Origin of the sequence: Cytophaga sp. FL35 (genome assembly GCF_014349235.1) — a bacterium.
GTDB lineage: Bacteria > Bacteroidota > Bacteroidia > Flavobacteriales > Flavobacteriaceae > Euzebyella.
Window position 1 is genome coordinate 115,343 of the sequence record NZ_JACSOH010000001.1, and the last position, 199,414, is coordinate 314,756.

Annotated in this window: 155 protein-coding genes and 1 riboswitch (1 of these 156 only partly in view); of the genes, 70 read left to right on the plus strand and 85 right to left on the minus strand. The window is 40.4% G+C overall.

Annotated features, from left to right (window positions below):
• From BIZ36_RS00485 to cobA, 3 genes are all read right to left on the minus strand, one after another.
• A protein-coding gene (locus BIZ36_RS00485; RefSeq protein ID WP_187455888.1) for an ABC transporter permease crosses the window boundary here: on the minus strand, positions 1-851 show its 5' portion. It extends 256 nt beyond the left edge of the window; only the first 851 of its 1,107 coding nucleotides appear in the window; the start codon lies at positions 849-851; its stop codon lies off the left edge, out of view.
• Positions 852-880: 29 nt separating this feature from the next.
• Positions 881-2,281 (minus strand): CmpA/NrtA family ABC transporter substrate-binding protein, encoded by a 1,401-nt coding sequence (locus BIZ36_RS00490; protein WP_187455889.1) that lies wholly within the window; start codon positions 2,279-2,281, stop codon positions 881-883.
• Positions 2,282-2,538: 257 nt separating this feature from the next.
• Complete coding sequence (cobA, locus tag BIZ36_RS00495) at positions 2,539-3,312, minus strand: uroporphyrinogen-III C-methyltransferase (RefSeq protein WP_187455890.1); 774 nt, start codon at positions 3,310-3,312, stop codon at positions 2,539-2,541.
• 125 nt (positions 3,313-3,437) lie between these two features.
• Here cobA and nirB point away from each other — a divergent pair, with 125 nt between their 5' ends.
• The 10 genes from nirB to BIZ36_RS00545 all read left to right on the plus strand — a co-directional run bounded on the left by nirB (position 3,438) and on the right by BIZ36_RS00545 (position 14,163).
• The gene (gene nirB, locus BIZ36_RS00500) at positions 3,438-5,954 is read left to right on the plus strand and encodes a nitrite reductase large subunit NirB (protein WP_187455891.1); all 2,517 of its coding nucleotides are present in this window, start codon (positions 3,438-3,440) and stop codon (positions 5,952-5,954) included.
• A gap of 20 nt (positions 5,955-5,974) precedes the next feature.
• The gene (nirD, locus tag BIZ36_RS00505; protein ID WP_187455892.1) at positions 5,975-6,352 is read left to right on the plus strand and encodes a nitrite reductase small subunit NirD; all 378 of its coding nucleotides are present in this window, start codon (positions 5,975-5,977) and stop codon (positions 6,350-6,352) included.
• A gap of 84 nt (positions 6,353-6,436) precedes the next feature.
• Complete coding sequence (locus tag BIZ36_RS00510; protein ID WP_187455893.1) at positions 6,437-7,027, plus strand: DUF4202 domain-containing protein; 591 nt, start codon at positions 6,437-6,439, stop codon at positions 7,025-7,027.
• 95 nt (positions 7,028-7,122) lie between these two features.
• Positions 7,123-8,898, plus strand: coding sequence for an ATP-binding protein (locus tag BIZ36_RS00515; protein WP_222937114.1), 1,776 nt, complete (start codon positions 7,123-7,125; stop codon positions 8,896-8,898).
• Positions 8,895-9,266 carry a DUF7009 family protein gene (locus tag BIZ36_RS00520; protein ID WP_187455894.1) on the plus strand — a complete coding sequence of 124 codons (372 nt, stop codon included), beginning with the start codon at positions 8,895-8,897 and terminating at the stop codon, positions 9,264-9,266. The genes BIZ36_RS00515 and BIZ36_RS00520 overlap by 4 nt, the downstream gene beginning before the upstream one ends.
• A 175-nt stretch (positions 9,267-9,441) precedes the next feature.
• Complete coding sequence (locus BIZ36_RS00525; protein ID WP_187455895.1) at positions 9,442-9,843, plus strand: response regulator; 402 nt, start codon at positions 9,442-9,444, stop codon at positions 9,841-9,843.
• Positions 9,844-10,126: 283 nt separating this feature from the next.
• Positions 10,127-10,843 (plus strand): LytR/AlgR family response regulator transcription factor, encoded by a 717-nt coding sequence (locus tag BIZ36_RS00530; RefSeq protein ID WP_187455896.1) that lies wholly within the window; start codon positions 10,127-10,129, stop codon positions 10,841-10,843.
• 140 nt (positions 10,844-10,983) lie between these two features.
• A complete protein-coding gene (locus BIZ36_RS00535; RefSeq protein ID WP_187455897.1) occupies positions 10,984-11,319 on the plus strand; it encodes a hypothetical protein in 336 nt (111 codons plus the stop codon).
• A gap of 275 nt (positions 11,320-11,594) precedes the next feature.
• Positions 11,595-12,647, plus strand: coding sequence for an MATE family efflux transporter (locus tag BIZ36_RS00540; protein ID WP_187455898.1), 1,053 nt, complete (start codon positions 11,595-11,597; stop codon positions 12,645-12,647).
• Between the two features lie 292 nt (positions 12,648-12,939).
• Positions 12,940-14,163 (plus strand): glycosyltransferase, encoded by a 1,224-nt coding sequence (locus BIZ36_RS00545; RefSeq protein ID WP_187455899.1) that lies wholly within the window; start codon positions 12,940-12,942, stop codon positions 14,161-14,163.
• A 75-nt stretch (positions 14,164-14,238) separates the two neighbouring features.
• Here BIZ36_RS00545 and BIZ36_RS00550 read toward each other — a convergent pair whose 3' ends face one another.
• The 5 genes from BIZ36_RS00550 to thiM form a co-directional block, all read right to left on the minus strand.
• Positions 14,239-14,754, minus strand: a complete 516-nt coding sequence (locus tag BIZ36_RS00550) for a DUF5004 domain-containing protein (RefSeq protein ID WP_187455900.1) — start codon at positions 14,752-14,754, stop codon at positions 14,239-14,241.
• A gap of 95 nt (positions 14,755-14,849) precedes the next feature.
• Positions 14,850-15,497: a thiaminase II gene (gene tenA, locus BIZ36_RS00555; protein ID WP_187455901.1), complete on the minus strand. Its 648-nt coding sequence runs from the start codon at positions 15,495-15,497 to the stop codon at positions 14,850-14,852.
• Positions 15,484-16,317 carry a bifunctional hydroxymethylpyrimidine kinase/phosphomethylpyrimidine kinase gene (gene thiD, locus BIZ36_RS00560; RefSeq protein WP_187455902.1) on the minus strand — a complete coding sequence of 278 codons (834 nt, stop codon included), beginning with the start codon at positions 16,315-16,317 and terminating at the stop codon, positions 15,484-15,486. Before thiD ends, tenA begins: the two co-directional genes overlap by 14 nt.
• 51 nt (positions 16,318-16,368) lie before the next feature.
• Positions 16,369-17,004 (minus strand): thiamine phosphate synthase, encoded by a 636-nt coding sequence (gene thiE / locus BIZ36_RS00565; protein WP_187455903.1) that lies wholly within the window; start codon positions 17,002-17,004, stop codon positions 16,369-16,371.
• Positions 17,004-17,801 (minus strand): hydroxyethylthiazole kinase, encoded by a 798-nt coding sequence (gene thiM, locus BIZ36_RS00570; protein ID WP_187455904.1) that lies wholly within the window; start codon positions 17,799-17,801, stop codon positions 17,004-17,006. Before thiM ends, thiE begins: the two co-directional genes overlap by 1 nt.
• Positions 17,802-17,862: 61 nt before the next feature.
• A riboswitch (TPP riboswitch) is annotated at positions 17,863-17,955 on the minus strand.
• Between the two features lie 100 nt (positions 17,956-18,055).
• Here thiM and BIZ36_RS00575 point away from each other — a divergent pair.
• Positions 18,056-18,907: an AraC family transcriptional regulator gene (locus tag BIZ36_RS00575; RefSeq protein ID WP_187455905.1), complete on the plus strand. Its 852-nt coding sequence runs from the start codon at positions 18,056-18,058 to the stop codon at positions 18,905-18,907.
• Positions 18,908-18,913: 6 nt separating this feature from the next.
• On the opposite strand, the gene BIZ36_RS00580 is transcribed toward BIZ36_RS00575, so the two are convergent.
• Positions 18,914-20,542: a carboxylesterase/lipase family protein gene (locus tag BIZ36_RS00580; RefSeq protein ID WP_187455906.1), complete on the minus strand. Its 1,629-nt coding sequence runs from the start codon at positions 20,540-20,542 to the stop codon at positions 18,914-18,916.
• Positions 20,543-20,626: 84 nt separating this feature from the next.
• Here BIZ36_RS00580 and BIZ36_RS00585 point away from each other — a divergent pair, with 84 nt between their 5' ends.
• Genes BIZ36_RS00585 through BIZ36_RS00600 form a run of 4 tightly spaced genes read left to right on the plus strand, consistent with a single transcriptional unit; the run spans position 20,627 to position 28,262 of the window.
• Positions 20,627-21,331 carry an NUDIX hydrolase gene (locus tag BIZ36_RS00585; RefSeq protein WP_187455907.1) on the plus strand — a complete coding sequence of 235 codons (705 nt, stop codon included), beginning with the start codon at positions 20,627-20,629 and terminating at the stop codon, positions 21,329-21,331.
• A gap of 38 nt (positions 21,332-21,369) precedes the next feature.
• Complete coding sequence (locus BIZ36_RS00590; RefSeq protein ID WP_187455908.1) at positions 21,370-24,984, plus strand: alpha-L-rhamnosidase; 3,615 nt, start codon at positions 21,370-21,372, stop codon at positions 24,982-24,984.
• Between the two features lie 29 nt (positions 24,985-25,013).
• The gene (locus BIZ36_RS00595) at positions 25,014-25,934 is read left to right on the plus strand and encodes a sugar phosphate isomerase/epimerase family protein (RefSeq protein WP_187455909.1); all 921 of its coding nucleotides are present in this window, start codon (positions 25,014-25,016) and stop codon (positions 25,932-25,934) included.
• 9 nt (positions 25,935-25,943) lie between these two features.
• Positions 25,944-28,262, plus strand: coding sequence for a glycoside hydrolase family 3 protein (locus tag BIZ36_RS00600; protein ID WP_187455910.1), 2,319 nt, complete (start codon positions 25,944-25,946; stop codon positions 28,260-28,262).
• Positions 28,263-28,341: 79 nt separating this feature from the next.
• On the opposite strand, the gene BIZ36_RS00605 is transcribed toward BIZ36_RS00600, so the two are convergent.
• The 6 genes from BIZ36_RS00605 to BIZ36_RS00630 all read right to left on the minus strand — a co-directional run bounded on the left by BIZ36_RS00605 (position 28,342) and on the right by BIZ36_RS00630 (position 34,361).
• On the minus strand, positions 28,342-28,896 hold the full coding sequence (locus tag BIZ36_RS00605) for a type 1 periplasmic binding fold superfamily protein (protein ID WP_187455911.1): 555 nt from the start codon (positions 28,894-28,896) through the stop codon (positions 28,342-28,344).
• Between the two features lie 10 nt (positions 28,897-28,906).
• Positions 28,907-31,312 (minus strand): TonB-dependent receptor, encoded by a 2,406-nt coding sequence (locus tag BIZ36_RS00610; protein WP_187455912.1) that lies wholly within the window; start codon positions 31,310-31,312, stop codon positions 28,907-28,909.
• A gap of 52 nt (positions 31,313-31,364) precedes the next feature.
• Complete coding sequence (locus tag BIZ36_RS00615; protein ID WP_187455913.1) at positions 31,365-31,673, minus strand: hypothetical protein; 309 nt, start codon at positions 31,671-31,673, stop codon at positions 31,365-31,367.
• Between the two features lie 371 nt (positions 31,674-32,044).
• Entirely contained in the window at positions 32,045-32,458 is a 414-nt protein-coding gene (locus BIZ36_RS00620; RefSeq protein ID WP_187455914.1) for a response regulator, read from the minus strand.
• Complete coding sequence (locus BIZ36_RS00625; protein WP_187455915.1) at positions 32,458-33,603, minus strand: sensor histidine kinase; 1,146 nt, start codon at positions 33,601-33,603, stop codon at positions 32,458-32,460. The genes BIZ36_RS00620 and BIZ36_RS00625 overlap by 1 nt, the downstream gene beginning before the upstream one ends.
• Positions 33,604-33,866: 263 nt before the next feature.
• Positions 33,867-34,361 (minus strand): hypothetical protein, encoded by a 495-nt coding sequence (locus BIZ36_RS00630; protein ID WP_187455916.1) that lies wholly within the window; start codon positions 34,359-34,361, stop codon positions 33,867-33,869.
• A 179-nt stretch (positions 34,362-34,540) separates the two neighbouring features.
• Between BIZ36_RS00630 and BIZ36_RS00635 the strand changes: the two genes are divergently transcribed.
• The 9 genes from BIZ36_RS00635 (at position 34,541) to BIZ36_RS00675 (ending at position 41,567) form a co-directional block, all read left to right on the plus strand.
• Complete coding sequence (locus BIZ36_RS00635; protein WP_187455917.1) at positions 34,541-34,942, plus strand: DUF983 domain-containing protein; 402 nt, start codon at positions 34,541-34,543, stop codon at positions 34,940-34,942.
• Between the two features lie 119 nt (positions 34,943-35,061).
• Positions 35,062-36,783, plus strand: coding sequence for a SulP family inorganic anion transporter (locus tag BIZ36_RS00640; RefSeq protein WP_187455918.1), 1,722 nt, complete (start codon positions 35,062-35,064; stop codon positions 36,781-36,783).
• A 78-nt stretch (positions 36,784-36,861) separates the two neighbouring features.
• Positions 36,862-38,277, plus strand: a complete 1,416-nt coding sequence (locus BIZ36_RS00645; protein WP_187455919.1) for an MBL fold metallo-hydrolase — start codon at positions 36,862-36,864, stop codon at positions 38,275-38,277.
• Between the two features lie 141 nt (positions 38,278-38,418).
• Positions 38,419-38,763: a rhodanese-like domain-containing protein gene (locus BIZ36_RS00650; RefSeq protein WP_187455920.1), complete on the plus strand. Its 345-nt coding sequence runs from the start codon at positions 38,419-38,421 to the stop codon at positions 38,761-38,763.
• Positions 38,764-38,783: 20 nt separating this feature from the next.
• Positions 38,784-39,050 carry a heavy-metal-associated domain-containing protein gene (locus BIZ36_RS00655; protein WP_187455921.1) on the plus strand — a complete coding sequence of 89 codons (267 nt, stop codon included), beginning with the start codon at positions 38,784-38,786 and terminating at the stop codon, positions 39,048-39,050.
• Positions 39,051-39,065: 15 nt separating this feature from the next.
• On the plus strand, positions 39,066-39,674 hold the full coding sequence (locus tag BIZ36_RS00660; RefSeq protein WP_187455922.1) for a Tll0287-like domain-containing protein: 609 nt from the start codon (positions 39,066-39,068) through the stop codon (positions 39,672-39,674).
• A gap of 7 nt (positions 39,675-39,681) precedes the next feature.
• On the plus strand, positions 39,682-39,975 hold the full coding sequence (gene trxA, locus BIZ36_RS00665) for a thioredoxin (protein ID WP_187455923.1): 294 nt from the start codon (positions 39,682-39,684) through the stop codon (positions 39,973-39,975).
• 42 nt (positions 39,976-40,017) lie between these two features.
• The gene (locus BIZ36_RS00670) at positions 40,018-40,209 is read left to right on the plus strand and encodes a YgaP family membrane protein (protein ID WP_353616803.1); all 192 of its coding nucleotides are present in this window, start codon (positions 40,018-40,020) and stop codon (positions 40,207-40,209) included.
• 95 nt (positions 40,210-40,304) lie between these two features.
• Positions 40,305-41,567 carry an NAD(P)/FAD-dependent oxidoreductase gene (locus tag BIZ36_RS00675; RefSeq protein WP_187455925.1) on the plus strand — a complete coding sequence of 421 codons (1,263 nt, stop codon included), beginning with the start codon at positions 40,305-40,307 and terminating at the stop codon, positions 41,565-41,567.
• Positions 41,568-42,238: 671 nt separating this feature from the next.
• On the opposite strand, the gene BIZ36_RS00680 is transcribed toward BIZ36_RS00675, so the two are convergent.
• Positions 42,239-43,924 carry a beta-N-acetylhexosaminidase gene (locus BIZ36_RS00680; protein WP_187455926.1) on the minus strand — a complete coding sequence of 562 codons (1,686 nt, stop codon included), beginning with the start codon at positions 43,922-43,924 and terminating at the stop codon, positions 42,239-42,241.
• A gap of 159 nt (positions 43,925-44,083) precedes the next feature.
• Between BIZ36_RS00680 and BIZ36_RS00685 the strand changes: the two genes are divergently transcribed.
• Positions 44,084-45,115 (plus strand): substrate-binding domain-containing protein, encoded by a 1,032-nt coding sequence (locus tag BIZ36_RS00685; RefSeq protein ID WP_187455927.1) that lies wholly within the window; start codon positions 44,084-44,086, stop codon positions 45,113-45,115.
• An 82-nt stretch (positions 45,116-45,197) separates the two neighbouring features.
• Here the strand turns inward: BIZ36_RS00685 and BIZ36_RS00690 are convergent, their stop codons facing one another.
• The 4 genes from BIZ36_RS00690 to BIZ36_RS00705 form a co-directional block, all read right to left on the minus strand.
• Entirely contained in the window at positions 45,198-46,982 is a 1,785-nt protein-coding gene (locus BIZ36_RS00690; RefSeq protein ID WP_187455928.1) for a ribonucleoside-diphosphate reductase subunit alpha, read from the minus strand.
• Between the two features lie 3 nt (positions 46,983-46,985).
• Positions 46,986-48,260, minus strand: coding sequence for a ribonucleotide-diphosphate reductase subunit beta (locus BIZ36_RS00695; protein WP_187455929.1), 1,275 nt, complete (start codon positions 48,258-48,260; stop codon positions 46,986-46,988).
• Between the two features lie 676 nt (positions 48,261-48,936).
• Complete coding sequence (locus BIZ36_RS00700) at positions 48,937-49,389, minus strand: ferritin-like domain-containing protein (protein WP_187455930.1); 453 nt, start codon at positions 49,387-49,389, stop codon at positions 48,937-48,939.
• A gap of 101 nt (positions 49,390-49,490) precedes the next feature.
• Entirely contained in the window at positions 49,491-52,001 is a 2,511-nt protein-coding gene (locus BIZ36_RS00705) for an ATP-binding protein (protein WP_187455931.1), read from the minus strand.
• 403 nt (positions 52,002-52,404) lie between these two features.
• On the opposite strand from BIZ36_RS00705, the gene BIZ36_RS00710 reads away from it, so the two are divergent.
• Both BIZ36_RS00710 and BIZ36_RS00715 read left to right on the plus strand, forming a co-directional pair.
• A complete protein-coding gene (locus tag BIZ36_RS00710) occupies positions 52,405-52,542 on the plus strand; it encodes a hypothetical protein (RefSeq protein WP_187455932.1) in 138 nt (45 codons plus the stop codon).
• A gap of 445 nt (positions 52,543-52,987) precedes the next feature.
• A complete protein-coding gene (locus tag BIZ36_RS00715; RefSeq protein ID WP_187455933.1) occupies positions 52,988-55,543 on the plus strand; it encodes a DUF1963 domain-containing protein in 2,556 nt (851 codons plus the stop codon).
• 15 nt (positions 55,544-55,558) lie between these two features.
• Here BIZ36_RS00715 and BIZ36_RS00720 read toward each other — a convergent pair whose 3' ends face one another.
• Positions 55,559-56,557 carry a M14 family metallopeptidase gene (locus BIZ36_RS00720; RefSeq protein ID WP_222937116.1) on the minus strand — a complete coding sequence of 333 codons (999 nt, stop codon included), beginning with the start codon at positions 56,555-56,557 and terminating at the stop codon, positions 55,559-55,561.
• 256 nt (positions 56,558-56,813) lie between these two features.
• Between BIZ36_RS00720 and BIZ36_RS00725 the strand changes: the two genes are divergently transcribed.
• The 3 genes from BIZ36_RS00725 (at position 56,814) to BIZ36_RS00735 (ending at position 58,630) form a co-directional block, all read left to right on the plus strand.
• The gene (locus BIZ36_RS00725) at positions 56,814-57,389 is read left to right on the plus strand and encodes a Crp/Fnr family transcriptional regulator (RefSeq protein ID WP_187455935.1); all 576 of its coding nucleotides are present in this window, start codon (positions 56,814-56,816) and stop codon (positions 57,387-57,389) included.
• Positions 57,390-57,454: 65 nt separating this feature from the next.
• The gene (locus BIZ36_RS00730; RefSeq protein ID WP_187455936.1) at positions 57,455-57,904 is read left to right on the plus strand and encodes a carboxymuconolactone decarboxylase family protein; all 450 of its coding nucleotides are present in this window, start codon (positions 57,455-57,457) and stop codon (positions 57,902-57,904) included.
• Between the two features lie 216 nt (positions 57,905-58,120).
• Positions 58,121-58,630 (plus strand): YybH family protein, encoded by a 510-nt coding sequence (locus tag BIZ36_RS00735; RefSeq protein WP_187455937.1) that lies wholly within the window; start codon positions 58,121-58,123, stop codon positions 58,628-58,630.
• A gap of 410 nt (positions 58,631-59,040) precedes the next feature.
• On the opposite strand, the gene BIZ36_RS00740 is transcribed toward BIZ36_RS00735, so the two are convergent.
• The 9 genes from BIZ36_RS00740 to BIZ36_RS00780 all read right to left on the minus strand — a co-directional run bounded on the left by BIZ36_RS00740 (position 59,041) and on the right by BIZ36_RS00780 (position 66,763).
• Positions 59,041-59,517: a DUF4625 domain-containing protein gene (locus BIZ36_RS00740; RefSeq protein ID WP_187455938.1), complete on the minus strand. Its 477-nt coding sequence runs from the start codon at positions 59,515-59,517 to the stop codon at positions 59,041-59,043.
• A 64-nt stretch (positions 59,518-59,581) separates the two neighbouring features.
• Entirely contained in the window at positions 59,582-60,358 is a 777-nt protein-coding gene (locus BIZ36_RS00745) for a DUF4625 domain-containing protein (RefSeq protein ID WP_187455939.1), read from the minus strand.
• Between the two features lie 35 nt (positions 60,359-60,393).
• The gene (locus tag BIZ36_RS00750; protein WP_222937118.1) at positions 60,394-62,733 is read right to left on the minus strand and encodes a TonB-dependent receptor; all 2,340 of its coding nucleotides are present in this window, start codon (positions 62,731-62,733) and stop codon (positions 60,394-60,396) included.
• A 173-nt stretch (positions 62,734-62,906) separates the two neighbouring features.
• Positions 62,907-63,200 (minus strand): hypothetical protein, encoded by a 294-nt coding sequence (locus tag BIZ36_RS00755; protein ID WP_187455941.1) that lies wholly within the window; start codon positions 63,198-63,200, stop codon positions 62,907-62,909.
• Between the two features lie 80 nt (positions 63,201-63,280).
• On the minus strand, positions 63,281-63,718 hold the full coding sequence (locus tag BIZ36_RS00760; protein ID WP_187455942.1) for a hypothetical protein: 438 nt from the start codon (positions 63,716-63,718) through the stop codon (positions 63,281-63,283).
• Entirely contained in the window at positions 63,708-65,042 is a 1,335-nt protein-coding gene (locus tag BIZ36_RS00765; protein ID WP_187455943.1) for an ABC transporter permease, read from the minus strand. Before BIZ36_RS00765 ends, BIZ36_RS00760 begins: the two co-directional genes overlap by 11 nt.
• Positions 65,039-65,668, minus strand: a complete 630-nt coding sequence (locus BIZ36_RS00770; RefSeq protein ID WP_187455944.1) for an ABC transporter ATP-binding protein — start codon at positions 65,666-65,668, stop codon at positions 65,039-65,041. The genes BIZ36_RS00765 and BIZ36_RS00770 overlap by 4 nt, the downstream gene beginning before the upstream one ends.
• 41 nt (positions 65,669-65,709) lie before the next feature.
• Positions 65,710-66,366, minus strand: a complete 657-nt coding sequence (gene folE, locus BIZ36_RS00775; protein ID WP_187455945.1) for a GTP cyclohydrolase I FolE — start codon at positions 66,364-66,366, stop codon at positions 65,710-65,712.
• Positions 66,359-66,763 carry a MerC domain-containing protein gene (locus tag BIZ36_RS00780; protein ID WP_187455946.1) on the minus strand — a complete coding sequence of 135 codons (405 nt, stop codon included), beginning with the start codon at positions 66,761-66,763 and terminating at the stop codon, positions 66,359-66,361. The genes folE and BIZ36_RS00780 overlap by 8 nt, the downstream gene beginning before the upstream one ends.
• Positions 66,764-66,842: 79 nt before the next feature.
• Here BIZ36_RS00780 and BIZ36_RS00785 point away from each other — a divergent pair, with 79 nt between their 5' ends.
• Positions 66,843-67,223, plus strand: coding sequence for a Fur family transcriptional regulator (locus BIZ36_RS00785; protein ID WP_187455947.1), 381 nt, complete (start codon positions 66,843-66,845; stop codon positions 67,221-67,223).
• 236 nt (positions 67,224-67,459) lie between these two features.
• Here BIZ36_RS00785 and BIZ36_RS00790 read toward each other — a convergent pair whose 3' ends face one another.
• The 10 genes from BIZ36_RS00790 to BIZ36_RS00835 all read right to left on the minus strand — a co-directional run bounded on the left by BIZ36_RS00790 (position 67,460) and on the right by BIZ36_RS00835 (position 75,740).
• On the minus strand, positions 67,460-68,311 hold the full coding sequence (locus BIZ36_RS00790; RefSeq protein WP_187455948.1) for an AraC family transcriptional regulator: 852 nt from the start codon (positions 68,309-68,311) through the stop codon (positions 67,460-67,462).
• An 83-nt stretch (positions 68,312-68,394) separates the two neighbouring features.
• Positions 68,395-69,150, minus strand: a complete 756-nt coding sequence (locus BIZ36_RS00795) for an SDR family oxidoreductase (RefSeq protein ID WP_187455949.1) — start codon at positions 69,148-69,150, stop codon at positions 68,395-68,397.
• A gap of 152 nt (positions 69,151-69,302) precedes the next feature.
• Positions 69,303-70,277 carry a TIGR03571 family LLM class oxidoreductase gene (locus BIZ36_RS00800; protein WP_187455950.1) on the minus strand — a complete coding sequence of 325 codons (975 nt, stop codon included), beginning with the start codon at positions 70,275-70,277 and terminating at the stop codon, positions 69,303-69,305.
• 51 nt (positions 70,278-70,328) lie between these two features.
• A complete protein-coding gene (locus BIZ36_RS00805) occupies positions 70,329-71,267 on the minus strand; it encodes an aldo/keto reductase (RefSeq protein ID WP_187455951.1) in 939 nt (312 codons plus the stop codon).
• 4 nt (positions 71,268-71,271) lie between these two features.
• Entirely contained in the window at positions 71,272-72,477 is a 1,206-nt protein-coding gene (locus BIZ36_RS00810) for an MFS transporter (protein WP_187455952.1), read from the minus strand.
• Position 72,478: 1 nt separating this feature from the next.
• Positions 72,479-73,231 carry a type 1 glutamine amidotransferase domain-containing protein gene (locus tag BIZ36_RS00815; RefSeq protein WP_187455953.1) on the minus strand — a complete coding sequence of 251 codons (753 nt, stop codon included), beginning with the start codon at positions 73,229-73,231 and terminating at the stop codon, positions 72,479-72,481.
• Between the two features lie 120 nt (positions 73,232-73,351).
• Positions 73,352-73,924 (minus strand): Crp/Fnr family transcriptional regulator, encoded by a 573-nt coding sequence (locus BIZ36_RS00820; protein WP_187455954.1) that lies wholly within the window; start codon positions 73,922-73,924, stop codon positions 73,352-73,354.
• A 42-nt stretch (positions 73,925-73,966) separates the two neighbouring features.
• Positions 73,967-74,731: an MBL fold metallo-hydrolase gene (locus BIZ36_RS00825; RefSeq protein ID WP_187455955.1), complete on the minus strand. Its 765-nt coding sequence runs from the start codon at positions 74,729-74,731 to the stop codon at positions 73,967-73,969.
• Positions 74,732-74,789: 58 nt separating this feature from the next.
• On the minus strand, positions 74,790-75,365 hold the full coding sequence (locus BIZ36_RS00830; protein WP_187455956.1) for a Crp/Fnr family transcriptional regulator: 576 nt from the start codon (positions 75,363-75,365) through the stop codon (positions 74,790-74,792).
• Between the two features lie 15 nt (positions 75,366-75,380).
• Positions 75,381-75,740 (minus strand): winged helix-turn-helix transcriptional regulator, encoded by a 360-nt coding sequence (locus tag BIZ36_RS00835; protein WP_187455957.1) that lies wholly within the window; start codon positions 75,738-75,740, stop codon positions 75,381-75,383.
• Positions 75,741-75,845: 105 nt separating this feature from the next.
• Between BIZ36_RS00835 and BIZ36_RS00840 the strand changes: the two genes are divergently transcribed.
• The 5 genes from BIZ36_RS00840 (at position 75,846) to BIZ36_RS00860 (ending at position 80,069) form a co-directional block, all read left to right on the plus strand.
• The gene (locus tag BIZ36_RS00840) at positions 75,846-76,445 is read left to right on the plus strand and encodes an NAD(P)H-dependent oxidoreductase (RefSeq protein ID WP_187455958.1); all 600 of its coding nucleotides are present in this window, start codon (positions 75,846-75,848) and stop codon (positions 76,443-76,445) included.
• A 4-nt stretch (positions 76,446-76,449) separates the two neighbouring features.
• A complete protein-coding gene (locus tag BIZ36_RS00845) occupies positions 76,450-77,094 on the plus strand; it encodes a peroxiredoxin-like family protein (protein ID WP_187455959.1) in 645 nt (214 codons plus the stop codon).
• Positions 77,095-77,320: 226 nt separating this feature from the next.
• Positions 77,321-78,346, plus strand: coding sequence for a TRAP transporter substrate-binding protein (locus BIZ36_RS00850; RefSeq protein ID WP_286174497.1), 1,026 nt, complete (start codon positions 77,321-77,323; stop codon positions 78,344-78,346).
• On the plus strand, positions 78,343-78,798 hold the full coding sequence (locus tag BIZ36_RS00855; protein WP_187455960.1) for a TRAP transporter small permease: 456 nt from the start codon (positions 78,343-78,345) through the stop codon (positions 78,796-78,798). Before BIZ36_RS00850 ends, BIZ36_RS00855 begins: the two co-directional genes overlap by 4 nt.
• A complete protein-coding gene (locus BIZ36_RS00860; protein ID WP_187455961.1) occupies positions 78,795-80,069 on the plus strand; it encodes a TRAP transporter large permease in 1,275 nt (424 codons plus the stop codon). Before BIZ36_RS00855 ends, BIZ36_RS00860 begins: the two co-directional genes overlap by 4 nt.
• Positions 80,070-80,091: 22 nt before the next feature.
• On the opposite strand, the gene BIZ36_RS00865 is transcribed toward BIZ36_RS00860, so the two are convergent.
• The 14 genes from BIZ36_RS00865 to BIZ36_RS00930 form a co-directional block, all read right to left on the minus strand.
• Entirely contained in the window at positions 80,092-81,564 is a 1,473-nt protein-coding gene (locus tag BIZ36_RS00865; RefSeq protein ID WP_286174498.1) for a sulfatase-like hydrolase/transferase, read from the minus strand.
• 2 nt (positions 81,565-81,566) lie between these two features.
• Complete coding sequence (locus BIZ36_RS00870) at positions 81,567-82,586, minus strand: L-rhamnose/proton symporter RhaT (protein WP_187455962.1); 1,020 nt, start codon at positions 82,584-82,586, stop codon at positions 81,567-81,569.
• 27 nt (positions 82,587-82,613) lie between these two features.
• Positions 82,614-83,654 (minus strand): aldose epimerase family protein, encoded by a 1,041-nt coding sequence (locus BIZ36_RS00875; protein WP_187455963.1) that lies wholly within the window; start codon positions 83,652-83,654, stop codon positions 82,614-82,616.
• A gap of 10 nt (positions 83,655-83,664) precedes the next feature.
• Positions 83,665-84,756, minus strand: a complete 1,092-nt coding sequence (locus BIZ36_RS00880; RefSeq protein WP_187455964.1) for a mandelate racemase/muconate lactonizing enzyme family protein — start codon at positions 84,754-84,756, stop codon at positions 83,665-83,667.
• A 5-nt stretch (positions 84,757-84,761) separates the two neighbouring features.
• Positions 84,762-86,216: an aldehyde dehydrogenase gene (gene aldA, locus BIZ36_RS00885; protein WP_187455965.1), complete on the minus strand. Its 1,455-nt coding sequence runs from the start codon at positions 86,214-86,216 to the stop codon at positions 84,762-84,764.
• Positions 86,217-86,246: 30 nt separating this feature from the next.
• Positions 86,247-87,011 carry an SDR family NAD(P)-dependent oxidoreductase gene (locus BIZ36_RS00890; protein ID WP_187456040.1) on the minus strand — a complete coding sequence of 255 codons (765 nt, stop codon included), beginning with the start codon at positions 87,009-87,011 and terminating at the stop codon, positions 86,247-86,249.
• Positions 87,012-87,027: 16 nt separating this feature from the next.
• Complete coding sequence (locus BIZ36_RS00895) at positions 87,028-88,044, minus strand: zinc-dependent alcohol dehydrogenase (RefSeq protein ID WP_187455966.1); 1,017 nt, start codon at positions 88,042-88,044, stop codon at positions 87,028-87,030.
• 27 nt (positions 88,045-88,071) lie between these two features.
• Positions 88,072-89,310, minus strand: a complete 1,239-nt coding sequence (locus BIZ36_RS00900; RefSeq protein WP_286174499.1) for a glycoside hydrolase family 117 protein — start codon at positions 89,308-89,310, stop codon at positions 88,072-88,074.
• Positions 89,311-89,328: 18 nt separating this feature from the next.
• Positions 89,329-90,009, minus strand: a complete 681-nt coding sequence (locus tag BIZ36_RS00905; RefSeq protein WP_187455967.1) for a helix-turn-helix domain-containing protein — start codon at positions 90,007-90,009, stop codon at positions 89,329-89,331.
• Positions 90,010-90,308: 299 nt separating this feature from the next.
• The gene (locus tag BIZ36_RS00910; RefSeq protein ID WP_187455968.1) at positions 90,309-91,118 is read right to left on the minus strand and encodes an IclR family transcriptional regulator; all 810 of its coding nucleotides are present in this window, start codon (positions 91,116-91,118) and stop codon (positions 90,309-90,311) included.
• A gap of 77 nt (positions 91,119-91,195) precedes the next feature.
• Entirely contained in the window at positions 91,196-92,356 is a 1,161-nt protein-coding gene (locus BIZ36_RS00915) for a mandelate racemase/muconate lactonizing enzyme family protein (protein ID WP_187455969.1), read from the minus strand.
• A gap of 39 nt (positions 92,357-92,395) precedes the next feature.
• On the minus strand, positions 92,396-93,658 hold the full coding sequence (locus BIZ36_RS00920; RefSeq protein WP_187455970.1) for an MFS transporter: 1,263 nt from the start codon (positions 93,656-93,658) through the stop codon (positions 92,396-92,398).
• Positions 93,659-93,834: 176 nt separating this feature from the next.
• Positions 93,835-95,583, minus strand: coding sequence for a RagB/SusD family nutrient uptake outer membrane protein (locus BIZ36_RS00925; protein ID WP_187455971.1), 1,749 nt, complete (start codon positions 95,581-95,583; stop codon positions 93,835-93,837).
• Between the two features lie 11 nt (positions 95,584-95,594).
• Positions 95,595-98,771, minus strand: a complete 3,177-nt coding sequence (locus tag BIZ36_RS00930; protein WP_187455972.1) for a SusC/RagA family TonB-linked outer membrane protein — start codon at positions 98,769-98,771, stop codon at positions 95,595-95,597.
• A 407-nt stretch (positions 98,772-99,178) separates the two neighbouring features.
• On the opposite strand from BIZ36_RS00930, the gene BIZ36_RS00935 reads away from it, so the two are divergent.
• Both BIZ36_RS00935 and BIZ36_RS00940 read left to right on the plus strand, forming a co-directional pair.
• Positions 99,179-102,505: a VCBS repeat-containing protein gene (locus BIZ36_RS00935; protein WP_187455973.1), complete on the plus strand. Its 3,327-nt coding sequence runs from the start codon at positions 99,179-99,181 to the stop codon at positions 102,503-102,505.
• A gap of 25 nt (positions 102,506-102,530) precedes the next feature.
• Positions 102,531-103,811, plus strand: a complete 1,281-nt coding sequence (locus BIZ36_RS00940; protein WP_187455974.1) for a glycoside hydrolase family 117 protein — start codon at positions 102,531-102,533, stop codon at positions 103,809-103,811.
• A gap of 18 nt (positions 103,812-103,829) precedes the next feature.
• Here BIZ36_RS00940 and BIZ36_RS00945 read toward each other — a convergent pair whose 3' ends face one another.
• From BIZ36_RS00945 to BIZ36_RS00965, 5 genes are read right to left on the minus strand one after another with little or no spacing between them, the layout of a single operon-like run.
• Complete coding sequence (locus tag BIZ36_RS00945) at positions 103,830-104,633, minus strand: alpha/beta hydrolase (RefSeq protein WP_187455975.1); 804 nt, start codon at positions 104,631-104,633, stop codon at positions 103,830-103,832.
• A gap of 12 nt (positions 104,634-104,645) precedes the next feature.
• Positions 104,646-105,764, minus strand: coding sequence for a Zn-dependent alcohol dehydrogenase (locus tag BIZ36_RS00950; RefSeq protein WP_187455976.1), 1,119 nt, complete (start codon positions 105,762-105,764; stop codon positions 104,646-104,648).
• Complete coding sequence (locus tag BIZ36_RS00955; RefSeq protein ID WP_187455977.1) at positions 105,748-107,022, minus strand: NAD(P)/FAD-dependent oxidoreductase; 1,275 nt, start codon at positions 107,020-107,022, stop codon at positions 105,748-105,750. The genes BIZ36_RS00950 and BIZ36_RS00955 overlap by 17 nt, the downstream gene beginning before the upstream one ends.
• The gene (locus tag BIZ36_RS00960) at positions 107,023-107,331 is read right to left on the minus strand and encodes a 2Fe-2S iron-sulfur cluster-binding protein (RefSeq protein WP_187455978.1); all 309 of its coding nucleotides are present in this window, start codon (positions 107,329-107,331) and stop codon (positions 107,023-107,025) included.
• The gene (locus BIZ36_RS00965; RefSeq protein ID WP_286174500.1) at positions 107,331-108,500 is read right to left on the minus strand and encodes a cytochrome P450; all 1,170 of its coding nucleotides are present in this window, start codon (positions 108,498-108,500) and stop codon (positions 107,331-107,333) included. Before BIZ36_RS00965 ends, BIZ36_RS00960 begins: the two co-directional genes overlap by 1 nt.
• A gap of 188 nt (positions 108,501-108,688) precedes the next feature.
• Here BIZ36_RS00965 and BIZ36_RS00970 point away from each other — a divergent pair, with 188 nt between their 5' ends.
• From BIZ36_RS00970 to BIZ36_RS00995, 6 genes are all read left to right on the plus strand, one after another.
• Complete coding sequence (locus BIZ36_RS00970) at positions 108,689-109,537, plus strand: AraC family transcriptional regulator (protein WP_187455979.1); 849 nt, start codon at positions 108,689-108,691, stop codon at positions 109,535-109,537.
• A 408-nt stretch (positions 109,538-109,945) separates the two neighbouring features.
• A complete protein-coding gene (locus BIZ36_RS00975) occupies positions 109,946-111,742 on the plus strand; it encodes a hypothetical protein (RefSeq protein ID WP_187455980.1) in 1,797 nt (598 codons plus the stop codon).
• A gap of 250 nt (positions 111,743-111,992) precedes the next feature.
• Positions 111,993-112,571 carry a Crp/Fnr family transcriptional regulator gene (locus BIZ36_RS00980; protein WP_187455981.1) on the plus strand — a complete coding sequence of 193 codons (579 nt, stop codon included), beginning with the start codon at positions 111,993-111,995 and terminating at the stop codon, positions 112,569-112,571.
• 79 nt (positions 112,572-112,650) lie between these two features.
• Positions 112,651-113,001 (plus strand): YciI family protein, encoded by a 351-nt coding sequence (locus tag BIZ36_RS00985; RefSeq protein ID WP_286174501.1) that lies wholly within the window; start codon positions 112,651-112,653, stop codon positions 112,999-113,001.
• A gap of 10 nt (positions 113,002-113,011) precedes the next feature.
• Positions 113,012-113,455, plus strand: coding sequence for a DUF1569 domain-containing protein (locus tag BIZ36_RS00990; RefSeq protein ID WP_187455982.1), 444 nt, complete (start codon positions 113,012-113,014; stop codon positions 113,453-113,455).
• A gap of 8 nt (positions 113,456-113,463) precedes the next feature.
• The gene (locus BIZ36_RS00995) at positions 113,464-114,126 is read left to right on the plus strand and encodes a DUF8737 domain-containing protein (RefSeq protein WP_187455983.1); all 663 of its coding nucleotides are present in this window, start codon (positions 113,464-113,466) and stop codon (positions 114,124-114,126) included.
• Positions 114,127-114,391: 265 nt separating this feature from the next.
• Here BIZ36_RS00995 and BIZ36_RS01000 read toward each other — a convergent pair whose 3' ends face one another.
• The 5 genes from BIZ36_RS01000 to BIZ36_RS01020 form a co-directional block, all read right to left on the minus strand.
• Complete coding sequence (locus tag BIZ36_RS01000; protein ID WP_187455984.1) at positions 114,392-115,786, minus strand: c-type cytochrome domain-containing protein; 1,395 nt, start codon at positions 115,784-115,786, stop codon at positions 114,392-114,394.
• Between the two features lie 14 nt (positions 115,787-115,800).
• A complete protein-coding gene (locus BIZ36_RS01005) occupies positions 115,801-116,931 on the minus strand; it encodes a twin-arginine translocation signal domain-containing protein (RefSeq protein WP_187455985.1) in 1,131 nt (376 codons plus the stop codon).
• Positions 116,932-116,941: 10 nt separating this feature from the next.
• Entirely contained in the window at positions 116,942-118,444 is a 1,503-nt protein-coding gene (locus tag BIZ36_RS01010) for a DUF1501 domain-containing protein (protein WP_187455986.1), read from the minus strand.
• Positions 118,445-118,455: 11 nt separating this feature from the next.
• Entirely contained in the window at positions 118,456-121,698 is a 3,243-nt protein-coding gene (locus BIZ36_RS01015; protein ID WP_187455987.1) for a DUF1553 domain-containing protein, read from the minus strand.
• 108 nt (positions 121,699-121,806) lie between these two features.
• Positions 121,807-123,144 (minus strand): Gfo/Idh/MocA family protein, encoded by a 1,338-nt coding sequence (locus tag BIZ36_RS01020; RefSeq protein WP_222937123.1) that lies wholly within the window; start codon positions 123,142-123,144, stop codon positions 121,807-121,809.
• 412 nt (positions 123,145-123,556) lie between these two features.
• On the opposite strand from BIZ36_RS01020, the gene BIZ36_RS01025 reads away from it, so the two are divergent.
• The 8 genes from BIZ36_RS01025 (at position 123,557) to BIZ36_RS01060 (ending at position 136,995) form a co-directional block, all read left to right on the plus strand.
• Complete coding sequence (locus tag BIZ36_RS01025; RefSeq protein WP_187455988.1) at positions 123,557-124,411, plus strand: helix-turn-helix transcriptional regulator; 855 nt, start codon at positions 123,557-123,559, stop codon at positions 124,409-124,411.
• Positions 124,412-124,424: 13 nt separating this feature from the next.
• Positions 124,425-125,300, plus strand: coding sequence for an AraC family transcriptional regulator (locus BIZ36_RS01030; RefSeq protein WP_187455989.1), 876 nt, complete (start codon positions 124,425-124,427; stop codon positions 125,298-125,300).
• Positions 125,301-125,439: 139 nt separating this feature from the next.
• Positions 125,440-127,326, plus strand: coding sequence for a DUF5060 domain-containing protein (locus tag BIZ36_RS01035; protein ID WP_187455990.1), 1,887 nt, complete (start codon positions 125,440-125,442; stop codon positions 127,324-127,326).
• A 426-nt stretch (positions 127,327-127,752) separates the two neighbouring features.
• Positions 127,753-130,830 carry a SusC/RagA family TonB-linked outer membrane protein gene (locus tag BIZ36_RS01040; RefSeq protein ID WP_187455991.1) on the plus strand — a complete coding sequence of 1,026 codons (3,078 nt, stop codon included), beginning with the start codon at positions 127,753-127,755 and terminating at the stop codon, positions 130,828-130,830.
• 52 nt (positions 130,831-130,882) lie between these two features.
• The gene (locus BIZ36_RS01045) at positions 130,883-132,649 is read left to right on the plus strand and encodes a RagB/SusD family nutrient uptake outer membrane protein (RefSeq protein WP_187455992.1); all 1,767 of its coding nucleotides are present in this window, start codon (positions 130,883-130,885) and stop codon (positions 132,647-132,649) included.
• Positions 132,650-132,692: 43 nt separating this feature from the next.
• Entirely contained in the window at positions 132,693-134,306 is a 1,614-nt protein-coding gene (locus BIZ36_RS01050) for a carbohydrate binding domain-containing protein (protein WP_187455993.1), read from the plus strand.
• Positions 134,307-134,386: 80 nt separating this feature from the next.
• Complete coding sequence (locus tag BIZ36_RS01055) at positions 134,387-135,439, plus strand: family 16 glycosylhydrolase (RefSeq protein WP_187455994.1); 1,053 nt, start codon at positions 134,387-134,389, stop codon at positions 135,437-135,439.
• A 41-nt stretch (positions 135,440-135,480) separates the two neighbouring features.
• On the plus strand, positions 135,481-136,995 hold the full coding sequence (locus BIZ36_RS01060; protein ID WP_187455995.1) for a sulfatase family protein: 1,515 nt from the start codon (positions 135,481-135,483) through the stop codon (positions 136,993-136,995).
• Positions 136,996-137,205: 210 nt separating this feature from the next.
• On the opposite strand, the gene BIZ36_RS01065 is transcribed toward BIZ36_RS01060, so the two are convergent.
• The 4 genes from BIZ36_RS01065 to BIZ36_RS01080 form a co-directional block, all read right to left on the minus strand.
• Positions 137,206-140,715, minus strand: a complete 3,510-nt coding sequence (locus tag BIZ36_RS01065; protein WP_222937124.1) for a VCBS repeat-containing protein — start codon at positions 140,713-140,715, stop codon at positions 137,206-137,208.
• Between the two features lie 81 nt (positions 140,716-140,796).
• A complete protein-coding gene (locus BIZ36_RS01070; RefSeq protein ID WP_187455996.1) occupies positions 140,797-142,353 on the minus strand; it encodes a RagB/SusD family nutrient uptake outer membrane protein in 1,557 nt (518 codons plus the stop codon).
• A gap of 18 nt (positions 142,354-142,371) precedes the next feature.
• The gene (locus BIZ36_RS01075; RefSeq protein WP_187455997.1) at positions 142,372-145,455 is read right to left on the minus strand and encodes a SusC/RagA family TonB-linked outer membrane protein; all 3,084 of its coding nucleotides are present in this window, start codon (positions 145,453-145,455) and stop codon (positions 142,372-142,374) included.
• A 281-nt stretch (positions 145,456-145,736) separates the two neighbouring features.
• Positions 145,737-147,299, minus strand: coding sequence for an alpha-L-fucosidase (locus BIZ36_RS01080; protein ID WP_187455998.1), 1,563 nt, complete (start codon positions 147,297-147,299; stop codon positions 145,737-145,739).
• A 344-nt stretch (positions 147,300-147,643) separates the two neighbouring features.
• Here BIZ36_RS01080 and BIZ36_RS01085 point away from each other — a divergent pair, with 344 nt between their 5' ends.
• Complete coding sequence (locus BIZ36_RS01085) at positions 147,644-149,437, plus strand: FAD-dependent oxidoreductase (RefSeq protein ID WP_187455999.1); 1,794 nt, start codon at positions 147,644-147,646, stop codon at positions 149,435-149,437.
• On the plus strand, positions 149,434-150,549 hold the full coding sequence (locus BIZ36_RS01090) for a hypothetical protein (protein ID WP_187456000.1): 1,116 nt from the start codon (positions 149,434-149,436) through the stop codon (positions 150,547-150,549). The genes BIZ36_RS01085 and BIZ36_RS01090 overlap by 4 nt, the downstream gene beginning before the upstream one ends.
• Positions 150,550-150,606: 57 nt before the next feature.
• Here BIZ36_RS01090 and BIZ36_RS01095 read toward each other — a convergent pair whose 3' ends face one another.
• The gene (locus tag BIZ36_RS01095) at positions 150,607-151,623 is read right to left on the minus strand and encodes a GntR family transcriptional regulator (protein WP_187456001.1); all 1,017 of its coding nucleotides are present in this window, start codon (positions 151,621-151,623) and stop codon (positions 150,607-150,609) included.
• A gap of 346 nt (positions 151,624-151,969) precedes the next feature.
• Here BIZ36_RS01095 and BIZ36_RS01100 point away from each other — a divergent pair, with 346 nt between their 5' ends.
• The 10 genes from BIZ36_RS01100 (at position 151,970) to BIZ36_RS01145 (ending at position 169,891) form a co-directional block, all read left to right on the plus strand.
• Positions 151,970-155,077, plus strand: coding sequence for a SusC/RagA family TonB-linked outer membrane protein (locus tag BIZ36_RS01100; protein ID WP_187456002.1), 3,108 nt, complete (start codon positions 151,970-151,972; stop codon positions 155,075-155,077).
• 18 nt (positions 155,078-155,095) lie between these two features.
• Entirely contained in the window at positions 155,096-156,901 is a 1,806-nt protein-coding gene (locus BIZ36_RS01105) for a RagB/SusD family nutrient uptake outer membrane protein (protein WP_187456003.1), read from the plus strand.
• A gap of 183 nt (positions 156,902-157,084) precedes the next feature.
• Positions 157,085-158,665 (plus strand): sodium:solute symporter family protein, encoded by a 1,581-nt coding sequence (locus BIZ36_RS01110; protein ID WP_222937126.1) that lies wholly within the window; start codon positions 157,085-157,087, stop codon positions 158,663-158,665.
• A gap of 40 nt (positions 158,666-158,705) precedes the next feature.
• Entirely contained in the window at positions 158,706-160,997 is a 2,292-nt protein-coding gene (locus BIZ36_RS01115; protein ID WP_187456005.1) for an FAD-dependent oxidoreductase, read from the plus strand.
• 13 nt (positions 160,998-161,010) lie between these two features.
• Entirely contained in the window at positions 161,011-162,447 is a 1,437-nt protein-coding gene (locus tag BIZ36_RS01120) for a sulfatase family protein (RefSeq protein ID WP_222937127.1), read from the plus strand.
• Positions 162,448-162,458: 11 nt separating this feature from the next.
• The gene (locus tag BIZ36_RS01125) at positions 162,459-163,604 is read left to right on the plus strand and encodes a glycoside hydrolase family protein (RefSeq protein WP_222937129.1); all 1,146 of its coding nucleotides are present in this window, start codon (positions 162,459-162,461) and stop codon (positions 163,602-163,604) included.
• Positions 163,605-163,638: 34 nt separating this feature from the next.
• Positions 163,639-164,937, plus strand: coding sequence for a glycoside hydrolase family 117 protein (locus tag BIZ36_RS01130; protein WP_286174502.1), 1,299 nt, complete (start codon positions 163,639-163,641; stop codon positions 164,935-164,937).
• 26 nt (positions 164,938-164,963) lie between these two features.
• Positions 164,964-166,745, plus strand: a complete 1,782-nt coding sequence (locus BIZ36_RS01135; protein ID WP_187456007.1) for an arylsulfatase — start codon at positions 164,964-164,966, stop codon at positions 166,743-166,745.
• Positions 166,746-166,761: 16 nt separating this feature from the next.
• Positions 166,762-168,723, plus strand: a complete 1,962-nt coding sequence (locus BIZ36_RS01140) for an early set domain-containing protein (protein ID WP_187456008.1) — start codon at positions 166,762-166,764, stop codon at positions 168,721-168,723.
• Positions 168,724-168,739: 16 nt separating this feature from the next.
• Positions 168,740-169,891, plus strand: coding sequence for a lactonase family protein (locus tag BIZ36_RS01145; RefSeq protein WP_187456009.1), 1,152 nt, complete (start codon positions 168,740-168,742; stop codon positions 169,889-169,891).
• Between the two features lie 12 nt (positions 169,892-169,903).
• On the opposite strand, the gene BIZ36_RS01150 is transcribed toward BIZ36_RS01145, so the two are convergent.
• From BIZ36_RS01150 to BIZ36_RS01175, 6 genes are all read right to left on the minus strand, one after another.
• Positions 169,904-172,822: a glycoside hydrolase family 2 protein gene (locus tag BIZ36_RS01150; protein WP_187456010.1), complete on the minus strand. Its 2,919-nt coding sequence runs from the start codon at positions 172,820-172,822 to the stop codon at positions 169,904-169,906.
• Positions 172,823-172,829: 7 nt separating this feature from the next.
• The gene (locus BIZ36_RS01155; protein ID WP_187456011.1) at positions 172,830-174,497 is read right to left on the minus strand and encodes a sulfatase-like hydrolase/transferase; all 1,668 of its coding nucleotides are present in this window, start codon (positions 174,495-174,497) and stop codon (positions 172,830-172,832) included.
• Between the two features lie 2 nt (positions 174,498-174,499).
• Positions 174,500-175,921, minus strand: coding sequence for a sulfatase-like hydrolase/transferase (locus BIZ36_RS01160; protein ID WP_187456012.1), 1,422 nt, complete (start codon positions 175,919-175,921; stop codon positions 174,500-174,502).
• Positions 175,922-175,954: 33 nt separating this feature from the next.
• Positions 175,955-176,827: a family 16 glycosylhydrolase gene (locus BIZ36_RS01165; protein WP_187456013.1), complete on the minus strand. Its 873-nt coding sequence runs from the start codon at positions 176,825-176,827 to the stop codon at positions 175,955-175,957.
• Between the two features lie 159 nt (positions 176,828-176,986).
• Complete coding sequence (locus BIZ36_RS01170) at positions 176,987-178,852, minus strand: sulfatase family protein (protein ID WP_187456014.1); 1,866 nt, start codon at positions 178,850-178,852, stop codon at positions 176,987-176,989.
• Between the two features lie 22 nt (positions 178,853-178,874).
• Entirely contained in the window at positions 178,875-180,167 is a 1,293-nt protein-coding gene (locus BIZ36_RS01175; RefSeq protein WP_187456015.1) for a glycoside hydrolase family 117 protein, read from the minus strand.
• 227 nt (positions 180,168-180,394) lie between these two features.
• On the opposite strand from BIZ36_RS01175, the gene BIZ36_RS01180 reads away from it, so the two are divergent.
• Positions 180,395-181,975 (plus strand): alpha-L-fucosidase, encoded by a 1,581-nt coding sequence (locus tag BIZ36_RS01180; protein WP_187456016.1) that lies wholly within the window; start codon positions 180,395-180,397, stop codon positions 181,973-181,975.
• Positions 181,976-182,067: 92 nt separating this feature from the next.
• Here BIZ36_RS01180 and BIZ36_RS01185 read toward each other — a convergent pair whose 3' ends face one another.
• From BIZ36_RS01185 to BIZ36_RS01215, 7 genes are all read right to left on the minus strand, one after another.
• On the minus strand, positions 182,068-183,594 hold the full coding sequence (locus BIZ36_RS01185) for a Dabb family protein (RefSeq protein WP_222937131.1): 1,527 nt from the start codon (positions 183,592-183,594) through the stop codon (positions 182,068-182,070).
• Between the two features lie 7 nt (positions 183,595-183,601).
• A complete protein-coding gene (locus BIZ36_RS01190) occupies positions 183,602-184,093 on the minus strand; it encodes a GlcG/HbpS family heme-binding protein (protein WP_187456017.1) in 492 nt (163 codons plus the stop codon).
• A gap of 67 nt (positions 184,094-184,160) precedes the next feature.
• A complete protein-coding gene (locus BIZ36_RS01195) occupies positions 184,161-184,757 on the minus strand; it encodes a Crp/Fnr family transcriptional regulator (protein WP_187456018.1) in 597 nt (198 codons plus the stop codon).
• Between the two features lie 22 nt (positions 184,758-184,779).
• The gene (locus BIZ36_RS01200) at positions 184,780-186,456 is read right to left on the minus strand and encodes a sulfatase family protein (protein ID WP_187456019.1); all 1,677 of its coding nucleotides are present in this window, start codon (positions 186,454-186,456) and stop codon (positions 184,780-184,782) included.
• On the minus strand, positions 186,453-188,267 hold the full coding sequence (locus BIZ36_RS01205; protein ID WP_187456020.1) for an arylsulfatase: 1,815 nt from the start codon (positions 188,265-188,267) through the stop codon (positions 186,453-186,455). Before BIZ36_RS01205 ends, BIZ36_RS01200 begins: the two co-directional genes overlap by 4 nt.
• Before the next feature lie 21 nt (positions 188,268-188,288).
• On the minus strand, positions 188,289-192,467 hold the full coding sequence (locus tag BIZ36_RS01210) for a two-component regulator propeller domain-containing protein (RefSeq protein WP_222937133.1): 4,179 nt from the start codon (positions 192,465-192,467) through the stop codon (positions 188,289-188,291).
• Positions 192,468-192,991: 524 nt separating this feature from the next.
• Positions 192,992-193,213 carry a hypothetical protein gene (locus tag BIZ36_RS01215; protein WP_187456022.1) on the minus strand — a complete coding sequence of 74 codons (222 nt, stop codon included), beginning with the start codon at positions 193,211-193,213 and terminating at the stop codon, positions 192,992-192,994.
• Between the two features lie 524 nt (positions 193,214-193,737).
• On the opposite strand from BIZ36_RS01215, the gene BIZ36_RS01220 reads away from it, so the two are divergent.
• The 4 genes from BIZ36_RS01220 (at position 193,738) to BIZ36_RS01235 (ending at position 196,181) form a co-directional block, all read left to right on the plus strand.
• Positions 193,738-194,103, plus strand: a complete 366-nt coding sequence (locus BIZ36_RS01220) for a DoxX family protein (protein ID WP_187456023.1) — start codon at positions 193,738-193,740, stop codon at positions 194,101-194,103.
• Positions 194,104-194,110: 7 nt separating this feature from the next.
• A complete protein-coding gene (locus BIZ36_RS01225) occupies positions 194,111-194,581 on the plus strand; it encodes a DUF4199 domain-containing protein (protein ID WP_187456024.1) in 471 nt (156 codons plus the stop codon).
• A gap of 265 nt (positions 194,582-194,846) precedes the next feature.
• The gene (locus tag BIZ36_RS01230) at positions 194,847-195,278 is read left to right on the plus strand and encodes a response regulator (protein WP_187456025.1); all 432 of its coding nucleotides are present in this window, start codon (positions 194,847-194,849) and stop codon (positions 195,276-195,278) included.
• Positions 195,279-195,530: 252 nt separating this feature from the next.
• Positions 195,531-196,181, plus strand: coding sequence for a phosphatase PAP2 family protein (locus BIZ36_RS01235; RefSeq protein WP_187456026.1), 651 nt, complete (start codon positions 195,531-195,533; stop codon positions 196,179-196,181).
• 66 nt (positions 196,182-196,247) lie between these two features.
• Here the strand turns inward: BIZ36_RS01235 and BIZ36_RS01240 are convergent, their stop codons facing one another.
• Complete coding sequence (locus BIZ36_RS01240) at positions 196,248-198,068, minus strand: alpha-amylase family glycosyl hydrolase (protein ID WP_187456027.1); 1,821 nt, start codon at positions 198,066-198,068, stop codon at positions 196,248-196,250.
• 29 nt (positions 198,069-198,097) lie between these two features.
• Positions 198,098-198,520, minus strand: a complete 423-nt coding sequence (locus BIZ36_RS01245) for a hypothetical protein (RefSeq protein WP_187456028.1) — start codon at positions 198,518-198,520, stop codon at positions 198,098-198,100.
• 317 nt (positions 198,521-198,837) lie between these two features.
• Between BIZ36_RS01245 and BIZ36_RS01250 the strand changes: the two genes are divergently transcribed.
• On the plus strand, positions 198,838-199,107 hold the full coding sequence (locus BIZ36_RS01250; protein WP_187456029.1) for a hypothetical protein: 270 nt from the start codon (positions 198,838-198,840) through the stop codon (positions 199,105-199,107).
• A 105-nt stretch (positions 199,108-199,212) separates the two neighbouring features.
• Here BIZ36_RS01250 and BIZ36_RS01255 read toward each other — a convergent pair.
• On the minus strand, positions 199,213-199,414 hold a 202-nt coding region (locus BIZ36_RS01255), incomplete at its 5' end, for an SDR family oxidoreductase (protein WP_187456030.1).

Consider the following 199,414-nt stretch of genomic DNA (forward strand, 5'->3'; position numbering starts at 1 on the left):
GATGGTAATATCACCTTGAACACCTTCTGCAAAGGCTTCAATTTTAATACTTTGGCAACATTTATATAGTCCTTATCCACCGTGGCGACACCCATGGCCGTATTGACCAAAGTGGCCCACATGGCACAAAGACCTACACTTATAAATGAAATGATAAAAGCACTATCTGAATTGGAATCTTTGGTCATCGTCTTTACGATCATGAATACCAATAACAACCAAACTACGGGCGATACAGGCTTAAATATCTGTATTAACCAATTGAAAGAACTTCTAAGTACGGGACTCAAACCAATAATTATACCGATGGGAACCGCAATGATCAATGCCAATAAAAATCCCGCAAAAACGGTTTTTAAACTGGTGAAAATTTGGTCCACAAAAGATGGGCGACCTGTATAAGTTATAGGTGCTTTACCTTCCGCTTCACGTTTGGCATTCAGTGCAGCCGTTTTTTCTGCAAAAGCATCCTTATCGGCGCTGATTACTTTATGATCGGCAATTAATGTTTGCAACGATTGCCACACCTGGCTGGGTGACGGTAAGGTATTGGGTTGACAACTGATATCCCCAGATGCGATACAAGCTTTCATGGCTTCCGCTGCCTCAGCACCCTGATCGGCCAGTGCCTTTTCGATTTTATAATCGGCCTCCATATTAAAAAGTGCTTTTGAGCCTAGTTGCCAAAGACCAATGAAAAGCAATATGGAAAGCAAAGGAATAACAAACTTTCTAAAGATGCTCTTCACATCAAATTTAAAGGAGCCCAGTTTTACCTTGCCCGCAACCGATCCCGACGAAAAACTTCCGACCAGGTCATTTACTTTGGTTAATACAATACTTTGTTTCATGATGCTTCTGATTTAAGTAATTGATTATTCTACAAAGAGGCGTTGTCTTTGTTACCTATACTAAAACTGTTGATATAGCCCAAAGGATCTTTGGCATCAAAGCTTTTCCCGTCTATAAATTCATTGGTAGCTGGCTTATAGCCATCGGTATCAGGCACGTCGGCGGCAGGAATGTGCCCTTCCTCCACTAAAATTTCGGCAGCTTTTTTCCAGATATCGGGTCTGTAAATTTCTTTAATGGTCTCATCATACCACTCGGCCGGTTTCGCATCAGGAATTTGCCCCCACCGTCTCATTTGGGTCAAAAACCAAACTCCATCGGAATAAAAAGGATACGTAGCATTGTACTTGTAGAATACATTAAAGTCTGGCATTTCCCTTTTGTCTCCCTTTTCAAACTCGAAAGTTCCCGTCATAGAATTGGAAAGTACCGCTTCATCAGCCCCTACATATTGAGACATGCTCAATATTTTAACGGCCTCTGCCCTATTCTCAGGTTCGTCTAACCACTTACCAGCTCTTATTAAGGCCTTGGTTACGGCAATAGCTGTATTGGGATTTTCCTCAACAAACTTTTTGGTCATCACAAATACCTTCTCAGGATTGTTCCTCCAGATATCGTAATTGGTAGTGACCGGTACCCCTATTCCTTTGAATACGGCCTGTTGGTTCCAAGGCTCACCTACACAATATCCATAAATAGTACCCGCTTCAAGAGTTGCCGGCATTTGCGGTGGTGGTGTTACGGATAATAAAACCTCGGCATCGATTTGCCCCTGCACATTATCTTTTGTGTACATGCCCGGATGAATACCAGCAGCAGCCAACCAATATCTTATTTCATAATTGTGGGTAGAAACTGGAAAAACCATTCCCATCTTAAAAGGCTTTCCGCTATTCTTATACTCCGTTATAACAGGCTTTAGAGCATCTGCTTTAATAGGATGTTGCGGTTTACCATCTTCATTTAAGGGAATGTTGGGTTTCATTTTAGACCAAACTTCATTTGAAACCGTAATGCCATTTCCATTAAGATCCATTGAAAATGGTGTTACCAGTTGGGCCTGACGACCAAAACCTGCACCAGCGGCTATGGGCTGGCCGGCCAACATGTGCGAACCATCTAACTGCCCATCTATTACTCGGTCCAAAACATTTTTCCAGTTTGATTGCGCTTCTACAGAAACAAATAATCCTTCATCCTCAAAAAAGCCTTTTTCCTTGGCAATGGCCAAAGGAGCCATATCCGTAAGTTTAATAAAACCAAACGTCAATTGTGGTTTTTCAACATCAAGGGTCTTTGAAATAGCACTAGTAGAAGAAACTTCTGCGCTTGCCGTTTCTTTTGATTGTTTCTCTCCTTTTCCGCCACATGCTACTATAAGTAATGCAGACAAAAAGAAAAAAACTGTTTGAGTTCTCGATTTCATGTTTTAGAGTTTTAAAAGGTGAACAATTAATTCTATGTAACAAACATACGTATATTATTAAGTATTAATACGTAGTATAAATAAAAATCATTGATTTTATACGTATTTTTACCAGAATGAATATATGCGCAGTAGTAATTTGAGGAATTCAAAATATGCGCCTTAGAAATTTCATGAATATGAAAAACGAGAAATCAATTGACATTAAATCTATTGCGAATTTTTAAAGAGAGATGGATTCTTTATTGTAATGCTTACTAAAATGCAGAGAAGAGTATTCTTTGGACTTCCTCATTAAAATACAAAGGATGTTTCGCCACTACATCGCCAATTACAATGATACCAGGTCGCTCACAATCAATGGCAGGAAGTTTTGTAGAAAATGACGATAACGTACCCAAAAAACATTGCTCGTTGCTATTAGTGCCGTTTTGAATTATCGCCGCAGGAGTTGAAGAATCCCTATATCTACTGACTTCAAGCATTATTTCTGCGGCTTTTCTAATCCCCATCAAAATGACTAAAGTGGCCGTAGAGCGAGCAGCATGTTGCAAATCTTCTGAAAAATTACCATCTCTTTTTGTGGCAGTCATTACCCAGAAACTGCTGCTCAAACCTCTTGAGGTCATGGGAATTCCCTGACTTGAAGGTACGGCGATGGCACTGCTTACCCCCGGAACAACCGTCACCGGAATACCAAAAGACTCTACATATTCGATTTCTTCACAGGCCCTGCCGAAAACAAAAGGATCTCCTCCCTTTAAGCGAACAACATGACCAAATTCCAAAGCCATTTTTACAATCAACTCATTTATTTGTTCTTGACTGCGACTGTGGGTGCCACATCTTTTCCCTACGTATATCACTTTAGATTTTTCACCTACGAATTGCAATAGTTCTTCGTCAATAAGAGCGTCATACAAAACTACATCGGCATCTTTCAAAGCTCTCAAACCCCTAATAGTAATAAGGTCTGACGCACCTGGGCCAGCACCTACCAATGTTACCTTTGGTTCAAATGTAGATTTCATAATACTTAATTTATTTAGGTAGGATTGACAATTCCTCAACAAAACTACGTAATTATTTTCATAAAAACACACTTAAAATACGTATTAATACGTAATATTGCTAAGTAGTTTAAAATCGAAGCGAAATGAAAACAATAATTGTTGTCGGTAACGGCATGGTAGGCTATAAGTTCTGTGAGAAATTCGTATCCCATGAAAAAAGCAAAAACTTCCAACTTGTTGTTTTTGGCGAAGAACCAAGACCAGCTTATGACCGCGTACATTTAAGTGAATATTTTGAAAGCCAAGATGCCAAAGCGCTTGAGATGGCCCCGAAAGAATGGTATTTAGAAAATAAAATAGAATTGGTGACTTCTGAACGCGTGCTCGATATCAATCGCGATTCAAAAACTATTTCCACATCTAAAGACCGCATCTTCAGTTATGACTACTTGGTTCTTGCTACGGGTTCATCCCCTTTCGTACCTCCAATAAAAGGAGTAGAAAAAAAGGGGGTTTTTGTCTATAGAACCATAGAAGATTTAGAAGGAATGTTGGCGTATGCCGCCGACCTTAAAAAGACAAAACCCAATGCAAAGGCCGCTGTTTTGGGCGGTGGCCTCCTAGGACTCGAAGCCGGTAAGGCAGTGTTGGATATGGGCTTAGAACCCCATATTGTAGAGTTCGCCCCAAAACTAATGCCCAGACAATTAGATTCTAGAAGTAGTAAGGTACTACAATTAAAGTTGGAGTCCATCGGGTTGAACATTCATTTAAGTAAGGCCACCAATCAAATTTTAGGAAATGGCTCGATCGAGGGTATGGAGTTTGGTGAAGACGACCTGCTTGATGTCGATATGCTCATCATTTCTGCAGGTATTAGACCTAGGGATGAACTTGCAAAAACCTGCGGTCTAGAAATCGGTGTGCGTGGCGGAATCGTCGTTAACAATAAAATGCAAACCGCTGATGAACATATCTATGCCATTGGCGAGGTAGCATTATTGAATCAAATGATTTACGGACTGGTGGCTCCTGGCTATGACATGGCCGATGTGGCCGTCAAACAGATTTTAGGCGAAACTGAACCCGATATGCCTACAGACATAGATATGTCCACCAAACTAAAGTTAATTGGTGTTGATGTGGCCAGTTTTGGAGAACCCTTTATGCCTGCTTCCAAAGGCCATTCCATTATTTACGAAGACAAAACCAAATTTCTCTACAAACGTATTAACGTTAGCCACGACCGTAAAAAGCTTTTAGGTGGTATTTTGGTGGGAGATGCTTCCGATTACAATATGCTACACCAAGTATATCTGAACGGTATGCCAATTCCCGAAGAACCTGCTCAATTGATTTTACCTAGTTCCGATGGTGCCGCTTCCTTTGGCAATGTCATGGATTTACCGGACGAAGCACAAGTCTGTTCCTGTGAAAGCGTCACAAAGGGACAAATTTGTGGGGTTATAGAAAACGGGGAAGCCAAAGACTTGGCCGATGTGGTCTCCTGTACCAAAGCAGGGACCGGTTGTGGTGGCTGCAAACCCATGGTAAAGGATATTACCGAAGCTACTTTGAAGTCGCTGGGCATAGAAGTGAAAGACTCCATCTGTGAACACTTTGATTACAACCGACAAGATTTGTACAAAATCATTCAGGTAAAAGGCTATACTACTTTTAATGAGGTACTAGACAATCACGGTAACGGTGGTCATGGTTGTGAACTGTGCAAACCCGTAGTAGCCTCCTTAATGGCAAGTATTCATGCGGATACGGCCAATAAGGAATATGCCATTCAAGATTCAAACGATCGGTTTTTGGCCAATATTCAGCGTAATGGTACTTATTCGGTAGTTCCTAGGGTGCCAGGGGGAGAAATTACCCCCGATAAATTGATTGCCCTTGGTGAAATCGCCAAAAAATATGACCTGTACACCAAAATTACCGGTGGGGTACGTGTCGATTTGTTCGGAGCAACCTTAAGACAGTTGCCTCTTATCTGGAAGGATTTGATCGCTCACGGATTTGAAAGTGGCCATGCCTATGGTAAATCCTTACGTACGGTAAAAACCTGTGTAGGTTCCACTTGGTGTCGCTATGGTATGGATGAAAGTGTAAGCTTCGGCATTGAATTGGAAAACCGGTACAGAGGTATTCGAGCGCCGCATAAAATCAAGGGTGGGGTTTCGGGATGTATCCGGGAATGTGCAGAAGCCCGTGGTAAAGATTTCGGACTTATTGCCGTTGAAGGAGGATGGAACCTTTACGTAGGTGGTAACGGAGGGGCAAATCCCCGACATGCCGAACTCTTTGCGGAACAAATAGATAATGAAACCGTCATTAAATATTTAGACCGCTACTTAATGCTCTACATGCGTACGGCCAAGCCTTTACAGCGTACAGCGGCCTGGCAAGAACGTTTGGAAGGGGGAATTGAATATTTGAAGGAAGTAGTTATTGAGGACAAATTAGGCATCGCCAAAGATTTGGAAGAAGAAATGCAAACCTTGGTCAACAAATTTGAATGTGAGTGGACCCAAGCGGTCAACAACCCTGAAATGATGAAACGCTTCAACCACTTTGTGAACAGCAAAGAAGAAGATGATAACTTGGTTTTTGTTCCCATGAGGGAGCAAAAAATGCCTGAACCTTGGAAATAATCAATTCAAACATGCTAGAGATGATTGCAACAACCAAAAAATACGAAACTGTTAAAGCAAACGAAGTGACCGTATGGTTCAAAGCGGCTTCGGTAAATGAATTTCCCAAAGATGGAGGTGCCTGTGTAAAGTATAAAGACCTGCAGATTGCCGTTTTTAACTTTACGCGACTGAATAAGTGGTATGCCACCCAAAACCTATCTCCAGAAAAACAGGAAATGGTTCTTAGCAGGGGGATGATTGGTGACCATAAGGGAATTCCCATGGTAGCCTGCCCCTTGCACAAACGTATTTTTTCGCTTGAGGACGGCCGTAACCTCAACGGTGATTTAGAACCAATAGCCACCTACCCTGTTAAGATACTTGATGGATATGTTCACATAGGCTTTTCCCATTAATTAACATAAAACTGCAAGCAAATGGATTTAGGTATTCTAAGGAATAGAAGCGGAAATTACTATCTTTCCTAAAAATTACATTGTATGCCTACCTCCGAGAAATTAGCGGAAGCCTTTAAGAAGTTTGACGAAGCCAATAGCAAAGACCCAAATACCGAGGAGTATCAGGGAAAAAAATATCCTAAGGAAGTGTTGTACGCACAGAGGATGACGCAAAAACTGGACGATTTTGATTCCAATGCCTCCGATGCCCTTAGACTTACGGCACGTTGCCAGCATATTCGCCGGTGGGAAATACCGCGTGATAGCTATGAGATGAACCGTGTAGGCTATTTAAAATGGCGACAAGATTTAAAGAAATTCCATGCGAAAGTGGCGGCTGAAATTTTGGAACAAGTAGGATACGACCAAGCGACCATTGACAAAGTCGCCTTTCTTTTAGAAAAAAAGCAACTCAAAAAAAATGAGGAGACCCAAACATTGGAAGATGTCATCTGCCTTGTTTTTTTAGAATATTATTTTGAAGACTTCAGTGAGGAACATCCGGAAGAAAAAATAATCGATATTCTCCAGAAAACATGGAGAAAAATGTCTCCTAAGGGGCATGAAGCTGCTTTAAAACTGCCTTTATCCCCTACCTCCCTTGAGCTAATTAAAAAAGCGCTGGAGGCATAAATACGGTCTAAAACAGTTGGTTTATAGAAAAGAGTCCAAAATATAGACAGTCTTTAGATAATGCAACCTTTCTACGCATTCGCAAATGGTATTTATTGGCATTTGCAGGCATTGCTTTGACCATCATCATTGCACAAATCTTAATACAATCTCACCTTAATTCGCAATTAAGTGACTCAAGAATTATAAATGTTGCCGGTTTTCAAAGGGCCTACAGTCAGAAATTGACCAAGGAAGTATTACTGATCAAGGATTTGTTCCCAGAAAAGAATATTGACCACGTAGTTCAGAAAATGAACGAGACCCTGGAAACTTGGAAAAGTAGACATGTTGGACTTCAAATGGGCAGTAAGGAATTAACATTGCCAAAGGAGACCAATGAAGAAGTGTTGCAATTGTTCACTCAAGTAGAGCCCCACCATACCGCAATGGTAACGGCAGCAGAAAAAATAGTTGAACTGCACCTACAAAAAAAACTATCAACCGATCAATTGGCTGGGCTAACTACTACCATTCTTAATAATGAGGACGGGTTTCTTCAAATAATGGACCACATAGTAAACGAGTATGACAATAGAAGCAAAGAAAAACTTGAAAGTTTAAAACGAAAAGAGTACCTGCTATTAATAATTTCAATTCTCATTCTCCTATTGGAGATTATTTTGATTTTTAGACCGCTATCCCTACAAATTAGAAAAACCATTTTCAAGTTGATGGAAAGCAGGCTACAGTCAGAAAATCAGGCCAAAGAAACAGAACGGTTATTTTTGGAAAAGGAAAAATCATTAAAAGACCTTCAAGAACTCAACTTTGTAATTGACAATGCAGCGCTTTTTGCAAGTGCCCGCCAAGACGGAAGTATTGTCTTTATGAGCAAAAAATTTCTTCAGCTATTGGGCTTGGAGGCATCGGATTTAAAGCGGCCCTTGTCTGAGGTGCTAACTACAGAGGAGGGACAACAACAATATTTGAAGGAAATTTTAAAAAACAACAGAAAAAACTTCATTAGAACGGAGGAAATCAAAATCACTACGGAAAAAGAGGATGAATATTGGCTGGATGTTTCCATTGTTCCCATGCACCAATCCAGCCAGCAGCAAAGTGTACTTATTCTTTGCTCAGATATTACAGAACGTAAAGAAAATGCCTTGAAGGTAGAGCAGCTTACCCAACAGAATTTTGAAGAAAGAATGCAACAAAAAAAGCTGCAGGCAAGTCAAATAGTTGAAGGCCAGGAAGAAGAACGCAAGCGCATTGCAAAAGACATTCATGATGGCATAGGCCAAATGCTTACAGCTTTGAAGTTCAATATAGAATCCATTGATACAAGCGATCAAACAAAAACAAAGGAAAAAATTGAATACCTCAAAACTCTCACTGCCGATCTTATTAAAGGGGTACGTACCGCCACATTTAATTTAACACCTCCAGAACTTAGTGACCATGGTATTTTTCCGGCTTTGCATAAAATGACCAATGAGCTATCCAAGTTAACCGGTAAAAATATCCTGTTCGAAAATAAAACAGAAGATTACATCCGTTTTGATTCCTTGGCGGAAACCAATATTTATAGGGTTACCCAAGAAGCGGTAAACAATGCCATAAAGTATGCCGAGGCCAATTACATTTTGATAACAATTGATTATAAAAATCAAATTTTAAGTGTGGTCATAGATGATGATGGTAAGGGTTTTAATACTGATATCATGAAAAGCCTACCCACCAATCAAAGTGATGGTGGAATGGGTCTCTTTTTTATGAAAGAACGAATTAGCTATATTAACGGTAGATTATTCATTCATTCTGAACCAGGGAAAGGAACACGGGTAACCATAAATTACAAAACAGAACAGAAAGAATTAGTGGTATGAAAATAAGAATTAGGGGTAATTCCGTAAGGTTGAGGCTGACCAAACCGGAAGTGGAAAATTTTTGTGAAACGGGAGAATTTTCTGAGACTACACGGTTTAATTCCCAAATATTCACCTATAAAATTGTCTCCAGGGAAGATATTGATTGTCTAAAAGCCGATTTTGTTGATAATACGATTGTCATTTTTATTCCTAGACAGGAAGCCTTGAACTGGGATCAAGATGAAAGGGTTGGTTTTAAGAACGAGTTTATCTTAAATGACGGTACCCTACTAAACCTTTTGGTTGAAAAAGATTTTGTTTGTTTGGATAAGAGGGATGAAGATGAGAGTGATAATTACCCCAATCCCCTATTGGCAAAAAAGTAAAGCCATACAAGAACATTCATTTTGTAAGAAATCCCTTTAAAAACGGGGTTTACGGCATTTTTCTTTAACCGTTTCAATACTACCATTCGTCTACACTTAATTCCCACTCGTCTACAGTTGAACTTTTTTCCGATCAAAATGTAGGTACTTTGGGGTTCACTTAATTATTAGCGCCATGAAAATACTTTTTATAGAAGATGATCAGGTAGAGACCATGAAAATGACGAGAACTCTTTCTAAGCTGCATTTAAATCATGAGCTTATCTTGGCCGAGAATGGAGAAGATGCATTAGAAAAATTAAAAAATACACTGAGGCTACCGGATTTAATCCTGCTGGATTTGAATATGCCACGCATGAACGGAAATGAATTCTTGGTTGCCATCAAAAAAAACTCGCATTTAAAAAATATACCGGTGGTGGTACTTACTACATCTCAAAACAGAGATGACCTTTTGGAATGCTACAGTTCTGGAATTGCCGGGTATGTGACCAAACCTCTTAAATATGAGGACTATGTTGAGAAAATGAGAAAAGTGTTTGCTTATTGGGAAGTAAACGATTTGATCAACGCATAAACGAGAAAAATAGGTGGTTGCATCCGCTTGGGTGCAGTAGTTCATATTTTTGATTAATAGTTAGGTGAAAGAAGCCCCGCAGTTTTGCGGGGCTTCTTAATATCTAATAATCACAATGATTACCAATGTAACCTCCTACCTTTAATAAGACTTTATTTACAAAAAATACAATTACATTAGTGTTGTTTTCGTTACCTTAATAAGATGAAAGGGGAAAAATGATGTGTGAAACAGATTTTCTCAGTACTTTTATATTCAATTTTAAGTCGATAACACACTGAAAATGAACTGTATAATAATCGATGATGAAGCCACAGCTAGAGCTATAGTTGCTCAATTATGTGCGAAATTTTCAGATCTTAATGTGATAGAAGAATTTGAAAGCGCGGTTGAGGCCATAAAGTTTTTGAACCAACAACAAGTGGATGTCATTTTTCTGGATATTCATATGCCTGGGTTCACTGGAGTAGATTTTGTACAGACCTTAAAAAACCCTCCGCATATTGTTCTAACTACCTCTGATACAGAATTTGCAATTGAAGCTTATGAATACGAAGCTATTGTAGATTATATAGTAAAACCTATAACACCGGAGCGCTTTGAAAAGTCCATTCAAAAAATAAAAAAGGTAGCATCACAGCCGGTGGTTAAAACTCCTGTCTCCAAAACAGAAAGTAATAATTCTTCGGTCACAGATCTTTACATTAATATTGATAGAAGGCTTATCAAATTAAAATTTAATGAAATCCTTGTTGTAGAGGCAAAAGGCGACTATATTGAAATAAGGTTGGAAAAGGATACCTATCGTGTACATACCACCCTGAAAAAAATAAAGGAAAAACTTCCCGATAGCATCTTCCTACAAATTCACCGTTCTTACATAATCAACTTCAATAAAATTATAGACATTGAAGACAACAGTGTATTAATTGGAAAGAATGTAGTACCTATTAGCCGATCCAATCGTCCCGAATTAATGCGCCGTCTTAATTTAGTATAGTCTACCCACCCATGGGGTTCGCATTCTTTTTCCCATCGTTATAAAGGAACCTTCTACCTACGGTAAACTACTATCCACCGATTTTCAAGCCTTTTTCTTTAGTTTGGATTAGATATTTGTAGCTCCTAATCTTACTAGCTATGGATAAACTTTTACTCCTTTGCTTCCTTTTTTATGGAATCAACTATTCTGCTGCACAAGAGTACCAATTTTTAGGTACTTACACGCAAGATGGTACCCCAGAATATTTTGATGAAAAAGATACGGTTTCCCCCGAAACCTTGAACATGATCGCCGATGCGCTCCCAGAGAGTTATCCGGTACCTCAGTTCAACCCGCAATATATAACCTCTGGCTATGACACTGATGTTATCCTAGACGAGAACGCAGATGTTCGGGTAGCGTTCGTAGCCGAGGGTGTGGGTAAAACTAATCGAACAAATCAATCTACAAGTGCACTATTAGACAAAAATTAACATAGGTAGATTTCCTTCTTTATTTTGGGTTGAAGGAAGTGAGAAGTCGAAAGGGCAATCGAGAGCTGGCGCACTCGGTTGTCCTTTTCCTTTTGATAAACAACAATAAATACGAGAATAGACAAAAATTATTAAAAGCCATTTTTTAACCATTCGTCTACAGCAAATCGCCATCCAACTATTCTTCTCAAATGATTTTCATATTACAGTGGATATTTGTTTCACGATGAGCACAAATCATCCAATTAAAAGATTACCAGAGAACCAGAACTGATATGAAAATTAAGGAAACTTCCCCCGAAAGGTTGATTATAGGTAGTGTGCTTCTTGCTAATGGAGGCGCCTGCCTATACAACCTTCTTTTAGGGTATACCATGGGACCAGAATCGTATGCCAATAGAGTAACCCTTATAATTTTCTTGATATCGCTCATTTTTGGAGGAATGATATTTCAGCTTATAGGTTCCAAACTTCATTTTCTTTTTCCTACTAGAAAAACTAGTGGTTTTGTATCATTGCCCTATAGCTGTAGAATTGGAATTATGGCCATACTTATGGTTAGTGTTCTATTTTATTCCACTGATCTATTACATCATTTTCCTTCTAAACAAATGGGAGCTGTATTAGGAATAGGCCTGGCCATTCCCTTATGTATGGTAAAACGTATCATGCCCGGCAATATCTATCATTTTTTATTCGGTAAGGTAGAGCGTAGTACAAAAGTGCATACCAAACAACTCCTGTACCTACTGGCATTATCAGCCGGCTACGAGTTTGTACAACTATTGATAAAGAATAGTGACGTTCTAATGGTTTCCCATTATTTCAACAATCAGGAAACCAATCAATATACGGCTCTAGTTCTTCTAGGTAGGGTCATATATATTTTTGCTTGGATGTTCATTTTAAAATTATCAATTGAGACCTTGAGATATAAGCAAGCCAAAAAAGCGACCCTTCCTTTACTAAAAAGATATCTGAAAATATTAGGAGTCCTTTTGCTAAGTATTGTTACCGCTTGTTACTTATTTCATGAACCTATCGTTGAAGGGCTGTTTGGAAAGGATTATTTAGCTATTGGCGTTCTGCTTTGGCAATATGCCATCGTAATTTCCCTGTTCATTATTGCCACCACGGTAACTTATCATTTTATGGTTTTAAAAGATTACATACCCGCTCTTTTCATGACAGTAGTGGGATTATTTCAAATGATATTATTTGTGCTCTTTCATGATAGCTTGAGCTTGGTGGTGCAACTTCAAATGATAGCGATGATAGCTCTTTTAATTGCGCAGTCACTATATATTCACACAAAAACAATGAAATAGTTCATAGGTAGATTACCAATTCATTTTTGCCGGAAGCCACCTTTGGTTTCCGGTTTTTTGTTTATCGGTCGGTAGTATGATGCAAAGCTTTTAAACTCGTTAAACAGCTATTAATCAAGACAAAAGGGATTCCCTCTGCAAAAATTAGTTATCATAAAATAGTTATTGAGCGATTACTTACTGCCGTTTGACTACACCTATTTGTCTTCCAACTACTTTCTACAACTATTTTTTACCCGCTTAAAGGAACTTTGTTTCAGTCATTTAGAATGACGTCCCAAAAATATGACCTATGAAACTTGCAATTGTAACCGCTTATCCACCAAGTGAAGCAGACCTGGCCTTTTACGGCCTTCAGTTGGTGAAGCATTTTAGGAATCATCCTAAAGTGGAAGAAATTTTAGTGATAACCGACCGTAGTGCCAATAAAAAAATAGAATTAAGTCCAGAAGGTAGTCCTGTGACCATAGAGAAATGCTGGAGTTTTAATGGTTGGTCCAATTTCATCAAAGTAACTCAACACGTATTGAAATTTAAACCAGATGCCGTTTTCTTCAACTTGGGAAGCATCACCTTTGGAAACAAACAAATTCCAGCTGCATTGGGCTTTATGATTCCCCTGTTTAGCAGAATAACAGGTGTGGCTTCCATATCATTAGTTCATAGCCTCCCACAACCATTTAAGGACTACAAGGGATACGTACCCTCTCTAGTTAGGACAAAAAATAAAGAATATGGACGTAACCTTACAAAAATGATATTAGCATCTGATATTGTGGCAACCAACACCAATAAAATGACCAAATTATTAATAGAAGATTTGAAAGCGAAGAATGTAACCAAAATGCCCTATGGGAGTTTTGAAACTCCTCAAGAACCGGATTATAGGATTTCAGGAAATAAGAAACAAATTCTTGTTTTTGGAACCTTTGGTACTCAGAAGAAATTAGAGGTTTTCTTGGAGGCGATACAGCGAATTAGGTCCAAGAACAATGAATTGAATCTTGAAGTTGTGATTGCAGGCAAAGATTCTAAGAACGTACCGGGGTACATGCGTCGTATAGAAGAAAACCATAAGTATATGAAGCAACTTACATTTATGCATGAAACAGATGTGGCCCAAATTCCAAAACTTATTGAAGAAAGTGCTTTGGTAGTTTTACCCTATTCTCAAGATACCGAAAAACTAAAGGATATTCATATGACGGCCACGAAAGGAAAAGCCGTGGTACTTCCCTATTTTGATGGTCTCAACGAGGCCTTGGAAGAAAGAAATTATCGTGCAGAAGTATATACTCCGGATAGTCCGGAATCCTTATCCGAAGCCATTGAAAATGTATTGGCATACAACTCCTACAGAATTCATTTAGGGATGGCCAATTTCAAAGCTGCCATTGCCAACCCCATTGAGGAGGTGATTGAGCAGTATATTGAATATTTTGAAGCTATAAAGAGAGCTAAAATGGAAAATACCAAGGTACTTTTTCCCATCCCGGAAGAAATAAATGACAATTAAAAATTTGATTTAGGTCATGTGCTGAAGGGGAATAGTCTGGTCAACTATTCCCCTTTCTTTTTGCACAATTGTACTTTATTGTAGGGTATATGTAAAACTGACCTTGGTCTGCTGGGTAGCCCCCTGAATATCCATAACATTAAAATCTTCGGAAAAAACAAACTCGGTATTGTCAGAATTGAACTCGAGGGGAAGGTTCTGAACATTACACGACCCTACCAAGCTCAACGTAGAACCTGCCAATTGCCAAGTTCCTTCTAAATTTACCGTTCTTTCACAATCGGACGCTTTTAAACCTTGTTTAAAAGTATAGCCCCTTGAGCTGCTAAAAGCATAGGCACCATCCCTTTGGCAGTCTGAATATTGAGCAAAAATATCCGTATCAGGATTGTCCTCATTATCATCGGTCAAATCAATTTCCTTATCGGCTTCAATAGCCGTTAATACCCATTCTCCTACCATTTTCTCCTCTGCACTGGCCAAAGCACCCACATAGTCCTCTGGACATTCAACCTCATTATCCGTTGTACATGCATTAAAAATTAGCAAGACACTGCCCAAAGTCACATAATTTAAAAATAATCTTTTCATAGAAGTGTTTAAGTTTTAAGTTCTACAAAAAGATGGACTTCCTTAAAAAAGGTTGCCTGGGAAATCAATGTTTATTTATCGGCATTTAATGAAATTTACCACGTTTTAAGTGTGTACGCACTGTTCCAAAATTCATACTCCAGCCGGCTGGCGGTAATAAAAGCCTCTGTCATAGCCTGTTGTTGTTTTTCGGTACTCTGCCGGGCAATGTTATCGGTAATTTCAATGGCCCTTTGAGTGAGTTCGCCAAATTCTTCTCCCGCATAGGTATCTATCCATTTTTGATAGGGATTATCCCCCGATTGTTGATTCTGATAAATGTAATCTCCCACTTTTTTGTAAATCCAGAAACAAGGTAATACGGCCGCCATGGCCACTTCTACCCCATCAAGGGCCGCAGTACTTTTCAGGAAATGTCCATAATGGTGACAAATAGGTTCTATATGCCCCTTCTCCTTTAATTGAAAGCTTTCAAAGTACGATTCGTGCAAAGCTTTTTCAACAACTATGGCCCCTTCTGCAAAACGGATATACGCCAAGGAATCCTCTACATTTTCTACACGGGCACCAATAATCGCCAAGGCCCTACCAAATTGGTCCAGATAAAAAGCATCTTGAACCATATAATATTGAAACTTTTCAAGTGGTAAGGTTCCCGCCATCAATTCTTTGATAAAGGGCATGCTCTCAATACGCGCATATATTACCTCTATTCTATTCCAAGCGCCACTACTCCAATTCATTCTTGATTAATTTTACAGGATTAAAAAAATGGTTCAAAGGTCCATTGCCCTTACCTATCAATACATCTTTTCCGTTGTATATAGCCTGATGTACATAATCTTGTGCATGCTGTACCGCTTCTACCGGACTCTTTCCCTGGGCCAAATAACTTGCAATGGCGGAAGAGAGGCTACACCCAGAACCATGGGTATTTTTGGTATCAAACTTTTCATGATGAAATTCATGAACTTTTCCAACGGAATCAAAATATAAGGAAGTTAGCTCCTTTGTTTTTAGATGTCCTCCCTTCAACAAAAGCGACTTAGCCCCCAATTTTTGTATCAATTTGCCCGCTTGGTACATTTCCTCTATGGTTTCAATGGGCATATCGGCCAAAATTGCAGCTTCATCCAAATTGGGGGTAATAACATCCGCCAAGGGAATCAATTGGGTTTTAATAGTTTCAATGGTCTCTTCCTCAATAAGCTTATGACCACTGGTTGCGACCATCACAGGATCAAACACCACGGGAATCTCCGGCGATTTCTTCAAGGCCTGACAAATAATGCTCACCAAGATGCTGGTATGTACCATTCCAATTTTTATGGCATCAGGATAAATATCCTCGAAAATAGCATCTATCTGCTCCTCAATGGCGGAATCCGGTATGGTATAAATATTCTTAACACCTTGCGTATTCTGCACCGGAAGAGCTGTTAACACGGATGTGGAATAGCAACCTAGGGCCGAAGTGGTTTTAATATCCGCTTGTATGCCTGCACCGCCACTACCGTCAAAACCGGCTATGGTGAGTACGGAAGGATAGGTATATTTTTTCATTATTTTTAATTGTTGAATGAATGCTTTGCTTGTAATAATTCTCCTCAAGAATTATAAAGCCCTTTCAATTTCATTTCTTAATTCCGCCGCCGCCCTTTGTGGGTCCTGAGCTTGGCAAATGGCAGAGACCACCGCAATACAGTCCGCACCCGCCTTTATTACCTCAAAAGCATTTTCCTTTTTCATACTACCAATAGCTACCAAAGGTTTCGATGTCAAGGACCTGATTTTGGCAATTCCCTCTAGACCCCATTCCGTAACCGTATCCGTTTTGGTAGGGGTACCAAAAACCGGACTCACGCCAAAATAATCGGAAACTTTAGCTTCCGTAGATTTCAATTGCTCCAAAGATTCGATGGAATATCCCAGACAATGTGGCGTAGTCCATTTTTTTCTTATTTCCGAAGGTGGTAGATCACTGTTGCCTACATGAATTCCATAAGCTCCCACCTGCTTTGCGACTTCCAAATTGTCATTAATAATCAGAGGTACCTGATGCGAATCCAATACCTCCTTTAATGCATTTGCTTTCTGAAGAAATTCCATGGTAGAGCGATTTTTTTCCCGTAATTGCACCACATCCACACCTCCGCGTACGGCACTTTCGGCTACATTTACCAAAGGTCTGCCGGCACAATTTTCTTCTGAAATAACAAGATAAAGACGGTATGGAAAAGGATTATCCATTACTTTTCCAAATATTTTAAAGTGCCTATAAATTCAGCTTCCGTGAGGTTATGCAGCTTGTCCAACAAATGCATTTGCAAACTTCCGGGGCCGGCAGACAGTTTTTCGGCCAATTCCCCTGCAACGCCCATAAGTGCCATGGCAGCCGCTACCGCTTCTGTCTTATCTTCCACCACCGCAATAAAAGCACCTATTAGTGCCGATGCCGAGCAGCCCATTCCCGTAACTTTGGCCATGAGGGCATGCCCGTTGGATAGATGGATTTCTCTATCACCGTTCACCACGATATCGGTTTCTCCAGAAATACAGACCACGGACCCATATTCCTTGTTCAGGCTTTTGGCTGCAGAAAGAGCTTCATTACTTTGCGCCGTACTATCCACTCCCTTGGTTGTTTCCGTATTTTGTTTGGCAAGTGCCAATATTTCCGAAGCGTTTCCACGAATTACCGTTGGGCCATACTCCAGCAGTTGCGATAGGGTTTCATTTCTATAACCGGTAGCACCAGCTCCTACGGGATCCAAAACAGTAGGCTTACCCAATTCCACTGCCTTTTTAATGGCCAAGAGCATGGACTTTACTTTGTATTCATCAAGCGTTCCTATGTTAAGAACTATGGCTTGGCAGATAGTCGCCATCTCATCAATCTCCGGATGGGCATGTGCCATAATTGGCGAAGCTCCCGCTGCCAGCAGGGCATTAGCCGTATTGTTCATTACTACATAATTGGTAATATTCTGAACCAACGGGGAGGTCTGTCTAACTTTTTCTATATGTCGCCAAAGTTTTTTTTGCATAAACGTGCTTTTAAAAATGAATGGCGATAGAAGGTCTCCTCTGGAGAATAAAGAAGGCAAAATGTGTCTGCTAACTTTTCCCTACGTTGGTGTAAGCCAAATCAGGTTCAAAGGGACTGTCTCAATTCTTAATAGAATACCCCTAAAGCCAATGCAAAAGTAGGATTAATTAAGTAGACCAAAAAGCATATTAAATTATCTATTTAAAATAAAAATTTTAGAAAATAAAGGTATTTTAGTATCAAAACGAACCATTGAAACCCCTCCCATTTAAAATACCGAAACCCAAAAACGAGGCGCTGGTCTTTCAAATAGACCGGGAGCAAGTATTTTATGACCAGTTTCACCAACATGCTGAAATCCAACTAAGCCAGATCAGAAAGGGATCCGGTTCCCTTTTGGTGGGCGACACCTTAAATGAGTATAGGGAAGGAGATATTTTGCTCATTGGTGGCTTGGTACCCCATGTTTTTAAAAGTGATTCCCGTAGCAATGAAGAATCCCTTATGTACACCCTCTTTTTTGGAATGGATTCCTTTGGTAAAGGCTTTTTCGAGCTTCCTGATTTGGCGGCCCTACAGCCTATTTTTAACAAAGCGAATTATGGAATTAAACTAACCTCCCATACAGAAAAGGCCGGCCAACTTTTTGACCAATTACCTGATCAACCCAAAATAGCGCAACTAGGCACTCTATTCCAGCTTTTGCATATTTTCAGTTTCGGTAAAATAGAACTCCTATCTAGTTTTGTGTATGATAAAAGGTATTCTGATGTAGAGGGTAAACGCATGGGAACAGTAATGCAGTACGTTATGGACCACTATCATGAACCCCTTTCTTTGGACCTCATATCTAAAAAGGCCCACATGAGCAAAAATGCCTTCTGCCGATATTTTAAAAAACGTACCAACAAAACATTCTTTCAGTTTCTCATTGAAATAAGAGTGGAAAATGCCTGCAAGCAATTGGTGATTCACCCCGAAAAATCCATTTATGAAATTGGATTGGATTGTGGATTTTTCAATATTTCCAATTTTAACCGACAGTTTAAAGGTTTAAAAGGAGATACGCCCTCTATTTACCGAAACAAATTCCGATCTATTTAATCCATTTTAATTTCCGTATTGCTTATCCAAAAATTGGTAACGCGCGTCATTCTGGGCATCAACAGCCTTACTTTCCACATCAATGACCATTACCGGGGGCGTAAAATCCTTTGCTTTAGCACTAGGCCATTCCGGAAGCTCTTGTCCATTTGGGTTTCCGGAAATTATGAAATTGGCAAAATAGTTTTGCATGGTTTCGGATACCTTAAAATCTTCTGCCGTCCATGCATAATCATCTACCAAGTGCAAATTCCCCATACAATATTCTATTTCACATGCGTGCGGTGCTCCAATAGGTTCCGGCTGCTTTGGGGAGTCACCCGTACTCTCCACCGTTCCTCCTGCCAAACCGGATACTAAATTGGTGTTTTTGAGCGGAGGCCTCAATTTGCTGTATAAATACCGATAAACGGGCTGTTGGCTGTTTTTTCTATGGAGATCGAACCATTTCCAGGTGCTATAAACAATAAACCGGTCCGAAGCTAAATCGGTCGCAGCATACTCCACTTCTTTGGATGATCCCGCAGGGTAGAGCTCCAATACCTCTTTGTATTTTTTGGGGTATGATTCCATTACTTTGGCCTTGAAATTTTCGAGAGTGTAGGGACCTTGAGTAAAGGCCATACCAGGAATTTCAGCCGAATTCCAACCCAAAAGTAACGGTACCTGAGCCTGTTTTTGCTCCTCAAATATTTCAGGAAGGGATTTAGGTAGAAAATAACCGTCAATTACCATAGGAAATCCAAAACGACCGGACTCATTGTAAATTTCGTAAATATCCCTAGTACTTAATTTTCGTAAATCAGCTATACTTTCAACACCCGCTTTTTGTAAAAAATCGTTTCCTTGTTGTTCCGCTTCGGCCAAGGGAACCGGTGCCAAAGTGGGATGAATGGCAGCTCCACTTTCCCCAATGGCCCCAGCAATCAAATCTTTGCTTAGGGGCGATGCCATCTGGGCACTAACTCCAATGGACCCTGCAGATTCCCCTGCAATAGTCACTTTTTGAGGGTTTCCTCCAAAGGCCGAAATATTCTTCCGAACCCATTGAAGCGCAGCATGCTGGTCTAGCATGCCGTAATTACCAGAAGCCTTGTAAGGTGCTTCTTCGCTAAGCTGGGAATGTGCCAAAAAACCAAAAATATTTAAACGGTAATTGGTGGTTACCACTACCATTCCTTTTTTCGCCATACTTTCTCCATCATATCTAGGCTCTGAGGCGTCGCCGGCTACATTCCCGCCTCCATAAAAATAAACCAGTACAGGGAGGTCTTTTGTATCTCTTTTGGCAGGTGTCCACACATTTAAATAGAGACAATCCTCACTAACTCCATTGGAACGGGAATTCATATCGCCAAAAACCATGGTCTGCATCGGTCTAGGACCAAATTGTTTTGTTTGCTTTACACCCTCCCAAGGACCTAAAGGCTGTGGAGCTTTCCATCGTAGTTCACCTACAGGAGGTTTTGCAAAGGGTACACCAAAATAGGTTTGTATACCGGTATGGGTATTGTAATTACCTTCTATTATTCCGTTTTCAACCTTTGTTTGAACGGGAAATGAATTTGTCTCCTGGGAACTTACTGGCATAATTATGGTGAAAAGGACCAAACTAAGAATAACGTAATTTTTCATAAGTCTATCTGTTATTGTCTCAATATGTTACAATAATACTTTGTTTTTAGCAAAATTTACATTTCATTTGAAAAAAAGTGATAATTGGCGCAAGCATTACCAGGAATTAAGGAATATCTACCCCATTTGGCCTATGACTTGGTCATCTTTGGATTTAACGGCAAGCAGCTCAAGATTTTACTCTTGGAATATCAGAATACAGATTACAAAGCACTGCCCGGAGGATTTATACGAAGAGAAGAGGATTTAGATGCAGCCGTGAAAAGAGGTCTTAAAGAAAGAACCGGGCTGGACCATATTTTTTTGGAACAGTTCTACACCTTTGGCAGCCTTAAACGTTCCCGACCGGATATTATGAAAAAAATAATAGAGGCAAATGGCATTAATATTTCCGGTAATCATTGGATGTTGGACCGTTTTATGTCCATTGCGTACTATGCACTCATAAATTTTGATGAAGTGAATCCGCAACCGGATGCACTTTCCAAGTCCATAAATTGGTATAATATTAATGATTTACCTACCTTGATGATGGATCACAAAGAGATAACCATAAAAGCTTTGGAGGTTCTAAAACTGAACTTGGACAGAAAACTCATTGGAATGAATCTTTTACCTCAAAAGTTCACTATGAAAGAGCTTCAAACTGTTTACGAAATTATCCTAGGTGAAAAATTAAGAAGAACTACTTTCCAACGAAAAATGCTTGGTAAGGACATCCTCGTGAGACACGAAAAACTATTTACAGGTGGGGCCCATAAGGCTCCCTATCTATACAGCTTTAAATAAAATACTTGACCAACCGATTATCAACTTTAATTACTCAAATGAAGTTTTACAAAAAACTACTATACGGTATACTACTGCTGTCCAGCTTACTTGTTTCAGGGCAATCAAATATAGATCATTTACAAACGGAATATATTACAACGCCCATTGGCTTGGATGTAAAACAACCACATTTCAGTTGGCAAATGATTCCTAAAGTTGGAGTGTATGGGCAACAACAGTCTGCATACAGGGTGCTGGTCATGGACGAACATGGAAAATTTGTTTGGGATTCGGGAAAGGTACCGGATAGCCGGTCTGTAGGTATTGCTTATGAAGGAGAAAACTTGGAGCCTAGAACAAAGTACGACTTTACGGTAACGGTCTGGGACGAAAAAGGAGAAAGCAGCGCCAATTCCTCTTGGTTTGAAACAGGCATGCTAGACGGCGGTTTAAATGCTTGGCAAGGAGCCCAATGGATTGGTGGAGGTGATGAAGACATGGTATTCTATTCACATTATTTGTCGGTTTTTAGGTTTGAATACGATGTACAGTTAGAGAAGAAGAGCACGAAGGCGAGTTTTCTAATGGGTGGAAATGACCGCAGGCTGATGAACAAAAATTTGAATATTCAAGGAGTAGCGAGCCCTAAGGACCAAAATTATTTGGAGTTTGAACTGGATATAACTCCAGTTGACGGAACCGAGGAAGGCAAGGCAAGAATGAATGTGTATCGTGTAGGTTATGCCCCGGACGATTCCAAAAACCAACCATTTAGAAGTTTTGATATACCCTTGACCCTTATCAACAATGAGAACAAGTATGATAAACATACCATCTTTTCGGAATGTGTGTTTGGTTTCTTTCAATTGTGGGTAGATGGCAACGAAGAAAAGAATTTGGTTTCAACAAATGACGATAATTTACCTCCTCCTCGGGGCAAAATTGGGTTCAATGTAAACCCGGTTGGTCGCGGAAATGATTACATAAGCTATCCTATGGTTGCGGATATTGGTTTCCATTTGAAAAAGAATCAACAAGCTACCTTTTCCAACATCCGTATTAAAAATTATAGAAAACCATCCAATTCCTTATTTGAAACGGGCATAACCCAATCAGAAATAGAAGGTGGTATTTTTAAAAAGATACTTCAAGAAAATAAGAGCGTATCGGCTACGGACAAAGGGTACTCCATTAAAACTAAAAACGAGTCGGTTTTAATGCTCGCAGACCCTAGCCAAAATTCCGCTCCCATGCTGCGAACCGAATTCTCCAGTGAAAATAAAATTATTTCCAAAGCCCGCCTTTATGTCACTTCAAGAGGAATTTATGAGGTATACCTAAATGGGAAAAGAGTGAGCAACGATTACTTTACACCCGGTCTCACCCAATACAATAAGACCCATATGTACCAAACCTATGACGTAACCCCACATATTAGAAAAGGAGAGGCAAACGCCCTAGGTGCATGGCTTGGTGAAGGCTGGTGGAGCGGTAACATTACCTATGTTGGGGAAAATTGGAACTTTTTTGGAGACCGTTCTTCGCTATTGGCACAATTGGTCATTAGCTATGCAGATGGAACCCAACAAACCATAAGTTCGAACGATCAAGATTGGAAACTGTTTACCGAGGGGCCTATTAAAATTGGTAGTTTTTTTCAAGGAGAAGTATATGATGCCAGATTGGAAGATAAAATCGTTGATTGGAGCCAGAGCAATTACGATGACTCCAACTGGAAAAAAGCCTTGGAAGTTCCACTTGAAAACAATGTCTTTACAGGAGACAATCTAAGTTTTGACCAAATGCAATTATATGGTCAAATAGGGCCTAATCCAAGTTTGGTAAAGACTTTGACGGCCAAAAGTGTAAAAGAAATAAGGCCTGGCGTATTCGTGTATGACATGGGTCAGAACATGGTGGGCGTTCCAGAAATAGAACTTCCCCAAGGTGTTAAGGGAGACACCATAACCCTTAGATACAGTGAAGTAACGTACCCTGACCTTAAGGAATACGAGCCAAATGTAGGTATGGTTATGCTAGAAAACATACGGGCTGCGCTTACACAAGACCTCTATATTAGAAAAGGTGGTATGGAAACTATACGGCCCCGTTTCACCTTCCATGGTTTTCGGTTTTTGGAGATAACCGGTATAGATGCTCCCCTCCCCCTGAATTCCGTAAAAGGATTGGTGATTAGTTCCATAGATAAGCTTGCATCGGAATACAAGACTTCCAACGAGCTGGTCAATAAACTTTGGGAAAATATCACTTGGTCCCTCCGCGGTAATTTTCTCTCCATACCCACCGATACGCCTGCGAGAAATGAGCGTATGGGCTGGAGCGGGGATATCAATGTTTTTTCAAAGACCTCAACATTTCTAGCCCATGCAGAACCCTTTTTAAGAAGGCATTTGATGGCCATGAGAGATATACAAAGGGAAGATGGAAGGTTTACAGATGTAGCGCCTGTGGGCGGTGGATTTGGAGGAACCCTTTGGGGAAGTGCCGGTATGGTTATCCCTTGGGAACTGTACCAGCAATACGGAGACCTTCAGGTTTTAAAAGAGCATTACGGTGCAATGAAAGACTACATACATTTTTTGGATGGTAAAATAGACCCGGAAACCGGAGTTCTAAATGAAGGTCCTTTAGGGGATTGGTTAAGCCCAGAGGGCTATAAGAACGACGATACTCTCCTGTGGGCTGCCTATCATTTATACGGTTTGAAAATAATTTCCAAAAGCGCTCGGTTATTGGGAAAAACGGAGGAAGCCCAACAGTTTGAAAAGCAATACGAAGAAAGAAAACAATTCTTGAACAACACTTATTTTGATGAGCAAAACGGAAAAACCCTTCACCTTGGGAATCAAAGTTTACGTTTTGGCCCTCCCCTTCCGGATAACAGGTTGAAGAAAAAGGGAGATTACGTAGATACCCAAGCATCCTATGCTATTCCCCTTCATTTAGAAGTCTTGACCGAAGCAAATAAGGAAAAAGCCGTTGACAATTTGATCGCAAGTATACAACGGGAAAACATGGATGAATTGGGAGTTAATAGACCTGAATATTCCTTAATGACAGGCTTTATAGGAACCGCTTCGCTTAATCACGCCCTCTCTAATCATGGAGAACATGAAACGGCCTACCGATTATTACAGCAAACCTCCTACCCTTCTTGGTTGTACTCCGTTAAAAATGGGGCTACCACGATTTGGGAACGCCTCAATTCCTATACCGTAGAAAATGGCTTTAGCGGTAATAACAGTATGAATTCCTTTAACCATTATTCCTTTGGTGCAGTGGCCGCATGGATGTATAATTATTCTTTGGGCATACAGCGAAATCCAGAACATCCAGGATTCAAAAAATTTGTTTTACAACCTGTTCCGGACCCCACAGCTGAAATGACATGGGCAAAGGGTTTTTATGACTCGGTTTACGGCAAGATAAAAAGTGAATGGCGTTTATTGGATGAAGGATGGGAATATAATGCTACAGTTCCACCAAATACCGAAGCAACTTTACTACTGCCAGTAGATTCAGTAAAAAAAGTTTTGGTAAACGAGAAAAAAGTGGGCAAATCACCAAATATACAAGTACTAACATCAGAAATAAATGAGGTAAGACTATCATTGACATCCGGAGTATATCAAATTCAAATAAAACAATAATACAGATCTCAAACACTAAAACTATCAACATGAAAACAACTATTGGAAAACAATTTATTGCGTTATTTATAGGAGCTGCTCTCTTTTCCTGTAAAGAACAACCTAAGAAAACAGATGAACCCGCTACCAATGAGACTGTTGAGGAAGTTTCCAAAGATCAATTTGGAGGCTTGGCCCTTTATACGGTAAGAAATGAAATGGGCAAGGATGCCAAAGAGACCTTAAAAGCCGTGGCAGATGCAGGATATAAGAATATTGAGGCTGCCGGATATGAAGATGGAAAGTTCTATGGTATGTCGCCCGAAGATTTCAAAGCCTATTTAACCGAAATATCCCTAACCCCCGTAAGTACCCATCAAGGTTCTGTAACCATGGAAAATGCCGAGCAGATGATGGCAGATGTAAAAGCGGCAGGCTTTGAATATTTTGTAATTCCCGTACCACCAATGGGCACATTTACATTTGATCCAGAAACACGTACCATGGGAATGACCTCCACACCCAAAGAGTTATCAGATGTGGTGAACGAATTAGGTAAAAAAGCGAATGCTGCGGGACTTCAACTTTTGTACCACAACCATGACTTTGAGTTTATGGAAGACGAGAATGGAGTGGTACCTATTGATTATCTGTTGGAAAATAGCGACCCAAAATACGTCAACTTTCAGATGGACCTCTATTGGGTAACCAAAGCCGGAGCGGACCCGCTCGCCTATTTTGAAAAGTATCCCGGGAGGTTCAAAATATGGCACGTAAAAGATATGGATGATCAAGGTAGGTTTGCCCCTGTTGGTCAGGGAGAAATCAATTTTAAAAGAATATTAGATCAAAAAGAAAAATCTGGCATGGAATATTATATGGTAGAACAAGACATGACTTTTGATGGACTTGAACCACTTGAAGCCATTGAAATAAGCCATGAGGGAATAAAGGAAATAGGGTTCGAATAAAATGTGATTATGAAATTTTTTATTACATCTGCATTGGTTTGCGGCATAACCCTAATGAGTGCATGTTCTGGACCTAAATTTACGGAAGAGAACAAGGGTAATTTTTATTTGGTAAAGAACCAGGAAGGAGAAACCTTGGGATACGACCCTAATTCTGGTGTTAAAATATTGACCATAGATAGCTATGCCTTTAAGGATTTAAACCAGAATGGCACGCTAGATATTTATGAAGACTGGCGGATATCGGCCTCCGAAAGGGCAAAAGACCTTGCTTCAAAAATGAGTATAGAGCAAATTGCAGGACTTATGCTCTATTCTGCACACCAATCAATTCCGGCAAGACCTGATGGATATTTTGCAGGTACTTATGATGGCAAACCCTACGAAGAAGGGGTCACGGACCCCACCTTGTTGACCGATCAGCAAAAGAAATTCTTGAAAGAGGACAATTTGCGCCATGTGTTGGTTACCACCGTTCAAAGTCCAGAAGTAGCTGCCAAATGGAACAATCACATGCAAGCTTTTTGTGAAGGGGTAGGTCTTGGGATTCCCGCCAATAATAGCTCTGACCCCAGACACGGTACGGTAGCAAAGGCGGAATTTGATGCCGCTGCGGGAGGAGAAATTTCCATGTGGCCCAGTTCTCTGGGTATGGCCGCTACCTTTGATCCTGCCTTAGTAGAAAATTTTGGTAAAATTGCCTCCCAAGAATACAGAGCTCTAGGAATCACCACTGCGCTTTCCCCACAAGTGGATATCGCTACAGAACCGAGGTGGATGCGCTTTAGCGGAACTTTTGGTGAAAGCCCCAAATTATCCGCGGCTATGGCCAAGGCTTATACTGATGGTTTCCAAACCTCAACGGGGAGTCAGGAAATCACAAATAATTGGGGCTACCATAGTGTTAATGCCATGGTAAAACATTGGCCTGGAGGAGGTTCTGGAGAAGCCGGTAGGGATGCCCATTATGGCATTGGTAAATTTGCAGTATATCCAGGAAACAATTTTGATGAACATATGGTTCCTTTTCTTGAAGGTGCCTTTAAACTTGATGGAGGTACTGGGATGGCTTCGGCCGTAATGCCCTATTACACCATTTCCTGGAACCAAGACACCAAGAACGGCGAAAATGTGGGTAACGCCTACAATGAATACATTATAAAAGATCTGCTTAGAACCAAGTACGGTTATGATGGAGTTCTTTGTACCGATTGGGGTATTACGGGCGACCATAAGGTAATGGACAGCTTTATTGATGGCAAACCTTGGGGCCTTGAGGATTTATCGATAGCTGAAAGACATTATCGCGTAATTAAGGTTGGGGTTGACCAATTTGGAGGAAATAACGATGCCGGTCCCATTTTGAAGGCCTATGAAATGGGCGTGGCAGAAATGGGTGAAGATGCCATGAGAGCCCGTATGGAAGAATCTGCCGTACGCCTCTTGAAGAATATTTTCAGGGTAGGTCTTTTTGAAAATCCATACGTAGATCCTGAAAAATCTAAAACTATAGTGGGCAAACCGGAATTTATGAAAGAAGGATTTCAGGCACAATTGAATTCCGTAGTAATGCTAAAAAATACCGATGCCGTTCTTCCTTTAAAGGACAAGCCAACGGTTTACATTCCCAAAAGATTTATAGCGGCCAGTAGAAATTTTTTAGGAATGCCTATTCCCGAAAAGAATGATTACCCCGTTAATATAGAGCTGGCAAAGAAATATTTTAAGGTAACCGATAATGCCCAAGAAGCGGATTTTGCCCTGGTCTTTATTGAAAATCCATCTTCTGGAATTGGTTATAGCAAAGAGGAAGTAGAAAAAGGCAACAATGGTTATTTGCCCATTAGTTTGCAGTACGGCCCTTACAAAGCGGTAGATGCTAGGGAAGAAAGCATTGCAGGAGGAGACCCTATGGAAGATTTTACCAATCGCAGCTATAAGAACAAATCTATCGTTAGCACTAACATTACAGATGCACAGTTGGTCGAGGAAACCAAAAAGGTTATGGGAGACAAGCCTGTCATAGTAACCGTGAACACGACCAATCCGTTCGTATTTTCTGAAATAGAACCGCATGCCTCGGGAATATTGGTACACTTTGGTACACAGGACCAAGCCCTGTACGAGGTAATTTCAGGAAAGCATGAACCATCTGCCCTTTTACCTATGCAAATGCCTAAAAATATGAGCGTAGTTGAAAAACAAGCTGAGGATGTTCCTTTTGATATGGAACCCTATCAAGATGCCAATGGTAATTTATATGACTTTGCCTTTGGTCTCAACTGGAATGGGACCATTTCCGATGGGCGGGTAACGGATTTTAAATAAGATACTTTCTTTAGTATTTAAAAAAAGGGCCGTATTGACGGCCCCTTCTTCATTTTTTCACAAATTCCTATAGATTTCTTTACTCTACAATAAGTGGAAAAGTTTGTGCAAAGTCGGTTTCGCCCCCAGCTCCACTCAATGTACCATCATTTGGTTTTGTTGGCTCATGCCTCAAGGTAATGGCCAAAGTTGCATCACCAGCATCGCCCGTAGTCAAAATAAACTCAAGTCCTACTGGGTTTCCGCCTGCATCTACATCATCATAATCCACCGTTGCTATGCTTCCGGTAGATACAAAAACAAACTGATGGTCAAGTCCTTCTTCCTCTACCTCTTCGGTAATATCTTCAGCGGGAGATTCGGTCTCATTCAATAATTCAATCTCTCCTTCATAAGTAGTATTTGCAGCTAAATTTCCTGAAACGGTAATTACCGGGGCATCCGGTCCATCTCCATCCAAGTCTTGGGACTGTAAGGTAATGGTATCTCCTTGCTGAGGAGTTAAAGTAACGTGCATGGTCGTAATGACCTCCTCTTCATTAATTTCCTCCGGTCCGGCATCGTCATCATCGGAACAAGAAGTAATTAGTAAGGCCGCTGTAGCCATTAATGATAATAATTTAATTGTTTTCATAGACTTAGTTTTAATAGTTAAATTTTAATTGTAAGGTGATATTCCTACCTAAATCATCCGCGAAGTATCGCTGTCTGTTCAAGTAATCCCTAAATGATGTATTAAATAAATTATGTACTGAAAGTGATGTTGTCAATTTTGTTCCCTTATGAAATGGAAACTCTAGTTTTGAAGTAAATGCCATTAAATGGTAGGTTTCCGGAGCGGTGTTGATAGCCACCTCCACTTCTTCTTGTTGCTCGGGCGAAAAGACAGTTATATTACCAGGTACCTCATTTTGTTGAAATACATATTGACTTTCCAACGATGCTTCAAAAGATTTCCAAGAGGGCTTACTAAAAACCAGCTTATTCCTAAAATTAGCAGGAGGCATATAAATCAGGGGGGCATCCGCTTCCCTATCCTTACCCTTTACAATGGAAAATTGATGTTCAGTGGACCATTGGTCCGACCAATTGGAAAAGGCCATCACATCAAGTCCAAGTAACCTGGCATCTGTTTGGTTGTATTCCCAAACAGGAAATGCTCCGCGATTGGTATACTCGGCACCGGTGGGTTCTAAAAAAATAAAGTCGTTGATAAAGTTTGCGTACGGTTCCACCGTCCAACCCCAACCAGCATATTTTTTCTCCAAAGAGGCGGCAATTTTGTGGGAGGTTTCACTTTTCATACGCAAATCTCCCAACTCAATACGTGCAGCCGAATGGTGGAGACCATCGCTAAAAAGTTCCGAAGGATTGGGCGCCCTTTGAGCCAAGGTGTAATTAAAACGAAGATTCCCGTTATTGGATACTGTATATTTACCCCCTACCGTTGCCGTTACATTATGAAAATCAAAAACAGGATTTACGAGATATTGGCTTCCGGTATCCCTGATAATCAAATCTTGAAATTCCGTATCGTAGCCACGCTCTGCCCAACGGGACTTTTGGAAAAACTTTTGCGCTGCTACATTTGTAAAATCATAGCGAACCCCTACGTCCAAGAACAAGGCATCATTTACCCTATACTCTCCAAGTAAGAAGCTGCCTACATCCCATTTTTGGTAATCAGGTATCAACCTGCGAACCTCCGTTTCTGGGTTTGGAAAATTTTCCTGATACCTTCCCAAAATACCGAACTGAAGGTGAAATTGCTCTTTGGCATCCCATTTAAAATCCGTTGAAAAAGTATGTGTGGTCAATAATAGGTCAATGGAAGCTTGATTATTGGCTTCTCCCCTACGTATGTCATATTCAAAACGCCGGTTGCGCTGAAAATCATATTGCGCTGTCCATTTTCCGATACCCTCAAAACGATTGTAATATTTTAATTTGGCCAAATGATGGGTTACCTTTTGACGTGGGTTTTCCAGGTCATACGTAAATGGTTCTATGGTCTGGGGCTCACCACTATTGATAGCCCTGATCAAATCATCTACATTCCCAATATGGCTTGCCCTAAGCACCGCAAGTTCCGTATTAAAAAAAGAATAGCGTACGTCCCAGCCTGATGTAAACAGGTGTTTGCCCAACTGCACCGAAGCTGCGGCCTCTTTTACCCCGGTATTGCTCAACACATAATCTGGAGTTTCATGGTCTCCCAATCTTTTAAAGGAACCTTGGCCGCTTACAAACCAACCATTGTTATAGGATTTTGTCAATTCCGATGTTAGGTTCCCGCCTCTACCGTTGTATGATCCAGTGAGCATGGTTTTCCCATAAAGGCTGTCTATCTGGGGAATACGACCGGGGTCTACCACAATGGTGCCCCCAATAGCATCTCCGCCATATTGTAAGGCTGCCGCACCCTTAACAACGGATACCGACCTTGCAGCGTTTACATCTATATTAGGCGCATGTTCATCTCCCCATTCCATGTCCTGCATTCTAACCCCATCGTTCAAAATTAAAACACGGCTCCCATTTAGTCCATGAATGGTAGGCTTTACAATATTCGCACCCGTATTTAACGAGGAAACGCCACTTATTTCCTTTAGGGCATCGCCTATGGTACCAGCACTATAGATTTCCAGTTCATTTAAATGAAGGGTTTCTTCCAAGGCAGAATTGGTTTGGTCCGCAATGCTGTTTCCTACCACTTTAACTTCATCCAATTCTTCTAAATGATGCTCTAATTTAATGTCGTAAACCTGATTTTCTTCAATGTTCAAAGGAATGATAAGGGTGGGACATTCTGGATGAAAAACTTCCAATTCTATATATCCGGCGCATAATCCGTTGAGTCTATAAGACCCATCCAAGTTAGAAAGAACGGCCTTTTTACTGCCAATTACGGATACGGTAGCGCCAACAAGCGCATCTTTGCTATGGTAATCCATAACGGTACCGCTCAGCGAATAGGAACAATCTTGTGCAGTCATCATCAAGGGAGCAAACCCAGACAAGATGATTGTAAATAGGGTCTTCAAATACATGAATAGAGAAATCATTTTACCCATTACAGGGTTCAATAGAGAAAAAAAGGAACTATCTGTAGATGAAAGAAACAGGAGGGGGCCTTAGGAATAATCGGGCTTTGGAGGAAAAGCGTGGATAAAGGTCTGCCTGCTTTAAATTCGGTTTATTGAAAATTTGTAAAATGGGAATATTCACAAAACCTTCGAAGTCCGTAATCGTACATTCGGCCAATTGATATTCAACCGCTTGAATACACCAAGAACAATTTTCTACGGAAGCAGTATCCTCCTCATGGGCAAAAACATGAAAAGCCGAAATTTTAATCAGTACCACACAGGTAAGGACTACAAAACCAGCTATTTTCAAAAACTTTCCCATACGGCCACAAACTTAGTCATTTTAGGTTTCTACTCCCTGTTAATGGAATCATAATTGCCAAAAGGCACGTTCCAATGAACAATTATTGATTTATTTACAAAGATTCAATGTCAATGGAGCGTAGTCATAATTAGGGTTTGGATTTATTAGCTAGGGCATTAACTATATTAATTAGGTAATTACGTGAAATAAGCCCGCTGTATGCTCTTATATTTCAGGTGACAGGAAAACGAATTAAAAAAGCCCATGTTGTCACATGGGCTCCAATGCAGTAAAATGATGTGCCATAGCATATCCAAAATAAATGTGAATTAACCTTGCTCTAGGTCGGTTTTATTTGGTTTATGTTTTATAATCATTTTACCTAAAATTTAAGCTGCATTTGTAGTATTTAATACAGCCATTAAATCTTCCAACTTCTCTTTGGAAAGCGGCTTTTCTAAAAATTCGACGACATGGGCAAATTCAACCGCCCTTAATCGGTCATCCGGTCTGGAGGAAGATGTTAAGATAACCACTTTTGTTGTAGGACAAAGATCCTTGGTTTTCATCTCTTCCAGTAATTCAAAACCATCCATAATTGGCATATTTAAATCCAGAAAGATAAGTGATGGTGTATGATTCTTTAAATAGTTACTTGCCTCTAATCCGTTAAGACATGTATCTACATTTATGTAACCTATCTTGTTCATTAGTAATTTGGCCAAGAATAGCGTTACCTCATCATCTTCTACCAATAAAATGCTCATATTTTTATCGTTTACAGTTGGGACTATATTTTCCATTATAGATAAATTTTAAATTCTGTTCCTTTATTAAGCTGGGTTTTCACTTTAACCTTTCCTCCTCTGGATTGGGCAATTGATTTTACGATATATAAGCCCACCCCTTGGCCTTCAACATGCGTATGCATTCTTTTAAAGAGCCCGAAAACCTTATCCGTACCAAAATCATCTTTAAAACCTATACCATTGTCCTTTACCGTAAGAAGTACTTTACCCTTTTTTATCTTGGTAGTAATCTTTATTATTGGATTCCTATCTGGGTGCCTGTACTTTATGGCGTTCATAATCATATTCTGAAGAATACTGTGCAGCTGCAACCTGTCTATAAAGATTGTGGGACATTTTTCAAAATCGAAAAGAATAAGACAATTACTCTTTGAAATGGAAATTGACAATTCACTTTTAATTTCCTCCAATGTTTTATAAAAACACAATTCTTCCGGTTGCTTTCCCAAGTTGGATTTTAGTGAGATTACTTGGTTAAGAGCATTCAATCGTCTGTTCATGAGACCCGATACCTCCTCTAACTTCTGAAAGATGGGGTGCCCTTCCAAATTCAATTTTTCATCCTCTTTAAGTAAGTGTAACAAGGCTCCAAAATTGGTCATGGGTGCCTTTAAATCATGAGCGGCCACATAGGAAAACTCTTCTAGTTCCTCATTTCTAATGGAAATATTCTTATTCGCTTTCTTTAGTTCCTTTTCGGTCTTTCTAAGGTCTTCAATAGTTTTAAACAGTTCCGTGGTATCTTGGGCCGCTATACCTAGACCTTCCTCAAGCCTAAAAACCCTTAAGGTAACTGTATAGGTCTTAGTTTTAGTTTTTATCCTAAGACCATCTATGTTTATAGGAACTCCGGTTTCCAAAACTTTTCTGTAAGCGGATTCACGAGCTTCCTCGTGACGAGTTGGAAATACCTTGAATGTATTTTTACCAACCACATCTTCTCTTTTGGCCTGTAATAAAATCAAGCCAATTTGGTTGATGTCCACAACCATAAGGTTTTCATCCAATATTAAAAAAGGTGTGTGGGCAATGTCAAAGAAATCTCCTCTCTGACACTTTGCCATTTCTTGAGGTGACATTCTACGAGGATCACGTCCTAGTGTATGTTCATATTCTGTAATAATTGAATTGGGTACCATTGAGCAAGGTTTAAATGTTAATTTGTCGCTAATTTATACCCAGATATATATGAAGGATGGCAAAACAGGTTAAAGTAGGGGTTACTGTGGTTAGATGAATGAGTACGATCGACGAACGGTAATTTAAAACATTGAAAAACAGGACCATCTAAAGTGCAATCAACCTAAAAATTAGCACTTTATCGACCAAATGCATTCTTACTTTTAAAGCAAAAAAAGAAGGGCTAGCGCCCTTCCCTTAATTTATTAAAAGTGATAAAAAATTACTGATTGTCCTTCCAGTCTTCGTATTGATCCCACTGGCTCTCCAATAGAATATTTTCCAACTGTCTTTCCCTTTCATCTTCTATAGTCCCTAACATATCGCCATTGGCACTATTTCTTTTTTTGGTCTCAAACTGCTTCAAGGCACTTTCCAAAGTTGATATCTGATCGTTTGTCATGTTCAATGCACTATATAGGGCGTTATAATCAAAAGAATCAGTCATACTAGCAGTGGAGCTTCCGGTATTTATGTTAGTGTTACCTCCTGTTGTACCATTAGTAGTTTGCATGGCGTTGGAAGTTTGCTCCGTTGTTTTTTCAACCGAAGCATTTTCCTCAGTTTGCATAGCACTTGATGTTTCTTGTGTTGCTTGGGCCTCACTATTCGCCGAAGCTGTGGTTGTTTCCTTTGTACTGCTAGTAGCTTTAGTAGAACCACAGGAAGAAATTAATCCTATGGAAGCTATAGCAAGAATTACGGTATACTTTTTCATTTTCTGTGTTTTAAGATTACTTATTGTTTGAGCACGCAATCTAGTAACTAGCCTAATGGTGTAATATCCCTAATGAATAAAAGATTGACGGTTACCAAACCAGAATATTCCGTATGTAACCCAAGTTACCTAACACGAAGAAGCACTGCAGTACCTTTATACTCTATAAAACCAAGTATATGTTTAATAAAGGGAATAAGCTTCATAGCATTTTAGGATTGAAATGCCCAAGATGCCACCAAGGGAAATTTTTAGAATCCCATCCTTATAATTTATCGAGTTTTAATCAGGTTAAGGACGAATGCCCTAAGTGCGGACTTAAATATAAAATTGAGCCAAGTTTCTATTACGGGTCTATGTATGTTTCCTATGGGGTTGGTATTGCCGTGGCAGTGGCAGTTTATGTATTGACCGTTCTCTTTAAATTAAATCTTAGCCTTGCCCAATTATTTGGCTTAATGGTGGGTGTTTTACTACTGTCCATGCCTTGGATTGGTGCAGTTTCTAAAGCTATTTGGGCCAATATATTCATGAAATATGATGACTCCGTAGCACAACAAGTACGCGACCAAAATTCTTAAAGGCAAAGAAATGGCCTCTTCTTTATTTCATTCGTTGCATAGTAAAGTAGATGCCTTAAGAAATAAAAGCAGTAGCACCAAAACCAATTAGTGGCAATCTAATAATCAAGTCCCATCGTATGTTAAAAAAGTATTTCCCCATACTAGATTGGCTTCCTTCCTATCAAAAAAAATACTTGTCCGGAGATATTTCCGCGGGAGTAACTGTTGGTATTATGCTCGTACCCCAAGGAATGGCCTATGCCATGATTGCCGGTTTGCCCCCCGTATTTGGTTTGTACGCCTCTTTACTACCGCAGATAATTTATGCGTTAATGGGAACTTCAAGACAATTGGCCGTTGGCCCCGTGGCGATGGATTCATTGCTTGTTGCCTCTGGTCTTGGCGCTTTGGCGCTTTCAGGTATAGAAGAGTATATTGCCATGGCCATCTTTTTAGCCCTCTTTATGGGGATGATACAATTATTCTTAGGGATATTAAAAATGGGGTTTTTGGTCAATTTTTTATCCAAACCGGTTATCAGTGGGTTCACATCCGCTGCTGCCTTAATTATAGGTTTTAGCCAACTAAAACATTTGTTGGGAACTAATTTGGAAAGAAACAACGAGGTCCATGGCTATATACAACATATTACGAACCTATTTGACCAAATTAATTGGTATACTGTGGGAATTGGCGTAGTAGCAATCATAATATTAAAAATACTGAAGAAAGTAAATAAAAAGATTCCCGCCGCTCTAATAGTGGTATCCTTGGGCATTGCTTCGGTTTATCTTTTTAAACTTGATGATTTTGGGGTTAAAATTGTAGAAGAAATCCCTGATGGCTTACCTACTTTTGTACTTCCTACCATGGACTTTTCCCGAATAGGCGACTTACTACCCATGGCCCTTACCTTATCTTTGATTGCATTTATGGAGGCTATTTCAGTAGCGAAAGCCATTGAAGTCAATCACAAAGAATATGAAATAGATGCCAACCAAGAATTAGTAGCCCTGGGCACGGCAAACATCATTGGTTCCCTTTTTCAGTCCTACCCAACTACCGGAGGGCTTTCAAGAACTGCGGTAAATGACCAATCAGGAGCGCAAACGGGTGTGGCTGCGTTGATCAGTGCATTTATAGTAGGTCTTACGCTTTTGTTCCTCACCCCAATTTTCTATTTTCTGCCAAACGCTATTTTAGGCGCCATCATTATGGTAGCCGTTTTTAGTCTTATTGACTTAAAATATCCATTAAAGCTCTATGAACATCGCAAGGACGAATTTTTCTTATTGCTGATTACCTTTTTAATTACCTTATTAGTTGGAATAAAAGAAGGTATTCTCTTGGGAGTCCTTATTTCCCTATTACTATTGGTCTACAGAACCAGTAAACCTCATATGGCAGTTTTAGGAAAAATTAAGAACACCGATTACTTCAAAAATGTCTCAAGGTTTACGGACGAGGTAGAACAAAACGAAAAAGTAGTAATTATAAGGTTTGATTCGCAACTTTACTTTGGAAACAAGGATTATTTTAAACGCCAGCTCTTAAAGACCATTAATAAGAACCCTATAAAACCGGAGGCAATCATCATTAAAGCGGAACCTATTAACTATATTGATAGTAGTGCCGTTTTCATGCTCGAAAATTTAATCGAGGAGTTAAAAGAGCAGGGAATCAAAGTAATGTTCTCCAACGTCATAGGACCTACCAGGGATATCATTCAAAAATCCGGATTATTGGAAATGATAGGTAAAGAGCACTTTTTTGTAAATACCATAGATGCTTATCACTTTGCTTTAAATCAAACACCTAAGTCCAAAATACAAGATAAAATTTCACTCCAGGTAAAATAATTAGGTATGTAACATTGGTCACTTAAGTTCCTAACAATTGGCTCTAACTTTATATCATAATCATTTAAAACATGCACCATGAAAGTAGAACAAATTTATACCGGTTGTTTGGCCCATGCGGCTTACTATATTGAAAATAATGGCGAAGCGGCAGTCTTTGACCCGTTAAGGGAAGTGGAGCCCTATTTGGAAAGAGCCAAAAAAGACAATGCCAAAATTAAATATGTCTTTGAGACCCATTTTCATGCCGACTTTGTTAGTGGACATTTGGATTTACAGAAAAAGGCAGGCTCAAAAATTGTTTTCGGCCCAAACGCAAAACCAAATTATGAAGCTATTGTTGCCGAAGACAATCAGGTTTTTAATGTAGGTTCTTACAAAGTAAAAGTCATACATACTCCTGGCCATACAATGGAGAGTACCACCTATATGCTTATTGATGAGGAAGGAAAAGAGCATGGTATAATTACCGGAGACACCTTATTTATAGGTGATGTGGGAAGGCCTGATCTTGCGCAGCATGTAGTTTCAGATTTGACCGAGGAAAAATTGGCTGGCCATTTATATGACTCCCTGAGAAATAGAATTTTACCCTTAAGCGATGATTTAATTGTATACCCCAACCATGGCGCGGGTTCTGCCTGTGGTAAAATGATGAGTAAAGAAACAACCGATACCCTGGGCAATCAGAAAAAGGTGAACTATGCTTTGCAAGAGATGACCAAAGCAGAATTTATTGAAGCACTTTTAGAGGGTCTTACAACTCCTCCCGGTTATTTTCCCCAGAATGTTCTTATGAACATTAAAGGTTACGAGAGTTTGGACAGTGTTATGGACCGGGCTACCCAAGCTTTAGACCCAGTAGCCTTTGAAGCTGCCGCTAACGAAACCGCTGCCTTGGTATTGGATACAAGGGATGCTGCAGATTTCGCAAAAGGCTTTATTCCCAACAGTATTAATATTGGATTGGAAGGAAGTTTTGCCCAATGGGTGGGTGAAATGATTCCTAGTGTAAAACAAGAGATTCTTTTAGTAACCTATCCTGATAAAGAAGAAGAGGCCATTACCCGGTTATCTAGAGTAGGATATGACAATGCCATTGGTTTCTTGAAGGGCGGATTTGCATCTTGGAAAAACTCCGGAAAAGAATATGAGACTGTTCAACGTATTGGTCCAAAGGAGTTTGAAAAAGCTTACAACGAGGAAAAGCCATTGGTTATAGACGTGAGAAAGAAAAGCGAATTTGATTCGGAACACATCATTGGGGCCTTGAATATTCCATTAAATGAAATCAACCAACATTTGGCTGAAATTCCAAAGGACAAGCCATTTATTATACACTGTGCTGGTGGCTATAGAAGTATGATTGCCGCATCTATTCTAAAACAAAGGGGCTGGGATGATTTTGTGGATATCGCAGGTGGTTTTAAAGAAGTTGCGGAAAATACTTCGGTAGCAAAATCGGATTACGTTTGCCCTACAACAATGCTTTAATCTCATTTGATTTATGATTGAAAAGTCCCTTATACTACAAAAGGGACTTTTTATTTTCAATGGCTTTTGGCTTATGTAACACAGGTTACCAATCTTCCTATCCATTAGAAGTAAATTTGATAGAACTCAAAATTCCGTATCATGGCCCTATTCAGTTCCCTTTTCAATTTTTCGTCCCAGTATTCGGACAAAATCAATATTCTTGATGTACCTACCTTCAAAGCACATCTTAAGGAAAAAAATATACAATTAATTGATGTTAGAACACCCAGAGAGTTTTTAGATGGCCACATTGCCAATGCTAGGAATCTTGACTATTTTAATCAATCGAGGTTTCGAGAAGAAATTGAAAAGCTAGATAAAACACAACCCATTTATCTCTACTGCCGTTCCGGCAATAGAAGCCAGAAAGCAGCAAGAGTACTAGTTGACGCAGGGTTCGAAAAAATCTATGACCTTAAGGGCGGTTTCATGCATTGGACCTAGTAATCAAATAATACTACATTATGAAGACAAGCATCATTATACAAAACTTAAAGTGTGGAGGCTGTGCTAAAACCATATATACACATCTCGAAAAATTAAAAAGTCTTAGTGATATTGAGGTGGAAATTGAGCCCTCCAAGGTTTCTTTTAATTATAACGATATGGAAAGCGCCTTAGAGGCAAAAAGAATTTTAAAAAGTTTGGGATATCCAAGCATTACAGATCGCAATTCGATGGTAGATAAAACCAAATCTTTTATTAGCTGTGCATCTGGTAAAATAAGCTAGTTAAATATGAGACCAATGAAAACTTACAATTACTATTTATTTTTTAGTTTGTTCTTGGTCATCTTTGGCTGTAAGGAACAAGCTAAAAATGAGACTATAAAAAGTGAAAATGAAGATAGCGAAGTACTTTTGGAAACAAGTGCAAACGCTTCCAAAATTGGGAAAGAATATGCTCTTGAAACCCAAAAGCTATTGGGAAAAAATCTAGTGGGCGCTATACAAAAGAAGGGCGTTTTAGGTGCTCTGGATTTTTGTAATGTAAAAGCGATTCCGCTAACCGATAGTATCGCCAAAAAGCATGGGGCAATTATTAAAAGAGTTAGTGATCGCCCACGTAATATTAAAAACAAGGCCAATTCAGTTGAGCTGGCACAAATTGAACATTTCAAAAAACGTTTAGAACAGGAAAAAGAAGTGGACCCTGTGGTTATCTCAGAAGGTAATAAAAACAAATTTTACTACCCCATCATTACAAACGCCATGTGTCTGCAATGCCACGGCACCCCGAACGAGGAGATAGCTCCTGCAACTTTAAGTAAATTAGAAGGATTATATCCAGATGACAAGGCAATTGGGTATGGCCCTAACGAAGTTAGAGGTATTTGGAGTATAACATTTAAGTAAAAAATGAATGAGTAAATTTTCAGAATTGATGAACAGCGAAAAACCCTTATTGGTAGATTTTTTTGCTGAGTGGTGCGGCCCGTGCAAAATGATGCCTCCCATCCTTAAAGAAGTGAAAGACCAATTAGGTGAGGATGTTACCATTGTTAAAATAGACGTAGATAAAAATCAGCAAATGGCTGCCAAATATCAAGTGCGTGGTGTACCTACGCTTATACTTTTTAAAAACGGTGAGATAAAATGGAGGCAATCTGGAGTTATGGATGCCAATAGCTTAACTCAAATAATAAAAAGTCATTAAAATATTTCTTTTAATTTAAAACCAACTCACATGAAAAGGAATATGGGCGGAGCAGACCGCATAATCAGAATTATTGCTGCTATTATAATTGTCACCCTTTTTTGGCGAGGAGAAATTAGCGGTGTCCTCGGATACATTCTTTTGGCACTGGCGGCAATTTTCGTGCTAACGAGTTTGGTAAATATATGTCCTCTCTACAATATATTTGGAATTAAGACATGTAAAACGAAATAGCATCAAAATAATTTCTTTTAGCCTTATGTAACTAAAGTTACTATATAGGCAATTTTCATAGGTTAAATTTATTAAGTCAACAAAATTTAAACCTTATGAAATCAAATTATCAAATTGTCATTATCGGCGGGGGAACCGCGGGAATTATGACCGCAGCAAGTCTATTGCGAAAAAATAGGAAACTCGACATCGCTATTATAGAACCCGCTGAAACACACTATTACCAACCTGCATGGACATTGGTGGGTGCTGGAACCTATAATTTTGAAAAAACGGCCAAACCAATGAAAGAAGTAATGCCGTCTGGGGTTACTTGGATAAAAGATTTTGCAACTTCTTTCAATGCCATTGAGAATAGTGTTGTCACGAAATCATCGGGAAATATCACCTATGAATATTTAGTGGTAGCACCTGGTTTGGTGATGGAACCATCTATGATTGAAGGTTTACCGGAAGCAATGCAAAAAGGTATTGTTTGTAGTAATTATACAGACCCTAAATACACTTGGGAGGTTATAAAGAACTTCAAGGGCGGTAACGCCATCTTCACGCAGCCTACCACCCCAATAAAATGTGGGGGAGCTCCTCAAAAAATTGCCTATCTAGCGGCAGACTATTTTAGAAAGAAAGGAATCTCTAATAAAACCAATGTAGTGTTTGCTACGCCAGGCACCGTAATTTTTGGTGTCAAACCTATTAGGGAAACCTTAATGAAGGTCATACAGCGTTATGGTATTCACTTTAAACCATTCTACGCTCCTTTTAAAATTGATGCCGACAAGAAAATCGTTTATTTCAGAAATACAGCTCCAGAAGAAAATCAGTGTGTAATTACAGAAGACAATTCACTGGGAGAACAAATGACTGGGGATACCGTTATTGAAATGCCTTTTGATATGCTCCATATAGCGCCTCCCCAAGCGGCCCCAAAGTTCGTAAGGAACTCCAATTTAGTTAATGAAGCTGGGTGGCTGAACGTAGACCATCATTCATTACAGCATCATAATTATGCAAACATTTTTGGATTAGGTGATGTTGCCGGCCTTCCGACTGCGAAAACGGGTGCAGCAATCAGAAAACAAGTACCGGTAGTCGTAGATAATATCCTAAGATTAATCAATCACAAAGAAGCTACTAATACTTCTTACAATGGATATTCTAGTTGTCCCCTAGTAACCGGGTATGGAAAAATGACCTTGGCAGAATTTGACTACGACAACAACTTTACGCCCGACCCTAAATTAAAACAAATGCTCGTTTTTAACAGTGCGAAAGAGCACTGGCGTTTATGGATGTTAAAGAAATTTGGTTTGCCTTATTTGTACTGGAACAAAATGTTAAAGGGAAAAGATGTATAAGTAAGGTTGGTTTTGTTGTTTTAGGCGGGACTTGGTACCGCCTTTTTAGTTACCAGTTTTTCAAGAATGGTTTCTAAAAATGTCTTTGCAATAAGTTCAAAGATGTTAGCTATTCGCAAAAAGCAAGTCATATGATAAAAAATGTGCGCAGGATAGTCTTTTTATTCCGTAATACTGACAAAAATCATCTTTTGTCTACCTACCAACCCCTAAATTCGTACTATAAATTATTATAATATGAATACGTTGCGTCTTTTGCCTCTTGTTTCTTGGGAAAACGGGATTTGGATGATAGGAATATTTGCCGCCGTGGTGGTAGTTCTAATTACGGTTGTTTGGTCCTTTATTAATGGAAATAAAAAATAGATCCTAGCTACTACCGTTTTATCGTTTCCCATTCAACTAAAGCGCATGCATTTTAGGTAGACATTAATAGAAAAAAATAAAATCAATTTTTTAGGATTCCAATTGAGGATTGAATGTCCATCACTTGGGACATATCCTTCGTTTCCAGCTGCATATATGGCAATTGATAAGTGTTTTTATTGGAGTTATTGCGGCAAAAAAAGCTACCCATTACTGGATAGCTTTTCATTTAAAAACTAACAATTATCAACTCAAAATCTTATATCCCTAAGACCTCTCCGGCCCTACTATAACTTTACGCGCTATTACTTTTTAGGTGGTTCGTTTATATGTTCCGTACTCACATTGTAACCTTTGTCCTGCAACATTTCTATCATAAATGGCAGTCGGGTTTTAAAATCATCCCAATTCTTGTGTTCCTTGGGAGACCATACAACCTCGGACAAAGCAGTCATTCTAGGTAATGTCATATATTCTGCATAATCGGGAGTAGCAATGTATTCCGTCCAGAGATTAGCTTGAGCCCCTAAAATATACTTTTGCTCCTCTTGCGTTAACTCATTTGAAAGAGGTTCGTAAGAATAAACATGGCTCAAAGGTAGATATCCACCAATTGCCAAGGGTTCATTTTCAGTATCTTTGGCTTGGTAATAATCAAAATACACATAGCTGTTGGGTGTCATGATTACATCATGCTTTTGACGCGATGCTTCGATTCCTCCCGCTTCACCTCTCCACGACATTACTGTTGCGTTGGGAGCGAGACCACCCTCTAGAATTTCATCCCATCCTATAATCTGTTTGCCCTTGCTATTTAAATATCGCTCCATACGAGTAACAAAATAGCTTTGTAATTCATGTTCATCGGCAAGCCCTTCCTCTTTCATCCTTTTTTGGCAAAGTGGGCAACGTTCCCAGTTCTTTTTTGGACATTCATCACCTCCAATATGGATATATTCCGAAGGAAATAAAGGAATAATCTCATCGAATACATCTTGTAAGAACTTAAAAGTTTCCTCTTTTCCCGCACAATAAACATCGTCATAAACACCCCAAGACTCCTGTACAATCTTTGGAGTACCGTTGGCCTGTAGCTCCTTGGATTTGTCGGAAATCATCCCATTAGGTACAAATGTAGGTTCGTCTGGAAAACAACTTAGATAAGGATAGGAAGCAATGGCTGCACCAGAATGACCTGGCAATTCTATTTCTGGGACCACAACAATATGTCTTTCCGCCGCATAGGCTACAATTTCTTTTACTTGTTCCTGTGTATAAAAGCCACCAGAACGGGTATTATCATTAGATGTTCCCGGAAAATGATCTACAATAGTACCATTTCTCCAAGCGCCAAATTCCGTTAGTTTTGGATACTTTTTAATCTCTATTCGCCATCCTTGATCCTCGGTAAGGTGCCAATGCAAACGATTCATTTTATGCAAAGCGATAAGATCAATATACTTTTTTACAAAATTAACATCAAAGTAATGGCGGGCCACATCCAACATCATCCCCCTGTAAGCAAAACGGGGATGGTCTTTAATGGTAACCGCAGGAACGGTAAGTTCAGATGAAGCCTCGTTTTCTTCAGCAAGCTGTAACAACGTCTGCAATCCATAGAATACACCGGTGGCGGTCTTTCCCGTAACGCGGACGTTGTCATAACTTACATTTAATCCATAACCTTCATTATGGGCTATACTGGCATCCAATTGAAGAACAATATCCGCATTAGAAGCACTTTCCGTCATTTGTAATGGCTTGCCACCAAGGTTGGTAATGCCTTGAGAAAACCATTCCGCTTCCTTTTGGAGTTCAGGAGATGCAAAAATTGACATTCCTGAACCAATTGGGAATCTACCCTTTGCAGTAGTTAGTTCTACAGGCTTTGGTACTAGGGCATAATCCTCCGTTTTGTTCTCAATTTCTTTGTACTTGTTGGTACAGGCGCACAGTATGGCCAGACAAAAAATGGTAAATGTCCTTTTCATTAATAAAGGTTAGCTTGGTTTGGATTCGGTTAAACTAATAACTAATTTTTGGTATTAAATAATGTTTGGTGCTGCAATATATAAAATTTTGTGTACGTACACATAAAAATTGCGTTAAGGTTAACACAAAATGAAAAATATTTTATCTTTGACCCTCCCATGAAGAAAAAATATGTCTTAAAGGATATCGCGAAACTTGCAGGCGTTTCCATTGGTACAGTAGATAGGGTTATACACAATCGTGGTAGGGTTTCTGCGGAATCCGAAGAAAGAGTTAAAGCGGCTATAAAGGAATTACATTATGTGCCCAACCCTGTTGCACAATCCCTTAAGAACAATAAAGTTCACCAAATAAAAATTTTATTGCCAGACCCCAGCATTGACCCCTATTGGGTGCCTTGTGAACATGGCATTCATGAAATTAAAGATGAGTTCAAAGCTTTTGACCTAGACATAGAGCTATCTTACTTTGACCCTGTAAATGTAAACTCGTTTAAAAAGGCAGGCGAAACCATTCTAGACAAAAAACCTGATTCATTATTGTTCGTACCTCTTTTTGAAAAAGAAAGTATGCTTTTAATGGAAAGACTAAAGAACACTAATACCTTAACCTCTACCTTTAATAGTCCCTCCAATAGTGGGGTACATCAATTTATTGGTCAGAACCTCTTTTTAAGTGGTCGGGTAGCAGCCAAATTAGCTTGCGACCATCTGCCTTCCGAAGCCAATGTTGGAATTTTACATTTAGATGAATCCTTTAATAATGCACTACACATGCAGGAGAAGGAAAAAGGATTTAGAGCCTATTTTGAAGAAAACTGTCCCACATCCCAACTTTACACCCACACTTGGGATTCCAGTAAATCAAAATATCACTTAGAAGACCTACAGAAGGATTCCCTTGTGTATGACATTCTTTTTGTGACCAATTCCAAAATACACCCTGTGGCGATGGCCGTTCATGAAATAGGTCTAAAAACAAAGCTCATAGGTTACGATCTTTTAAAAGAAAATGTAGTTTGTTTGAAAGAAGGGAGAATTGATTTTTTAATCCATCAGGCACCAAAAACACAGGCATCCTTAAGCTTAAAAAATGTAATCGAACATTTGTTATTTAAAAAACCGTTACCTGAAACTGTGCTTCTACCTATCGAAATCATTAACTCAGAGAATGTAGATAGCTATTTATAAGCAAAAGCGATGGATTGATTGTATAATAAAAATGCCCTTGCATGTGCAAGGGCATTTTTACATCAATTATCCTTTGGATTGTTTACGCTTCGCAGCTTACACAATCTTTCTTTTGTCTAAACTTTTGGGCCGCGTTCATACTGTGTTGATAGTACATTGACTTTAGACCCAATTTCCATGCGGTAACATGTATTTTATTGATTTCTTTGACCGGCATCTCCGGATGCACAATAATATTCAATGATTGACCTTGATCAATATGATGTTGCCGCGCTCCTGCTTGGTACACAATATCCATCTGATCTAATTCTGAATACGTTTTGAAAACAGCCCTTTCTTCTTCCGTTAGGAACTCCAAATGCTGAACGGAACCGTCATGGTCTCTAATGTCTTTCCACACTTCGGAAGTGTTCATACCTTTCTCCTCCAATAACTCCATTAAATATGGGTTCTTGATGGTTGTTTTGATTTTGGCAATATCCTTCACATAACAGTTAGACCAAATAGGCTCAATACCTTGTGATACCTGACCTAGAATAAAGGCTGATGAAGTTGTTGGTGCAATAGCGTTCAACGTAGCATTTCTTCTCCCGTAGCCCTTCAATATTTCGGGTTCACCAAAACGATCCGCCAATTCCTTTGAAGCCTTGTGAGAGCGCTCCTTTATTTCCCTGAAAATTTCACTGTTCAGATTATAGGCCTCTTGACTATCAAAAGCCAATCTTTTGGATTGCAATAAGGAATGCCACCCAAGAGCTCCAAGCCCTAATGCCCTATTTTCCTTTGCGAAGTTATAGGCCCTTTCCATAAAAAGGAAGGTTTGTCTGTCTTCCCTACTATCAGAATCTCTGTAGGCCTCCAATTTATCTATAAACTCAGTTATGGTAGCATCCAAGAAATGAACCATGGTTTCTACTGCATCTGTATCTTTCCATTTGTCATAGTGCAAAAGGTTGATGCTTGAAAGTACACATACAAAAGACCAATTGTCATTGGACGGTAACATGATTTCCGTACAAAGGTTACTGGCATGGATTCGCTTGTTTTTGTCTTGATAGACGTCCGCAGCACCATTATTGGCGTTATCCGTAAAGAATACATACGGATAGCCCATCTCTCCCCTTCTTTGAAGCACTTTTGCCCAAACGGTTCTCTTATCTACATCACCGGCAACCATTTCCTCCATCCACTGGCTATTTACGGTTACCCCGTGAGTGAGCTGTTGAATAGGGTTTCCTTCCGTACCTATTTCCAGGAATTCCATAATATCCTTATGGTCAATAGGTAAGTATGGCGAAAAGCGACCGCGGCGTACAGAACCTTGGCTTACAACATCCACCATAGACTCGAACAACTGCATAATATGCACGGCACCTGACGCCTGACCGTTATTTTTAACGGCCGATCCCCTATGCCTAATGTTACCAAAGTATCCAGAAGTACCACCTCCTAGTTTGGACATCATACCAACTTCAGATTGTGTATAGAGAATATTCCCCATATCATCATCTATGTGCGAACCAAAGCAACTAATTGGCAGACCTCTTCTTTTTCCAAAATTGGACCAGACGGGTGACGCCAAGGAAAAGAAACCTTCGGACATATAGTGATAAAACTTATCTGCATAACCAGGTATTCCAAGTATATCCTCTGCCCTTTCTGCGATTTCCCTTATACGCCCTTCCGGGGTTACGCCATCAGTCAAATAACCTGATTCCAAAAACTTACGGCTGTTCTCATTTAGCCATGCAAATCCTTGATCTTCCTGGGAATTCAATTCTGCCAGTGCACTCTTTCTGGCATTGACCAATTCTTGAGTTTTATTTTCCTTTAAATCTGTGCTCTGTACTGCTGTTTTGTTCTCCATAATTTAAAAAAGGTCGTCGCTGGTTATACTTTGTGTTCTTTTGCTATAGTTGATGGAACGTTTTACAAAAAAGTCCCCATGTTTTGTTCCAATAATTTCATCATCAAACCATTCTGTTTCTGCCAACAGTTTCTGGTCTACTTCAAATATTTTAGGTATTCCAATGCTTTCCAATGAATTGTTGAAGCGATTTTTGATAAACTCATTGATTACCGCCTTTGGAAGGAAATCCAATTCTCCCTCCTCAAAAATCCAGTTGACAATTTTGCTTTCCGCAATAAATGCCTCCTCGCACACCTCCTGGATAAGCTTTTTGTAATCATCGTTAAACCACTCCGGATTTTCCGTTTTAATGATATTGATCAGATCAATACCAAAATCTCCATGGATCTGCTCTTCTTTGGAGGTAGCCTCTACCACATTGGAAATTCCCTTCAATTGGTTCTTATGCTTGTTGAAGGCCATTATAATCAAGAACTGAGAGAACAGCGAAACATGCTCAATGAACAAGGAGAACAAAAGAATGGACTCTGCATATTCTTTTTTATCCTCACTTTTGGCATTTTTGAGAGCGTTTTCCAGATAATGTACACGCTTCATGATTACCGGCTTTTTCTTTAGGGTCTCAAATTCTCTATTAAGGCCTAAAATTTCCAGTAAGTGCGAATACGCATCATGGTGTCTAACCTCACTCTCGGCAAATGTGGCCCCAACCGAACCTATTTCCGGTTTAGGAAGCCTATGGTAAATATCTCCCCAAAAAGACTTTACAGCTACCTCAATTTGAGATATAGCCAACATGGTATTCTTAATGGCACTTTTTTCCACAGGGTCGAGACCCGATTTAAAATCTTGAATGTCACTTGTAAAATTGAATTCTGTATGGATCCAATACGAGTGTCTTATAGCAGAAACATATTCGTACAATTGAGGGTATTCATACGGCTTTAGATTCACTCTTTTTTCAAAGATGTCCGTTTTGCGCATTTGCGCCCTTTTGTTCCTATAAATAATGTAGGCTTTTGCTACATCATGGAACTCCGTTTCCATAAGTTTGTTCTCAACAACATCTTGTACCTGTTCAACCGTTGGAATATAGGATTCATCCCTGGCTGTACGCTCAAGAAGTACCTCATATACTTGGTTGGCGATTGATTCTGCATTGATTACCTGCCCGTGGTCAACGGCGGTCATAGCCTTTGCTATCGCATTCGTAATTTTGTGAAGGTCAAAAGGTTGAGAGGTGTAATCTCTCTTGATAATATAACTTATTTTCATGACGGAATATATTAGGAGGAGTTGTAAAAAGCTCGTACTGTAAAATTCATATTTTATTCACTTTGATTTAAACCGGCCCCTTGATGTTTTTCAACATTCTTATCAACAGGTTATTTTTTAGAGCATTTTTGAGGGGATTTTTAAATTTTTATTAACAGGTAAATACCCACTTTTATCACCAGTAGTTTTTCTTAAAATTACCACCCAAAAACAACACTGTATGAGGAGAATATAACCTAGATTTCACCTCAAGAAAGACCCAAAATCGGACTGCGTCTGTAAGCCCAAAATCATACAATGTTGATTGTTTTCAACAGAAAAAAAGAAGGGATAAAAAATGAAATTTGTCTAGAAAAAAAATTTTTACAACGATTTCGTTGAAAGCCTTTAAGAGCGATTTTATCCAAAAATAAAGTTTGAAAATTATTATTTGGACTTAAAAACAATACAAACAAAAAAGCGGATGCACTTTCATGCATCCGCTTGTGACATTTACAGTTGAATGTTAATTAAATTTCAGCTGTTTATTGGATTTACCTGATCGATATCTCACAATTTTTGATCTAAAGGAATTTTCCGATCTTCTGTCCTCCAATTTTTCTACTTTTCTTTCCGGATCCAAATAACCATATTTTCTTATCAAATTCATCATCCTTAATTTAAAGTCCTTACTAATTTAATCAACCAAATCTTCCAATGACTTAACCTTGTTAAGATCTGTTCTTAGCTTTAGCATGTGGTTTCTAACAACTGCGGAAACTTCCAAGGGAAGTCCGGTTTCTTCAAGTAATTCCGTATACTCTTCAATAGCCGCTTTATCACCACGAATGCATTCTTCCAACATAGCCTCATCACTGTCTGCTGAGAACATGTTTTTTACGTCCATCCAAGCTCTGTGTAGAGTTCCTTTGGCACTTCCGTCCCTATCAAGAACGCCATAAGCTGTCTTTAACGAAGTGGCCAATTCCATATTAAAATTTTCACGCTCGGTGGATTTTCTATGAAAAAAGGCTTGTAAAGCTCTGCTATCCGCATTCTCTGCGGCCTTGGCATATCCTTTTTGAGCATCAATATTACGGTCAAGAACATCTCCCAACCTATCTACTAAATCTTTATTTTTTGTTTCCATAACATACATTTTTAAATTGTACAGTATGAAATTAGACACAAAATTAATTGGGAGTTAATCCATTAAAAAGATAATATAGCGCTTTTGAATCTGTAGTACGTTTAATCCAAATCTGAACGCTCTAGGGGTAAATATATGATGAATTGAGCACCCTGTCCTTTTTGTGAAGTTGCTCTTATGTATCCTTTATGATTTTCAATGATTTTTTTAACAATGGCGAGACCAATGCCCGTACCTTGATATTCCAACTTTCCGTGTAACCGCTGAAATATTTCAAATATCTTCTCCGCATTCTCATCTTCAAACCCAATACCGTTGTCCTTAAATGAGATTTTTAAATAGTCTTCATCCGGCACATAATCTTCAATTTCTATTTCATGCCCATGTACTTTGTCACTTTCTATGGTAATAATAGGTACTTGGTCCTTGTTACTAAACTTGATCGAGTTCTCCAATAAGTTCTGAAACACCTGTTTCATTTGAAAAGGAATCACTTTCAAAACTCCTAATTCACCAAATTTAACCTTGGCGTTTGATTCCTCTACACTTCCAGAAATGTTTTCCAGAACACTCTCCAAAATGGAGGACAAATCAGTTTCCTCAAATTGAAAGTTCTCGCTTCCCGTTCTTGAATAGGCCAATAACTCATTGATCAGCGTACGCATGCGCTCTATGGCATTATCTATTCTATCCATATAGCTTTTACTTCTGGAGGAAACATTCTCCCCATCAAAAGCAATGACCCTTTCCATAAACATTTGAATTTTTCTTAGAGGTTCTTTCAGGTCATGACTTGCTATATAGGCAAATGATTCCAGTTCTGCATTGGTAGACTTTAGCTTTTTTACAGTGTCCTGTAATTGCTCATTAGAACCTTCAAGCTGGTAAGTTCGTTCCTCTACTTGTTTTTCCAATTTTTTTGAAAAATCTTCAAGCTTTAATCTACTTAGTACGCGCTGCGTGGTATCATTTACTACGATAATGGACTTATGAATCGTATTGTCTATTTCACGTAACGGATGACAGGAGAAATCCACATAGAGTCCGTCTTTATCCTTACTACCTGAGGCCCAAAGCATATCTCCCAATCTAACAGTCTCCCCTTTCGTGGTGCAAGTTCTAACCTCATCCAACAACTGAACGTTTAGAGGATTGGGCAATAAATCATTCAATCGTTTTCCCACAACATCCTTGCGTTTCCTTTTTACAAATTCATCTAAAAAGGTATCGTTCATGGTTTCCACAATCAAATCCGGACCTTCTACAATGGCCATGGCTATGGGAAACTGGTCAAACACATTTCTTATCTTGACTTCGGTTTCTTCCACCCCAAATTTAGCTCGTACATTATCTGTAACGTCATAGGCAACCAATACTATCTCTACCACAACGCCGTCTTCTATTACGGGTTTAAATATAAAGTTGTAAAACCCCCTTTGTAGTAACCCTTCTTTTTCCAGAGTCAACGGATATTCCGTTCCTGTTTGTTCCCGTTTGGTATTTTTTATTTCGGCAAGAATAGGTTCCAATCCATTACGGGTTTCAGGTAATATATCAAATAAAGGAATATCTTGGCATTCATATAGGCTTTTGCTCCACATCTGCAATGCCTTTTGATTGACGACGTTCACCGTAAAATCTTCGGCATCCACAATAACAATACCTATAGGGGCATTTTCTACCAGCTGTCTGAAGCGCTCCTCTTTTTTACGTAAGTTTCTAAGCGTATTCTGTTGCTCCGTAATATCTTGAAAGGTACCGTTAAAGCGTTGAAGCCTTCCTTCTTTTGTATAGAGCGCCCTACCCACGGCCCTTATTTCTCTTTTTTTCTGGGTCTGTTCATTTTTAATTATAAAGGACACATCTAAAACTTGATTGGTTTCTGGAGTGAGAACCTTTTGTATACTACGTTTAATTCGTTCTCTATCGGTAGGCTCAACGATGGACAAAAGTTCATTAGGTGATTTGATATTGCTTTCTCCCAATCCGGACCATATCAAACTACGATCATTTATTTTGATGGTGGAATTTTCATGCACATAATCCCAAGTTCCCAAATCGGCAGCGTCAATGGCCAGTTGGAGTTCATTGCTTTTCTCCTCCAATCTTTTCATTGCCAAAACACTGTCCGTTGTTTCACTGCAGGTAACGAATACACCTTCTACATTCGTTCCGTCCCCAATTACGGGAGTATATCCAAAAGTCCAATAGACCTCTTCAATACTTCCATTCCTATAAATGGGTATCAATTGATTTTCCAAATAAACGGAATCCCTATCTATCATCACTCTTTGAAGAAGTGGGTAAATGGTATCCCAAATTTCTGGCCATGCTTCCTCACCGGGAAGACCTAAAATATTGGGGTGCTTACCTTCCTTCCCTAAACTAGGCCTATAGGCATCGTTATAAAAACACCGAAGTTCCTTTCCCCAAAACAAAAACATGGGCACCTTGCTATTGAGCAACATACTCAAAATGGGCCTTATGCTTTGTGGCCAATTACCAGGATGACCCATGGCTGTTGCTGTCCAATCCTTTTCTCTTGTTATTTTCCCCATCTTTCCACCTCCTTGCAAGAAGGGTAGCTCAGCTTCAGTTGGTAGGTTTCCCATGCAATTAATTTATTTTAAGAGGATATCGCATCGCTCTTTGATCTAAATATTCTAAGTAACAGATAAAAGACCTCGAAAATATAAAATGGGAAGAAGAATTTTTAACTCAATAAAAGTGATAATTAACGTATCCATTCAATACTCAAAGTTTTTAAAATATCAACCATGTTATTTTATATTTTTTCAATGTAAATAACTTAAAATCAAACCTTTTAAAGGCAAGCTACAGGAACATCAAAAGTAATTGACTTCCCCAATACTAAGTAAAATCAGAAGCCTTTTCATTAACAGTTTTAACAATTTTTCACAAGTGGCTGAGATTCAATTTTTTATTTGAAATTATCATTGCTTTATTCGAAATTATCATCGCTTTGGAGAAGAACAACTGATTAAAACAACAAGTTTGAAGAGTTTTAGAATAAATGAGGATAGACCCTCGCACCATATTAGAAAGTTAGCTTTAACCTATGATGTTAAATTTGAGGAAGGCGTGGGTGCCCCTACCCTAAAACTTATTGATAAGGAAATTGGTCATGGTTAATTCAATCTTTACGAGCCTTTTCCAAGAATTAACGTTAGGACCTATAATTTAAAGTTAAAAAAGGAGCTTTCCTTTTTGAGGAAAAGTCTCCTACTATAAGCTTTAACGGTGAGACTAATTTTTTCATAAGCAACTAAGATTTTTCCAGGGCATACCTTCTAGGTGAAGTTTGGCAATTCTAAATATGGGGGTTGGGGATAATTAGAAATATTCCTATCAAAATTACCTGTACGTATTCACTACTCATTAAAATGCCGAACAAATGTTTAACAAATTTGAATAAAAGTCTGATTTCTGATTCTTCCTTAATTTTTGGGAAAAATTAGGACCGACTCAAGTCGGTCTTTTTTATTTCCCGGAAATCAGGGTAAGACGGTAAGCATTTAATCTCCATTTTTGTTTTACTCTTTATTTAAAGATATTTAATACATAAATCGCTTTTCTAATGTCAAATACAGCAACTACCAACTTGTTTACCTTTTCCTATCCTGATTTTTTTGAGGTTGATGCCCAAAATAGAATAGGGTTTTGGGCCAGTGCCAAAAATGTATCTTTCCAGAACCAGTGGCCTAGTTTGCAAGTAGTGGTTTTAAAGCGGGAAGATTTAGAATCGGATACCTATACAGGTAGTACATGGCAAGAAAAATTTGAAGATTCTTGTTTGTCCCTGTATTATAAATCGGAAAAATTAGATGCGGAAGAAATGGTATTCAAAGGTTACCAAACCTACGTTTTTAGGGCACATACCGATGCTGCTTTTCAGCATACACATTTTAAGATTACTTATTTCTTTACCTGCCTGTTGTTAGACGATGAATTTTATCTCGAATTTAGGGGCATTCATGAAAAAGTTGCGGGCAATACCTTGGCCAACTGGGTAGAAGAAGCTTTTAGTTCTCTTGTAATTATTGGTGATGTAAAGGACAGGGCAGTTGCTTGGCAACAACATGTGCTGGACCAAGAAAAAGAAGAGCTAGCATTGAACCATAGTTATGAAACGGAAGAACCCGAAAAGAAAGTCTTTACGCCTCAGATGCCAGCAAATGGATTGGAATACCTAAAAATTGGCGATTTTACCTTCGAATTTATTCCAGACGAGTGCAAGGCCAGTATTCCAGATTTTTCAAGAATGCTTGTGGTAGACCTAGCGGCAAAAACCAAAGAACATAAAGAAGCCATCAAAACACAATTGCTAGACGATTATCCTGGCGATGGTAAAATAACCCTACAAATTCCTGCTAAAGGCATCTATGAAAATGGGGTGCCCACAGGTAAAATAGTATTTGAAGAGGGTAAGACCAATGCACCACTTTTCTTGCATACCAGATTTCAGGGTTTTGATTATCGTTTGGATTTTAATGGTACGGTTGAATTTAAAGAAGGCTGGTTATTGGTGTCTGGCGAAATGACCAAAAGCTATCACAACAAGGTTTTTCCTATACATCTAGCGAAGAAAATTTCTATTGAAAACCTAGATTGGAGCAACTACCAATTTACTTCTTTAGAAGAGTTGCAAACGGGAAAACCCGAAAATGTGCGGCATATAGCTTTAGAAAACCCTGATTTTTTATCCTTGCCAAAGCAGTTTTTTACCTTTAAAAATCTTGAAAGTTTAAGTATTTCTCAACGGTCGCAATATTATGAAAAGCAGAAATTACCCCTAAGCGAAATACCGGAAGAAATTGGAGCGTTTACGGCATTAAAGCGGTTTCATCTAAATGGTGCTTCCGTAAAAGAAATACCAACACAAATGGGGGATTTGAAAAACCTAGAACACTTGAGTATTAACAACTGCTTGCTGACCAACCTGCCAGATGGTGTTTTTAATTTGCCTAAGCTTAGCTATTTGTTCATGGCCAAAAACCAAATACAGGCCATACCAACCAACATACAATTGCCAGCGCTTACGCATATTGGCTTGGAACACAATTTGCTAAAGACCTTACCAGAAAGTTTGGCCCATCAACCTAAATTAAAAGATATTAAACTAGATGGGAACCCAATAGAAATGTTGCCGGAAGCCTTTAATGCAATAGAAAATATTGAATTAAACATAGCCGATAAAAAACGTTTACTAAATTTTGAATATCTAGGAGCAGATGGTAGGGGTTTGGCGCCTTGGAACGATTTAGCCTATTGGTCTGTATACGACTTGGATTTAATACCAGAGGTGTATAGCGCAATAGAAAAGAATAAACTAAATACCTATAAAACCCCCTTGGCGCATTTGGTTAAAAAAGCAATTGGATTTACCCATACCCAGAAAGAGGATTACAAAGAAATTGGTAACCATAGGTTTGGCGGCATGCCAGATTTACCCATACGTATTCCGTATCCTAGGTTTGGACAAAATTGGAGAGCGCAGAAGCTAGATTATGTCTATGAATTTATAGGGCAAGTAAACTGTGAGGCAATTGCGCACCTACAAGACTATTTGCCCAGAACAGGCAGCTTGTTCTTTTTTCTAGAAACCATGCACAACATTTATGGGGGAGATAAGCATCCTGGCAAGGTAATTTACGTGGCAAATAATAAAGAATTAGCCTCAGGAAACCGATTTCAATTTGAGGAAGATGATTATTTTGAAATGATAGGAACCGCCTACCAAGCTTTCAAGGTTGATGCTAAAATAATGAACAGTGCACCTAGTTTGTATGCCAGTTATGTAAATACCCATCTGTTTAAAGGCCCTTCTGAAAGTTTAAAAGATGAGGAAGATTTGCTAGACGATTTGTATGATACTTTTGAAAAACCATTAAATGAGCTAAATACCTATAACTATGCTATGAACAACCATGGCTTTACCCAGCACCAAGCACCAGAACTACAGGCTTCTTTGGCCCTAAAAGGAAATCCGGAAGACTGGGTAATTTTACTTACCGCAACCTCTTCTGGAGACATGCAATGGGGAGATGCCGGGGATATTTTTTACGTTATCCATAAAAGTGATTTGGCCAAGCAAGATTTTAGCAAGGTGTTCGTAACGTTGGAGAGTAGTTAAAATAGCCTAAGGGAATTATTCCGGTGCCCCAATACAAAACAAGGTATCATCTTTGTTTACCGGAGGTGTCCCCACCATATAAAGAACCACCCCAGTGCCGGAAGCTTTTATAGTTTTAATGATTGCACCAAATTCATCGGTGATATACCCAATATCTTGCCCCTCTTGTACAAAATCACCAGCCTTTATATCACTATAAAAAATGCCTTTTGTTGACGCTTTGATATATCCTTGGTCATTGTATTTCTTCAATTCAGAAGGTAAATCTAACTTTGTTCTGTACATCTGAAGTCCGTTCATCACATTATAGATTCCATTTTTGTTCAAGGCAACCGCATCCGCTTGTACATTTCCTAATTTACCGGCTTCAAAACTCAATCCCACCTTCCCATCTTGGACGGCCTGCTTAAAGGCATATTTCGCAGGTTCAGTATCCTTTAAAGTGTAATCATAAGAGACAATGTTGGAAAATCCACTGGTTTCCGATAATTTTTTCGCCATGGCTGTTGCTTTCGGTTGACCTTGATGATTATAGTAACAGACGAAGGGTATTAGGTCTTCACTTGCATCACCACCATGGATATCCAAAAACACATCGGTCAAGGGTATAATATTCTTGGTAATATAATGCGCAACTTGCTGAGTGACCGTTCCTTTCTCTTTTCCGGGAAATGCATTGTTCAAATTGACCCCGTCATTGGGATTAATAAAAACCGAACGTCCGTAAAAAGCAGCAGTACTACTGATTGGAATTACAATAAGACTTCCTTTTAAGTCCATCGGACGAATTTCTCCAAGAAACTCTTGAACCGCCATAATTGGGGGATACTCATAGCCATGAACACCTGCCAATATAGTTAAAACCTTACCTTTCTCTTTTCCCTTGATAATAACAACGGGTAATTCCGCAGAGTTACTTAAACTATCATTAAAGGATGCCTTAAACTTTAATAAAGAGCCCGCTTTGGTTTCTTCAAACTTATCTTTAAATGATTCTTGACCTATTGCTCCCATCGTTAGGAAGAAAAATAAAACAAGTACCCTCGAATGTACCCTCATCACCTATATATTTAAATTTCGTGTAAGCCTCAAATTCAGTAAAAGCCTAGCAAACCGTAAAATTAAAGAGAATCGATCAAAAATGATTTTAAGTAGTTGCTAATTTGAGATTATAATTTATCCAATTCTAGATAACGAACACTCGGAATTTGTATTAAAAACCAAACTATAATTAGTTTTGCAAACCTGTCTTGAATTCTAAAGTTTGTCCATGAAAGCACTTCAAAATCATATCGCAAAGTATATTGATATTAACGTAGATGAATTTGAAGAGTTATTCTATTATTTCAAGGTTATTCATATTAGGAAAAAAGACCATTTAGATATACACCTTCGTCCTGTATTTCAGTATAATTACTTTGTTATCAAAGGATGTTTACATATGTATTTCTTGACAGAAAAAGGTGACCAACAATCTGTTCAGTTTGCCATTGAGAATTGGTGGGTCAACGATCCCTTGAGTCTATATCATCAAAAAGAAAGTGAATTTCAATTACAAGCAGTTGAGGAAAGCACAGTTTTGGCTATATCCCAAAGTGACCAAGAATTACTCTTAGCAGAACTACCAAAAATGGAGCGTTATTTTAAGGTGATGAACCAAATAGGATTCGGAGCCGCCCTGCACCGTATAAAATATATGTATGAAGCCTCAAAGGCAGCAAGATACTTTCAGTTTGTGGAAAGATATCCACAGTTCGCCCAACGGGTGCCCCAATATTTAATTGCTTCCTTCCTAGGTTTAACGCCTGAGTACGTAAGTGAAATTAGAGCGAAAAGTCGTTCTTAAACCAGCTTAAGAAGATGTGATTTTTGCCTCTATACATTTGTATCAAATCAAAAAAATGATATAAAATGGAACAGAGACTTAACATCTATGAAACTCAACCCGAAGCATTTAATGGCATGTTCGCTTTGGAAAAATTCTTGACTGAAGGTCCCCTCAACAAGAAGCAGATTTCACTCATTAAAATGAGGGCCTCACAAATAAATGGATGTGCCTATTGCCTAGAAATGCACTCCAAAGAAGCTCTAAAAGCCGGTGAATGCCCAGAAAGACTACACATTCTAACTGCTTGGAAAGACTCCAATCAATTTACCAATGACGAAAAAGTACTTTTAAGGATGACCGAAGAAATAACCAACATTCAAGAAAGTGGACTTACTGATGAGACCTATCAAATGGCCACAGAATTATTTGATACTGCAAGTCTCATCTCTATCATCATGGCAATTGCAACCATAAATTCCTGGAACCGAATCGCCATCAGTACACGGTTGGCATTTAACAATTCCGTTATATAAATTAAATAGCTTTAAACGAGAATTTAGATTGATTTTAGGCCTAATCCCATTACCACTTCTATTTCGCAATAACCGTTCTATTTGTATCACTTTTTGGTACAAAACTTACATGGCTTATCCTAACAAGCCTCTAGTTTTACATTGTTGCAACTAGTTATATGGAAACATGTTTTCGAAGATTTCAAAGTCAATTATTTACTAATAAAATAAAACATTATGAACACTAGAAACATATACAAGTTACTCATCATATTTTCCCTATTACTAATGGGATGCAATGATGGGGAGGATGATCAAGTTGAGAATACTGAGCTAGAAGATTTAATCAATACGGATTATCCGGAGAAGAAACAGGAAGTGATAGAAACTTGGGACGCTATCGAGCAAAGCCTTAGAGAAGGTGACATTGATAAGCTTATTTCATTTCACGGATACAGTCCCAAGTTTACGGAGTATAAGAACGGAGAAGCAGTAAATGGTGCCGAAGCCAATGAAACTTTTGAACGCAATACCTTTGGGGCCGTTACCGAGGTTGTAAAGTTTGACACCGAAGATTTTAAGGTTTCCATTTATGGAGATGTCGCCAATGTGACTTTTCAGACCGACTTCCATTTAAAATTTGGTGATAATTTGGTCATAATAAATGAACAGACCACTCTGTTATTTGTAAAAACCAACGATGGTTGGAAAATTGTTCATGAGCACCATTCTCCTTGGGCTCCATAACGAAAAATATTAGTGAAGCTTGATGTATAAAGTATTGATGGGGCCATATTCTTGTAATTAGTTCTTTGAAAATAGAAGCGCATTTATACTTCCCACTGGTTATATGAGCAAACAAGTCCGGTTGTACCGGTCTTGTTTGTTTCAAAAATTTAAGACCATTTTTGAATTTACCTAGTACAAAACAAACTACTCCTTAACTGTCCAAACATTACTTCATCCTTTTTAGATTTTTCCTGAGTTAAAAAGCATCCAATATAATAGGTTTAAAAATCATTTTAAGCAAGTAAGTTCTTGGTATAACTTTGATAACATCAATATAACAATGAGAAGATAATGGTACACTTTTTAAATTATTCTATCAAAGTTTCTTTTTCATATTTAACCTAGATGAAAATTGAATACCCTAAAAATTATTCCACAATTTTAATATCTATGGAGGTCCTACTTTGCCAGCCTGTTTCATCTGTTATAGAGTACGCACAATGATAATCACCCGTATCAATGTCCTCGGGTATGGTTATCTCAATGGCAATCTCATACTCCTGAACCCCGCCTTCTATGGTATAGTTTTCCATAAAAATCCATGGATTCACTGATGATTTTAAGGGCAATAGTTCACAATCTCCTATCTGATCATCGTGGGTATGATGGTCAAAATTATGATGCGGATCAAGGCTATAGGATGCTAAGGCTTCATTGTCCGTTACCCTGGCCCTAAATGTATTGGTCTCCCCTCTTTGTAGTTCTTCACAACCCTGTGGAAATCCATTGGCATAATCAATACTAATAGTTGGCCTTTCCTCATCCTTTGATGATGAATCATCCGATGAACAAGCAAAAATTAATAGAAAAGAGGCCAGGAATAAAGTTTTTTGTAATGTTTTCATTTATTCTGTTTTTAGTTATCATAACCCCACTATCTTTCCATTTAGATAATGGGGCTTTTTTAACTTATGCAGTTACATCAATATGGGTATCTATCATTTTGGTATTTCCATCTTCATCCTCAATGGTTATCAGCATATGGTATTCACCTGCAAGTGCCGTTGCGGGTACATCTATATGCTTATGAAATTCAGCGGAAGTCTCTTCATGAAGACCTTCTTCATAAACTTCTTCAAAATCCCACTCTTCTTCCCCTTCTGCCAATTCAAGATCATGTGCGTGAATGTCTACGGTAACATTATGAATTCCATTAACGGCTTCAATCATGAACTCCACGTGAAAATCACTTCCGCGGGCAACGGTTTCATCAATAGACATGTCACTCACCGTAATGGGGTCCATAATTTCAATTTCCCCTTCCACCTCTGTACTATTACCATTCTCATCGGTTACGGTTAGGGTAATGTGATATTCACCGGCAGGAGCTGTGGCTGGTATGTCTACATGCTCATGGAATTCAGGGTTGATTACCAAATAAGAGGCATTGGAAAAGGTCTGTTCAAAATCCCATTCTTCTTCACCTTCTCCCACTTCCAAATCGTGTCCGTGAATATCCAGGGTAATGGAAGCCACAGTTGCCTCAGCCGTTATTTCAGCCTCCAAATGAATATCACTTCCTTTATAAGCCACGGATTCCCCTCCGTGGGTACTTCCTTCTCCAAATTCAAAATTGGTAATGGCAGGTGCAGCCAATTGAATGTCTCCATCATCGTCACTACTACAGGAATGCAGGGTAATTGCGACAAATGCAATTAGCGCTAATTGTTTTAAACGTGTTTTCATAAAATAAGAATTTGTGTTTGTAAATAAATGATTAATTAAAGGTTCAAGGTGATTGAAACGGAAAGGTTACGGCCTGACTCGGGCACATCTATGAGCCTGTAAAAACTGGTGTGGTCGTAATATTCCGTATTGAAAATATTATTGAGCTTTATCCTGAAAAGAGCCGGATTTCCGTTTTTAAAAAGGTTTATTTTGCCCATGCCGGATAAATTGATTACTTGGTAGCCCTGGGTTACCTCCTCTGGTGGCACGATTTCACTCTGTGTGGCGGCTATCCGCAAATCGGCATTCAGATGTAAGTCTTTAAAAAAGCTAAAATCGCCCATGGAGTAATTGGCCGATACCATTCCAATTAGTGGTGGGGAAAAAGGGATGGTGAAACCCTCCTTTGGACCACTATTCTGTCTTGAAAAAACATACTCCGTAGAGCCAGTCATATGTAAATTAGAGGTAACATCCACTCCCAGATGGACTTCCCCCCCTACCCTAAATATTTTGGCCTGCGTATATTCGTAAATTTGTAAGGTCTCCTTATAGTCCGAAGTAGGGTTGAGATATATGTAATTATCAAAAAAGTTCACAAAAGGGCTAATTCCAACAGAATAACCACTGGCTACATGAGACACCTCTACATCCATCTGATAGGAAGCCTCTGGATTTAAATTTATATTTCCCCTTTCATACCTGTACATATGGTAATTGACACCATCCGAAGCAAGTTCATGTGCCAAAGGCATTCTAAAGCTTTTACCGGCATTTATTTTATAAGTAGTATTGCCATGAATGTAACTTAGACCTAAAGAGCCGCTAAAACTTCCAAAGTTCAAGGAGGTATCGCTTGCACGTTGAAGGTATATATTGGAGGTACTTCCATCTGCATTGTCCACCGGAGATTGAAACCAGTCATAATGGTTTTTGGTCCTTAGCCAGCCTAGATCATAACGCAATCCTCCTTTCAAATGCAAGTTTTCGTTCCATTCAAAATGGTCAAAAACATATACGCCACCAGTAAAACGATCATATGCAGGAATTAAAAATCCCCATCCGCCAATATTGTTGTTTTGAAATTCTGAATTAACTCCTAGAGATAGGGTGTGGCCACCCATCGTTTTGTACATATCCCGAACATTGGCTGTGTAGGTGTTTTTGGTAAATATACGCTCACGACTATCCGGTGGTGTAGGCATATATCCGTGGGGTACAGGCTCTGATTGTTCCTCCCTTTGATTGTTTTGAAATCCTAAATCAAACTGAAAAGTGTGATCACCTAAATATGCGGTTGTATTATGGGTAACTTTAAAGTGGTTCACCTTATGAAACGGTAGGTCTACATCTCTACTAGAAGCATCATAATCAATTCTGGACAAACGCACCTCCAACCCATGTGCGTTGGCAAAAAAACCGTTCTTTGCATTTACATTACTAACAAAAGTCTCTGACTTAAAGTTTTCCCCTATAAATCCAATGCTAAAACTACCATTTGCCTCTTGCCCCGCTGTATTTCTTAGATTATTTTCATATAGTTCAAAAATGTAATTTTCATAGTTGATACGTTCTGTAGGTACTTTAAAATCTGCATAATCCCTATAAGTTAAACGAGCCCTGTAGTACCATTTTTCCTTCCGACTTTGAATTCCTGCGGAAAGAGCCAAGAGGTCATTATTGGTTTCGCCCAATAGATTTACCTCCCCACTAAAAGAATTGATTTCAGGGACTTTTGGAGGCAGAATATCAACGACACCGGCAATAGCATCAGACCCGTACATAAGGGACGCGGGACCCTTAATTATTCTAATATCCTCCAAGCCGTATTGGTCAATTTCCAGACCATGGTCACTACCCCATTGTTGTGCTTCATGCTTGATTCCGTTTTGAACCACACTCACCCGATTAAAACCAAGTCCCCTTATGGTAGGCTTTGATTGACCGGAACCAATGGTCATGGTACTTACACCTGGGATTTTCCTTAAAGTCTGCATCAAACTATTTTCTCTATTGGCGTGCAAGAACTCCTCATCTATTTCAACGGATACGGTTGCCGTTTCCTGCGCTTCGCGCTGTTCTGTCTTTCCCCTTACGGTTACCTCGTCCAACTCTGTATTGGATGGTCTCAATAAAATGTTCCAAGTGGTGGTATCTTTCCCTGAAAGTTGTACTTGGGTGCTAGCATAACCAATATGTGATACTTCTACCATTTCCGAGTTTTTTATTTGAAGTGAGAATTCCCCCATTTCGTTTGAAACAGCATAATCATATTTTCCTATAATGGTAACCCCGGCAAGGGGTGTCATGGACAATGAATCCATTACCTTTCCCCTAATTTTTAGGGGTTCTTGTGCAAAAGCATACATGCCATAGCAAATGCTAAGCAGCATACAGAGCTTTTTAAAAGCCATACTCTTAAAATAAAATGTAGACTGTACCCTGAGAGTTATGGGTACAGGTTGTGATTTAGTAACTCACATAAAGCATTGGAATAGCCTCAACGTATCAACCATTGGGATATAGGTTGACCGCAGACTGTAAAATCCAATATGTTCAGAGGGTACTAGAGTAAGGGTGGAGGTCGTGAAAATTGGTCATATGAAAAGTAACCAACACTATGATTGGAAGCAAACCAAAATTGGATTTTCTCCTGAAACGGAATCTCTGGATTTTCCAAAGAGATCACGGCCGTATTTGTTGGTACAACAGGTGTATGTTGATTTAATATCAAAACATGGCAGATATCGCAATCTTCCATGGAGGCTCCATCATCATGGGCAAACACGTGAAGACTGCCCAATTCCATCATTAGGAAAAAGGCTAGAAACAAATAGGAAATTGCTCTTCTTGTCTTCATTTTCATATTTAGGTATTATACCTTATTATTCTTTTCTTACTAAAGCTTTTAAGGATTTGCTAAAGTTAGTTCGAAATCAATCATTTTAATTTAAAACCGGAACAATCCGTAAGGATGTAGTTAAAATGCTCAATATCATCCTTATTAAGTTTGAGTTTACCGGTTATCAATACAATATCATCTGTCTGAAAATCTGGTTTAGCATCAAATTGTATTTCAATGGCCGTCTCTGGTCCCCCATTTCCACAAAAAAAACAGGATGCCAGAGGATTCTTGGAAAGTATAAATAATTGTCCGTTGGGGTCCATATCCAGAAAGTAACCCGCAATGGTTACCTCTTTGTCTTCCAAGTTGGTAATTTCTTTACTAAATTCCGGATATAGAAAATTTGAATCATAGGCGGCAAAATACTTTTCCGTATAGCTGATCTTTGCCAAATCTTCCCATGTGAGGTCCACTTGTGCAAACAACCCACCTGTGGTTACCATAAACAACAAACAAAGAAGCCTATTTTTCATCACTTATAATTTTTGAAATATTCATGTGCAACAAAGGTACAATCGCCATAAAAATGGACAGAATGGAAGTGACAAAGACAATCACAAGGGTCCGGACCATCTGCATTGTTGGAAATGTTAGTTGTATCTCTTGCTGAAACTGTACCTTAAATATGCCTATAATCAGTTGTAATCCTAGTTGTGAGAATACAAAACCAAAAAAAATGGAGATCAACACCATTAGAAGACCTTCAAATGTTATAATTCCGAACAATTGTAAGTTGCTGGCACCATAGGTACGCATTAAGGCCAAATCAAAGGCTCTTTCCCGTACCATTTTATAAAGAGCTATAAAAATGGTCAAACAGGATATAAGCAATATAATGTAGGCTATCCAAGAAACGACCTTGACCCCAACACCCGTGAATTTAAATAGACGGTCCAATTCAAATTTGGGCAGAGCTGCCTGCATTTCTGTATTTTCATTGATGTTTCTGGACATGGCTATGTAGCCCATAGGATTTCTAAAAGAAACCAAAAGAGAAGTAACCTCCTTGTCCAAGTTTTCATTCTTATCTACAGGGACATGTCCGTCAGGCTTTTCAATTTTATCACCATGATGTTCATCATGATGGTGCCCTTCTTCATCATGTTCAAAATAATTGTGTCCTTCGTGATCATGTTCTTCGTGTATATGGCTTTCTCCTTGATCATCATTTTTTTCATGACCATGAGAATGTACCTCCCATATACTTTCAAGTGGGGTCATAATTAACCTATCTATGACTTTATAGGTAGGTTTAAATATGCCAACAACCGTAAATTCTTGATCATGCTCTTCTATAGTATTCTCGGTAAGCCCATGTGAACTTACAAAAGTATCACCCAGCTTCAGGTTAAGTTTTTGGGCCACCTCGTACCCTAGAACGGCCTCCATACTGGTCTTCGCTTCCCTGCCTTCTAAAATTTCGGCATCAAAAAGACTCCCGTAGTCTTTACTGGAACCCACTATCCTGTAGCCTTTAAAATTATCCCCGTAGGAAATAGGTACCACACTTTTTACCATTGGGTTTTTTGCCAGCTTATTTGCTTGAGCATAGGGAATGTTTCCCGTAGGATTATCGATATGCAAAACCGAGGATAGAACCAGTTGCAAAGGACTTCCCTTGGCTCCAATGACCATATCTACTTTTCCCAAGCCATTTTCGAATTGGTTTTTGACCGAAGCATCGAGTTGTTGAACACACAGCAATAAACCTATACTTATGGCCAATGAAAAAATAGCCAAAAAAGCGTATAGTGGTTTGTGAAGTAGATTTCGAAGGCTAATTTTCCAATTATTCATAACGTAATAATGTTATTAAACATTGGCTTTATTCTATGGTCGTGGGTAATAACCATTAAGTTGGCACCATTATTCTTAGCCTGTTCCTGTACTAGCTGCATGACCAATTCACAATTTTTATCATCCAAGCTGGAAGTAGGTTCATCCGCCAATATCAATTGAGGTTGGTGTACCACAGCAAGTGCTATGCCCAGTCTTTGCAGTTGACCTTCGCTCAACTGATTTATTCTTTTATCAATGCATTCCTTAATATCCAGTTGGTGCAATAAATTTTCGATACGCCCAATATCCATAGATTTTTTGGCAAAAAACAAACGAGCTTTTAAATTCTCAAGTACGTTAAAGGAACGGATAGCGTGGTTATTCTGAAAAACAAGGCCTATTTCCTTTCCTCTAAATTGGTCTAGTTTTCTACTGGATAAATCACTTAAGTTAGTTTTTCCTATGGAGATTTCACCGTGCTGGGACCTTAACAATCCAGCAATTAAATGTAATAAGGTAGTTTTTCCCACACCGGATTTTCCCAAGACAAGTAAATGCTCATGAGCACCTAACTCAATATCCGGAAAATGCAGAATTTGTGTATGCGAGGTGTATTGATATGCCAGATTCCTGATTTGAATCATAAGAGGAATTACATAAAGTGTTTTAGTTCTAAAAAGTGATTTTATTTTTTTTGGACAATATTAAAAAATTCTTTCCTCTTAGTCTCTTCCTCAAAACAACCTCCATACTCCAATGTAGTGGTAAAACTGTCCTTATCCTTGATTCCTCTGGAAGAAACACAAAGGTGTTTGGCCGAAATCATGACGATTACATCATCGGTCTTAAGGACCGACTGTAAATCCTTTAAAATCTGAAGAGATAGTCTTTCCTGAACTTGAGGACGGTGGGCGTAATAATCCACCAACCTATTTATTTTAGAGAGGCCCACTACCCTATCCTTAGGTACGTAGGCAATGTGGGCATGCCCGGTAATGGGCAAAAAATGATGTTCGCAAGAAGAATCAATGGTGATATTCTGCTCCACCAACATTTTCTGGTAACCATACTTATTTTCAAAAACGGAAAGCTTTGGTTTGTTCTTTGGGTCAAGACCGTAAAACAACTCCTTCACATACATTTTAGCGAAACGATATGGGGTTCCGGACAAACTATCGTCCGTAAGGTCCAGACCTAGTTCCTCCATTATCTTGCCAAAATGAAATTGGATGTTTTCGATTTTTTCGTCATCGCTTTTATCAAATGCTGTAGCCAACATGGGCGTATCAACACTTGTAGCAACGTGATTATCTCCTAAAAGGTCTATTTTTTCCTTATCCATTGACAGAACAGCAATTATCAGTTTTACACTTACAAAACTTTCTATTATACAGGTGAAGGACTACCAAGGAAATGGAAGCAATGAACACGAACGTTTCCGGAACATGAAAAATTTCCAACTTTTCATTGATCAACAAAACCACGAGTGCCATCCAACTGAACCACATGCCGAATTTGATAAAGGTTGAACCTGTTGTTCTTGTCGATTGAAATACGGCCAAAAATGAGATGACCAGAAAAATATAGTCAAATTGCTTCCACCAAAATGGGGCCATACTCTCACAATCCCCAATACATGTGGGCAAAACAAATAGCAAAGGTGTTGCCACGCAATGCACCAAGCACAGACCACTGGCAAAAGCTCCCCATACATCCGGCTTCTTTAAAAGTAAATTCATAACAAATCTTTAATGCAACTCAGTTGCAAAAATAAAATTAAAAATTGTTATTGCAACCATATTGCGCTAATTTTGTGATATGGGAGTCATTAGAAATACTAAGTCCGTTCAATTGGTCACAGAGTTTTTTAACAGCACCAAAGAAGCTATTGGCGTTGTTGATTTAGTAGAAAAATTTAGTGAACAAATGAACAAGTCTACTATTTATAGAATATTGGACCGTTTGGAAGACGAAGGTAAAGTACATGCCTTTTTAGGCGTTAACGGTTTAAAGCATTATGCCAAATGTAAAGACTGTTCCCATACGGAACATGTAGACGTACATCCGCATTTTCAGTGTACCACTTGCGGAAAGGTAGAGTGTGTATCCTACGAAATATCTATACCTAAACTGCCAAATAAGAACATTGCGCAAGCCCAATTGCTTCTAACGGGTACTTGTGAGCGTTGCACATCTTAAGGTAACTATTTTACCTGTCACTCAGCTGATTCGTTTATTTATTAGTATAGGGAAATCACTTTGCCCTCATAGATTATGAGGTCTAAATAAACAAAATAATAGGTGTGGGCAGATACCGTTGAAACCATTTTTTTCCATTCCGATGGTGCAAATTGGTTACCTAAATAAGGTGAAATATTATAAAGAATAAAAGCTAGATTAAATTCTTAAGTTAGAGCCCAGTCCGTAACTATAAATCACTTTCTATACTCCGAAGGCGTTACCCCCGTATGCTTTTTAAACAATCGGGAAAAGTAGGTAGGATATTCAAACCCAAGATGATATCCAATCTCCGCAATGGATTTGTCAATGCCCTGTAATTGACGTTTGGCTTCGGCTATGATCTTTTCCTGTATTAGTTCGGATGCCGTTTTACCGGTATGGTGCTTAATCAAATCTCCAAAATAGTTTACGGACAGGTTTAGTTTTTCAGCAAAATAATTTACAGAAGGCAATTGGGTATTACCGTCCGCATAATATTTGTTTAGCTCCTTTTTAAAGTCCACCACTACTTTATTGTACAAGGGTTGCCGGGTTTCAAACTGTCTTTTATAGCATTTGCCAATATAGGTGAAAATGAGGTTGCTGTAGGCAATTAGCAAATCCATCTCGTAGTTGTCCTTTTTGTATTCCGTTAAAATTTGTTCATAAAGGGTTTCTAACTGTTGCTGCTCATCTTCGGTAAGAAACAAAGCCTCTCCTATCTCATACTGAAAAAAGCTAAAATCAATGTTGTATTCCTGTAAGAGCACAGGAGAAATGAGCATATGGTAGCCCTTCCAAGGTTCGGTGGCATCCCATTCAAAAACTTGGTTCGGTTTTACAAAATATAGGAAAGCTGCATCCCTATCGAATTCCGTACTACCAAAACAGTGCAGACCGGTCACATTACGTTTAAAGGCCATCATGTACCAATCTGTGCTGATGGGTTCACTTTTTAGACGTAGATTTTGGAACTCATCATACTTTACCACATCTATTAGGTCCTTTTTTGGAGCCATATACCCAACATACCGATTGAATTCCTTTAAACTTTTAAAATGCGTCATCCTTTTTAAACTAAAATAGACTGTAATGCTATATATAGCACTACAGTCTACAATTCTTACTTAAACTTACAGCTAAGATTATTTTAGAAATCCTGCGCTGTTGGCCTTAATATAATTTCGTTCACGTCTACATCTGCTGGTTGCTCAATGGCAAAAGCTATAGTTCTAGCTACGGAATCTGAAGGAATGGCCAAATTATTATAGAACTCTCCTACATTTTCCAAACTCTCTTTATGCGAGCTGCCATGTTTTAATTCAGAATCAACGGCACCTGGCTCAATGGAGGTAGTCCTAATTTTACCTCCCACTTCGTGGCGCAACCCCTCCGAAATGGCACGTACAGCAAACTTGGTTCCACTATATACAGTACCTCCCGGACTAAAGACCTTTACTCCTGCTACAGAAGATAGGTTAATGATGTGACCGGACCCTTGCTTTTGGAAAATTGGCAGAGCAGCTGCTACCCCGTACAACACCCCTTTTATATTAATATCGATCATACGGTCCCACTCATCCACCTTCACCTCGCTCATGGGTGCTATAGCCATCAAACCAGCGTTGTTGACCATTACGTCAATTTTACCAAATTCACTTACCGCCTTGTCCACCAAAGCTTGTACATCTTCTTTTTTGGTCACATCTGTTGCAATGTATGCCGCCTTACCTTCGTTTTTGGAATTGATTTCTTCCGAAATGTTCTGTAAACGATCTTCTCTTCTGGCACCTAATACAACGTGTGCCCCTTTGGCTGCTAAATGACGTGCGGTAGCTTCACCTAACCCACTACTGGCACCTGTAATTACTACTACTTTTCCTTTAATATTATTTTCTAAACTCATAAGATGTTCTTGATTTATTTACTTTAAACGTAGGTACAAAGGTAAGGGCAGGCGGTAGTGTCGGACTGACACAAAAAAGGGAAATAATGAAACAAATCACGGATTAAGAATTATTTAGGATTTTGTTCGACCGCCCTATACTCCTTGACCCCTTACACCAAAACACCGTTAAATAACGGCAACACTTTTTCCGCTATTTTATCCAATGCTTCCTTAACTGGTGTATCTGATTTTCGCAAGTGCAACGCCATGTGGTTTACCCCTGCTTCTTCATACCGTTGTAGTAATTCCGTAAGCTTGTTTACCCCTATGGCACCTCCAAACCGATGTGGTCTAAAGTCGGCATTGTCGTCTGTAAGTAGGTTTAAATGAAAGGCAGAAATATAGGGTTTGCAGGCTTGGTCGTTATCGTATAAGGCTTCGCACCACTTCTTTTGCTGCAAATAGGTTTCTTCCGGTGTTCTGGGATAATTGAACCACCCATTCGCTTCTTTTGCAATCCAATCTATGGACTGTCCCGAGTGGCCGGCAACCACCAATGGAATTGGGTTCTGGGGTTTGGGATAGACATCCACACCCGGGTTTAAAAAAGGATAAAAATCGGTTAAATCGCTCTCCAATTTCCAAGCCTCTTGCATAATTTTTAAATGCTCCCGAAACAAATTGGGGCGTTCCTCATAAGCTATGTTATACATAGGAAATTCCACGGGCCTGTCCCCTAGCCCTAAACCCAACAGCAACCTACCCTTGCTTAAATTTTCAATAGTTGCGGCGGCTTTTGCCAAATGTATGGGTTGATGTAAGGGTGAAACGATAGCCGCCGTTCCCAACAATATATGCTGGGTAGCCGCGGATAAATAACCCAAATAACCGATAGTATCGAACAACTGGGCGCCATCCCCAAAATTGGGATCGTAAACCGGTACTTCCCGCACCCAAACCGATGCAAAACCAGCAGCATCTGCCTGTTGTACCAACTCCAAATGATTTGACATATCCGGAATACCGAAAGGCCTTCCCGTCTCTCTTCGTTTTTTATCCCCTGCCAAGGACCAATCGTTATCGAGCGGAAACTCTATTCCCAAGGTCATTTTACCGGGTCGGTAAAGTTTATCAAAATTTTTCATAGCAATTTTTTTGGTAAGTCAAGGGCCGCAGAACGACCCCTGACTTTTTAATTAAGCGTTCCAGATTTCCTCCGCAGTATACGGGCCGCCTTCAACTTCCCAGAATTTTGCATCCACAAAACGATGGTCTTTGTTAAGGCCCGCGATCTTCTCCATATCCAAAGCGCTCAATTCAAATTTTAGGGTATCCAAATTTTCTTGTAATCGGGATACATTGGTGGACTTTGGTATGACCGAAATACCGCGTTGTATGCCCCATTTTAAGGCTAATTGCGCCACTGTCTTACCATGGGCCTGGGCAATTTCCAGAAGCACCCCATTTTTAAAAAGGTTAAGGGCATCATCTTCTGCCCCGCCAGAACCAATTGGTGCGTAAGCCGTTAGGTGAATACCCACTTGTTTACAGAAATCTACCAAGGTATCTTGCTGCAAAAACGGGTGTACCTCAATTTGGTTGACTTCTGGTTTCTGTTTTGCCGTTTCTAAAAGAGCTTTCAAATATTGGGTATTGAAATTACTGACACCGATATGCTTGACTAGTCCTTTTTCCAAAGCTGCTTCCATACCGGCCCATGTATCGGTCAATGGCACTTCTTTCAAAGGAATGAATTGATCTGCCTTCTCTGGCATTTCAACTCCTTTTTTAAAGGCTACCGGCCAATGAACCAAATAGAGGTCCAAATAATCCAACTGTAGGTCGTTAAGCGTTTCTATCAAGGCTGGTTCTACATTGTCCTTTCCGTGAGAATCACTCCAAAGCTTGGAGGTAATCCACAGTTCCTCCCTGGTTACCACACCAGAATCAATGGCTTCGGCAATCGCCTTGCCCACTTCTTTTTCGTTTCCGTAGGCTGCTGCACAGTCTATGTGCCTGTACCCCATTTTTAAGGCTTCCAAAACAGCGGTATAAACCGCTTTAGGTTCAGAACGAAAGGTTCCAAGCCCTAAAATGGGCATTTGATCCTTATGTTTAAATGATAATGTATGCATCTGTTTATAATTTTTCTTTTTTATATAAAGCCAGTGTAAGTATAAAGCCTACCACCACAAGTATACTCCCTACCCATGGCGTTGCTGCTACGCCTAGTGTAGATTCCACTATTAATCCGCCAACATAGGCCCCAATGGCGATTCCCACGTTAAAAGCGGCAATGTTCAAGGCCGAGGCTACATCTTCTGTGCCCGGCAGGTATTTTTCTGCCATTTTAACCACATACAATTGCAGTGCGGGTACGTTGGAAAATGCCAAGATTCCCATAAAAAACAATGTTACTATGGACCAAATAGAACTGCTTGCCGTAAAGTATAGTACCACCAATACCACGGCTTGCAAAGCGAACATGACCATTAAGGCTTTTCCCGGGGTTTTGTTGGAAACCTTACCCCCAATAATATTGCCCAAGGCAATGGCTATACCGTAGACCAATAGTAGAACACTGGTCATACTTGCGGAAAATCCGGTAACTTCTTCCAACAAAGGCGCCAAGTAGGTAAAGGTTACAAACGTACCGCCATAACCAAGGGCCGTAATGCCCAACACCAACAGAATAGAAGGGTTTTTGAGTACTTTTAGCTGATCTACCAAACGTAAAGGCGGTGATTTTTTAATATTTGAAGGAACCAAAAAGTAACTGGCCAAGGCCCCGATAACTCCTAAAATGGCAACGCCCACAAAAGTGGCACGCCACCCAAAGTTTTGGCCAATGTACGTACCCAAAGGCACGCCCGTAACAATAGCTACCGTAAGCCCGGCGAACATTATGGAAATAGCAGAAGCCCTTTTATCTTCTGGTACCAGACTGGCCGCTATAGTAGAGCCAATGGAGAAAAAGACCCCATGTGCGAACCCGGTTAAAATGCGTGCCAATATTAACAAGGTAAAACTAGGCGCAATGGTGGCCAATCCGTTGCCGACAATAAATAACAGCATAATACCGATCAATAACCGTTTGCGTGCTATTTTACTGGTCAAAGCCGTTAAGACAGGTGCACCAATGGCAACTCCCAAGGCGTACAAACTCACTAACAATCCCGCTGAGGAAATAGAGGTGTTTAAATCGTTGGCTACCGTGGGCAACAAGCCCACAATAACAAACTCTGTAGTTCCAATACCAAAGGCACTAATGGTCAATGCCCATAAGGCCGCTGGTAGACTTTTCTTTTCGGTCTTTGCGTTTAAAACTGCTGAATCAGTAGCCATCTTAGTACGTTGCTTTAACCAGTTCCACAATCTTTTGGGCCGCTAATTTGGCAGAAGCAGGGTTCTGACCGGTAACCAAACGCTGGTCCACACTTACTTTTTCTTGCCACATACCAGCTTTGTCAATGGTTGCTCCATGTGCTTCCAATTTTGATTCCAAAAGAAAAGGAACCACATTTTCCAAGCCTACATTGGCTTCTTCTTCATTGGTAAAAACGCTTAGTGTTTTACCGTTTACCAAATAGGCACCATTGGACAATTGAATATTCACCAATGCGGAAGGTCCGTGACATACGGCCGCCACTATACCATCATTCTCATAAATACTGGCTGCTATTTTGGCCAACTTCTTATGGTTAGGAAAGTCCCACATGGTACCGTGACCACCGGCATAGTAGATTACATCATAATCCCTTCCCTTGATTTTTGAAGGCTTTAGGGTGTTTTTTAGCTTTTGTTGAAAAGTGGTGTCGTTCCAGTATTTTTTATTCACCGGATCTTCTAAATCAAAACCATCTACCGGAGGGTTCCCTCCTTCTGGGCTTACCAAGGTAATGTCGAAATTATTCTCCTCAAAAACTTCGTAGGCATGGGTTACCTCACTTAGGTAATAACCCGTTTCCTTACCCGTATCTCCTAATTCTTGATGACTGGACAGCACCATTAAGACCCTTGTAGACTCATTATGATGTTGTGCTGTTCCAAATAGGGCAAATAGTAGCATTGCCACTGTTGTGTTAATTCTTGTTTTCATTTTCTTTATCTTAAATTTTATGGGACAAAGGTGTATGAAAACGAAAGGCTGTGCGAGGAGCTATATCACCATTTTAAGGTGAGATAACACAACCCATAAAAGTGATATACATCACAAAATCTAATTTTTAAAACGGCTCAAAGTTTCCCTGGAAACGCCTAGGTAGGCGGCAATCAGTTTTTTAGGAACCCGCTGTAATAATTTGGGCAGTTTGTTCAGTAATTCATCGTACCGTTCTTCTGCAGATAAAGTTAAAAGGGACAGAATACGCTGTTGCAAGTTGATAAAGCCGTTGTTGGACTTAATACGATAAAAATTAGCAATGGCGGGTATTTGCTGGCATATGGATTCCCTACTTTCTAAGGACAGGCAAAAGAATTCGGAATCTTCTATACAATCCACAAAGATGGTGGCCGGTAATTGGTGTTGAAAAGCGAAATAGTCGCTAACCCAGTATTGCTCCATACCAAACTGTAAAATGTGTTCGTTTCCCTTTTGGTCTATAGCATACGATTTTACCAAACCATTGACAATCCAAAACTCACATTCTACTGGCTGACCTGTTTGGATTAGAAATTGGTGCTTTTTTAAATTACGATACTCAAAATGAGGCGCTATTTGCTCCCATTCCGCATCCGTTAGGTCAACGATTTCCTCAAAATGTTGTCTTAAGAGGCCATAATTTTCTTGCACGCCAAATTTGTTTTAAGAAGTACAAAGGTAAAATAGTAAATGTTAAAACAACATAACTTCGCCATCATTGGGAACCAAAGTATTTTTAATATCTCTTTTTACAATTTCCATGTTCAGTTCTTCACGAGTGGTCGGGCAATGATTTACTGCTTCCAAATGGTTGGCAATAACTTTGCCGGGTGCATCTGTGCAAAACTGCAAAACATCTTCCTTGGTCATTAAAAGCGGTTTAAAAACATCTAACTGAGCAGAACCCGCTGCAACCACGCTTACGTCTGGCTTATAATCTGATAATACTTTTTTAACCGCATCGGTGTAGATGGTATCCGAACTTAGGTAAACCGATTTTTCCTTCGGTAAACGAAGCATGTACCCCATTACGTTACCCATGGGCCTCGCCACAAAACCATAACCATGTCTGGCAGGTATTCCTTCTAAAGTGCCGTCTAAAAAAGTAGCCTCCTTCCAATAGTCAACTACCGTTTGCACGTTTAATCCGCGTTTTAGCAATTCCTTTTCATCTTTAACGCTACAGCTAACTGGTATGTCGTGCTTTTTTAAGAAAGCTTCGCCTGCTTTATCTAAATGGTCCGGATGCAAATGGGTTAGGATACAATGTGTAGTTTTAGCCAATACATCTTCCGCATTTTGCGGCAAGCCTACTATGGGATTTCGCTGTGGTTTAAATCGGAACAGGGTAAACGTAGGACCAGCGGTACCTTTACCACCCAACATGGGATCAACCAATATAAATTTATCCTGTACTTCAATAATCAGGGTTGCGTTACGTATCTGATGTATTTTCATTCGCCAAAATTTAAAGTACAAATTTCAGTAAGCCAAATGGACTGTACATTGATTCAAATCAAGAAATACGCTTTCGGATGCGGCTCAGGGTTTCTGGAGTAATATTTAGATAAGATGCTATATGGTATTGTGGAATTTTTTGCAGCCAGTTAGGTTTGTAGATGAGTAATTCTTGGTAAAGCTCTTCTGGCGTTTTGGTCATACGATTGTATTCCAGTAGCTCCTTTTGACGTAACAAACGTTGAAAGGAAAGGTCTATAAAAGATTTTCCACATTCATATTTCGCCAAGAGTTCTTGAAATTTAGTTTTTTCGATTTGAAGCAGTTCCACATCGGTCAACGCTTCTTGATTTTTTTTAGTGGGATGATTGTTGTTAAAGGCAGATAAATCCGTTATAAATTGTGGTTTTGTATAAAAATTGATGTTGGTTTCTTTATCGGCAGTGGCATAATACTCCCTAATAATTCCCTTGTTTAGAAACCGCAAGTGGGTAATGTTTTCATCAGCTTTTTGCAATAAACTGCCTTTGGGCAGGAAAACCGAAGTATGTAAATCTAGCAGCTCTTTTAAGCCATCGTGATTTAACGGATATTCAGTTTCAAAAAATCGTGAAATCTGTTCTAAATCATGCATCCCCTTCTACTATGATTACAAAGTTACAATTCTACACTTTTCAAATTCAAGAGAATCATAATTGGTCACCGTCCACTCACTTAATTGCTTTAAAATAGGCAACAAGGCTTCTCCTTTTTTAGAGAGGGAATATTCCACACGAGGTGGTATCTCGGGGTATTTTTCACGAATAATCAAGCCATCTTTCTCCAGTTCCCGCAATTGGTCTGTCAAAACTTTTTTGGAAATAGTAGGTGTAAACAACAAAAGCTTTCCAAATCTTAAGCTTCCGTTCGCCAACAGATAGATTAAAATGGGTTTCCATTTGCTGCCTATCACATTCATAGCATGCACCAAGGAACACATATTAGGATTGTCAATCACTTTTCTACTCATAAGTTACATTTTAGTTACCACTAATTACAGGAGTAATACCCTAAAAGGTTTCAAAACTAAACTATTAATAGTTTCTTTGCAATACTATTTTAAATTAAAGTCAAAATGAAAAATGTTTTAGCTATAAATGCGCATCAATTTTACCCTTTTTCGGAAGGCAAACTAAACCAAAGTTTAACAGAAAAGGCTATCAAGCAATTAGCGGATGCCGGTTTTGAGGTAAAAACCACGATTACCAATAATGGTGATGGTTTTAGCGTAGAGGAAGAGATTGAAAAACTGAAGTGGGCCAATATTGTTTTCCTGCAAATGCCCTTGAATTGGATGGGAGTGCCCTGGTCCTTTAAAAAATATATGGACGAGGTTTTCTCCGTTGGAATGATGGGTAGTTTGTCACAAGGAGATGGTAGAACTAAAGAGGCCCCGAAGAAAAATTATGGCTTGGGCGGTTTGCTAAAAGGCAAGTACATGATATCCGTTACCGCTAATGCCCCAAAAGAATCCTTTAATAATACCAACGAAAAATTCTTTAACGGATTGAGCGAAGATGAGCTATTGGCACCCATGCATCTTAATTTTAAATGGTTTGGACTGGAACCTTTGGAAACATTCTTCGCTTACGATGTAATGAAAAACCCAGAGATTGAAAACGATTTTATCCGCTTTGAAAAGCACATCAAAGAAGAATTAGTTGATAAAGTATAACAACATGACACTACAAGAAAGCCTGGACAAATTAAAGGTAAAACTTGAAGGCAATATGCCTGGGGAATTTGTGAACATTATGCACAAAGCCACCACTGATTTGGAAGCCACTGGTATTGGTGAAGGTGTTCTAAAAAAAGGCGATAAAGCCCCTACGTTTAATTTACCCAATCAGGACGGTAGTCAAGTTGATAGCGCGGAACTTCTCGCAAAAGGCCCATTGGTCATTACTTTTTACAGAGGTATATGGTGCCCCTACTGCAATTTGGACCTTGGGAATCTAAAACGGTATACCGAAGAATTGAATGGATTGGGAGCGCAAATGGTAAGCATATCTCCACAATTAACACAATACAACAAGCAAATAGTAAACCAGCAACGCTTAAAATTTGACCTACTCAGCGACAGCGGCAACCAAGTGGCCGATGCATTTGGTCTGCGTTGGGAAATGATAGATCCATTAAAAGGTCTTTACAAGGATAAGTTCAACATTAGCTTGCCACATTTCAATGGTGACGAGTCATGGACATTGCCCATTCCTGCGCGTTTTATTATTGGTGTCGATGGAACCATCAAATATGCGGAATATTCTGTGGATTATACCAAAAGGCCCAATCCAGATGTATTGGTGGCCGCTTTAGAACAATAAATTGAGAATTAGTGCCTTGTTTAAACTGTTTCTGTAGAAATGCCACTCGCTTGAGTGGCATTTTTACTTTAAATCTCTCCTATGTACGTCTATGATGTAATCTAAAGCTTTGTCTTTATACTAAATAAATTGACACATAATTACCCTAAATGAATTTGCAGTAGGTTGACAATTTTAGTATTTTCAAAATCTTGGATTTTCCACAAAAAAAGAAGCAACCTAAACTTTGTCCACTATCCATTCACCAAAATTAAAGGCAAGTCTAAAAGCTATTTTCTTGGCTTTTCCTCTATTCCTATTGTTTGTTTTTTCTGCTTGTGAACCTCAAAAAAGGGAGCCGATTATTTTAAAGGCAAGTCATTTGGTCAACGAACAGCATACGTGGTATAAGGCCTTTGAATATTTTGGAGACCTTTTGAAAAAACGTAGTAAGGGCCGACTCCTACTTCAGAATTATCATTCAGAACAATTGGCCAAGGAAAGCGAGGCCATTCGATTGATTCAGGCTGGTGTCATTGACATGACCACTACAGGCTCCATACTCAATAACTGGTCGGAAATCATTGCCTTTTGTGAACTTCCTTTTTTACTCAAGGATTCAGTGGACATGAAGAAGATTATTGAAGGTCCCATCGGTCAACGAATGGAAAAGGCGATGCTAGAAGATATCGGATTGAGACCGTTGGCCTATTTTCAGAGAGGGCCCCGCCATTTAACCAGTAATCGGCCCATTAAACATCCAGACGACTTAAATGGTCTTATCGTTCGGGTACCGAATGTACCTTCCTTTATTACCGCTTGGCAATCATTGGGCGCAAAGCCCACGCCAATGGCCTTTTCCGAAGTTTTTACATCCCTTCAGCAGGGTACGATTCAGGCTCAAGAAAATCCGTTTGCCATGATTCGGGCGGCTGGTTTCTCAGAAGTGCAAGAATATTTGAACCTCACGGCCCATGTCGTAAGTTGGACCTACCCCGTAATTGGTGAAAAACAGTTTCAAGCCCTACCTGATGACCTTAAAACTATCTTTTTAGAAGCTGCGGAAGATATGCGTGATTTCGAACATAAACTCTTCATAGAAAACGAAAAAAAAGTTCAAGACGAATTGAAGGCACAAGGTATGACCTTTGTTGAAGTGGACAAGGAGGCCTTTGCTTTGGCCAGTAGAGAAGCCATTTATTCCAGTCTTTCGCAAGAGATGCAAAAAGTCTATAATGAGATTGTAGCAAACCTAAGTAAAGAAAAAGAGTGAAAACCTTTACCAAAATATTAAAGTACGGTGCCTTTTTGAGTACCATCGGTTTTATAGGCAGCACCATCATTCAGATTTATGCCCGCTTTTTTATGGAAAGTGCCCCACCATGGACCGAAGAGGCAGCACGTGTGTTTTTCATACATGCAGTCAGCTTTTCTGCAGGATTGGCCGTTCGCGGTAATTACTATGTTAATTTCGATTTGTTCTACCAATATTTACCTCAAAAAGCGCAACGTACCTTAGATATCGTTTCACGAATTTTTATTTGTGTTTTATTCTTTATTTGTGCCTATTACGGGCTTGAATTCGCTATCAACGGACTTGATGAAAAATCACCCAGTATGGGCATATCTATGGCCATACCATTTGTTAGTACTGTAATTATGGGCTCCGCCATATTTCTCTTCATCCTTGTTGAACTAATTAAAAAACTACGCCAAGCTAAATGATCTGGTTGCTATTTATTGTCTTTATAGTTTGTTTGATTCTTCGATTTCCCATTGCCTTTTCTTTAGGTCTTTCTTGTTTGGTTTACTTGCTTGCCAAGGGTATTCCGCTAATCGTCCTACCTATGAAATTGTACTCGGGTATCGACGTTTTTGTTTTGCTCAGCATCCCCGGTTTTATTCTAGCAGGGAATCTCATGAACCAAGGGGGACTTACAGAGAAAATTATCACCTTCTGCAATCATTTGTTAGGGCATATTCGAGGGGGGCTTGCTTTGGCCAATATTGGAGCCTCTATGCTTTTTGCCGGCATTTCCGGAACCGCCATCTCAGACACGGCCAGTATTGGCTCGGTACTCATACCCGCCATGCGCAAAGAAGGGTACGACACTGATTTCTCTTGCGCCGTCACCGCCTCATCATCTACCGTAGGACCCATTATACCACCGAGTGTACCTATGATTATCGCGGCCACTTTAAGTGGACTCTCCGTAGGGAAGTTGTTTTTGGCAGGCGCCCTACCGGGGTTCTTATTAGGCTTCGGATTAATGGGAATTACCTACTATCTGTCGGTAAAAAGAAAGTATCCGAAGCACGCACGTAGTTCTATCAAACAAATTGGAAAAGGATTTATAGATACATTTTGGGCCTTATTAATGACCCTTATCATTCTTTTCGGAATTATTGGCGGTGTGTTCACCCCTACAGAGGCCTCTATCGTAGCAGTGGTATATGCCCTGTTGATCGGTATTTTTGTCTATAAAAAATTGAGCCTTAAAAACGTTATGGTGCTGGTACTCGACTCTATGAAAACGTCGGCATCATTGATGGTTTTAGTAGGTTTCGCCAATCTTTTCGGATGGATTCTGATTACGGAACAAATGCCCCAATTAGTGTCCAATGAAATATTGGGCTTTTCAGACAACAAGTACGTGGTACTATTATTGATCAATCTGTTGCTCATTTTCGTCGGTACTTTCATGGAAACTATTGCGGCCCTACTCATCTTGTTCCCCATTTTATTAAAGGTCGCCATGGCCGTAGAGGTAGACCCCATTCATTTTTCGGTCATTGCCCTGCTCAATCTAATGATCGGTTTGACAACTCCACCACTGGGTATCTGTCTATTCGTTTCAGCAAGTATCGGAAAGGTTTCTATTGGAAAGGTGAGCAAAGCAGGATTACCATTTTTGCTGGTCAGTTTACTGGTTTTGACCTTGGTAACCTTATTTCCTCAAATTTCGTTATTCTTACCAGAGCTGTTTCTGGATTAGATGAAGTAAGGAAGTCCTTAATCTATTCTTTAGGGTCTTTTACCGAAGTTCGATATTCATCCATTCGCTCCATCGCCTTCACCTCATAAAGCCTTTTCAACTGCCAAAGCGGCCGTTCTAATCCCGCTTCCCACGAAAAAAGTTTTTTATATAATTCCTTTACTTTTTCAGGATGTTGTGATGCGAGGTTGTTCTGTTCCGAAATGTCTTCAGCGATATTATAGAGTTCCGCAGGTCTATCGGGAAATCTTAGCAATTTCCAATCGTTTGCCCGAACCACGCCCCTGTTTTCTTTTTTCCAATAGAGATATTCGTGTGGTCTTTCTTTCAATTCACCCGAAATAAAGGGTTTTAGGTCAACCCCGTCCAATTCCCTCATTTCATCAACATCACCACCGGCTGCACTAACGAAAGTAGGAAGCAAATCTAAGGTTGATACCGGATAAGGGTATGTAGTATTTGGTTTGGCAACCTCGGGCCAACGTACAATAAAAGGTACCCTGATTCCCCCTTCTAAATGGTTGGCTTTGGTACCGCTGAGCGGATAATTGCTGGAAGCATTGGAATCGGTAGGTCCGCCATTATCGTTGGTATAAATGACGATGGTATGATCGTCTAGGCCCAATTGTTTTAATTGATCGAAAATACGACCACAAGCCCTATCAACTGCCAAAGTCATGGCTGCCAGCGTTTTTCTTTTTCCTTTTAAATCTGGAAATTGGTCTAAATCTTCCTTCTTGGCCTCCATCGGCGTATGAACGCCATTAAAAGAGACCATTAAAAAGAAAGGATTGTTCTTGTTTTTTTCAATAAACTCTAGCGATTTATCGGCCAAAACTTCGGTCAAATAACCTTCGTGTTCCTTAAAACCACCAAAATTTTCTTCCAAGCGCTTTTCCGAATAAAGGTCTTTCAACTCCTCTTCGGAATAAGGAAAGTAACTTCTCGCACCACCTCTAAATCCATAGAAATAATGAAATCCACGGCGTAGGGGATGAAATTTATCTTCCCCACCCATGTGCCATTTACCCAAAAGCGCATTTTGATATCCCAACGAATCCAAATAATTCGCCACAGTAGGTATATGGGTAGGCAACCCCATGGCTTCGTTGTCCAAACCAGATGCACTCATATAGCCCGGCACATTGTTTTCCTCAAAACCGAATCGCTGCTGATACCTTCCGGTCAGTAATCCTGCTCGGGAAGGTCCACAAACCGCCCCGGAAACATAAGCTTCTTTGAACAGCATCCCCTCCGAAGCAAATTTATCCAGTTCCGGAGTTTTGAAAATAGTGCTCCCTTGAAATCCGAAATCGCCATAACCGGCATCATCGGTAAATAAAAGAACGATATTCGGTTGCTTCTTCTTTTTTAGAATAGTTACCTCTGAAGAACCAGCTTTTCTATCTTGCGCATTTTTATCACCATAGCTATAAACAACCGCTAAAATGAAGACTGCCAAAACTGGCCCAAGTGAGCTTTTTAATTGACTCAAAATTATGCTATTACTGAATTACCAACGGCGATAATAACAATTCCCACGACCATACAGGCGAGACCTGTATATAGCATTTTTTTAGCCTTTGAAGAGGCCATCACCCACTCTTTGGTTATAATACCACTAACGATTGCGGTAAGAACCGATGCCGTATTAAAAATAGCGTAACCCACCGTATTACCAGATGCACCCAGTTTATAAGCTGCATAGGCAAATAAGGCCGAGGCCGCATAATGAAAAATGGCCATAACCAAAATCAAGAAAAAGTTTTTACCGAAAGAAGGGGATTTAAAACCGCCCCACGCTTTCTTCTGCGTCAGCTGCCAAATAAAGTAAGCGGTCATCACCAAACCACCACTAATAAAAATAGGAAACATAACTGCCACCGCCGTAATCCATTCGGCATTTCCGGCATTTTGACTGGCTTCGTGCAAATAGGGCCTTCCTACCGCATTAGCGTAGCTAAAACCCGTTGCTAATAAACCACCGATGACCGCTATCAGAATTCCGGTACCCATAGAACCTTTTTCTTTCGAATCGCCATTCTCCTTGGAACTTTCATCCTTTTCCCTTAAAATTCCCGCACGACCGTTGGCAACGATTCCAAATAGTACCACTGCCAACCCCAAGGAAATCAATAATAGGGCATTAGCAGGCGGAAGTCCGTCTACTAAAAAAGGAAGTAGAGAGCCTACCAAAATGACGGTTCCTATAAAAATGGAGAACCCCAAGGATAGGCCGATATGATTGATGGCCTTACCCCATAACATGACGCCGGTTCCCCACAAGAAACTGGAAAGGGCCATTTTTAACCAAATATCAGTGGGCATATTACCAAAAATATCGGCAAAACCGTTAATGAGACCTACCGATGCAATAATGGGCACCACGAACATGGTGAGAATAAAGAACAAGCTCCATGTGTTCTCATATTTAAAATCGTTGGTAAATTTCTCGGGCAAGGCATACAATCCCAACATGATGCCTGCGAAAATGGCTAAAACAATTCCTTCTATCATTTTTAGTAGTTTTAAGTTTGTGAGTGCTTACCAGCTGAATTTAAAGGTAGTGTTGCTGGTGAAATTTTCATTTGCCTTGAGTATTGACTTCGGTGAGTTGGGCAAATTAGGTCCGTTGGGCCATCGATGGGTTTCACAACAGAAGCCCCTATATTTTCCGTATTGCAAACCTGATTCACGTTGAAGCGCATCGGAAGTGTACTTACCGGTATAGAACAACATTCCGGGTTCGGTAGTTGAAACCCCCATTGAAAGTCCGGTACGTTCGCTTTTGATTTCGGCCACCTTTTTAAGGGGAGAGATTCCTTCGTCAAAAAGATAGTAATGTTCAAAACCATCTTGCATGGCTTGGTGTACCTTTCCAATCGATTTTGGGGTACGTAGATCTTCAGCTGTACCGGCCAGTTCAAGAATAGTTCCATTTGCCGCGCCCGAAGCATCCCACTCCAATCTCTTATCGGAAAGGACCTGTACCTTGTGTTCCTCTACGTTTTCCTCAAAACCGTTTAAATTAAAATATGCGTGATTGGTAATGGAGAAAGGTGTATCATGATCGCTTTGTGCCACATAATCAATAGCTAGCGTATTTTCATTGTTCAAAGAAAAAGTAACTTGAACATACACATTACCAGGGAAACCCTCTTGCAGATGCTCACTTTTGAGGCTCATTTGAAGGCCGACCCCATTTTTGACATCCTTAAAATCTGCCTTCCAAAACTGCTTGTCAAATCCCACAGCACCTCCGTGAAGGTTATTTTCCCCGCAGTTTTGTGCTAGGGAATATTTTATTCCGTTAAGGCTAAACTCACTGTTTTTTATTTGAGAGGTATATCTACCCACGGTACCACCAAAATAGGGTGCATTATCATTGTACTCTTTAGAGAAATAACTATCCATGGAATCAAACCCGCAAACAATTTCCATTTCTCCATCCTCCATAGGTATTAAAATGGATTGAATGGTTGCGCCATAATCCAATACGGTTACTTTCATACCATGGTCGTTCTCAAGAGTGTAGGCATTGACCGTCTGGTCTACTTTGCCAAAGTGATTTTTAGTTGTTTTCATCTACTTCCGCTTATTGTAAATAGGGTTGAAGTTTCTGCCAATCAAAAACAACACCTACTCCCGGACTATCAGGTGCTACGGCCCTATGGTTTTCAACCACCAAATGCCTCTCTGTATACTCATCAATAGGAAAACTATGAACTTCCAACCAACCGGCGTTCGGCTGGGCAGAAACCAAGCTTACATGCAACTCTTGCATACCGTGCGAACAAGCGGGAATACCATGTTTGTTTGCCAGTTGGGCCGCTTTCAACCAACCTGTAACCCCTCCACAATTGGAAGCATCAGGCTGTACAAAAGACAATTTTGACTGCTCTAGGGCGTATTCAAATTCGTGAATGGTATGTAAGTTCTCACCCATGGCAAGCTGAAATCCGGTACGCTCCACTATTTCTGCATATCCCTTATAATTATCGGGAATAATTGGTTCTTCGAACCAAGTAATATCGTATTGCTTGAATTTTTCGATGGCCTCAATCGCTTTTTCTACTGACAAAGAATAATTGGCATCGACCATAAAAGTTACGTCCGGACCAATATGTTCGCGAACCGCTTTGATGCGTTCAATATCCTCATCCAAGTTTTCCCGGCCGATTTTAATTTTTACGGCATGAAAACCGCTATCAAGGTAGCCCTGAATATTCTTCAGTAATTTTTCGATGGGAAATTGTAAATCGATTCCCCCGCAATAGGCCTTACAGGTATTGGAAGCACCACCTGCCATTTGCCAAAGTGGTTTATTGGCTTCCTTACACCGGATATCCCAAAGGGCAATATCGATGGTTGAAATAGCGAAAGAAGCAATACCGCCACGACCAACGTAGTGAATATGCCACTCCATAAAATCGTACAGTCTTTCAATATCGGAACCATCCTTTCCAATCAGGGCGGGTGCAAAATCATGTTCTACCATGGCCTTTATCGCATGGCCACCTTTACCGCCAGTATAGGTGTAGCCTGTGCCCTCGCTCCCATTTTCTAATACTATAGTAGTGGTGACCAATTCAAAATGGGTGTGGTCGCCATGTTTGGCGTCGTTCAAAACTTCCGATAAAGGAACCTTAAACAGCTTACAGCTAATTTTTTTAATCGTATGTGCCATCTTGATTAAGGGGTATGTCTTAGGTAGAAAGTCTTTTTTTCCAAGTACTGTTCAAAACCGTATTTTCCATCTTCACCACCTGAACCACTAAGTTTATACCCATTATGAAAGCCCTGATGCTGCTCTCCATGACCACGATTGACATAGATTTCTCCATATTCAAGTTGATCGTTACATTTCATAATGGTATTCATATTATTAGTGAAAACCATTGCCGCCAAACCGTATTCACAGTCGTTGGCATAACCGATGACCTCATCAAAAGAATTAAATTTTAAAACAGGCAAAATCGGTCCGAATGATTCTTCATGCACAATGGTCATATCCTGGGTTACATTCGTTAGAACAGTAGGTTCAAACCAATAACCCTTTTCGAATTGAACTCCTTCAAGTTTTTTACCCCCGGTGGCTACCACGGCACCTTCTTTTAGACTTACCTCAACCAAATGCGCCATATGATCCAACTCTGATTTGTTCACTTTGGGGCCCATATCGGTATCTTCCAGCATGGGGTCGCCTACCTTAATGGCCTTGGTCTTAGCGATAAATTTTTCCATGAAGACGTCATAGATTTCCTCGTGAACATACATACGCTCGTTGCAAGTACAAACTTGTCCGCAATTGTCAAACCTCGAATGCAAGGCCGCTGCAACCGCCGAATCAATATCGGCATCTTCAAAAACGATAAAAGGGGCTTTTCCACCTAATTCCAATTGTACGTGGGTCAGGTTCTGTGCAGCTGCACGTGCAATTTGCTGACCAACCGGAGTGGAACCTGTCATTGTTACCATTTTGGTGATCGGACTTTCCACCAAGGCCGTACCCATGGCTCTACCAGGACCGGTCAAGATATTGATGACACCGGCTGGAATCCCTACTTTTTGGGCAATGTTCCCCAGTTCTAAAGTAGCCAGGGGAGTTTCGGAGGTTGGCTTGATAACGATGGTATTACCTGCTATTAAAGCGGGACCCAGTTTTCTTCCCGCCAAGGCCAAAGGAAAGTTCCATGCGGTTATGGCAACAACCACCCCACGAGGCACTTTTTGAATCCATATCTGTTCGTTTGGCTCATCGGAAGGAATAATATCTCCCTCGATTCTTCTGGCCCCTTCACAAGCATATTCTATAAATGATGCGGTCACCGCCACTTCGCCACGAGCGACTTTCAGCAATTTACCTTGCTCCTGCACCAACAATTTTGCTAATTCTTCGGAATTCGCCTTAATCTCGGCCGCAAATTGGTACATGATTTCCGCACGTTTTCTGGCAGGTAACAACTTCCATTGTTTTTGGGCTTTCTCAGCTGCCTCCAGCGCTCTTTGTGCTTCCTCGACGGTGCCGTTCTGCACTCTGGCAACCAATTCTTCGGTCGTTGGGTTGACGACATCTATGGTTTCCCCTGATTCTGAGGCAACCCATTCCCCATCAATAAATAATTTATATTCTTTTACTTCTGACATTTCTTTAAAATTATAGGTGGTTAGTGTTCATTATCGGCCCATCCATCCGCCGTCAACCAATATGATACTTCCGTTCATATAGTTGGAGGCTTCTGAAGAGAGAAATACGACAGGACCGGCAAAATCTTCGGGCTCCCCCCATCTACCGGCGGGGATTCTCCCTAGTATGGAATTGGCCCTCTCAGGGTTATTTCTTAAGGCCTCGGTATTATCGGTACTTATATAACCAGGTGCTATGGCATTAACATTGACCCCACTACCTGCCCATTCATTGGCGAATGCCATGGTCAATTGCCCAATAGCGCCTTTGCTGGCGGCATAGCCCGGTACGGTAATGCCCCCTTGAAAGGTTAGCAATGATGCCGTGAATATTATTTTACCAGACTGCCGTTTAACCATCTCCTTACCTAACTCCCTAGTCAGGATGAATTGGGCGTTTTGATTGATTTCAATCACCTTATCCCAATATTCATCAGAATGTTCCACCGCAGGAGCCCTTAGAATGGTTCCGGCATTATTCACCAAAATATCAATGGCCTCATGATTTTCTTTGAGCTCTTTTATAAAAGCATAAAGGGATTTTCTATCTGCAAAATCACAGGCATAAGCCGTAAAAGTGCCTCCTCTTGAGGTGATTTCCTTTTCTACCTCGCTACCGGTTTTTTCTAAAGTAGCACTAACCCCTATAACATGGGCTCCAGCTTCTGCCAGACCGATGGCCATGGCCTTACCGATACCTCTTTTAGCACCAGTTACCAATGCCGTTTTACCCTTTAAACTAAATTTTTCAAGTATTCCCATTCGTATAATGCTATAATTGACAATCCATTAGAACTTTGAGTCCATCCGGATTTTCATCTATTTTTTCAAAAACTTTCTGTATTTCGGTAAGTGGTTGTACATCGGTAATCATTTCGTGAAAAGGCAGTTTGTTTTCGGTTACCAATTCAATTGCCTTATCGTAGTCTTCACGTTCATAAACTCGTGCACCGATCAACCTTAACTCCTTCCAGAAAAACTTGAACAGGTCTACGGGCTTTTTCTGTCCGTGAATGGCAACCATCACGATTCTACCCCTAATACCCGCTACTTCGGTCATAATATCTAATGCGGGTTGAACACCTGCGACTTCAAAAACGACATCGGCCCTTCTGTCTTCGGTCTTACTTTTTACGTACTCGACCAAATCTAACTTGGTAGGGTTGACTGCATCGAGCCCCAATTCTTTGGCTTTTGTGATTCGGGTTTCATTTACCTCGGAAATAATGACTTGTGCTCCTTTTTCCTTGGCTACCAAGGCTACCAGAAGACCAATGGGTCCTCCACCTAAAACCACGGCAGTTTCACCAGCTTTCAGTTCGCCCATTCGCACATCATGAACAGCCACTGAAAGAGGCTCGACCAAAGCGGCCAACTTTAAATCGGTTTCTTGTTTTAGTTTGTGCAACGTAAAGGCTGGAACGTTCCAATACTGTTGCATGGCCCCAGGGCTATCGATGCCTATGAATTTCAATTCTTCGCAGATGTGGTTAAACCCCTTATCGGAAGGCTTTACCTTTCTATCATCTAACGGGCGCACCACGATTTTATCACCTACGGAAAAACCATCGACCCCTTCGCCAACGGCATCAATGACACCTGACATTTCATGACCAATGGTAACGGGTATTTGCACCCTTTTATCCATCATACCATGATAAATATGCACATCGGTACCACAGACGCCCACATAGGCGACTTTAATTCTCACTTCACCCTGAGCAGGTTGAACCATTTCCCTTTCAACTACTGAAAAGGTCTTGTTGCCTTCGTATACTGTTGCTTTCAAAATTTGATTTTTAGTGTAGATTGTGACTTATCTCTTTTTACTCTCACCCTTGGCCGCATGAACGGTTCTTCTTCTTGACGAAAAACGCATAATGCTCTGCTCATCGCCATTGTTGTAGATATGGGTCAACCCCCAACGAAGAATTTCGGTAGGTTCTTTTTCAACGTCTGCAGCGCGATTCAAACCAATGGCATGGGCCGCATCTTTAATGGAGGCCTTAATCTCAAAATTGATACCGTCTGGCGCCCACTGTATCGTATTTTTTTCAGGGCCATCTGTAGTAATCAAAGAGGCGATACCACCATTATACGGCCACACACAAATTTCATGGCCGCTATTACTGATCGGGTTGTAGGGAGATTTCACATAAGGCCCTTTAGGATTATCGGCAATGGCCACCCCATGGCGAATTTGCCTACCTCCAAACGTAATTTCTTCACCCATTTGCTCACCCTTATAATAGAGATAAAATTTTCCCTTATAGGGAAGAATACAAGGATCATGAACTTTATGGCTATCAAAATCACCCTTCTTTTCGACCAAATGGCGGTTTTGCTCTTCACCTTTCCAAACACCATTGTCGGCAGGACTTAAAATCGGTTCTTCGCTCTTGGTCCATGGTCCATCAGGAGAATCTGACCAAGCCAAGCCTACTTGGTTCTTTACTCTCACATTGTAAGGCGATTTTACAGTTTGATAGCATAAGTAATACTTATCTTCCCATTTCATGATTTCCACTGTAAATACAGAACGATCATCGTAAGCCCCCTTTTCACCTCTTGGCACGGCCATTCCCTCTTCCTTCCATGTCCAACCGTCTTCCGAAGTTGCGTACCATATATCACATCGGTCCCAAGGAAAAACCTTATCGTTTTCTATATCTCCACCAAAACCATCGGTCTTACCTGTGCTCTTGGAGTACCATACGTAATATTTACCGTTTTCTTTGATCATGGCACTCGGATCCCTACGAACCACCCCGGGCTCATAGGCCAAATCGCCCATTAAGGGTTGCGGACCACTGAATTCAATGAACCATTCGTTCCCTAAGTCGGTAGGCCATTGCAAAGCACGCTTACTTGCTGCACTTAAATGGTCTTTATTGGTTATTCCCAAATGATCAAGTTGTTCATCCGTTATTTTAAAATCCTCATTTTCCTGAACGGAGTTTTCCGGTTCAATAGCAGTGTTATCTTTAATGTTACAGGCACTGCTGAACATCAAAAGACCAATGGACATAGTTGTTAAAAGTCTGGTAGTTGTCATTGTTGATTTATAAATGTATTAGGCTAATAGTAATTGACTATTGGGGCTTACTTCAGCTACGAAGCTTGAAGGTGAAGTGCCAAAACACTTTCTAAAGCACTTACTGAAATAATTAGGGTCTGAAAATCCAACTTGATACGCTACATCTGAAATGCGTAAAGGCCCCTGCTCAAGTAAATTTACAGCTTTATCCAAACGCTGTGTTCTCATGAATTCTTGAGGTGACATTCCTGTTAAACTTTTAAGTTTTCTAAACAAAGTTGACCTACTTACATGCATATCCTGAGCCAAGTTATCCACCCAGTACGAATCATCACTCAAGTTTTTTTCCATCAACTGAATAATCCTGTTTAAAAACTTTGCATCGTAGGAGTCCTTTGTTTGATGATCAGAAACAGTTTTTATCGAAGTATTTTCTGTTTTACCGATCACACTTGCCTTGATCAACGTATTCATTTCTTTTTTTGACAATTGGATTTTCACCTGTTCTGGAAACTTAATTTTTGTTCTTAACATGCATTTTTCCCGAAAACCTTGAATACGTGAAATGATAGCATTTGGCAAGCTATCGGCTCCGGCAAAAACACCACAAATAATATTCACGTGGTTTCCAACCTCATCCACATACTTTAATTGAAGCTCGAGGGTACCCATATCTGCAATCGATGAGAGATTTCTATTGGACAGGGAAGCGGACATATTCTAAATTTTATCATTTATATAAGTTTCATATTTGAAACCTATTTCATATATGAACCAAATATATAAAATTTTTAATACCCTCTTATGAATTGAAGAATTTATTTTAGTTAAAATCAATAAATTATAAAAAAGAAGGGGTAATAATAAGAAAACAATAAACGCAGCAGGACACTCCCTAAAGTCTTTTAGCTAAGGCTTTAAGGTGAAACAGAATGAATAATTCTTAGTAAAATTGTAGAAATAACGCAGTAAAATTGCGCGGATATTTAAAGAACTATAGTTTTTTCGAAGAAATTTTAAAGTTGAGATTCTACCTTTTTTAGGAAACCTAACTTCTCGGAAATTGTCATTGCATGCTTTATGACCACTTCTCCTTTTTCATCAAACTCAGAAGAAGGCAGACGACCGTTAGGACCCGTAATCCAGATGGCGGCGACGGGACTTCCCGATTCATCAAAAATGGGGGCACCCACACAATTGATACCTTGTATATCTTCACTATGGTCGGTAGCATAGCCTTTTAAACGAACTTCTTCAAGGCAATCAACGTATTCATGTTTTGAAATAATGGTGTTCTCTGTAAATCGATTTAAAGTCACCCCCTCCAAAATACGATTTCTTTCATCTTCAGGCATAAAGGCCAATATACTTTTTCCTCCCACAGAACTATGAAGACTAAATTGCGTTCCTTGCTCTACAAATAATTTTACAGGATATGAAGAAGGAACCTGTTCCAAAATGGTTCCCTTATCGCCTAATAAAATACCCAACATTACTGATTCCTTCGTCTCATCTCGCAAGGCTCTCATAGCATCTATAGAGTTTTCTACAATACTCTGTTCGCTTAAAGCCGAGATACCTAAGGATAAGACTTTTCTCGTCAGTGTAAGTTTTTTGGTTGTCTCGTTTTTTTGAAGGTAGTTTCTAAAGATGAGCGTGCTTGTTATTCTAAAAGTGCTGGACTTTGTTATATCAAGTTCTTCCATGATTTCGGCCAAGGTCAAACCTTTTGGTTTTGCAGATAACAATTCAATAATCATCAAGGCCCTTTCTAGGTTGGGCACATTGTAATTGGATTTTGCTTCTTCTTCCTTCTTTTTTGCCATGGAACTGTTCTTATCGTACTAAATTAAGATATCTTATTAGAATATGATATTTGGCTTTCAAATTTTCATTCCAAGAATTACCAATTAGTAAATGACCCATCCTTTCGTTTTAAACGAGGTATTTCAACAGGTGTAAATTCTTGGCCCAGAGCATATTCTTCGTTAAAGTCTACACCTAACCCCGGAACTGACGGCACCGCATACCTCGCGCCCTCTAGCCTAGGCTGCACGGGATAAAACTTCTCTTCGCTGGTTCCCATTTGCTGGGCCGGGGTATTCACCTCTTCCAACCAACTAAAATTGGTGCATGCCGCCGCCATGTGTATAGATGCTGCCGTACAGATAGGCCCAAGTGGATTATGGGGCATCAAATCAATATAGTGGCCCTCGGCAATAGCTGCTACTTTCATAGCCTCTGTTAATCCGCCCACATTGCAAACATCGATTCTGGCATATTGGGTAAGGTTTCTTTCTAAAAATGGCAAAAATTGCCACTTACTACTAAACTCTTCACCAATGGCAAATGGCACGTCTATCAACTTTCTCAAGGCCTCATATGCTTCGGGATTTTCATCTCGAATAGGCTCTTCGATAAAATCGATGGTCGCATTCGGCATTCTTTTCAGGAAGTAACTGGTTTCTGGGACCGTTAAACGCGTATGGTAATCGATACCGATGATCACTTTCTTACCTACTTCTTCTCGTAATTCGATAAGCCAATCACTCAAAACAGAAATAGATTCGGTAGGTTCAAAACGGCTTTTATCATTTTGCGATTCAAATTCGGCCGGAGCCAACCTTAACACATTCCATCCGGCATTTACACACGTTTTACTGTAGTCAAGAAGTTCTTCCTTTGTGGTAAAGCGTACGGAGGCAAAACATTCAACATAATCGCGTTGCTTGCCCCCTAAAAGTTCATAAACGGGAACGCCCAAAGCTTTTCCCTTTATATCATATAAGGCGATATCGATGGCTGAAATAGCAGCTGCCAGAACCCTTCCTCCTTCAAAGTATTGACCTCGGTACATATTCTGCCAATGTGCTCCAATTTTAAAGACATCGTCACCTATCAAAAATCCCTTAAAATGTTGAATGGCACCTACCACGGCCAATTCACGGCCTGATAGTCCAGAAGCACCCCATCCAAATAAACCTTCGTCGGTTTCCACTTTAATAACCAATTGGCTTCCTGAGCCAACGTTAATGGGAAAGGTTTTTATATCAGTTATTTTCATTTGTTCTTAGTATCTATAAACGTATTAGCAATCCTCTTTTTATTCCACTCGTTTTACCTTTCCAACTATAAAAGTATAGGAGAAAAAACCAATAAGTGCCAGAAGCCCAATAAAAAACAGAGCTGGAGCAAAATCGCCGTCGTCTACTAAATATCCTATGGCGATCGGTACCACAATGCCTGCCAGACCTCCTATAAAATTGAAGGCACCACCTGTTAATCCGATTAGCTTTTTGGGCGCCATTAAGGATATGAAAACCCATGCAATACTGGCCAGACCATTACCAAAAAAAGCAAGGGAGAGAAAAAAGATAATCAATGGAGTGCTGTCTGTATAATTCGCTCCGATGATAGAGGTAGAAAGAAGCAAACCTGTGAGAATGGGTGCTTTTCTAGCTATCTCAGGGGTATAACCTTTTCGGGTCATAAAATCAGAAATAAAACCTGATAACAGAACCCCAAAGAAAGCCGCTAGATAGGGTACGGATGCCAAAAATCCCGATTTTAAGAAATCAAGTCCGCGATACTGCACCAAGTAGGTGGGAAACCAAGTTAAAAAGAAAATCGAAGTGGCTCCCAAACAAAACTGACCGATATAAACGCCCCATAATTTGCGATACGAAAAAACTTTTTTGATATCACTCCTATTGAATTTTAAGGATTTCGATTCTTTGGAAGTATCTTCTACCACACCACCGCCGTCTCGGATCATTTTCAATTCCGCTTCATTTATAGATTTATGGTCCTGGGGATCCCGATAATAAAGATACCATATCAAGGCCCAAACCAGTCCTATAGCACCGGAAACATAAAAAAGGCCCCGCCAGCCCAAATAGCTTTGAATGATAGTTAATATTGGAAGCAGAAATGCCATACCCAAAAATTGACCGGAAGTATAGATGCCGATTGCAGACGCTCTTTCCTTTTCAGGAAACCACCTACTTACCACCAAATTATTTATGGGATACGAAGGTGCCTCAAATACACCTATGGAAGCCCGAAGCCCCACTAACGCTGCAAATGAATTTACCATACCTTGAATAAGGGTCGCCAAAGACCAAAAGGCCATTATAACGGCATACAGTATCCTTGATTTTAACTTATCGGCCGCAAAGCCACCTGGTATTTGCAGTATGGCATAGGTCCAAGCAAATGCTGAAAAAATATACCCTAATTGTATAGCATTGATATCCAAATCTTCTTGCAAAGCAGAAGCTGCAATGGAAATATTGGTGCGGTCAAGATAATTGATGACTACGGTTATAAAGACCATAGTCAAAATAGTGTATCTCTTTTTGGTCATTTTTGCGGTTGGCTCTGATGAAATCATGTTATGAAATGAGCTGAAAAAATACGTAGAAGATTTATAAATGTACCTAAAACACTAAGAAATAAACGACGGCCGATTCAACTTGACCGACCGCCGTTTTACTGAAACTAACTACAAATTAACTCAACTTTATTTTTGTAAAGAACAGGCTAGTAAGCCGGATCTTGTGTTAAAATTCCTGATTGTAAATCTAATTGAGCCTGTGGTATGGGCCAATGATCATCTTGACCATCTGTATAAACCGATCCTTGTAACCATGGCAATTTTCCATCGCTCAACTCAGACTGTAAATAATTGGTGATGGTCTCGGCATCAACTCCCCATCGTACCAAATCTTGAAAGCGCATACCTTCCAATGCGAACTCCAAACGCATTTCATGCCTAATAGCTTTGCGCGCATAATCCTGGTCTGGGAAACTTGTATATAAACCTAAATTGTAGTTTGCGGCAGGTTGATCTTCTTCGATATCAAGTTCATATCCACTTTCAAAAGTAGTGTTGTTCACTTTACCCATTACCATGTCGTCTTGAGCCCTTTCGCGAATCATGTTCACCAAATCCTTGGCCAACACCAAATCGTTTTCTTCCGCGGCCACTTCCGCCCTCCAAAGAATGACATGGCTCAATCTGAAAATTCTCCAATTATTACCGTTTAGACCATTTGACCAAGTTGGGCTTGAAATAGAAATTACACCCTTATTTCTCTTATAGAACATCACCTTTTTATTAAGAAAAGGCCCCATACCTGCTTGATCCAACATCCAGTCGCTACCCGACATCGGCCCCCAATCGAGAAACGGAATTCCCCTTCTACCTATGGTCCAATCTACTCTTGGATCAAGCGCCACATCGGTTGGAGTGAACGGCTCCGTATCTAAAACCCCATAATCTTCAAGCAACAGATCATCCTGAAAATTATCTAGAAGCGGAAGTCCGTTAGCATCAACTTTAAAGGCGTTAAAGAGATCAAAACTCGGTGCACTGTAGGAACAACAAGAACCAACATCACTGCCCCGAGGAAAGAGCGTTCTATGGTCGGCGCCCGAATTATGCTCACCGGCACCATCATTTACCGTGTACTGAACCTCAAAAATACTTTCGGCATTATTCTGCTTTTCCTCATCGAAGTTATCATAAAAATGATCCATTAGTTCAAACGGGCCATTATCGATAATATCATCCAAATAAGGCTTAGCTTCGGCAAATTCGTTCTGGAATAGATGTACACGGGCCAAAAGTGCTTTGGCCGCCCATAGCGAGGCTCTTCCTATTTCCGGATTTTCGTTCATGTTGTTTTCGATTCCCCAAACCAAATCAGCTTCAATATCGTCCCAAACCTCACGGTCATTAGGCACTTCTTTAGCTTCTACATCTTCGGTGATATATGGAATTTTCTCAATTTTACTACGAAGTTGAAAATGGTACCAAGCTCTTAACCAACGTGCCTCGGCCTCTAATTGTCTAGCTTCACCGGCATCGATCAAGTCTCCGGCCTTTCTCAAAACTCTTAAGGCGTCGTTTGCTCTGGCCACCCCATCATAATTAGCTGCCCACAGTTCTTCAATCCAAGCATTGGCCGGATCGGCCTCATAGCGCTCAATAAGGTTGATAGGGCTCCATCCACCCGTTTGATCCCCTCTATGCATATCATCTGAAGGTACATCGCCCCACACCCAATTCGTTGCCGATGCACCTCCCGTGCCTCCGGCTTCTCCTTGGGAGTAGCCATCAATTCGAGCATAAGCTCCGACTAATAACAAATCAACTCCTGATGCCGTGGTCAAAATTTCTTCACTAACCGTACCTTTAGGCTTTTCCTCAAGAAACTCATCACTACATGAGCCTACGAATAACATCAAGGCCCCAATTGTTCCTAATTTAAAATATAGCTTTTTCATCTTTACAATTTTTATAAACCAATGTTCAAACCGAAAATAATCTGTCTTGGTGCTGGCCAAGTACCTAAATCCAATCCTCTATCAATCTCGTTATTGACAAAGATTTCCGCATCGAGACCTGAATAATCACTAATTGTGAACAGGTTGGTTCCCATAAGGTATACCCTAATTGAACTCAGTTCTATTTTCTCTAAAATTCTGCTAGGTACATTGAAACCCAGTTGTGCATTTTGCAATCTGATATACGAAGCATCCTCTACTAAATCTGAATGTGTATTCTGTTCAAAGCTGGTTTGCGAAGAAGCTTTTGGCAAAACAGCATCGGCATTATCGGCCAAGTAAGGGCTACCCCAGGACTTGAATAAGCGATCAGAGCTTTTCGGACCCTGAAATAGTCCGTACCTCGTAAATCGGTTGTAATAATTGATCGCATCATTACCCTGACTCGTGTAGAGGCTTGCAGTAAAATCGAAATTACCGTAAGTCATACTCAGGTTCAAACCTGCCGTGAAATCAGGATTTGGGTTCCCTATAAAAGTGCGATCATCTGGCGTAATGTCTCCACTACCATCAATATCGGCAATTTTTAAGTTACCGGGCTGGTTATAAGTACCATTTGCAGGATGGGCATCTGCCTCTGCCTGCGTTTGAAAAATTCCTTCTACTACATAACCATAAAATTCAGGAAAAGCCGATCCAGTTTCAGCTCTGGTATAGGTTTGTGACCTTTGGTTCGTACCAACTATAAACTCACCATCCGTTCCTGAAAGTTCTTTTATACGGTTTTTATACTTCGAGAAAATGACGCCTACGTTATACGAGAAATCACCTTCTTCTGCACCACCGCCACTAAAGCTTACTTCCACATCTACGCCATTGTTCTCCATAGCTCCAATATTTACGGAAGGAGCCGTAGCCAAACCTTGTACCGTTGGGATTGCCACCGGAAACAACATATCATCCGTATCCTTTTGCCAAACATCAACAGTTAAGTTCAACCTGTTGAAAAAGGTTGCATCAAAAGCGAAATTGGTTGAAGTTGTGGTTTCCCATTTTGCGTCAGGGTTACCAATAGCTGTGGACTGAAAACCTTGTACGATGGTACCATCGTTACCACCTAATCCGTAGAACGAACTTCCAAGACCGGAACCAAATGTACTAAAGCCATTGTAGTTACCTATTTGGTCATTACCTGATTGTCCCCAACCAGCACGCAATTTCAAATAATTCAACCAAGTACTTTCGCTTAAGAAGTTCTCTCTAGAAACGACCCACCCCCCTGAAACTGCAGGAAAGTTACCGTATCTGTTATTGGAACCAAATCGTGAAGAACCGTCCCTACGTACGGTACCTTCCACCATATATTTATCATCGTAAGAATAATAGGCCCTTGCAAAATAGGAGTTCAAGGCCCAAGCAGCAGCTGCTGCATCGTTGGTCTGATTATCTGATCCAGAACTCAAAATAAAGAAGTCGTCATCGGTGGAGATAAAATTCTCCCTACCGGCGCTTATTTGGTCAAATCTAAACCTGGTAGATTCCGTTCCGATCAAGAAATCTACATTGTGAACATCATTAAACGTTTTGGTGTAATTGAGCGTATTGGTAAAGTTCCAAGTAAGATTGTCTCCCCGAACTTCAGTAAGGGTGTGACCTGTGGTTCCATTGGTATTTTCAGGATCCGCAAACCTTGGCCCGTGGTTTGAGTACCAGTTCATGTTGTACCCGAAAAGAGTTTTGAACGCCAAGTTCTTTACAGGATTAACTTGCATATAAATGTTACCTGTCACATTCAAAGTGGTCCGCTTATCTTTGCGCTCACGGTAATTGTTACCCAGCGGGTTAGGACCATCGTTCAATCCACCACCAACAATACCTCCAGCATAATTTCCGGCTACATCGAAAACCGGAATTAAAGGACTCGTTTCAATAATCGTATTGAAGGCGGCGGTATTACCTCGAGACTCATCTAAGGTTACCCCAAGTCTTTCACCTATGGTCAACCAATCTTTTACTTGTGAATCTATATTGGCACGAATAGCATAACGGTTGAAAGAATTGTATTTAAGCACCCCTTCTTCCCTAAAATAATTTCCGCTTAAAGAATAGGTCGTTTTCTCAGAACCTCCGTTTACGGAAAGCACAATATCCTGTAACAAAGCTGGTTGATACAGTTCTTGCATCCAATCGGTTCCCTCTTTATTGGTAAGGGTTATAGGATAATCTCTCACTTGATAAAGAGCGGGATTCGTAGATGGATCACCTATGGATGCGCCGTTCGGGAATAAATAATCGTTTACCGTAGTAGCTTGAATATTATTCGGGTCAAAATTAAAATGGGCATGGTTGGGCACGATACCATCGTTGGTCTGCTCCAACCAAATTTGTTGACCGATCAATTCGGGGTCGGTGACCAAATCATATTTTGAATTGGCGGTACCGATACCGCTCCTGAAATTTACGTTTACCTTGGCAGGTTGCCCTTTTCTACCCGTAGTTGTAGTAATTAGAATTACCCCATTAGCACCCCTTGCCCCATAAATTGCGGTAGAAGAAGCGTCTTTTAGAACCTGCATAGATGCAATCTGATTGGTAGGAGGCGGAGAAGCACCATAAACACCATCAACCACGTACAATGGTCCGTTACCGTTAATGGTTCCCAAACCACGAATTCGTACCTGCGCCTGTTGTCCAGGTCTTGCCGAAGCAACGACCGTTACACCCGAGGCGCTACCTTGCAAGGCTCTAGTAGCATCTTGAGACGCCTGTTGCTCAATGTAATTTTCTTTGACCGTACTTACGGCCCCGGTTACATCGGCTTTTTTTCTCGACCCATAACCAATAACAACGACTTCTTCCAATTGTTGTGAGTCAGGCTCCAATTGTACATTGATCGGGGCGTCGCTAGTCACAGTTACTTCTTTAGCGGTATAACCCGTATAAGAGATAACCAATACATCTCCCGCATTGGTTTGTAGAGAGAAATTACCATCAAAATCGGTAACCACACCTTTTGTTGTACCTTTTACCAATACGTTGGCACCAAACATGGGTGTACTCAATTCATCGGTAACGGTACCGTTTACATTAATTTCTTGGGAATACGCATGTACAGAGCAAAACAATGCCCACAAAAGCGCTCCCCAAAATACCTTTAAACGGATTTGATTCAAGCTTCCAATCTTCATATTAAAAATAGTTTAAGTTAGTTATGAACCTTCGATAACACGTTCCCTTAGCACTACCGTCATAACTAGCGCCAACTACCGAAAATTCATGTTCCAAAGAAACCTAAACATCAAAACTTCTAATGGTAATTACTGCTCAATAAGGGGTAATTGAGTTTCAACAAGGGTTAACACTCAGTAACTTATACCTTAATATATAACCCAAATCTTTTGACTACTTTAAACAAAAACACATCCGACAGTTGTCGGTATTTTGATACTCTTGTACCCCAATTTGAATTTTAATTACCCGCAAAATTGAAGTCATTTTTCTTAATTTGTTTGTTCCGCTTTTTAATGGAATACAACTCGCTGAAGTTTTGGTTTTAAGAAAAGCTATTTATACAAAAAGGTTTCAACTAAGACTAATGGTCAAGGCCAGTTTCTTGTCTGGTTTTGTTTGCCTGTTTCTTGCTTGTAATCAAAAAAAAGCAGGAGAGCCCTTGCCCAAAACCCTGTTCACTTTGCTTGATGCTACCCAAACGGGGGTTGATTTCATCAATCTTATTACCGAAACCGCCAATGATAATCATTTGGTGAACGAAAACTTTGTTACCGGTGCTGGAGTTGCTATTGGTGACCTTAACAACGACGGATTACAAGACCTCTATTTTACCGGAAATCAGGTAGGAGACCGTCTTTATCTGAACAAGGGGGATTTTAATTTTGAGGATATTACACATAGTGCTGGAATTTTAGCATCATCGGAAACTTGGTCAACCGGTGTGAGTATGGCCGATGTAAATGCCGATGGTTTTATAGATATTTACGTTTGTAAGAATGTTCAGGGAAAACCAGGGAACAGTGCCAACCTACTTTTTATCAATAACGGCGATTTAACTTTTACCGAAGCAGCCAAAGACTACGGCCTCAACGACCGAGGATATTCAATCCAATCCAATTTCTTTGATTATGATGAGGACGGACTTCTAGATATGTATTTGGTCAATCAACCTCCGGGAATCGGCAATAGACAAGGAGGCCGCTCAAGCACCAAAAAAGTCAATCCTCAGTACAGCGATAAACTTTATAAAAATTTGGGCGGTGGTATCGGCTTCGTTGAAATATCGCCCGTTGCCAAAACAGAAAATAGTGCTTACGGACTTTCATCCGCCATTGGCGATGTTAACAATGATGGGCTGCCCGATATTTATGTAGCCAATGATTATGACGAACCCGACTTTCTTTACATCAATCAAGGCAAGGGAATCTTCAAGGAAGAATTAAAAACCCGCGTCGGCCACATTTCTAATTTTAGCATGGGTAGCGACATTGCTGACTTTGATAATGACGGACATTTAGATGTGATGGTTCTAGATATGGTCGCCGAAGACCACAAACGTATCAAAACCAATATGGGCGGTATGAACCCCGGTAATTTTTGGCGTATCGTCAATCAAGGTGGGCATTACCAGTACATGTTCAATACCCTTCAAAAGAATAATGGAAACGGCACTTTTAGTGATGTCGCCCAAATGGCCGGAATTTCAAATACCGATTGGAGCTGGGGCGCTCTATTTGCCGATTTTGATAACGACGGCCATAAAGACCTTTTCGTTACTAACGGTATCAAAAGAAACATGCGAAATAGTGATGTGAACATTAACTATCAAAAGATAATCGACAGCCTTGGTCAGGTCGCAAAAAACAGTAATAAAAGCCTTCTTGAAGTCGTAGATATGATGCAATTGGTGCAAATGGCACCCACTGATAGAATCGAAAACTATGCCTTTAAAAATAACGGAGACCTCACTTTCACCAAGTCGAACGCTGACTGGGGATTCGAAACGCCTACACTCTCCAACGGCTTTGCTTATGGTGACCTTGATAATGACGGTGACCTTGAACTCGTTATCAACAATATTGACGAACCTGCCTCTATCTACAAAAATTTTGTAGTCGAAAGGGGAGAAAACAACTTTCTTCGGCTTCAGCTAACGTCTGAAAAACGACATAGCTTAATGGGCACGCGGGTGACCCTCATCCAAAAAAACGGTCCTCGCCAAATTGTCGAAATCAGCAATACGCGAGGTTATATGTCTAAAAGTGAAGATGTGGTCCACTTTGGCTTGGGTGCTGCAACAAAGGTCCAACAAATACAGATACGCTGGCCTAACGGAGCTATAAGTGTTTTAAAAGATATTGCTGCCAATCAGCTATTAGAGGTGAGCGATGAAGATAATCTCAAAACCGATTTAGTTGAGAACACCAGGGTAAAACCAATTTTTCAAGATCTTGGACCGACAATTGAAATTAACCATCGGCATTTTGAGAATGATTATGATGATTTTAAGAAGCAGGTTTTGCTACCCCATAAAATGTCGAATTTTGGTCCGGCATTGGCAGTAATCGATGTAAACGATGACGGTTTAGATGATTTTTTTATTGGAGGTGCCTCTGGGGAAAGCGCCGCTCTGTATCTGCAACAATCTTCTGGAAAGTTTGAAAAATCTAATACTTCCCTTTGGGAAGAAGAAAAAATCTATGAAGATGTGGCGAGTATTTTCCTAGATATAGACAATGATCAAGATCAAGACCTACTCGTTGTCAGTGGCGGCAACGAATTTCCAGAAAACCATGCCAATTACCAAGACCGGCTTTATATCAATGATGGTAAAGGAAATTTTTCCAAATCAAAAAAAGGACTTCCTTCCTTAAACAATAGTAGCTCCAAAGTCCTAGCCGCAGATTATAACAACGATGGTTTTACGGATGTATTGATACTTGGCAGGCACACTCCGGGTTCATATCCATCTCCCGCCAATTCCATTTTATTAGAAAATAAAGGTGGCTATTTTAGCGATGTCACCAAATCAAAGGCCCCGCACCTTATCGGTTTGGGAATGGCCATTGATGGGCAATGGAGTGATATAAACGGAGATGGAAAATTAGATATCGTCATTGTTGGGGAATGGATGAAACCCACAATTCTACTACAAGCCGGCGATGGTACTTTTCAGAATACTGATTATGAGGGATTTGAAAAAAGTCATGGATGGTATTTTAGCGTTGCCAGCGCTGATATTGATCAAGATGGTGATCAAGATCTCATTTTAGGAAACCTTGGACTCAATTATAAATACAAGGCCAGTGAAGAGGAGCCCTTTCAGGTGCACAGTGCCGATTTTGATAACAACGGAACCCAAGATATTGTTTTGAGTTACCATGAAAATAACGCGGTATATCCTGTAAGAGGTCGGTCTTGTTCGGTAGAGCAGATTCCCGAATTAGGTCAAAAATTTCCATCTTTTGAATCTTTTGGCGATTCTGACTTGAAGGATATTTACGGTAAAAAATTAGAAAAAGCCCTTCATTTAAAGGCCTATACGTTTGCTTCGTATTATGCAGAAAATATAGATGGAAAAAAGTTTCGGTTACGGCCACTTCCGATGCGAGCACAGGTGTCGAATATCAATTCCATTTTAATTGAAGACTACAACCATGACGGGCACCAAGACCTTCTTTTAGCCGGAAATTTATTTGCTTCCGAGATTGAAACTCCAAGAAATGATGCCGGTACGGGCCTACTGCTTTTAGGAGACGGAACCGGAAATTTCGAGGAAACCTCATGGGCCGAAAGTGGAATTTATTTGCCCTACGATGTAAAAAACGCTCAACCAATTCAAATAGGGCCTCAAAAGGGCATTTTGATTGCCAATAACAACGAAAAACTACAATTAATCGGTTATCGATAACCAACCTGCACCAACAATTTTTAAAATGAAAATATCTTTAAGTCTACCAACTGCCATTCTTTTAGCCACCATATTAATGGGTTGTACCGAAACGCAAAAGGAAGAAATGAACGAAACAACTGGTACCAATACGGAAGAAGCCTTCCCATTTGTACTTCCAGATGAAAAACCGAACCGACCTATGAGTGCGGCCATGGAACGCATTTATGATGATTACGAGACTCCGCAACCCCAGAACAACGAGCTGTTCAGTCAATTTAAGTACACAGAGCTGAAAGGCTTTGATTATAACGGAGGTGATGGTACCATTACTCGCCGCGATCCTTCAAAGATTTTATTGCACAATGGCAAATACTATGTCTGGTACACCTACCGAAATACAAAAGTACCACCACGTGGAGCGGCCAAAAGCAACGACACCATTCCTTCAAGCGATTGGGACCTTTCAGAGATTTGGTATGCCACCAGTGAAGATGGTTTTACTTGGGAAGAACAAGGCGTTGCTATCCAGCGGCCCGAAAAACCATTGGTGGGATGGCGGTCCGTTACCACCACGGATATATTGGAATGGAAGGGGAAATACTACCTCTACTATCAAGGTTTTATGGAAGCAAGTGGAAAAAGAGGCGATGATTGCCCCGTAGCCGTTTCGTATGCCGATTCACCCGATGGGCCCTGGACGCCTCATAACGAAATTGTCATACCCAATGGTACCGAAGGTGCTTGGGACCAATATTCCATTCACGACCCCTACCCCTTGGTACACGATGGTAAAATTTATATTTATTACAAGTCCGATTTTGGCGAACGCCCCGATTTAGTACGTATGCAAGGTTTGGCGATTGCCGATGATCCTTTGGGTCCTTTTGAGAAACATCCATTGAATCCTGTGATTACTTCAGGACACGAAACCTCTTTGTTCCCTTTCAGGAAAGGTGTAGCCGCCTTGGTCTATAAAGACGGACCGGAACACAACACCATTCAATATGCGGAAGATTGGGTGAGTTTTGAAATTGCTTCCATTACCGAACTGATGCCCTATGCAGGAGCGCCTTATGTGCCCGATGCCTTTACCGACACCAAAGACGGCCGGGGTATTACTTGGGGCTTGGCCCATTTTATCAATCAAGGAGGTAAGGGAAAAATCCACAGTAAATTGGTGCGTTTCGATTGCGACCTCAGCTTGGATATTCATGACCCGGAAATGAAAGAACATCGCGTTATTCATCAACCTGATGTTCATTATCGGCAAGGATTAAGTGCCGAACAAATGGAAAGAATCAAACGGGAGAACACCCTAAAATAAGGGTGGAAACAACTCCGATTAGGAAGTAGCGGCATCAAAAAATTGATACGTTTTCCGTACATGGGTCTGCCAATATTCCCATTGGTGACCGCCTGGAAACTCTTCGTAGGTATGCGTAAAATCAAATTCTTGTAGTTGCTGATGCAATAATCGGTTACCAGCTAGCAATTCATCATCTACACCACAATCAAAACGAAGCGGTGGCATTTTAGTTGGATGAGTCTTTATCAAATCGATTACATTTGGCGTCTGTGCTTCTTGAGTGTAATCCGATAAAGGTTCTTCTACAAACAGCTTCATTTCCTCTAAACACGTAATAGCACTATGCGCTGAAATAGCACTGAATTTCTCTGGATAGGTACTACCCAACCACAAAGCGCCATACCCTCCCATGGACAAGCCTCCAATACATAGCTTGCTTTTGGCACTCGCCTCAGGAATATTTTCTTTGATGGCCAGGGGTACGTCTTCAACAATCCAACGTGCAAAATCTTTCTTGTGATGCGCAATGTAGGCAGAGCCATCGCCCCACAATCCATCCGAAGGCATCGCAATAATGGCGGGTTTCATCTTTTTTTGTTGCATCATTTCCGCTGCAGATTTATGTGCTCCGCCTTTAAGAGCCCATACCCATGCACTTCCATACACCCCGTGCAAGAGGATATAAATGGGCAAATCCGTTATGGGTTCTTCGGTTTTTGGCACATACAAACAAATATCTCCCCTACCCTTTAAATTGGGGGTTTTCACGGTTAAAAAACGCAATCCATCAAACTCATAGGGAGCATCGGACAATTCTATTGTTCTAAAGGAACCTTGCATATTTTTTTAGTTTCAATCAAAAACAATCACTCCCTTGGCATTTTTCCCCTGCAACATATCATCAAAAGCCTCCTCCAGTTGGTCCAATCGGTATTCCTTGGTAATCATTTGGTCCAATAACAAATCGCCCTTCTTGTACAAACCCATTAATTTCGGGAAATCAATTTGTGGTCGGCATTTTCCGTACAGCGGATTGATGTAAATCTTATCCCATTCAAACAACCGCATATCTATGGTAATTTCTTCTTCAATTCCGCTAACCTGTACCGCCGTACCGGCATTTCTTACCATCGCTAGTGGTGCTGCTCCCAAGGCCGGAATGGCCGTGCATTCAAAAGCATAATCTGCCAATCTGCCGCCCAAGAGTTCTTTTACTTCCTTAGCTGCATTGTTTAAGCCAGTATCATCTTTATCTGTGAAGATGACGTCCGTTGCGCCAAACTGCTTGGCCAATTCCAGTTTATGGGTATTGATGTCGATGGCGATTATCCGTTGAGCCCCAGAAATGGCACAGGCGTTGATAACGTTGAGTCCTACCCCACCACATCCCAAGACCACTGCTGTACTTCCAGATACGACTTTTGCGGCATTCACCACGGAACCGTAGCCCGTCATCACCCCACAACTTATAATAGCAGCTGCGGAGAAGTTTAAATGCTCCTCGGAAACCTTGACCAGAGCCGAGGCTTTTACCAGGGCGTATTCACTCAACGTTCCCAAGTTAAAGGACCGTTCGATAGCTTCACCACGCCATTGGGTACCTTCTAAATGGGCATGGCCAGGGGTGTGACCGTTACCTCCTGCCACTACGGGCGAGTTGTTCTCGCAGATATGCTGATTTCCTTCTTGGCACTGAAAACAATACATACATGGAGTGGCCCAATTAAGGATAACTTGGTCACCTTCCGCAAAGTCCTCCACAGCATCGCCAACGGAAGCCACAACACCGGCACCTTCATGCCCCATCACAACGGGCTTGCCCCAAGAAAGAGAATCGTAATCGGTATGGCAGAGCCCGGCAGCCTTCATTTTAACCAGTACTTCGTCCTTTTGGGGCGCCGCCAAGGTGACCGTGGTAATTTTAAACTGACCATCGCCCGTGGCTACGGCAGTTTTAGCTTTTATCGACATTCGTTGTTGATTTTATTAAGATATTCGGTTTAAAAGGAATACTAGCATCTGCCAATTTTTCCTTGTCGACCACTGTATTGTTTTTAATAAATTTTGTTCCAAGCACAAACGCTTTTCCATTATTTACAGCATCTACCGCAAGTAGGGAATCGTCTTTAAAATACCAGATAGAAAAACAATCCTCTTTCTCCTGTTCTGTCCTAATTACCAGGTCGGTATAGCCGTGGGACAAGCCCACCATTTGTAATTTAATGTGGAATTGGTCTGACCAAAACCAAGGTAAAGCGTTGTAAGTGGTTGGTATACCTGTGATGTTTGCTGCAACCACTTTTGCTTGGTCCACCGCATTTTGAACGCTTTCCAATCGCATCCATCTATTATAAGTAGGGTGATGAAACTGGGCCACATCGCCTATGGCATATATCTGAGGTACGGATGTCTGTAAATGTTCGTTCACCTTAATCCCGTTTTCCAATGCTACTCCCAATTGCTCCGCTAAAGCCACATTGGGCCGTACTCCAACCCCTATCAAGACCAAATCTGCCTCATAAACGTTTTCATCCGTTCCCAAAACCAACAAACCAGCTTCGGTTTGAGTTATTTTTTTTGCCGATACTGCTGTTTTAACGGTAACCCCATTCTTTGAATGCAGTTCTTGAAAAAAGTGGGCGAGTTCCATGGGTGCTACACGGGTCAAAATTCGCTCCTCCCGCTCCAATATCGTTACCTGTCCACCTAATTTTTGAAGTGAGGCAGCCGTTTCCAGACCAATATAGCCGCCGCCAATGACCACCACATTTTTGTTCTTGGCATTTTTAAAGCCTGCCTGTATGGCCAAGGCATCTTTGGAACTGCGTAATACCTGAACGTTTTTGGAATTGGAAATACCGGTAATGGGCGGCACAAAGGCCGATGCTCCTGTGGCTAGAACCAAAGCATCGTACTTTAAACTGGTGCCGTTACTTAGTTCCAAGGTTTTGGTAGTCGCATCTGCACCGGTAACGGTTATCCCTAACGCAAGGGTAATGTTTTCTTCCTCGTAACGCTCTGCAGCAAACAAGGGGTTCAACTCGCCCCCTTCGGCTAAAGACAAATACGCTTTGGATAAGGGAGGTCTATGGTAAGGCAGGTTTTCATCCGCATCCATTAAAACAATGGCCCCTTCCCAACCTTGTTTGCGTAATTCCATAGCGCAGTTGGCCCCAGCGTGACTGGCACCTACAATGACACAAGTCTTATTTTTGGCAGGCAGTTGCATTTAATTGGCCACCTCTACAGTGATACCATCTACGGCATCTGATACCGGAATCTGGCAACACAAACGGCTGTACTCGTTTACATTGTCATCAAACTCCAACATATCCGCTTCAATTTCTGAAGGTGCTTCCAGCTTTTCATAATACGCTGGAGCCACATGTACATGGCAAGTGGCACAGGAGCAAACACCCCCACAATCGCCATCAATGCCCGGTACCTTATTCTTCACCGCGAGTTCCATTAAACTTCCGGAGGATGCCTCAAATACCAAGCTTTCCCCTTCTTTAGTGATGTACGTAATTTTTGCCATTATTCTATTGGATTTAATTCAATTTCTAAACGATCAAAACCGACTTTGCGTTGGTGTTCGCCCCAGTCTTCTATATTTTCCACGGCATTCACCACGGTAAGCTTCCCTACTTTCTGTGTAAACACTCGTAAAAACACCTTCATTAATTGTCTGGCATGGGTAGCCCCCAAACACTTATGGGTACCAAAACCAAAGGCCACATGGGGATTCATTTTACGGTCTAGGACAACGTCATTGGGGTTTTCAAAAACCGCTTCGTCCCTATTCGCCGAAGCCCAGCAAAGACTTATTCGTGTATCTTCCTTTGCTACATGACCACACACTTCCTTTTCTTGAGCCACTACCCGCCCCATATGGGTCAAAGGAGAAAAATAGCGCACCAATTCCTCAATGGCCGTATTTACCAAAGCGGGGTTGTTCCTTAATTGGTCCATAGCTTCCGGATGCTCGCCCAAATAGGCCATGGTATTGGTCAGGTAGTTGATGATGGTATCCCTGCCCCCTGCAAATGTGAGTACCAAAACCCCTTTTACCTCCTCTTTGGTCATTTTCCTTCCTTGATATTCGGAATTTAATAACACCGAATACAGGCTATCATCCGGTTGAGCGATAACCCTATCAATTTCAGCATCGATATAATCATACAAAATAGACGCCTTGTCCGCATCCAAATTGCTGTCCTCACTTCTAAAAACATGGGTACCCCAAGAAATCCAGGTTTCGGCCTCTTTCAAAGGAATATTTAACAGCAAGGTCAACGCACGGGACTGAATGGGCAAAGAGAGCTCTGAAATGGCCTCGCAACTTCCTTTTTTCAAAACCTTCTCCAATTCCGAAAGAATGATCGACTCCAGTCCAGCCTCATAGGTTGAATCGAAGGGCCTTTTAAACCAATCCTCTACCAAGGCCCTATATTCCGTATGTTCGGGAGGGTCCACCTCAAATGGAATCTGCCGGGTATCGCGAATATTAACTTCGGACGGGATAACAATGCGGCCCGGTACCGCCCCGGATATAAAGGATTTGTAGTCGTGTGCCGATTTGCGCACATCCTTGAACCTAAGAAGCATGGCTACCGGATCATCTTGGTCATTAAAAGGACAAACTCCTTTAGCTTCCCTGGTTTCCTTAAACGCATCTGGAAAATCACTCACTCCCATATTCCTCATTTTAGTAACGATTTATACAATCTATGTTCGTAGGAATGCCGATTCCTTAGAAATCACGGACCTACACCCACAAAAATCAACAAAAGGATGGAAAAACAAGTAACGGATACTCGCATAATACTAATCTATTATGTCCGTTTAATTGAATATATGCTATTTTTACGAACACAATAGAAAACAAATTAAAATTGAAACCCCAGTTAGAGGCCATACCATTTCCGGAAAACAGTAATATTTTAGCTTATAGGTATGAGGGAGCCCATTTTGATGCTCCTTGGCACGTACATCCGCAATGCGAGCTTACCTATATTACCTCTAGTGAAGGCACCAAATTCATAGGCGACCACGTTAGCAATTATACGGCCGGTGAGCTGGTACTCTTAAATGCCAATCTGCCCCATTGTTGGAAAAACCACGCCCAAGCACAGCAAAAAAGTGCTTCTATTGTGGTGCAGTGGAACGCTGCCATTTGTTCGCCTATTCCAGAAATGCAACCCATTGAACAACTTTTGCAAGCTGCCAGCCACGGAATTTTATTCCATAAAGAGAATACCCAGCAAATTTTACCTCAGATAGAAGAGCTTCCCCATTTAAAAGGTACCCAACAATATTTGCAATTATTGCAGGTGTTACACTTTCTAAGTAGTGCCGGTTATACGCAGCTGTCAAGTGCCAAATTCACCAAAGAACTTCCTTGGGAGCATAATGACCGCATGGCAAAAATTCATGATTTTGTGGCCTACCATTATCAAAAACAAGTGCAGTTAGCGGAAGTTGCCAGTATGGTAAATCTTTCTGAACAGGCGTTTTCTAGATTTTTTAAAAAGATGATGGGACGCTCCTTTTTTACCTACCTGAACGAATACCGCATTAACCAGGCCGCCAAAATGTTAGTGGATACCGATTTTACGGTGGCGGACATTGCCTTTAAATGCGGATACGAAACCTTACCGTTTTTCTTCAAAAAGTTTAAAACTCAATACGGTACCACTCCTACGGTCTACAGAAAAGAACACGGGAGAAAGCTTGCTCGTTGAGGGTTGTTCGTTGTTCGTTGTTCGTTGTTGGTTGTTGGTCGTTGGTTGTTGGTCGTTGGTTGTTGGTTGTTGGTTGTTGGTTGTTGGTTGTTGGTTGTTGGTTGTTGGTAAAACGATAATCATTTGAAGTCAACTCCCATTGCTTATTGTTTATTGATAATTGCAAACATCTAACCCCTAACATCTCATTACTAATTACTAACATCCCACTAACATCTCAATACAAATTACTAACCGCTAACCACTAACCCCTACTTTCACTTTCGTAAGTAATTATTAGTTATATTTAGCCAGAAACCTTCCCCCAACCCAAGCAGTTTTGCGATGGGTATATCCGATTCATTATAATAATAACTATCCGTACAATGACGGATATTCAATTGTTATAGGCAATCAAAAACAAAGTATTTGGCATCAAGAAAAGTAACATATAATGTCCCTGGAATTGGGAATTTAACGGCAAATTTATTTGGCTATACTCAAAACCTATATGACTTTCTTGATAATTATGAACACATAAATAGGTTACGGAGAATAAACCAACTTGGAAGATTAAGAGATGTTTTTCAAGGTGCTCATCATAATCGGTATGAATACGTTTTTCTACAACTTTCATTGATTTCTGAATTATGTCAGCATAAACGTGGAGATTTAGGATTATCTGGAGAAAGAACCTTTTGCGGAAAAATTGACGAACTTCCTAATAATCCAAGTACTGGGGAATTGCTACAATGCTTAGTGTTACTTGCGAATATGGGCTATTTAGAAGGTACATTCTCAACTTCTCGTGCTTGGTTGACTTTTTTGAAAGAGAATCAAAATGCCTACACTAATTTCAGGAAAGGACTTGACCCATTAGACAGGGAAATATTCAAACAAATTGTAGATAATTATGACTATTATAAGTTCAGCCTTATAGTTGCACTTTTTCAGCTGCAGAGATACAAAAGGAGTGGACTAGACAAAGTGAACTTTGCATCTAATTTATTGAGGACATATTTATCAAACGACCAAAGTGACATACAAATTATACAATTAAGAAAATTGTATGATAGTATAAGGCAAATAGCATTTGTGACGCTCGATTCATTATATGCACCAGTTCCATTCAATTTAGATTTATCTTCAATTTTATTGAATTTTGACAGCTTAATTGAATCTCTATTTATAAAGAATACAACTTACCGAGTTGCTCTATATAACCTAGAACAAGTTCTTCAAAACTCAGTCTATATGTCTTCAGATTCTTGTATAAACACTGCAAGAGCATCACAAGAAAAACTAGAAGAATTAAGGGAAATTGGTACAAATATTACTGGAATAACAGATATATATCATATTGTATGTCCAAGTTGTCACGTAAACTTTGAGTATCAAGAAATCAAAGAATTAGATTGGCATAGGGAAAGGAAATTAATTCAAGAATATAGGATAGGTTTCAGAGATAGAAATAATTTACCAGAATCTATAAAGGATGAAGTTAAATGGGAAATAAAAACTAGAGAAAAGTTAGGAGTTTCAAGAGTTAGAGTTGGCCTACTTTTCAATTCTAGAAAAAATTTAGTAAAAATAGCGTTTGGCATCAGGACTTCAGATAATATTCAAAGTCTCAAGATTGCTTTAAAAATCATAATAGAGTCTATCTCAATAAAATCATCAATGCCACAAAGAAGGTTTGCAAATTCAAATGGAAGTAACGAAGAATTACTTCTTTCATTTATCTGTAAATCAATTTTTGGTTGGAGTAAAAGATTCATTTTCGGTAATAAGAATCGTGAAACAAGTGCTATCTTAATTTCTAATGGTCGAGTTAGTATGGTAAATCAAATTAACGAATACATAGAATCATCTAGACAATATTTGAACAATGACGAAATATTTGAGGTAGAAAAATTAAGGGATTTTATTGAGCATTTAAATTATTCTGGCTTAACCATAGCATTCGTTGGAGGTTTAAAGTTGTTTAATGAAAATCAAAATCAAGAAAGTGCAGAATTCGATGGATTAGTAGTTTGCCCTAGTATCAATATTAACAACCCTTTTGCTCATATAATAGAAGCAAAAAATTACAACAATGGAGTTACAGATGCTAGAAATCAACTAAGCAGTAGGGTAAATGCACATCTTATAAATGAATTACAAATGAATGTAATTGACTTAAATAATCGAGCAGCATATGCAGAAATAAATGCGCACAACAATTAACTATGATAAAACCGAATTTTCTCTACATTAAATTCGAGGCCTATTTTGCTTGGCCAGAATGCTACTATTTCTGGATTTTACACCTATTTTTAGCCTTGGCCGCATAAAAATAATAGTGGTTTGGTCACTTAATCCAAAGAAAATAAATAGATTAAAAGTTTGTTTTAATTCTTAAAGTTATACGTAAAATACGCTACTTTTCATTAACAAGACCGTTTTGTGCAAACTAAGAAGAACCCCGAAAAACAGAATGAAAGAAGAACACTTTTTAAAAAAAATTTTTTCCCAGAACGACTTCAAACAAAGTGAACTCGAATTGATAATCCCCCAATTTAAACAGGTAAGTTTTACAAAAAATGATTATCTGCTTCAAGAAGGGAAAACCGAAAACCATTATTGGTTTTTAGAAAGTGGGTTCGTACGTTCGTTTGTCAACGATACCAAGGGCAACGACATCACGACGAATTTTTACGGTCAAGGCGACATCGTTATCGATTGGTCATCTTTTTTCCTTAGAAACCCGACCCGTGAAAATATTCAAACACTAACGGATTGCGTTTGTTGGCAACTTGATTTTGAAACGTTTCAACAACTTTTCCATAGTATAGAAGCATTTAGAGAACAAGGTCGCAGACGATTAGTAAGTTCCTATTTTGCATTGAAAAACCAAAGTGTATCGTTGATTGCAGACGAAGCAAAAGAGCGATATTTGCGATTGTTAAAAGAAAAACCACACATTGTTCAAAATGTTTCGTTGCAACACATCGCCACTTATTTGGGTATTACAAAATATTCCTTGAGTCGTATTCGCAAAGAAATTTCGTTATAAATATCGTTTTTGCCATAGGGCAACTATTTTGCAAAAACCATCAAATACTTTTGTTTTCATAATCAAAAAATAAAGAATTATGGAAACTTTAAAAGAATTTATGTTGCTTTTTAGAATGGCCCCGACCAACGAACGACCGACAGCCGAACAAATGGCTACGATGCAAAACCAATGGAAAAACTACATTGGAAGTATTGCATCACAAGCAAAACTGGTAAATACTTCACGATTGGGATTTGAAGGAAGTTGTATAAATCCAAAAGGGCAGATTTCCAACAATATTTACATTTCCGACAAGCAAACTTTGAGCGGTAATATGGTCGTAAAAGCCACAAATATACAGGAAGCCGAAAATTTGGCCATAAACTGTCCTGTTCTTGCAATGGGCGGTTCTGTTGAAGTGAGAAGTTTAATACCTATGGAATTCTAAAATCATACTTATGGAAACGATATTCAATGAAAAAACGATCAACGGATTGACAGACCGAATCGATCAATTGAAAACAACCGACAATGCTCAATGGGGAAAAATGAATGCTTACCAAATGTTGAAACATTGTACTTTGAGCGAGGAAATGTTTCAAGGAAAAAAGCAATACAAACGCTTATTTATAGGTAAACTATTCGGCAAAATGGCATTGAACGGAATCTTGAAAAACGATAATTCAATGAAGAAAAACCAGCCTACACATCCTGAATTTATAATAAAAGGAACTGGAGACTTTGAAACAGAAAAGGCAAAATGGATTGACTTGCTCAATAGCTACACTAATTTCTCAAACCCAAATTTTGTACATCCATTCTTCGGAAAAATGTCAAAGCACGAAATCGGCAAATATGTTTACAAACATACAGACCATCATCTAAGACAGTTCGGAAGATAATATTTGCTATGCTGAAAGTCATATTTTTACTCATTACCTTTTTGTCTTTGCTCCTGATCTATTACGGAACAGGAAAAAACAAAAGGTTAATTTTGCTTTTTACGGTTTGGCAATTATTGATTGGTATCTTGGCATCATATCAAATGTTTAAAGAAAATCCGAAACTATTTCCGCTTGTCATTTTCGGTACAGTTCTATTGACTATTTTCGGGCTAAATCGGATTGATACCGCAAAACTAAAACCAAATATTCTGTTAGGAATACACATTTTAAGAATCCCGGTTGAATTAGTATTGTATCAACTTTATCTTCAAGAAAAAATTCCGAAACTAATGACTTTTTACGGTTGGAATTTTGACATTGTAGTAGGAATTTCTGCATTGATAATTTTGGGTTATCAACTAATTGTAACAAGAAAAATAAATCGTTACTTTTTCAAAATTTGGAATAGTATAGGAATCGTATTTTTATTGACTATAGTTTTAGTGGCGACCTTATCTTCGCCTTTGCCAATTCAACAATTTGCATTTGACCAACCAAATATCGCCGTATTGGAATTTCCATTTTGCTTTTTGCCCACTTGCGTTGTACCGATTGTACTGATGTCGCACATTTTACTTATAAGAAAAAGTAATAGCGCTAAGATTATATTGATTAATCGAAAGAATTAATGAATTAAAGGTTTGTTATAATCCAAAAAGTTTATGCGGAAAACCCGGTATTTTACATATACTAGACCGATGATGATGCACAATAATTCATTACATTTTTAATGTTTTTTAAAGGTATTCATCGGTCGCTTCGCTCGGTCACTTAAAGGTAAACCCAAATTACCACCTGTAACAATGACTTCAATGCCAACTGCAGTAGGGTATTAAGTACCTCCCTATCCAACTTTTCTTATAACTTTTAACTTAAACCTTATCACTAAACAACCTACGTTCCCGTAATCACCTGCAATTTACTTTCTGATCCTAAGCTGCTGATTGCTTCGGGCGTAATCTTGGTGCGCCACATATATACTTTTTGGAGATTGGGCATTTGGGTGAGACTGGAAATTACGTCATCCCCCACCCCGGTGTTGTAGATATTTAACGATTCCAATTGTTGAAGCGCCGAAAGCTGTTGCACTTGGGCATCGGTAATGGTGGTATTATCCAGTACCAATTTCCGGAGGTTTTCAAATTGTGCTATTTGTTGTACCATTTTTTCGGAAAGGGTGTTCCCCCCTAAATCCAACCACAGAATTTGCTTCTGTAGGGGAGCCAACAGTATAAAATGCTTTTCCCATTCATTAAGATTTTCGGTCGTAATGGAATTATCCTCCAAGGTTATTTCCAACAATCCGGAACCGTCTACCAGTTCGCGAACGCCAAAGCCTTTCGTTTTTAATTCGTTGAGTTGGGCCACATCCAAAGGTGCTGCGGTTGGCAAGCTTTCACTTGTTCCATGTCCGCCACTGCCCTCGGCCGCAAAACCCAATCGCCCTGCTGCTATTTGTAGTACCTCTTCCGGTACTTCCACACTGCCTAACGTAGTCTCTTGATTGCCTTGCGCACTTTCGATCCAGAATTTTACCAAGGCGGTTTCTTCTTCGGTCAGGGGCGTTTTTCCCTCAGGAGGCATCACATCTTCGTGGTCTTCCGGCAAGGTAATCCTTTTGAACAGTTCTGATTGTTCCAAGTCGCCAGCCATCACTATGGGTCCGTTCTCCCCTCCTTTGAGAAGTTCCTCAAACGTATGCATGGCCAGTCCGCCCTTCTTTTTAGAGTCATTGTGGCAGCTGGTACACTTGGCCTCAAAAACGGGCTGAATCAAATACGGATAGACCGTGGCGTCTTCTAATTTTGCCAATTGGGGCAAGGGTTCCTTCTTTTCCCGAAAGGGTGCATATTTTACCAGATAATCTTCCCCATGGGTCAAATTTCCGCCGTAATGCCCGGTGACACTGAGCAAAATCACCATTACGGTCAATAGGGCCATATTGGGTTTCGCTTTTTGCAATGGTTTGATCGATAGTTTATCGGCCTTTACCAACCATGCAAAAAAGGCAATCAAGGTGGTGCCTATTCCGAACCAAAAATGTCCGTTCAACATATCTTCGTTGTAATCCCCACTTAAAGACAGCATATAGCCTAAAATACAGGCAAGGGCCGCACTAATCGCACCTGCCAGCAAGGCTATGGGCACCGCGGCGGAGAGGGCCGCATTCTTGGTGAACCTTTCTACTAGTTCCAACACCAGGGCGAACATTAAAAATCCGATAGGCAAATGCACCACCAAGGGGTGAAACCTGCCTAGGAACAACACAAAATCAGATACTTCTTGCATGCTTATTTTCTTGGTTAGATACGCTCTAGCTTATAGGGCGCGGAGTGGTTGGCATTCCATTGGCAGATATACAGGTTTTTATCTTCATCTACACATACATCATGGCCGTGCAAGATGGGTTTTTCCTCCAATTGATAGCTTTTTTGCAAAATCCCGTTTTTATATTCCGGTTTAGTACCTCCGGGATTGGAGACTACCTTATCCCCTTCCATAATGGTCACAAATCCGGTATGGTCTTTCCAGTTGGTCTTCCCTTCTTTGGGTTGCGACCAACATACGCCGGCATAGAGGTTATTGTCGTCAAAAACGGCCCTACAGACCTGCATATTGGGCATTTCTACCGTTTTTACGTACTTACCATCCAAGGTGTAATATTTAAAGCATTGTTGCGACCTGGAGGTGGCTACCACCATGGGGTTGCCTTTTTCCCGGTAATCAATGGCTACCCCATGGGCGCTTACCAATTTATAGTTCGGGTCCGGATTGTCTTTTCCGCCCCAATGGCGGATGTATCTTCCGTTGCTATCGTACTGAAGGATGCGGCTTTCCCCATACCCATCGGCCACGTAAATATCACCGTTGGGCCCAATGGCCGTTTCGGTCGGGCAAAAGGACTCTTCCGGTTCGTAAACTCCTATGGTCATGGGGTGACCGATATCGAACAGGACACGGCCATCGACCGTCGTTTTTGACACGCGCCCGTTGTGTTGTACCATTTGATTGCCCTTGCCCAATGCCCAGCCAGAATCGGTAATGTAGAGCATATCCTCCCCACCTTCATCATGCAAGGTCAAACCGTGACCGCCTTGGTAGGCCGTACCCCAATAGTCCAACAACTGACCCGATTTATCAAAAATAAGAATGTTGTTCTGCGGATGGTCGCCCACCATGATCAACCTTCCCTTGCTATCCATGACCATTTCATGGCAATTGAGCAGCGGAATTCTAGTGGAGCTTATTTGCGCCCAATTTTTAATGAGCTTGTATCGATAATCGCCATGGCCTAAAATGGTATCGGTTTCGTTCAGCAAACGCTCAGGATTCTTTTTACTGCCGATGACCGTGGCTCCGAAAGCCGTTGAGGCGGTAGCGAGGGCCGACCCTGCCAACCCTGTGGTTTTTATAAAATTTCGTCTGGTGGACATTTATGGTTTTTTACGTTAAAATATCTTTGACCACATGGCCGTGGACATCGGTCAATCTAAATCTTCTTCCTTGGTGTTTGAAGGTTAATCGCTCGTGGTCCACCCCGAACAGATGCAATAAAGTAGCATGAAAATCATGTACATGCACCGGATTCTCGGTTACGTTGTAGCTAAAATCATCGGTCTCGCCATAGGTGAACCCGGGTTTGATCCCGGCACCCGCCATCCACATGGTGAAGGCCTTTGGGTGGTGGTCCCTACCATAGTTTTCTTTGGTCAACTGCCCTTGTGAATAGACCGTTCTACCAAACTCTCCTCCCCACACCACTAGGGTATCTTCGAGCATACCGCGCTGCTTTAAATCTTTGATCAAGGCCGCTGTGGCTTGATCGGTCTGCTTTGCCTTGAATTTTACACCATTCGGACAACCAATATGTTGGTCCCACCCTTGGTGGTACAATTGTACAAATTTCACTCCCTTTTCCAATAGCTTTCTGGCCATCAAACAGTTGGCCGCATACGTTCCGGGATCTCTACTGTCTTTCCCGTACATATCAAAAATGTGCTCTGGCTCGTCTTTGGTATCGGTTACTTCAGGAATAGATGTTTGCATACGGAAAGCCATCTCGTACTGTGCCATACGGGATTGTATTTCGGGGTCGCCATAAGCATCTTGTTGAATGGAATTGAGCTTCCCAAGATAATCCAACATTTTTTTGCGGTCATTACCATCGTAATTATCCGGATTGTTCAAATACAGTACTGGGTCCTTTCCCGAGCGGAACTGTACCCCTTGGTGTTCCGTTGGCAAAAATCCATTGCCCCACAAACCCGCTTTTAGGGGCTGACCTGTTCCGTTTTTAGAAATCAGGGTAATGAAGGTGGGTAAGTTTTCATTGTCAGACCCCAAACCATAACTCAACCAAGATCCTATGGAAGGCCTGCCCGGTAATTGATGCCCTGTTTGCATAAAGGTTACGGCAGGTGTATGATTGATTTGATCGGTCTGCATCGATTTTACAAAGCACAGGTCGTCCACAATTTCGGCGGTGTGCGGCATCAGCTCGCTTACCCAAGCTCGTGATTCGCCGTATTGCTTAAAATTGAAAATAGAAGGTGCCACGGGCAAGGTAGATTGGCTACCGCTCATACCCGTAAGCCGTTGACCACCGATGACCGATTCCGGTAAATCCTTACCGAACATATCCACCAGTCCGGGTTTATAATCGAACAAATCCAATTGCGAAGGTCCACCGCTTTGGAACAAATAAATAATTCGTTTGGCCTTTGGCAGATGGTGGGGCAAGCCCAGTTTATTTCGGGTGAAGTTGTTCACCGTCTTTCCAGAATTACCTACACTGGCCCATGCCTTTTCTCCACCGAGCAAACTGCCCAATGCCAAAGCACCGATACCCAAGGAGGTTTTCTTTAAAAAATGTCTACGGTCCAACTGCTTTTCAATTTCTTGAAAATCTTGGTTGTTAGAGCGTAATGTATCATGATGGTCACACATAATGAACTATTTTATCGTTTTGTTATAAAGGCATCAGAATTTATAATGGTCGATGCTACCACGGCATTTGCCGCTACCAAGGCCATATCGTCATCAGGGTCTATCTTATGTTCGCCAATACTGATCCAACCTTGGGCCTTGGCATTATTATTCTTGAATTTCTCCAATTCAGAATGCTGTAAATCGGTTAAAATGGCCAATTCTTCTTGCTTGATGCTCCTACCGGTCAGTTTCTTGTAGGTTGCAGCAATACCTTCAGAAACGCTATCATACGCTACCATCTTTTTACCCAGTACCCGTGCCGCCTCAATAAACGTAGGGTCGTTTAAAAGCACCAAGGCCTGTAAAGGAGTATTTGTCTCTTGCCTCCTGGTAGTGCACAGATCACGGGAAGGCACATCAAAAGTAGCGATGGTAGGGTGCGGAGCCGCACGTTTCCAAATGGTGTACATGCTTCTGCGGTACAGTTCCTCTCCTTCCCCTTGCGGATATTCATCACCGGTCACTCGCCATAGACCAGGTGGCTGATAGGGATGTACACTCTTACCACCGATTTTCTCATTTAAAAGGCCTGAGGCGTACAGCGCATTATCGCGAAGCATTTCACCCGATAGCCTTTTCGATGGACCCCTCGCCAAGAGTCTGTTCTCACTATCAATTTCCATAAGCTCTTCCGAGGCTAGACTTCTCTGTTGGTAGGTGTTGGACAAAACAATCAATTTATGAAGGGCCTTTACGTCCCAACCAGACTCTATGAATTTAATGGCCAACCAATCCAATAATTTTGGATGTGAAGGCAGCTCCCCTTGGTTTCCGAAATCTTCGGCCGTTTTTACGATTCCCGTTCCAAATAAATGCTGCCAGTAACGGTTTACCGTAACCCTTGCCGTGAGGGGATTGTCCTTATCGGTGATCCATTTGGCAAGACCTATACGGTTCTTTTCAAATTTATCAGTGAAGGGAAAAATTTCTTCCGGAGTATTCGGGAAAACAGAATCGGTAGGCTGGTCATACTGCCCTCTATCCAGTAGATAAGCCTGGCGCTTCTCTTTACTTTCCTTCATGACCATGATCTGTTTTACTTGTTCGACACTATCAACCAAAACCAACCTATCTTTTTCCAAGGCTTCTAGCGCTTTCTGATAGGGTTTTGATTTGGTGGATAGGAAGTACTTTTTAAGCACCTCTTTTTCCAATTCCGATAAACTCACGTAAGACTTCTGTTTTAAAGCTTCCAATTGATTGCCGTCAGAAATCTGAAGCACTTCCAATGGGGTCAACTCCTTTTCGAACACCATTAGATTATCCACAATGGAACCACCGATACCTTTACCTCTCCATACGGCACCGATGCGTAGGCCTGGTTCAATGACCGGGCTATTCTCATACAACTGTAAACCATTGAAAATAATATCCTTATAGAGGTTATCGAACAAGGTTTTGGTCTGTAGTTTTTTTCCATCCATGTAGATAGATACTCCTTCCGCCTGGCTGGTGCCATCGTAGGTCATGGTCAATTGCACCCATTTTTCTTTCGGAATTTCATCTATAGATTCAACTACCAAGGCATTGTCGGGCCAAACATGAGCCAGAAGCGCCTCAAGCTTATTGTCTTTAATTTTTAGGTGATAGCCTCTAAAACAGTGCAGTTCAGGACTGTTCATTTTATGGAAAATGACACCGTTCTCCAGATCTTTCGGAACAAAAACCTCGATACCGATAGAAAATGCTTCCGCTCGTTGGTAGATACCTATTTTATCCAAATCAAGCCACGTATCGCCATCCAACAACAACCCTTTTCCACTGCTACCGTCTGTAAAAACCGGTTTTTCATTATCAACGAACTGTTGCTTCATTCGAATGTGGTTCTTACCATTACCGCCAATGGTATTCACCAATCGTCCTTGATTAAAATCCATGGCAGCCACTAATTTATCAGGTTTGGCTGCTGTGGGGATTGCTTTATATTTTTCTTCCTTCAACCAAGTCTCTGCTTTTTCTGCTTCGGTAAGTGCCGTTTCTTTTACCGTTTTTTCTTTATCGTCCACCAAGGTTTCTAAATAAGCCAACACTTTTTCTTGTTCTTCGGTCGGCAGCATCATCGCCGGAACGGGCGTGGCACTATCCCAGGAAATAAGTCCGGTTTCATCTACATTGTTGAAGAAACTGAACATTTCAAAATAGTTCTTTTGGGAAATGGGGTCGTATTTATGGTCGTGACATTTAGCACACTCCATCGTAAGCCCTAAAAACCCTTGACTGGCCACGTGTGAACGATCGGCCACATATTCTACCCTAAATTCTTCATCAATGATTCCACCCTCCATATTCTGGGGATGCAAACGATTGAAAGTGGTCGCCAATTTCTGCGCCCTTGTAGCGTTCGGAAGCATATCACCTGCCAATTGCCAAAGAATAAATTGGTCGTAAGGCATATTTTCATTGAAGGCCTTGATGACCCAATCGCGCCATGGAGACACTTCTCTAAAACGGTCGTTACTGTAGCCGTGGGTATCGGCATAGCGCGCCAAATCCATCCAATCCAATGTACGCTGCTCGCCATATTTTTCAGAGGCCAACATACGGTCTACCTGCTTTTCAAAAGCATTGGGCGAATCGTCGTTTACAAACTCCTCTATTTGTTCCAAAGTAGGCTGCAATCCTGTTAAGTCAATGGAGGCCCTACGTAACAAGGTTTCTTTGTCAGCTTTTTGAGAAAGCTTTAAATCCATCGGTTCTAATTGTGCCAGCACAAAATTATCAATGGGGTTAGCCACTTGATCTTCATTTTTGACTTTTGGCACCTCGGGATTTTCAGGTTTTATGAAAGCCCAGTGATCTTTATATTCCGCACCATCTTCGATCCATTTGATCAATACCGCTTTTTCATGATCCGTCAAACTCAGGTGAGAACTCGGTTCGGGCATCACCATTTCGGGGTCATCGGTCATGATGCGGTGAAAAAATTCACTTTTATTGAGATTACCGGGTTTAATAGCCACCTTTCCCGGGTTTTCTGGAAGTTCCGCATAGGCCGCTTCGGCCGAGTGCAACTGTAGTCCACCTTTAATGTTACCTGCATCAGGCCCATGGCAGAGGTAACATTTGTCTGATAAAATCGGCTTTACATGTTGATTAAAGTCCAGTGTTTTCGGTAGGGCTTCGTATTCTGCCGCTACCTCTTGTGGTAATTCGGGTCCACCACAAGAAGCTAATCCCAATACAACTGAAATAATGAAAAATCTTTTTATCATTCGATTTTAAGTGTTTGAAATCTAATTCGTGAATGCTCTAATGAAACGGTGTTTAGCTATTTCCTAAAACAGGCCTTAGAGTTCACATTTATTTTCTGTGTTCATTAATTAAAACTTTCGCTCTTTTCTGGAGCGTAATTTGTTGGCTTCAGAATCACCCTTGAATTTCTCTTTCTCGGGATTCCATTCCAACGTTCTATCGAGCTTATAAGCTATATTGGCCAAGTGGCAAACGGATGCCGAACGATGCCCTGTTTCCACATCACAAATAGGTTGGCTCCGTTGTTTAATGGCACCTAACCAATCTCCCATATGATTATCGGACTTGTACAATCTTGTATCGCTAGCAGTTAGATTCGTTTCCAATAGGTTTGCTGGTGTGGTTTCCAAATAACTACGACTGATATCCATCTGCCCTTTGGATCCGAAAAAGCGAACCCCATAGCCACGACCAAAATCTTTATGCTCCACCTCTACCCCATTTGCATAATACATTTTAAGACCCATCACCGCATTTTTATCCTTGGGCGGTACCAGTTTTACCGGACCAGAATGGTCCATTCCCAAGGCCCACTGAACGATATCGAACATGTGCGCGCCCCAATCGGCAAGAATACCACCACCCGTTTCTTCAAACAAGCGCCAATCTGGCCAAAACTTAACGTCGTTATTCGATGGAGCCAAGCGATGGTTGTACGCCAATAAGGGCGCAGGCCCGCACCAATTGTTCCAATTAACTTCGGAAGGCATCGCTTCTTGCTCTAAATCATATGCTTTGGCCGGGGTACCTACATTGACTTCTACTCTTTCAATATCCCCCAAGTACCCGTTTCGAACCAATTCACAGGCCTTTCTAAAGGTTTCCCAAGAACGTTGCATACTACCCACCTGCAAAACCTTGCCAGAGTCCTGAACGGCTTTTACCATAGCCCTACCTTCCGCAATGTTATGTGAAAGGGGCTTTTCACAGTACACATCCTTTCCTGCTTCAATACTATCCAAAACGTGCTTTGCATGCCAGTGGTCCGGAGATGCTATAACCACCGCATCTATGGCACTATCGGATAGCATTTCGTTATAATTCAAATAGTTATTCACACTATTTTGTCTGCTCACTTTACTTAATTCATCGTAACTGCTCGACACATGTTTTTTGAACCAATCGTTTTTGGTGGTCCAAACATCGGCGCAAGCAATAATTTCCGCATCATTTTTAATGACATTTTTTGCCAAACCACGGCTTTGCTTGCCAAGCCCGATAAAACCTACATTTATTTTATCGCTGGGCGCCAAAAATCCCCTACCGAGAACATGCCTAGGTACTATGCTTATGGCCCCTAAGGCCAAACCTGATTTTAAGAGGAAAGCCCTTCTTGCATTGTAATTTTGATTTTTGTCCGTTTTTGACATTTTTAATAATTTATCGCTTTGTTGTTCCGGTTTCATTTGGTTTTCTTTTAGTTACCCTAAACATACTTCAAGCACAATTTTTAGGACTGTACAAATCGTTTGTATACTGCAACAGATGTTCAAAAATGGTTACACCACCATAGAAACAAGGACAATCAGACGCGTGATAGGGTCTAAACCAGAAGGTAAAACGTTTAAGAACGCCAACCATTAACCTGACCATTTACGCGTTTTTCAAAAGTAAATGCTCTAGGAGTTTACAGTGTTATCCAAATCAGGAATAAATATGTACTAATCCGTCATTTTATATATTTGCAAAACGCAACCTCCCACAACATGCAACTTAAGTCAATAAACAACAGATTCTTACACTATACACTTTCACTGATTACACGATAAATAGAAAAGTAAATTATAAAAAAAACGATTATTTAGAAATTAGGTGGCCATGCAGAAATCATTACAATCACTAAAACTTAGTCTCCAGAATATGGGATACGCCCGTTTGGATAATGGTTGGGACCATGACGATATTCACAGTCCCTTTTCAAGGTTGTACTACATCACAACCGGAGGCGCCAAAGTGCACCATAACAATAAAGTATTTTATCTGCGACCGAATTACATGTATTTGATACCTAGTTACACCTATAGCCGTTACCAATGTGATTTCTACCATGAGCAGTACTATATTCATTTTTATGAGGAAATAGGAAAAGGACTTTCCATCTATAATTTGCGAAACTTCGTTTATGAAATCGAGGCGACGGAAGTAGACCGAAATTATTTTGACCGTTTATTAAGCCTTAATCCGAATCTGGGCTATAAAAATGATAAGCCATTGGGGTTTGAAGCACATTTACATCAAGCACAACTAACAAACAAAACCGCCAAACAACTGGAAACTAACGGAATACTATCCATACTTTTTTCTAGGTTTATGGTTGAAAGCGGGAATAAAAAGGACAGCGGAGAAAATGCCCATCGACTTAAGGGCATATTAACCTATATAGGAGAAAATCTACACAACCCTATTGGTCTAGAAACACTTGCCGAAAAATATAATGTTAGCGCAGATTACCTTTCACGTTTATTTTATAAAAGGTATGGAATTAGGCCCAATAGATACATACAGGGAAAACGAATTGAGCGTTCTCAAATGTTATTATTGACTACCAATTACAGCATTAAACAGATTTCCGAAAAGGTAGGGTTCGATAGTCTATCCTATTTCTCAAAAACCTTTAAAAAGCATACCGGTAAAACACCTGTTGTATTTAGGAGCGAGAAGGTGAACGTCTAAAAGTAGATTCCAAATGAAAAACATTTTAAGCTCTTTAAAGCTCAGCCTATTGCATACGGGATATGCAAAACTAGACCATCAATGGAGCTTTAATGATGTGGTAAGCCCCTTCAGTCGTTTGTTTCTAATCGTCAAGGGTAGTGCCAAATTGTATCAGGCCGGTCAAGATATTGATCTGGAGGCAGGAAACATGTATTTGATTCCCAAAAACGTCCTTAACGATTACCACTGCCCAATTTACCACGAACAATTGTATGTAAGCTTCTTTGACGAGGTAGAAACTGGCTTATCCATTTACGATTTCAAAGATTTTGATTATGCAATTAAAGCAACTCCTGAAGACCAAGCGCTTTTTGAAAGGTTGATTGAAATGCATCCTGATCGTTCCATAGCAAACAGTGACCCCAAAAGACATTTTGAAGAAGCAACGTCCCTCCTCAATTTTGAAAATAAAAATGAGCAGTTGACCACATCCTCCTATATAGAAACCATGGGCATTCTTGCTGTATTGCTTTCGAGATTTATCAAAACTTCAAACGTCGTAGAATTAGACTCTAAGGGCAAAAACCACCTTTACGAAGTTTTGATTCAAATAGCAGAAAATCTTGATAAAAATCTTACCGTAGAGGAGTTGGCGCATTATTGTCATTTAAGCGTCGACCATTTTTCAAAGAGTTTCAAACAGAAAATGGGAATGCGTCCAAACAAATACATACAACAACAAAGAATTAAGAGAGCCCAACTCCTATTGCTCACCACGGACAGTTCAATTCCCCAAATTGCGCAAAATGTTGGTATGGGCAATTTATCCTATTTCTCAAGAACGTTTAAAAAGTTTACAGGAGCCTCACCCGGTAATTTCCGCAAACAAAAGAATAGTTCAATTTAAAGTTTCTATATACCCATTTATGAGGCCTCAAAATCATTTGTGGTAGTGTTTTAATGCTCAGTTACCAACACCGCTGAAAAACAAGTAAATCTAAAGTCAATAACCAATATCTTAGTAGCGCAACCAACAAAACAACTGCATGCAGCTATTTTTTACAGGGATTCTCCAAATACAAAGATTTAAAATACCGACTTTTAAACGAGCTTATTTAAAAAGTATACTCACCTGCCTTCTCTTACCAATCTTATCAGTGGGTTTTGCCCAACAACCTACGGTCAGTGGAGAATTGAAGAAATGGCATAAAATAACCTTCACTTTTGACGGACCGGAAACATCTGAAAATGATGTCTATAATCCATTTATGAATTATAGGCTCAATGTGTTGTTTACGCACTCGGGCAGCGGAAAAAAATACCTGGTTCCCGGTTACTTTGCCGCAGATGGTAATGCCGCGGAGACTTCTTCAACAAGTGGAGATAAATGGCGGGTGCATTTTGCCCCGGACGAAACCGGAAACTGGGATTTTGAGGTAGATTTTAGAAAAGGCCGATGGAGTGCCGTAAGTTCCAAAAAGGAAACCGGTGAAAGTGCAGAGTTTATGGATGGTTTCAAGGGTACTTTTAAAATAGAGCCTACCGATAAGACGGGAGACGATTTTAGGGGAAAAGGTAGACTTCAATATGTAGGGGAACATTATCTACGATTTGCCGAAACAGGAGCGTACTTTTTAAAACAAGGAGCAGATGCACCTGAAAATTTCCTTGCCTATGCTGATTTTGACGGTACTTTTCATAATGACGGTCATAAAGACGAGCTTGTCAAAACATGGAGCAGCCACTTAAAGGATTGGAAAACCGGTGACCCTGAGTGGAAAAACGGAAAAGGAAAAGCCATGATAGGAGCCCTCAATTACTTGGCCAGTAAAGAGCTGAACGCTTTTTCCTTTTTGACCAACAATATTGAAGGTGATGATCAAAATGTCTTTCCGTATATTGATTATGACACATGGGACCGGATTGATGTATCTAAAATGGACCAATGGGAAATTGTTTTTGAACACGCGCAAAAATTAGGTTTGTTTCTTCATTTTAAAACTTTGGAGGTAGAGAACCAAGGTCTTTTGGATAATGGTGGAGTTGGAGCCAATAGCAAATTATACTACCGCGAACTCATCGCGCGGTTTGGGCACCACTTGGCCTTAAATTGGAATTTATGCGAAGAAAATGGAGAATGGATAAAGAACCATAGAACTCCCCCACAAAGTACACCGGAACGTTTAGCCATGGCCCATTATTTTAAAGAAAATGACCCGTACCACCATCACTTGGTAATACATAACGGAATAAAGTATGATGACCTTTTAGGGCCCAAGTCCGGAATTACCGGACCTTCCGTACAAACCCACCGAAAAGATTTCGCAAGCATTCACAAAGAGGTATTGCACTTGCTGGAAGGTTCTAGGAATGCAGGTTTCCCATGGGCGGTTGCGGTAGATGAACCCGGAGATGCCCAACATTCACTTCTTCCGGACGCCGAAGACCCCGATCATGATCTGGCCAGGAGAAACGGTCTTTGGGGAACCTTAATGGCAGGTGGTTGGGGCAATGAATGGTATTTTGGTTATGACCATGCCCACTCAGACCTTACCTGTGAAGATTATAGAAGCAGGGATTTATTTTGGAACCAAGCCCGAATTGCGCTACAATTTTTTGAAGAACATTCCATTCCTTTTCAAGAAATGACCAATTCTAACGAGCTTGTGGGTAATCCTAAAGATGAAAATACAATTTATTGTCTTGCTAAAAAGGGCGAAACCTATGTAATTTACATTAATAGTGGTGAAAACGCAGAAATAGACCTAACGCATACCAATAACCAATTCAAAGTCTCTTGGTACAACCCTAAAAAAGGTGGAAAACTAATTAAAGGTAAAATAAGAGAAGTGAAGGGTGGACAAATCATTGACCTAGGCAAAAAGCCTATAAAAAATCAAGAAGATTGGGTGCTGCTATTACGCAAAATGTAAACTTCAACCTATAGTTTGGATATAAAAAAGACGGATTAGAACCGTCTTTTTTTAGTTTACACCATTATCCAAACCTTTGTTTTCGCAAATTTTGAATGGTTTTTTTTTCAAACTGACACAAGAACATACCTTTTAAAAAACAATTGCCATTTTTCAATTCATCTTTCTGCAACAATTGTATTCTGGCATACTACAAATGATCATTTGTAAATTCGGTAATAACTCAGGTTACTTTAATTTCTAGAAGTACACGATTAGATTGAAACGTATCAAACTCCCCTAAATCCAAGGATAGAGCTGTAATCTACCCCTCAACGCTCATAAATATTTCCATCTCAAAACCATATGTATACAACACAAAACCATTTGTGACGTGGTGTTTTAACAAAATTTTAAAAATTAGGCTCATAGATAACTAATTTAAATATGAGACAACAAAAATTTAAACTGAAAACACTTTTTTCGGTTATGGGCCTCTTCCTTTTGGGAATTGGTTACACCTATGGCCAACAAGTGCAGGTGTCAGGTAATGTAAGTGATGACGCCGGCCCATTACCCGGAGTTTCGGTATTTATTAAAGGTACCAATAACGGTACCGCTACCGACTTTGATGGCAATTATGAAATTACCGCAGCTTCCAATGCGGTTTTGAGTTTTAGCTTTATCGGCTACAAAAACAAGGATGTTAGTATTAATGGAAGAACAACCATTAATGTAAAACTGGAGGAAGACGTATCCGCTTTGGAAGAAGTGGTAGTGGTAGGTTACGGAGCCCAAAAGAAAAAGGAGCTTACGGGAGCAGTAGCACAAGTTAAATCTGAAGAGCTGTTAAAAACCTCCACCGCCGATATTGGTACGGCCCTACAGGGACAAATTGCAGGGGTAAACGTAGTAGCCAGCTCCGGTGCACCAGGTGCAGAGGCCAACGTGATGATCCGTGGTCTTACTTCCATCAATGGCGCTAACAGACCTTTGTACGTTGTTGATGGTATACCATTTGACGGCGATCCCAAACTTAGTATCAATGAAATTGAGACCATTGATGTTCTTAAGGATGGAGCCTCCGCCGCCATTTATGGTACAAGAGGTGCCGCAGGGGTTATATTGATTACCACAAAAAAAGGTAAAGAGGGACAAATGAAAATAGCGGTAGACAGCTACTATGGTCTGCAGCACATAACCTCTGGTACTCCCCTATTAAATGTAGAGGATCGTCTATACACACAATTTATACAGGGAGCGGCCCTTAGCGATACGCGTTATGGTAATACATGGACGGTGATTGAACAAAGTCCGCACTTTTTAACCAACAATACGGACCTCATGGGAGTAATCGAAAACGATCTGGCTCCCATTCAAAATCATAGCCTTACGGTTTCCGGTGGTAGAGATGGACTTACCTACAGCCTTACCGGAAGCTATTTTAATCAAGAAGGGGCTATTATAAAGTCCGGTTACGACCGCTTCAATGTGAGAGCCAATTCACAATTTGTAAAAGGGAAATGGAATATTTCTACAGGAATCTCCTTTAGAGTGGAAGATCGGGAACACGCACCATGGGGGTTATTGGGTAACGCCATCGGTTATAATCCATACCAGCCCTATCTAGATCCAGAAACCACACAATTGGATAATGCCGGTGACGGAACGGGAGCCAACAACTTGTCCTTTTTGGGATATCAGTTTTTACAGGAAGACAATCAGGAAAACAACTATTTTGATGGTAACCTGAGCGTCACCTATAACTTCACCAATAATTTAAAGATTACCTCTAGGGTGGCATCTAGTTATGATAATGGTACAAGAATCACCATTAACCCAAAATTTATTGCGTACCGGGACGATGGTTCTGAAGTTACTTCCCAAAGATCACGAATTAGAAACTTAAGTAGTTTGGCCAAAAAATTCACCTGGGAAAACATACTAAACTACCAGAAAAGTTTTGGCGACCATAACTTTAATTTCACCGGGGTTTATTCTTCGGAAAGATATAATTACTCTGAATTTTTCGCCGAGAAAAGTGATTTGGCCTCCAATGATATTACGGTGTTAAACGGGGCAACGGCGGATCCCAATGTAGGATCAGGAAACAATCCATGGACGCAAGACCGCGAGAGTACGCTTATAGGTATGCTTGCACGCTTGCAATACAACTACAAGGGGAAATATCTTCTAAGTGGAGCGGTAAGACGGGATGGCTCCAGTAGGTTTAAAGAAGAACCATGGGGCGTTTTCCCATCTGTTACCGCAGGTTGGAACGTGTCCGAAGAAAATTTCTGGAATCCGATAAAAAATACGGTTTCCAACTTTAAACTTAGAGGTAGCCGTGGTACCACAGGCAACCAGGGTATAGCCGATTATACCTATACCCCAACCATAACCCTGGACAATGATTATGTGCTGGGTGCCGGTAACAACCAAAACCTAGTATTGGGAGCTACGCAAACAGGCTTTGCCAATCCACGTGTAAAATGGGAAACATCAGTCTCCTTAAATGCCGGATTTGACCTTGGTTTTTTCAATAACAAATTGACCCTTTCTGGTGATATGTACGAGACCAAAAAGCAAGACATGCTCTTTCCTGTATTACTCCCTCCTACCGCTGGAGGGGGACAGGATGCCGAGGTAACCTTAAATGTGGGGGACATGATCAACAAAGGTGTCGAGTTTGCATTGAACTACCAGCACAACGGGAAATTTTCTTGGAACACCGGCTTTACGTACACCCGAAACAGAAATGAGATTACCAAAATGAGCGGAAGCAACAAGATCATCTATTTTGATGACAGTAGCATTTCAGGTCATGATAACGACCAAGACTTGGTTTCTGCGCTGGCAGAAGGCTATGAGGGCGGAGCTTTTTTCTTGATCGAAACCAACGGGACCGTTAAAAATGAGGAAGAATTGGCAGCATACCAACAGTTGGTTCCAGATGCCAAACTTGGAGACCTGAGGTACGTTGATTTTGACAACAATGGAACGATTGACATTAATGATAGGCAATACATGGGTAGCGGTACTCCGGATTTTGAAATGGGCCTTAATTTTTCGGCCAATTGGAAGGACCTGGATTTCTCCATGCAATGGTATGGTTCATTTAATTCAGAAATCATCAACGGTAACAAAGCTTTGGCCTATAAAGATGGTACACACCAAGATCTGGTCTACCAATGGACACCCCAAAATAGCACATCGGATATACCTGTTTATAGAAATGCCACCCACAATAACTTTAGAGGGCAAACCGATTATTGGTTGGAAGACGGAACATTTGTAAGGTTAAGAAATATTTCGCTTGGCTATACGGTACCTAGGGATTACACGGAGGTTTTAGGAATTACGAAATTCAGGGTTTATGTGGCCGCCCAAAACCCGGTAACCATAACCAAATATGATGGCTATGACCCAGAAGTAGGTAATAACGGGCTTAGTACCCGGGGTATTGACAAAGGAACCTACCCTGTAGTTTCCCAAATAAGAACCGGACTTCAAATCGACTTTTAAGATGAAAGTGGATATGAGATTTAGCACTAAAAAAAACAGCAAAATAACAGTTATGAAACATATAAATACCCTTCAATGCATTTACACGATGGTTGTAGCGTTAGTATTTGTTGGCTGTGAGGATGAATTTCTAGAACAGACAAATCCTAACCAAATTTCAACGGAAACCTTCTGGCAGGACAATAAAGACCTTGAGCAAGGGTTAACAGCTGCTTATAAGGGGCTGGCAAATGCAAATAATATTAATTTGGTTGCAGAACTTGCTAGAACTGATCTGGCTTGGTCCAGCGGTTATCAACGTCCTACCAACAATAATCCCTATTACCTTCAGATTTTTAATGATGCCTCGCCTGCGCCCAATCAAAAATGGAGTACCAACTACACTACCATTTTTAGGGCCAACCAGGTAATAGAAGCGGCCAACAATTTAAAGGAGACCTACACCACGGATGAGGAAAGGGAAGAAGGAGCATTAATTTTAGCACAAGCCAGATTTTTGAGAGGATACCTCTATTTTCTGCTCTATCACTCTTTCAATGAGGGCTCCGTACCTGTTTTTGATTTTGTTCCTATTGAGGAAAGTGACTTTTATAAACCGGCCTCCCCTGCCGCGGATGTCAAAAGCTTTTATCTGGAAGATTTGATGTATGCAGCGGAAAATCTCCCCGTAAAATGGAGTGATAAAGATCAGGGTAAGGTAACTGCAGGAGCTGCGGTGGCACTTATGGGGCAGTCCTATCTATACGAGGGAGATTACGAGACTGCGGCCACCTACTTTAAAAGTGTTATAGATGATTTTGGATATGCCTTGACCCCTAACATTGGTAGCAATTTTACTACCATGGATGAGTTTAACGAGGAATCCATACTAGAGATAAGCTATTCGCTAGATTATAAAAACGAATTAGGACCATGGGACGGGCGCGATGTGGCCAACCCTGCTTATGTAAGACAGTTTACAGGAGGCGATGGTGCCTGGAGAGGTGCTATACCGGCCAACTGGCTTATCTTAAAATACCGAAACGATCCGTTGGATTTTTCCGATCCAAGAAACAAAGTTATCGAAGAAGATGGCACCGAAAGATTTAGAACCTTTAGTCTTAGGACTTCTTGGTCGGTTGCATTGGTAGATGATGTGGATATGGGATATTATCTAAGGGAGAAAACGGGACAAGGTTCTATTTTCAATGTTAGAATGACCGCTTTTTGGAGAAAACACACCAATTGGGACATCACTCGATCAGAAGAGGAGTTATCCCCAGGAAAGGTTCGATCAGGAGTTAATGAACGCTTGATAAGACTGGCCGAAATTTATCTTCAGTATGCCGAATGTCAAATTCAATTGGGCAATTTGGATGAAGCCCTCATCTACATCAACAGGGTCCGTAGACGATCGGGAGTACAATTATTGGGATTGGCAGGTACAGGAGAATATCCGGCCAATGACCACGACAATATTTCGTACGATGCAAATATGTTAATGGAACACCTAATGTTCACTGAACTTCCCCTTGAACTATCTGCCGAAGGTGATGGAAATAGAAACATCGATTTACGCAGGTGGGGAATTAAAGCGGAAAGATTTCAAGAATTGGCTCAAAGACGCTATGTCGCCGACCATTACAAATTATTGGATGAAGAAGGCAAAGAAGTTACCAGATGGGCTTCCATTTTAAGGGAATTACCTGCGGGAGATCCAGAAATTGACGAAAATTGGAACGAATTCCAAGAAGCGAGTGCCAACTACAATGAGTCCATTCACGCCTATTGGCCTATACCTAACTCAGAGATTATTAGCAATCCACAATTAAACGATTAACCATGGCTAATCCTGTAGAAAAACAGCGCAAAATATTCATAAGATGAAAAAAATACTAAAACTTACAATAGCCCTATTTACGGTAATCTTCATGGCATGTGATGATGAATATGAACCTCCGTTTGAATTATCTGACGTTGGTTTCTATACCAGTAAGGGAACTTTAGGTGACCTACAGCTTAACCTAGATGATTATATGTCCTTTAGCGACCTATCTCAGGGTGCGGTTTCTCATTCTTGGACCATTGAGAAGTCCGATCTTTTTTTAGAAGGTCCCATTGATCGAACCGATACAATTCTAGAGAAGTTTATAATTGAACCCCGATCGAACGTATCTTTCGAAAAAACCGTTCATGTTCTTTTTCAAACCGCTGGAATGAAAAAGGTTAGACTTAGAAATACCTTTAATGAGATGGTTACTTTTAAGGGAAACCGAAACGGGGAGGATTACGAAATGCCTGCAGTTAAAAATGGGGAAGTGTACGTCATAGACACCACCTTTATGGTTAAAGTTTACCCAAAACTGGTACCGGTCGTAAAAGTGAGCAACCAAGGACAAGTGGTGAATCATGAAGCGAATGATACCATTTACGTTGAAGCGGGAAATACCTTGGAATTTACAGATTTATCTACGGTGGGTGAGCCTACTGGCCGAAATTGGAATATTACAAGAGCTTTGGCCCCAGGTGAAGAAGTTGCAGAAAACCCTGTGATTGCAAGCAGTGGAGACTCTGTGGCCAATATTTCCTTTAATCGTCTAGGTAGTTTTAGGGCCAACGTTAATATCTCTAGATCCGGACAGAATATACCCGGCGATTTTGCGAATTATACGATCAATGCGCCCATTAGAGTTGTTCCTTCCTCACAACCTTTTGAACTTTCAGGTGACATTATAGAACTTGAGGACGAAACCATTCAGGTATCTTATAACGGTGAGTTTGCCCCATTTGGTGGTCAAGAGGAGTTCTTTACCGTTATGGTAAATGGTGTAGGGTTCGATATCGCTTCGGTTTCCATCAATGCCAACGATGGCACCAAACTGGACATTAAACTGGTAGAACCTATATATAGACCAGATGTTATTACGGTTTCCTACTCCGGTGGTGCCATACAGTCAGCAGATACACGCGAAGCGCTACCCTTTACTGATGTACCCGTAACAATGAGCTCTATCAATTTGATACCTGCAGATATTTCAGGGCTTGAGAACGGGGGCGATAGCTGGAGTACCTATTGGAGCAATGCCGGGACTGTTTCTTACAGTACGGAACAGGCTTCGGAAGGAACGTATAGCTTGAAGTTGGAAATCGCCGCCGGTCAAAACAATGCGGAAGCCACAGCAATGTTCGCAAACCCCATCATTTTTGAGGAAGGAAAGACCTACATTATTTCCTATGACATGTATATTGAACCGGATGCCGTAGGATCTGGCGGAGGAGCTAGTACGGGACTCTTTCTTCTCCAAAATTGGGGCTTTCAATTCTGGAATAATTTTGCACATCCGCTAGGAGAATGGAAAACACATACGGTAGAGTACCAAAGTACCACTCCACTTTCCCAATTCTATTTAAGAATACTTCCTAATGCTGAAAAAACTACGGACATGACCGTCTATTATGATAATTTCTCCATAATCGTAAAAGAGGAAAGGCCTTAGTTGTTAGTTGGATTTGAGTTGAGGGGAGAATAGTTAATTCTCCCCTTTTTTTATCCCAGAAAACCTATCAATAAAACCAAATGAATATTAAAAAGAGACATTTTCCCATTCTTCTGCTAGGTGTATTAGGTTGTGGCAGCAGTACCACCATTGAAGAACGTTCCGTTACAGACCCTGAGCGACCTACTCCTATTCAAAATGAAGAAGTTGCACCACAAGAAGAAGAACAAAGCCAACAGGTAATTGAATATAAGGACTTACCCGTACCTGCAGATGCCGGCACAAATATGGTCTGGGAGTTTCAAGAGATTTCAGACAATTTTGAATACAAGGCGGAAGCCGAAAATAAGGGTGAAAAATTCCTGTCCAAATGGGATGATTTTTACCATAACAACTGGGCGGGTCCCGGCCTTACCGAATGGAAGCGTGGACATAGCTTGGTTGCCGATGGTCAATTGCAAATGTGGGCCAAAAGAAAACCTGGTTCCAATAAGATTAATATGGGTTGCATTACTTCCAAAACTAGGGTTCTTTACCCTGTGTATATTGAAGCAAGAGCCAAAGTAATGAATTCCACCCTAGCTTCGGACGTTTGGTTGCTCAGCCCCGATGACACCCAAGAAATTGATATTGTAGAGGCTTATGGTGCCAACTATTCGGAAAGTGCCCAAAAGGACCATTCCTACTTTTCCAAGAAAATACACATTAGCCATCATGTGTTTATACGAGATCCATTTCAAGATTACCAACCAAGAGATACAGGTTCTTGGTATTCCAACGGGACCGTATGGAACCAAGACTTCCACACCTATGGGGTCTATTGGAAAAATCCTTGGCATCTTGAATACTATATTGACGGCCAATTAGTTAGAACCGTATCCGGAAAAGACATCATCGACCCTTTGTTCTATACCAATGAAACCAATCCTGGAGATAGCTCTATGGACACCCGTACAGGACTAAGCAAAGAGATGGATATCATCATCAATACCGAAGATCAAACTTGGCGATCAACACCTGCTTCGGGATTACAATCGGATACCTATACGCCAACTGATAATGAGTTAAAAAATGTAGAAGACCACACTTTTAAGGTCGATTGGATTCGTATTTATAAGCCCGTACAAAAGTAATTTGACCCTACTGTATACATTCAATAATATCTAGTTAAAACATGACCGTTAAGCTTCCTATATATCTATTTTTCTTCCTATTGGTTATTCATCTTTCTGCACAAGAAAAACCCAATGTAATTGTTATTCTTGCGGACGATTTAGGTCTAGGGGATCTTTCCTACTATCGAAAACAACACAGTAACGATATTATTCTGGAAACCCCTTCTTTAGATTTTCTTGCGCAAAATGGAGTAGCCTTTACCAATGCACATGCACCGGCATCGCTCTGCGCTCCCAGCCGGTATGCGATAATGACGGGAAACCATTGCTACCGAAGTGATTACCCCTGGGGCGTTTGGGGTAGTTATCAAAAAACACCCATAAAAGAAGATCAGCTTACTTTAGGAAAACTGATGCAAAAAGCGGGCTACCAAACCGCTTTTTTAGGTAAATGGCACTTAGGCGGCGATTTTAAACGCAAAAGTAATCCTACTGAAATTTACCGAGGACCAAGAAACAGACCCCAATTGGATGTGGATATCACCAAAATTGTGGGCGGAGGACCCAATTTTCAGGGGTTTGATTATAGTCTAACTTTTATGGACGGCATACAGGATGTGCCGTATGCCGTATTTGAAAATTCCGAATATCTGCCATTAGCACCCAACTCCGAGATAACGTTTATCACACAAGAAAAGAAGGATCAATTGGGCGTAAAACTGGACAAGGATGAAGGCTTGGGCGATAGTAATTGGAATCCACATGATATGGGACCCTTGCTCATTCGCAAAGCACTGGACTATATTGAGGCACAAACAGCCAAAAAAAAGCCTTTCTTTATGTACTATTCTACCCTAGCAGTACATCTACCGCACACTCCTTCAGGAGCACTCAATGGTAAAAAGGTAGCCGGCACAACCCCATCTAAACATTTGGATATGGTTAAAGAATTGGATATACAGATAGAAATGCTACTTAACAAATTAAAAGACAAGCAGCTGTTAAAGAACACCCTGATTCTTCTTACTTCGGATAATGGTGGCCTACTCATAAAAAACACCTTGGCTTCTGGTCACCAACCAAGCGATATTTACCGTGGTGGTAAAAATCAGGCGTATGAAGGGGGCAATAGGGTACCGTTTATTGCATATTGGCCTGGAAAAATAACTCCAAAACTGGTTGAAACCCCAATATTGGGGTTGGATATCATGGGAACTTTGGCCGGACTTACAAAACAGCTATTGCCTCCAGATCAGGCATTGGATTCAGAAAATATACTGCCTATTTTAATAGATGGCAAAACATCCTTGAACGGTAGGACCCTACTTACCCAAGCCGGTACAGGAAAAGAGGTTATGATAACACAGGAAGGTTTAAAGTTAATTATTCAAGTGGACAAAAAGGACAAAACAAATGCAACGCGTTACCCTATTGCGTTATTCAATCTAAATGAAAATCCAACAGAAATAGAGGCTAAAAATCTGATAGAGGATTCTAAATACAAAGAAAAAGTAGCTTCCTTGTTTGAGTTGTACAACAAATTAAGAGATACAAAAATAGCCACTAGAAATTAAAATATCAGTTGCTTGGTATCTCGTAAACTTCAAAGAGAGAAAAAGATAGGGGCCACATCAGGAAAAGCCCCCAATAATCCGTTCATTCCAATCCTAAAGATCCCGCAGCAGACACAGACTAAGTATCCACCAAAGAACAGAATCATTTAATTGGTGAATTTTCCTTTTCCTACTAACAACTGTAACCTTCAATTATAACGCACTCATTTATTAATCAGTTCCCGGTACAACTTCACGGCTTTTTCCCTGAGGGTCATAAAAAACCACTTTAAGTATAGATTCATGAACAGGAATCCCATTTATGGATTGTGACAGATAGCCCGCACCCAAGTAATTTTCTTCAACAGAAACATTTCCGTTTCTATAATATATTTTGGCCCTTGTTTCATTGGACTGGAATTCAAGAATGGAGGAAGTTATAGGCTCCTCAAATCTTTTAAGTTGACCCGAATTAACGGAAGCTACCCACAAGATAGTCGAATCGTTTTTTCTAAGGTTCACCAAAGACCTGGCATCTTTTTCAACCTTAAATCCTGTAGTGTAATGGGGAATGGAGGTAAAACCGCCTTTTTGATCGGATTGTAATATCACTCCCTTTCCTGCATCGTACCATCCTGAAATAACCTCGGTAGGATAGTAATTTCCGACTCCAATAATATCAAGAAAACCGTCTTTATTGAAATCCCCTTTGTTCAATCCGTATAAAGGAGAAAACTGCGCCTCTTGTGGCAAAGGTTTGACCGAAAGATTTCCATCACCTAAATTTTCAATATAACTAGAGCTGATGTAATTAACCTCTAGCACTTTCATATCGGTGGTATCAAGAGCTTTCAATAGATCTTCTATTCCAGCTTCGGCATACTGATCATAGGTCGGAAAAATTCTTTTTACAGCCACAAGCTGTTTTGCCAATTCTCCCCTTGGGGCCAGCATAACTTCTTTATCATCTATATATCTGGTAATAATGGGGTCGATACTTGAATTTGAATCAAAGTCCTTGGAGTATACCCTCAGGGGCTGATTTTCACTTACTTTAAAAGCGGTGTTTTCCCCAAGGTTACCGGCGATATAGTCAATATCGCCATCCTGGTCAAAATCGCTACCAATGATGCTGTTCCAAAAACCTTTAAAACTGGATAACCCGTTTTTTTCGTCTTTTGTCAATCGTCCTTTTTCGTTCTTATAAATTGTAATGGGCATCCATTCTCCGGCAACCATCAAGTCTTGATCCCCATCATTGTCATAATCGCTCCACAGTGCCGTACTTACCATGCCCACCTTCTTCAAACCTTCAGCCTTCATATGGGTTACATCGGTAAAACTTCCGTTGTCGTTCTCTAACAAGTAGCTATTTGGCATATTAGGGAAATTACCCGGAACCATCATTCCCCCTACAAAAAGATCTAAATCTCCGTCAGCGTCGTAGTCCGCAGCCACGACACAAGATCCACTGGCTCTAATTTCCGGAAGGGCATCGGGTTTTTCTTCAAACTGGCCATCACCCTTATTGATATACAAACGGTCTTGGTAATGACCTTTTTCAAAATATTTCACGGAACTCCCGCCACTAACTACGTAAAGGTCAAGGTCTTTATCTCCATCGGCATCAAAAAACAAAGCTCCCAAATCCTCATATTTCTCTGAGCCTTTAATCTTTAAAGAATCAAAAGTTCCATTTTCATTTTGGAGAAAAATGGTACCCTTACTATTGCGCGCGCCACCTACATATATATCGGTTCTTGTATCACCATTTACATCTCCCGTTGCCAATCCAGGGCCGTTAAAATCGTATAGATGCATCAACAAGGGTTCTCCCCTAAAATCGCTATTATCGTTTTCAAGATGAAGAAAATCGAGTACTTCAGTATCCGTAATTTCGTTAAACGGAAGTTTGGTATTATTTTGGAAAATACCTTTTTCCAATCTTCCAGATTTCCTGTAATCAATTTGATATAGGGAATCTACTACCAGATTTTTCAATACTTCCCTTGCCCCATCAGGCCAAACAATCTTCAAGGAATCCACTTTTTGGTGGGCACCCACACCAAAGTGCACATCCATGGAAGAAGAAGACATATAGCCCTTCACCGGATGGTATTCTTGATACAGTTTTTCGTTGGAAGGTAGATAAGCAGTGAGTTTGGTACCAAAACCATTACTGTTTCCTTTTGGGCCTTTCAGACGTATTGTAACAAAGTGTTTTTCTTGATCTAAACCGGTATGATTCTTATATAAAAAGGCGGGAGCATTGATATTGTTTACCACCAAATCTAAATCTCCGTCATTATCAAAATCGGCATAGGCGGAACCATTTGACAAGGAGGGTTGTTTTAATCCCCAAGTAGTTGTGGCGTCATCAAATTGTAAGTCGCCCTTATTGGTAAACATGTAGTTCGGCAAAAAAATACTGTCAAGTTCTTTTAAGCGGTTGACTAGTTTTTCCTCCGAAAGCCCACCCCTTTTAAAAATACCAACCTGACTTGAATATTCCGTAAAATCGTGGTTGGTAATATCTCTTCTAAATCCGTTGGTAATATAAACATCCTTATGACCATCATTATCAAAATCCGCAATCAAGGGCGACCAACTCCAATCCGTTTGATGCAAACCGGAATATCTACCGATTTCACTAAAAGTTGGATTACCATCACGGTCTTTGCCCCTATTCAATTGCAACGTATTTCGAATGAACTGAGGAGAAAAACCTTCGCGCAAGGTCTGTTTAAAGTGCTCATGGTTCATATTGGCGGTCATGGTCTTTTGCCTTTTATTGATTTCAGGCAGCATATCCATCACCAACACATCAAGCATTGCATCGTTATTAATATCGGAGACGTCTACCCCCATTCCGTTTCTTGAGCTCTGCTCAAAGTATTCGGGTAGGCGGTTGGTAAAAGTGCCATCTTGATTGTTGATATACAAAAGGTCATTAGCCACAAAATCATTGGCCACATAAATATCGGGCCAACCATCTTCGTTCATGTCTGAAATGGCAAGTCCTAAACCATAACCTTCAATCAGTATTCCGGCCTTTTCGGAAACATTCTTAAAAACAGGACCCCCATTAGACCCAATTCCTAGATTTTCGTATAACTTATCTGTACTAGGTCCGGAGCCATCACTTTTGGTATAAAGTTTCTCTATTTCCTTTGGAGACTCATTGGCATGGGTCATTACATACAAATCGAGATCACCATCCAAATCATAATCAAAAAATGCTGCTTGGGTTGAATGACCTGAATCTGCAACACCATAATCTTCTGCTTTATCTTGAAAAGTAAAATTCCCTTGGTTAATGAAAAGCTTGTTTTTTCGTTGTTCAGCCTTAGCAAATCCACCCACACTGACATAAATATCTAGTAGACCGTCTTGATTCACATCTGCAACGGATACTCCGTTTGCCCAATAAGTCCCTCGAATACCCGCCCTTTCCGATACATCTTCAAACTTGAAATTACCTTTATTTCTATAAATTTTGGATTCGACGGTATTTCCGGCAAAAAAAATGTCCGTCAAACCATCGTTATCAAAGTCACCTACTCCTACCCCTGCACCAATATAAATGTAGGGGAAACTGAAGTAATGCAGCTCATTGGTCTCATTAATAGAATTGGTAAACGTTATTCCTGATTCCTGAACGGAAATCAGCTGCATTTTTTTCACTTCTTCTTTACAGGAAATAAAAATAAGGATGCTTAAAAGAACTACTACTTTTTTCAAGTTGGCGGGGTTAAAGAATACAATTTAAACAAAAAGGAACCATCATTAAATGGTTCCTTTTGAAAAATCCATTTAATTGGATTAATAACCGGGGTTTTGTTTAAATACCGGGTTGGCATCAATTTCATTCTGGGGTATTGCAATATACTCCCTACCGGGTTTGTATGAACTAGTACCTGCACTTTCCGATTTCAGCTCGGGTTTGTTAACGATGTACTCTTCCACCTTGCCCCATCGTAGAATATCAAAATACCTAGTTCTTTCCAAAGACAATTCTTTCACCCTTTCATCTTCGATGTCTTGCATGGTAATACTTGTCAATGCAGGCATATCCGCCCTTGCCCTTACCTGATTGATGGCATCTAGGGCATCGGCCGTAGAACCATTGAGCATAAATTCTGCCTCGGCATACATTAGTAGTATATCTGCATAACGCAGGAGTCTTAAGTTATTGCCGGATTGGTGCCATCCGTTGTCTTGGGAACCCGTTTTATCATCAAATTTAATATCGAGCCATTTATTGCCCCAAACCAAATCTGAATCCCCATAAACTTCTTCGTAAGTTTTGTTACCGTAAGTTTGAGAAACCAAGGTATCTCCCTGATAAATAGTGGTTTCATCTGTATTAAAGAATAAGGTAGTGTAGGTCCTCGGATCAATTTCGCCATTCACGGTACGCTCGTCCAAGAAAAGGTCCAGCACCCAATCATTGATTCTCATACCGTCTTGGCCCGTAAACCCTCTTGGAGCAATATCCGGATGAAAGGCTGCACCTTTTCCTACACCAGGAGCATCACCACCCCAACCGGTATTTCCGTCGTTGACCAATTGAACTTCAAACAAGGATTCTTTGTTGTTCTCTGCCGCTTCCGTAAAGTTATCGGCATAGTTTGCCATCAACTCATAACTACCGTCCATAATTTTAGCAAATTCTGCTTTTGCCTCGGCATATTTGTTTTGATAAAGGTAAACTTTACCCAAAAAACCTGTCGCCGCACCGGAAGTAATACGTCCGGTCATCGCAGACGGCCAAGCATCGGGAGCCAAATTTTGGGCCTCTTTTAGGTCACTTTCTATTTGCGCCCATACCTCGGCAGGATCTGCTTGAGGTACTTCCTTGGGATTCTCAATATCGGTAATCGGCTCGGTAATCAACGGTACGTTCAACCAACCGTTTACCAAATTAAAATAGTTGTAAGCCCTAATGAAATAGGCTTCCCCCAAAATGTTTTGCTTTTTGGTTTCATCCATTTCAATATCAGGAACGTTGGCCAATACTTCGTTTGCACGTGTTACCCCTTGAAACATGGCGCTCCAGACCCAAAAGGCCCCGTTACTCTGTGGGATTCCGTTAAACGAACCCGCTGCCGTTCTTTCAGAAGTTGCAAAGGCATTTACAACATCATCTCTATAATCCGATAAGAAAATTTCAAATCGCGTATAGTACCAAATGTGCGTAAACGGACTGTAGGCTCCGATGATGCCCTTTTCAGCATCATCTTCAGTTTTCCAAAATGATTGTGGCGTAACGGCATTTGGATTTTCTTGTTCCAAGATGTCTTTTCGACAGCTGTAAGTAACCACCAGCAAAACAACTAGTGTTACCAATAAACTTTTTGATATTTTAATTTTTCTCATTTCTTTCTGTGTTTGCCATTAAAATGAAACCTGTACCCCTAATTGAATGGTTCTTGCAGTTGGGTAAGCGCTTTCGTCAACCCCTGAACTGAAGATTCTTCTGGACGATCTTGTATTTCTACCTACCTCAGGATAATAACCCGTGTAATCCGTAATCGTGAACAAATTGGTAGCTGATCCGTAAATTCTAAGTTTGGTCATCTTCATATGTTCAGAAATCCTGGAGGGTACGGTATAGCCCAATTGCATATTTCTCAATCTGAAGTAAGCCCCATTTTCAAGATAAAAATCAGATGGTCTTCTATTGAATCCAGGGTCGGTCTGTGTATTTCTTGGAATATTGGTATTGGTATTGGAGGGCGTCCAAGCATTTAATGCATTGGTCAAGTATGGGCCTTCCGTATCAAAATAACCTCGATAAATATTGGCATTCAAAATTTTGTTGCCTGAAACTCCGTTGAAGAAGAGGCTCAAATCAAAATCTTTGTAATTGGCTGAAATGTTGAAACCATATTCAAAATTAGGGGCTGGGTTGCCCAAAAACGTTTGGTCATTTTCATCTATTACCCCATCTGGACCGGAACCATCCGGCCCCCCAATATCCTTAAATCTCAAATCTCCCGCTTGCGGATTATTGTTATCGTTCGCTGCTGTAGCCTCTGCGTCGGTTTGATAAATTCCATCGACCACATAACCATAAAAAGCCGATACAGGCTGACCAACATCCGTTTTGGTTCCTCTTAGCCCATTGGAAGTAAATTGCCCCTCGATGATGGGCGTTGCATCTCCCAGTGCCGTTACTTCATTGTTTAAAGTAGTGAAGTTACCACTGATACTAAATGAGAAATCTTCACTTAAAGTTTCTGAGTAGTTGGCCAAAAACTCAAAACCTTTATTTTCGATACTTGCTGTGTTAAAAGGCACCCGGTTTCCAAAGCCCGTATATAACGGCAGACCCAATTCAACCAAAACATCTTCTGATTTCTTGATAAAGTAATCCATGGTAATGCTCAGTTTTTGATCAAGAGCCCTAAACTCAAGACCTATATCGGTAGTTTTACTGGTTTCCCAAGTAATTTCATCATTGATACCCTTAGTAATCGAATAACCAGTAGCTCTTTCTTGGCTATCGCCTATGGGATATTCACTATTTAGGTTTAATTCTGGGCTCAAGGAGTAAATTGGAACGTTATCCGATCCAACCTCACCATAACTCGCCCTAATTTTTATATCTGTGATAGCCGTAAAGTCTTCCATAAAACTTTCGTTTCCGAGGTTCCAACCCAGCGCAAACGATGGAAATGTCCCCCAACGCAAATCATTTTTAAACAAGGAAGATCCATCTCTACGAATTGTAGCGGTCAATAGATACCTACTATCAAAACCATAGCTCAGTCTACCAAAATAGGATTGTATGGTTTTGGTCAAATCTTGAGAAGGAAAGTTAACCCTATCTTCAGCCGCTGATGCCACTCGAACATCGTTGGAAGGAAACTTTCTTGCCAAAGCCCCTAAAGATCGTGTATTTGAAACTTGATCTGTATAACCGGCAACAAAGTTGATATTGTGCATGTTAAGCTCTTTACTATAGGTCAATGTATGTTCAATAAGGGTAGAAAGAAAATTAGTATTGGTTTCCGCCAGCTCAGCAAATTGGTTGTTACCAAAGGTTGCCGTATTGAAGACATAGGTAGGAGTGAATCTATAATTATTGTCCGCGTAATTATCAAGACCTAAGTTCAATTTATAAGTAAGTCCGTCAAATATTTCAAAAGAACCTGCAATATTACCAAGAACCGTATTTCTGGTAACGGTACGGTCTTCTACTGTGGCTAGACCTAAAGAGTTACTGACATTTCCTACTCCATAAAAGGCTCCTACAGCAACATCCAAAGGTTGATCGGTAGCACTAAAATTGCCTTCGTCATCGTAAATGGAAATCGTCGGAATCAAATCACGCTCTCTATTGAAATAGGGATTGGGATTGTCAACAGAACGGGTTAGACCAATAGTACTTTCCAAACGAAACCTACCCTTGGTAAGCGTTGCGTTCACACGAGCGGTGGTACGTTCATAACCTGATTGTTTTACAATACCTTCTTGATCATAATGGTTCAATGACAAGCTATAAGTGCTATTTTGGGTTCCTCCGTAAATTCTGGCGTTGGCATTCATAACGCCTGCCGTACGCAAAGATTCTCTTTGGATATCGCTATCTATATTCGGGTTGAATTCTGTGTCATTGGCAGGAAATCTAGGATTGCCATCATTATCACGAGCCCTATTGACAATGGTGGCATAATCTTGAGCATTGGCCCAATCGATATTTTTAACTGTAGATTGTAAGCCATAGCTGTAATCCAAATCTACTTTAATATCGCCACCTCTGGTCCCTTTTTTGGTAGTAACAATAATAACACCGTTGGCTGCCCTAGAACCATATATAGCACTTGCAGAAGCGTCTTTTAATACCGAAATAGATTCTATGTCGCCCGGGTTTAAGGTAGTCATATCTCCCGTAAGCATACCATCTATAACATATAAAGGTCCCGCGTCTGACAACGTACTTGACCCGCGAATGGTTACTAAGGCATTGGCCCCAGGTGAACCACCATTAGCCTCTACCCGTACTCCTGCCGTACGACCTTGAATGGCCTGTGCGGCATCGTTATAGGTAAACTTGTTGATTTCTTCACTATCAACAGTACTTACAGCGCCAGTTAAATCAGATTTTTTCTGTGTACCATAACCGATTACCACAACTTCTTCTAATTGACTTGCGTCTTCCGATAGCGTTACGTTTAAGGTCGACTGACTATTTACAGCCACTTCAGATTTCGTAAAACCGATGTAACTGAAAACCAGAACAGCATCGCTTTCAGCATCAATGGTATAATTCCCATCAAAGTCGGTTTGAGTACCTGTGGTTGTTCCCTTGATGAGCACATTGGCTCCGGCCAAGGGCATTCCCTGCTCATCCGATACCGTTCCGTTTATGGTCAATTCTTGGGAAAAGCCAAAGGAAAGGCCCATGAACCAAAGAATTAGGAACTTGTAGCAATGGGGCCACCATTTGCTAGCATTCGTTTTGTTTCCTTTCATAAGTGTTAAAGTTTAATTGAGTTGAATAACTTGGTTAGAGTCATCCAAAATTGATTTTTAATCCCTAAGTATCATGCTACAAATGGTTAGATGGATAGAACAAATGGTCAAGTCCTATTTTTGCATGATTTTAAGTAGTTTAGAGAAACACCCAGTTCAAAAAACACAGTATTTAGCTAAAAAATTACCCTCATAATCACCTACCATTACTGCCTAAAAACAAAAAAGCAGTAGCGCTACCAAAAAGGAAGAACTACTGCCTAACTAAAACTAGATTACTCTTAATCTTTATGGGCATCTTCATTGCCCCCTATATCATTCTCGGTGTACCCTTCTAAAGTGATCTTAAAAGCATGTGCATATTCGGTTGGGAGGTTTTTTGGTTTTTTAATCACCAAGCCTTCGGCATTGCGTTCCCATCGTATTTCTTCGTTACTCCCCAATAATTCAACTTTTAAAATAGCTGAATTTAAAGCTCCAATATCAGTAGAAAGGGTTTTCATAACAATATCGTGCGTAGGTGTATCCAAAACAAGGGCATAAAACTCTTTATCGCTTTTCTTGGTGTAACGGATATCGTCCTGTTTATATTCAATGGTTAGTTTCTCTTCTACTTTGTGCCCACCTTCCGGCAAACGCGTAGGTCCCTCACCAAAAACCGTCCACGGTCTTGTGCCATAAATAGCATCTCCGTTAACTTTTAACCAGCTGCCCATGTTTTTAAGCAAGTCTTTCATTTCTTGTGGGATACTACCATCTGGATTTGGTGGTACATTGAGTAACATCAGTCCATTTTTAGCCACGATATCCACTAAAATATCTATCAATTCATTGGGAGTTTTAAACTGGGCTCCAGGTCTGTAAAACCAAGCTCCAGGAGACGTATCCGTTAACCAAGCATTGGCTTTGGGTTGGTTTGGTCTACCACGCTCATAATCCTTAATAGCCACATCTTCATTAAATGTAGATTCCTTATAACAGACTGCTACATCCTTGCCCCATTCCAAACCTTTGTTATAGTAGTAAGCCAAAAATTTAAGTCGGTCTTCTTCAGGAAGATTTTCTAACCACCAGTCAAACCAAATAATATCCGGTTGGTACACATCTATGTACTCCTTTAATACTGCCCACCATTGCTTTAGGAAATCTGCATCTACCATTTCCGAGTCTATACCATGAGGATTGGTATACAAATCGTAATCTTTTGGGTCGATATTACCATGGGCATGCGCAGGTGCAAAATACTTCCATGTAAATGCGTGATGAAAGGAACCTATAAAGCGCATTCCCTTGTCCGATAGTGCTTTTTTTAATTCAGCAGAAGGGTCAATACCACCGTAGTTCATTGAATTCCAACGGGTAGCTTTGCTCTCCCACATGGCAAAATTATCATGGTGCATAGCGACGGGTCCGGCAAATTTGGCCCCAGATTCCTTAAACAGTTGTGCCCATTCTTCAGCATTAAAAGCAGTAGGCGAAAAGTTTTCTATGATTTCTATGTATCCTTTTTTATGAGGTTTACCATATTTCTTTTTATGGTGCACGTAGTTGTTACTCGGTTTTCCGCTTTTCGTTTTCACCACCTTGCCATCTTCATACATCAATTTTCCGTGCCACCCCCCATAATGTTTATTGGGGTCTGCACCTTCAAAAGCGCCAGATACTGGTCCCCAGTGTGCATAGATGCCAAGTTTGGCATCTAAAAACCATTCTGGTATAGGGTTTACTTCAGCTACGGACTCCCAGGTAGGCTCATAAGATTTGTCCTGTGCGTTAAGCGTAAAGTTTGTGGCTAGGCTGACCCCTAAACCTCCAAGGCCAATTAATCTTGTAATGTAATTCATATATGTTGTCGTATGGTATGTGTTGTAAGGTGTACAATCTGTACAGTACAAGAATAGGCCTGTTTGTGCGGATTACTTAATACAAATGATTTATTTAAAGGGATAAATGATCAATACTTATTTCTTAATACCCATTTGGATTAGATGATGTTACCCATCAACCAATTGGTATAGAAAATTCACTTTGGAGATCATGAATTGCGAACCAATTATGACTAAAGATTAGATACAAGTGGATAAATTTCGAATAATTAAATGTTTTAAACTAAAAATTGATATATTTACAAAACCATACTAGACCATACTAGATTATGTTTTGGTCACTCGACTAATCAAAAAACCTTATGAAAAAATTACTCGCACTTTACCTTGTTCTAATCTGTTCATTTACCGCATTTGCGCAAGATGTCCTCGTAGAAGCAGAAAGCTTTGATAACCCAGGTGGGTGGCTTATTGACCCTCAGTTCGTCGAACAAATGGGCTCCCCTTATCTCAATGCCCATGGCATGGGCAAGCCGGTGAAAAATGCCAGTACCGAAGTTAGTTTTGATAAATCGGGCAGTTACCATATTTGGGTACGTACCATGAATTGGGTCCCGGGCGATTGGGACGCTCCCGGCAGGTTCCAGTTAAAAATCAATGAAACCAAACTTGATTCCATTTTAGGTACTCGTTCTGGTTGGGGTTGGCAATATGCTGGCGAAGCCAAAATCAAGAAAAATCAAAAAACCAAAGTAGAATTGGTTGATTTAACGGGCTTCAACGCCCGCTGTGACGCCCTTTATTTTTCCCAAAACAAAGACACTCCCCCTTCATCACCTACTAAACTGAGTGCTTGGCGGCAAAAAGTAAAAGCGGAGCCAAACGCACCAAAAGCCACACAATCTTATGATCTGGTTGTTGTTGGCGGAGGTTTGGCAGGATGTGCCGCCGCCATTTCAGGTGCCGAGCAGGGCATGAAAGTGGCTCTTATTCATGATCGCCCGGTTTTGGGTGGAAATGCTAGCGAAGAAATACGCGTACACACTTTGGGAATTTATGGCAATTTTGAAAGAATTTTAAAGAAAATTGATACCGAACACTACCCTAACGGATCTGCAGACGCCAAATTGGATCAAAAAAAGAGGGATGAAAATGTAAAGAGTTATGAAAATATTGACCTTTATCTGAACTGGAGGGCGTATGATGCTGTAGCTGAGAACAATGAAATAAAATATGTAGATGCCCGACAAACTTCCACGGGAGAAAGAAAACGCTTTGATGCCCCCTATTTTGTTGATTCTACCGGTGATGGTTGGATCGGTTTTTGGGCCGGAGCCGAATTTTCATACGGTAGGGAAAGTGTAGATACGTATGGAGAACATTGGGAAGAACATGGAGAGTTATGGAGCCCCAAAGAAGCAGACAATGCCGTTATGGGCTCTTCGGTATTATGGGGCTCCAAAGATACCGATTCCCCACAAAGTTTTCCCGATGTGCCTTGGGCCATGCCCGTGGCTAAAGAACATACAGAAATTAACGGCGAGTGGCAATGGGAATTTACGCGAAACGACCTCAGCCAGATTGATGATGCCGAAGAAATACGCGATCATATGCTACGGGCCATTTATGGTTCGTTTTCCAATGCAAAAAAAGACCCTGCCAACAAGAATAGAAAACTTGAGTGGGTTTCATATTTAGTTGGAAAACGCGAATCTAGGAGATTGGTAGGCGACCATGTTTTCACCTTCAACGATGCTAAAGAAGGTAGGGAATTTCCTGATGGCGTGGTCATTGAAAAAAGAGCGGTGGACGTGCATTACCAAACCATTCTAGAAGACGAGAATAATCCCGATTTTATCTCGGAGGCCCTCTTTTATCGAGCTCCCCAGTATTACATACCGTACAGAAGCCTGTACTCCAAAAACATCAAAAACCTATTTATGGCGGGACGAAATTTCAGCTGTTCCCACGCCGGACTTGGCGGGCCGCGAGTAATGCTTACCACAGGGCAAATGGGGGCTGCCGTAGGGCATGCCGCTGCCCTTTGTAAAAAATACGATGTTATGCCCCGTGACATCTATACCGGATACTTGCAAGAATACCTGGACCTTATCGAAGAGCAGAAATACGAAAAGATTCCTCAATCGAAAAAATGAGAACGTTTCTGATTGTTTTTTTGATAGGAATTACCCAAAGTTGGGGGCAATTCGGATCGGTCGTATCCTATCCTAATGGGGCCGGTACTTCTACCCTGAACAAGTCCCCAGAATTTTATTTGCTGGATTGGCAGAAAGGAACCAATTTATCCGCAAAGGAAACTACTATGCAAATTATGGTGGATTCCCTGGGCGCACAAAAAGTGAATTTGTTTGTGGATCATAAAAACCGCCCCATCCTCTACAATAGTCATATCATAACCCCTGTATGTGCCGATGGTGATTGTAAGTTGATGCATATTACCTTTTACTGGACACTTTTAGGAGACTATGCCGGCTTTGACCGCTCTGTTAAAGAGCCCTTGACAAAACACGACCATGACGAATTTGTTTACGCTGACTATTGGAAGCTTCATGAACTCTTAAAAGACCATAATTCTATATTAAAAAGAAGAGCCATCGATGAATTGGTAGAAAAACCGAAACCTTCGGAAATGGAGGGTGTAGACGCCCTATCCGGGGCAACCGTGAAAGAGGTAAAAGAATCGGTGGTTGGTGGGGCACTTTATTCCTGTTATGTAGCTTGGCATTTGGTACACGGGCCCATAAAAGAAGCTATTAAAGAATACAGTAGCAAGCTACAAGATAATGACATGTTGCTAGGAATGCTTGAGAGTAATCATACCAACTATCAAATGCATGCATTGACCAATTTAAATAAAGAGGACTACAAAAAACATTTAGAGCGTATAGCCGAATTATTCAAAACGGGCATCCCTTTGGTACGTTCGTTTATAATAAAGAATATGTCCGATTTCTTTAAAGAAAGCCCTGAAGAAATGCGTCCCTTCTGGGAAGCACTTCCGGAAATCGACATCAATTCTAGAAGCCTTTTACTTCAACATTTAGAAAACATTCCAGAGAACAACTTACATCAACTCACATCAAATTTAGGAGTCTTGACCAAAAACCAATTGCGACTGGTCCTGGATTACTTAGAGGAAAAAGAACACCTATCTGATGTTATAAAAATAAATTTAGGCCAATTTGCAGGTTCGAGCAAAGAGAAGCATGCTTATTTAGTTTCTCAGTATCTTGATGAGAATGAATAATCGCAAACTTTACCTTTCTTAAGTCTAAGGAACTTAATTTACAAAATGTAAAACATCTTAAAACGAATTCCTTAAAATCAATTGGCTCTCGTTGCCCTTTTTCTCACGCTTGCCCTCTAAAATCATGGTAGCAGCCTCTTTTCCCATTTTTTTAAAATCGGTACTGATAACGGAGATACCACCATCCAACACCTCCTTGGTACTGGTGTCGTTATAACTAATTAGACCTATTTCATTACCAAGCTTCCAACCCAATTTACGGGCCATTTTTATGATCTCGACCATTTCGCGGTCGTAGGCATCAATGGTTACATAGAGGGCACCCCTACTCAAATGTTCCGGCTTAAAATTCGGGTGCACCTCAAAATCAAAAGATTGCTCTTCACAAAACCGCTCGAACCCTCTTTGAACAAAATCTCCGTGAGGCGCGTTGGTAGGATTGAACAAAAGCAACTTCCGATACTTTTTTACTCTATTGAGATGCGCTGTAAGCAGTTGATGAATATCATTTTCAAAATCTTGAAAAACCATCCCGCTCTCCGCGTCCAAATGAGGCTCGTATTTATCCAGGACAATCAGCTTTTCTGCTGGAATTTTTTTTAACACTTTCTCGACCGACTTGCTATCCTTGATATAGGTAGTAATAACAAAATGCGTGAAATTCTTTAAATTATCGAGTATCAAGGGAGCAAAAACCTCAATATTCTGATGATGAAAATACAATCGTACCTTCACCCTATCGCCCAAATTGGAAATAAGCGAATTATAGAGATCTTCTTTGAAAGGCGTAAACTTATCTAACAAAAAAAACACCTTGTATTCGGTCTCTATCGCAAGGTCGTTTACAAAATACCCAACTTTATCAACCGCTCTAACAATACCCTTTTCACTCAAATAATTAAGAGCCTTAAATACCGTTTCACGACTAAAATTGAAGTGAGCCGATAATTTATTCACCGATGGCAGACGTTGGCCTAACACCAATTGTTTTTGCTCTATTTGTTGAATGATACTATCGGCCAGTAATAAATATTTTGGCTTTTTTGAATAATGTTCTATGTTAAGTTTTACCATGAAAATGCTGGTCTAGCCGATTTCTAATCTTTCAAATTGGCCCAATATATTAAACTTCCCTAAATAAATGAATCGCTTAGTGTCACTAGCAGCAACACTAAGAAAAGGCTTTTAAAGTCCAAATACAAGTTAGAAGCAAAACTACTCGAAATTATAGCATCCTTACAAAAACCAACAATAAAAAATAAACAATCAACAAATACATTGCCTATTAATTAAATATTTAACAATAAAAGTTTTGGATAATTTAGATTAATGTCATTCATTTGTAAAACAGACTAGACCAGACTAGACTTTCGTAGTTTGATTTTCTAGCAACTCACGAATAACAACCAAAACTACTTTTATGAAAAATGCAATCTTGTTCCTGCTGTTTTCCGTTTTCGCTTTGGGCGAAGTAACGGCTCAGCTTACTGTTACGGGTACAGTAAGTGATCAAGCAGGTGTTCCGATACCCGGAGTAAACATTATCGAAAAAGGCACTACCAATGGAGTAGTCGCCGATTTTGACGGTAACTATGCCATCGAAGTCGAAAATGGCGCAACGCTTATCTTCAGCTCTATCGGCTACGGTACCATAGAACAAGCCGTGAACGGACAATCACAAATGAGCGTGACAATGACCGAAGAAGCTTCACTACTAGATGAAGTGGTCGTGGTAGGCTATGGTACCCAGAAAGCGGTCAACCTGACCGGCTCTGTAGAAACAGTAAAGGCGGAAGAAATTACAAAACAGCCCGTAGCCCAAGCATCGCAAGCATTAGCCGGCCTTGTTCCCGGCTTAACGGCTACCCAGTCAAGTGGCCAACCTGGTTCCGATGGTGCCGCTATTAGAATTCGCGGGGTGGGAACCCTAGGAAATGGGGCAAAAAATAACCCATTGATCTTGGTAGATGGTATCCCCGATGATATTAATGGATTAGACCCTAGCGATATTGAGTCAATCTCGGTGCTTAAAGATGCTTCTGCTTCCGCCATCTACGGCTCAAGGGCAGCCAATGGGGTTATTCTTATTACCACAAAAAGAGGTAGAGAAGGTAAAATTACCACAACTTACAACACCTATCTGGGTATTCAAAGTGTTGCCCAGAATTTGAAATTTATGGATGCCCTTGGCTATATGGAAGCTTTCAACTCCGCTGAACCCGGGGCCTTTTCCGAAGATATTCTTAGCCAATATCGTGTAGGTACCGGTGTCGGCACCGAAAAGTTGCCCGATACTGATTGGGTAGACCTCTTATTTAGTTCTGCCGCTCCGCAACAATACCACAGCCTTTCGGTTCGTGGAGGTTCAGAAAAACTGAAAGTGGCCAGTTCTATTTCTTTTACAGACCAAGAGGGTAACGTAGCCAACTTTAACTTCAAAAGGTATAACGGCCGTTTCAATTTAGACTATGCCCTAAGTAAGAAGTTGGATTTGGCTTTTGACCTTAACTTTCGAAGAGAGGTAAAAAGCCAACCGGCGCGACTCAACAACTTAACCCGGTCGGCCTACCGTCTTCAACCACTGTTCATCGCCTTTAATGACGATGGAACGTATGGTTCCGGGTTTGGGGGAAGCAACCCTATAGCCTTGGCAAACTCAACGGCCGAAGATGAAACGGTATCTAACTATTTTAGGGCTTTGGCAAAGGTAACTTATCGTCCTTTTAACAATTTTTCCATTTCAGCCACCTATGCTCCCCAATTTTTTGATAGGGACAGAGATGACTTTAGAGCGGGTTACACGTATTATGAGGGCTCTGGCGGACCAGCCATCACTACCGTTGGTGGTGGGGTTAGCGAGAGTTCCCTTTTTAAGGAGACCTTTACCACTTTTCAAGATAACTTCAACGCCGTGGCCAACTGGGGCAAAGAATTCGGCGACCATAATGTTTCTCTTTTAGGGGGATACGAATTTCTAAAATTCACCAGCGAAATCTGGTCTGCTAGCAGAAGGGGCTTTGTTCTCGATGAATTTCGAGGATTGGATAATGGCCTACCGGATACACAGCTGAATAGTGGTAATTCTACCTTAAACGGATTAGAGTCCGTTTTCGGTCGCTTCAATTACTCTTATAAAGACAAATACCTATTAGAGGCCAACGTTAGAAGAGATGCATCTTCAAGATTTGCAAAAGGTTTTCGTTCAGCAACTTTTCCTTCCTTCTCGTTAGGTTGGGTCGTTTCAGAAGAAAAGTTCTTGCAAGACAGTGAAACGCTCAACTTCCTAAAGTTTCGAGCTTCATGGGGTCAATTGGGTAATCAATTTATCTACTCTAGCAATCAAACCGATAACAACGGCGATGTAATCCAAGGATCCGACGGTTCTGCCGTGGCACGAGAAGTCAATTTTCCCTATACCTCATTGTTCGGCTTAGGTAATGCCAACGCAGTTTTGGGCGGTTCCCCTGTGGTTGGAGGTGCCCAAACTGTACTTGCCAACTCCCAATTACGATGGGAAACAGGCGAAACACAAAACATCGGTTTTGATGCCAAGTTGTTCAATAGCAAACTTTCAATAACTGGTGAATATTATGTGCGTAAAACCAAGGATATTCTTCTGGGTGTAACCATTCCTACATCCGTGGGTCTTGGAGCGCCCGTACAAAATGCTGGGGAAGTCTGGAATACGGGTTACGATATTTCAATAGGATGGAACGATTTGATCGGTGAAGATTTCAGGTACGGATTTAATTTTAACTATTCAGCGTTCGACAACGAAATAAAAGATTTGGGCGGTCTGGATCAGCTGCCTCCTGGAAATACCATCAACCGTGTCGGTGAGGAGATTGGAGCAATTTACGGACTAAAGGTCGAAGGGCTTTACCAGGAAAGTGATTTCGATACTGATGGTAATCTCAATGCTTCCTTACCTACACCAGGTTTTGGTGCCATACAGGCCGGTGATATCAAATATGCCGATCTTTCAGGTCCTGATGGTGTTCCTGATGGAGCCATTACAAATGACGACCGCACTATTATCGGAAGTAATATTACAGACCGTAACTGGGGTCTTGAATTATTTTCAGAGTACAAGGGCTTAGACCTTTCCGTTTCCTTGCTGGGTGCCGGAGGTCGCGATGTGGTTCTTGAAGGTGATGCCGGATGGGCATTCTTCAACGCCGGTAAGATACAAGAATGGCAAGGTGACTATTGGACGCCTGAAAACACCGATGCCACCTACCCAAGGTTGACGCCTGGCTCATCCCATCCCAATTGGCGCGTGAACGAAACTTGGATGCACGATGCCTCATACGTTCGACTGCGAAACGTTACCCTTGGTTATAAAATTCCCAGGGACCTGACCGATAGATTCAGAATTACGAATGCTAGAATCTATGTCTCAGGTCAAAACTTGGCCACATGGGACAATATGCCCGAAGGTATCGACCCACTAACCCCTCAATTCTCACAGGGTGCTTTTTATCCCGTTACCAAAGTGTTCACCATGGGGCTTAACGTAACATTCTAACCGCAAAATCTCAACACGATGAAAAATATAAAATATATAATATGGAGTTTGGGCCTGCTAATTTTTGCGGCCTGTGAAGACAATGTGCTTAATCTAGAAGACCCAGGCAGCCCTACAGATGCTACTTTCTTTAGAACCGAAGCACAATTGGAAGTAGCCCTTACCGGTATTTACGAACAACTGAATTATGTAAATGCTGTACCTTTTCCGCAGTTACTCGATCATACCACCGACTATGCTTTTAATAGGGGTAATGTGGGTGGTACCATCGCGGCTACCACAGGTGGTTTGACTTCTACTGAAGGAATCGTCAATGGCTTTTGGAACAACTTTTATACCGGTGTGCAAAGGGCCAATAACCTTTTGACCAATATGGAAAAGGCTTTAGATGATACAGACCCCAATCGTTTTCAACAGATAAGGGCCGAAGCGCTTTTTCTGCGTGCCCTTTTCTATAGCTACCTTACCGAACTTTACGGTGATGTGCCTTTTAGAACCGAGGTTACCTCTTTAGAAGAACTTGAAGTTATTGCAAGAACCCCAAAATCTGAAATTGTTGCTAGCATCATTACGGACTTAAAAGAAGCAGCTGCCATTTTGCCCCCTACACAGGCTGCAACAGATAGAGGTAGGGCATCTGCCAATGCCGCTAATGCCTTGATTTCTAGAATCGCCCTGTACAACGAAGATTTCGCTCTAGCCGAAAGTGCCGCTCTCAAAGTTATGAACTCTGCCGATGGTCCGAGTTTATACCCAAACTACGAAGAGCTTTTTACCGATGCCGGTGTTGGTTCATCAGAAGTACTCTTGGATCTGTCGTACATAAACGGAACCAAAACCCATGGACTTTCGCAAAGACAAGGCAGTAGATTCGGAGGTTGGTGCCAATTGGTTCCCTCACAACAAACGGTTGACAGTTATGAAACCGTAAACGGATTACCTATTGATGAAGATCCCGAGTATGACCCTGCCAATCCTTTTGAAAATCGAGACCCAAGACTTGCTGCTACCATTGCGCTCCCAAACAGCGTGTGGACAGGCCATATCATTCAACAGCACAGCGATAGTATCGCTACTTGGCGAATTGAAGACGGGGTAAAAGTTGAAAGGGTTTTCAACCCCAATGCTGCCAACCCTGCCGGTAGAACTATCGTAGATCCCTATGATGGTACAGAATATGTAACCGGAGGTTCCAATCGGTTTACCGCTTTTAGTGGTTACTTCTGGAAAAAATTCTCTGATGCTCCCAGACTTTTGGGTTCATTGAACGGAGGACCTAGTCCGCTTCAATCGGAGCAAACCATTTATTTGATACGCTATGCCGAAGTTTTAATGAACTACGCAGAAGCAAAAATTGAAGCAGGTAGCATTGATGGTAGTGTACTAACAGCCATTAACACAGTTCGCGAACGCGCTTATAACAATAGTGGATTTGACTACCCTGCCGTTACCACTACCGATCAAGCAGAATTAAGAAAAATTATACGTAGGGAACGTAAAGCAGAGTTTGCCGATGAAGGCCTGCGTCTTTTTGATATCAAGAGATGGCAAATCGCCGAAAAGGTCTTGAATACCACCTTACTTGGAGGGCCTGCCAACGGGTTCAGTAAAATTGGCGATATGAATTTTGTACCCAGTATCGATGCCGATGGCCATATCGATTATACCGGGGCTCCTACACAACCAAGGGTAGAGCTGGGCAATCTTGACTATCGTGAACTTGAGAAAAGAGTATTTGATCCGGTAAAGCATTACTTATGGCCTATACCACAGGCAGAAATTGATGCTACCGACAATTTGGTAACACAAAATCCGGGATACTAAAAGAAGTTGAGTTAGTTTTAGTTAGTTTCAAATGGGGAATTCTTGATAACGGTTCCCCATTTATTTCTTAATTCAACAAAGCAGTCAATTATTTCTATGGGTTCGATAGATATTACAGTAATTCTACTCTTTACATTGTTAGTCTTTCTTTGTGGAATGAGTTTCTCAAAGTCAGGGAAGAACATGAAGTCTTTTTTCGCCGCAGGAGGTTCCCTTCCCTGGTGGATGAGCGGACTGTCGCTGTTCATGAGTTTCTTTTCTGCAGGCACGTTCGTTGTTTGGGGATCCATTGCCTATTCTAGCGGTTGGGTGGCCATTACCATTCAAAGTACGATGTGTTTGGCGGGTGTCATCATCGGTTTCTTTATCGCCCCTAAATGGCAAAGAACAAAAGCCTTGACGGCAGCAGAATACATTACCGATCGCCTCGGCTACAAGACCCAAAAAACATATACGTATTTATTCTTGTCTATGTCGCTTTTTACAACAGGTGCATTTTTATATCCAGTGGCTAAAATTGTAGAGGTTTCCACGGGCTTTCCCATCAGTTATTGCATCATCTTCCTAGGAGTACTTATATTAATATATACGGCCGTAGGTGGCCTTTGGGCAGTTATCGTTACCGATGTACTACAGTTTGTTGTACTGACTGCTGCCGTTTTGATCGTGGTTCCCCTTTCCTTTGAAAAGATTGGCGGAATTCAAAACTTTATGCAACAAGCACCGGAAAACTTTTTCGCCCTTGTTAACGAAGAATATACGTGGGGCTTTATGCTGGCCTTTGCCCTTTACAATTTATTCTTTATTGCAGGCAACTGGGCCTATGTACAACGCTATACCAGCGTTGCCACCCCAAAAGATGCCAAAAAAGTGGGTTGGCTTTTTGGGGCACTTTATTTAGTTAGTCCCCTTATTTGGATGTTACCGCCAATGATTTACCGGGTCTTGAATCCGGAATTAGATGGTCTAGCTGACGAGGGAGCTTATTTATTAATGTGTAAGGAGGTGCTACCGGTGGGCATGTTGGGCCTTATGTTGGGCGGCATGATTTTCGCCACCTCCAGCTCGGTAAATACCACCTTGAATATTTCCGCTGGGGTTTTGACCAATGACCTTTACAGACATTTCAAACCAAATGCCGATAATGACCAACTGGTCAAAGTGGGCCGAACGGCTACTATTGCCTTGGGCATACTCACTATTATCGTAGCACTTTTAGTACCCTATATGGGTGGCATTGTAGAAGTGGTCATGAGCTTGGCCGCCATAACGGGCGGTGCCATGTTCTTACCCCCCATGTGGTCACTTTTTAGTAAATCACAAACCGGTAGATCAGTATTGACCGTCACGGTCATTACACTTATATTAAATTCGTTTTTCAAATTTTTGTCCCCCACCCTATTGGATTTTTCCTTTGATAGGGCCCAAGAAATGGGGGTGGGTATGGGTATTCCCGTATTATTATTGGCCATCTCGGAAATCATCCTTAGAAAAAATAGACAGCAATGTCCAGAATTTGAGGCCTATCAAAAAAAATTGGTAGTGAAAGAAGCGGCTCCGGTCGAAGACCCATCTTCAGGTAATAAAAGAGGTTTAAAAGTAATTGGTATTGGTATCGCCCTGACGGGAGTTATGCTCTTAACCCTTGCTTTTTTGGCCGAAAACGGGCAGCTTTTAGTAGCCGGCATGGGTACTTTGGTATTTCTTTTGGGAGGCTTTCTCATAGTGCAAGCACAAAAGACGATTACCACCAACAAACACTAATCGAAATAAAATCAACCAATTCCAAATACAGACTCGATATATGATCCAAGAGAATTATAGTCAAGAAAAAAGAAAAACCAAGACCCTAAACCTATATAGCGATTTAGTGGTAGTGGGTGGCGGACTGTCAGGGGTTTGTTCTGCCATTACCGCAGCACGCTCTGGACTCAAAGTTATTCTTTTTCAAGACCGCCCAGTGTTGGGAGGAAATGCTTCTTCTGAAGTGCGTTTATGGAGCCTAGGAGCCACCTCGCACATGGGCAACAACAACCGATGGAGCCGTGAAGGCGGACTAATCAACGAGATATTGTTAGAAAATCTAAAGCGCAATAAAGAGGGGAATCCGTTGATCTTTGATACTGTGCTTTTAGAAAAGATATATGAAGAAAAGAACATCACCCTTTTCTTGAATACCGCCGTTTATCAAGTAGAAAAATCAGATGGTAAGAACATAGAAAGCGTAACCGCCTTTTGCAGTCAAAATTCTACCACCTATATTGCCAAGGCACCTCTGTTTGTAGATGCTTCCGGTGATGGTATTGTAGCATTTATGGCCGGAGCCTCCTTTCGAATGGGTGCGGAAACCAAGGAAGAGTTCGATGAAGGATTTGCTCCTAACATTAAAGATTATGGCAATCTTTTGGGGCATTCCCTCTACTTCTATACCAAGGATTTAGGCAAACCGGTGAACTATACGGCTCCTTCGTTCGCCATAAAAAATGCAGAAGAACTTCCACGGATCAAAAATTATCAGTTGGGAGACCACGGCTGTAAACTTTGGTGGGTGGAGCACGGAGGCCGATTGGATACCATTCACCAGTCCGAAGAAATAAAATTTGAGTTATGGAAAGTGGTCTATGGTATTTGGGATTATGTAAAGAACAGCGGAAAATATCCGGAAGCGGCCAACCTTACCCTCGAATGGGTGGGTACCATTCCCGGTAAAAGGGAAAGTCGGCGTTTTGAAGGCGATTTTATACTGACCCAAAAAGATATTGTAGAACAACGTGAACATTACGATGCCGTTGCCTTTGGGGGTTGGGCTATGGACCTTCACCCTGCCGACGGAATTTACAGCAAACACAATTCATGTACCCAATGGCACGGTAAAGGGGTTTACACCATTCCCTATCGTTGCTACTATTCCAAAAACATCAACAACCTCTTTCTGGCGGGTAGAATCATCAGTGCGAGCCATGTGGCCTTTGGCTCTTCAAGGGTGATGCTTACCTGCGCCCATGGTGCACAAGCAGTCGGTAAAGCCGCCTATCTCTGCAAAAAAAACCAACTTTCGCCTAGAGAATTGGCATCAAAAGAAAATATAAGAGAACTACAATTAGAGCTAAATAGAGACGGACAAAGCATACCAAGGCTTTCGTTGACTGACCGCCAAGACCTGGTGCAACAAGCCAGTCTTGAAGTTTCTTCTACTTTGAATTTCGACGGTTTTACGCCATCAGAAGACTGGCAGACGCTTACTTTTGGTCTTGCTCAAATGTTATCACTAAAAGCAAACGAGCCGTTTGAAGTGGAATTTGAAGTGGATGCCAATGAGGAGACTACCTTAGAATTACAATTGAAAAGTAGTTCTGCTTGCACCCATTTTACGCCTGATGTAATTGTAGACCAAAAGCAAATAGCATTAAAAGAGGGAAAGCAAAAAGTTACCTTTTCAACCACCAATGCACAACCTCAAAATCATTACTCATTCTTTTGCCTCCTGAAAAACGAAAAATTGAAAGTGCGCCTTTCCGAGGAGCGAATTACTGGTTTGATGACGGTGGAAAATAAGATAAACAAGGCGGTTTCAAATTTTGGTCGGCAAGACCCACCCGAGGATATTAACATAGACAGTTTTGAGTTCTGGACGCCTCAACGGAGACCTAAAGGCAAAAATATCGCTTTAAAGCTCAAAAGAGCCCTACCCATCTTTGAAGCAAATAATTTGAAAAACGGGGAAGTACGTCCAAAATCCAATGGAAATACCAACGCTTGGGTGGCCGAACTAAATGACCGGAATCCTACATTGAAAATGAATTGGAAGCAGCCCGTATCGATAAAGACCATTAAACTATTTTTTGATTGTGATTATGACCATGCACTTGAAACTACCTTGATGGGGCATCCAGAATCGGAAATCCCATTTGTAGTAGCCGACTATCGAATTAAAGATGCTGCCGGAGAGGTTTTAACGGAAGTAAAAGACAACTATCAAGGCATTAATACTATTGAGTTAGATAATGAGATTACCACGGATGGACTCGTGTTTGTGTTTGCTCAAAAGGAAAGCCATATTCCAGTTTCACTTTTTAAGATATCGGTTTATAGTTAAAATGAAAGAACCAATGAACCAAATACGAATTTTTGCTTCTCTCCTTCTACTAGTAAGTTTTACTGGCATTTCACAGAATACCAATGACCGCCCCAATATTGTTTGGATCATGCTCGAAGATTGGGGATTGGATTTGGGCTGCTATGGCACCAAGGGAATTGAAACCCCTGTAACCGACCAATTGGCTTCAGAAGGGGAACGCTATACCAATGCTTTTTGCACCTCTCCCGTTTGTTCCACTTCAAGGTCTGCCATGCTTACCGGCTATCACCAAAACTATATCGGTGCCGAACAACACCGTACTGCAAAGGAAAACTTAAAACCTCTTCCTAATGATATTAAACCCATGCCCTTATTACTGAAGGAAGCAGGCTACTACACCGCTTTGATGAACAGCAATAAAACGGATGCCAATTTTAGTGGTGACCTTGGTTTTATGGGCAAAGATTGGAAGGAACGCGAGGAAGGCCAACCTTTTTTCGCCCAAATAACACTTCAGGGCACGCATAGAAAATGGCACAGGGATTCCAAAAACCCCATTGACCCTGCCACCATTGAATTGCCCCCCTATTACGTGGACACACCTTTTGCCCGTCGCGATTGGGCCAACGGACTGGAACAAATGCAAATTTGCGATCGTGAAATTGGTGCAATTTTAGAACGTCTAAAAAAAGAAAAACTAGAAGAGAACACCTTAATATTCTTGATTGGAGACAATGGCCGTTGCCACATTAGGGGCAAACAGTTTCTATATGACCCCGGTCTACAAGTGCCCCTAATCATCAAATGGCCTGGCAAAGTCACCCCGGGCAAGGTCAATTCAGATTTAGTGCAGACCATTGATATTACAGCAACAATTTTGGATGTGGCCGGTGTAGTTCCCTTAGAATCAATGCACGGAAAAAGTCTCTTTAAAGACGAATCGAAAAACAGAAAGTACATTTTTGCAGCCAGAGACCGTATGGGAGATACTCATGATGCCATTCGCACCATCCGGTCAAAAAAATACAAGCTCATTCATAATTTAATGCCGGAACGTGCTTGGTTGCAATACAGTGGTTATAAAGAAGATATGTACCCCATGTTGGCCGAAATGAATATTCTGAACATGGAAGGCAAACTGAACGAAGCCCAAGCTAAATTCTTCGCTCCTACCAAACCAGAATTTGAACTTTATGACCTAGAGAATGACCCGCATGAACTGAACAATCTCGCCAACGACTCTTACTTTGGGGCTATCAAAGATCAGCTATTGGGAGAATTATACGTGTGGAGAAAATCTATCAACGACCAAGGGGTAGACCAAGAATTTAGAGAAGGAGGACTATCATCTAAATACCCTACCCGCACCCTAGAAGAATGGAAAATAAGGTACGAAGCCTGGAAACCTTGGGTATTCAGAAAACCAAAATCCAAAGTGAAGCATCCATTTATTAAACTCAACTATTAAAATTAACGAAAATGACTTCCATTTATAAAAAATTCAGGATATACTCTAAACTAGCTCTTAGCTTAATCTTAGTGACCATTGTAACCATCGCTTGCAAAGAAGAAAAAAAAGTAATCCCATCAAACATGCAAGCACCCGACTTTAAAATTGAATTCGGACAAGTTGCTAAAAAATCCATTTTCAGGAATGACAGTTTAAGCATTTGGGGCGGTTCTTTGGTAAAAGGGGAAGACGGGCTATACCATATGTTCTATGCCCGTTGGCCAAAAAATATTGGCTGGGAATGGGTGAACTATTCAGAAATCGCACATGCCATATCCAAATCGCCATTTGGGCCCTTTGAACATAAAGATGTGGCCCTACCGGATAGAGGAGCCGAATATTGGGACGGCTCCACCACGCACAATCCAACAGTTCATAAATTCAATGGCAAGTATTATCTATACTATATGGGCAATACGGGCGATAAAAAAATTGTAAGCGTACCCGGCAAACCCAAAATAAATTGGGTACACCGCAACAACCAAAGAATAGGTGTGGCCGTGGCAGATTCACCTGACGGGCCTTGGAAGCGATTTGACCAACCAATTTTGGATATTTCCCCTAATGATGACGCCCATGATGCCTTAATGACATCAAACCCTTCAGTCTGCCAAATGCCCGACGGCAAAATTTTGATGGTATACAAAGCCGTAGGAAAAAAATTTGAATTACCCGGCGGTGGTCCGGTAGTGCACATGGTAGCCATTGCAGATTCACCTACCGGTCCTTTTAAAAAATATCCCGATCCGGTGTTTACTTTTGAAGGTGAACGTTTTCCAGCCGAAGACCCCTATATCTGGTATCAAGATGGGAAATTCAGGGCTATTGTAAAACGTATGAAACACGTGGGTAACAACCGTAAATTCTCCTTGGTTCACTATGATTCTAAAGATGGCATTAAATGGGATCAGGCCAAAAATTTTGAGATTTCGGAACGGATCGTTGAATGGGAAGACGGGAGAAAACAACAGTTCACCCATCTCGAAAGGCCACAAGTATTTAGAGAAAATGGAGAACCGATAGCCCTACTCTGTGCTGCCGATACTTTGGACGCCAATGGTGTTAGGGAGTCTTTTAACCTTCAAATTCCATTGAAAATATCCAAGTCCAACTAGTAATTTCCATTCTATTAATTCTAAAATAATCAATATGGATTCTGTTTTATATAAGAAACCAATCGTTCACTTTTTTATGTGCAGCGTCCTACTCGTAGGATGTTCCGATTCTAAGCAAGTAACAACATCAGATTCCAGTGAAACGGCTCAAAAGAAAGCACATCAAGTTTTTCCTCATAAAATGCCGGAAAACAAACCAGATTTTCCCTTAAGTGCATCAGCAGAACGTATGTTCGATTATCCCGCTCCCAGAGTACAGGACAACGAGCTGTATTCACTTTTCAAATACACCGAATTAAAAGGATTTGACTATAATGGTGGAGATGGTACCGTTTCACGCCGTGACCCCTCCAGACCCATTTTGGTTGATGGCATTTACTACGTGTACTACACAAAGCGGCATACTAAAACTCCGCCCATTGGTTGGAACAGGGCAAAAGAGGCCACCGATGAAATACCTTCTACCGATTGGGATCTTGCCGAAATATGGTATGCCACGAGTACCGACGGTATCAATTGGAAAGAAGAAGGCGTAGCCATCAAAAGACCGGAAAAACCAAAACCCGGTTGGCGTTCCGTAGCTACCCCTGATATACTGATCTGGAAAGACAAATATTACCTCTACTACCAAGCATTTGACGAACCTAGTGGATTACGAGGCGATTGGTGCCCTGTTTCAGTATCCTATGCCGATTCGCCTGCTGGCCCATGGACACATGGTGGGGATGCCGTGATACCATTTGGAGAACAAGGGGAATGGGACCAAGATGCCACTCACGACCCACAACCCATTGTTTATAATGGTAAAATTTATCTCTACTACAAAGCTGCCTATAACAAATGGCCCAATATTAGGGACAAATATGCCGTAGGTCACGGATTGGCCATCGCCGAAGGTCCCCTAGGCCCTTTTGAAAAACACCCATTGAACCCCGTTATGACTTCGGGTCATGAAACCACCTATTTTCCTTTTAAGGAGGGAATCGCCAATATTACCATAAAAGATGGCAATGAAAGGGAAACGGTACAATACTCGAAAGATGGGGTGAATTTTGAAATTGCTTCCGTGATTTCACTACCTCCCATTGCAGGTGGACCTTATGCCCCAGATATGTTTACCGATAGTGGAAACGGACGCGGTTTTACCTGGGGAATGTCTCATTTTATCAATGCCGGCGAACCCAAAAAGCAACATTCCATCATAGCTAGATTTGATTGTGACCTTAGTTTAGACCACGATATACCTGAATACAAAAAAACTGGGGTTTGGCACAAACCTGAGGTGTATTTTGCTCAATCCCCCTCCAATAGCGGACATCCCGAGGGGAGATAGTTTTACAATATTTAAAATCAATAAATATGGCTTTTTTGAAAGCAGCCAAAACCATTCTAACAAGTATCATCGCAGCGTTTAGCTGTCAATTCGGCTATACACAATCGGAAAGACCCAATGTTATCATTGTACTGACCGATGACCAAGGTATAGGTGATTTGGGCTGTCATGGAAATCCGTGGTTAAAGACTCCCAATCTAGATTCTTTTTATAAAGAGTCCGTAAGAATGACCGATTTTCATGTGAGCCCGGTTTGCACGCCCACCCGCGGGGCCATAATTACCGGCCGCTACCCCATTTCTAACGGTGCTTGGGCCACTTACAAGGGCCGCGATGCCCTTTCGGAAGGTGCCACCACCATTGCCCAACTATTCAAGCAAAATGGCTATAAAACGGGAATGTTCGGTAAGTGGCATTTAGGAGATAATTATCCGTCTAGACCTATAGACCTTGGTTTTGAATATGGAGTTTACCATAAAAGTGGTGGCGTTGGGGAATTATCGGATTACTGGGGCAACTCCTACTTTGACGACACCTATTTTGTAAATGAGGAACCTCAACCATTTAAAGGGTACTGTACCGATGTGTGGTTTGAAGAAACCATGAAATTTATTGACCGCACGAAAGAACCTTTCTTCATTTATCTGGCAACGAACGCACCTCACAGTCCTCACTATGTGGCCGAAAAATATGCTGAACCCTATAAAACCTTGGTAAGAACTGAAATACCCAATGCCGAGTTTTTTGGGATGATCGCCAACATTGATGAAAATTTTGGGAAGCTCAATGCCTACCTAAAGGAGAAAAAATTGGCTGATAATACCATTCTCATTTTTATGTCGGATAACGGGGCCACCGCAGGCTATGACAGCAAAAATAATTTGGGATACAATATGGGTCTGAAGGGACGAAAAGGCGAAGTGTATGAAGGCGGGCACCGCGTACCCTTCTTTATTCGCTGGAAAGATGGAAAAATCAGAGGAGGCAAAGATATTGATGCTACTGCAGCCCATGTGGATTTATTACCAACACTGGCCAGCCTCTGTGGTATTCAACCTCCCACAAATGAACGTTTAGACGGTATCGATTTTTCAAATCTATTTATCGACATAAAAAGCACCTTACCTGAAAGAACCATATTTGTACACCATGGGCGCGATTGGCGACCTCCGCAAGATATTCAGAACACCTGTCTTATCAAAGACAAATGGCGACTAGTGAACGGCACGGAACTGTACGATATAGAAAAAGATAAGGGTCAGTCAAAGGATGTTTCAGGGGAATTCCCCAAATTGACCGGTGAACTGTTGGATTCGAACACCGAATTTCTAAAGAGGATCAAGTCCTATAGCGAATACAATGAGCTTCCTTATGCCATTATAGGAAATGCCGCCCAGAAAGAAATAAAACTAACACTTCAACATGCCATAGGCGATGGCAGACCGATTTGGAAAAGTGAGCATGTAGCCGAAGGAGTAAAAATCCATAGCCTCGAACACTCCATAAAAGTGGAAAAAGAAGGCAAGTACCGCATTAGTTGCAGAAGGTGGCCGAAAGAATGTTCGGGGCCGATTCAGGGAATTCCCGATGAAAATCCGAAAAACCGATTCAACTATCAATCCATTTCCCCCGAAAAAGTACGTATCAAAATAGCCAATCAAATTGTGGAAAAGAAAATAAATCCAACGGATGAAGAAGTGGTTTTTGAAGTATATCTAGAGGAAGGCAAAACCCTGGTATCTACCGAATTTATAGAAAGTAAAGAAACCTATGGGGTTTATTACACTTATTTACAACCGAATAACTAGCACTCCCCAAATGAACATGATACCAAATACAAAACATTTTTTTACCGTTTTCATCTTTCTCCTATCCATAGGACTACAATCTCAAAGCAAGTCCACAGATATAGAAAAAACGGTTTATCCCCCTTATGCGAACCAATTAGGGTATAACTTGGGAGAAAGCAAGCGATTTGTTTGCTACGGGGCTAATGATGATACACCTTTTAAGCTTATCAATACCGCTACCTCAGAGGTTGTTTTTGAAGGGAGAATACTAAATTTTGAAGGTTGGTTCTGTGATTACAACCCAGTAGAAACAACCGATGAATTTATAATTGAAGTAGAAGGTCATGGTCAGTCAGTACCATTCTCGATCCAACCCCATTTAATGGAATTGGCATCTTCAAAATTGGCCTATGATTTCTTTGTTGATGCAAGGGGTTTTAATGACCTCAGCAATTACGAAATCAGTGAAATCTATAGCGGTGGCCCAACCCGTGATTGTGGGGCTTTTGGGTTGGAAACCATTTTTGAAATACTTCAGTACGCCAGCAATCCAGCCCTTTTTGATAATTGGAAAACGGAACTTGGGGATGATCAAGTGGCCGATTTAATCGATTTAATTCTTTGGCATGCCGAGTTTGCCTACAAATTTGTCGACTATAATGGTCCGGTAAAAAAAAGGCACGGCACCTTAGGCTACCAAGGCCAACCCAGAATGAACTATGATTATTGGAACCACCTTGATCAATTGGCAGTTGTTTGTGCTGCTTACCATTCCTTTTTAAAACCTTATTTATCGCAAGAGAAATACCAAAAATACAGAAAGGTCTGTTTAGACAATTGGGAAGCCTATGACCGTCATAAAGTAGTTCGTTTCTGGACGTACAGCACCAAATGGGTAGATCAAGGCTTTCAAGAATTCAATGAAATGGGCAATGCCTATGGGCAGTCGGTTTTTCGCAATTTGTTCATGTACTATAACGAATTGAACGAAGCGGGCGGGCAACCCGAAAAATTCTTGCAATGGGCCAAAGAAGGGGCTACAGATATCATTAAAAACTGGGATTTTGATAACCCTAGGCACATGTGGTGGATCCGTAATGCGGAGCATATTACCCCACAGGCATTAGCCTATTTTCTCATGATGGCACCCGAACATGCCCCTGAGGGAACTAAAGAAAAGCTAAGCGCATGGGGGTTACATATCAGGCAGAAATCGAACAATTTCTGGAAATACCGTACTCATAGCGAAAAGGAGTGGGCGCATCCTAAAACCAAAGAATTGGGTGGGGCTCCAGCGCTCGGGGGCTCCCTTTTTGCGGTAGGCCATTTATTGAACGACCCCGAACTTCGTGCCCTCGGTTGGGCACAGACCGATTTTGTTTTTGGTGTCAACCCCGTGGGTACGCATTTGAGTAATAAAAGTGATGACCGGGTGGCCATAGGGGGATATTGGAAAGGGGTTGAAAAAGGTTGGCCGCAATCGCACCCGCATGGTTTTGGAGAACTTGGTAAGGTAAGAGGTACGTTGGACGGTTCACCCCTGGACAGCCAATTTCCTATTGCGGAAAAAATTGAAGTTATAGAAGGCAGTAATGAAGGTCGAGATTTTGGAAAAAACGCCTATGCTACTGAGGGTTGGGGCATATCTAATCGTGGTTGGCAAGCCACACTCTCCTTCTCTACCCTAGGCAGTCAAAGTTTGGATATCTATAACCGAAAACGTTCACAGAAAATACAAAAAGCTAAAATTGGAGATAAAATAATTATCCAACTAAAAGCGGCACTGAACTTGGATTCTAATTTAAAGGACAAAGGCTGGGTGATGGTGAATGATGGCAAGAATACAGAAAAAATCGAAGTGACCGAAACTGACCTCAACTCCGGAGTCTTCACAGCTGAATTTAAAATTCCGAAGGCTACAGAAAACAGTAAATTAGAGGTGTCTTACGGATTTCTAGGATTTGAAAAGAAAACAACACTAGAAATCCACGAATAAACATCGATATCGCATTATGAGAACGACATTCGGTTTTTTACTGTTGCCAATGGTTATATTGCTAGTTCTTTCCTGTAAAGAGCAAAAAAAGGAAGCTGAAACAGAGAACTATGAGAAAAATTTCGGGATCGAACCTCTTCAAAGTATCTTGATCGGAACCTTCGCCACGGGAGAAAAGCAAGGTATTTACCAAGTACAATTCAATTCGGTAACCGGCAAGCTTTCCAACTTGGAACATCTGGTCAAAGAGGAAAATCCAGGGTATCTATATCTTAGCAAGGATGGAAAACATGTGTACTCGTCCAACGGGGTCACACCGGGTAGTATCAGTACCTTTACATGGTCGAAAGATGGGACAAAGTTGACCAAAACAGGCAATCATCCAAGTTTAGGAAATGGCGCATGTTATGTTAGCGCCAACAACGAAGAAAACTTGATTGCGGCGGCGAATTATGGTTCAGGGGATATGGTTGTTTACCCATTAGACAACTCCGGAAAACTCATCGATCAACCTACGGGAAAAACACATTCCGGAAGCGGTCCGCACAAGAACCAGAAATCGGCCCATGCCCATTGTGCGAAGTTTAGCGAAGATGGCAAATTTTTGTATGTTGCCGATTTGGGCATTGACCAGATTGTTGGCTACCCAATTGATAAAAACAAAATTGGGGAAGCTTTTACTGCACTGCAGTTGAATCCGGGCGATGGTCCCCGGCACCTCATATTTCAACCTAAAAAAAACCGGGCTTATATTATCAATGAACTTTCAAGCACCATAATTTCCGCCACCGCAGATCCTGTTACCGGAGTTTTTAAAAAAATCGATAAAAAAAGCACCCTACCCCATGGTTACGAAGGCCCGAATGCCTGTGCCGATATTCATTTAAGTAACGATGGCAACTTTTTGTATGCTAGTAATAGAGGCCATAATAGTATTGCCATTTTTAAGGTAAGTAAGTTGGGGGAACTGCAGCTTTTGGAAACCGAACCTGTTAGAGGAGACTGGCCCCGCAACTTCGTTTTGGCTCCAAATAGTCATTTTCTTCTCGTGGCCAATCGAAAAACGAACAACATCAGCGTCTTTAAAAGAGACCCAAAGTCAGGGTTATTAACTTTTACGCAGCATCAACTAGAGGTTCCCCAACCGGTTTGTCTAAAATTTAGATGATACGGATACTTACTACTTCCGCTCTTGCAACACAAAACCGTTTAACCAAATACCTTTGCCGTTGACGCCTTTAAAAAGTACCTCAACCGGTGCTTCATCAGCTACATCAAATTCGATTACGTTTTGGCCAGGAGCATCAAATTGCATGTTTTTACCTTCCGTAACGGTAACTTGCCTGAAGGTATCACCCACACTTACGCTTATCACTTTTTCGTATGGAATATCTAAAATGCGAATCTTCTTAAGCTTCTCTTTATTCGGGTCCATTTCGTCCGAATTACTCTTGGGAGCGTGGTGATAGGTTTTAAGGCGATATTTCCCCTTTTTCAATCCTTTAAATTTTAGTAGAATGCCTTTTTCATCAATTCCAAGGGTTCCATCCCCATAAACATAACCATATTTACCTATTACATTCATCTCGCCTAACCAACGTACAATACCATCTGCACTTTTAGTCACTAGTGACACTTGGGCATCACCAAAGTTTTTTAGTTTATATAGAGTGTTTTCATTGTCCTTTCCTAACCAAAAATCCCACCCAAATTGTACTAACTGGTCAGTAGCACCAATGTCTACACGTTCCTTGGCAAAATCATAAATAGGTTGTGCATTTTTTACTATTTCATTGGTTTGAATGGCCACCAATTGTACGGTTTGGGTATCAGATTTTAAACCTTTGGCAGCAGCATTCACCTTAATACTACCTACGGTAGTTCCCGCTTTTATTAAAGCCGGCGCCACCCCATATTCCGTAAACATGGGGTTGGCATTGATATTTGCTTTGTCCCCAATCACACTCGCATCGCCTTGTACGGTAAACTTCACCTTTTCTTTAAAGTCTTGTATCACCGTTCCATTTTTGTCTACCACCGTAGCGTATGCCACCAAAATATCCGAACCATCGGCAACAAACTCACGTCCCTCTATGTCTAATTTTAACTGAATGGCGTAAGCCTTTCTTGGCGTTTCTTTGCTGGTTGTTATCGTTTTTCCGCCTGCATATTCCCCTTTGGCAACCAGTTCTCCTTCCTTGAAGGCGATATTTTTGAATATAAACGGAGCGTGATGTAATCCTTGAAAAACAGAATCCTTAGCTGGCTGCTGTACCGCTATTTGCTTCCCATTTACGGATAAACTTACTTTGGGTGCATTGCTGTAGACGGTGATGGAATCCTGTCCTGTTTTCCAATCTTCCAAAATGTAAATAAAAGGTTCCTCTAACAATTCTGCTTTGTACCATTGCATCTTTGGTCTAGGATATCTAAAGATTGTTTCTGCGCCACTACGGGTACGGTCCACTGGATCATTGGCACGCGCATGTGTAGGGTGAAAAGTGTAATAGGCATGTGCCGTCCAGGATATAATACCCGTCATTAAAACATCTTTTTGATACATGCCCAAAGCTTCCGCACCCCAACGTCCTTCCATGGCAAACATAGGCTCAGATTTGTCCCAAATAAATGGTCCGTAAAGCATATTGGCATTGATATCCGTGAGACCAGAGGCTTGCCAACCTGTCCACCGTGCTCCTTGAGAAGCTGTTAGTCTTGTGGGGTCTTCTTGTTTGGCCACATTATGTACACGGGGTACATATCCTCTGTGATTGATTCCTCCACCCCAAATAACTACAGAGGGATGGTTTTTATGATTGCGAATCATGGTCCGTTCTGCCATTTCAAAATTGTCCCACCACTCTGGTTCATTGCTAATTGAAATCCAGGAGGGCGCTTCTTCGTAAACCAATATTCCCAATTCGTCACAAGCCTCTAAAATGGCATCATCTTGCGGATAATGTGCCGTACGCATAATGTTAAAGCCGAATTCCTTAAACTGCAACATGTCTTTGTAATGCAATGCATTAGGTACCGCATCGCCAATATATGGATATTGCTGATGCCTATTAAAACCAATCAATTTTATGGGCTTTCCGTTTAAAATGAAGCCCTTTTCCGGGTCCAATTCAAAAGAGCGAATCCCTAATTTATTTTCTACAACGTCTACCGATTTTCCGTTGACGATTACTTCTGTATTTACACGATACAAATAAGGCGAATCTACATCCCAAAAATGAACATCGTCTTCTAAGCTTGTAATTTGGTCAAACAATAATTTGCCATTGGCCTGTACGGCTTCTGTTTGAAGCATCTTGGCTACCACAACGTCTCCCGCATCAATAATTCTGGTAACAACAGTCGCTTCCACCTTAGCATTGGATGTGTTTTTTACTTCTGTTACCGCTTGTACCGTGGCATTCTTATTTACTACATCTACCGTTGGTGTGGTCAATGTTACGCCTGCTCTCTTACCTTCCCAGTTAAAGCCAATGTGTACGGGTGCTTTTTCTACCAAATACACATCACGATACAGACCACTAAATTTTACATAGTCGAATGGTCCTGGGTCTGGTGGGGTTACACTACTACGGCGATTATCCGCTTTTATAGTCACCTGATTCACAACCCCTTTTTGTACAAAATCGGTAATATCAAAATGGAAAGGTGTATACCCGCCTGTAGCATGCTGGCCTACATGCTGACCGTTCACCCAAACGTTTGTTACTTGGTGTACCCCTTCAAATTCTAAAAACACCCTGTTTTGGTTTTGCGGCACTTTAATATCCCTTCGGTACCAGCCTACTTTCCGATGAAATTCCAACTGTACCTTATCATCTTTTAATCCATCTAAAGTTAAGGACGTAAGTTCCAGTGTATGGGGAACATTGACCGATGTCCAATTGCTGTCGTCCAATTTTGGCTGGTAAAAATCAGCCTCTGGGTTCCCTAGATGGAATTTCCATCCTTGATTTAAATTTGTTTTGGTCCTTTCTGTCACTGGATACCCAAACGGTAATTCTTGGGCCCATAATCCATAGAAACCTAGAAGAAAAGTAACTACTAAAAAGTGTATTCGTTGGGGTTTTGTTTGGTTCATCAGTTGTTTATTTTGGCTGTATTATTTTTCCTTTTTCCGCTTCACTGTCCGCTGTATACCGTAAAACCATAGGAGGTTCTGTTCCTCTGGCCCTCCTTATTTCTTTTTCCCAAACACTACGCATATATTCTAACTTATCTTTATATGCTCCTTCTGAAGCTAAATTGGTGGTCTCCTTAGCATCTTCAGTTAAATGATACAGCTCTTCGTAAACAGGTTGCTCATCATGTAAGGGGTCTTCTACGAAAGCTCTGTATTGCGCCAAATCAATATCGTTGACCTTGTACAACATTTTGTTGACATTCACGTCTAGGGCTTTTGCCGCTTCAATTTTTTTCTTCGCGGAAAATGTTTCGTTCTTGTAATAGCGAATGTACTTCCACTCTTTATCTTGTACAGCCTCACAACGGGGATTACCAAACTGGGTAGACCATAAGTTCTCTGTATACAGATAATCTCTAACTTCGGAAGATTCTCCAGCAAGCAACTTAGATAGGTCTTTCCCTTGGTAGGTAGTGGGAGGGGTTATACCTGCCATAGTCAACATGGTAGGCGCTACATCTATACTTTGCACCAAAGCATCTGAAGTTATGCCCCTGTTTTTCTTTTTCTCTTTAGGATTATACACAATCATTGGCACATGGGTGGTTTGCTCATAACAAAAAGCCTTACCTCCAAGGCCAAATTGTCCCATAAACAATCCGTGGTCCGATGTGAAAATAAGTACCGTATTCTTGTCCTGTCCCTGTTTCTGAAGTGTTCCTCGTAATTGCCCTACCAAACGGTCTATCCCCGTCATGGCTTGGAGTTGTCTGGTGTATCGTTCTTTTAATGTTTCTGGTCTGTCTACATAATCATAGCCTGTTTGCCTATCGTAGGCTCTATGAATACTTTCCGGCAGTTTTGGAGATTTAATAGCCGCTTTAGCCACGTAATGTTCTGGCAACGGCAAATCTGTATCGCGGTAAAGGGATTTGTAGATTTCGTCATCGGTTTCCCGTTGTTGCATAGAAGAGGTACCGTTGCCATGGGGCAGATTAAAACAGACCGATAACATAAATGGCTTGTCCGCCGGCCGTTTGTCCAAAAAAGTTATAGCTCCTTTTAATTTTTGCTCGTTAGATAAAAAATCGGTAATCCCCTCACCAATTACTTCTACTTGTGTATCCGATTGGGCATCTTCAAAAATTTTATGTCGGTCTTTAGGGTAAAAATTCAAATGCCCATGCCCTGCATACCAATAATCGAAGCTATTTTCCATGAGTCCGGAGGTATAGCCCCCTTCCCCTACTGGAACATGGTTTTTACCCACCCATCCGGTGTAGTAACCATCATTACGCATTACAACCGGATAGGCATTGGCCCATCCTTCGGCGGACATACTTGTTCCCGAATTAAAGTTGATACCGTGCTTACGCTCCAACTGGCTGGTTAGAATACTCGCTCTACTGGGTGTACAAATGGCACTGGTAATGTGTGCATTGGTAAACAGCACCCCATCTTTCGCCAACTGATCCAAATTGGGAGTTTGTACTAGTTCATTTCCAGTACAGCCCATCATCCCGTAAGATTGGTCATCCGTTAGTATGAAAATAAAATTAGGTCGGTCTTGGGCTATTGCCACTTGTAAAAACATACCTAATACCACCAGTATACAGCTTGGTTTTTTTAACATGATTATCTTTTTTTAGGGTGAACCGATCTCTTGCGGATAGCCTGTAATTTTTTTTCTTCCTTGATTACATTTTCCGGATGCGGGTCTACCCATCCTGGCACCCTATTTTTGGCATCCCAGACAGCGTATAATGCCTCCAATTCTGCTACTTTTTCTGGTTGTTCTTTTGCTAAGTCATAGCGTTCTATAGCATCCTCTTTTAAATTGTAAAGCAAGGTCCTGTTCTTATAGGCACTTTTGTATAATTTATAATCTTTGTGGCGCACTGCATATTTAAATCCACCCACAGAACGCCAAAACAAGGTTTGATGCGGAGTTTCTTCTTTCTTTTCAGTTAAAAACGGGGTTAAGTTTACACCCTCTAATTGCGGTTCTGTTTGTGCCTTTTTACCTGCTGCCTCAATAAAAGTAGGATATAAGTCTAGTGCGCTTACCATGGGACTATACCGTTGATTTCTCTGAAGTTTTTCGGGCCATACCATAAAGAAGGGTACCTTAATTCCACCTTCAAATAGCATTCCTTTATGCCCTCTGTTAGGTCTATTGTCTGCATGCTCTGCCCTTCCGCCATTATCACTCAAAAACACCAAAATGGTATTATCGTACAAGTTCAATTCTTTTAATTGGGCCACCAATCTGCCTACGCCATGATCTACCCCGTTTACCATAGCGGCATAGACACTTCTACCACCATATTCTATATGTTCGGTTGCTTTAAGGTACTGCGGAGTTGCATGGTCTGGAGCATGCGGTGCATTATACGCCAGGTAGATAAAGAAAGGATTTTCCTTGTGCCGCTTTATAAAATGAATGGCTTCCTCCGTGAAATCGTCCGTAAGATAAGACAGCTCCGCAGGGTCTACTGGATCATTGTTCCTATAAATTGTGCGTAAAGGCCCATTAGGCGTTCCCCAAAAATTCATGGCCCCGCCGGCGAACCCGAACCAATGATCAAAACCTTGCTTTGGTGGATGAAGGTCTGGATGGTCCCCTACATGCCATTTACCAATTGCCGCTGTGGCGTACCCCTGCTCTTTTAGCGCTTCGCTAATCATCTTTTCCTTTAATGGTGTACCTACGGAAGCATCATTTTCATCATCGTACGGCATATTGCAATCATGCCCAAAACGCGCCTGATAGCGCCCTGTTAACAAGCCTGCCCTGGACGGACTGCAGTAGGGGTGCGAGACGTATCCGTTTTCAAAAACGACCCCTTCTTTTGCCAAAGCGTCCAATTGGGGCGTAGGTATATCCGTAGCACCATTAAAACCAACATCTGCCCAACCTTGATCATCCGTAAGAACAACAATAATATTGGGTTTGTCTTGAGCCCCTAGTGATTGTCCTATTAACACAAGCAAAATAAGCTGACATTTAACCCCGTAAAATATTCTTTTTCTTAATTCTACTTTTATTTCTGCCATTATCCCAAAATATTATTTACATGTCATATTCCCCTAATCTACCAATCTCCAAACCCGTACCCAATCGTAATAGGTAGTCCGATCTTCCTTAACTGCGGTCATGCCTCCATCTGCCGGAACCGGATTCCAGTCATACGTTTCGACTACCATTCGTAAATGCATAGGAATATTGAAGTCGGCCGCCGGTTTCACCTTGGCATGAAATTTTCCGTCTAAAAAATACAGGACCTCATCCTTACTTTTCCACCAAACTCCGTATACGTGGTAATTATCGGATGCCATCTCATTCAATGGCTCTTTAGCACCTAGGGTACCTGAAGAAATAGTACAATTTTTTGGAATGTCTCTGCTATGGGTATTAGAGTTCATATGGTCCAACATTTTTTGGGCCCACTGTTGGTCAGTAGTTACCTCTCCCACACATTCTTGAATATCAAGCTCCGTAGTTCGTTTGTCACACCCGCTGGCATCTCTTTTATCGTTGATCAACCAAAAAGTTGAAGACATAAATGTTTTATTGGCCTTCATACGGCATTCATAGTAGCCATAAGTCATTCCTTCATAGGAACCCACATAACCACCTCCGTGAGTATACGTTTTACCTTGTTTTTCTATTGGTTTCTCTAAGGTGGTCGTAATTATTTTTAACGCACCTTCATCTACAGATACATTATCTGCTAAAAACAATCCAGGTGCTCTACCAATCCATCCCTGGCCGGAAATCTGCCATTTCTTTTGGTCAACTTTGGTACCATTGAATTCGTCAGACATTCCCTTTACCAATTGCCAATTGGCTACTGATGGTTTAGGGTCTTCCCCTTCTTCGAAAAAGGGACCTACTTGGGCATAACCTATAACACAAAATAACAGTGCCACTAGTGATGTGCTCCGTTTATATAGTTTCATATCCTGTTTTTAATTAGGATTTAAAACTAGATAATCGGCAGTCAAAGGTCTATCACAAATAACTTAGTTAGGAAAACAAATGGATTTTCGATTAAAAAATTTAAATGAACTCCAATTATTCCAAGCCAAGCTTTAAAACTGTGGGAATATGATTGTACTTTATTGTTGGCTAGGCATTAAATATGCTATACGTCTCTCTATCCAATATTCACCATTGTCATCGCCATTTGCCGATGCAATTAAAGCCTTAGCATCTAGTTGAAAAGAGATACTGTCATCTAAAGATTTGAATAGGCTAGCCGTATTAAGAATCAAAAGATTCTCTAACATAGTATGCTTTTGGGACAACAGATTTTCCAGTGCAAGCACTGGGTTCTCTTGTTTTGTTAATCCTAGAAACTCTATTGCTCTCAAGCGTACCAAGACTTCATCATCCCTTTCCTTAAGTTGACGGATTACTCCTGAAAATTCTTTTGCTCGCTCTCCAAAAGAAGAGCAAACAATCACTCCCCAATATCTTTCCCAAGGATTATGGGAATGCAAGGCCTTTGCGATGTTTTTTTGGGCGGCGTTAAAGGATAGCAGCGCTAGATTAGAGATATCAATCAATTGCTTAATCTCCTTTTGATGTTTTTGTCCGAAAGCAGTTGGGTTATCAATTGCCTTTTTATGCAAATATGGCTCAGGGTAAAAACTAAGGTCTGGCCATGTTTTCAATTGATTATCTAAAGCATTCCTTAATTCCTTTAATTTTTGCGAATACCCAGGATTAGTGGCGAGATTGTTTACTTCATGTGGGTCCTTTTCCAAATCGAACAATTGTTCGGCCGGCCTCGCCTCAAAAAAGGCGGACTGTTCTGCATTTAATTCTCCTTTGTCATATAACTCTTTCCATTCTCGATAGCCCTTTTGATGATAACGATACGCATTGTATAAAGCGTCTATATTAAATGGTTGATAGTTCCTGATATACTTGAATTTGCCCTGGCGCATACTACGGACCAAATCATATTTTTCATCGAACCTATCTGTATGGCCAAACGTTTCATTCTTTTTATTGATTTGCTTCAGGCCAATATCTTTTCCTAAAAACGGACTTCCATCCATTTCTTTAGGTACTTCAATACCTGCCAAATGCAATACAGTGGGAGCAAAGTCTACAAAACTCACAAACCCGTCTACCCTACTTCCTGCTTTGGCCGGAAAAAAATGCTTCCATTTTTCCGGAATATACACCACCAAGGGTACTTGTAAGCCACTCTCATAAATATAGCCCTTGGAACGTGGCAAAACGCCCCCATGGTCTCCAAAATAAAAGATAATGGTATTGTCCAATACCTTGTCTTCTTTTAACTGCTGAATAAGTTCACCTATCCGTTGGTCATCATGCTTGTGTTTTTCGTAATAATAGGCATAGCTTTTTCTAAATGTGGTAGTATTAGGATGATACGGAAAAACCACTATACTTTCTGGGTCTCGGTGCAGGTCGGCTACATCATAAGCATCCATTGCTGCATGCATTCTTCCCTCATGGGTATCATGAAGACTCCAAACCTGCATAAAAGGCTGGCCCTTTTTACGGTTTCTATACGAAGCGTCTTTGGAACTATCGTCCCAAATGCCCTCCAATTTAAAATTATAGTCTTCTTTATGACTGTTGGCCGTGTAATAACCGGCTTCTTTTAAATACTCGGGATATGATTTGAGCCCCTTGGGCAAAGGAACCTCAAAGGCATTTCTATGAAACTGACTGCCTACCCTGGGCGCATACACACCACTTATCAAGGTACTTCTAGCCACCGAACAAACTGGAGCATTTGAAAAGGCATGGTTAAATACTAAACCATGATCGGCCAAGGCTTCTACATTCGGCATCGACACGCCATTTTCTTTATCATATAACTTTAGCCAAATAGCAGAATTGTCTTCGGTGGTAATCCAGACAATATTGGGTTTTTCCTGTCCAAAGACCAGAAAAGCGGTAAAGACCAAGTAGAATGTCAAAAAGGGTTGGTATCGTTTCATGAAGATTAATTTTTCAGAATAACTATTCTAATTTTGCGTTCTCTTTTTTGATTCGTTCGCGTTGTTTTTTGTTCAAACCATGGGAATAATGAAATTCAGGCCCATGTTGGTAGTAATGGCCTTTCATATCAGGATCATCGATATCTTGGCTCAAATCACAATCAAAACGCACTAAAATACTATGATTCTTTGACCAATTGTTACCTGCATTGGTAAAATGGGAGATTCCCCAAGTGATTCCCCTACCATTATCGGTATCCGTAAAGGCGTCCGGAACAAAAGGTCCGGCCGCAACCGGCAATAATTCGGTAATGGAAGCAATTTCAAAATTAACCCAGTCCTTTGCGTATTGTATGGTATTGTGTTCTTGCCCATCACGCTGAACAATAGCTGCCACCCCTTTCTTATAAGGAAACAACGTTGTCTCATGACCTGAGTTGATTACAGGATTTAAGGGATGTTTCACAAAAGGCCCTAGGGGATTCTTGGCAATAGCCAAACCCTGCATACGTATTTTGGAAGGCCTTAATTCAGCACGATTATCAAAATCACTTTTGTAGTACAAGTAAATTTTTCCATCATGTACCAGAGGATAGGGGTCATGAATGGAATTTTGGTCCCATGAACCTTCCGGTCCATTGGGAATCACGATTTCTCCCGTATGTGTCCACGGGCCATCCGGAGAATCGGCATAGGCAACGGAAACCGGACAATAATCGCCCCGCAAACCACTGACTTCCATAAAGGCTTGAAAATATAGGTAATACTTCCCCTTCCATTTTAAAATATCAGTGGTGGTTACCGAACGCCAACCCGGTTGGGGTTTTGGAGGCCTTGGAACCGCAATGCCCTGTTCTTCCCAAGTAAGACCGTCCTCGGAAGTAGCGTACCAAATATCGGATAAATCCCAATCCGCAGAAGGAACGGTATCATTAGCTTCTTTTGCTCTTAACATTCCCACAGGCTTTACCGGGGTTTTACGGCCGGTATACCACATATAATACTTGCCATTTTCATATATAACCTTTGAAGGATCCCTTCTGGTAACGGTACCGTCTCCATTATTATAATCGAAACCTATTAATTCTGTATACCTAAACTGGCTGTAAAGTTCGGACTGTTCCGGTCTAATAGCCTCATAGGCAGCATAATTACGGGTAACGGCCGCACTCAATGGCCTATTTGGCTTTTCTTTAGGAAGAACAAATGGAAAATAATTAGTACCTAGGTGGTTCTCATGTGGTTGTGAATTAATTGGTATTAAGTCTGCGAAAAAGACTGTATAAAGAATTACTCTCCTAAAGTAGCTGTTCATATGGTTGATTTAGATTCTCGCAGTTTAAGATATTCCTAAACAACAATTCTTGACTCACTGGTCATTTTATTTTTTTACGTACTACAATTATAGCACATAGAAAAAGAGAAATTAATATGTCATACCCATTTGTGGCAGTTATTGAAACATCTGTTACGATGTAAAAAAATCAAATGGTTGAATTTAGCTGAATCGAGAAATGCACCTAATATTATACAACCAATAGAATGATTTTAAGAAAACTCTCACGGCTTTCCCTAGTTCTGTCCTTAGTACTTGGAGCTAGTTCATGCCAAACCAAAGCGGACAAAAAACAGTTAGCGGGGAATACTATAAAAGAAACTCCCGTATATGAACCCAATTGGGAATCTATAAAAGCAAACTATAAAGACCCTGAATGGTTCAATGATCAAAAATTTGGGATTTTTATTCATTGGGGTGCCTATTCCGTGCCTTCATATGGTTCTGAATGGTATCCTAGACAAATGTACATGGACACTGCCACCTTCACCGCACAGTTAAAGCTGCAAAAAGAGGGTCCAAATGAAATTTATACCTATCACAAGGAAAAATGGGGAGACCAAAAAGACTTTGGATATAAAGACTTTATCCCTCTTTTTAAAGGGGAAAACTTTAATGCCAAGGAGTGGATAGATATTTTTAAAAAATCCGGTGCAAAATACGTTATCCCGGTAGCGGACCACCATGACGGCTTTGCCATGTACAAGTCCAACACTACCCGTTGGAATGCTGTGGAAATGGGCCCAAAGAAGGATATTTTGGGTGAACTGTTCAAAGAAGGACGGGTACAAGGTCTTATCATGGGTGCCTCATCACATTTTGCTTTTAACTGGTCATTTTATAATAAAAAAGATCATTTTGACACTACGGATCCGCAATATGCCGATTTGTATTCCGCTAAAGGTAAAGACGTTACTGAACCCGTATCCGAAGCATTTAAGGAAAGATGGTGGAACCGTACGGTTGACCTGATCGACAATTACCAACCGGATATTCTTTGGTTCGATTTTTATTTAGATATACCCGATTATAAAGAGTATCGCCCCAAATTAGCTGCCTACTACTATAACAAAGGAATTGAATGGGGAAAAGAAGTGGTCATCAACGACAAGAATTTTGACCATGAAGCCTTTCCGGAGGGAACGGTAATTTACGACCTTGAGAGGGGAAAACTTCCCGGAATACGAAAATTGCCTTGGCAGACCGATACCTCTATAGGAAAGAACTCTTGGGGATATGTAACCAATTGGAAATCTAAAAACACAAATGAGCTCATTGATGATTTGGTCGATATCGTTTCTAAAAATGGAAATCTTCTTTTGAACATTGGTCCTAGACCGGACGGGATTATTCCTGAGGACCAAGCAAAAATACTTTTGGAAATAGGTGATTGGTTAAAGGTAAATGGGGATGCCATCTACGGTACGGAATACTGGAGTGTATTTGGAGAAGGACCTACCGAAGTAAAAAAAGGACATCACTCAGAAGGAGGAAACAAAGGATTTACCTCTGAGGATATCAGGTTTACAAAAAAAGGCAACAAGCTTTACGCCATATTCTTGGAATGGCCCGAAAATAATTCGGCACTCATTAAATCTTTGGCGGCCAAAACAGAATTGACCCAAGATTTAAATATTGAAAAAATAAGATTACTTGAAAGTGGAAACGAATTACAGTTTTCACAAGATGAAAACGGCCTATTTATAAATGATTTTGGTCAAAAAGTAGGCGAGCATGCCCATTGTTTAGAAATTACAATGGACAATGAGATTACAACAAATTTGTAGTAGTTAGTTTAGAGTTAGTTTTAAACGCACCCTTTTGTGGGGTGCGTTTTTTTTAATTAAATCCTTGGAGTAAGGTTTGATCTTTACTCAATCTATTCCGTCCAAATGTCCATTACGAAAACACCGTCAATGATGGGGCCCACTTTCTTTACCAAATCTAAATGTGTTTTATGGAATAAGTATTTTTCCCTCCCGTGGTCGTCGTTAAAGGTTAAAATAAAGGTGTGAGTGAATCCTTCGCTATGACCTTCCGTACTATCGTTCTCTCCCCATTCAATAGAAACAATTTCAGGAATGGTTTTCTCTAAATCTAAAAAAGTCTGTACGGCCGCTTCTACCTGTTTTGGGGTAGCCTCTTCTTTATATTTTAAATTTACGATATGGCGCAATTGCTTACCCTCTCTATTAATTTTAGGCGCTACTTGATAACTTGCTACTTTATTAAGCTCAAAACTCATAGAGCCTGCCACCAATAAGGGATTGCCATTAATAGTTAAACTTCTTAAACCGTAATAAATAGGAAAGCCAGTCTCTAAATAATTCAAGGGCGTTAATGTACCTTCTGCATCTAATTTTACTAACTGAATACTAGCATCATCACGGGTACCTACTGCAAAAATTGCCCCATCTTCCGCCACTGAAACTACTTCAATACGTGTTTGTCCTTGTAATTTAGTGGTTTCATCATCCTTTAAAACAAAATGCGGAAGTAAAGCGCCTTTTCTATTAACCTTAAATACGCTAACCCCATCACCATGATAGTAGAAATCAGGATTTTTGATAAATCCATTGCGTCCATAATATTTATGGTGTCTATGCCCTACTAGAACATAATGGTTATCACCAATGGTGGCCCCAGTTACTGGATAAGCGCCCGTTAGAAAGCGGTCTGTATTGTTGTCATGTACATTGTTTACATTTTTAAACGTGCCATCTTCATAAATTCTAAAACTGCTAACGCCATTATCCTGAAATCCGCTGGTGTAGAGATAGGTTTTCCCTTGTATTTTATGCACAAACATTCCAATAATTCCATCCGTGTGTAAGTCCTCAGTATCCTTCATTGATTGTATGTGGGCAAGGCTACCATCCTTATTAATTTTAAAACAGCTTAGACCTGGAGTTTCCTTCTCCAGTCCTCCTACGAATAAATACGACGCCCCCTTCATGTGGACCACTTGCAACGTGATGCCAACAGCAAGATGTGTGTCTTCCGTATCTTCCACCATAGCGGCGCGTTCTAAAGAACCACTCTCCAAAATTTTAAAGGTTTCTATTACGTTACCAAATTTGTTGGCTACAAAAAGAAAGTCGTTACCCCCAATATTGTCTGCTACCATACCTCTAGCCGGCCCTTTTTGCTTGTACAATTCGTGATTACTTATAGGCGTGAGTACACCATCTGCATCAATTTGATACACATCTACATTACCAACACCACCGGCGTATACAAAATGCATCCCGTTCTTCTCATAGCTGGTAATTGAGACTGTATTTTTCCCAGAAATATCTTTAAAATCCTTACGATACAACATAGGATTACTTAAATCTTGCGCCGTAATTATGTTGGACCCAAGGATTGTTATGGCAACTAAAAAAGTATTAATTAAAGTTCTCATTAGATTTCTAGTTTTTAGTTAAAAGGGCATCTGCACCAGCGTTTGCAATAATTCTATCTTCTTCTATAGTACCACCACTAACACCAATGGCGCCAATGATTTTACCTTCCTTATTTTTAATGGGTACACCTCCGGGAAAGGTAATAAGGCCATCATTACTAAGTTCAATGTTATAAATAATCCCTCCGGGCTGAGTTAATTCTCCCAACTTGCCTGTATCAGTATCAAAATAACGGGCTGTTTTGGCTTTTTTTATGGCGACATCTATACTGCCTAAATAGGAATTATCCATTCTTACAAAACACTTTAGATTGGCTCCTGCATCCACCACTGCTATATTGACCGAAACATTCATTTCTTCTGCTTTTTTCTTGGCAGCTTGTAATGAATTTAAAGCCTGTTCTGTGCTAACATCATAGGGGTTTTGTGCTTGTGAATGAAGTGTAAATACAGCAAAAAGAAGTAAGGGAATAACATAAATGATCTTTGGAGGAAACATGGTTTTAGGTTTATGAATTAACAATTACAAAAATTAAAAACCCTCCTCATAAATAAATAGAACTAGTTCAACACTGTTCCATTTTTTCAAATAACAATTGCTTTTTAATCTTGCACAGAAATTCATGGGTAATGCCCAAGTAACTAGCTATTTGCCTATCTGTTACCTTTGATGCGATATTGGGATACGTTTCTATAAAATCTTTATAACGTTCTTTAGCGGTGAGGCAATGATTACGAATAAGCCTTCGCTGCCAGGCTACAATGGCCTTTTGAAACATTAACCTAAATAGCTTTTCCGAGGCGGGTATAGTCTGATATAATCTCAATTTATCACTTTTACTAATGATCAGTATACAACTATCCTCTAAAGCCTGAATGTTCAATTGTGAGGGTACGGCGTTCATAAAACTATCAATATCCATCAACCACCAATCGTTAGTGGCAAAATACAAAGTGTTTTCGTTGCCCTTGGCATCATTTAAATAGGTCCTAAAGCACCCATTTACAACAAACCCCTCATAATCAAAAAGGGAACCTTGAGTCAACAGGAACTCATGTTTGGGTATGACCTTTGGTATAAAATAACTACGAAAAAGGGCGATTTCCTTTTGGGAAAGCACGCCGTACCGCTGAATATGTTCTATAAATAAGTCTTTATCCACTTATCCTTTTAAGTTATAACAACTAATCATTCCAATGTTCATCAATTACTTTTTGAATATGCGGATACTTTTCATCCGTTTCATTCAAATCATCCCGTAAACGTATCAATTCCTTTTTAAGGTCTGCGATTACGTCTGCATAGGCAGGGTCGTTGTAAGCATTGTTCATTTCTTTGGGGTCTTTTTTCAGATCGTAAAATTCCCAAGCTACCGGGGTGCTGTTAGTAAAATCATTCCCCCAATTATTTTTGTCCCAATCAGCGTTGGGATCCGTTGTATCCACATAGTATTTCCCATAAAAGAATATAAGTTTGTGGTCTTTGGTACGCACTCCAAAATGAGCGGGATTTTGATGCCTGTGGGCCAAATGCATCCAATAGCGGTAATAAGTAGATTGTTGCCATCCCTCCGGCTCTTCACCAGTTTCCAAAATGGTCTTGAAACTATTACCCTGCATGTAATCTGGCACATTTCCTCCGGCCATTTCAATGAGGGTCGGTGCAAAGTCAGTATTGTTGATGATGGCATCGGTACGGCTGCCTGCTTTTATTTTCTTTGGGTACCTCACAAAGAACGGCATGCGCATACTCTCATCATACATCCATCTTTTATCAATATAATCATGCTCTCCCAACATAAAACCTTGATCACCCGTATAAACAATGATGGTGTCGTCCAAAAGGTCTTCTTCCTTTAAATAATCGATTAATCTTTTAATATTGTCATCGACGCCCTTTACACAGCGAAGGTATTTCTTCAGATAATCTTGATATACTTGGCTAGCGTATTTTTTTTCTTCCTCATCCATAGTCCACTTTACGTATTCCTCTGGTCTAATACTGTCTGCTTCTCTGTAAGACCTATGTATTGTGCTATCCACATAAATATTCATGGCCTGGTTTCTAATGAGGTTCCTATGAGAAACCGATGACCCTATAATTCTCGTCAAACTATCGTTCTTACCCCTTGTAGCCACAGAACCATGGTTGCCCATTTCGTACAAACTTTCCGGTTCGGGAATGAAAGTATCAGCCAAATAGTCTTCATACCTCGGTGCATTTTCAAAATCGTCATGTGGGGCTTTGTAATGGTGCATTAAAAAGAAGGGTTTGTTAGGGTCCCTTTCCTTTTTAAACCACTCCAGCGTTATATCCGTAATCTTGTCCGAGGAATGCCCTTGGGTCTGAACTACATTTTTGGGCCAAGGTTTCTCGCCGCGCTCGCGAAACTCAGGATCAAAATAACTCCCTTGACCCGGTAATACCTTATAATAATCAAAGGCCGCCGGTTCTTCCTTTAAATGCCATTTACCAACAATAGCGGTTTGATAGCCCAGTTTTTTCATTTCTATGGGCAAATATTGCCGCGCCGCTTCAATTCGACCGTCAAGGTCAAGTACTCCGTTCAATTGTGAGTTTTGACCTGTGATAATTGCTGCCCGACTGGGCGTACATATAGAATTACTAACAAAACAATTTTCAAAAATCATCCCCTCATTGGCAATCATATCGAGATTGGGAGTTGGGTCAAGGCTGGCCAATCTACTACCATAAACCCCCAAACCTTGGGTGGTATGATCATCAGACATTATAAAAATGATGTTGGGTTGTTTTTCAGATGTATCATCTGCCTGTTTTTTAGAATTACAGGCACTCAACAAAAAGACGAACACTACAAAATATGTAAATTTTAATTTCATTTTTTAATGACGTTTATATAGTTAGTTGGTATTGAGTTCTTATCCTCGACTTGGTAATAAGCCGATAGTTTATAGGTACCTTTTTCTAATTGTCCGGATACAGAAATATGGGTGTCGGATGCGATTCCTTTTTCGTGAAACACTATATCGTTCAATTGAACTTGTCCGCCTATTACATCAAAACCTACACCTTCAGATAGGCCGTCCCAATTGGGTTTAGATTCGATTTCTTCCACGGTCGCATTCATAGCTAAATCTGATTCTGGCGGATAACGGTACAAATCAAATTGATAGTCACCGGGTTCGGTAACTTCCACTAAATAATAGCCTTCAGGACTTTGCTCTCCTTTACGTATTAAATTTTGGTTCCATGGAATGGGTTGTTCTGAATGTAAATCGTGAATCGTCAACAAAACAGAAGTTTCGTTGGGCGCCGTTAAAGGTATTTTGGCATAATGCATATCAGCTTCAGTGCTTACCCACCATTCATTATAGAAATCTTGCATGGCCTTTACTTTATCTGGATAATCGGCGGCCACATTACTTTCTTGACCAAAATCTTCCGCCAGATTATATAATTCATCACCGTTTACCAAGCGCCATTCACCCTGCATCACACAGCTATTTCTATTCTTTTCAGGCCATTGATTTCGTTGTGTATCTACTACCAACATGCGTTTCTCCTGTTGGGTCTCCCCTAATAGAACAGATGACATGTCCTTACCATCCAAATGTTTTTTTGGTGAATAGTCCAATCCACATAATTTGGCCAAAGTGGGCAACAGATCCACATGGGCCACCAATTCATTGTTCGACTTGATATTTTTACTTGTAATGCCTTTTGCCGGCCAAGAAATTAGAAAAGGCACTCTATGTCCACCGTCATACTGGCTGCCCTTGGTTCCACGTAAACCGGCATTATAGCCCCTTTGCTTTCCCTTTTCATTGGAAATTCCTGCAGCCGTACCATTATCCGTAGTGAAGATAAAAATGGTATTATCCCATTGCCCACTGGCTTTCAATTGCTTTATAAGCTTGCCTAAATTTTCATCTAGATTGGTAATCATCCCATAAAAGCGTTTTTGTCTATCCGTTAGATCACTATCTGCATATATATCAAAATATTCTTGCGGTACATTGAAAGGTCCGTGAGGTGCATTCAGCGCTAGATAAGTAAAAAACGGAGTCTCCTTTTGAGCCTGGATGTGGGATATGGCTTCAGAAAACCAGACATCTGTGCAATACCCTTCAAATTTTTCCGGTTTACCATTTCTAAAATAGGTATCATTTATATAATTATTGTTCCAATAATCCGGGGTTTGGCCAACACCTCCACCTCCATGATAAAGCGCCTCTTTAAAACCTCGATCCTGAGGTCTAAAAGGATAATTATCCCCCAAATGCCATTTTCCGAACATGGAGGTGCTATACCCATTCTTTTCAAGAACGTCTGCCAAGGTTTCCTCTTCAGAGTTAAGTATGGAGCAACCGGCAATGGTATGCCAAGCATTGTTTCTATTACTATTTCTGCCGGTCAACAAGCCTGCGCGGCTAGGTGCGCAGGTAGTGCCTACATGAAAATTGGTCAACTCCGTTGATTGGGCCGCAAGGGTATCTAAATTGGGTGTTTTAATAATAGAATTTCCATGAAAACCCACATCCCCATAGCCTTGATCATCCGTTATAACCAGTACAATATTGGGTTTGGTTTCAATTTTATCGTTCAGGTTACCTTGCGTTTTTTTTGCCTTACCACAAGAGGAAAGAAAAAGGAAAAACAATAGATTGAATCCTATAATTAGTTGTTTCATTAAGATTGGTTGAAGTTAAAGTTAGGTTTGGTCTACCCTTGTTTTTTTTATGTATTCGCTTGGTACTACCCCAAATTCCTTTTTAAAGCATTTGGAAAAGTAAGAGGCCGTATTAAATCCGGTTCTAAACATAATTTCCTTCACGGAATAATCACTATTATCTAAAAGCTGAATAGCTCTCTTAAGCCGAATATTCCTTATAAACTCACTAGAGGAGAGTCCGGTCAACTCCTTAAACTTTAGATAAAGATTACTACGGCTGTGCCCCATTTCCTTTACCAGCATTTCCACATTAAAATCTGTATTCATCATGTGCTTTTCTACCACTTCTACAGCCTGCTGCAAAAATTGCTCATCCAAACTGGTCACTGCAACCTCTGTAGGTTGAAGTGTTAAGTCCTGTTTGAATCTTTTTCTAAGCTCATCCCTGTTTGTAAGAATATTAGCAAGTTTAAGTTCAAGTACTTGCACATTGAACGGTTTTCTTAAATAGGCGTCCGCCCCGTTTGACAACCCCTCTATTTCACTTTCCTGAGAAGATTTCGCGGTAAGCATTATTACCGGAATGTGGCTGGTGACATTGGTGGTTTTCAGTGCTTGACAGAATTCAATACCCCCCATGATAGGCATGACAACATCTGTGATGATGATGTTAGGCAACACCTTTTTGGCAATCTCAAGGCCTTTTTGACCATTATGTGCTTCAAAAATGGTGTACTTGTTTCCAAGAACTTGTTTTATAAATTGAATGATATCCGGATTGTCATCAACTACTAAAAGAATAGGGGAAGTAGACCTTATTTTTGCCAAATGATAATCTTCCAGCTCGTCATTTAAATCAATAGCTAAAGACTCCGATTCGGAAGAGCGAACAAGAAAATCATTGTCCGTTACTTCTTTACAGCTAATATCCGGAGCTTCTTCATAACTACTTTTATCCATAGGTAAAGCCAATTTGAAACATGTTCCACCTCCTTTTCTATTTTTAACGGCTATATGACCTAAATGAAGCTCGATCAGACTTTTGGTAAAGGCCAAGCCTATACCGACACCTTTTGAGTTTACTTTCTCATGTTCCTTTTCCGTATAATATTTTTCAAAAATTATGGACTTTTTATCTTCAGGAATCCCCACCCCTGTATCCTTTACCTTTATTTCCACATAACGTTGATTAAAAGGTGTTTCCATTTCCTTGCTTCCTTCCTTAGAACTAACTTCAATGGTGATTTTTCCGTTCTCAGGGGTAAATTTAAATGCGTTGGAGAGTAGGTTGTTTAAAACCTTCTCTAAAGCACTATGATCAAACCATGATTTTAAATGCTTTTCATCGGATTTAATCTCAAATTTTATTTTCTTCTTTAATGCAAGGAATTGAAAGGGCTCCGCCACTTCCCTTATGAAGGAAATCATATCTGTATTCCTAACCACTAGAGACATTTTTCCTTGGTTGATCTTTCTAAAATCTAGCAATTGGTCCACCAACTTTAGAAGATAATTGGTGTTTTTATGCATTAATTGATATTGTTCCCTCACCGTGGAACCCTCTATAGAGCCATTTTCTTTTAATAGGTATTCTAATGGGGCCTTGATCAGAGTAAGTGGTGTCTTAAACTCATGAGAGATATTGGTGAAAAAATCCAGTTTTAAGGTCTGTAGTTCATCATTCTTTTCCTTTTCCAGGTGCTCTAATTCAAGTTGGTGCTTTTTAGAAGAGCTGATAATAGTAAAACGCCAAAGACCAATGAATAAAAACAATAATAGTAAACCATAAATGGCATAAGCAACGGTGGTCCTGTAAAGAGGAGGCCTAACTTTTAGAGCCATAGAATAAGGTGTTGTATCCCAAATTCCGTCATTATTGGATGCCCTTACTTTTAAAGTATATTCTCCAGGCTCTATATTGGTGTAGGTGGCGAATCTTTTATCAGAGGTGGTATAGATCCAGTCAGCGTCAAAACCTTCCAACTTATATGCAAATTGATTTTTATTGGGAGCTGAGAAATGCAACGAAGCAAACTCAAAAGCAAAGCTATTTTCTGCATAGTCCAAAGTAATTTGGTCCACCTCAGATATTGTTTTGTCCAAAAGTACCCTTCCATTAATTTCCTCTCCAACCGCAACATCTTTATTAAAGATAGACAGTTTGGTAACCACTGTTTCCGGTAGGGTTTCGTTATCCTCGATCTCTCTAGGGTAAAAAGCATTAAAACCGTTGACACCCCCGAAAATCATTTCACCATCCTGTCTTTTTAAACAGGCCAACTCTTGAAATTCACTATCCTGTAGGCCATCAGTCACATCGTAGTTTTTGAAAGTTTCCGTTTCGGGGTTAAATCTTGAAAGGCCCTTATTGGTAGAAACCCATAGATGCCCCTGCTCATCCTCCAATATTCCTTTGATGACATTATTGGGCAAACCTTCGCCAACAGTATAAGAGACAAAGTTAGTTTCGTTCTCGTCATTATAAATCACCTTATTGAGACCACCCCCAAAAGTTCCTACCCACATTTCACCCTTTCTACTCTCGTAAAGTGCCAATATATAGTTGTGGCTAATGGTTCCCCTTATTTCCTTGTCATTTTTAAAAATTTCAAATTTGGGATTGTCCTTATATCGCTCCCTTACGGACAACCTACATAGTCCGTCTCCCGTAGCAACCCATATATGACCATTACTATCTTCATATATGTTTCTAATAATGTTATTGGGCAAACCATAATTTTGGTTAGGCCTTTCTCTAAAAACTGCTTTTTTATAGCTCCCGTCAGGTTGTTTGATCCATCTGTAAAGTCCGCCAGAATAAGTTCCCACCCACAAATTATCTTGAGAATCATTTAAAATACTGAACACACTGTGATTCACACCTGCAATTTCATTGACTTCCTTGTCTTTACTATTCGCGTCCGTTATATCAATAGAAAAAAGGTATGGCGGATTTTGCCCTCCGTGCAAAAGCAATTTTTTCCCGTCCCTAGTGATTTCTTCCATGGCAAAGACCTTCCTTGTATGATTGAATTGCCTAAAATTTTCATATTTCTTGTCCGTTACTAGGGCTTCATTAAGTCCGCCCCCTTCCGTACCGATCCAAAGAATCCCATTACTATCCTCAAAAACCGACCTAATTTTATCATAACTTAAGCTACTGGCCCTTAAGTCTCTTTTTATATGTCTGAATTTTTTCCGTTTAGGATCAAATTTATTCACACCACCTCCATTGGTTCCTACCCAAACAATGCCTGTTTTATCAACATAAAGCGATGTTATAATGTTCTTGCTAATACTATTGGCATTTTCCGGGCTATAATTGAAAGTCTCCAAGTGTGTAGGAGCATCCAGCTCAGAAGAATTGGAGAAGTATTGAAGTCCGTTATCCGTTCCACCCCAGATATGGTTGTCATTATCCAAGGCTATTGTAGTGAAGGTTCCATCATTCAGTTTTACAAAACTGGTATCTGTATCGGATTGCTTCATATACAGACCGTCTCCAGTACCTATTAATAGTCTATTGAACCGGTCCTCTGCCATGGTCCTGATCGAGGCTTGCTGAAATCCGATTTCTTTAATGACCGACTTAAAATATGATACTCCGTTTTCATCAATGGTAAGTTTAAATAAATCAAAATGCCCACCTATTAAAATTTCTCCTTTATGATTCTCATAAATGGCATTGATGATATTGGCATTTTCAGGTATATCAGATTCCCCATATTCAAACTCAAACTTTTTAAATTCTGCCGAATCTAGAGGTTTGTTTAAATCGAGCATATTAATCTCACCCTTCGTAGCTATCCAAAGTCTATTTTTACTATCACGATAGACCTTTGAAATGTAATCATTGGATAGACTTTTTAAATTTCCTTTGATATGCTGAAACTGTGTAAAACCTTCCTTTTTTTGATCATAATAAAAAAGCCCGTCGCCAGTAGTACCAATCCATAAGTTACCGGACTGGTCCCCCGTCATGGTAAAGATTAGGTTGCTATTGATTCCCGTACTTTTTTCATTGGGCTTAAATTCCTTAAATGTATAACCGTCATATCTGTTAAGCCCGTCATGGGTACCAAACCACATAAAGCCATAGGAATCTTGATAGATACAATTGACATCACTTTGAGACATTCCCTCATCTGTTCCTAAATGTTCAAAATGAAAATTTTCTTGACTTTTTGCCGGGATGGAAAAAAGTATGGCAAAAGCCAATAAGAAAGTTGAGAGGGCATATTTTTTTGGAATACGGATTTGAAAAATACCAATTTTTTGCCTCTGGAAAATGTACTTGTATGTGTGGAGGGAATTCATCTTACTAAAATGCCAATTTCCGAAATCGGCCTATGGATTAAATGATTTTATGTGTAGAAGATATGGTTTTATATTTGGTTTGTTTTAAGCAAAAAACAAAAAAATAGGGCCAAAGAAGAATTGGACTTACAATACCATATTAAATGAAGAGGTGGATTATAAAATTTTAATCCAATACGATTAGAAAGTGTAAAAAGGTAATTTTACTGTGTAGAAATTGTGATGGTAGAAACTCAATATTAAGTCAAAGAAGTATTTAAACAAGTTCCCTATATAATCGATACACCTAGCTTTACTTTTAACCAACCGTAAGATGGAGGTATTGCTTCAAAGTAAAAGTCTTTTAGAATTTTTAAAGTTACGATCTAAGGAAAGGGGCTGCATATGAAAGGGGTAACAGACGAAATAAGCAGCCCCCTTAAATTTTATGTAAGTGGATTTCCTTTTAAGCGTTTTTCAATTTTACGCTTTTTAGCAGTAATCCTCTTCATTACTTCCATCAATTTACCATCCTTGCTTTTCTTATAAATCTCATTTATGGCCAATACTAATTCCTTAGCCTCCCTTGAGGCATTAATGCGGTCACTTGTTGACATGTGACTCATTGGTCTCTTCTCAAATTCGTCGGCTCTTAAAAGTAACTCCATAACAAATTGTTTAATTTTAGCATAAATTTATTAAACAAAAATCAAATTAAAAAAGAGTTTAATTCGATTAATATTTAATTAACAAAAAGTAAAATCGGTGTCAGTGGATTTATATTTTCACCAATTTGATTCTTCACACTACGCAAAATAATTTTAGCGAAGGTTTTAATTTTTTGCTCAAATCAGTCCATTCCAAAAATATATTTTGTTTAAGTTTAAAGTGTTTTTATTAAACAAAATAATCGCTCATAAATGAAAATTAGTTTTGGAATGCGTCTAACAATACATTAAAAGAGATTTACGTACAGAGGTAACCTTATCTACCTTTTTGTGCTAAATCATAAAAAACTAGAATGTTTTAGATTTTTGAATATCGGCTAGAAAAAATTACCTATAACTTACTCATCAAAATGTAGGTATAAATATAAAAGCTGCACTAGAAAGTTAGACTAAATCTAGAGTAGACATTTCATTAACTTTTCACAAACGGAATGAGTTTATAGTTGCAACTTAAAGTAAACAATATGGAATATCTATTTATAGTCATCAAGGCTTTCATCTTTATAAGTATAGTGAATGTCTGGATTTTTCGTTTTAATAAACCTACTCCCTATCGTGGTGGCGCTGCCTCATCGATGAAAGAAGAGTTTGCCAACTACGGTTTGAGCATACCAATACTCTACATAGTAGGAGGCTTAAAGCTGTTAGCGGCCTCCTTAATTTTCTTATCTATATGGATTCCTTATTTAGTTTTATACGGAGCCGTGCCAATGGTCATATTAATGTTGGGTGCCATTGCAATGCACGTTAAAATAAAGGATGAACTTAAAAAATCCATTCCTGCCATTACATTTTTAATTCTATCAATAATCTTAATAATAAAACAATAATTTTACTATGAGAAATTTTACACTACCTATCCGGTTTGGCCTAGCCACAAGTGGATCGTTAATCGCCTATTTTCTAGTTCTGGCACTGTTTGAATTACATACAAATATTGCCTATAGTATTTTCAATGCAGTCATAACGGGATTTGCAATATATGAGGCCATAAAGTATAGAAAACTGGAAGAGGGAAAGTCCTTTAATTATCGAAAGGGTTTTGAAACAGGTATTATTACCGGATTTATGGCTACTTTAATTTTTGCCATTTTCTTCACGGTGTATGCAACAGAGATAAATCCAGATTTTCTGGCAGCTCTGTCCCAAAGATGGTTTAAAAACTTGAGTTTTGAAGGTATTGTACCATTTACCGTTGCAATTATGGGATTTGCCACTTCCTTGGTATTGACTTTAGCCTTCATGCAATTATTTAAAGTCTCCAATACAAGCAAAAAGAAAGAAATGCTAAAGGTAGTGACCGAATAATGGGATATTGGATTGTTTTCCTCTGATTACCTCAAAAGCTCTTATATAGGATATTTTTCCAATACCTAATTGGCCTAATTTTTTAAGGGCCGATTAAAGATATAGATCTATTTTTACGTATTGTTGTATATCATTGTAGTAGAGTGTTGTACCTATGGAGCTAAAATTTATTTTATTAAAGCTCTTTGTGTAATTTCTAATATGTTTTTTTGCGTCTGCACTTTACTTTGTGTTGTTATAACTGAGAATGAATTAAATTACGCCTGTGAAAGATTACTTGATTTATATTGCGGAGGATGATGAAGATGACCGAGAATTCTTTCTAGATGCGCTTGCCGAAATTCCCTTAAGTTGTACCACTAGGGTATTTTCCAACGGAATTGACCTAATGGACGACTTATTCTCTTCTTCAAAATTACCGGACATCATTTTTTTAGATTTAAGGATGCCTTTAATGGACGGATTTGAGTGCCTAACGGATATCAGAAATTTTAATAAATTTTCCGATATTAAAATTGTAGTGTACTCTACAAGTTACCATGAGAGAGAAGTAAGGCAGTTAGAAGAAGATGGCGCTAACAGGTATTTACAAAAACCCTCTTCTTTCAATGTTCTTAAAACGCTTTTGTATCAATCTATAAAATCGTTGGAGCCAGAGCATTCCTATAGTGATAAAGAGTTTGTGATCCTATCCTAAACCTAAAAGCTCATCATTATTTTACAAAATACCTTTTTGAGTTAAAGGCAATATTGATAAAGGACTGCTTTAATTTTAATAAATATTTAATTCGCATTACACTAAAACATTAATTGTTTGTGGGGAACAATTAAAGTCTGGAAGGGGACATTCATTTGTCCCTTTTTCATTGTATATATTATGGTCAGTGAAAAGTTATATAATCTAATTGCAAGCCTTCGGGCATTTTTTAAATCTGGAAACCGAGAAAAGATGCCCTATCTAATTACGGCAACTGTTTCCCTGTTATTATTTATTATAGGAATTAATCTTTTCGTAGAATTGTCTTCTTTAGTGAAGGGTGACCTTTTGGGTACTTTCGATGAATCTGTATTTAGTGAAATTCACTCCTACAGAACTCCCCTACTCAATACATATTTTATCTTTGTGACAGATATTGGTGATATTCAAGGATATGCCGTAATTCTTGTTATTTGTGCACTAGTAGTAATTTTTACTACGAAACGATGGGCGCTTCTTTATGAGGTTACTTCGGTTTTACTTTTGGCAACCATTTCTAATGTATTGCTTAAGCGGGCCTATGATAGGGCCAGACCGGACTTGGAACATTTGGTTACCGTCAAAACTCTTAGCTACCCTAGCGGGCATGCCATGAGCTCGATGGCCTTTTACGGTTTTCTAATTTACCTTGTTTATAAATCTACCTTGAAAGTATGGATGAAAACCATTATTATAGCAATATCATTCGTTTTAATCTTAAGTATTGGTACTAGCAGGGTTTATTTGGGAGTACATTTCCCTTCTGATGTACTTGGTGGCTGGATAGCCGGTTTGATTTGGGTTGTCTTTTGTATCCTGATCTATAACCTCATCGAAATCTTCCGCAAGGACCCTTTGACCTAAGTAAATCCTAGCCTAAAATATAAAAGGCCCCTGAGGGCCTTTTTTGAGTATTCTTAATAATTTTCGCTACAAGGTGTAAATAAGCGCTCCATAGGCAGGTATGTTCAGTTCACCAGTCCATTCGCTATTATCGGTTTCTTTTCTTAGTTTCTTCATTTGCGATGTCACCTCAAGCCCTTGAAAACCTTCATCATACCCGTTCCAAGTTGCATTTATACGCAACTTCCAGTTTTGATGCTCGCTAACGCCAATGTGGTACTTCTCAAATTCCTTATTACTAAAATTAAGAACGACTAAAACTGGCTGCTCACCCCCTCCAACTTCATCTCTTACATAAGCTAAAATTTTATTTTCAGGATTAAAATGTGTTATCTGAATACCCTGCGCCCTTAAGCCGAAGGCTCCTTCAAGTTCTCCCGTTCTCAACTTGACGATATCCGAAATCATTTTGTATATGCCCTTGTGCTTTTCAAACTTTTCCCAGTCAAGCTGCTCCGTATCTTGAAAATACTCATCTTCAATAAACTCCTGTCCTTGAAAAAGCATGGGTATACCAGGGGCGGTAAGGGTCAAAACAATTCCTAAAATTGCCCTCTTCTTGGCAAAATCACTTTCTGCATCCCCGGGTTGTATTTCTTCGGGTACACGGGCTTTACCGTTTGCTACCTCATCATGTGATTCGGTATAGACAACTCTCTTAAAGTAGTCCCCACTATATTGAAAACAAAGGGCATCTACTACTTTTTGAACATCGCGGCCTTCATCATGGGTGTCTTGCAAAACCTCACGTACTGGATGTACAAAAGCCATGTCCCATTGGGTGCCATAGCCTAATCCACCATCATTAAAGTTATTGGTAACCCTATGATCTCCCTTTAAATCTTCGGCAATGGTCAACACGTGCGGGTATTTCTCCTGAAGCTCGGCATTAATGTCCCTCATGAGTATATTGCCTTCCTCAATTTCCGTATCATACCCAAGACCGCCGCCCTCATATCTTATGTATGATGTAGCATCCATTCTCAAACCATCGCAATGGTATTTTTCAATCCACATGAGCGCATTGTCCCGTAGATATTGACGTACTTCAGGTCTTCCATAATCCGGACGTGTATCTCCCCAAGGCGTATCACTTCGGTGATCGTTATAAAAATAGATTCCACCTTTGTCATTCTCATGCCAACCATCAAATTGCCATAAATCTACATCGGAAGGCCCAAAATGATTGTACACCACATCCATTATAACGGCCATGCCCATCTTATGGGCCTCGTTTACAAAATTCGCAAGTCCGTTCGGTCCACCATAATCTTGCTCTATGGCAAAAGGGTGCGCAGGATTGTACCCCCAAGATATTCCGCCGGCAAACTCCGCCACAGGAAGTAATTCAATACAGTTGATACCCAACTCTTTTAAATATGGCAACTTTTCAATTACATCATTAAAAGTACCCACCTGATCGGGAGTTTTTCGATTAAAGGTTCCAACATGTAACTCATAAATAACAAGTTCATTCCAAGACGGCATCTTAAAATCAGCATCATCCCAATCAAAATCAAGGGTTCTGATTACGGAGTTGCCATTGCTATTGGTTACTTCAAAAGCATATGGGTCATTTCTTTCCATAACATCATTTCCGTTATGGATGATGTATTTATACTCATCCCCTTCTTTGGGTTCATCTGACACCCCGGCCCAGTATCCGTTTTCTTCCTGATGAAGTTCTAAACCTTCTTTACTCCAATCATTAAACGAACCACCCACATAAACTTTGTTGGCATGTGGAGCCCAAACCCTGAACGTCGTCTGTCCGTCTTTAAGGATAGCCCCCATTCCTGCTGATTTCTCAATGGCCATTTCGGCCGTCAAATTATTCATATCCTCCATAGCAATTCTTATTTATAGGCGTTAGCCCGTTAAATCATTATTTTCTCATTTCTTTTTTTAAGCGTTAAATTGGAAGTTGAATACATTACTTCCCCTTCGTTATGTAGTGAAACCAAAAAATCTAAATACTCGATTATAAGAAGATGCACTTTGATATCCATCTCCATATGCTGCATTAAATTCATACAATTATCAATCTGCTTTTGATCTGATGCAAGCACGAGCTCTCTTCCCTCATGAATGGACACACAGTTAAATAAAAGGTCTGTATCAAGCCATTTGACAGCCGGTCTGCGATAGACAAGTTTTCTGGGTAGCACTGTATATTGATTCAGTTCGTTTTTAAGCGACTTACAGAATTCTGTTTGAAATTTTATTCTGTCCGTAATTCCTTTTTTCTCTTCAAAGGGGTCGTCAAACCGAATTAAAAATACCTCTAGGGCATCAATCAAGATATAAGATTGATCTACTAATTGAAGTAACTTATTATATACTCTTGAATCTAAAAATTGGTTTCTCATAGCGGTGCAATTTCAGCACTATACAAGTCTGAAATTGACTTTAAAAACCTTTTTAGTAGCACAAAAATTTTGAAGTGAAAAAAAGTTTTTAGAGGAAACCATTCTTATAATAAGGTTTTGACAATCAACAAAATAAACCTTACACAATAAGCACAACTCATTGAAAAGATATCAGTTATCTTCAAAATAACTGGAAATTTTGTTAAGGTTCCAAATACTAAAGGTGCTTTAGTCATAAAACCAAAAAAATGTTTAAAGAAGTTAATGTTCCCTATGACGAAATTTTAATTTATGCATTGGAATTAAAAACAGCTAAAGTTAAAACTATGGAAAAAATGGATAAAACGGAATGGAAGGCGACTGATAGCTCTCCCGTTGATACGAAACAAAAAAATGATGGAAGCGTTCGAAATATGACGACCAATAAAACAGAAAATAAATTCCCGCTTACAACTATAGTAGTGGTTGCGATACTCTTTGGAATCGTAGCTTTTTATTTGATGTTTGTAGAAATCTAGTCAATACAGCCGCCAGAGTATAATTCCTACTAGTCTTCATAATTAAGTTTTTAAGAAGTTCCATGTTCATAATACATGGAACTTTTTAATTTTAACGTCTTTAAATCAAGCTCCAATGATTTCCCCACCATTGATATGTAGCACTTGCCCGGTCATATAACTACTGTCCTCGCACGCCAAATAAACGAAAGCAGGTCCTAATTCAGCCGGTTGTCCCGGTCTGCCCAAGGGCACATCCTTACCGAATTTCTCCAATTGCTCTCCTTCAAAGGTAGCAGGAATCAAGGGTGTCCAAATGGGACCGGGC

What these genes read in the sequence shown, in the direction of transcription:
- BIZ36_RS00490 (WP_187455889.1), bottom strand. Translation starts at nt 2,281, where the DNA reads ATGAAATCGAGAACTCAAACAGTTTTTTTCTTTTTGTCTGCATTACTT.
- cobA (WP_187455890.1), bottom strand. Translation starts at nt 3,312, where the DNA reads ATGAAATCTACATTTGAACCAAAGGTAACATTGGTAGGTGCTGGCCCA.
- nirB (WP_187455891.1), top strand. Translation starts at nt 3,438, where the DNA reads ATGAAAACAATAATTGTTGTCGGTAACGGCATGGTAGGCTATAAGTTC.
- nirD (WP_187455892.1), top strand. Translation starts at nt 5,975, where the DNA reads ATGATTGCAACAACCAAAAAATACGAAACTGTTAAAGCAAACGAAGTG.
- BIZ36_RS00510 (WP_187455893.1), top strand. Translation starts at nt 6,437, where the DNA reads ATGCCTACCTCCGAGAAATTAGCGGAAGCCTTTAAGAAGTTTGACGAA.
- BIZ36_RS00520 (WP_187455894.1), top strand. Translation starts at nt 8,895, where the DNA reads ATGAAAATAAGAATTAGGGGTAATTCCGTAAGGTTGAGGCTGACCAAA.
- BIZ36_RS00525 (WP_187455895.1), top strand. Translation starts at nt 9,442, where the DNA reads ATGAAAATACTTTTTATAGAAGATGATCAGGTAGAGACCATGAAAATG.
- BIZ36_RS00530 (WP_187455896.1), top strand. Translation starts at nt 10,127, where the DNA reads ATGAACTGTATAATAATCGATGATGAAGCCACAGCTAGAGCTATAGTT.
- BIZ36_RS00535 (WP_187455897.1), top strand. Translation starts at nt 10,984, where the DNA reads ATGGATAAACTTTTACTCCTTTGCTTCCTTTTTTATGGAATCAACTAT.
- BIZ36_RS00540 (WP_187455898.1), top strand. Translation starts at nt 11,595, where the DNA reads ATGAAAATTAAGGAAACTTCCCCCGAAAGGTTGATTATAGGTAGTGTG.
- BIZ36_RS00545 (WP_187455899.1), top strand. Translation starts at nt 12,940, where the DNA reads ATGAAACTTGCAATTGTAACCGCTTATCCACCAAGTGAAGCAGACCTG.
- BIZ36_RS00550 (WP_187455900.1), bottom strand. Translation starts at nt 14,754, where the DNA reads ATGAAAAGATTATTTTTAAATTATGTGACTTTGGGCAGTGTCTTGCTA.
- tenA (WP_187455901.1), bottom strand. Translation starts at nt 15,497, where the DNA reads ATGAATTGGAGTAGTGGCGCTTGGAATAGAATAGAGGTAATATATGCG.
- thiD (WP_187455902.1), bottom strand. Translation starts at nt 16,317, where the DNA reads ATGAAAAAATATACCTATCCTTCCGTACTCACCATAGCCGGTTTTGAC.
- thiE (WP_187455903.1), bottom strand. Translation starts at nt 17,004, where the DNA reads ATGGATAATCCTTTTCCATACCGTCTTTATCTTGTTATTTCAGAAGAA.
- thiM (WP_187455904.1), bottom strand. Translation starts at nt 17,801, where the DNA reads ATGCAAAAAAAACTTTGGCGACATATAGAAAAAGTTAGACAGACCTCC.
- BIZ36_RS00580 (WP_187455906.1), bottom strand. Translation starts at nt 20,542, where the DNA reads ATGAAAAATTACGTTATTCTTAGTTTGGTCCTTTTCACCATAATTATG.
- BIZ36_RS00590 (WP_187455908.1), top strand. Translation starts at nt 21,370, where the DNA reads ATGAAGTTTTACAAAAAACTACTATACGGTATACTACTGCTGTCCAGC.
- BIZ36_RS00595 (WP_187455909.1), top strand. Translation starts at nt 25,014, where the DNA reads ATGAAAACAACTATTGGAAAACAATTTATTGCGTTATTTATAGGAGCT.
- BIZ36_RS00600 (WP_187455910.1), top strand. Translation starts at nt 25,944, where the DNA reads ATGAAATTTTTTATTACATCTGCATTGGTTTGCGGCATAACCCTAATG.
- BIZ36_RS00605 (WP_187455911.1), bottom strand. Translation starts at nt 28,896, where the DNA reads ATGAAAACAATTAAATTATTATCATTAATGGCTACAGCGGCCTTACTA.
- BIZ36_RS00610 (WP_187455912.1), bottom strand. Translation starts at nt 31,312, where the DNA reads ATGTATTTGAAGACCCTATTTACAATCATCTTGTCTGGGTTTGCTCCC.
- BIZ36_RS00615 (WP_187455913.1), bottom strand. Translation starts at nt 31,673, where the DNA reads ATGGGAAAGTTTTTGAAAATAGCTGGTTTTGTAGTCCTTACCTGTGTG.
- BIZ36_RS00620 (WP_187455914.1), bottom strand. Translation starts at nt 32,458, where the DNA reads ATGGAAAATATAGTCCCAACTGTAAACGATAAAAATATGAGCATTTTA.
- BIZ36_RS00625 (WP_187455915.1), bottom strand. Translation starts at nt 33,603, where the DNA reads ATGGTACCCAATTCAATTATTACAGAATATGAACATACACTAGGACGT.
- BIZ36_RS00630 (WP_187455916.1), bottom strand. Translation starts at nt 34,361, where the DNA reads ATGAAAAAGTATACCGTAATTCTTGCTATAGCTTCCATAGGATTAATT.
- BIZ36_RS00635 (WP_187455917.1), top strand. Translation starts at nt 34,541, where the DNA reads ATGTTTAATAAAGGGAATAAGCTTCATAGCATTTTAGGATTGAAATGC.
- BIZ36_RS00640 (WP_187455918.1), top strand. Translation starts at nt 35,062, where the DNA reads ATGTTAAAAAAGTATTTCCCCATACTAGATTGGCTTCCTTCCTATCAA.
- BIZ36_RS00645 (WP_187455919.1), top strand. Translation starts at nt 36,862, where the DNA reads ATGAAAGTAGAACAAATTTATACCGGTTGTTTGGCCCATGCGGCTTAC.
- BIZ36_RS00650 (WP_187455920.1), top strand. Translation starts at nt 38,419, where the DNA reads ATGGCCCTATTCAGTTCCCTTTTCAATTTTTCGTCCCAGTATTCGGAC.
- BIZ36_RS00655 (WP_187455921.1), top strand. Translation starts at nt 38,784, where the DNA reads ATGAAGACAAGCATCATTATACAAAACTTAAAGTGTGGAGGCTGTGCT.
- BIZ36_RS00660 (WP_187455922.1), top strand. Translation starts at nt 39,066, where the DNA reads ATGAAAACTTACAATTACTATTTATTTTTTAGTTTGTTCTTGGTCATC.
- trxA (WP_187455923.1), top strand. Translation starts at nt 39,682, where the DNA reads ATGAGTAAATTTTCAGAATTGATGAACAGCGAAAAACCCTTATTGGTA.
- BIZ36_RS00670 (WP_353616803.1), top strand. Translation starts at nt 40,018, where the DNA reads ATGGGCGGAGCAGACCGCATAATCAGAATTATTGCTGCTATTATAATT.
- BIZ36_RS00675 (WP_187455925.1), top strand. Translation starts at nt 40,305, where the DNA reads ATGAAATCAAATTATCAAATTGTCATTATCGGCGGGGGAACCGCGGGA.
- BIZ36_RS00680 (WP_187455926.1), bottom strand. Translation starts at nt 43,924, where the DNA reads ATGAAAAGGACATTTACCATTTTTTGTCTGGCCATACTGTGCGCCTGT.
- BIZ36_RS00685 (WP_187455927.1), top strand. Translation starts at nt 44,084, where the DNA reads ATGAAGAAAAAATATGTCTTAAAGGATATCGCGAAACTTGCAGGCGTT.
- BIZ36_RS00690 (WP_187455928.1), bottom strand. Translation starts at nt 46,982, where the DNA reads ATGGAGAACAAAACAGCAGTACAGAGCACAGATTTAAAGGAAAATAAA.
- BIZ36_RS00695 (WP_187455929.1), bottom strand. Translation starts at nt 48,260, where the DNA reads ATGAAAATAAGTTATATTATCAAGAGAGATTACACCTCTCAACCTTTT.
- BIZ36_RS00700 (WP_187455930.1), bottom strand. Translation starts at nt 49,389, where the DNA reads ATGGAAACAAAAAATAAAGATTTAGTAGATAGGTTGGGAGATGTTCTT.
- BIZ36_RS00705 (WP_187455931.1), bottom strand. Translation starts at nt 52,001, where the DNA reads ATGGGAAACCTACCAACTGAAGCTGAGCTACCCTTCTTGCAAGGAGGT.
- BIZ36_RS00715 (WP_187455933.1), top strand. Translation starts at nt 52,988, where the DNA reads ATGTCAAATACAGCAACTACCAACTTGTTTACCTTTTCCTATCCTGAT.
- BIZ36_RS00720 (WP_222937116.1), bottom strand. Translation starts at nt 56,557, where the DNA reads ATGGGAGCAATAGGTCAAGAATCATTTAAAGATAAGTTTGAAGAAACC.
- BIZ36_RS00725 (WP_187455935.1), top strand. Translation starts at nt 56,814, where the DNA reads ATGAAAGCACTTCAAAATCATATCGCAAAGTATATTGATATTAACGTA.
- BIZ36_RS00730 (WP_187455936.1), top strand. Translation starts at nt 57,455, where the DNA reads ATGGAACAGAGACTTAACATCTATGAAACTCAACCCGAAGCATTTAAT.
- BIZ36_RS00735 (WP_187455937.1), top strand. Translation starts at nt 58,121, where the DNA reads ATGAACACTAGAAACATATACAAGTTACTCATCATATTTTCCCTATTA.
- BIZ36_RS00740 (WP_187455938.1), bottom strand. Translation starts at nt 59,517, where the DNA reads ATGAAAACATTACAAAAAACTTTATTCCTGGCCTCTTTTCTATTAATT.
- BIZ36_RS00745 (WP_187455939.1), bottom strand. Translation starts at nt 60,358, where the DNA reads ATGAAAACACGTTTAAAACAATTAGCGCTAATTGCATTTGTCGCAATT.
- BIZ36_RS00750 (WP_222937118.1), bottom strand. Translation starts at nt 62,733, where the DNA reads ATGCTGCTTAGCATTTGCTATGGCATGTATGCTTTTGCACAAGAACCC.
- BIZ36_RS00755 (WP_187455941.1), bottom strand. Translation starts at nt 63,200, where the DNA reads ATGAAGACAAGAAGAGCAATTTCCTATTTGTTTCTAGCCTTTTTCCTA.
- BIZ36_RS00760 (WP_187455942.1), bottom strand. Translation starts at nt 63,718, where the DNA reads ATGAAAAATAGGCTTCTTTGTTTGTTGTTTATGGTAACCACAGGTGGG.
- BIZ36_RS00765 (WP_187455943.1), bottom strand. Translation starts at nt 65,042, where the DNA reads ATGAATAATTGGAAAATTAGCCTTCGAAATCTACTTCACAAACCACTA.
- BIZ36_RS00770 (WP_187455944.1), bottom strand. Translation starts at nt 65,668, where the DNA reads ATGATTCAAATCAGGAATCTGGCATATCAATACACCTCGCATACACAA.
- folE (WP_187455945.1), bottom strand. Translation starts at nt 66,366, where the DNA reads ATGGATAAGGAAAAAATAGACCTTTTAGGAGATAATCACGTTGCTACA.
- BIZ36_RS00780 (WP_187455946.1), bottom strand. Translation starts at nt 66,763, where the DNA reads ATGAATTTACTTTTAAAGAAGCCGGATGTATGGGGAGCTTTTGCCAGT.
- BIZ36_RS00785 (WP_187455947.1), top strand. Translation starts at nt 66,843, where the DNA reads ATGGGAGTCATTAGAAATACTAAGTCCGTTCAATTGGTCACAGAGTTT.
- BIZ36_RS00790 (WP_187455948.1), bottom strand. Translation starts at nt 68,311, where the DNA reads ATGACGCATTTTAAAAGTTTAAAGGAATTCAATCGGTATGTTGGGTAT.
- BIZ36_RS00795 (WP_187455949.1), bottom strand. Translation starts at nt 69,150, where the DNA reads ATGAGTTTAGAAAATAATATTAAAGGAAAAGTAGTAGTAATTACAGGT.
- BIZ36_RS00800 (WP_187455950.1), bottom strand. Translation starts at nt 70,277, where the DNA reads ATGAAAAATTTTGATAAACTTTACCGACCCGGTAAAATGACCTTGGGA.
- BIZ36_RS00805 (WP_187455951.1), bottom strand. Translation starts at nt 71,267, where the DNA reads ATGCATACATTATCATTTAAACATAAGGATCAAATGCCCATTTTAGGG.
- BIZ36_RS00810 (WP_187455952.1), bottom strand. Translation starts at nt 72,477, where the DNA reads ATGGCTACTGATTCAGCAGTTTTAAACGCAAAGACCGAAAAGAAAAGT.
- BIZ36_RS00815 (WP_187455953.1), bottom strand. Translation starts at nt 73,231, where the DNA reads ATGAAAACAAGAATTAACACAACAGTGGCAATGCTACTATTTGCCCTA.
- BIZ36_RS00825 (WP_187455955.1), bottom strand. Translation starts at nt 74,731, where the DNA reads ATGAAAATACATCAGATACGTAACGCAACCCTGATTATTGAAGTACAG.
- BIZ36_RS00830 (WP_187455956.1), bottom strand. Translation starts at nt 75,365, where the DNA reads ATGCATGATTTAGAACAGATTTCACGATTTTTTGAAACTGAATATCCG.
- BIZ36_RS00835 (WP_187455957.1), bottom strand. Translation starts at nt 75,740, where the DNA reads ATGAGTAGAAAAGTGATTGACAATCCTAATATGTGTTCCTTGGTGCAT.
- BIZ36_RS00840 (WP_187455958.1), top strand. Translation starts at nt 75,846, where the DNA reads ATGAAAAATGTTTTAGCTATAAATGCGCATCAATTTTACCCTTTTTCG.
- BIZ36_RS00845 (WP_187455959.1), top strand. Translation starts at nt 76,450, where the DNA reads ATGACACTACAAGAAAGCCTGGACAAATTAAAGGTAAAACTTGAAGGC.
- BIZ36_RS00860 (WP_187455961.1), top strand. Translation starts at nt 78,795, where the DNA reads ATGATCTGGTTGCTATTTATTGTCTTTATAGTTTGTTTGATTCTTCGA.
- BIZ36_RS00870 (WP_187455962.1), bottom strand. Translation starts at nt 82,586, where the DNA reads ATGATAGAAGGAATTGTTTTAGCCATTTTCGCAGGCATCATGTTGGGA.
- BIZ36_RS00875 (WP_187455963.1), bottom strand. Translation starts at nt 83,654, where the DNA reads ATGAAAACAACTAAAAATCACTTTGGCAAAGTAGACCAGACGGTCAAT.
- BIZ36_RS00880 (WP_187455964.1), bottom strand. Translation starts at nt 84,756, where the DNA reads ATGGCACATACGATTAAAAAAATTAGCTGTAAGCTGTTTAAGGTTCCT.
- aldA (WP_187455965.1), bottom strand. Translation starts at nt 86,216, where the DNA reads ATGTCAGAAGTAAAAGAATATAAATTATTTATTGATGGGGAATGGGTT.
- BIZ36_RS00900 (WP_286174499.1), bottom strand. Translation starts at nt 89,310, where the DNA reads ATGACAACTACCAGACTTTTAACAACTATGTCCATTGGTCTTTTGATG.
- BIZ36_RS00905 (WP_187455967.1), bottom strand. Translation starts at nt 90,009, where the DNA reads ATGTCCGCTTCCCTGTCCAATAGAAATCTCTCATCGATTGCAGATATG.
- BIZ36_RS00910 (WP_187455968.1), bottom strand. Translation starts at nt 91,118, where the DNA reads ATGGCAAAAAAGAAGGAAGAAGAAGCAAAATCCAATTACAATGTGCCC.
- BIZ36_RS00915 (WP_187455969.1), bottom strand. Translation starts at nt 92,356, where the DNA reads ATGAAAATAACTGATATAAAAACCTTTCCCATTAACGTTGGCTCAGGA.
- BIZ36_RS00920 (WP_187455970.1), bottom strand. Translation starts at nt 93,658, where the DNA reads ATGACCAAAAAGAGATACACTATTTTGACTATGGTCTTTATAACCGTA.
- BIZ36_RS00925 (WP_187455971.1), bottom strand. Translation starts at nt 95,583, where the DNA reads ATGAAAAAGCTATATTTTAAATTAGGAACAATTGGGGCCTTGATGTTA.
- BIZ36_RS00930 (WP_187455972.1), bottom strand. Translation starts at nt 98,771, where the DNA reads ATGAAGATTGGAAGCTTGAATCAAATCCGTTTAAAGGTATTTTGGGGA.
- BIZ36_RS00935 (WP_187455973.1), top strand. Translation starts at nt 99,179, where the DNA reads ATGGTCAAGGCCAGTTTCTTGTCTGGTTTTGTTTGCCTGTTTCTTGCT.
- BIZ36_RS00940 (WP_187455974.1), top strand. Translation starts at nt 102,531, where the DNA reads ATGAAAATATCTTTAAGTCTACCAACTGCCATTCTTTTAGCCACCATA.
- BIZ36_RS00945 (WP_187455975.1), bottom strand. Translation starts at nt 104,633, where the DNA reads ATGCAAGGTTCCTTTAGAACAATAGAATTGTCCGATGCTCCCTATGAG.
- BIZ36_RS00950 (WP_187455976.1), bottom strand. Translation starts at nt 105,764, where the DNA reads ATGTCGATAAAAGCTAAAACTGCCGTAGCCACGGGCGATGGTCAGTTT.
- BIZ36_RS00955 (WP_187455977.1), bottom strand. Translation starts at nt 107,022, where the DNA reads ATGCAACTGCCTGCCAAAAATAAGACTTGTGTCATTGTAGGTGCCAGT.
- BIZ36_RS00960 (WP_187455978.1), bottom strand. Translation starts at nt 107,331, where the DNA reads ATGGCAAAAATTACGTACATCACTAAAGAAGGGGAAAGCTTGGTATTT.
- BIZ36_RS00965 (WP_286174500.1), bottom strand. Translation starts at nt 108,500, where the DNA reads ATGAGGAATATGGGAGTGAGTGATTTTCCAGATGCGTTTAAGGAAACC.
- BIZ36_RS00980 (WP_187455981.1), top strand. Translation starts at nt 111,993, where the DNA reads ATGAAAGAAGAACACTTTTTAAAAAAAATTTTTTCCCAGAACGACTTC.
- BIZ36_RS00985 (WP_286174501.1), top strand. Translation starts at nt 112,651, where the DNA reads ATGGAAACTTTAAAAGAATTTATGTTGCTTTTTAGAATGGCCCCGACC.
- BIZ36_RS00990 (WP_187455982.1), top strand. Translation starts at nt 113,012, where the DNA reads ATGGAAACGATATTCAATGAAAAAACGATCAACGGATTGACAGACCGA.
- BIZ36_RS00995 (WP_187455983.1), top strand. Translation starts at nt 113,464, where the DNA reads ATGCTGAAAGTCATATTTTTACTCATTACCTTTTTGTCTTTGCTCCTG.
- BIZ36_RS01000 (WP_187455984.1), bottom strand. Translation starts at nt 115,786, where the DNA reads ATGCAAGAAGTATCTGATTTTGTGTTGTTCCTAGGCAGGTTTCACCCC.
- BIZ36_RS01005 (WP_187455985.1), bottom strand. Translation starts at nt 116,931, where the DNA reads ATGTCCACCAGACGAAATTTTATAAAAACCACAGGGTTGGCAGGGTCG.
- BIZ36_RS01010 (WP_187455986.1), bottom strand. Translation starts at nt 118,444, where the DNA reads ATGTGTGACCATCATGATACATTACGCTCTAACAACCAAGATTTTCAA.
- BIZ36_RS01015 (WP_187455987.1), bottom strand. Translation starts at nt 121,698, where the DNA reads ATGATAAAAAGATTTTTCATTATTTCAGTTGTATTGGGATTAGCTTCT.
- BIZ36_RS01020 (WP_222937123.1), bottom strand. Translation starts at nt 123,144, where the DNA reads ATGAAACCGGAACAACAAAGCGATAAATTATTAAAAATGTCAAAAACG.
- BIZ36_RS01025 (WP_187455988.1), top strand. Translation starts at nt 123,557, where the DNA reads ATGCAGAAATCATTACAATCACTAAAACTTAGTCTCCAGAATATGGGA.
- BIZ36_RS01030 (WP_187455989.1), top strand. Translation starts at nt 124,425, where the DNA reads ATGAAAAACATTTTAAGCTCTTTAAAGCTCAGCCTATTGCATACGGGA.
- BIZ36_RS01035 (WP_187455990.1), top strand. Translation starts at nt 125,440, where the DNA reads ATGCAGCTATTTTTTACAGGGATTCTCCAAATACAAAGATTTAAAATA.
- BIZ36_RS01040 (WP_187455991.1), top strand. Translation starts at nt 127,753, where the DNA reads ATGAGACAACAAAAATTTAAACTGAAAACACTTTTTTCGGTTATGGGC.
- BIZ36_RS01045 (WP_187455992.1), top strand. Translation starts at nt 130,883, where the DNA reads ATGAAACATATAAATACCCTTCAATGCATTTACACGATGGTTGTAGCG.
- BIZ36_RS01050 (WP_187455993.1), top strand. Translation starts at nt 132,693, where the DNA reads ATGAAAAAAATACTAAAACTTACAATAGCCCTATTTACGGTAATCTTC.
- BIZ36_RS01055 (WP_187455994.1), top strand. Translation starts at nt 134,387, where the DNA reads ATGAATATTAAAAAGAGACATTTTCCCATTCTTCTGCTAGGTGTATTA.
- BIZ36_RS01060 (WP_187455995.1), top strand. Translation starts at nt 135,481, where the DNA reads ATGACCGTTAAGCTTCCTATATATCTATTTTTCTTCCTATTGGTTATT.
- BIZ36_RS01070 (WP_187455996.1), bottom strand. Translation starts at nt 142,353, where the DNA reads ATGAGAAAAATTAAAATATCAAAAAGTTTATTGGTAACACTAGTTGTT.
- BIZ36_RS01075 (WP_187455997.1), bottom strand. Translation starts at nt 145,455, where the DNA reads ATGAAAGGAAACAAAACGAATGCTAGCAAATGGTGGCCCCATTGCTAC.
- BIZ36_RS01080 (WP_187455998.1), bottom strand. Translation starts at nt 147,299, where the DNA reads ATGAATTACATTACAAGATTAATTGGCCTTGGAGGTTTAGGGGTCAGC.
- BIZ36_RS01085 (WP_187455999.1), top strand. Translation starts at nt 147,644, where the DNA reads ATGAAAAAATTACTCGCACTTTACCTTGTTCTAATCTGTTCATTTACC.
- BIZ36_RS01090 (WP_187456000.1), top strand. Translation starts at nt 149,434, where the DNA reads ATGAGAACGTTTCTGATTGTTTTTTTGATAGGAATTACCCAAAGTTGG.
- BIZ36_RS01095 (WP_187456001.1), bottom strand. Translation starts at nt 151,623, where the DNA reads ATGGTAAAACTTAACATAGAACATTATTCAAAAAAGCCAAAATATTTA.
- BIZ36_RS01100 (WP_187456002.1), top strand. Translation starts at nt 151,970, where the DNA reads ATGAAAAATGCAATCTTGTTCCTGCTGTTTTCCGTTTTCGCTTTGGGC.
- BIZ36_RS01105 (WP_187456003.1), top strand. Translation starts at nt 155,096, where the DNA reads ATGAAAAATATAAAATATATAATATGGAGTTTGGGCCTGCTAATTTTT.
- BIZ36_RS01110 (WP_222937126.1), top strand. Translation starts at nt 157,085, where the DNA reads ATGAAGTCTTTTTTCGCCGCAGGAGGTTCCCTTCCCTGGTGGATGAGC.
- BIZ36_RS01115 (WP_187456005.1), top strand. Translation starts at nt 158,706, where the DNA reads ATGATCCAAGAGAATTATAGTCAAGAAAAAAGAAAAACCAAGACCCTA.
- BIZ36_RS01120 (WP_222937127.1), top strand. Translation starts at nt 161,011, where the DNA reads ATGAACCAAATACGAATTTTTGCTTCTCTCCTTCTACTAGTAAGTTTT.
- BIZ36_RS01125 (WP_222937129.1), top strand. Translation starts at nt 162,459, where the DNA reads ATGACTTCCATTTATAAAAAATTCAGGATATACTCTAAACTAGCTCTT.
- BIZ36_RS01130 (WP_286174502.1), top strand. Translation starts at nt 163,639, where the DNA reads ATGGATTCTGTTTTATATAAGAAACCAATCGTTCACTTTTTTATGTGC.
- BIZ36_RS01135 (WP_187456007.1), top strand. Translation starts at nt 164,964, where the DNA reads ATGGCTTTTTTGAAAGCAGCCAAAACCATTCTAACAAGTATCATCGCA.
- BIZ36_RS01140 (WP_187456008.1), top strand. Translation starts at nt 166,762, where the DNA reads ATGATACCAAATACAAAACATTTTTTTACCGTTTTCATCTTTCTCCTA.
- BIZ36_RS01145 (WP_187456009.1), top strand. Translation starts at nt 168,740, where the DNA reads ATGAGAACGACATTCGGTTTTTTACTGTTGCCAATGGTTATATTGCTA.
- BIZ36_RS01150 (WP_187456010.1), bottom strand. Translation starts at nt 172,822, where the DNA reads ATGAACCAAACAAAACCCCAACGAATACACTTTTTAGTAGTTACTTTT.
- BIZ36_RS01155 (WP_187456011.1), bottom strand. Translation starts at nt 174,497, where the DNA reads ATGTTAAAAAAACCAAGCTGTATACTGGTGGTATTAGGTATGTTTTTA.
- BIZ36_RS01160 (WP_187456012.1), bottom strand. Translation starts at nt 175,921, where the DNA reads ATGGCAGAAATAAAAGTAGAATTAAGAAAAAGAATATTTTACGGGGTT.
- BIZ36_RS01165 (WP_187456013.1), bottom strand. Translation starts at nt 176,827, where the DNA reads ATGAAACTATATAAACGGAGCACATCACTAGTGGCACTGTTATTTTGT.
- BIZ36_RS01170 (WP_187456014.1), bottom strand. Translation starts at nt 178,852, where the DNA reads ATGAAACGATACCAACCCTTTTTGACATTCTACTTGGTCTTTACCGCT.
- BIZ36_RS01175 (WP_187456015.1), bottom strand. Translation starts at nt 180,167, where the DNA reads ATGAACAGCTACTTTAGGAGAGTAATTCTTTATACAGTCTTTTTCGCA.
- BIZ36_RS01180 (WP_187456016.1), top strand. Translation starts at nt 180,395, where the DNA reads ATGATTTTAAGAAAACTCTCACGGCTTTCCCTAGTTCTGTCCTTAGTA.
- BIZ36_RS01185 (WP_222937131.1), bottom strand. Translation starts at nt 183,594, where the DNA reads ATGAGAACTTTAATTAATACTTTTTTAGTTGCCATAACAATCCTTGGG.
- BIZ36_RS01190 (WP_187456017.1), bottom strand. Translation starts at nt 184,093, where the DNA reads ATGTTTCCTCCAAAGATCATTTATGTTATTCCCTTACTTCTTTTTGCT.
- BIZ36_RS01200 (WP_187456019.1), bottom strand. Translation starts at nt 186,456, where the DNA reads ATGAAATTAAAATTTACATATTTTGTAGTGTTCGTCTTTTTGTTGAGT.
- BIZ36_RS01205 (WP_187456020.1), bottom strand. Translation starts at nt 188,267, where the DNA reads ATGAAACAACTAATTATAGGATTCAATCTATTGTTTTTCCTTTTTCTT.
- BIZ36_RS01215 (WP_187456022.1), bottom strand. Translation starts at nt 193,213, where the DNA reads ATGGAGTTACTTTTAAGAGCCGACGAATTTGAGAAGAGACCAATGAGT.
- BIZ36_RS01220 (WP_187456023.1), top strand. Translation starts at nt 193,738, where the DNA reads ATGGAATATCTATTTATAGTCATCAAGGCTTTCATCTTTATAAGTATA.
- BIZ36_RS01225 (WP_187456024.1), top strand. Translation starts at nt 194,111, where the DNA reads ATGAGAAATTTTACACTACCTATCCGGTTTGGCCTAGCCACAAGTGGA.
- BIZ36_RS01235 (WP_187456026.1), top strand. Translation starts at nt 195,531, where the DNA reads ATGCCCTATCTAATTACGGCAACTGTTTCCCTGTTATTATTTATTATA.
- BIZ36_RS01240 (WP_187456027.1), bottom strand. Translation starts at nt 198,068, where the DNA reads ATGGAGGATATGAATAATTTGACGGCCGAAATGGCCATTGAGAAATCA.
- BIZ36_RS01250 (WP_187456029.1), top strand. Translation starts at nt 198,838, where the DNA reads ATGTTTAAAGAAGTTAATGTTCCCTATGACGAAATTTTAATTTATGCA.